This window comes from Rhizobium sp. LCM 4573, from assembly GCF_001854865.1.
Lineage (GTDB): Bacteria > Pseudomonadota > Alphaproteobacteria > Rhizobiales > Rhizobiaceae > Neorhizobium.
In genome coordinates this window covers 172895-403580 of sequence record NZ_MDDW01000026.1, presented here as the reverse complement: position 1 = coordinate 403580, position 230686 = coordinate 172895, and the positions used below count along the sequence as shown (strand labels likewise).

At 59.9% G+C, this 230686-nt stretch carries 214 protein-coding genes, 3 pseudogenes and 1 riboswitch (2 of these 218 cut by a window edge); of the genes and pseudogenes, 131 read left to right on the top strand and 86 right to left on the bottom strand.

What is annotated here, in order from left to right; all coding sequences use genetic code 11:
* From LCM4573_RS20990 to LCM4573_RS28960, 10 genes are all read left to right on the top strand, one after another.
* Positions 1-1472: the 3' portion of a VirB4 family type IV secretion/conjugal transfer ATPase gene (locus LCM4573_RS20990; RefSeq protein ID WP_071008304.1), read on the top strand. It extends 931 nt beyond the left edge of the window; the window shows 1472 of its 2403 coding nt (coding positions 932-2403); its start codon lies beyond the left edge, outside the window; its stop codon occupies positions 1470-1472.
* Positions 1469-2167, top strand: coding sequence for a P-type DNA transfer protein VirB5 (gene virB5, locus LCM4573_RS20985; protein WP_071008303.1), 699 nt, complete (start codon positions 1469-1471; stop codon positions 2165-2167). The genes LCM4573_RS20990 and virB5 overlap by 4 nt, the downstream gene beginning before the upstream one ends.
* Positions 2164-2379, top strand: a complete 216-nt coding sequence (locus LCM4573_RS20980) for an EexN family lipoprotein (protein ID WP_071008302.1) — start codon at positions 2164-2166, stop codon at positions 2377-2379. Before virB5 ends, LCM4573_RS20980 begins: the two co-directional genes overlap by 4 nt.
* Before the next feature lie 21 nt (positions 2380-2400).
* On the top strand, positions 2401-3336 hold the full coding sequence (locus tag LCM4573_RS20975) for a type IV secretion system protein (protein ID WP_071008301.1): 936 nt from the start codon (positions 2401-2403) through the stop codon (positions 3334-3336).
* Positions 3337-3370: 34 nt separating this feature from the next.
* A complete protein-coding gene (locus LCM4573_RS20970) occupies positions 3371-3646 on the top strand; it encodes a hypothetical protein (protein ID WP_071008300.1) in 276 nt (91 codons plus the stop codon).
* A 4-nt stretch (positions 3647-3650) separates the two neighbouring features.
* Positions 3651-4322 (top strand): virB8 family protein, encoded by a 672-nt coding sequence (locus tag LCM4573_RS20965; RefSeq protein ID WP_071008299.1) that lies wholly within the window; start codon positions 3651-3653, stop codon positions 4320-4322.
* Entirely contained in the window at positions 4322-5176 is an 855-nt protein-coding gene (gene virB9, locus LCM4573_RS20960; RefSeq protein WP_071008298.1) for a P-type conjugative transfer protein VirB9, read from the top strand. Before LCM4573_RS20965 ends, virB9 begins: the two co-directional genes overlap by 1 nt.
* A gap of 9 nt (positions 5177-5185) precedes the next feature.
* The gene (gene virB10, locus LCM4573_RS20955; RefSeq protein WP_071008297.1) at positions 5186-6358 is read left to right on the top strand and encodes a type IV secretion system protein VirB10; all 1173 of its coding nucleotides are present in this window, start codon (positions 5186-5188) and stop codon (positions 6356-6358) included.
* A 12-nt stretch (positions 6359-6370) separates the two neighbouring features.
* Complete coding sequence (gene virB11, locus LCM4573_RS20950) at positions 6371-7360, top strand: P-type DNA transfer ATPase VirB11 (RefSeq protein ID WP_071008296.1); 990 nt, start codon at positions 6371-6373, stop codon at positions 7358-7360.
* A 105-nt stretch (positions 7361-7465) separates the two neighbouring features.
* On the top strand, positions 7466-7984 hold the full coding sequence (locus tag LCM4573_RS28960; RefSeq protein ID WP_071008295.1) for a DUF6438 domain-containing protein: 519 nt from the start codon (positions 7466-7468) through the stop codon (positions 7982-7984).
* A 175-nt stretch (positions 7985-8159) separates the two neighbouring features.
* Here LCM4573_RS28960 and LCM4573_RS20940 read toward each other — a convergent pair whose 3' ends face one another.
* The 5 genes from LCM4573_RS20940 to LCM4573_RS20920 are packed head-to-tail and all read right to left on the bottom strand — an operon-like array spanning position 8160 to position 13673.
* Positions 8160-9539 (bottom strand): flagellar biosynthesis protein FlgA, encoded by a 1380-nt coding sequence (locus LCM4573_RS20940; RefSeq protein ID WP_071008294.1) that lies wholly within the window; start codon positions 9537-9539, stop codon positions 8160-8162.
* A 12-nt stretch (positions 9540-9551) separates the two neighbouring features.
* The gene (locus LCM4573_RS20935; protein ID WP_071008293.1) at positions 9552-11078 is read right to left on the bottom strand and encodes a tripartite tricarboxylate transporter permease; all 1527 of its coding nucleotides are present in this window, start codon (positions 11076-11078) and stop codon (positions 9552-9554) included.
* A 52-nt stretch (positions 11079-11130) separates the two neighbouring features.
* Positions 11131-11628, bottom strand: a complete 498-nt coding sequence (locus LCM4573_RS20930; RefSeq protein ID WP_071008292.1) for a tripartite tricarboxylate transporter TctB family protein — start codon at positions 11626-11628, stop codon at positions 11131-11133.
* A 24-nt stretch (positions 11629-11652) separates the two neighbouring features.
* The gene (locus LCM4573_RS20925) at positions 11653-12636 is read right to left on the bottom strand and encodes a tripartite tricarboxylate transporter substrate binding protein (RefSeq protein WP_071008291.1); all 984 of its coding nucleotides are present in this window, start codon (positions 12634-12636) and stop codon (positions 11653-11655) included.
* Between the two features lie 53 nt (positions 12637-12689).
* Positions 12690-13673 (bottom strand): 4-hydroxythreonine-4-phosphate dehydrogenase PdxA, encoded by a 984-nt coding sequence (locus LCM4573_RS20920; protein WP_071008290.1) that lies wholly within the window; start codon positions 13671-13673, stop codon positions 12690-12692.
* Positions 13674-13868: 195 nt separating this feature from the next.
* On the opposite strand from LCM4573_RS20920, the gene LCM4573_RS20915 reads away from it, so the two are divergent.
* Positions 13869-14543, top strand: coding sequence for a GntR family transcriptional regulator (locus LCM4573_RS20915; RefSeq protein WP_071008289.1), 675 nt, complete (start codon positions 13869-13871; stop codon positions 14541-14543).
* A 39-nt stretch (positions 14544-14582) separates the two neighbouring features.
* Here the strand turns inward: LCM4573_RS20915 and LCM4573_RS20910 are convergent, their stop codons facing one another.
* A complete protein-coding gene (locus LCM4573_RS20910; RefSeq protein WP_083347565.1) occupies positions 14583-15587 on the bottom strand; it encodes a LacI family DNA-binding transcriptional regulator in 1005 nt (334 codons plus the stop codon).
* Positions 15588-15755: 168 nt separating this feature from the next.
* Here LCM4573_RS20910 and ltnD point away from each other — a divergent pair, with 168 nt between their 5' ends.
* From ltnD to LCM4573_RS20885, 5 genes are all read left to right on the top strand, one after another.
* Positions 15756-16664, top strand: coding sequence for an L-threonate dehydrogenase (gene ltnD, locus LCM4573_RS20905; protein WP_083347564.1), 909 nt, complete (start codon positions 15756-15758; stop codon positions 16662-16664).
* 5 nt (positions 16665-16669) lie between these two features.
* Entirely contained in the window at positions 16670-17944 is a 1275-nt protein-coding gene (gene otnK, locus LCM4573_RS20900) for a 3-oxo-tetronate kinase (RefSeq protein WP_071008287.1), read from the top strand.
* Complete coding sequence (gene otnC, locus LCM4573_RS20895) at positions 17941-18591, top strand: 3-oxo-tetronate 4-phosphate decarboxylase (protein ID WP_071008286.1); 651 nt, start codon at positions 17941-17943, stop codon at positions 18589-18591. The genes otnK and otnC overlap by 4 nt, the downstream gene beginning before the upstream one ends.
* A 2-nt stretch (positions 18592-18593) precedes the next feature.
* Positions 18594-19358, top strand: coding sequence for a hydroxypyruvate isomerase family protein (locus LCM4573_RS20890; protein ID WP_071008285.1), 765 nt, complete (start codon positions 18594-18596; stop codon positions 19356-19358).
* Positions 19359-19455: 97 nt separating this feature from the next.
* Positions 19456-20232, top strand: a complete 777-nt coding sequence (locus LCM4573_RS20885) for an SDR family oxidoreductase (protein WP_071008284.1) — start codon at positions 19456-19458, stop codon at positions 20230-20232.
* Between the two features lie 125 nt (positions 20233-20357).
* Here LCM4573_RS20885 and LCM4573_RS20880 read toward each other — a convergent pair whose 3' ends face one another.
* Positions 20358-21266 (bottom strand): nucleotidyltransferase and HEPN domain-containing protein, encoded by a 909-nt coding sequence (locus tag LCM4573_RS20880; protein WP_071008283.1) that lies wholly within the window; start codon positions 21264-21266, stop codon positions 20358-20360.
* 210 nt (positions 21267-21476) lie between these two features.
* On the opposite strand from LCM4573_RS20880, the gene LCM4573_RS27975 reads away from it, so the two are divergent.
* The 3 genes from LCM4573_RS27975 to LCM4573_RS20870 are packed head-to-tail and all read left to right on the top strand — an operon-like array spanning position 21477 to position 22891.
* Positions 21477-21686 carry a hypothetical protein gene (locus LCM4573_RS27975; protein WP_131819002.1) on the top strand — a complete coding sequence of 70 codons (210 nt, stop codon included), beginning with the start codon at positions 21477-21479 and terminating at the stop codon, positions 21684-21686.
* A gap of 51 nt (positions 21687-21737) precedes the next feature.
* Positions 21738-22094, top strand: a complete 357-nt coding sequence (locus LCM4573_RS28820; protein WP_071008282.1) for an acyltransferase — start codon at positions 21738-21740, stop codon at positions 22092-22094.
* Positions 22094-22891, top strand: a complete 798-nt coding sequence (locus LCM4573_RS20870) for an acyltransferase (protein ID WP_071008281.1) — start codon at positions 22094-22096, stop codon at positions 22889-22891. Before LCM4573_RS28820 ends, LCM4573_RS20870 begins: the two co-directional genes overlap by 1 nt.
* 349 nt (positions 22892-23240) lie before the next feature.
* Here the strand turns inward: LCM4573_RS20870 and LCM4573_RS20865 are convergent, their stop codons facing one another.
* The 6 genes from LCM4573_RS20865 to glf all read right to left on the bottom strand — a co-directional run bounded on the left by LCM4573_RS20865 (position 23241) and on the right by glf (position 31942).
* The gene (locus LCM4573_RS20865; protein WP_116285634.1) at positions 23241-24626 is read right to left on the bottom strand and encodes a polysaccharide pyruvyl transferase family protein; all 1386 of its coding nucleotides are present in this window, start codon (positions 24624-24626) and stop codon (positions 23241-23243) included.
* 21 nt (positions 24627-24647) lie between these two features.
* Positions 24648-26765, bottom strand: coding sequence for a glycosyltransferase (locus LCM4573_RS20860; protein WP_083347563.1), 2118 nt, complete (start codon positions 26763-26765; stop codon positions 24648-24650).
* Positions 26766-26774: 9 nt separating this feature from the next.
* On the bottom strand, positions 26775-28940 hold the full coding sequence (locus LCM4573_RS20855) for a glycosyltransferase (protein WP_083347562.1): 2166 nt from the start codon (positions 28938-28940) through the stop codon (positions 26775-26777).
* Positions 28941-29074: 134 nt separating this feature from the next.
* Positions 29075-29998, bottom strand: a complete 924-nt coding sequence (locus tag LCM4573_RS20850; RefSeq protein ID WP_071008277.1) for a hypothetical protein — start codon at positions 29996-29998, stop codon at positions 29075-29077.
* Between the two features lie 4 nt (positions 29999-30002).
* Positions 30003-30758 carry a glycosyltransferase family 25 protein gene (locus LCM4573_RS20845; protein WP_157895532.1) on the bottom strand — a complete coding sequence of 252 codons (756 nt, stop codon included), beginning with the start codon at positions 30756-30758 and terminating at the stop codon, positions 30003-30005.
* Between the two features lie 32 nt (positions 30759-30790).
* Positions 30791-31942: a UDP-galactopyranose mutase gene (gene glf, locus LCM4573_RS20840; RefSeq protein WP_071008275.1), complete on the bottom strand. Its 1152-nt coding sequence runs from the start codon at positions 31940-31942 to the stop codon at positions 30791-30793.
* Between the two features lie 494 nt (positions 31943-32436).
* On the opposite strand from glf, the gene LCM4573_RS20835 reads away from it, so the two are divergent.
* From LCM4573_RS20835 to LCM4573_RS27970, 8 genes are all read left to right on the top strand, one after another.
* Positions 32437-34230, top strand: a complete 1794-nt coding sequence (locus LCM4573_RS20835; RefSeq protein ID WP_071008274.1) for an ABC transporter ATP-binding protein — start codon at positions 32437-32439, stop codon at positions 34228-34230.
* Between the two features lie 160 nt (positions 34231-34390).
* Positions 34391-35347: an NAD(P)-dependent oxidoreductase gene (locus tag LCM4573_RS20830; RefSeq protein ID WP_071008273.1), complete on the top strand. Its 957-nt coding sequence runs from the start codon at positions 34391-34393 to the stop codon at positions 35345-35347.
* Positions 35347-36195 carry a sugar phosphate isomerase/epimerase gene (locus tag LCM4573_RS20825; protein ID WP_071008272.1) on the top strand — a complete coding sequence of 283 codons (849 nt, stop codon included), beginning with the start codon at positions 35347-35349 and terminating at the stop codon, positions 36193-36195. The genes LCM4573_RS20830 and LCM4573_RS20825 overlap by 1 nt, the downstream gene beginning before the upstream one ends.
* Positions 36195-37223, top strand: a complete 1029-nt coding sequence (locus LCM4573_RS20820; protein WP_071008271.1) for a hypothetical protein — start codon at positions 36195-36197, stop codon at positions 37221-37223. The genes LCM4573_RS20825 and LCM4573_RS20820 overlap by 1 nt, the downstream gene beginning before the upstream one ends.
* A complete protein-coding gene (locus tag LCM4573_RS20815) occupies positions 37220-38377 on the top strand; it encodes an FAD-dependent oxidoreductase (protein WP_071008270.1) in 1158 nt (385 codons plus the stop codon). Before LCM4573_RS20820 ends, LCM4573_RS20815 begins: the two co-directional genes overlap by 4 nt.
* The gene (locus LCM4573_RS20810) at positions 38377-38805 is read left to right on the top strand and encodes a GtrA family protein (protein ID WP_071008269.1); all 429 of its coding nucleotides are present in this window, start codon (positions 38377-38379) and stop codon (positions 38803-38805) included. The genes LCM4573_RS20815 and LCM4573_RS20810 overlap by 1 nt, the downstream gene beginning before the upstream one ends.
* Entirely contained in the window at positions 38802-39614 is an 813-nt protein-coding gene (locus LCM4573_RS20805) for a glycosyltransferase family 2 protein (protein ID WP_071008268.1), read from the top strand. Before LCM4573_RS20810 ends, LCM4573_RS20805 begins: the two co-directional genes overlap by 4 nt.
* A gap of 16 nt (positions 39615-39630) precedes the next feature.
* The gene (locus LCM4573_RS27970) at positions 39631-41655 is read left to right on the top strand and encodes a hypothetical protein (protein WP_131819001.1); all 2025 of its coding nucleotides are present in this window, start codon (positions 39631-39633) and stop codon (positions 41653-41655) included.
* 221 nt (positions 41656-41876) lie between these two features.
* Here the strand turns inward: LCM4573_RS27970 and LCM4573_RS20795 are convergent, their stop codons facing one another.
* The 7 genes from LCM4573_RS20795 to LCM4573_RS20765 form a co-directional block, all read right to left on the bottom strand.
* Positions 41877-42572, bottom strand: a complete 696-nt coding sequence (locus LCM4573_RS20795) for a methyltransferase domain-containing protein (protein WP_131819000.1) — start codon at positions 42570-42572, stop codon at positions 41877-41879.
* Positions 42573-42755: 183 nt separating this feature from the next.
* Positions 42756-43430: a class I SAM-dependent methyltransferase gene (locus tag LCM4573_RS20790; protein ID WP_071008265.1), complete on the bottom strand. Its 675-nt coding sequence runs from the start codon at positions 43428-43430 to the stop codon at positions 42756-42758.
* A gap of 205 nt (positions 43431-43635) precedes the next feature.
* Positions 43636-45261 carry an FGGY-family carbohydrate kinase gene (locus LCM4573_RS20785; RefSeq protein ID WP_071008264.1) on the bottom strand — a complete coding sequence of 542 codons (1626 nt, stop codon included), beginning with the start codon at positions 45259-45261 and terminating at the stop codon, positions 43636-43638.
* 59 nt (positions 45262-45320) lie between these two features.
* A complete protein-coding gene (locus LCM4573_RS20780) occupies positions 45321-46049 on the bottom strand; it encodes an SDR family oxidoreductase (RefSeq protein ID WP_071008263.1) in 729 nt (242 codons plus the stop codon).
* A 27-nt stretch (positions 46050-46076) separates the two neighbouring features.
* Positions 46077-47345, bottom strand: coding sequence for a sugar ABC transporter permease (locus LCM4573_RS20775; protein WP_071008262.1), 1269 nt, complete (start codon positions 47343-47345; stop codon positions 46077-46079).
* Complete coding sequence (locus tag LCM4573_RS20770) at positions 47338-48162, bottom strand: ATP-binding cassette domain-containing protein (RefSeq protein ID WP_071008261.1); 825 nt, start codon at positions 48160-48162, stop codon at positions 47338-47340. The genes LCM4573_RS20775 and LCM4573_RS20770 overlap by 8 nt, the downstream gene beginning before the upstream one ends.
* Before the next feature lie 63 nt (positions 48163-48225).
* Positions 48226-49272, bottom strand: coding sequence for a sugar ABC transporter substrate-binding protein (locus LCM4573_RS20765; RefSeq protein ID WP_071008260.1), 1047 nt, complete (start codon positions 49270-49272; stop codon positions 48226-48228).
* A gap of 289 nt (positions 49273-49561) precedes the next feature.
* On the opposite strand from LCM4573_RS20765, the gene LCM4573_RS20760 reads away from it, so the two are divergent.
* Both LCM4573_RS20760 and LCM4573_RS20755 read left to right on the top strand, forming a co-directional pair.
* A complete protein-coding gene (locus LCM4573_RS20760) occupies positions 49562-50581 on the top strand; it encodes a LacI family DNA-binding transcriptional regulator (protein WP_071008259.1) in 1020 nt (339 codons plus the stop codon).
* A 269-nt stretch (positions 50582-50850) separates the two neighbouring features.
* Complete coding sequence (locus LCM4573_RS20755) at positions 50851-51417, top strand: DUF4334 domain-containing protein (protein ID WP_071008258.1); 567 nt, start codon at positions 50851-50853, stop codon at positions 51415-51417.
* A gap of 29 nt (positions 51418-51446) precedes the next feature.
* Here LCM4573_RS20755 and LCM4573_RS20750 read toward each other — a convergent pair whose 3' ends face one another.
* Positions 51447-51770, bottom strand: a complete 324-nt coding sequence (locus LCM4573_RS20750) for a DUF6665 family protein (protein WP_071008257.1) — start codon at positions 51768-51770, stop codon at positions 51447-51449.
* A 191-nt stretch (positions 51771-51961) separates the two neighbouring features.
* Here LCM4573_RS20750 and LCM4573_RS20745 point away from each other — a divergent pair, with 191 nt between their 5' ends.
* Both LCM4573_RS20745 and LCM4573_RS20740 read left to right on the top strand, forming a co-directional pair.
* Positions 51962-53368, top strand: coding sequence for a cytochrome B6 (locus LCM4573_RS20745; protein ID WP_071008256.1), 1407 nt, complete (start codon positions 51962-51964; stop codon positions 53366-53368).
* A 16-nt stretch (positions 53369-53384) separates the two neighbouring features.
* On the top strand, positions 53385-54005 hold the full coding sequence (locus tag LCM4573_RS20740) for a DUF4142 domain-containing protein (protein ID WP_071008255.1): 621 nt from the start codon (positions 53385-53387) through the stop codon (positions 54003-54005).
* Between the two features lie 25 nt (positions 54006-54030).
* On the opposite strand, the gene LCM4573_RS20735 is transcribed toward LCM4573_RS20740, so the two are convergent.
* Positions 54031-54711 (bottom strand): L,D-transpeptidase, encoded by a 681-nt coding sequence (locus tag LCM4573_RS20735; protein ID WP_071008534.1) that lies wholly within the window; start codon positions 54709-54711, stop codon positions 54031-54033.
* 206 nt (positions 54712-54917) lie between these two features.
* Positions 54918-56249 (bottom strand): solute carrier family 23 protein, encoded by a 1332-nt coding sequence (locus LCM4573_RS20730; RefSeq protein WP_071008254.1) that lies wholly within the window; start codon positions 56247-56249, stop codon positions 54918-54920.
* A 582-nt stretch (positions 56250-56831) separates the two neighbouring features.
* Between LCM4573_RS20730 and LCM4573_RS28415 the strand changes: the two genes are divergently transcribed.
* Entirely contained in the window at positions 56832-56975 is a 144-nt protein-coding gene (locus LCM4573_RS28415; protein WP_206744583.1) for a hypothetical protein, read from the top strand.
* Positions 56976-57072: 97 nt separating this feature from the next.
* Here LCM4573_RS28415 and LCM4573_RS20725 read toward each other — a convergent pair whose 3' ends face one another.
* From LCM4573_RS20725 to LCM4573_RS20715, 3 genes are read right to left on the bottom strand one after another with little or no spacing between them, the layout of a single operon-like run.
* Positions 57073-60225: an efflux RND transporter permease subunit gene (locus LCM4573_RS20725; protein ID WP_071008253.1), complete on the bottom strand. Its 3153-nt coding sequence runs from the start codon at positions 60223-60225 to the stop codon at positions 57073-57075.
* Positions 60226-60231: 6 nt separating this feature from the next.
* Complete coding sequence (locus tag LCM4573_RS20720; RefSeq protein WP_071008252.1) at positions 60232-61425, bottom strand: efflux RND transporter periplasmic adaptor subunit; 1194 nt, start codon at positions 61423-61425, stop codon at positions 60232-60234.
* A gap of 24 nt (positions 61426-61449) precedes the next feature.
* On the bottom strand, positions 61450-62004 hold the full coding sequence (locus LCM4573_RS20715) for a TetR/AcrR family transcriptional regulator (protein ID WP_071008251.1): 555 nt from the start codon (positions 62002-62004) through the stop codon (positions 61450-61452).
* A gap of 191 nt (positions 62005-62195) precedes the next feature.
* Here LCM4573_RS20715 and LCM4573_RS20710 point away from each other — a divergent pair, with 191 nt between their 5' ends.
* The gene (locus LCM4573_RS20710) at positions 62196-62888 is read left to right on the top strand and encodes an alpha/beta fold hydrolase (RefSeq protein ID WP_071008250.1); all 693 of its coding nucleotides are present in this window, start codon (positions 62196-62198) and stop codon (positions 62886-62888) included.
* Between the two features lie 451 nt (positions 62889-63339).
* On the opposite strand, the gene LCM4573_RS27490 is transcribed toward LCM4573_RS20710, so the two are convergent.
* The 3 genes from LCM4573_RS27490 to LCM4573_RS27965 form a co-directional block, all read right to left on the bottom strand.
* Entirely contained in the window at positions 63340-63603 is a 264-nt protein-coding gene (locus tag LCM4573_RS27490) for a type II toxin-antitoxin system RelE/ParE family toxin (protein WP_116285631.1), read from the bottom strand.
* 432 nt (positions 63604-64035) lie between these two features.
* Positions 64036-64905: a 2-dehydro-3-deoxygalactonokinase gene (locus LCM4573_RS20700; protein ID WP_071008249.1), complete on the bottom strand. Its 870-nt coding sequence runs from the start codon at positions 64903-64905 to the stop codon at positions 64036-64038.
* A 14-nt stretch (positions 64906-64919) separates the two neighbouring features.
* On the bottom strand, positions 64920-66071 hold the full coding sequence (locus tag LCM4573_RS27965) for a mandelate racemase/muconate lactonizing enzyme family protein (RefSeq protein WP_071008248.1): 1152 nt from the start codon (positions 66069-66071) through the stop codon (positions 64920-64922).
* A 143-nt stretch (positions 66072-66214) separates the two neighbouring features.
* Here LCM4573_RS27965 and LCM4573_RS20690 point away from each other — a divergent pair, with 143 nt between their 5' ends.
* From LCM4573_RS20690 to LCM4573_RS20625, 14 genes and pseudogenes are all read left to right on the top strand, one after another.
* The gene (locus LCM4573_RS20690) at positions 66215-67939 is read left to right on the top strand and encodes an SMP-30/gluconolactonase/LRE family protein (protein WP_198539766.1); all 1725 of its coding nucleotides are present in this window, start codon (positions 66215-66217) and stop codon (positions 67937-67939) included.
* Between the two features lie 21 nt (positions 67940-67960).
* The gene (locus LCM4573_RS20685) at positions 67961-69055 is read left to right on the top strand and encodes an ABC transporter ATP-binding protein (RefSeq protein ID WP_071008247.1); all 1095 of its coding nucleotides are present in this window, start codon (positions 67961-67963) and stop codon (positions 69053-69055) included.
* Positions 69052-69858: an SDR family NAD(P)-dependent oxidoreductase gene (locus tag LCM4573_RS20680; protein ID WP_071008246.1), complete on the top strand. Its 807-nt coding sequence runs from the start codon at positions 69052-69054 to the stop codon at positions 69856-69858. The genes LCM4573_RS20685 and LCM4573_RS20680 overlap by 4 nt, the downstream gene beginning before the upstream one ends.
* Positions 69859-69940: 82 nt before the next feature.
* Positions 69941-71218: an ABC transporter substrate-binding protein gene (locus LCM4573_RS20675; RefSeq protein ID WP_071008245.1), complete on the top strand. Its 1278-nt coding sequence runs from the start codon at positions 69941-69943 to the stop codon at positions 71216-71218.
* Between the two features lie 78 nt (positions 71219-71296).
* The gene (locus tag LCM4573_RS20670) at positions 71297-72226 is read left to right on the top strand and encodes a carbohydrate ABC transporter permease (protein WP_083347555.1); all 930 of its coding nucleotides are present in this window, start codon (positions 71297-71299) and stop codon (positions 72224-72226) included.
* Position 72227: 1 nt separating this feature from the next.
* Positions 72228-73064, top strand: a complete 837-nt coding sequence (locus tag LCM4573_RS20665) for a carbohydrate ABC transporter permease (protein ID WP_071008244.1) — start codon at positions 72228-72230, stop codon at positions 73062-73064.
* A complete protein-coding gene (locus tag LCM4573_RS20660; protein ID WP_071008243.1) occupies positions 73061-73972 on the top strand; it encodes a dihydrodipicolinate synthase family protein in 912 nt (303 codons plus the stop codon). The genes LCM4573_RS20665 and LCM4573_RS20660 overlap by 4 nt, the downstream gene beginning before the upstream one ends.
* A gap of 5 nt (positions 73973-73977) precedes the next feature.
* Entirely contained in the window at positions 73978-75159 is a 1182-nt protein-coding gene (locus LCM4573_RS20655) for a mandelate racemase/muconate lactonizing enzyme family protein (RefSeq protein ID WP_083347554.1), read from the top strand.
* A 230-nt stretch (positions 75160-75389) separates the two neighbouring features.
* Positions 75390-76502, top strand: coding sequence for a Fic family protein (locus LCM4573_RS20650; protein WP_071008242.1), 1113 nt, complete (start codon positions 75390-75392; stop codon positions 76500-76502).
* Positions 76503-76688: 186 nt separating this feature from the next.
* Positions 76689-77516, top strand: a complete 828-nt coding sequence (locus LCM4573_RS20645) for a metallophosphoesterase (protein WP_071008241.1) — start codon at positions 76689-76691, stop codon at positions 77514-77516.
* Positions 77513-78667: an ABC transporter ATP-binding protein gene (locus LCM4573_RS20640; RefSeq protein WP_071008240.1), complete on the top strand. Its 1155-nt coding sequence runs from the start codon at positions 77513-77515 to the stop codon at positions 78665-78667. The genes LCM4573_RS20645 and LCM4573_RS20640 overlap by 4 nt, the downstream gene beginning before the upstream one ends.
* Positions 78660-79591: pseudogene (locus LCM4573_RS20635) on the top strand (carbohydrate ABC transporter permease). Before LCM4573_RS20640 ends, LCM4573_RS20635 begins: the two are co-directional and overlap by 8 nt.
* Complete coding sequence (locus LCM4573_RS20630) at positions 79588-80424, top strand: carbohydrate ABC transporter permease (RefSeq protein ID WP_071008239.1); 837 nt, start codon at positions 79588-79590, stop codon at positions 80422-80424. The pseudogene LCM4573_RS20635 and the gene LCM4573_RS20630 overlap by 4 nt, the downstream one beginning before the upstream one ends.
* A gap of 40 nt (positions 80425-80464) precedes the next feature.
* Positions 80465-81730 carry an ABC transporter substrate-binding protein gene (locus LCM4573_RS20625; protein ID WP_071008238.1) on the top strand — a complete coding sequence of 422 codons (1266 nt, stop codon included), beginning with the start codon at positions 80465-80467 and terminating at the stop codon, positions 81728-81730.
* Positions 81731-81789: 59 nt separating this feature from the next.
* Here LCM4573_RS20625 and LCM4573_RS20620 read toward each other — a convergent pair whose 3' ends face one another.
* Positions 81790-82791, bottom strand: a complete 1002-nt coding sequence (locus LCM4573_RS20620; protein ID WP_071008530.1) for a substrate-binding domain-containing protein — start codon at positions 82789-82791, stop codon at positions 81790-81792.
* A 179-nt stretch (positions 82792-82970) separates the two neighbouring features.
* Between LCM4573_RS20620 and LCM4573_RS20615 the strand changes: the two genes are divergently transcribed.
* Positions 82971-83669 carry a pentapeptide repeat-containing protein gene (locus LCM4573_RS20615; protein WP_071008237.1) on the top strand — a complete coding sequence of 233 codons (699 nt, stop codon included), beginning with the start codon at positions 82971-82973 and terminating at the stop codon, positions 83667-83669.
* 19 nt (positions 83670-83688) lie between these two features.
* Here LCM4573_RS20615 and LCM4573_RS20610 read toward each other — a convergent pair whose 3' ends face one another.
* Positions 83689-84732: an LLM class oxidoreductase gene (locus LCM4573_RS20610; RefSeq protein ID WP_071008236.1), complete on the bottom strand. Its 1044-nt coding sequence runs from the start codon at positions 84730-84732 to the stop codon at positions 83689-83691.
* Between the two features lie 12 nt (positions 84733-84744).
* The gene (locus LCM4573_RS20605) at positions 84745-85389 is read right to left on the bottom strand and encodes a glutathione S-transferase family protein (protein ID WP_244505377.1); all 645 of its coding nucleotides are present in this window, start codon (positions 85387-85389) and stop codon (positions 84745-84747) included.
* Between the two features lie 115 nt (positions 85390-85504).
* Between LCM4573_RS20605 and gcvA the strand changes: the two genes are divergently transcribed.
* The gene (gcvA, locus tag LCM4573_RS20600) at positions 85505-86431 is read left to right on the top strand and encodes a transcriptional regulator GcvA (RefSeq protein WP_071008235.1); all 927 of its coding nucleotides are present in this window, start codon (positions 85505-85507) and stop codon (positions 86429-86431) included.
* Positions 86432-86437: 6 nt separating this feature from the next.
* Here the strand turns inward: gcvA and LCM4573_RS20595 are convergent, their stop codons facing one another.
* The gene (locus LCM4573_RS20595; protein WP_071008234.1) at positions 86438-87505 is read right to left on the bottom strand and encodes a D-alanine--D-alanine ligase family protein; all 1068 of its coding nucleotides are present in this window, start codon (positions 87503-87505) and stop codon (positions 86438-86440) included.
* A 161-nt stretch (positions 87506-87666) separates the two neighbouring features.
* Between LCM4573_RS20595 and LCM4573_RS20590 the strand changes: the two genes are divergently transcribed.
* On the top strand, positions 87667-89166 hold the full coding sequence (locus LCM4573_RS20590; protein WP_071008233.1) for a PLP-dependent aminotransferase family protein: 1500 nt from the start codon (positions 87667-87669) through the stop codon (positions 89164-89166).
* 188 nt (positions 89167-89354) lie between these two features.
* Positions 89355-89678 carry a hypothetical protein gene (locus LCM4573_RS20585; protein ID WP_071008232.1) on the top strand — a complete coding sequence of 108 codons (324 nt, stop codon included), beginning with the start codon at positions 89355-89357 and terminating at the stop codon, positions 89676-89678.
* 101 nt (positions 89679-89779) lie between these two features.
* Here the strand turns inward: LCM4573_RS20585 and LCM4573_RS20580 are convergent, their stop codons facing one another.
* Positions 89780-90676 carry an AraC family transcriptional regulator gene (locus tag LCM4573_RS20580; RefSeq protein WP_071008231.1) on the bottom strand — a complete coding sequence of 299 codons (897 nt, stop codon included), beginning with the start codon at positions 90674-90676 and terminating at the stop codon, positions 89780-89782.
* A gap of 173 nt (positions 90677-90849) precedes the next feature.
* Here LCM4573_RS20580 and LCM4573_RS20575 point away from each other — a divergent pair, with 173 nt between their 5' ends.
* Positions 90850-91809 (top strand): aldo/keto reductase, encoded by a 960-nt coding sequence (locus LCM4573_RS20575; protein WP_071008230.1) that lies wholly within the window; start codon positions 90850-90852, stop codon positions 91807-91809.
* A 297-nt stretch (positions 91810-92106) separates the two neighbouring features.
* Here the strand turns inward: LCM4573_RS20575 and LCM4573_RS20570 are convergent, their stop codons facing one another.
* From LCM4573_RS20570 to LCM4573_RS20555, 4 genes and pseudogenes are all read right to left on the bottom strand, one after another.
* Positions 92107-94176: an ATP-dependent helicase gene (locus LCM4573_RS20570; protein ID WP_071008229.1), complete on the bottom strand. Its 2070-nt coding sequence runs from the start codon at positions 94174-94176 to the stop codon at positions 92107-92109.
* Between the two features lie 191 nt (positions 94177-94367).
* Positions 94368-94825, bottom strand: a pseudogene (locus LCM4573_RS20565) (OsmC family protein).
* Between the two features lie 201 nt (positions 94826-95026).
* The gene (locus tag LCM4573_RS20560; RefSeq protein ID WP_244505376.1) at positions 95027-95479 is read right to left on the bottom strand and encodes a GntR family transcriptional regulator; all 453 of its coding nucleotides are present in this window, start codon (positions 95477-95479) and stop codon (positions 95027-95029) included.
* Between the two features lie 33 nt (positions 95480-95512).
* Complete coding sequence (locus LCM4573_RS20555) at positions 95513-96268, bottom strand: SDR family NAD(P)-dependent oxidoreductase (protein ID WP_071008228.1); 756 nt, start codon at positions 96266-96268, stop codon at positions 95513-95515.
* 154 nt (positions 96269-96422) lie between these two features.
* Here LCM4573_RS20555 and LCM4573_RS20550 point away from each other — a divergent pair, with 154 nt between their 5' ends.
* From LCM4573_RS20550 to LCM4573_RS20530, 5 genes are all read left to right on the top strand, one after another.
* Positions 96423-97007, top strand: a complete 585-nt coding sequence (locus LCM4573_RS20550) for a TetR/AcrR family transcriptional regulator (protein WP_071008227.1) — start codon at positions 96423-96425, stop codon at positions 97005-97007.
* 246 nt (positions 97008-97253) lie between these two features.
* Positions 97254-98039 carry an SDR family NAD(P)-dependent oxidoreductase gene (locus LCM4573_RS20545; RefSeq protein WP_083347553.1) on the top strand — a complete coding sequence of 262 codons (786 nt, stop codon included), beginning with the start codon at positions 97254-97256 and terminating at the stop codon, positions 98037-98039.
* 14 nt (positions 98040-98053) lie between these two features.
* Positions 98054-99448, top strand: coding sequence for an FAD-dependent oxidoreductase (locus tag LCM4573_RS20540; protein ID WP_071008226.1), 1395 nt, complete (start codon positions 98054-98056; stop codon positions 99446-99448).
* 101 nt (positions 99449-99549) lie between these two features.
* The gene (locus LCM4573_RS20535; RefSeq protein ID WP_071008225.1) at positions 99550-99795 is read left to right on the top strand and encodes an AbrB/MazE/SpoVT family DNA-binding domain-containing protein; all 246 of its coding nucleotides are present in this window, start codon (positions 99550-99552) and stop codon (positions 99793-99795) included.
* Positions 99792-100190, top strand: coding sequence for a type II toxin-antitoxin system VapC family toxin (locus LCM4573_RS20530; RefSeq protein WP_071008224.1), 399 nt, complete (start codon positions 99792-99794; stop codon positions 100188-100190). The genes LCM4573_RS20535 and LCM4573_RS20530 overlap by 4 nt, the downstream gene beginning before the upstream one ends.
* 70 nt (positions 100191-100260) lie before the next feature.
* Here LCM4573_RS20530 and LCM4573_RS20525 read toward each other — a convergent pair whose 3' ends face one another.
* From LCM4573_RS20525 to LCM4573_RS20515, 3 genes are read right to left on the bottom strand one after another with little or no spacing between them, the layout of a single operon-like run.
* Positions 100261-100596 (bottom strand): hypothetical protein, encoded by a 336-nt coding sequence (locus tag LCM4573_RS20525; protein ID WP_071008223.1) that lies wholly within the window; start codon positions 100594-100596, stop codon positions 100261-100263.
* A complete protein-coding gene (locus LCM4573_RS20520) occupies positions 100596-101462 on the bottom strand; it encodes a DUF6772 family protein (RefSeq protein ID WP_071008527.1) in 867 nt (288 codons plus the stop codon). Before LCM4573_RS20520 ends, LCM4573_RS20525 begins: the two co-directional genes overlap by 1 nt.
* Positions 101463-101520: 58 nt before the next feature.
* Positions 101521-102666: a mandelate racemase/muconate lactonizing enzyme family protein gene (locus tag LCM4573_RS20515; RefSeq protein ID WP_071008222.1), complete on the bottom strand. Its 1146-nt coding sequence runs from the start codon at positions 102664-102666 to the stop codon at positions 101521-101523.
* Between the two features lie 142 nt (positions 102667-102808).
* Here LCM4573_RS20515 and LCM4573_RS20510 point away from each other — a divergent pair, with 142 nt between their 5' ends.
* From LCM4573_RS20510 to LCM4573_RS20485, 6 genes are all read left to right on the top strand, one after another.
* Positions 102809-103564, top strand: coding sequence for a FadR/GntR family transcriptional regulator (locus LCM4573_RS20510; RefSeq protein WP_071008221.1), 756 nt, complete (start codon positions 102809-102811; stop codon positions 103562-103564).
* On the top strand, positions 103561-104352 hold the full coding sequence (locus LCM4573_RS20505) for an SDR family NAD(P)-dependent oxidoreductase (RefSeq protein ID WP_071008220.1): 792 nt from the start codon (positions 103561-103563) through the stop codon (positions 104350-104352). Before LCM4573_RS20510 ends, LCM4573_RS20505 begins: the two co-directional genes overlap by 4 nt.
* A gap of 135 nt (positions 104353-104487) precedes the next feature.
* The gene (locus LCM4573_RS20500; RefSeq protein ID WP_071008219.1) at positions 104488-105732 is read left to right on the top strand and encodes a sugar ABC transporter substrate-binding protein; all 1245 of its coding nucleotides are present in this window, start codon (positions 104488-104490) and stop codon (positions 105730-105732) included.
* Positions 105733-105743: 11 nt separating this feature from the next.
* Positions 105744-106667: a carbohydrate ABC transporter permease gene (locus LCM4573_RS20495; RefSeq protein WP_071008218.1), complete on the top strand. Its 924-nt coding sequence runs from the start codon at positions 105744-105746 to the stop codon at positions 106665-106667.
* Entirely contained in the window at positions 106664-107506 is an 843-nt protein-coding gene (locus tag LCM4573_RS20490; protein WP_071008217.1) for a carbohydrate ABC transporter permease, read from the top strand. The genes LCM4573_RS20495 and LCM4573_RS20490 overlap by 4 nt, the downstream gene beginning before the upstream one ends.
* Positions 107507-107519: 13 nt before the next feature.
* Positions 107520-108560 (top strand): ABC transporter ATP-binding protein, encoded by a 1041-nt coding sequence (locus LCM4573_RS20485; RefSeq protein ID WP_071008216.1) that lies wholly within the window; start codon positions 107520-107522, stop codon positions 108558-108560.
* Between the two features lie 37 nt (positions 108561-108597).
* On the opposite strand, the gene LCM4573_RS20480 is transcribed toward LCM4573_RS20485, so the two are convergent.
* Genes LCM4573_RS20480 through LCM4573_RS20455 form a run of 6 tightly spaced genes read right to left on the bottom strand, consistent with a single transcriptional unit; the run spans position 108598 to position 115509 of the window.
* The gene (locus tag LCM4573_RS20480) at positions 108598-110217 is read right to left on the bottom strand and encodes a rhodanese homology domain-containing protein (protein WP_071008215.1); all 1620 of its coding nucleotides are present in this window, start codon (positions 110215-110217) and stop codon (positions 108598-108600) included.
* Between the two features lie 37 nt (positions 110218-110254).
* Entirely contained in the window at positions 110255-111496 is a 1242-nt protein-coding gene (locus LCM4573_RS20475; protein WP_071008214.1) for an acyl-CoA dehydrogenase family protein, read from the bottom strand.
* A 22-nt stretch (positions 111497-111518) separates the two neighbouring features.
* On the bottom strand, positions 111519-112871 hold the full coding sequence (locus LCM4573_RS20470) for an NtaA/DmoA family FMN-dependent monooxygenase (protein WP_157895531.1): 1353 nt from the start codon (positions 112869-112871) through the stop codon (positions 111519-111521).
* Between the two features lie 13 nt (positions 112872-112884).
* A complete protein-coding gene (locus tag LCM4573_RS20465) occupies positions 112885-113889 on the bottom strand; it encodes an NrtA/SsuA/CpmA family ABC transporter substrate-binding protein (protein WP_071008212.1) in 1005 nt (334 codons plus the stop codon).
* Positions 113890-113926: 37 nt separating this feature from the next.
* Positions 113927-114673 (bottom strand): ABC transporter ATP-binding protein, encoded by a 747-nt coding sequence (locus LCM4573_RS20460; protein ID WP_071008211.1) that lies wholly within the window; start codon positions 114671-114673, stop codon positions 113927-113929.
* Positions 114673-115509 carry an ABC transporter permease subunit gene (locus tag LCM4573_RS20455; protein ID WP_071008210.1) on the bottom strand — a complete coding sequence of 279 codons (837 nt, stop codon included), beginning with the start codon at positions 115507-115509 and terminating at the stop codon, positions 114673-114675. Before LCM4573_RS20455 ends, LCM4573_RS20460 begins: the two co-directional genes overlap by 1 nt.
* Positions 115510-116040: 531 nt before the next feature.
* On the opposite strand from LCM4573_RS20455, the gene LCM4573_RS20450 reads away from it, so the two are divergent.
* Entirely contained in the window at positions 116041-118446 is a 2406-nt protein-coding gene (locus LCM4573_RS20450) for a DNA translocase FtsK (protein ID WP_083347552.1), read from the top strand.
* 81 nt (positions 118447-118527) lie between these two features.
* On the opposite strand, the gene LCM4573_RS20445 is transcribed toward LCM4573_RS20450, so the two are convergent.
* Positions 118528-119691, bottom strand: a complete 1164-nt coding sequence (locus tag LCM4573_RS20445) for an exo-alpha-sialidase (protein ID WP_071008209.1) — start codon at positions 119689-119691, stop codon at positions 118528-118530.
* A 25-nt stretch (positions 119692-119716) separates the two neighbouring features.
* Positions 119717-120040: a hypothetical protein gene (locus tag LCM4573_RS20440; RefSeq protein WP_071008208.1), complete on the bottom strand. Its 324-nt coding sequence runs from the start codon at positions 120038-120040 to the stop codon at positions 119717-119719.
* 125 nt (positions 120041-120165) lie between these two features.
* On the opposite strand from LCM4573_RS20440, the gene LCM4573_RS20435 reads away from it, so the two are divergent.
* From LCM4573_RS20435 to LCM4573_RS20420, 4 genes are all read left to right on the top strand, one after another.
* Positions 120166-121680, top strand: a complete 1515-nt coding sequence (locus LCM4573_RS20435) for an ABC transporter substrate-binding protein (RefSeq protein ID WP_071008207.1) — start codon at positions 120166-120168, stop codon at positions 121678-121680.
* Between the two features lie 58 nt (positions 121681-121738).
* Positions 121739-122653, top strand: coding sequence for an ABC transporter permease (locus LCM4573_RS20430; RefSeq protein ID WP_071008206.1), 915 nt, complete (start codon positions 121739-121741; stop codon positions 122651-122653).
* A gap of 85 nt (positions 122654-122738) precedes the next feature.
* Positions 122739-123596: an ABC transporter permease gene (locus tag LCM4573_RS20425; protein WP_244505393.1), complete on the top strand. Its 858-nt coding sequence runs from the start codon at positions 122739-122741 to the stop codon at positions 123594-123596.
* Entirely contained in the window at positions 123589-125208 is a 1620-nt protein-coding gene (locus LCM4573_RS20420; RefSeq protein WP_071008205.1) for an ABC transporter ATP-binding protein, read from the top strand. The genes LCM4573_RS20425 and LCM4573_RS20420 overlap by 8 nt, the downstream gene beginning before the upstream one ends.
* A 70-nt stretch (positions 125209-125278) precedes the next feature.
* On the opposite strand, the gene LCM4573_RS20415 is transcribed toward LCM4573_RS20420, so the two are convergent.
* A complete protein-coding gene (locus tag LCM4573_RS20415) occupies positions 125279-126409 on the bottom strand; it encodes an iron-containing alcohol dehydrogenase (RefSeq protein WP_071008204.1) in 1131 nt (376 codons plus the stop codon).
* A 454-nt stretch (positions 126410-126863) separates the two neighbouring features.
* Here LCM4573_RS20415 and LCM4573_RS20410 point away from each other — a divergent pair, with 454 nt between their 5' ends.
* Positions 126864-127760 carry a dihydrodipicolinate synthase family protein gene (locus tag LCM4573_RS20410; RefSeq protein WP_071008203.1) on the top strand — a complete coding sequence of 299 codons (897 nt, stop codon included), beginning with the start codon at positions 126864-126866 and terminating at the stop codon, positions 127758-127760.
* A gap of 36 nt (positions 127761-127796) precedes the next feature.
* Here the strand turns inward: LCM4573_RS20410 and LCM4573_RS27475 are convergent, their stop codons facing one another.
* Positions 127797-128177 carry a DUF4087 domain-containing protein gene (locus LCM4573_RS27475; protein ID WP_116285628.1) on the bottom strand — a complete coding sequence of 127 codons (381 nt, stop codon included), beginning with the start codon at positions 128175-128177 and terminating at the stop codon, positions 127797-127799.
* A 128-nt stretch (positions 128178-128305) separates the two neighbouring features.
* Between LCM4573_RS27475 and LCM4573_RS20405 the strand changes: the two genes are divergently transcribed.
* On the top strand, positions 128306-128764 hold the full coding sequence (locus LCM4573_RS20405) for a hypothetical protein (protein WP_071008202.1): 459 nt from the start codon (positions 128306-128308) through the stop codon (positions 128762-128764).
* 489 nt (positions 128765-129253) lie between these two features.
* Here the strand turns inward: LCM4573_RS20405 and LCM4573_RS20395 are convergent, their stop codons facing one another.
* On the bottom strand, positions 129254-130006 hold the full coding sequence (locus LCM4573_RS20395) for a FadR/GntR family transcriptional regulator (protein WP_071008200.1): 753 nt from the start codon (positions 130004-130006) through the stop codon (positions 129254-129256).
* A complete protein-coding gene (locus LCM4573_RS20390; RefSeq protein WP_083347549.1) occupies positions 130003-131088 on the bottom strand; it encodes a four-carbon acid sugar kinase family protein in 1086 nt (361 codons plus the stop codon). The genes LCM4573_RS20395 and LCM4573_RS20390 overlap by 4 nt, the downstream gene beginning before the upstream one ends.
* A 194-nt stretch (positions 131089-131282) precedes the next feature.
* On the opposite strand from LCM4573_RS20390, the gene pdxA reads away from it, so the two are divergent.
* From pdxA to LCM4573_RS20375, 3 genes are all read left to right on the top strand, one after another.
* Positions 131283-132290 carry a 4-hydroxythreonine-4-phosphate dehydrogenase PdxA gene (gene pdxA / locus LCM4573_RS20385; RefSeq protein ID WP_244505373.1) on the top strand — a complete coding sequence of 336 codons (1008 nt, stop codon included), beginning with the start codon at positions 131283-131285 and terminating at the stop codon, positions 132288-132290.
* Entirely contained in the window at positions 132287-133054 is a 768-nt protein-coding gene (locus LCM4573_RS20380) for an HpcH/HpaI aldolase/citrate lyase family protein (RefSeq protein ID WP_071008198.1), read from the top strand. The genes pdxA and LCM4573_RS20380 overlap by 4 nt, the downstream gene beginning before the upstream one ends.
* Before the next feature lie 95 nt (positions 133055-133149).
* Positions 133150-134031: a DMT family transporter gene (locus LCM4573_RS20375; RefSeq protein ID WP_083347548.1), complete on the top strand. Its 882-nt coding sequence runs from the start codon at positions 133150-133152 to the stop codon at positions 134029-134031.
* Between the two features lie 22 nt (positions 134032-134053).
* On the opposite strand, the gene LCM4573_RS20370 is transcribed toward LCM4573_RS20375, so the two are convergent.
* From LCM4573_RS20370 to LCM4573_RS20355, 4 genes are all read right to left on the bottom strand, one after another.
* Entirely contained in the window at positions 134054-135157 is a 1104-nt protein-coding gene (locus tag LCM4573_RS20370; protein WP_116285626.1) for an alcohol dehydrogenase family protein, read from the bottom strand.
* Between the two features lie 10 nt (positions 135158-135167).
* Complete coding sequence (locus tag LCM4573_RS20365) at positions 135168-136547, bottom strand: aspartate aminotransferase family protein (RefSeq protein ID WP_071008196.1); 1380 nt, start codon at positions 136545-136547, stop codon at positions 135168-135170.
* 23 nt (positions 136548-136570) lie between these two features.
* The gene (locus LCM4573_RS20360; protein ID WP_071008195.1) at positions 136571-138067 is read right to left on the bottom strand and encodes an NAD-dependent succinate-semialdehyde dehydrogenase; all 1497 of its coding nucleotides are present in this window, start codon (positions 138065-138067) and stop codon (positions 136571-136573) included.
* A gap of 89 nt (positions 138068-138156) precedes the next feature.
* Positions 138157-138675, bottom strand: a complete 519-nt coding sequence (locus tag LCM4573_RS20355) for an Lrp/AsnC family transcriptional regulator (protein WP_071008194.1) — start codon at positions 138673-138675, stop codon at positions 138157-138159.
* An 88-nt stretch (positions 138676-138763) separates the two neighbouring features.
* Between LCM4573_RS20355 and LCM4573_RS20350 the strand changes: the two genes are divergently transcribed.
* The 10 genes from LCM4573_RS20350 to doeB all read left to right on the top strand — a co-directional run bounded on the left by LCM4573_RS20350 (position 138764) and on the right by doeB (position 148438).
* The gene (locus tag LCM4573_RS20350) at positions 138764-140149 is read left to right on the top strand and encodes a PLP-dependent aminotransferase family protein (RefSeq protein WP_071008193.1); all 1386 of its coding nucleotides are present in this window, start codon (positions 138764-138766) and stop codon (positions 140147-140149) included.
* A gap of 122 nt (positions 140150-140271) precedes the next feature.
* On the top strand, positions 140272-141057 hold the full coding sequence (gene ehuA / locus LCM4573_RS20345; RefSeq protein WP_071008192.1) for an ectoine/hydroxyectoine ABC transporter ATP-binding protein EhuA: 786 nt from the start codon (positions 140272-140274) through the stop codon (positions 141055-141057).
* Positions 141058-141120: 63 nt separating this feature from the next.
* Positions 141121-141963: an ectoine/hydroxyectoine ABC transporter substrate-binding protein EhuB gene (ehuB, locus tag LCM4573_RS20340; protein ID WP_071008191.1), complete on the top strand. Its 843-nt coding sequence runs from the start codon at positions 141121-141123 to the stop codon at positions 141961-141963.
* Positions 141964-142115: 152 nt separating this feature from the next.
* Positions 142116-142775, top strand: coding sequence for an ectoine/hydroxyectoine ABC transporter permease subunit EhuC (ehuC, locus tag LCM4573_RS20335; RefSeq protein WP_071008190.1), 660 nt, complete (start codon positions 142116-142118; stop codon positions 142773-142775).
* 2 nt (positions 142776-142777) lie between these two features.
* Entirely contained in the window at positions 142778-143437 is a 660-nt protein-coding gene (ehuD, locus tag LCM4573_RS20330; RefSeq protein WP_071008189.1) for an ectoine/hydroxyectoine ABC transporter permease subunit EhuD, read from the top strand.
* A 1-nt stretch (position 143438) separates the two neighbouring features.
* Entirely contained in the window at positions 143439-144215 is a 777-nt protein-coding gene (gene eutA, locus LCM4573_RS20325) for an ectoine utilization protein EutA (RefSeq protein ID WP_071008188.1), read from the top strand.
* 7 nt (positions 144216-144222) lie between these two features.
* Positions 144223-145221, top strand: a complete 999-nt coding sequence (gene eutB, locus LCM4573_RS20320) for a hydroxyectoine utilization dehydratase EutB (protein ID WP_116285669.1) — start codon at positions 144223-144225, stop codon at positions 145219-145221.
* Positions 145218-146210: an ectoine utilization protein EutC gene (eutC, locus tag LCM4573_RS20315; RefSeq protein WP_071008186.1), complete on the top strand. Its 993-nt coding sequence runs from the start codon at positions 145218-145220 to the stop codon at positions 146208-146210. The genes eutB and eutC overlap by 4 nt, the downstream gene beginning before the upstream one ends.
* Before the next feature lie 35 nt (positions 146211-146245).
* Entirely contained in the window at positions 146246-147427 is a 1182-nt protein-coding gene (gene doeA / locus LCM4573_RS20310; protein ID WP_071008185.1) for an ectoine hydrolase DoeA, read from the top strand.
* Positions 147428-147430: 3 nt separating this feature from the next.
* Complete coding sequence (gene doeB, locus LCM4573_RS20305) at positions 147431-148438, top strand: N(2)-acetyl-L-2,4-diaminobutanoate deacetylase DoeB (RefSeq protein ID WP_071008184.1); 1008 nt, start codon at positions 147431-147433, stop codon at positions 148436-148438.
* Positions 148439-148455: 17 nt separating this feature from the next.
* Here the strand turns inward: doeB and LCM4573_RS20300 are convergent, their stop codons facing one another.
* On the bottom strand, positions 148456-149166 hold the full coding sequence (locus LCM4573_RS20300; RefSeq protein ID WP_071008523.1) for a GntR family transcriptional regulator: 711 nt from the start codon (positions 149164-149166) through the stop codon (positions 148456-148458).
* A gap of 251 nt (positions 149167-149417) precedes the next feature.
* Here LCM4573_RS20300 and LCM4573_RS20295 point away from each other — a divergent pair, with 251 nt between their 5' ends.
* From LCM4573_RS20295 to LCM4573_RS20255, 9 genes are all read left to right on the top strand, one after another.
* Positions 149418-150509, top strand: coding sequence for an ABC transporter ATP-binding protein (locus LCM4573_RS20295; protein ID WP_071008183.1), 1092 nt, complete (start codon positions 149418-149420; stop codon positions 150507-150509).
* Between the two features lie 34 nt (positions 150510-150543).
* Positions 150544-151836, top strand: coding sequence for a PotD/PotF family extracellular solute-binding protein (locus LCM4573_RS20290; RefSeq protein ID WP_071008182.1), 1293 nt, complete (start codon positions 150544-150546; stop codon positions 151834-151836).
* An 84-nt stretch (positions 151837-151920) separates the two neighbouring features.
* Entirely contained in the window at positions 151921-152835 is a 915-nt protein-coding gene (locus LCM4573_RS20285; protein WP_071008181.1) for an ABC transporter permease, read from the top strand.
* A gap of 3 nt (positions 152836-152838) precedes the next feature.
* Entirely contained in the window at positions 152839-153657 is an 819-nt protein-coding gene (locus LCM4573_RS20280; RefSeq protein ID WP_071008180.1) for an ABC transporter permease, read from the top strand.
* Positions 153658-153662: 5 nt separating this feature from the next.
* Positions 153663-154406, top strand: coding sequence for an aspartate/glutamate racemase family protein (locus LCM4573_RS20275; protein ID WP_071008179.1), 744 nt, complete (start codon positions 153663-153665; stop codon positions 154404-154406).
* A complete protein-coding gene (locus LCM4573_RS20270) occupies positions 154403-155242 on the top strand; it encodes a GNAT family N-acetyltransferase (RefSeq protein WP_244505372.1) in 840 nt (279 codons plus the stop codon). The genes LCM4573_RS20275 and LCM4573_RS20270 overlap by 4 nt, the downstream gene beginning before the upstream one ends.
* A gap of 259 nt (positions 155243-155501) precedes the next feature.
* The gene (locus LCM4573_RS20265) at positions 155502-156680 is read left to right on the top strand and encodes a cell surface protein (RefSeq protein ID WP_071008178.1); all 1179 of its coding nucleotides are present in this window, start codon (positions 155502-155504) and stop codon (positions 156678-156680) included.
* On the top strand, positions 156673-157641 hold the full coding sequence (locus LCM4573_RS20260) for a DUF6384 family protein (protein WP_071008177.1): 969 nt from the start codon (positions 156673-156675) through the stop codon (positions 157639-157641). Before LCM4573_RS20265 ends, LCM4573_RS20260 begins: the two co-directional genes overlap by 8 nt.
* 5 nt (positions 157642-157646) lie before the next feature.
* Positions 157647-159062, top strand: a complete 1416-nt coding sequence (locus tag LCM4573_RS20255) for a hypothetical protein (protein WP_071008176.1) — start codon at positions 157647-157649, stop codon at positions 159060-159062.
* Between the two features lie 16 nt (positions 159063-159078).
* On the opposite strand, the gene LCM4573_RS20250 is transcribed toward LCM4573_RS20255, so the two are convergent.
* From LCM4573_RS20250 to LCM4573_RS20240, 3 genes are all read right to left on the bottom strand, one after another.
* Positions 159079-159981: a response regulator gene (locus tag LCM4573_RS20250; protein WP_071008175.1), complete on the bottom strand. Its 903-nt coding sequence runs from the start codon at positions 159979-159981 to the stop codon at positions 159079-159081.
* On the bottom strand, positions 159981-162068 hold the full coding sequence (locus LCM4573_RS20245) for an ATP-binding protein (protein WP_071008174.1): 2088 nt from the start codon (positions 162066-162068) through the stop codon (positions 159981-159983). The genes LCM4573_RS20250 and LCM4573_RS20245 overlap by 1 nt, the downstream gene beginning before the upstream one ends.
* A 261-nt stretch (positions 162069-162329) precedes the next feature.
* Positions 162330-163973 carry an alpha/beta-hydrolase family protein gene (locus LCM4573_RS20240; protein WP_071008173.1) on the bottom strand — a complete coding sequence of 548 codons (1644 nt, stop codon included), beginning with the start codon at positions 163971-163973 and terminating at the stop codon, positions 162330-162332.
* A gap of 557 nt (positions 163974-164530) precedes the next feature.
* Between LCM4573_RS20240 and proV the strand changes: the two genes are divergently transcribed.
* The 4 genes from proV to LCM4573_RS20220 all read left to right on the top strand — a co-directional run bounded on the left by proV (position 164531) and on the right by LCM4573_RS20220 (position 167989).
* On the top strand, positions 164531-165763 hold the full coding sequence (gene proV, locus LCM4573_RS20235; protein ID WP_071008172.1) for a glycine betaine/L-proline ABC transporter ATP-binding protein ProV: 1233 nt from the start codon (positions 164531-164533) through the stop codon (positions 165761-165763).
* Between the two features lie 23 nt (positions 165764-165786).
* Positions 165787-166668: a proline/glycine betaine ABC transporter permease gene (locus LCM4573_RS20230; protein WP_071008171.1), complete on the top strand. Its 882-nt coding sequence runs from the start codon at positions 165787-165789 to the stop codon at positions 166666-166668.
* Between the two features lie 64 nt (positions 166669-166732).
* A complete protein-coding gene (locus LCM4573_RS20225; RefSeq protein WP_071008521.1) occupies positions 166733-167608 on the top strand; it encodes a glycine betaine ABC transporter substrate-binding protein in 876 nt (291 codons plus the stop codon).
* Between the two features lie 39 nt (positions 167609-167647).
* Positions 167648-167989 (top strand): helix-turn-helix domain-containing protein, encoded by a 342-nt coding sequence (locus LCM4573_RS20220; RefSeq protein WP_244505371.1) that lies wholly within the window; start codon positions 167648-167650, stop codon positions 167987-167989.
* Positions 167990-168006: 17 nt separating this feature from the next.
* Here the strand turns inward: LCM4573_RS20220 and LCM4573_RS20215 are convergent, their stop codons facing one another.
* The 9 genes from LCM4573_RS20215 to LCM4573_RS20175 form a co-directional block, all read right to left on the bottom strand.
* Complete coding sequence (locus LCM4573_RS20215; RefSeq protein WP_071008169.1) at positions 168007-168945, bottom strand: dihydrodipicolinate synthase family protein; 939 nt, start codon at positions 168943-168945, stop codon at positions 168007-168009.
* 13 nt (positions 168946-168958) lie between these two features.
* Positions 168959-169912, bottom strand: a complete 954-nt coding sequence (locus LCM4573_RS20210; RefSeq protein WP_071008168.1) for an ABC transporter ATP-binding protein — start codon at positions 169910-169912, stop codon at positions 168959-168961.
* Positions 169913-170938, bottom strand: a complete 1026-nt coding sequence (locus LCM4573_RS20205) for an ABC transporter ATP-binding protein (RefSeq protein WP_407071756.1) — start codon at positions 170936-170938, stop codon at positions 169913-169915.
* Complete coding sequence (locus LCM4573_RS20200; RefSeq protein WP_071008167.1) at positions 170938-171855, bottom strand: dihydrodipicolinate synthase family protein; 918 nt, start codon at positions 171853-171855, stop codon at positions 170938-170940. The genes LCM4573_RS20205 and LCM4573_RS20200 overlap by 1 nt, the downstream gene beginning before the upstream one ends.
* Before the next feature lie 19 nt (positions 171856-171874).
* Positions 171875-172750 (bottom strand): ABC transporter permease, encoded by an 876-nt coding sequence (locus tag LCM4573_RS20195; RefSeq protein ID WP_071008166.1) that lies wholly within the window; start codon positions 172748-172750, stop codon positions 171875-171877.
* Positions 172751-172753: 3 nt separating this feature from the next.
* Positions 172754-173713, bottom strand: coding sequence for an ABC transporter permease (locus tag LCM4573_RS20190; RefSeq protein WP_071008165.1), 960 nt, complete (start codon positions 173711-173713; stop codon positions 172754-172756).
* A gap of 65 nt (positions 173714-173778) precedes the next feature.
* Complete coding sequence (locus LCM4573_RS20185; RefSeq protein ID WP_071008164.1) at positions 173779-175365, bottom strand: ABC transporter substrate-binding protein; 1587 nt, start codon at positions 175363-175365, stop codon at positions 173779-173781.
* Entirely contained in the window at positions 175362-176093 is a 732-nt protein-coding gene (locus LCM4573_RS20180) for a FadR/GntR family transcriptional regulator (RefSeq protein ID WP_071008163.1), read from the bottom strand. Before LCM4573_RS20180 ends, LCM4573_RS20185 begins: the two co-directional genes overlap by 4 nt.
* 112 nt (positions 176094-176205) lie before the next feature.
* A complete protein-coding gene (locus tag LCM4573_RS20175) occupies positions 176206-176484 on the bottom strand; it encodes a DUF982 domain-containing protein (protein ID WP_071008162.1) in 279 nt (92 codons plus the stop codon).
* A gap of 299 nt (positions 176485-176783) precedes the next feature.
* Positions 176784-177009: riboswitch (cobalamin riboswitch) on the top strand.
* 249 nt (positions 177010-177258) lie between these two features.
* Here LCM4573_RS20175 and nrdH point away from each other — a divergent pair.
* The 5 genes from nrdH to LCM4573_RS20150 all read left to right on the top strand — a co-directional run bounded on the left by nrdH (position 177259) and on the right by LCM4573_RS20150 (position 182057).
* On the top strand, positions 177259-177477 hold the full coding sequence (nrdH, locus tag LCM4573_RS20170; RefSeq protein WP_071008161.1) for a glutaredoxin-like protein NrdH: 219 nt from the start codon (positions 177259-177261) through the stop codon (positions 177475-177477).
* Between the two features lie 10 nt (positions 177478-177487).
* Positions 177488-177895, top strand: a complete 408-nt coding sequence (nrdI, locus tag LCM4573_RS20165; protein ID WP_071008160.1) for a class Ib ribonucleoside-diphosphate reductase assembly flavoprotein NrdI — start codon at positions 177488-177490, stop codon at positions 177893-177895.
* The gene (gene nrdE / locus LCM4573_RS20160; protein ID WP_071008159.1) at positions 177883-180036 is read left to right on the top strand and encodes a class 1b ribonucleoside-diphosphate reductase subunit alpha; all 2154 of its coding nucleotides are present in this window, start codon (positions 177883-177885) and stop codon (positions 180034-180036) included. The genes nrdI and nrdE overlap by 13 nt, the downstream gene beginning before the upstream one ends.
* 15 nt (positions 180037-180051) lie before the next feature.
* Entirely contained in the window at positions 180052-181041 is a 990-nt protein-coding gene (gene nrdF, locus LCM4573_RS20155) for a class 1b ribonucleoside-diphosphate reductase subunit beta (RefSeq protein ID WP_071008158.1), read from the top strand.
* A gap of 134 nt (positions 181042-181175) precedes the next feature.
* Positions 181176-182057 carry an MBL fold metallo-hydrolase gene (locus LCM4573_RS20150; RefSeq protein ID WP_116285623.1) on the top strand — a complete coding sequence of 294 codons (882 nt, stop codon included), beginning with the start codon at positions 181176-181178 and terminating at the stop codon, positions 182055-182057.
* 20 nt (positions 182058-182077) lie between these two features.
* Here the strand turns inward: LCM4573_RS20150 and LCM4573_RS20145 are convergent, their stop codons facing one another.
* The 6 genes from LCM4573_RS20145 to LCM4573_RS20120 all read right to left on the bottom strand — a co-directional run bounded on the left by LCM4573_RS20145 (position 182078) and on the right by LCM4573_RS20120 (position 189106).
* Complete coding sequence (locus tag LCM4573_RS20145) at positions 182078-183730, bottom strand: ABC transporter ATP-binding protein (RefSeq protein ID WP_071008157.1); 1653 nt, start codon at positions 183728-183730, stop codon at positions 182078-182080.
* Complete coding sequence (locus LCM4573_RS20140) at positions 183727-184641, bottom strand: ABC transporter permease (RefSeq protein ID WP_071008156.1); 915 nt, start codon at positions 184639-184641, stop codon at positions 183727-183729. The genes LCM4573_RS20145 and LCM4573_RS20140 overlap by 4 nt, the downstream gene beginning before the upstream one ends.
* A complete protein-coding gene (locus tag LCM4573_RS20135) occupies positions 184641-185648 on the bottom strand; it encodes an ABC transporter permease (protein WP_071008518.1) in 1008 nt (335 codons plus the stop codon). The genes LCM4573_RS20140 and LCM4573_RS20135 overlap by 1 nt, the downstream gene beginning before the upstream one ends.
* A gap of 69 nt (positions 185649-185717) precedes the next feature.
* Entirely contained in the window at positions 185718-187325 is a 1608-nt protein-coding gene (locus tag LCM4573_RS20130) for an ABC transporter substrate-binding protein (RefSeq protein WP_071008155.1), read from the bottom strand.
* A 37-nt stretch (positions 187326-187362) separates the two neighbouring features.
* A complete protein-coding gene (locus LCM4573_RS20125) occupies positions 187363-188043 on the bottom strand; it encodes an AroM family protein (RefSeq protein WP_071008154.1) in 681 nt (226 codons plus the stop codon).
* A 172-nt stretch (positions 188044-188215) separates the two neighbouring features.
* Entirely contained in the window at positions 188216-189106 is an 891-nt protein-coding gene (locus LCM4573_RS20120; RefSeq protein WP_071008153.1) for an AroM family protein, read from the bottom strand.
* A 196-nt stretch (positions 189107-189302) separates the two neighbouring features.
* Here LCM4573_RS20120 and LCM4573_RS20115 point away from each other — a divergent pair, with 196 nt between their 5' ends.
* A complete protein-coding gene (locus LCM4573_RS20115) occupies positions 189303-190382 on the top strand; it encodes a DUF917 domain-containing protein (RefSeq protein ID WP_071008152.1) in 1080 nt (359 codons plus the stop codon).
* Positions 190379-191920, top strand: a complete 1542-nt coding sequence (locus LCM4573_RS20110) for a hydantoinase/oxoprolinase N-terminal domain-containing protein (RefSeq protein ID WP_071008151.1) — start codon at positions 190379-190381, stop codon at positions 191918-191920. Before LCM4573_RS20115 ends, LCM4573_RS20110 begins: the two co-directional genes overlap by 4 nt.
* A 47-nt stretch (positions 191921-191967) precedes the next feature.
* Here LCM4573_RS20110 and LCM4573_RS20105 read toward each other — a convergent pair whose 3' ends face one another.
* The 3 genes from LCM4573_RS20105 to LCM4573_RS20095 are packed head-to-tail and all read right to left on the bottom strand — an operon-like array spanning position 191968 to position 194536.
* Positions 191968-192486 carry a flavin reductase family protein gene (locus tag LCM4573_RS20105; protein ID WP_071008150.1) on the bottom strand — a complete coding sequence of 173 codons (519 nt, stop codon included), beginning with the start codon at positions 192484-192486 and terminating at the stop codon, positions 191968-191970.
* The gene (locus LCM4573_RS20100; protein WP_071008149.1) at positions 192486-193379 is read right to left on the bottom strand and encodes an aldo/keto reductase family oxidoreductase; all 894 of its coding nucleotides are present in this window, start codon (positions 193377-193379) and stop codon (positions 192486-192488) included. The genes LCM4573_RS20105 and LCM4573_RS20100 overlap by 1 nt, the downstream gene beginning before the upstream one ends.
* On the bottom strand, positions 193379-194536 hold the full coding sequence (locus LCM4573_RS20095; RefSeq protein ID WP_071008148.1) for an LLM class flavin-dependent oxidoreductase: 1158 nt from the start codon (positions 194534-194536) through the stop codon (positions 193379-193381). The genes LCM4573_RS20100 and LCM4573_RS20095 overlap by 1 nt, the downstream gene beginning before the upstream one ends.
* A 95-nt stretch (positions 194537-194631) precedes the next feature.
* On the opposite strand from LCM4573_RS20095, the gene LCM4573_RS20090 reads away from it, so the two are divergent.
* From LCM4573_RS20090 to LCM4573_RS20055, 8 genes are all read left to right on the top strand, one after another.
* On the top strand, positions 194632-195336 hold the full coding sequence (locus tag LCM4573_RS20090; RefSeq protein ID WP_071008147.1) for a GntR family transcriptional regulator: 705 nt from the start codon (positions 194632-194634) through the stop codon (positions 195334-195336).
* 214 nt (positions 195337-195550) lie between these two features.
* Complete coding sequence (locus tag LCM4573_RS20085) at positions 195551-196627, top strand: ABC transporter ATP-binding protein (protein ID WP_071008146.1); 1077 nt, start codon at positions 195551-195553, stop codon at positions 196625-196627.
* A gap of 74 nt (positions 196628-196701) precedes the next feature.
* The gene (locus LCM4573_RS20080; protein WP_407071758.1) at positions 196702-197919 is read left to right on the top strand and encodes an ABC transporter substrate-binding protein; all 1218 of its coding nucleotides are present in this window, start codon (positions 196702-196704) and stop codon (positions 197917-197919) included.
* An 82-nt stretch (positions 197920-198001) separates the two neighbouring features.
* Positions 198002-198946: a carbohydrate ABC transporter permease gene (locus LCM4573_RS20075; protein ID WP_071008144.1), complete on the top strand. Its 945-nt coding sequence runs from the start codon at positions 198002-198004 to the stop codon at positions 198944-198946.
* Between the two features lies 1 nt (position 198947).
* On the top strand, positions 198948-199802 hold the full coding sequence (locus LCM4573_RS20070) for a carbohydrate ABC transporter permease (RefSeq protein ID WP_071008143.1): 855 nt from the start codon (positions 198948-198950) through the stop codon (positions 199800-199802).
* 79 nt (positions 199803-199881) lie between these two features.
* Positions 199882-201873 (top strand): alpha-glucosidase, encoded by a 1992-nt coding sequence (locus LCM4573_RS20065; protein WP_071008517.1) that lies wholly within the window; start codon positions 199882-199884, stop codon positions 201871-201873.
* A 152-nt stretch (positions 201874-202025) separates the two neighbouring features.
* Complete coding sequence (locus LCM4573_RS20060) at positions 202026-202466, top strand: MarR family winged helix-turn-helix transcriptional regulator (RefSeq protein ID WP_071008142.1); 441 nt, start codon at positions 202026-202028, stop codon at positions 202464-202466.
* Between the two features lie 3 nt (positions 202467-202469).
* On the top strand, positions 202470-202736 hold the full coding sequence (locus LCM4573_RS20055; protein ID WP_071008141.1) for a DUF6522 family protein: 267 nt from the start codon (positions 202470-202472) through the stop codon (positions 202734-202736).
* Positions 202737-202740: 4 nt separating this feature from the next.
* On the opposite strand, the gene LCM4573_RS20050 is transcribed toward LCM4573_RS20055, so the two are convergent.
* Complete coding sequence (locus LCM4573_RS20050) at positions 202741-203034, bottom strand: hypothetical protein (RefSeq protein WP_071008140.1); 294 nt, start codon at positions 203032-203034, stop codon at positions 202741-202743.
* 151 nt (positions 203035-203185) lie between these two features.
* Here LCM4573_RS20050 and LCM4573_RS20045 point away from each other — a divergent pair, with 151 nt between their 5' ends.
* Together LCM4573_RS20045 and LCM4573_RS20040 are read left to right on the top strand one after the other, a co-directional pair.
* Entirely contained in the window at positions 203186-203491 is a 306-nt protein-coding gene (locus LCM4573_RS20045) for a hypothetical protein (RefSeq protein ID WP_071008139.1), read from the top strand.
* Positions 203492-203566: 75 nt separating this feature from the next.
* Positions 203567-203974 (top strand): low affinity iron permease family protein, encoded by a 408-nt coding sequence (locus tag LCM4573_RS20040; protein ID WP_071008138.1) that lies wholly within the window; start codon positions 203567-203569, stop codon positions 203972-203974.
* Between the two features lie 15 nt (positions 203975-203989).
* On the opposite strand, the gene LCM4573_RS20035 is transcribed toward LCM4573_RS20040, so the two are convergent.
* Positions 203990-205204 carry a LysR family transcriptional regulator gene (locus LCM4573_RS20035; protein WP_071008137.1) on the bottom strand — a complete coding sequence of 405 codons (1215 nt, stop codon included), beginning with the start codon at positions 205202-205204 and terminating at the stop codon, positions 203990-203992.
* The gene (locus LCM4573_RS20030) at positions 205205-206083 is read right to left on the bottom strand and encodes an NAD(P)-dependent oxidoreductase (RefSeq protein ID WP_071008136.1); all 879 of its coding nucleotides are present in this window, start codon (positions 206081-206083) and stop codon (positions 205205-205207) included.
* Positions 206084-206265: 182 nt separating this feature from the next.
* Between LCM4573_RS20030 and LCM4573_RS20025 the strand changes: the two genes are divergently transcribed.
* From LCM4573_RS20025 to LCM4573_RS19975, 11 genes are all read left to right on the top strand, one after another.
* A complete protein-coding gene (locus tag LCM4573_RS20025) occupies positions 206266-207000 on the top strand; it encodes a PIG-L deacetylase family protein (protein WP_071008135.1) in 735 nt (244 codons plus the stop codon).
* A 21-nt stretch (positions 207001-207021) separates the two neighbouring features.
* A complete protein-coding gene (locus LCM4573_RS20020; RefSeq protein WP_071008134.1) occupies positions 207022-207984 on the top strand; it encodes a VOC family protein in 963 nt (320 codons plus the stop codon).
* A gap of 1 nt (position 207985) precedes the next feature.
* Positions 207986-208657 carry a 4-carboxy-4-hydroxy-2-oxoadipate aldolase/oxaloacetate decarboxylase gene (locus LCM4573_RS20015; RefSeq protein ID WP_071008133.1) on the top strand — a complete coding sequence of 224 codons (672 nt, stop codon included), beginning with the start codon at positions 207986-207988 and terminating at the stop codon, positions 208655-208657.
* On the top strand, positions 208650-209705 hold the full coding sequence (locus LCM4573_RS20010; RefSeq protein ID WP_071008132.1) for a 4-oxalomesaconate tautomerase: 1056 nt from the start codon (positions 208650-208652) through the stop codon (positions 209703-209705). Before LCM4573_RS20015 ends, LCM4573_RS20010 begins: the two co-directional genes overlap by 8 nt.
* A 37-nt stretch (positions 209706-209742) precedes the next feature.
* The gene (locus LCM4573_RS20005) at positions 209743-210603 is read left to right on the top strand and encodes an amidohydrolase (protein ID WP_071008131.1); all 861 of its coding nucleotides are present in this window, start codon (positions 209743-209745) and stop codon (positions 210601-210603) included.
* 30 nt (positions 210604-210633) lie between these two features.
* On the top strand, positions 210634-211650 hold the full coding sequence (locus tag LCM4573_RS20000; RefSeq protein ID WP_083347546.1) for a tripartite tricarboxylate transporter substrate binding protein: 1017 nt from the start codon (positions 210634-210636) through the stop codon (positions 211648-211650).
* Positions 211651-211847: 197 nt separating this feature from the next.
* Entirely contained in the window at positions 211848-213374 is a 1527-nt protein-coding gene (locus tag LCM4573_RS19995; RefSeq protein WP_071008130.1) for an ABC transporter substrate-binding protein, read from the top strand.
* 78 nt (positions 213375-213452) lie between these two features.
* Entirely contained in the window at positions 213453-214394 is a 942-nt protein-coding gene (locus LCM4573_RS19990; RefSeq protein WP_071008129.1) for an ABC transporter permease, read from the top strand.
* Entirely contained in the window at positions 214394-215266 is an 873-nt protein-coding gene (locus LCM4573_RS19985; protein WP_071008128.1) for an ABC transporter permease, read from the top strand. The genes LCM4573_RS19990 and LCM4573_RS19985 overlap by 1 nt, the downstream gene beginning before the upstream one ends.
* A gap of 3 nt (positions 215267-215269) precedes the next feature.
* On the top strand, positions 215270-216478 hold the full coding sequence (locus tag LCM4573_RS19980; RefSeq protein ID WP_071008127.1) for an amidohydrolase/deacetylase family metallohydrolase: 1209 nt from the start codon (positions 215270-215272) through the stop codon (positions 216476-216478).
* A 34-nt stretch (positions 216479-216512) separates the two neighbouring features.
* The gene (locus LCM4573_RS19975; RefSeq protein ID WP_071008126.1) at positions 216513-217010 is read left to right on the top strand and encodes a RidA family protein; all 498 of its coding nucleotides are present in this window, start codon (positions 216513-216515) and stop codon (positions 217008-217010) included.
* A gap of 10 nt (positions 217011-217020) precedes the next feature.
* On the opposite strand, the gene LCM4573_RS19970 is transcribed toward LCM4573_RS19975, so the two are convergent.
* The gene (locus tag LCM4573_RS19970; RefSeq protein ID WP_071008125.1) at positions 217021-217854 is read right to left on the bottom strand and encodes an IclR family transcriptional regulator; all 834 of its coding nucleotides are present in this window, start codon (positions 217852-217854) and stop codon (positions 217021-217023) included.
* An 81-nt stretch (positions 217855-217935) separates the two neighbouring features.
* Between LCM4573_RS19970 and LCM4573_RS19965 the strand changes: the two genes are divergently transcribed.
* The 6 genes and pseudogenes from LCM4573_RS19965 to LCM4573_RS19945 all read left to right on the top strand — a co-directional run bounded on the left by LCM4573_RS19965 (position 217936) and on the right by LCM4573_RS19945 (position 226751).
* A complete protein-coding gene (locus LCM4573_RS19965; protein WP_071008124.1) occupies positions 217936-219132 on the top strand; it encodes an aminotransferase class V-fold PLP-dependent enzyme in 1197 nt (398 codons plus the stop codon).
* Between the two features lie 32 nt (positions 219133-219164).
* Positions 219165-221000 (top strand): ABC transporter ATP-binding protein, encoded by a 1836-nt coding sequence (locus tag LCM4573_RS19960; RefSeq protein ID WP_071008515.1) that lies wholly within the window; start codon positions 219165-219167, stop codon positions 220998-221000.
* Between the two features lie 604 nt (positions 221001-221604).
* Positions 221605-224360: pseudogene (locus tag LCM4573_RS19955) on the top strand (autotransporter outer membrane beta-barrel domain-containing protein).
* 44 nt (positions 224361-224404) lie between these two features.
* The gene (locus LCM4573_RS19950) at positions 224405-224707 is read left to right on the top strand and encodes a hypothetical protein (protein ID WP_071008123.1); all 303 of its coding nucleotides are present in this window, start codon (positions 224405-224407) and stop codon (positions 224705-224707) included.
* Positions 224708-225079: 372 nt separating this feature from the next.
* Positions 225080-225547: an SH3 domain-containing protein gene (locus tag LCM4573_RS27470; protein WP_338012598.1), complete on the top strand. Its 468-nt coding sequence runs from the start codon at positions 225080-225082 to the stop codon at positions 225545-225547.
* 682 nt (positions 225548-226229) lie between these two features.
* A complete protein-coding gene (locus tag LCM4573_RS19945; RefSeq protein ID WP_071008122.1) occupies positions 226230-226751 on the top strand; it encodes a DUF2865 domain-containing protein in 522 nt (173 codons plus the stop codon).
* 64 nt (positions 226752-226815) lie between these two features.
* On the opposite strand, the gene LCM4573_RS19940 is transcribed toward LCM4573_RS19945, so the two are convergent.
* From LCM4573_RS19940 to LCM4573_RS19930, 3 genes are read right to left on the bottom strand one after another with little or no spacing between them, the layout of a single operon-like run.
* A complete protein-coding gene (locus tag LCM4573_RS19940; RefSeq protein WP_071008121.1) occupies positions 226816-227457 on the bottom strand; it encodes a ThuA domain-containing protein in 642 nt (213 codons plus the stop codon).
* Between the two features lie 19 nt (positions 227458-227476).
* The gene (locus LCM4573_RS19935; protein ID WP_071008120.1) at positions 227477-228577 is read right to left on the bottom strand and encodes a Gfo/Idh/MocA family protein; all 1101 of its coding nucleotides are present in this window, start codon (positions 228575-228577) and stop codon (positions 227477-227479) included.
* Positions 228578-228600: 23 nt separating this feature from the next.
* A complete protein-coding gene (locus LCM4573_RS19930) occupies positions 228601-229800 on the bottom strand; it encodes an ROK family transcriptional regulator (protein WP_071008119.1) in 1200 nt (399 codons plus the stop codon).
* A gap of 234 nt (positions 229801-230034) precedes the next feature.
* Between LCM4573_RS19930 and LCM4573_RS19925 the strand changes: the two genes are divergently transcribed.
* Positions 230035-230686 carry the 5' portion of an extracellular solute-binding protein gene (locus LCM4573_RS19925; protein ID WP_071008118.1) on the top strand. 632 nt of this gene lie beyond the right edge of the window, so only the first 652 of its 1284 coding nucleotides appear in the window; the start codon lies at positions 230035-230037; its stop codon lies off the right edge, out of view.

Below are 230686 nucleotides of genomic sequence, written 5' to 3'. Positions count from 1 at the left end.
AGGAGCTTGATGGAGCAATGGACGATCTGGAATCCAACCGGTTCGTGCTCGGCGAGCACCATCTGACGCTTTCCGTCTTTGCCGCATCGGTGAAAGAATTGACCGACAACCTCGCTAAGGCGCGCACCAGCCTGACCAGCGGCGGCGCCGTCGTCGCGCGCGAGGACCTTGGTCTCGAGGCGGCCTGGTGGGCGCAGTTGCCCGGCAACTTTCGCTACCGCGCTCGGTCCGGCGCGATCACGTCACGAAACTTCGCCGCGCTGTCGCCCTTTCATTCCTATCCGATCGGTCAGAAGGACGGCAACGAATGGGGCCCCGCAGTCGCTCTCCTCAAGACAGCGTCTGGCTCGCCGTACTACTTCAATTTCCATTATGGCGATCTCGGCAACACCTTTGTCTGCGGGCCATCGGGCGCCGGCAAGACCGTGCTGCTCAACTTCATGCTATCGCAACTCGAAAAGCATGATCCGCATATGGTGCTCTTCGACAAGGACAGAGGAGCCGATCTCTATGTGCGGGCCGCCGGCGGCACTTATCTGCCCCTCAAGAATGGCGTGCCGACCGGCTGCGCCCCCTTTAAGGCTCTTGAACTCACGCCGGAGAATAAGGTCTTCCTAACGCGCTGGGTCGGCAAGCTCGTCGGCTCATCGTCGCGGGAACTAACCGTGACCGAACTTCGCGACATCGCAGCCGCCATTGACGGTCTTGCTGACCTGCCGGTCGAGCGTCGCACGATCGGCGCGCTTAGGACTTTTCTGGACAATACCAATCCGGAAGGGATTGCGGCCAGGCTGCGGCGCTGGGAGACGGGCGGGCCCCTCGGCTGGGTCTTCGACAATATCATCGAGGACATCGGCTTCGGCGAATTCGGTAACGGCGGCAAGTTCGTCGGCTACGACATGACCGACTTCCTCGATAACGAAGAAATTCGGACCCCGTTGATGGCCTATCTCTTCCATCGCGTCGAGCAATTGATCGACGGCCGGCGGATCATCATCGTGATCGACGAGTTCTGGAAGGCGCTTCAGGACGAGGGGTTCYGAGACCTCGCCCAGAACAAACTGAAGACGATTCGAAAGCAGAACGGCCTCATGCTGTTCGCCACACAAAGTCCGCGCGACGCGATCGTCTCGCCGATCGCTCACACCATCATCGAGCAATGCCCGACACAGATCTTCCTGCCGAACTCCCGCGGCAATCCAGCCGACTATATCGATGGCTTCAAGCTGACGGAGCGCGAATTCGAGCTGATCGCGCGCGAGCTTTCCATCGAGAGCCGGCGATTCGTGTTGAAGCAAGGACACAACAGCGTCGTCGCCGAGCTTAACCTCAAGGGCTTCGACGACGAACTCGCCATCCTCTCCGGACGAACCGCCAATGTCGAACTTGCCGATGCGATCCGTGCCGAGGTCGGCAACGATCCCAAGGTTTGGCTTCCCATTTTCCAGCAAAGACGGAGTGCAAGCGGATGATTTCCTATCGACGTCATGGTGCAGCGATTGCCTCTGCGCTCATCCTTTCCATCAGCGGAGCGGCAGGGCAAGGAATCCCGGTGGTCGATCAAACGGCGATCGCCAAGCAGATTGAGAGTATCGCGCAGCTGAAATCGCAACTCGATGCGCTCAATCAGCAGATTCAGCAGGCACAAGAGCTCTACGGTTCGTTCAACAAGCTGACCGACATGGCGAATGTTGCCAGCGTGCTCAACGACTCAGCCATTCGCCAAGCGCTGCCGGCGGACTTCAATGCCATAGAGGGGTTACTGAAAGGCACTGGCACCGGTGTGTTCGGAGACTCCGCCTCGAAATTCCTGGAGGGTAATTCGACTTATCGGACCGGCGCCGACGACTTCTATGCCCAGGAGCTTTCCCGCATCCAGAACAGAAATGCCGGCCAGATGAGTCTCGGTCAGCAGATTTATGATGCCGCGACCAAGCGCATCGATGGCATCGATCAGTTGCGCGAGAAGATATCTACGGTAAGCAACGCCAAGGATATCGCCGACCTCCAGGCGCGGCTCCAGGCAGAGACGGCCTTTCTTCAGACGGACGTGCTGCGCATGGAAGCCCTGCGCATGGTGCAACAGGCGCAAGTTCAGACCGATGAGCAGCGCAAGGCCGAGGACTGGCGTCAACGCATGGATGCCATGGGAGCGGCACTGCAATGAGGCCGCTCGTCCTTTCTGTTTTTCTCTTCATTCTGGCAGCTTGCTCGAGCGAAGCCGAGCGCGCCTACACCGTCAATGAACTGATTGCCGACAAAGCGCTGCTTGCCGGCGTGGTCAGCAAATGCCGCCAAAATCCTGGTGAGTTGGACAACACCCCTAATTGCCAAAACGCTGCGGCCGCAGATTTCAGGGCGCGTCTTGAAAGCATGTAAGGAGCGCTCGGAGGTAAAACCGTGTATCAAGTCTTCGCTTTTGTCGACGGGCAGTTCAAGACACCGCTCGAGAACTTCATCGCTTCAGGAACGTCGAACATCTCCGAGTGGGTCTCAGGCCCTCTGACAGTGGCGATTACTCTTTATATTGTGCTCTACGGCTATCTCGTTCTTCGCGGATCCGTCCTGGAGCCAATCCTCGAGTTTGCATTTCGAGCGATCAAACTTGCGATCATCGTTATGCTGGTGAAGAACGCCGACGACTATCAGACCTATGTGTCCAACATCTTCTTCGAGGTGCTTCCTCGCGAAATCTCACAGGCGCTGAATACCGGAGCTGAACCAAACGCTTCGACTTTTGACAGCCTGCTCGATAAGGGACAACAGTGTGCCAAGGAGATCTGGGCGCGTGCCTCCTGGCCTATCGACATCGTCACCGGTGCCGGGGGCATGATGGTGGTCTGCGCCAGCTTCATCGTCGCCGCGATCGGCTACATAGTCTCACTTTATGCCAGGCTTGCGCTTGCCATCGTGCTCGCGATCGGGCCGATCTTCGTGGCGCTTGCCATGTTCCGGTCGACGCGTCGCTTCACCGAGGCCTGGATAGGTCAGCTTGTAAACTTCGTGGTCCTTCAGGTCCTCGTCGTCGCGGTAGGCTCGCTGCTGATCACCTCAGTCGACACGACCTTCGCTGTGATCGACACCTATAGCGATGTGCTGATGCGGCCGATCGCGCTTTGCGCCATCTGCCTTGCGGCGCTCTATGTCTTCTATCAGCTTCCCAACATCGCTTCGGCGCTTGCCGCCGGCGGTGCCTCGTTGGCCTACGGCTACGGCACTGCACGCGACGCCCACGAAAGCACGCTCGCCCGGGGTCCCGCACGCGGCTTCCGAGCCGCCGGGCGCAGCCTCCGTGCCGTTGGTCGAACCTTCACCTCCAGAAGTGCCGGATCATGACGCTTTTCGCCCGAACAGGAAAAGGCCTCCAGGAATGACCAGAAGATTTTCGCTGCTCTGCATGGCAGCCGCCTTAAGCGGCTGCGCGTCGCTGACCTATCCGCTCCCGAAATGCGATGGCTATTCGCGTCGGCCGCTTAATCGCGCCATGTGGCAGTGGGAAGACAATAGCAACCTCAAAGAGAAACAGTCCGATGCGCGACAGGCGGTCTCTCGGTCTGTTGCCAGGTCCTATGTCAAAGAGGGCAGGAAACATTCCGCCTTCGCCCATCGCGACATCGAGAAATCCTATCGTTCCTGCGAGGATTGACGCCATGGTCTTAGGGGACGAACTCAAATCATATTTCGAGAGGGCGCGGCGCTTCGATCAGGACCGCGTGATCCAAGTCGAACGCTCGGCACGCATTGCCTGGTCCGTCGCCATCGTCGCCAGCATCCTTGCCGGCGCTTCGATCTTGGCCGTGGCCGGCCTGACCCCGCTGAAAACGGTGGAACCGTTTGTCGTGCGGGTCGACAATTCAACTGGCATCRTCGATGTCGTCTCGGCGCTGACGACGACGGCCGGCACCTATGATGAGGCCGTGACCAAATACTTCGCGGCAAAATACGTACGCGCTCGTGAAGGCTATGTCTGGAGCGAGGCGGAGGAGAATTTCCGCACCGTTACGCTTCTGTCGACGCAACCGGAGCAGGCACGTTTTTCCGCCTTCTATCGCGGCAGCAATCCGGAATCACCGCAGAACACCTATGGGCGCAGCGCCACCGCGCGCATTCGCATCGCCTCGATCTCACTGATCAATTCGCATGTCGTATCCGTCCGCTACATGCGCACGATCACCCGCGGAGAAGAAGTCAGAACAACCCATTGGATTGCGGCGCTCACCTTTTCCTATGCCGATGCGCCGATGTCGTCGACAGATCGGCTGGTGAATCCTCTCGGTTTTGCGGTCAGCGAATACCGAGCCGATCCGGAGGCCATTAACTGATGCGGACTGTCTTCATCGCCACTTTCCTTCTTATGGCTGCCACTTTTCCGGCGCTTACCCTCGAAATTCCGCGCGGCGGGACACAGGACAGCCGCGTGCGTTTTGTCGAGTACCAGCCCTATAACATCACCCGCATCATCGGCTCGCTACGCTCCTCGGTGCAGGTGGAATTCGCCGCCGACGAGGAGATCGCGCATGTCGCGCTCGGCAACAGCGTCGCCTGGGAGGTGGCTCCGGCCGGCAATATTCTGTTTCTCAAACCGCGGGAGAACCAGCCGGTCACCAATATCTCTGTCGTAACCACCCGGCGCGACGGATCTACCCGAAGCTACCAGATGGAATTGACGGTGCGGGATGGAAAGGTGGAGGTGGGTAATGACACATACTTTTACGTCAAGTACCGCTATCCAGCCGATGAAGCGGAACGACGGCGACAGGCCGCGGCGGCGCGAGCGGTTGCCGCGCAGACGAAGGAGGCCGACAACGTGCTGGCTCTCCATGAAGCCTTTGGCCCTCGAAACTGGCGTTACTCGGCTCAGGGTTCACAGGCGCTAGCACCGCAGTCCGTTTACGATAACGGGAAGCTTACGACCTTTGCCTTCACCGGCAATCAGGAAATGCCGGCCATCTATATCGAGAACTCGGACGGCAGCGAGAGTCTGGTGCCTAAATCCGTCGACGGCAACCTGGTTCTCGTCCATGCGATCAGCCGCAAATTTATCCTGCGCAGGGGAGGGGATGTGCTTTGCGTCTTCAATGAGGCCTATGACCGGATCGGTATCAATCCTGACACCAACACGACTTCACCGTCAGTCGAGCGCGTGGTCCGCAGCGAGGCCGGCACGGCGCAGTAGGAGGCTGTTATGGTTTATGAAGACGAAAACCGGATACCAGGCGAGCGGGCCGAAACGCACGCCGGCCGGCGGATAGACAACAACCCCACCCTGAAGCGCGGTGCCGTTGCGCTCGCCGTCGTCGCCTTTGTCGGCTTCGCCCTGTGGTCGATGAGTCGGGGAAAGGAAAAGCAGGAAAATTCCCAGCCGGAGCGAGTGGTCATCCGACAAACGACAGACTTCGAACCAGCCAAGGAAACCATTGAACCGATTCAGCCGCTACCGGAAGTGAAGTTGCCAACGCCTGTCGTGACCGAGGAGGCGAAAGAGGAGGATCCACTGCTCGACTCGGCGCGCCGAGCGCCCGTCATCGCCTATAGCGGCGGACAGAGAAACACGAGGTCGCGCCGTGAAGCCGAAAACCCTGTGACGTCGACGGAGAGCAATTTTCTGCCGCTTGATGGAAACACGATGGGCCAGAATACCGCCAACGCGGATGAAGAACGGTTCAACGGGTTGCTACGCCCGACCAAGCTTGAGGGCTCACGGGCCGGCACACTCGGCAATCGTAACTTCATCATCGCGATGGGAACCTCGATACCCTGCGTCCTGGAAACCGCCATGTCATCTGATCAGCCCGGCTTCACGAGCTGTGTGATCAACCGTGACATTCTCTCGGACAATGGCCGCGTGGTGCTGATGGAGAAAGGCACCCAGGTTGTTGGAGAGTATCGCGGCGGTTTGCAGCGAGGACAGAAACGCCTCTTCGTGCTCTGGAACCGTGCGAAAACCCCGAACGGCATCATCGTCACATTGGCCTCGCCGACGACGGATTCGCTCGGCCGGGCGGGCGTCGATGGTTACGTCGACACTCACTGGTGGGAGCGGTTTGGAACTGCGCTTCTCCTTTCCATCGTAGGCGACGCCACACGCTATGCCAGCAGCCGCTTGCAGGACAGTGATGTCGATGCGCAGAACACGACAAGTGCCGGCCAGCAGGCGGCGTCGATCGCCGTCGAGCAATCGATCAACATTCCGCCGTCGCTCAACAAACATCAGGGTGAACTGGTATCGATCTTCGTGGCGCGCGATCTCGACTTTTCCGGGATTTACGGATTGCGAGTGATCGAGCCGAGAAATAAAGTCCTCGACCGGACGGTGCAGGGGGACTTCAGGCCGCAGTCAACGCTCGTGACGAAGTAGGAGGCAGGAGCGATGACCGAAGGTTCTGACGCGACGGTCGTTCGTGAACTGCTTTCTCCGTTGGCGCGGTTCCTCGAAGACAGGTCGCTCTACGAAGTGATCGTCAATCGGCCCGGGCAGGTGCTGACGGAAGATACCGGTGGATGGCGGACCCATGATCTGCCGGAGCTTACATTCGAAAAGCTGATGCGTCTTGCTCGGGCCGTGGCCAGTTTTTCTCACCAATCAATCGATGAGACGCGACCGATCCTGTCTGCAACACTACCCGGCGGCGAGCGCATCCAGATCGTCATTCCACCGGCTACCACCAGAAACACGGTCAGCATCACGATCCGAAAGCCATCCTCGGTCACGTTCACGCTCGATGACCTGGAGGAGCGCGAATTTTTCTCCGAGACCCGGGCGACGAATGAAGACAGTTCGACGACGGACCAGGATTTGCTGGCGCTCTACCGTGCCGGTTGCTTTAAGGATTTTCTGCGGGAAGCCGTCATAGCACGAAAGAATATCATCATATCCGGTGCAACCGGATCGGCCAAGACAACGCTTTCGAAAGCGCTGATCAGACACATTCCGCAGCATGAACGGATCATTTCGATCGAGGACACACCCGAACTGACTGTTCCCCAACCCAACCACGTTCGACTGTTCTATTCAAAAGGCGCCCAGGGGCTCTCCACTGCCGGCCCAAAAGAACTATTGGAATCTTGTCTCCGGATGCGGCCGGACCGCATCTTGCTTCAAGAGTTACGTGACGGCACGGCATTCTCCTATATCCGCAATGTGAATTCCGGTCACCCGGGGTCTATAACCACGGTTCACGCCGACTCCCCAGAACTCGCCTTCCAGCAGCTGGCGTTGCTTGTGAAGGAGTCCGACGGTGGACGCAATTTGGGTCGTGATGACATCGACAAGTTGTTGAGGATGTCGATCGATGTCGTGGTACAATGCAGGCGAATAAGTGGGCGGTTCCGTGCAACCGAGGTTTACTACCCAAGTTGATATTTTTAGGCTTTCCATGCAGCGACGCGATAATAGTTGATCTCTGCGGCCGGGGCAGCACTATCTCATAACGAAATTCGGCATGGATGCTGGGAGACCATTATAATGGTGAGAAGGATAATCCCATACCTTCAGCTCACAGCTGTGTTCTTTGTCGCGGCGACAACAGTTCGAGCAGAGGTGCCATTTGAACGCATTACTGTTGAGCGCGGGCCATGCCTTGGGACATGCCCCGTTTATCGCTTCGTGGTGAATTCAGACGGGGTTGGCCTATTCGAAGGACGAAAATTCACAACGGCGAGCGGGGTGCATCGCTTTGCCGTCACCCCTGAGGAATGGTCCTCCTTTGAAGCCGTCCTAAGGCCATTTCGTCCGCGTGGCACAGAAGACATCACGCTCGGCCATCCGCTGTGCGCACGAATGGCGACAGACCACCCCGTCGTCTCCGTTACGTGGGAGGACGGTGATGGCATCGGTCACCTCAGATTCAATTTTGGCTGTCGCGATGAAAAAACCGAAACCATGGCGGACGCGTTGGCAAGTGCTCCCGATCTTATTCCGCCCCTCGCGGATCTAATCGAGCGGATTCGCTTGGAGGAAGGGGAACTCCACCACCGGGAGTAGCTCGGCGCTGCCTTAACAACTCCAACACCCTGTGCTGCAATGTGAGGTCGCGAGATATCCCGGTGATGGCGGAGAAGCCGATGGCCTCGGGAATGAGCGCCAGCGCTACGGCGATGCCTGAAAGGACTTCGGCGCCGCTTGCGACTTTCAATTCATGCGATCATTGCATTCTTGTCTAAGCGTTAAAAAAGATCGCGTCCTGCTGCTTTCGCAGTCTCAAGAGATGGGAGTTTGGATCAAGCTCGAGATGGCCGAGCGCTATTGCCTCGCCTTCGCGCACAGGCTTTGCCAGTTTGCGATTGGCGACGAGATAGAACGGCGCCGGTGCGTCGGCGGCAAGCGGGGCTGCGGGAATAAGCGCCGATCCGACATTCTCGATCGCATGGTGATGACCGCTTGCCGAGAGCAAAGTACCGGCCGGCAGATCCGCCTCTGCAACAGCGATGAGGTCGAGACGGGGGGTAGGGTCCGGCGCGCCGCTCGACCGTTTCAGGAGGACTGCGTCGAGGATGCTGGTCGCCGCCTCCAGGCCAAGAAGGTGACGCGGAAGATAGATCATCGCCGTGTCGCCGGTGCGGCTGAGAATATGGCCTTTCTCCGCCAGCATCTTCCAGCTTTCAGCATCGCGGCAGCGCATGACCACGAAAACGCCGCCGGCGAAGCTCACCTCGCCCGGCAAGCGCAGGCAATGGAAGACGTCAAGGCGTCTGTCACCGGCGAGAATGCCGCCTTCCTGCCGCGTGGAAAAGATCGTCGGGACCTCAGTGATGCGGGCGATCGGGCAATGGAAATCCGACCGATCGGGCAGAAGATCGATGGAATGGCTAACCACGCCCATTTCGCAGAGATCAGGAACCGCCCGTTGCGGCAGTGCGGCTGCCGCATTGGCACGCGCAGCGATCAGAGTTTCGACCTCCATATCGCCGAGATCCATGAGACGCGAGAATTCCGGAACCGAGATCGCCTCGCCATTGCTCGCCAATGTCGCCGTGGCCGGGTCGAAGACGAAATCGTATTCACTCGCCTTACCAGCCGCGACGATCTCGAAGCCGAGCAGTTCCGCCCAGGTCACCAGATCGATCAGCAGACTTGGCTGATCTCCGTCCACGGGTGTGACGACCACCCCGCGTTCAGCCGCGACATGGGCGAGACCTGGTCCCACGACGCTGTCGACCTCCTTGCTCACCAGTGCGACATGGCGGCCGTTTGAGACGGCCATGTCGGTGTGGCGGGCGCCTGCCTCCGGATCACCGGTTGCCTCCACGAGCAGGTCGAAAGGCAGATCGATGACGTGGGCGAGATCGCCCGTCGCGATGATGCGACCGCCGGCAAAAGCCCGCGCAGCGGTTTCGGCGTTTTCACAGATAGCAATATCGGCATCGGGAATGCCTGCGGCGCGAAGCGCCGCCGCCGCTCGGGCCGCATCCATGTCGACGGCGATCCCGATATCGAGGCGCGGAACGCGGTGGGCAAGCAAGCTGCGCCCGAAGGCGCCAGTGCCGACCAGGCAGACGGATACATTACCGGAGGCGGGGTAAAGAGTGTGACGATACATGGGAACTTGATCTCAGCTTGCGTTGGACGGGTTTTGACGGCCGCGCCGGATCAGGCTGCGGAAGCCCATAATTTTCCCGATCAGCGGCCAGACGAGCATAAGGATGCCGAGCCCCATGATGCTGGCGACGAGCGAGTTCGACCAGAAGATCGTGAGAGAGCCGTTCGACATCAGCATGGATTGGCGGAACGCATCCTCGGCCTTGTCGCCGAGCACCATGGCAAGCACGAGCGGCGCGATCGGATATTCCAGCTTCTTGAACACATAGCCGACGACGCCGAAGATCAGCACCAGCCACATATCGAAGGTAGAATTGGYGATCTGATAGGCGCCGGAGAAGATCACGGCGACGATGATCGGCCCGATGATGGYGAAGGGAACGCGCAGAATGGCGGCATAGAGAGGCACGGTGCTGAGCACGAGCAGGACGGCAACGACATTGCCGAGATACATCGAGGCGATGAGACCCCAAACGAAATCTGGGCGATCGATGAAGAGCATGGGTCCCGGCGTCAGTCCCCAGATCATCAGTCCGCCCATCATCACCGCCGCGGTGGCCGAGCCCGGCACGCCAAGGGCCAGCATGGGCAGTAGCGCGGAGGTGCCGGCCGAGTGATCGGCGGTCTCCGGACTGACGATGCCGCGCGGATCACCCTTGCCGAACAGTTCAGGATTGCGGGCGAAGCGGCGCGTCATGCCGTAGGCCATGAAGGACGCGGCCGTCGGGCCTGCCGGCGTAATGCCCATCCAGATTCCGATCAGGATGGATCGGCCGATCGCCACGGCGTGTCGAGGGATTTCGATGATCGTACGCAATACGTCCAGAGGTCGGATACGGGCCTTGATGCCTTCGAAGCGGAGGCCCTCCTCGGTAGTCAGCAGGAGTTCGCCGATACCGAACAGACCCATGACCGCCACCAGGAAGGACACGCCCTTGATGAGGTCGGGAACGCCGAAGGTGAGGCGAAGCCCGCCTGAGATCGTATCCATGCCGACGGTCGCGAGCGCAAAACCTAACATCATGGAGACAAGCGTCTTTGCAGGGGCGTTGGCCCCCATGCCGATGAAGCTGGCAAAGGCTAAGAAGTAGACAGCAAAGAACTCCGGCGACGAGAATTGCAGCGCAAAGCGGGCGACCCAGCCCGAAAGCAGCGTGATCATGATCACGCCGGCGATCGCGCCGATGCCGGCCGACATGAAGGCCAGGGTGAGTGCGCGCGTCGCCTGACCGCTGCGCGCCATTGGATATCCGTCGAAAGTCGTGGCGACGGAGGAAGGTTCGCCCGGAATGTTGAAGAGGATCGATGTCGTCGAGCCACCGAAAAGCGCGCCCCAATACATGCAGGAGAGCAGGATGATCGCCGAGATAGGGTCCATGGCGAAGGTGAGTGGCAGGAGGAGCGACACGCCATTCGGCGCGCCCAGCCCGGGCAATACGCCGACGAGGATGCCGAGCATCACGCCCACCACCATGATGGCCAGATGGTAGCCACTGATGACAGTGGCGAAACCATCGAGCAGATGGCCGAAATTCTCCATGAAACTTCCTCCCAAACGATATTAGCAAGCCGCCCTGCGGCGGCCCGCCCGCTTAGTAGATGCCGAGCCAGCCTTCGATCGGACCCTTCAGCAGCGGCACCTGGAACGCGATCTCGAAGACGCAATAAAAGGCAGCGGTGACCGCCGCGCCGGTAAGGATGGCGACCCACCAGCGATAGCGGCCCTGCCAGATCATCGCGGTCGAAACGTAAAGCAGCGTCGCGACATAGAGGCCGAGCAGAAGGGCGCCGACCATGAAGCCGACGAGAGGCAGGCCAAAGGCCAGAACCGGCCGGGCGCGCTCGCTATCCAGGAAAATCTCCCCGCTCCAATCCTTAACGAACGCTCGTATCAGGTTGGCCAGGCTTCCCAGGATGATGAGAAGCCCGATATAGAAGGGAAAATAACCGGGCGCCGGTCCGGTTTCGGTCCAGCCCGTACCGATCTCGGCGGCGCCGTAGCAGACCGCGCCGCCCGCTGCCGCCGTGGCGATCGCCGTGCCGATCTCCATTGTCCGGCGGCTGAGGTGCCTTTTGCTGTCGTCAGCCATGGCAAGCTCCTCCAACTGGATGGGTTACTTGATGAGCCAGCCTTCGCGCTCGAGCACCTTGGAGACGCTCGCCTTGTCCTTTTCGATGTAGGACTGGAATTCCTCGCCCACCATGAACTGACCGGTCAGAGACGTTTTGGTGAGATATTCCTGCCATTCCGGTGTCTCGCTGACTTTCTGCAGCACGTCACGATAGAAGGTGACGACATCTTCCTCGACGCCGGCTGGCAGCCAGACAGTACGCGGCATGCGATAGTTTTCCAGCGCGATGCCGGCTTCCTTGCAGGTCGGGATATCGTGCCAGCCCTTGCCGTCATGGACGGGGTCGCTCTTTGGGAAACGGTCTGGCCGGAAGACGCAGAGCGGCTTGACCATGCCGGCCTGCCATTGACCGCGGTTTTCGTTCGGATTGTTGACATTGGCATCGATATGGCCACCGGCAAGCTGGGTCGTGGCTTCGCCGCCGCTCTTGAAGGGAATGTAGCGGAACTCGGCTCCGACCGCTTCTGCCAGAGACGACACGAGGATCTGGTCGGTATCCTTCGACTGGCTCCCCCCGAACTGGATGGCGCCCGGCTTTTCCTTTGCGGCCTTTACGAAGGATGCTGCATCGTTGAAATCGGACTTGCCGTTCACCCAGATCAGGAACTCGTCGAGCGCCATGGCGGCGACCGGTGTGAGGTCTTCCGCCTTGTAGGGAACGGCCGCCACGCTCGGAAGCAGGTATTCGTTGTTGGTGCCGAAGGTGAGCTTGTGGGGGTCGCCCTTGTAGCCGGCGGCATAGACGAAGYCTTCCGCGCCGCTGCCGCCGCCCTTGTTGGTCACGACGATCGAGGCGTCCATCAGCTCATGCTTGGCGATGATCGACTGGATTGTTCGCGCAAAGGTGTCGGTGCCGCCGCCCGGGCCCGAAGTGACCACGAACTCCACAGGCCGTTTGGGCTCGAAAGCCACGGCCGGCGTGGCGACCGCGACCGCCAGTGTGACGGCGGAGAGATATTTCAGCATGTCAGTTCCTCCCTTTTGCTGTATCGGCGCCCTCCAGCGCCTTCGAAACTAGTTCACTCAGCGGGAATCCGTCTCCGCTCAGCCATTCTTGCGGCAAGAAGCACCGCCTCGCGTGAGGCACCGACATCGGCGATGCCGCGTCCGGCGATGTCGTAAGCCGTACCGTGTGCGGGTGTGCAGAGCGGGAACGGGAGCCCGCCGATCATGGTCACGCCCTTGTCGAAGCCCATCATCTTCATCGCGATCTGGCCCTGATCGTGGTACATGGTCAGGACAGCCTGAAAACCTTCCTTGAGACCGCGCAGGAACACCGTATCCGCCGGGAAGGGACCTTCCACATCCATGTCGAGCGCCCGGGCGGCCTTCACAGCCGGTTCGATGATATCGATTTCCTCCATGCCGAAGCTGCCGCCGTCGCCGGCATGCGGGTTGAGACCAGCAACGGCAATGYGCGGCTGCTCGAAACCCGCCTGTCGCAGGCAATCAGCGGTCAGTTTCAGTTCGGCGATAATGGCGTCCTGCGAAAGATGGGACGCGACGGCGGAAAGCGGGATATGCGAGGTCACGCGCGCGTTCCAGATGCGCTCCAGCACGTTGAACTCGCGCATCTTGCCGGGATAGCCGAGCACATCCGAGACGAAGCGGATCTCATCGTCGTAGCCGGGATAGGCGTAACGCATCGCCTTCTTGTTAAAGGGCGTGAAGCAGACACCGTCGGCGCGTCCTCGATGGGCAAGTTGCAACGCAAATCGAAAATTCTCGACGGCGAACTGGCCGCCGACAAGTGTTGCCTCGGAGAGCGTCACGTCGGCCGGATCGAGATGGCTGAGATCGACGAAAACATGCCTTCCTAGCGCGCGCTCGGGAATATTGTCGAAGGCCACGACCTGAAGATCGAGCTCGACGCCTGCGACCTCGGCGCCTTTGCGCAGAACGCGTTCATCGCCGATGGCAATGAAACGGCAGACATCGCGCAGTTCGGGAAGCGCCAGCAGACGAGCTGTCAGTTCCGGGCTGATTCCGGCCGGGTCGCCCATCGCCAATGCCAATGTCGGACGTCCTGCGGCCCGCAAATCAACGTTCACTGCGTTCACTATCTCTGCCTCCCTGTCGGCGCGCTCTTCGGAGCGCATTCTGTATTCTGTATACAGGATTATGCGTGCATTGTGAAGTCCCCTTCTGATGGCGTAAGATGATTTGAAAGAAGCAACACTCAAACCGAGGATCACCCTGTGGACGGTACGGCCGAAAAAGCAGTAGGACGCGGAATTATCGAACGGCAGTCGCTCCACCAGGAGATCGTCAGCCGGCTGCGGGACATGATTATCGAGGGAGAACTGCAGCCGGGGGAGCGCCTTTATGAAATCCAGCTCGGCGAATCGCTTGGCGTGTCGCGCACTCCGCTGCGCGAAGCGTTGAAGTCGCTGGCCAGCGAAGGTCTGGTCGAACTCGTTCCGGGTCGCGGTGCAGTGGTCCGCCAGTTCACCCGCAAAGATGTGCACGACATGCTCGTACYGATCCGGGCGATGGAGGAACTGGCGGCGCGTCTTGCCTGCGAGGTGGCGAGTGACGAGGAGATCGCGCGCGTGCGCGAACTTCACGACCGCATGAGGGCGCACTACGAAGCCGGCGAGCGGATGGAATATTATAGGCTCAACCAGCAGATCCATACGTCCCTGGTCGCGTTGGCCGACAATCCGCATTTGTCGGCTTTTCATGCCACACTGCAGGCTCGGCTGAAACGAATTCGTTTCATCGGACATGAAGGGCCGGAGCGGTGGGCAGCAGCCATGGCAGAGCACGAGGACATCGTCGCAGCTCTCGAAAAGCGCGATGTGGAGACGCTCGTCGCGATCATTGGCAAGCACCTGCACAATGCCTGGCTGCGGGTGCGGGATGCTGTCTGAACGAGCGAACCGGTCCTGCCGCCTTAGATAGATGATCGTCTACTGCAGGTGCGGCACGCCCGTGATTTCCGGAATGAAGGAAAACACCTTCTGAAGAGAGGCGGCTTCGGTTGTTACCGCCTCTCGTGCCAGCTTTCCCGCAGTCTCGCCGATCATGCGGCGCGGAGATCTGGAGGTCGCAATCCTGACCGGCAGTGCCTGGGCAAGGTCCAGCCCGTTGAAGCCGGCGATCAGGATGTTTTCCGGCGTTGGGATGCCGAGTTCCATGCAGGCGAAGAGGCCGCCGGTCGCCATGTCGTCATTGGAATAGTAGATACAATCGAGATCCGGGGCGGTGGCCAACATGGTGCTCGTCAGCCGCTTTCCGAGCGCGATCGAGGAGAAGGCACTGTCCTGTTGCTGCTCGACGAAACCGAGACCGCTTTCGCGCAAGACGCGTTCGAAACCCACCTTGCGCTTGCCCGCGCGCAAATCCCTGTCAAGCGCGCTTCCGATATAGCCGAACCGTTTGCGGCCGGCAGCAAGCAGCGCCCGCGCCATGTCTTCTCCGGCCCTTCCGTGCGAGAGCCCGACGTTGAAATCGACCGGAGTTCCGTCGAGATCCATGATCTGGATTACCGGTATCGCCGCACTCTGGAGCATTCTGGCTGTTTCTCCCGGCTGGTCGAGACCGGTGACGATAATGGCGGAGGGCTGCCAGGAGAGCATGTCGCGAATGATTGCGTGCTCTTTTGCCGGATCGTAATCGGATATGCCGAAGACAGCCTGCATGCCGGACCCTTCCAGTGCAGCCGAAATACCTGCCAGGACCTCGGGAAATACGATGTTCGACATGCTGGGTACGACGACGGCGACCAAGTTGGTCCGCTGGGAGGAAAGCGAAAGTGCCAGCCGGTTTCCCACATAGCTGAGGCGCTCGGCCGCATTCAGAACCTTCGCACGGGTTTCCTTGGAGACATCGCTTGCCCCACGAAGCGCCCGGGATGCCGTCATCTTGCTGACGCCGGCTTCGGCGGCGACTTCTTCAAGAGTGGGTTTTCGCATCCCGTGTGGATCCCCTGATGGCCGCTGATTTCCGCCAACCTGGCCCCTGTCATAGGACGTTTTGCGGCCGAATGGAAATAGTACGCTATTGACATCCCAGGGTAAAACATTCGATGGTATCGATACCGGTATCGGTAACAGTGAAGATTTAAGCGGAAAGGGAACTCCGTGGAGGTTTCAGGTCAAGCGGCCGTAATCGGGCTGGGATCGATGGGCTGGGGTGCCGCGCTTTCCCTGCTAAGGTCGGGTTTTGCCGTGCATGGGTGCGACGTGCGCTCTGATGTGCTGGTGCGTTTTGCTCAGGCGGGTGGTCTTGCCTGCGCCACGGCTGCCGCAGCCGTGAAGGCAGCCGATGTCGTCTTCGTCTATGTCGTCAACAGCAAGCAAGTCGAGGACGTGCTTTTCGGGGTGCAAGGGGCGCTCGAGGGCGCGCGACCCTCGACGGTCTTCCTGCTCTGCACCACCATGGCGCCAAGCGCGTCTGTCGCCATTGCGGAGAGATTGGAGACAGCAGGCATGCTGGTCATCGATGCACCGGTTTCCGGTGGGCACCAGCGAGCACTGTCGGGCGAGATCACTGTCATGGCGTCCGGCTCGGGCGAGGCATTTTCGCGCGCGTCTGCCGCACTGGATGCCGTGTCCGCCAGGGTTTTCCGTCTTGGAGATCGCGCCGGTCCCGGCTCCCAGGTAAAGATGATCAACCAGCTTCTGGCCGGCGTGCATATCGCCGCAACCGCCGAAGCAATGACGCTTGCCGCAAAGAGCGGGATCGATCTCAAAACCCTCTATGATGTGCTGCGGGTTTCCGCCGGTTCCTCGTGGATGTTCGAAAATCGGGGCGAGCATATCGTCACGGGTGACTACACCCCGCGTTCGGCCGTCAACATATTCGTCAAGGATCTCGGCATCGTGGCGAGCGAGGCGCAGAAAGCAGGTGCGGTAACACCGCTCGCCACAGCAGCGATGCAGCTTTTCCTCGAAGCTGCCGAAGCGGGGCTCGGGCTGGAGGATGATGCCGCCGTCGCGAAAATCCTGGCGCGCAAGAGTGGCGCCGTCCTGCCGGGCATGGGGGGGTGAGCGCCATGGGCATCGTGCTTGGCTGCATAGCCGACGATTTTACCGGCGCGACGGATCTTGCAGCGCTTTTGGCGCGCAGCGGCCTACCGGTATCGCTGCGCATCGGGGTGCCGTCCGAAGAGCGAAACAATTCCGATCCGACGACTTTCGAAGTGATTGCGCTGAAGAGCCGGACGGCACCGGTGCGGGAAGCGGTCGAGCAAGCTCGCCAGGCCTTCTCGTGGCTGAAAGAGGCCGGCGCGACGCGGTTCTTCTGGAAATATTGTTCCACTTTCGACAGCACGGCCGACGGTAATATCGGGCCGGTGGCGGAAATGCTGATGTCGGAGATCGGCGCTGAGCAGACCATCTATTGCCCGGCATTTCCGGAAAATGGCCGTAGCGTCTTCATGGGCCACCTCTTCGTCGGAGAGCAGCTTCTTTCCGAAAGTCCTATGAAGGATCACCCGCTGACGCCGATGCGCGATCCCAGCCTGCTGCGTCTTCTTGAGCCACAGGTGCAGGGTAAGGTCGCACTTGCCAGCCGTCCTGTGGTTTCGAAAGGGCCCGAGGCATTGAAGGCCAGGCTGCGGAGTCTTGCCGAGGGGGACGTGCGACATGTGATCGTCGATGCGGTTGATAACGACGATCTACGGTCGATCGCGGCCGCCACGGCGGACATGCCTCTCCTGACGGGCGGCAGTGCCGTCGCCGGCCAGCTTCCGCGCTTCTATATCGAACAAGGCTTCATTTCCTCGTTGGCAACGGCGCCTGCCGTGACCGCTCCTAGGGGCGGGCAGCTTGTCCTGTCGGGCAGCTGCTCGGCCATGACGCGCAGGCAGGTCGCCTATTATGCGCAACGGAGTGCAAGCTTCCGACTGGATCCGATCGCTCTCGCGAGCGAAGGGGTGGGGGCCGCGCGCACCTGGCTGCAACGGCAGTCTCCCGACGCGCCGAAGCTGATCTTCGCCACCGCCGAACCTGCCGAGGTTCGGCAGGCCCAGGAAAAGCTCGGACTGGAGAGAGCAAGCCAGGTGGTCGAACAGGCCCTGGCGGAGCTGGCGCGCGAAGCCTTACGGCTCGGCATTCGCCGGTTCGTCGCCGCCGGCGGCGAAACTTCCGGCGCGATCACGCAGGCGCTCGGCATTATGCGGCTTGTCATCGGTCCGGAGATCGCGCCGGGTGTGCCCTGGACCTTTGCCGATATAGAAGGGGAACGTGTTGCTCTTGCCCTGAAATCCGGAAATTTTGGCAAAGAGAGTTTCTTTGAGGAAGCGTTTGAGCGCTTGGAGGCCGAATGAGCGAGGAAACCCGGCTCAGGGAAGACATCTGCCTCATGGCGAAATCACTTTATGACCGGGGGCTGACAGCCGGTTCTTCCGGCAATATCTCCGCGCGCCTCAGTGACGGCCGGCTGCTGGTCACGCCGACGGGGAGTTCTTTCGGTAGGCTCGATCCGGCCCGACTTTCCTGCTTCGACCGGGACGGGCGTCTGATCGGCGGCGAAAAGCCGACCAAGGAGATGCCACTTCATGCCGCTTTCTATGAAACCAGGCCGGAAAAAACAGGCGCCGTGGTGCATCTCCACTCCTGCCATTCCGTGGCGCTCTCGCTGCTGCCCGGGATTGATGCAGACAACATGCTGCCACCCCTGACGGCCTATTCCATCATGAAACTCGGCAAGGTGAAGCTGCTGCCCTATTACATGCCGGGCGATCCCGCCATGGGCGATGCGATCCGAGGGCTCGCCGGCAAGCGAAGTGCCGTGATGCTTGCGGCCCACGGACCTGTCGTCGCGGCCAAGGACCTCGAGGCGGCGGTCTATGCTGTCGAGGAACTCGAAGAGACGGCAAAGCTGGCGATGCTGACGAGAGGCGCCAGCCCCTCGCTTCTCAGCGTGGCCCAGATTGCCGATATCGTCCGGACCTACGACGTGGAGTGGGATTGAGCATGCTGCGTTTTTCCGCCAATCTTGGCTTCCTTTGGCAAGAACTTTCGCTTCCTGATGCGATCCGGGCGGCAAAACGCGCGGGCTTCGATGCCGTCGAATGCCACTACCCTTACGACGTTCCGGTTGAGGCGGTGCGCGTTGCGCTTGAGGAGACGGGCTTCACCATGCTCGGCCTCAATACCATCCGGGGCAATGTCGCAGCCGGCGACAACGGGCTTGCCGCCGTGCCGGGGCGGGAGGTCGAGGCTCGTCGGGCAATCGAGCAGGCGGTTGACTATGCCGCCGCAACGGGCACGCTCAACGTCCATGTAATGGCGGGAAGGGCGGCAGGCGAGGATGCCCGCTCCACCTTCATCGCCAACCTGCGGCACGCCTGCGATCTCGCCGGCCACGCAGGCCTCGGCGTGTTGATCGAACCGCTCAACCACCGCGATGCGCCTGGTTATTTCCTCAAAACCGCGGAGCAGGCGCTGGAGATCATCTCCGCTGTAGGGGCTGCGAACATCAGGCTCATGTTCGATTGCTATCATCTGCAGATCAATCAAGGCGATTTGACCCGTCGTCTGCAAACCTGTCTGCCTTCGATCGGGCACATCCAGATCGCAGCAGTTCCCGATCGCGGTGAACCGGATCACGGGGAGGTGGACTACAGGTATATCCTGCGCTTCCTGGAAGAGCAGGGATATGATCGGCCGATTGGGGCGGAATATCGGCCGGCAACCACCACGGAGGCGGGGCTTGGTTGGCTGAAGACTTATCGATGAACGATGCATGCATCGACTGGTGCGACAACTCGCTGGCCTCGGGTGCAGCGAAAAGTTGCAAGCAGGTGGTATCAAAGAGGAATTTGGGAGGGACTGAATGAGTGAGACGTCTTCCAACGGAAGGGGCAAGATAGCGCTGGTGACCGGCGGGGGAACGGGTGTCGGCCGCGCGATCAGCCGGGCGCTCGGATCGGCCGGCTACACGGTCGTCGTTTCCGGACGGCGAGTGGATGTGCTGGAAAGGGCCGTGGCTGAACTGGCGGAGGAGACAGGAGCCGAATTCCTAGCGGTCTCGGCCGATGTCGGCGATCCGGCTTCCGTCCGGGCGCTGTTCGACGTGATTTCCGACAAGTACGGGCGGCTTGATCTCCTCGTCAACAATGCCGGCATCAATGTCCCGACCGTGCCGATGGAGGAACTCTCCTTCGAGCATTGGAACGCCATCCTTGGCGCCAATCTTACCGGCGCCTTCCTCTGCACCCAACAGGCTTTCCGGCTGATGAAAAACCAGAGCCCACGCGGCGGCCGTATCATCAACAACGGCTCCGTCTCGGCCACCACGCCGCGGCCGAACACGGCTCCCTACACTGCGACCAAGCATGCGATTACCGGGCTGACCAAGTCGACGGCGCTTGATGGGCGCGAGTTCGACATAGCCTGCGGCCAGATCGATATCGGAAATGCCTCGACGGACATGACGCGGGCGATCTCGGCCAACATCCTGCAGGCAAACGGAAGCTATGCGGCCGAGCCAACGATCGATGCCGCCCATGTGGCCGACGCGGTCGTCTACATGGCAGGTCTCCCCCTCAGCGCCAACGTGCTGACGATGACGGTGATGGCAACCAAGATGCCGTTCGTGGGCCGGGGGTGAGTAAATCAAAATACGGTGCTCGCCATTGGATGCGAACCTCTTTGCACAATGTCCGGCATCTATCATGGTCGGCTTGCCACTTCCCGAGGGAGTGGGCCATCTCGCAATCAACAGCATCGCCTCTTCTATGCGAGCCTGGGATCATCCAATTCCACCAACCGCTCCTTGCAGATCGCCTCGACGAGACGGTGGAGATGCTCCGTCCGCTCGAGAAGCCAGGCGAGCGCTTCCTCGGTGATCTCGAAGTGCTTTGAATAGCGTGCCTTCACATAGGCCTCGTTGAGGATGTTGTACCAAGCGGTGAAGCGGTGCTGGTCGCGCGGCCAGGCTTCGATGAGCCGGCGGTCGTGATCCTCGGCAAGGCCACGTAGGAATTTGAGGTTGTGCGATGGCGGGCTGTAGTTGGTGAGCGTGAGGAGGAGGCAGGAGTAAGCGGTTTCGACGGCTTGATGTAAGTTGAATGCCGCGTGATTTGGTTGTCCATCTGAAATGGCATAGCGCGCCAAGTGGCAAAAATATTTCGCACTCTGGCTCTGCCTTTCGAAATGCTCCTTCGCCACCCTTAGCGCATCGGCGGGAGAAAGTCGCCTCGGTTCGGCCAGCGGCCGGTCGTCGAGTTCGTAGAGCACGATGCCCTCGCGCAGGATGTCGACGAAGAAGTACTGCCCGTCGGCCAGGAAGTTGTTCACCTCCCGGGCGCCATGCACGATCAGCCCCACCGGCGTCGAGACACCCTTGTCCCACATCAGCCGGTCGGTCGCCTTGTCCCATATTTGCGGCTCGGCGAGTTTCTTGGAGCTGACGATGACCAGGATATCGTAATCGGAGCGGTAGCCCTTCATCGTGTGCGGCTCGTCGACAAAGGTGCCGCGGGCATAGGAGCCGAACAGGATGATCTTCAGGATCCGCCCGCGCGTCTTGAAGGCGGCCGAGCTTCCCGCGAGTGTATCGGCAAACTCCTCGTGGATGATCTCGACGACGCGGGCAAGCTCCCGCTGCTTCTTCTCGGGCAGATGTTCGAGGCTCGATTTCATATCCCATCGATAGGGCAAAGGCGATTCGCCGTCTACTACCGGAATTCATGGGTTATGGTTTATCAAAAAATAACATATTGATCCAAGATAACGATTAATAGACGATGTGCAACCAGATCGAGGCTAGAAAATCAGGCTGGAGAGCGTAAGTGTGATCGAAGCGCGCTTATTCCTCACACAGCCAGACGCGCTTTTTAGGCAAGGAAGTTGATGTCGAACTGCATCGTGCAAGCAGCAGGCGGCGTCTGCTTTTCGACCGAAGCGGCAATGCTGGTGCAGATCGCTTCCGGCGAGATTATCATGGCCAAGGTGATCTATGCGACGTTTGATTTGCTGCTGCCGCTCGGGCCACCTTCACCTAGCCAGGCAGAAGTGCGCTACCTGGGGACGGTATGTCACCTGGGTTCATGTTATTGTTGATTCAGCTTCCCCCCACTCTTTATAAGCGCTTCCACTGAGGTGACGGACAAAATGCGAATCTACTACCTTGATGGGCTACGCGGGCTGCTGGCCCTCAGCGTCTTGTTGAGCCATATTGCCGGGGGGATAACAGGCTGGACAAGCGATCGGCTGTTCAGGGGCGCGTTTCTTGCCGTTGATTTGTTTTTTGTCCTCTCCGGCTTCGTGCTTGCCAGAGTACTTGTCTCAGAGAAGTATGGCTTAAAGTCTTTTTTTTGGATGCGGTTTTGGCGTTTGTGGCCACTTCATATGGCAACTATTCTTTTGAGCCTAATCGTCTTTGAACTTAATCGTTCAATCGGGCAATACGCCCCGCCGGATGGCAGCTTTTCCGACGTTGCCTTGGTCTGGAAGACGCCGCGTTTCTGATGACATTAGGCATCATTGATGTGCCGGTTATCAACTCTCCATCCTGGTCGATTGGAATTGAGTTTTGGCTGTCRGCGCTGTTTTTGCCGCTTCTGGTTCGTGGGCGAGTGATCGTTCTGCTGATTTTGGCGGGTGCAGGGTATCTTTTCGTCGCCGATCACGCACATGGGCTGATGGCAGTTCAAACTATCTACCCTTTCGTAAGCCTGGGTCTGATCAAAGGCGTTGCCGGAATGGCACTCGGTGCTGCCATCTATAAGAGTGAGATCAAGATCAATGCGCTTTTCGCTCGCTTGGACGAGCAGTGGCTAGCCGCTCTTATGGTGCTGGCGCTGGCATTCATCGCGTCAGGCATAATCTGGCAGGGGAATAACCTGCTCAACTTTGCAGTAATCCTTGCGATCGTGCCTATACTCGCCAGGGACTCCTTTTCGCGTGTGCGTACAGCGAATGATTTTCTGTCTTCAAAGCCGCTTGTTTGGCTCGGCACGATCAGCTTCTCGCTTTATCTGGTGCACACGCCGATGTTGGTGCTCCTGCGTGTTCCTGAGACCGCTCAGTCTTTGGGAGACGTTAATGCCGCGATTTTCCTGACGGTCGTATGTGTTATTGCCGCCGCCGTTTTGCATTACTTCTTTGAGAAGCCTGTTGCTCGAGCTGTTAAGAACTTTAACAGTGAGGCCGGTGGTGCGTCTATTTGGGCCGCTACGATTGCGGCGATGCGCCCGCGGCGGAAAGGAAAAGAAGGATCTCTCGCGGCTAAGGCTTCCTCGACCGAGCTTTTCCGGCGCCGATAACGCTCGATAATGCCGTCTCGAAAGTATGGCCACCCACCTTCAGCTTTACCTCGCCGGCCGTCATGTGCAATGTCCGCTCATAGCTGCCGGCCTAGTGTCCGGCGCCGCACAAGCGGTCCGCCTCAGCGTCGAGCTTCGATCCTTTGGCGCCTTGCTTCGGGATGAAAGCCTTCTGGGCACCGAAAACTGCGATGCCTTCATCGTCTTCCGTTCCTTTCCCGCCCAGGAAAATGCTCCGGAAACTCTAACCGAACTGGTCCACTTTGAAGGGGTCAGATCAGATCTGGTCCTGTCGGGACCGGGTTGCAAACTCATGAGACGCCGGGCCATTACGGCATCTAGGCTAGATTTAGCGATTCCAGATTGACGTCATCATTCTGCGCCGTTTTTCGCGGCGTCGCGGATTGTACGGAAAGAGCGCATAACTGGCGAGCTTAAGCGACCTAAAAATCGAAACTTTTGGTGCGCTGACTAGCTCGACCTGGTCTACATGCGACGGCGGTGAGCCGAACTCCTCATCCTTTGGGGCTAGTTCCTCGTTCTTTCGGAGCTCATCAGCGCGGTGGTATTCATCTATTTGCTGGGATGCTAAAAGAAGGCGGCCTTGAAGCCGTACAATTTCCGACCTAGCTATCTCCAATTCTTGTAAAGAGATGTCGTATTTGTCGTGCTCATCCGATACGATTTCGGCCAACTCATCCTGTAATTTAGAAACTGTGCTTCTTAATCTTTCTATCTCAGGCTCATACCATTCGCTTTTCAGACGCTCGTACTCAGCGGCAACGTCGCGAAGTCTGTTGAGCTCTGGTTCATACCAATCACGCCGCAGCCTGGCGAGTTCGCGCRCATTTTCCAGAAGCTGATCGCGTGGTTGCCACTCGCCTTTTGGGTTTTTGTTCTCCGAGATTTTAAACTCAACATTCTTGAAGCGGCAAAGAGTATGATCGTAGATGGCTGATATCTTGCCGCCAGCAGTATCGTGCAAGTGAACCTTCAGGCCTAGCGCTATCCCGTAAATTGCAAGATGAAGGCGATCCGTCACCAATTCTGAAAACGTCGTAAGTATCTCGCCAAGTATTCTGCATCTGCGTTCTGTCTCAGCGCGGTCAGACCAGAGATCACCATTCCAGAGCAAACTCAAATCCAAGCTCCCGAAGGGTACTTCGGGAATTGCACGTTCGTCATCTGTTCTGAAGGCTTGTAGTGTTCCGCTGCCTGCCTTCGCTAGTGATTGAAAGAATTCAACCGGTAGAGCAAAAGCCAAATCATGTGTTAGATATGCCGAAACGCCGGCATTTTGCGCATTGTTCAGAGATCTGGCATCACGGGTGAAGATAAAGAGTTGATCCGCGTGTTTTTTGAGCAGCTCACTAAACCCAAATAAGGTGCAAGCGAGAAGGATCGCGCGGCCGCCGCGTTCCAGGAACCCTTTAAGCGCCCGCATTCTCTCATCCCAGACACCTTCTATAAGCGCCCCACCAACCATGATGACAGTAGTATCAGGCGGCACTTGGTCGAGCTGTTGGTCCGAGATTATGGGCGGCTTCAGGTCAAAATGTTCAAGTAGTTCGAAAGCTCCCAGATGGATTAACCCATCGCCGGCATTCCCACTGGCGCAAATTAGTACGAGGTTCCCGGTTCGTGCATGTGTGAATACTCTCTTTAAATCCACTGAGGAGAGAATCTCCCGTCGGACATCGGTTAGCGCATCCATTAGCTGATTTGACATTTTCATACGGCCTCGTCCTGGGTCGGGCTATTGGCCCCGGAGAAAAATCTTTGAGACGTGTAGATCGAAGGCACGCTGAGAATGATGGTCGCACAGAGCCACATTTGCTCGATCCATCAAACGTTCCACGCTGTCAGCGTTATTCGCACACTGAAGAAGAGCCCGTACATAAGCTTCGACCAGTTTTCGGTCATCAGGTACTTGCACCACGGGGAACCCCGTCTCGTTGGTTAATATCTCGGGGATGCCTCCGATTGTCGGTGCCACGACGACGAGGCCGGCTTGCATAGCTTCCAAAATGACGTTCGGAAGGCCATCAAAGCTGGTCGTGTAGAGGAATGTCCCGTAATCGCGCAAGGGCAGAGAAGCAAAGCCGGCGAATGGTCCCCTAATGTTCACATTTCCTAAAGCTTTGAGGGAATCAGTATCGTGGGAGTCGAGGACGGAACTACCCCAAACGTCTATAATCGCTTCGGGCCATTCCGCAGCAAGACGTTCCGCAATTTGTTGAAGTAGATCGGGTCGCTTTTGCGAGTCTAGCCGCGATGCCCAAAGAATACGATGTCTCATCTGGGCACCGCCGCCTTTGTCAGCAAGATCCGACTCTACCGCGTTGTAAAGCGTCACATACCGGTCCTTGATTTCATCAAGACGCGCAACGTCCCAACGATGTATCCAGTTATTATCGCAAACTATGCTTTTAAAGCGAGCGCCTACCTCCGAAATAAAATCAAACTCATGCCCACAACAGATCCACTCTCCATGCGCGCGACGGTAAGTGTCGCAGAACCGATAGTATATCATTTCGTTGTTTACTACGCTTCCAAATCTCTTTGTAAATCTTTGGGCGTATGGGCAGGACTTAATGTGAATACGCGCATTGGGTGCAAAGGTCTGAATTGCCCTCAGCGTAAGAACGTCGATAGCTGACGGCTCTTCAATGCCTATGAGGTCAAAGAGATCAATAAAAACCATGTCGTTATCAAACTTCTCGAGTCCAGCGTGGTTTTTGAAACTTTGTCCAGACAGGATCAATACTTTTCGACGAGGGTCCTGTCGCCTAATTGACTCCATTACATTCAAAACATATTTCTCACCGCCGCCATGGCTCAGAAAGGGGACAAGTAGGACCTCTTCAAAATTCCGTTCCCCAAGAAATTCGCAAATCTTTCGCCAAGCTGCACCTTGCCGGCGGTCTCCGCCCGCGTTCGCAAAAGCGTGAATATGTGGCAGCCGCAACGGATCTACACCTGGGTCAATTTGCGCAGCCATAAGTAACATCTCTATTTGGGTCTGATTGCTGCTGAATCGCCGCCGAACCTGTTCAGGATCGCAGATTTCCCAATTAATGGGAGCGAGTGCCGCTTCTTGGGTGCCGGCGGTCAGAGATAGGTATTGTTCGGCTTTGAAAAAATCACAGTGCGCAGTTAGGCCTATGGAGGTCCGGTTTGCCTCCCTAAGCAGGCTGCTCCCTCGTTGGCGGTAATATACAGTAACGTCTGGAACAATTCTCAGATCCAGGCCTGCCGCAACCGCTTGCAAGTTAAAATGCCAGTCCTCAAACGCAAAACCAGTCGAGAGTTTCAAGTCGRCAAAGGTCAGGCCGTCTATATCAGTACGCCGAGCCAAAAATCTCGACACATAGGGGTGATGTGCAAAAAGCGCTTGCGGTGTGACGACTGATAACGGGTGTAGTTCATAAAGGTGTGGGTCAACTCCGAAGGAGAAGTAATATTGAGGAAAGTATATTGCTTTTCCGGTCGCGGTTAAGGCGGCAGAGACAGATGCACTAATAGTGTTAACGGAGATAAGGTCGTCTGCGTCCGCAGTGAGCACAAACTCCCCGCGGGCTAAAGATAATCCGTCATTTCGCGACAAACCTAAGGAGCCGTTATCTACTTCCTTAAGTGAAAAGGCGGAGTAGTCATTATTTGCACGATGTTGGAGCCAAGAAAGGGTAGAATCATCAGACCGATCGGCGACGACTATCAATTCACATGAAATACCAGCGTGTTTGGCATATCTTACAGCGGCATCGATCGAGTGCATTGTTCGAGCAAGAAAGCCGCGCTCACGATGGACATTCAAGATGATTGAGACGTCAACAGCGTCGTTACAAGCTGGCAGAACGTGTGATTGGCTCATCTTATGAATTCACCTGCGTCCCTTATTCGCAAATCGAATAAGCTTTTTCGCCACAGAGCGCGCAAGCCTGTGGGGCAACCGAAACTCACCGGGGAAAAATGGTGATTGCTCCTGCCCATGGGCTGGCTGACCTAGAAGATGATAGTTTGAGTTACTGCCATTGGCATTCAGAAACAGTGTTACCTCTTCGACGTTCCGTTCGAAAAGAGCGGTTCTTTTCCGGACGATATAGGCATAGTTGGTCTCCCAAGCGGATCTTCCGCTTGAAAAAATAGAGCCGCTTCTCTGGCGATAATTGAAGAGCGCGTCCGGAAGCATCACGCCAAAACAGCCGCCTTCGAGCATTCCCAGCATTCCGTCCCAGTCGTCGAGATACATTTTCAGTTCAGGATCATGCATGCCGTATTTGCGGTATAAATTCGTGCGGTACACCAAAGATTGGCAATTGGTATTATTCATCACGATGTTTGGCATTGGCTCTGCATTGTATGTGACCCAATAGCGGACTGTCTCACCGGTAATATCTTTAAAATCGTTACACCAGCTTCCGACAAAACCCACATTGTCATAGCTGTCCAGAACCTGGATGGCTTTTTGATAATAGGTAGGCTCAACGGTATCATCCGCATCAAGCAGTGCGACAAACTCCGTGTCAACTTGAGTTACACCGAAATTTCGAGCTCGAGCGACCCCACCGTTTGGTATATCAAAAACACGGATTCTTTGGTGCTGACGATAGTCGTCCAGCTTGCTGACGGATGCTGGATCAGAGGAGCCGTCGTTGACCAGAATTATCTCTGTCGGGACAGAGCTTCGAAGAACCGAGTGAATGGTCTGTTCTATATATGAGCACATATTATAATAAGGAACTACGACCGTAAGCCGAGCCCCAGATGCTGAAGCCAACGGTCGATCAGCTGGGCGTAGGTCTTCCCGCGATTGGTCGGCATCAACAAAAGGAAAATTTCTATAGGCTCTTTTTTCAGCTGCGAGAGAAGTGATGAGGTCGTCTCGGCCTCCGAAATAGGGTTTCGGTAAAAATATCGATAGGTCGAAAGAGTTGAGAGCATCGCGGGCCTCGCAAATGCGCGTAATTTTCTCGAGCACATTAGAGGGCTTACTGAAATCGACGACGATCTTGTCGCGGAGCTCGTCAGAGATAATCTCGGAAACTCCGTTGTCTTTGGTAATCAGACAGGGGAGCCCAGCCGCTAAGCCCTCGATCACGGTATAGGGAAGATTATCCTTTGGTGAGGGGTGAAGCTGGCAGTCCCAATTCTGGCGTCTCGCTTGAAGCTCTTCCTCGTTCAACGTACCAAGGTAAATGACCCTGCCGTTTTCGAACAGTTCCTTCTTAGAGACTAAGAATTCTTCGAAGTCGGGCGTTTTGTGTCCACAAAGCTCAAAAACGATCGGTAGCTTTTGGCGTTCGGCTTCTGCCGCCAAGGCGATGACTTGGGGTAAACCTTTCCAGTTTACCATCCTCGACGCCATGCCGGCAGTGAGCTTCCGCTGCCCTCGCTCCGGTGCAGAAGCTCTGTGTGAGGGAAGAAAGGGATTAACAGAACGAAAACGAATTGTGTCGGTCGAAAAATATCCCTTCTGCTCAAGGAGCCGATCCATCATGCCGGAAAGCGTGATGACCGCGTCGGCCGCTTTGAAACACCATTTTTCAGCTCTGTATGTCCACCAGTTCGGAAGAGCATAAAGAGAATTGCCAATCCACTCTTCGATAATGCCGATTGGGGTGTGGGCACAAAGAAGGAGCGGAACGTTTTGCAAGCGTTCGTCGCCGGTCCATTTCTTCTGGAACAGGAAATAACCAACAGCGAAGCCGTCCGGAAGCTCAATGGCTTTCGGACGCCCTACGCTCGAAATCTCTTCCAAGATAGCTTCCGCAAAGCTCAACGACAGATGCATCCAATAGCCGAGAGCGTCCTTCGCGGGAGTTTTGAGCATCGGGACATCGATGATTGTGGTCCGTCCGTCGAGAGAGCGGGAGCCAGAATCCCCCCGGGCGATCTGAAATATTCGGATGGGACGGTCGAGGGCCTCGGCCGCGCGCTTCACGTGACGTATATAGGTACCTAAACCGCCACCGCGACTCTCAAGTCGCTCAAAGCTGACGTACCAGATTTCATCAGCGGTCGATGGCGGAAGCATATCACGTGGCATTCATATTCCCTTTAAATGAAGGCTGACGCTAAATAGCGGAGCCTAGATATAGCAGGCTTTCTAACTCAACCAGCATGACCCGCTTCCTGTTGAACTTGGCTATTAAGCTTCGGTGGATCATGCCGCAAGCATCCTTATACGGTTGAATTGCCCGAGTGCTCCAGAAGCCCTAAATCCAAGGGCTTAATATGTTGACGCTTGAGGACCTGCATAGACTTATTGAATGCGAGCCGGGGGTTGCGGAAGCTTCCAAGATCGGAAAGCCAGGAGCGGAACATCAACCATCCCATCGCAACCTGCCCATCAACCCTTTTGTCGTCAGTCATTATCCCGGCATAGGCAAGCGGTACGACCCGGCCATTAGGAAGGCCAACACGAGCCCTGAGCACGCCCTCTTCATCTTGCGCTCTGGATCCGGCCGAGCTAATGGCTCCTTTCAACTGGCTGCCAATCGGGCGCGTGTGATGGACGGCAATGTCATCGAGGATAGCGGCGCGAAATGGTCCGCTTTCCGGCCAACGACACCAGATGTAATCAAGGCCGAAGCCGCTCATGGTGCCTTCAAAATAGGGCAGAGCCCGTTTGAGTAGCGCGCGGTTGAGGCACGGCACCATGATCTCCACATGATTGACATAACGCAGCCGGAAGGCTCGACACTGGCTGAAAATGAAATGCGAGTAAAAGCTATCCCGCGTCAGCGCAGGCTGGCAAACTGCCAGTCCATAGGTTCGCGCGAGATCGAACATCCGGTCGATCGTCTCGCCGTCCGATGCGATATCGTCATCCGGTAGCCAGACATAGTTGTAACGATCGAGTTCAGGTAGCGTGGTCAGCGTATTGAAGAGCCCGTCCCACTTTCCGCCCTTGATCAGAACAGCGCTGACACCCGATTCAACCTTATGCCCGGCATAGGCCGCCTCGGAGAAGTAGCTGACAACGAGATCGAACGTCCGTGCCTCGTAAGGACGGTTCAACCAGCCAGGATGCAGCGAGCGCTCGCCGGCGCGAACTACGACAAGGTTCGGCCTCGGCGGATGGTTTACGGGTATTTCCTGCATCAGGCTATCGGGTTTTTCGTTTCAATTGGGCTATTTCGTAAGGACCAGCAGTCCGTATGCCCCAACGGAACGTAGCCTGATAGCTGAGATTGCGCCAAAATCGAGTCAAGGTGGAAGGTTTGTTTTCGGCGCGTGCATTCTCCAGGCCGCTGACATTGTGCTGACGCTCGCGGATGAGCGCCTTCTCGGTCACCAGAATCGGCACGCGATGTTCCCAATGGCATTTCAGGTCGATATCGACTGGGCGAAAGAAACGCTGTCTCCGCTCCAACAGCACGGCCGCGGGGCCAGCGCCAATGATATAGCCGGTGGTGCGGGGAGGGAGCAGGCTGTTCGTCGCTAGCCAGGTGTCGCCGATCTGCTGAAGTCTTCTGGAGCGACGGGGCRCATTCCCATCGAGCTTCACGATGACGTTCGAGAGATCATAGCCCGCGATCTCGTTCAGGAACGCGGTCGGGTCGCGCGTGAACTCAAAGTCGTCCTCCAGGATCAGTGTCGCCTTGGCGTCGGATTCAACGAGATGGCGCCACATCTGCAGATGGCCGAGATAGCAACTGATCTCGCCGGCCGACAGCGGTCGTTTGAAGGCCCGGGCATTCGTCTCCGCGTCATAATGGCAATTCGAAATTTCCTCAGGCAGCCGGCCGCCGTCCACGGCGTCGAAGAACTCGAACTTCATCCCATAGCGGTCGAGTTCCGCCCGCGACGCCTGTCGCCGGCCCTCCGCCCAGGGTAAACTCAATACAAGAACATTCAACATGCCCGGTCTCCGCTCCGACCCTAGCATTCATGTCATATAGGCGAATGGACAAAAGCCGGCATTTTTATGCCTTCTCCCTTCTTTGACAGATAAAGCCGGGCCGTGTCGAGCGCTTCCCGTATTGTCACATCCATGTCGAGATACCGATAGGTGCCGAGACGCCCGACGAAGGTTATTCCAGATTCCCTTTCCGCGCGTGCGACATAGTCGGCAAGAAGCGCCTTTTCCTTGACCATCCGTATGGGATAATAGGGCACGTCATCGGGTTCGCAACTACGCGAATATTCACGGTAGCAGACGGACTTGGCCTGCTCCTCCCACGGGGAGAAGTGCTTGTGCTCGGTGACTCGAGTGTAAGGTATGGAGAAATCTCCGTAGTTCATCACCGCACATCCCTGATAATCGCCCTCATAGGTAAAGCGCTCGAAATCGAGCGTGCGGTAGCCGAGCCGGCCAAGCTCGTAAGTGAAATAGCCGTCCAGCGGTCCGGAATAGAAGACATGGGAGAAATCAGCCGCCTGGCTGCGGTCGAAATGAACGCCGAGCTTTACCGTGATGTTCTGGTGGTCGAGAATGCGTTCCACCATCCGGGTATAGCCGCTTTCCGGCATGCCCTGGAACTTATGGAAGAAATAATTGTCGTCATAGTTGAAGCGGACGGGAAGCCGCTTCAGGATCGAAGCTGGCAGTTCGGTCGGCGAACAGCCCCACTGCTTCTGCGTATAACCTTTAAAAAAGGCTTCATAGAGGTCCTTGCCAACAAACCGGAGGGCCTGCTCCTCAAAGGTCTGCGGATCGGTGATGGATTTATCAGCCTGCTCTTCGATGAAGGCGCGTGCCTCGTCCGGCCGGAAGGTCTTGCCGAAGAACTGGTTGATCGTGTGCAGATTGACGGGCAGCGAATAGACTTGGTTACCGCTTGTCGTCTTAACGCGATTCTTGAACGGTATGAAGGTCTCGAAGCCATTCACATAGTTCCAGACCTCGGCGTCGTCGGTGTGGAAGATGTGCGGGCCGTAGACATGGACCATGACGCCCGTCTCGTCGTCACGCTCCGTATGACAGTTGCCGGCGATGTGGCTGCGTGTATCCACGACCTCGACCTGATGGCCTGCCTCGGCGAGTTCACGCCCGATCACTGCGCCCGAGAGCCCCGCCCCCACCATGAGAATTTTTGTAGCCATCCGTTTCCCTTGCGTTCATTCCGCCGCCAGTATGCAAAAAAATACCCGGATTGGTTCACCAATCCAGGGCTAACTAGCGTTATCAATGCATATTTTGACGCGGCAACATACCCTGTGTGGTCTATTAGCAATTTCTGACGTTTCCAATTGACACCGCGGCAAGCGATTGGCAAGGGGCCGGCACGTCGGTGTATAATGAGATGGTGTGGTGGGGATGGCTGTCGCTTTCGAGTAGGGCAGCGGTATCGCGTTTGTTGCATATGGCGGCAGAGAGCGCTAAGTACGCAGCAAATTTGCCGGGCCCTGATCATTCCTCGGCCTGACACATGAGGCAGATAGGGTCTAGTTTGGATTTTCTCGATAGGCAGCATTTTGGGGGAGGCGGCGAGAAGATCGCGAGCCATTGGATGACGGCGGACAAACATCCGTTGGGACGTGGGTTTTACGCCAGGCGATGCATCCAGGTTCGGAAGCAAGAGCAAGAAGGTATTTAAATGCTCCGAAAACGCTTATCAGCATTCGATAGAGGGCTGTTGTTGCGCCTGCTTCGGGAAAACTTCAAGAAGCATGCGCTATGGTATGCGATCGCCACTGTGGCGATGCTCGTCACTGCTGCCATGACGTCGCTCAGCGCATGGATCATGCGCGATATCGTCAACGAAATGGTGGTCTCGCGAGACATCGGAAGGGTCATGAACATCGCGACCGCCGTCGCAGTGATCTTTATCGTCAAGGGCATAGCAACCTTCATCCAGGGCTACTATCTCGGCCAGGCCGGCAACAGCATCGTAGCCGAACAGCAGCGCCGCATTTATGACCATCTGCTTAGGCAAGGCGTCTCGTTCTTCCAGAACATGCCCGCCTCCGAGCTTCTCGTGCGCGTGACGCACAATGCCCAGGCCGCCCGCGCTGTGATCGACACGATCGTCACGTCCTTCGTGCGCGACCTGTTCTCGCTGCTCGGTCTCATCGCGGTAATGTTCTACCAGCAGCCGATCCTCTCCCTGGTTTCGCTCGTTATCGGGCCGATGGCAATTATCGGCGTGACGCTGCTTTTGAAGCGGGTCCGCAGGATCATGGAGCTTGAACTCGCCTCGCTCGGGCAGATCGTCCAGATCGTTCAGGAAACCGTCATCGGCATCCGCGTCATCAAGACCTTCTCGCTCGAGAATAAAATGGCGGTCTCGATGAACAAGGCGGTTTCAGATGTCGAGAAGCGCGCCAACAGCATTGTGCGACTGGAATCGGCGACTAGCCCGATCATGGAAACGCTTTCGGGTCTTGCGATCGCCGGCGTCATAGCACTTAGCGGAGTCCTCGTGCTCGAGCATGGTGGGACACCCGGCGAGCTGATGTCCTTCATAACGGCGCTGCTACTCGCCTACGAGCCGGCAAAGCGCCTGGCACGGATGCGCATCGGCATCGAGGCTGGCCTCACCGGGGTGCGCATGATGTTCGAGGTTCTCGATCATCCGATCACCCTGCGCCAAGCCGAAAATGCCGTCGCCCTGCCGTTCGGCAAGGGACAAATCGATTTCAAGGCGGTTCGTTTTGCCTATTCCGGCGACCACGCTATCCTGCATGACATCGACCTCAATTTCCCTGCGGGGAAAATGACGGCACTGGTCGGTCCCTCAGGCAGCGGTAAGTCGACTATCATCAACCTCATCCTCAGACTCTATGACCCGACCCAGGGTTCGGTTGAGGTTGATGGCGTCGACATTCGTGGCGTGACATTTGCTTCACTCCGCGAGCGCATGTCCTATGTCGGCCAGGATACGTTCCTTTTCGCGGGCACGATCATGCACAATATCGCACTTGGAAAGCCTGGTGCAACGGAGGCGGAGATCATCGAAGCCGCAAAGGCAGCGAATGCGCATGACTTCATCACGACGCTTCCAAAGGGCTATGACACCAATGTAGGTGACAATGGCGGCAATCTTTCAGGTGGTCAGAAGCAGCGCATTGCGATCGCACGAGCCATGCTGCGCGATAGCCAAATCCTCATTCTCGACGAAGCGACGAGCGCCCTCGATTCGGAAACAGAGKCTCTTGTCAACGAGGCCTTGCAGAGGCTGACAACGGGGCGCACTACGATCGTCATTGCGCATCGCCTATCGACGGTCGCCAAGGCCGACAAGATCATCGTGATGGAAGAGGGGCGTGTTGCCGAAGAGGGTAGCCAGCGCGAGCTACTGGCCAAGGGCGGCCTTTATCACCGCCTCTACAGCTATCAGTTCCTCTCTGACGATGACGCGGAGACGGAGAAAGTGGCTGTCTTGAGTTAATCGTGTGGTGCCCACCGTGAGACCAGGGATGCTGGTGCCTACCATAGCTGCGGAATATCATAAAAGGCTCAGGACGCCAAGTACATGATATGGTGGTGAAATGACTGAGCCCCTATTCACGAACGAATGGCCTTATTTAAGTTTAACCTAGGGAAGTAACATGGCGGTGGACGCGCTCATTGGAAATACGGGCTTTGTCGGAGGCCACCTGTTAAAGCAACATGCGTTCACAAATTCATATAATAGCCGCACAATACGGGATGCGAAGAACAAGCAGTTTGAACTAGTGGTGTGCGCTGCGGCACCAGGATCGATGTTTGAGGCAAATAAATTCCCGGAAAGGGATGAAATCCAGATAAAATCTCTGATTTCGAGTTTGTCGGGCATAACGGCTAAGCAGTTTGTCCTTATCTCCACGATCGCTGTACTTAACGATTTTCAAGCCGGAGACGACGAAAGCACAGTTTCGTTTCAGACTGTGTTGTCCTATGGCCGCAATCGCCGCGTACTCGAAGAATATTGTACGACGCGTTTCGAAAACTGCATGATCGTTCGCTTACCTGCGTTATTTGGCGCGGGATTAAAGAAGAACTTTTTATTCGATATTCTGAATCCAATGCCAACCATGCTCCCACAAGCCCGTTTCAAGGAGTTACAAGAGCGCCTTTCGCCCCCGCTCGGAGATTATTTGCCCAAGATTTATAGGCTAAATATAGAGCTTGGACTCATGATAATCGATAGGAATGCGCTTGAAAACTCCGGCTTACGAGCATTCTACGACAAGGAAGTTGCGGCTCTTCGGTTGAGTGCAGTTCAATTCACGAATCCCGACACGCGTTTTCAGTATTATGGGATGGAAAGGCTTTGGATGGATATCCAGGTCGCGATGCAGGCTCATTTGTCTGTTGTTCACCTCGCGCCGGAGCCTCTTGTAGCGAAGGATGTCTACAAGGCACTAATTGGAGAAGAAATGCCGCCAACAGAGGCTCGCTTGCATGGCGAAGACATGCGCACGCGGCATGCCGCCCTTTGGGGACACGGAGGGCCTTATATTTCAACTGCGAGCGAAGTGCTGAGCCGCTTGCAAGACTTTTTCGCTAATGAGAAAGCGCAGTAATGAAGCTTGCCGTTTCGAACATAGCGTGGCCCGTCCATGTGCGAGAGGAAGCCTACTCACTGCTCCAAGCGCACGATGTCAATGGCCTGGAAATCGCACCGGCATTGTTCCTTGATAAAAGCATAGATCCTTTTGAGCCAACGGATGACGAAATCGCAGAGGCATGTGAAATTGCGCACGATGCGGGTCTGCAGCTCGTATCCATGCAGTCACTTCTCTTCGGTTGTGAGGGGGCAGCGTTATTTGAAAGCGATCCCGGGCGGGCTCGCTTCTGCGATGGAATGAAGCGAGCCATTTCGCTCGCGGAACGCCTCTCTATACCAAACCTTGTTTTTGGCTCACCCCGTCAGCGTAATATACCCGCAGATATTACGCAACATGAGGCTGCAGCTCTAGCCCTGGAGGTTTTTCATGAGCTTGGCGATCTAGCGCATACAGCCAAGACGCGACTCGGCATAGAGTTCAACCCAACAGCTTACGGCACAAACTTCCTGAATACGGCTGACGAGGTGTTTTTATTCGTGGAACGGTTGAATCACCCCGCGGTTTCTATCATTCTTGATGTTGGTGCCATGCACATTAACGGGGACTTCGACCACATCGAAGCGTTCGCGCAGAAAGCGGCAACGAGAATAAGCCATGTCCATTTTAGCGAACCGCAACTTGCTCCGGCTCCAGCTGATGCTGGACAAGCAGCCCGCGTTATCACAGCTCTGTCTGATGTCGGTTATGAAGGCTGGTATTCCATAGAGATGAAATCCACGATGGTCAGCGCCTTGTCGACTCTTGACCGATCCCTCACTACACTTCGATGCGCCGTTGCTGAAATACAGCGAAGGAATGCGTGATGAAGGCTCCTCCTCGGGAAGATATTTTCGTTTCTGTCTGCTGCACTGCTGAGATTATTGATGCTCCCGACGTTGACGAACTTGGCCGGCTGAGCCTGCTACTTTCTGAGAGGTTCCGTTATTGGGAAATACTTGTTGCGGTACCCGCCGACGCGATGTGGAACGCTGACATATTGTTATCAAAGGTGTCAAACCTGCGCCTCGTGAGCATCCGCAGTGGTACTCCATTTTACCGATCTCGAGTTGCAATAGCATCTGAGGCGATTGGCGACGTGGTGCTGTTGACCGTTCCAGATGAACTCTCCACGTTCGATCCCCTGTTCATGATGGAAGAAGCGTATTCGCGTAACGTCATCATCATAGGCAGGCGAGAACAGCATGGAATTGTCAATCCCGCTCTTGTCGCATTGGGGCGCAGCGCCGGTTTCCGCGTTGATGACAGAGATATGTTAACAACGGCTTACCCACGTACTCTGTTGAATCGGATACTCGCACATCCCAACCGGCAATTGGCGTTACGATTCCCGCCAGTAGATAACGCCCTTTCCGTCGAATGGCTGACTCGGCCCGGGAACGGGAAACGCGCGCGCCCATTTCAGGAGGTTGGGCGAAGGCTTGGCTTGATCCAAAAGTTGGTTGTAAGTTCAGCTCCTCGTGTTCTGGCGCTTGTCTCCTTGCTTTCTTTGCTCGTCATGATTGGAGCCACGGCATTTGCCTTCTATGCTGTAACAGTGTGGTTGACGCTGGAGAGCGTTCAACCGGGCTGGTTCACCACATCTTTGGCACTAAGCCTGACTGCAGCATTTTTAGCCTGTGCTATTTTTGGGTTGGCGATCGGCCTACAAAAAATCATCGAGGCACTAACAGAAGATGCTTCTGACTACATCGTTGGCGAACAAAGTGCAGTCGATATGTTTGGGCAGGTTTTCCATCAATTGAACGTGGATGTCGAAAGCTGGGTGCCGCCTGCAACGGCAACTCACCCTCCCTTGGAAAGTAATGATGTAGCCGTAGGCCGAGACAAATGAAGTCCGTCGATTATCTAGTTATTGGAGGCGGATTTTATGGTTGCAGTCTTGCACTATTTCTAAAATCCGTATCCAGCAATATAATGATTGTAGAAGCGGGTGATTCACTTATGAACCGCGCCTCGCGCGTGAATCAGGCACGAGTTCATACGGGTTTCCACTATCCTCGAAGTGTTCTGACGGCAGTGAAATCGATGGCATTGCATCGCCGGTTTGCGCGCGATTTCCCCGATGCTGTGGTAGGCGATTTCGAGATGCTATATGCCATCGCAAGGCGCCGCTCGAAGGTCTCCGCTAAACGATTCTACCGCATGTACAAGGATATAGGAGCACCTATTGCTCCTGCTACTGCGGCGCAACAGACGCTTTTTGATGGGTCAATGATTGAAGCGGTTTTCACTTGCACCGAACATGCGTTTGATTACTCAGTCTTGCGTACTCATATGTCCAGCCGGCTGGAAGAATGTAAGATTGATGTGCAACTAAATACAGAGGTTCTCTCGATAACGGAAATGCCATATCAGGTACTTGCGCGGCTTTCAGATGGCCAGGTGATTACAGCAAAACACGTCTTCAATGTTAGCTATGCGCAAATTAACAGTATTTTGCGTTCAGGTGGACTACCAGAAGCAAATTTGAAACATGAACTGGCGGAAATAGCCCTTGTCCGTCCACCTCATCAATTGGCAGGCTATGGCGTTACGATAATGGATGGGCCGTTTCTCTCAATTATGCCATATCCAGCTGAAAATCTATATTCCCTCACTCACGTTCGATATACTCCTCACGCAAGCTGGACTGACAAGACAGCCGCCCGCTCGCCCTATGCGATAGCACGCGATGTAACTCCTCAGAGTCGCTACAGACATATGATATTGGACGGAGTGCGTTATATGCCATGTCTGGTTGATGCAGAGTGGGTTCGTTCGATCTTTGATGTGAAAACCGTTCTGCTCAAAAATGAAGATGATGACGGCCGCCCTATTCTTTATCAGCGCCTTCCCTCTTTGTCGCGAGTCACATCAATTCTGGGTGGAAAGATCGACAATATTTATGATCTGTTCGACCTTGTAAGAACCACGCGCGCCGAATGTCGGGAAGCACACGAAAATTTTGTCGCGGGAGGCCAGAGCAGCAAAGAGGATGCGGCGTGATGTCGTCTATCTTGCGTGCAGACTTCATCAAGTACTTTGTTGTTGCTCTTGTTGGACTAGGCGTAGATATATCGTTGGCGTGGGCATTAACAACATTTGCTAGGTTGACCCTTGTCATCGCCTCAATTTTTGGTTTTATGGCCGGCGCGTTGGTGAACTATTTTCTACACGAATTTTGGACATTTGCCGTGTCGGAAGCACACGTTTCCCCGAAACGAGGATTCCTCTATATTCTGGTTGTCCTAATCACTTTGCTGGTTAGACTCACTTCGGTCGTCGCTTTAGAGGCAACTGTTTTCCAAGAGTCCTCGCAGGCGTTACAAACTTTGATGATTGCCGTCGGATTCTCATTTTTCATAAGTTATTTGCTTAGCAAATATGTTGTATTCAGGCGGCCGACCGTCCCATTTGTGCAGGATTCTGAATGACAAAGGCAAATTTTGAACATCGTGCAAGGGAAACATCATGTGATATTCCTGCTTATAACAGTCGAATTTTTTTCGAACGTCGACACAAATATGTCTTGGTCATTCCCGTGATTAACGAGGGGGAGAGAATCCGCGGGCAACTCCAGCGTATCAAGGAGGCTGTTCTTCCCGTTGATGTGGTAGTGGCTGACGGCGGCTCTACGGACGGTTCGCTGGGTGAAGAATATCTTGTCAGTAGAAATGTACGCGCGCTGTTGACTAAGACCGGTCCTGGTAAGCTAAGCGCTCAGTTGCGCATCGCATATGCCTGGTGCATCGACGAAGGTTATGAAGGCATTGTTACGATTGACGGAAATGGCAAGGATAATGTTGAAGCCGTCGCGGAGTTCGCGCGCAAGCTGGAAGAGGGATATGATTACGTCCAAGGATCACGATACCGGCGCGGGGGCAAGGCAGAGAATACACCCTTGGAGCGGACAATCGGGAACAGACTTATCCATGCTCCGCTTATGAGTCTTGCGGGGCGTCGTTGGTTCACTGATACGACAAATGGCTATCGTGCTTATTCCCGACGCTATCTTACTGACCCCGATGTCGCTCCATTTCGGAGCGTCTTCGTAAACTACGAATTACTTTTCTATTTGACTGTGAGGGCGGGACAATTAGGGTTCCGAACGTGTGAAATTCCGGTCCGGCGCAGCTATCCAAAAGGGGAGGCAACGCCCACAAAGATCAGCAGCGCTGGTGCAAAATTCGCTGTTCTGAAGCAGGCGCTCGCTGCCAGTAGCGGAAAATACAATCCAAAATAACATATGAACAAAACTTATGAAAACGTTCACCTCAAGAATTTCAAGTTGCGCAATTTTTACTTCGATTTTGATGATATTATTTGCTGGGTTCTATCTAAATATTTACAAAGTGGCTGACGGCGAATGGTTCTATCATCACCAAAGAGATAGTGAAGCGTTGGTGGTGGCGCGGCTGATCGAAAAGACCGATCGGAAATTATCCTCATCCGGCAGTCTTCTTATGGTCAAGGGGGAAAATACATATAATAGAATTAATGAGGTCTACGATTTATACCTGTCTGACCAAAAGGCTCCGGAGAGCAGGTTTTTCGCTTATAGCGGACAATTCGGTTTGCAAGGACATATTTTCTCGCTTGCCAACTTTGTAATGAAAAGTATGGGTCTACCGGGAAAAGAACGCTTTGATTTACTACAAATAATTACAGCTTTATCGCTTGCCGCAACGCTCGCATTCCTGCTGGTTCTTTTTAGGCAAGAGTTCGGGCTATCCGGTACGATTATTGGTCTTCCTTTTTTGGTGTTTTCGCCGTGGCTAACTGTGTTTGCGCGAAACCTTTATTGGGTGCCGTTTACCTGGTTCCTGCCTATCGTTGCGGCATGGTGGTACTACGTTACTAACGTAGATCGACTAAACATCCACTATAGAAAAGCTATCGCGGTCATCGGCGCCCTGTTTCTTATTAAATGTTTGTGTGGGTTAGAATATATTACAGCAATAGGCGGATCTATCGTAATTATCCTAGCCTATGGCCTCATAAGAAAAAAATATCCAGTAAAGACCATACTGATCAATGTTGCTGCGCATGTTACGTGCTTAGGTGTAGCTCTCGCTGCTGCGATGGCTCTGCAGGTTATACAAAACTCTTTCTATCAAGGCTCTATCTTTGCGAGCATATCTGACATTCTCTCCCGTATTGCGTATAGGTCTTATGGAACAGCGACTGCTGACACCGGAATTTTGGCTGATTCATTGAATTCAGGCCTGACGCCCATTCTGCAGACATATTGGGCTGGGTCACCTGTGATTAACGCAACAGATTTCCTATCTCTAAATGCTAGCCGTACCATTACTCCTATAATTCTTATAGTTGTGTCGTCGGGTGTTTATTTACTTGTCCGTTTAAAACGCGAGAATTGGCATGATGTCTGCGCGCTCTCTGCGCTAGCTATAGGCTCTGTTATAGCAAGTATAAGCTGGTTTATCGTTGGAAAGGGCCATTCATATATACACACACATATGAATTACGTTCTTTGGCACGTGTCGGCGCTYCTTCTTCTTGGCCCCGTATGCGTAGGTTTTTTAAATATTGTTCTTTCAAATCGGACATCTCTCATTGGGCCTTTGGCAATATTATTGGCTTTATTTGGATATACACATGTATTCCCGGAGAGAATTGAGGGTAATAGCGTCTACGCACGTTTTGATACAAGCAGAGGAGAAATCCTCTTGACAAAAAGAGGGGTATATCTGGATTTTTCATGTAAAGGTATAAACGATTATAGGGAGAAGTTTTTTCTTCATATAAATATCCCTGGTGGCTTCTTTAATTCTAATCTAGGAGATATAAGCTATGTAAATATGGATTTTTATTGGGACAAATACGCGGTAAACACTCGACTGAATGCCTGGGTTACTGGTCGTTGCACTGCCTTGGTTCCAGCACCATCCAATGTTTACCTCTACGAATTCCCGATAAGTAGCATTCGTTTCGGTCAATTCAGAGCATCGGGCGATATGGCAAGAATTTGGGAAGATTCAATTTCAGAGAATAAAATATTTTCGCATGTCGGCAGGGAACTGCTAGTGGAAGATTTTTCTGATTATCAATGGGAAAATGGCTATCATCTGTCAAAAAATGGTTTCTTTGTTACGAACACTTTTGCAAACCGCCAGGCAATCGGAGCATCGAAGGGCATTGTTGTTTCCGGAATGCATGTGGAATTTGACGAGGTAATATTCGGAGAGCGTTGGATCACGTTCTTTTTCAATGATGCTCCCTCACTCAGACAGGCCGGAAACCGCGCGATCAGTTTGTACTGATTTTCGGATTACGGGTATGAGGCAGCCTCGTTAGGCGATCACGCTAGTTACTGACGATTCCGTGGACGTCTCGCCGGAGTGGGATTGAAGTCACGTTTGTCACCTTCTCACAAACGCTCTGAAGCAGAAAGTCATTAGCCACGCATAGTTTTCAGGTCAGTACTATGCTAATCCTTATGCTAAGGCGCCGGCGGGTTGTCATGCCGACGCCATTGTCAAAATTAAACTTTCTCGCAGAAAAAATAATGCGAGCGCCCTTCCCAAGCTGGCGCATGTTCGATCACTTTGAAACCGATGTCCTCGAGCATTCGTTTCATCGTTTTGCTGGAGTAGAGCCACCACCAAGGACCATAATTGATCTCACCGTTTCGGCTGAAATGTTCGTTTGACGCTAAGTTTATGTGAGCAACCGAAAGGCTGACGCCATTAAAATGCTCAGCGACAATCGTTCTTTCTCTATCTCCGATCGCAGGAATGTAGATCATCTGCCCGCCATCAAACCGGAGCTCGCCACTTTCGGTCACAATTACCTCAGGTACGACCATGCTGCCCAGCAAAAGATACCGTTTAGTAAGGCTTGCTAGCCTTTGTATGGTATAAAAGGGGGAAGGCACGTGGTACACAATACCCGAGCAGTGAACGAAATCAAACGTTCCCAATTTTTCATGCACCCTGGGATCATCAAGATTAACAAGCTTTTCAGCATATCCGCTTACGTTCAACTGAGCTGCGCGCCTGCGAAATGCTTGCCACCACTCATTATCCATCTCCTGCATGTCGGCCATCGTCGCCGTCTTGGCGCCTGACTGAAGTGCAAGCGTAACCTTCTCATTATTCGTGCCCCAAAGTCCCCCGACATCAACAAAAGTCAGGTCCCGCACATGATTGGAGATCATGCGGTTCTGAAACAACGTCATGTCAGGCAATTCTGCCGATGTCTCGAGAGCTGTGGCAAGCCGCGACTGTCGGACGTGGAAGGGCTCTTTTAGCCCGAGCATAGTTCTCAAACCCATAACGTTCCCCAAAATCTGATTGCTCGGAAAGGTAGACAGCTGCTTCAGAACTGTCAATCTCACCGGCAGGCTGCGGCTATCAAGTGCTTAAAGCTTGCGGACTGCCATTTGATACCCTTGCATTACGACCTCGCAATGTTCTGCAATGGCCTTTAAAAATGCATCAATCGCGATCTTTGGTTGGGCTCTCGGATGGGAGAATTCGTAGTCGTCCCAGATCATGATTCCTCCTTCCTTTAATAACGGCCAAGCGAGAGCGCTGTCGGCAAGAACGTCGATTTCCTCGTGGCTTCCATCGACATAGATTAGATCAAATTTTCGCCCTTGTTGTCCCAGTGCGTCCAGTGCCGGAACCGAACGCTGAACAATTTTCTCCACGCGGTCGCCAAATTCTGCTGTATTCCGGTCGAACCGAAAGTGCGCAGCCTTTGCGACATCGGCGTAGGCCTCATTTCCAGGGTGGAATGCTGGGCTCCCGGTGAACGGATCGACGCATGTAATATGGGTTTGCGGTAAGAAACGGAGAAAGAATACCGCAGATCGTCCTTCCCAGCTGCCGATCTCAAGCATGTCAATCTTGGATTGCTTAAGTGGACCTAACAAGGTTACCCAGCCAGGGAAATTATCTGATGTCCAATCTGACGTGAAGTCCTTACCAGTGAACCATCCCTCTCGCTCCCATTCTGGAATTTCGACGGGATCCGGTGCTTGTGGATGCGCTTGCTTCCTCGAGAATAATGAAAAGACCACGTTTTGCCCCATGGATGATTAATTCATTGACCGTGGTGGTCCCCGTACACTATTCACCGGTTAGAGGCGAGTCAGAGATGTAACGTAGATGAGGAACGCTGGCTTCGCCGGATGCATTCGGTAGCTTTGCAGCACCAGAGAGTGACTGTCTGGATTTGCCGCCGGTTCCAGGAGTGGAGGAGTTTCGAAGATTCTCATCAATGTTCGTGGAAGTGCTCTACCTCAACTCTCTCCCAAGTGCCTGAAGCCGCGTGAAATCACTATATCTGTGGGCGTGCGCCGCAGCGATTTTGCCGCCGCTGGGCGTATAGGTGCGATCGACGCCGGATAGCTGTGTCATGGCTTCCCGGATATTCGGGAACAGGCCGGCGGCGACGCTTCCGAGGATTGCCGAACCGAGAAGCACCGGTTCATCGGAGAGGGTGGCGACGACCGGCTTGCCTGTTGTGTCTGCAAGAAGCTGGCGAACCAGGTCGAGTTGGCCCGCTCCACCGCTGATGACGATCCTGTCGGTCGCGGCGCCGGCGGTTTCCTGGGCGTCTAGGATCTGCTTGAGACCGTAGCCTATGCCGCATAGTCCGGCGATATAGAGCGATACGAGGCTATCGATGTCTCTCTCCATGCCAAGCCCGGAAATGATCGCGCGGGCGTGAGGATCGGCAAAGGGTGCGCGGTTTCCCAGGAATTCCGGGACGACATGCAGTCCACTGGCAAGCGTCACCACATCCGACAAGGAGGCGATCTTCTCCTCGGCAAGCTGCGCAAGGAGAACCGGGAGCGAGAGCCCTTTGGATTGAGCGAGGGCCTGTGCCTCGCCTGTCGCGGGGTGGAAGGACAACAATTGTTCGATGGCTGCGCCGGCGGCCGATTGACCGCCTTCGTTGAGCCACATGCCTGGAACCATGGCCGAAAAATAGGGGCCCCAGACGCCTGGCACGAAAACGGGCTCGAACGTGCTGGTCATGGTGCAGGAAGAGGTACCGAACACATAGGCAAGATTTCGATCAGGGTTGCCGTCGGCGCCCGCCGTGCCTATTCCGCCAGCGTGGGCATCGATCATACCGATCGAAACCGGCGTGCCCACCGGCAGGCCGAGCTCTTCGGCGGCGCGCTCAGTCAAGCCGGCTCCCACGGGCGTGCCGGGATCGAGAATCTTCTGGCCAATGCGTGCGAAATCCTCATCCGCCAGCACGCCAAGGCCGATTTTATGGAAATAATCAGGATCCCAGCGCCGTTCGTGGCTGAGATAGGTCCATTTGCAGGTCACCGTGCAGGTAGACCGCGCGAGATCCCCCGTAGCTCGCCAGGTCAGGAAATCCGCAAGGTCGAAGAATTGCCAGGCGGCATCGAATACGTCCGGCCGGTTTTCCCGCAGCCAGAGGAGCTTCGGTGTTTCCATCTCGGGCGAGATGCTGCCGCCGACATAACGCAGCACCGGATGTCCGGTCGCGTTGATCCGCTCGGCCTGTTTGAGGGCACGATGGTCCATCCACACGACGATATCGCGCTCGGGATCTTCGGAGGGCCCGACGGGGAGGGGGCGTCCGCCCTCTCCAAGAACGACCAGAGAACAGGTCGCGTCGAAACCGATCCCGGCTACCTTGTTCGGATCCACGCCCGAGCGGGTAACCGCTTCCCGGACGGCCGCGCAGACGGCAGACCAGATTTCGGTGCTGGACTGTTCGACAATCGAGCCCGCTTCGCGGAAAAGGGAGATGTCCCGCTTTGCCGATCCCAGCATGCGGCCGGTGAGGTCGAACAGGCCTGCCCGGGCGCTGCCCGTACCGACATCCACGCCGATGATGTATTTTGCAGGGGTCGGTGCGGGTGAATTGTTCGACATCACGTTCTCGCTGTCTGTAGGAAAGGTTCCGGCGGGATCGGAACCCGCCGAGAAGAAGATCAGAGATCCACGCTGTTTGGCAGGATCACCAGATCCCGGATGGTGACGTTGCGCGGGCGCGACAGCATGAAGAGAACCGCTTCGGCCACTTCCCGAGGCTGCATGAGGCTGCCATTGGCAAGCGCTTCCTCCATCTTGGCCTTGGGCCAATCATCAAGTAACGCCGTCACGACCGGTCCGGGCAGGACTGCACCCACCCGCACGCCGTGCGGCGCGAGCTGGCGCCGCGTGCTGTGCACGAAGGCCTGCACGGCAAATTTGGACGCGGTGTAGATCGGTTCCCAAACGACCGGAACGACGCCCGCGATCGAGCTCGTGAAAAGGATGTCTCCGGTTTTTCTTTCAATCATATGCGGCATGACGGCATGAACCGAGCGGAATGCCGCATTGATATTGAGGTTGAGCATGCGGTCCCAGGTGTCGGGATCGCCTTCGGCGACCGGGCCGCCGACATAGGCGCCGGCATTTGCGTGGAAGATGTGCAGATCGCCGGCGAGTTCAAGAATGCGTGGCAGCATGCCGGAAACCTCGGCCGGCTGAAGCAGATCCACCACTAGAGGCAGGGCATTCGGCCCCATCTCCGTGCATAGTTGCTTCAGGCGGTCCTCGGCGCGATCGATGAGAACCACCTTCGCACCTTCGGAGAGAAGAATGCGGGCGCATTCGAGCCCGATGCCCGACGCCGCGCCGGTGATAGCCGCAACCTTGCCTTTCATGAGATCGGCCATTGAGAAACTCCTGCTGAGATTTGAAAATCAGGCGCGTCCGTGGCTGACGCGGGATCTGCGGGCGAGTGAATCCACGATGACGGCGATCGCGAGCACGCCTCCAGTGATCATGTAACGGAGCGACGAGCTGAGATTGAGCAGCGTCAGCCCATTGGAGATTGCCTGGATGACGATGATTCCGAGCAGGGCCGAATAGGCGCTGCCCCGGCCACCGAAGAGGCTGGTTCCGCCGATCACGGCGGCTGCGATGGCATTCAGGTTGACGTCTCCGGTGCCCGCCTGCTGGCTGGAGGAGGCAAGACGCGACGCCGACAGGATGCCGCCGAGCGCGGCGAGCGTCGAGCAGAGCACGAAGGCGCTCAGATAGATGCGCCGCACATTGATGCCCGAGCGGCGCGCCGCCTCGCGATTTCCCCCGACGGCAAACATGGACCGGCCCCATTGGGTGCGGGTGAGCGCATAGTTCACGACGACCACGAGGCCGACGAAGAGGGCGAACATCCACGGCACGCCGCGGCCGAGATTGAGATAGAAGACCGCGAATTCAAGGACAGCGGTCAGGACGAGCGCCTTGAGAACCAGCGTGCGGATCGGCTGGGCAGAAAGGTTTGCCGCCATGCGCCGGCGCGCCGCGCCAATGCCGGCGATAACCATGACAATGCCCGGMACCGCCGCCAGCGTATGGGAGAACCAATYCGGCATGATCAGGATCTGGCCGAAGCGGACAAGCGGGGAGGCATAAGGCAGGTTGATCGAGCCGGTCGGGCCCAGGATATAGAGCTGCATGCCGAGAAGCGCGAGAAGCCCGGCCAGTGTGGAGATGAAGCTCGGCATTCCAAGGCGGTTATAGAGGGCCGCATAGAGAACGCCGATTGCAACGCCGGTGAGCAGCGCCGCTCCGATCGCAAGGCCGAGCGGCCAGCCGGAATGGACCCAGAGGACGCCGATCATGGCGGAGGAGAGCCCGCTCATTGAGCCGACCGACAGGTCGATTTCGCCGAGCATGAGCACGCACACGATACCGAGCGAGATCACGCCCACAGTCGCGCAATCGAACAGCAGGTTCACGAGGTTGTTCGGTGCAAGGAAGACCGGGTTTAGGGCGCTGAACACGATGGAGATCACCACCAGACCGACGGCGACCGGCAGCATGCCGAGATCGCCTGATTTTATGCGGTCGATGAAGCTCTTGATAGCGGCGCCCAATCCTTGATCGTGGCGTACGCGCTCATCCTGCCGATCCAGGGCCATTCCTTGTGCGCCCTGCGGCGCCGACTTTGAAACGTTCTCACTCATGAGGTATCTCGCTCTGCTGGCTGTGGAGGCCGGACTTTCGTTCCAGGCGGCGTGAGACARCGTTTTCCGTCGCGCCGGTGATCGCGGCGACGAGTTCCTGATTGGACGCTTCCGGTGAAAAGACGCCGTTGTTGCGCCCGAGCCGCAGCACCACGACGCGATCGGCCACCGCCCGGACATCCTCCATATTGTGGCTGATGATGATGACGCCTAATCCGCGATCGCGGACGCGTTCTATCAGATTCAGAACTTCCGCAGTCTGGGCAACGCCCAGCGCGGCTGTAGGCTCGTCAAGCATGATGAGCTTGGGATTGAGAAGGAGTGAGCGGGCGATCGCCACCGTCTGGCGCTGCCCTCCCGAAAGTGACGCGACCGGCTCTCGTACGGAGGGAATGCGTGCGGCCAGTTCACGAAGCAGAGTCCAGGCGCGCACTTCCATCGCGACTTCGTCCAGCCGCCATGGAGACACTTCATGGCCAAGGAAGAGATTGGCGACGACGTCGAGGTTTTCGCAAAGCGCGAGATCCTGGAAAACCGTGGCAATGCCGAGATCGAGCGCTCTGCCGGGACTGTCCAGTGTGACGTTCTGGCCGCGAAACTCGATCGTTCCGGAAGTGGGCTGGTGCACGCCGGCGAGGATCTTGATGAGGGTCGACTTGCCTGCGCCATTGTCACCGACGAGCGCCACGACTTCGCCCGCATGAACATCCAGGTCGATGTCGGTCAGGGCGGATACCGCGCCGAAATTCTTGGAGATGCCGCGAAGGCGCAGGACCGGCGTGCCTGCTTCGGAGATGCTTTTGATATTCTCTACCATGCCGGAGGCCTTTCCACTAAGGGCGGCATCCGGCTGGTTTGCCGGATGCCTGGTTATGCGGAATTAGTTGATGATGCCGAGTTTGCGGCAGGCTTCAACGTATTCTCCGGTGCAGACCTCTTCGGGCTTGTTGATGCCCTTGTCGAAGACCTCTGCCTTGATGTTCTCGGCAGTAACGACGGCCGGAACGAAGAGTTGCGACGGAGTTTCGTAAAGCGTGTGGGTCGCCTCCGGGGTCTCGCCTTTGAGGAATTTGACCGCGACATTGGCTGCGGCCGCAGCCACGATTTCCGAGGGTTTCGAAATAGTATTGTACTGGTCGCCCGCAATGACGAGCTGCAGCGCCGCAATCGTGGCGTCATTGCCCGTCACYGGAGGAACCGGATTTACGCCAGCCGCCTTGAAGGCCGCGATCGCACCGCCCGCCGTGCCGTCATTGGCGGCCACGACGCCCTTGATCTGGTCGCCGAAGCGGGTGATCTGGCCGGCGGCCCATTCCTGTGCCTTCGGGGGCGCCCAGTCCGGAGTGTCGTACTCGGCAAGGGTTTTGTAGGAAGAGGCGTCGAGTGCGGAGTCGATGCCGTCGCGGATGAGGCCGGCCGCGGCATCCGTCGGCGAGCCATTGATCTGGAGGACGCCTGCGCCGTCCGGCACACCTTTAGCCTTGAGGTGGTCGACGAGCGACTGGGCGATAGAACGGCCGATCGCTTCATTGTCGAAGGACACGTAATAATCGGCGGCTTTGTCCGGGATCGGCCGGTCATAAGCGATGACCTTGACCTCTTGCGATTGGGCGATTTCCACCAGAGCGGCGGCAGCGGCGGAATCGACGGGGTCGAGCACGATAACCTTGGCGCCCTGGGCGATCACGGAATTGAACTGCTGCTGTTGAAGCGCCACGTCCGCGTTGGCGTTCTGGTAAATAACCGTGCAGTCCGGGCAGAGCTTGGTCATCTCGGCCTTGAAGCCGGGATAGTCATGTTCCTCGTAACGCGTCGAAGCCTGGTCCGGCATCAGGAAGGCAACGGTGGCTGCCTCTTGGGCTGCGGCTGCTGTGCCGAGGCTTACGGAAATTGCGGCAGATGCCAGCAACAGATTCAATGTTCTCATCGGTCTCCTCCATGAGTGGTGTGAAGCTGCCCACCCGGTGCCTCGGGAGCTGGTCCATTCAGGAGGTCGTCAACATCCTTGACGGTCATCCTGCTCCTCACATCAGAGAACCTGAAAATTGCAAATAGCCTTGAAGGCAATCTTCGTTCGGTTCGACGATGTTCTCCCTGGTCAGCTCTCTCGGGCTGCTTACTTCATCGATTGAGCGGGCTTGCTCAATCGATGAAGCAACAATTGCCACTTCTCCTCATTGGTGTCAAGGTGACCCGCGATTAGGAGATTGTGACTCGTGAAACGCGTAAGTCAGGCAAAGAGAAAGACGATCTACGATCTGGCGGCATTGGCCGGGACTTCTGCCAGCGCCGTAAGTGCGGTCTTGAACGGCAATTGGAAGAAGCGCCGGATCAGTAGTCAGCTCGCCGAGAAGATCATTCGTATTGCCGACGAGCAGGGTTACGCGCTGAATATGCAGGCAAGTGTTCTGCGCCGGGACCGATCGAACATCATCGGCATGATCGTTCCTAAATACGACAACCGATATTTTGGATCGATCGTCGAACGGTTTGAGGCTATGGCACGCGAGCGTGGCCTGTTTCCGATCATCACCTGTACCCGCCGAGATCCCGATCTGGAAATTGAAGCGGCGCGAGCCATGCTTTCCTATCAGGTCGATTGTGTGATTGCCACGGGTGCCACTGATCCGGACCGTATCACCGATCTTTGCGCCGCTGCGGGAGTGAGGACCATCAATCTCGATTTGCCAGGCTCGCACGCGCCCTCCGTCATATCCGACAACTTCCAGGGAGCGTTGGAACTGACCCGCCGCGTGCTTGCCAATTGCGAGAGGGAGTTGGGGCAGAATGTGCCCCTCATGTTCGTGGGCGGTCGAGGGACCGACCACAACACCTCCGAGCGCGTGAGAGGTTTCAGAACAGCCCATCACGAGATCGGCATCACGCCTGAAGAGGACCTTATTCTGGCCTGCGGCTATGCGCCGGAAAAGGCCGAGCAGAGTCTAAAAGTCCTTGCCGAGAAGCGCGGCGCGCTACCACATGGAATGTTCGTAAACTCGACCATTTCCCTTGAAGGGGTGATCCGCTGGATACGCCGCTCGGGCCACTACAGTGAGCGCAAACCCCAGATAGGGTGCTTCGACTTCGATCCGTTCGTAGCGCTTCTCGGCGAGAACATCGAAATGGTGCGCCAGGACGTGCCAAAGATGCTCGATGCGGTCTTCGACATCATCGATAATCGCAACCCTGAACAGAAGCTGGTTGAGATCATGCCCATCGTGGAAACGATGGCATAAGGCGGCTCTCTGYCTGCGCAGTCCCTGGAACATCGCTTCTCCGGAAAGGTTGGAGTAGCAGCTTCGATCGAGCTTGGGAGATCGCGGATAGAAAGCGAAATTGGCGACGGGAAAAAGCCGGCAAATCCCGATATCGTACCTGAAGGTACCCCCTATGCCGCAGAGAACATCTGCCGGCGGTGCGGCGGGACCGGCAAGCGCGGCGAGAATGAATGTCCCGAGTGCGGCGGCACGGGGAAAATCCTCACACCGGTTGGGGGTGCCGGTTGATGTCTGTGGCTACAGCTTCCCTTGACCCGCTTCGTGTCCCCTTGCCCTCCCAGGAGATTGCCCTCGAATACTTCGATAGCCTGGAAACCGTCCCGCCCAAGGAACTGGTTGGGCTTTGGGAAGGCAAAGGTATCCCAACCGGACATCCTTTGGACGGTGTCCTGGAGAACCTCGGTTGGTATGGCAAGCGGTTCAACGCAAACATGCGTGCGGATGCTTTGCTGTTCCAAACAGGTGGCTATCGGCTGGTGCCGATCGATCCGGCTTATATTCCCGTGCGACTCCTCCTCCGCTTTGCTCAATTTGCGCGAACGAAGCCGGCCCGCAACTGCTTCGGTCACTTGCAAAAGGCACTTTGGGCGCGAGGGCCTGTAGCTTCCCTGAAGGCCTTGCAACATCGCGGCCGGACCAGCGCCGCAATGGTCTATGACCACCAGCCTGTCATCGATCACTTCCGCAAAATCGATGATGGGAGGTTACTTGGTGCCATGAGCATCAAAGGCGACGATCGCTGCTATTTTTTCCTGCTTTCACGTACTTTGCCTGCAGATGAACGGGCTTTATGAGCCAGGTCCGGAAGGCATCAGCTCGCGATTTATTTGCGCGCGGCACCTAGCCTTACCAGCACTTCCCCGGGTATCCCATAGCGATCAATGACTTCGCATGTATTGCGCAGGCCGCAGATTTCCCTCTGGATGAAAAATTCCCACACCGCAACGGACGCGTCGTTCACCAGCACTTCGCGATCAAGGTGAGCAGGCTCCTCCGCTCTCCAGCTTTTTAGTTTCGCAAGCGCTTCCTCGACCCTCCGCCCCTGGCGGCCAAGGGTATCTGCTCTTTCCGAGGCAAGCTCGTATTCCAGCGGACTGAAGCTTGAACTCCACGGTTGGGAAAGCGAGCGTGGCAGCCTGAAACTCATCGCGGACCTCCTTGCTGTCAACCTTTATGGAAGGAAATGACCTGGATGTCACCCGCCTCATCACTCCGCGAACGAGCGCCCGGAAGCCTGCCGACCTTCTGCGGCCCGGCGGTCATCCGCCAGCTAAGTGGAACATTCCACCCGCCGGTCCGTTCGAGCAATCAGTTCCATTGCGAACGGAGGAGAGGGAAATGCGGACATATCGTGCATTCGGCGCGTTTTGCGCTGCCGCTTTGGCGGGCATCAGCGTCCTGGCGGTGGGAGCGATGTCCGACCCCTTGCCGCCGGATACGACATACAGACCTTTGCCCACCATGCCTTTCTCAGAGGCGAGACGCATAGACGAAGCGCAAAAGCCGGCGGTGATGGAGCGCCAGCGGGCCCTTCTCGAACGCCGCTACGACCTTTCCGACCGGCCGATGGCGGATGTGATGATGTCCGGAGGCACGAAGGCGGTGCAAGACGGCGTGCGGGTAAAGCTGCCCGCCGATACCACCTGGGAGCAGCTGGCGGACATGGCGCCTGCCGATATCAAGGAAAGGAACCTGCTGCCCGAAGGTTTCCTGCCACTGCCGCATGTGAAGCAGGCTGCCGGAGGTCAGGTCTTCCCCAACCGTCAGATCGACGAGATTCACGCGCGCGAGATGCGTGACCTTCGCCGCTTCGACGTCGACTTCGATCTGCCCGACAATCTCACGCCGGAATTTCCTCCGCCGATCTTCCTGACCACACATCCGGAACTTGGGGATGTTTCCCGGGGCCAGTTGCTGACGATCAAGAACTTCTACGAAATCATGAACGGTATCATCACGCCGGTCCAGATGGAGGGGCTGCGCCTGCTCCTCACACCATTCCCGCAGGAGGAGTTCAACCAGACGGAAGACAGGAAGGTCGCCGACCAGAGCATGGGTGTCGCCTGTCTTGACTGTCATTCAAACTTCCATTCGAACGCCGCCTTTCATCTGACGCCGGACGTGCGGCCCCAGGCCAGCCGTTTCCGGCTCGACACGACAAGCCTCAGGGGAATGTTCAATCAGCAGATTCATGGCTCGAAGCGCTCATTGCGTTCGGTGGAGGATTTCACCGAATTCGAGCAGAGGACGGCCTATTTCAATGGCGATCATGTCAGTGCGACGCGCAAGGGCGTCAATCTTCCGGACCGTCCAAACCAGGTGGCAATGATGGCGCAGATGCAAAACATCATCGATTTCCCACCTGCACCGAAACTCGACCCGTTCGGCAGGCTCGATCCCGCGCTCGCGACTCCGCAGGAACTGTCCGGCGAGGCCATTTTCATGGGCAAGGGCCGCTGCGCCGATTGTCACGTACCGCAGACAGAATTCATGGACAACAATATGCACGACCTGAAGCTCGAACGCTTCTACAGGCCCGGGCAGGTCTTCAACGATTTCGTGACGCTCCCCGATGGACCGATCAAGACCTTCACGCTGCGGGGCATCAAGGATTCGCCGCCCTATCTGCATGATGGGCGGCTGATGACGCTTGCCGATACGGTCGAGTTTTTCAATCTCGTGCTCGGGGTGAAGCTCACGGAACAAGAAAAGAAGGATCTCGTCGCATATCTGCTGACGCTCTAGAAGCGAGGAGGAACCGATGTATCGTCATCTTGCCATACTTGGCGTAGCACTGCTGAGCGGGACGGCAACCGCCCAGATCGGCAATCCGGGCTTCATGGGCGCAGATACGAAGATGTCGGAGCCCGGCGTTCCGGCGCCTCACCAGACCAATAACCAGGACAGGCTGTTCGCCCAGCTTGCCGCGGCTGGCGGGTTGGCGGAAGTCGACTTCGGGAACCTGGCTGGCGGTAAGGCCAAGGCGGATGCCGTGAAGCAGTTTGCCGAGATGATGGTCCGCGACCATACAGATGCCAATGCCAAGCTCAAGGAATTGGCGGAGGCCGCCAAGATACCCCTGCCGACCGAGCTCGATCCCGATCACCAGGTGGTGCGCGATCGCTTGAACCAGTTAAGCGACGAGGATTTCGATGCTGCTTACATAAGGGCGCAGATCATCGACCATCAGAAAACGGTGCAATTGCTCTCCTGGGAGATCTCCATGGGTCAAGATGCCGAAATGCAGCGCCTGGCGGCGGCCATCCTACCCGTTGTCCTCGATCATCTTGCCCATGCGCAAGAAATCAACGCGATACTGACAGGAGCGGYCAGCCGCAGCATGCCGCACGATATGGCATCGGCGGGGCAGGGGCAGCAGTAGGCAGATTGGAGGCGTCTCGTTACCTTTATGCCGTTGCCGGAGGCACTGTGGATGGCCCTTGCAGAACGACGACACGGGTGCGTGGCGGCACACGGCGATAAAGGTCGATGATGTCCTGGTTCAGAAGGCGAATGCAGCCGCTGGAAACGGCTTTTCCGATCGTCCAGTCCTCCGTCGTTCCATGGATGCGGTAAAGCGTGTCCACCCCATTCTTGAACAGGTAGAGCGCCCGCGGCCCGAGCGGGTTGAGAACGCCCGGCTCCATGCCCCCGGCGAGCGGGCCGTAGCGCTCCGGTTCGCGGGCGATCATGGCCTGCGTCGGCGTCCAGCGCGGCCACTCGCGCTTGTACTGCACGACGCCTTCACCCTCGAATTCCAGACCGGCCTTGCCGACGCCAATTCCGTAGCGCAGTGCCCGGCCGTTTTCGCCGACGAGGTAAAGATAGCGGGCAGCGGTGTCGACCACGATGGTGCCGGTCGGCTCTGAGGTCGGATAATCCACCTCGCGACGATAGAATTGCGGATCGACGCGCCTCAGGTCAGCGGCCTTAACGGGGAAGGGCTCGCCTTCGACTGCCGAATACATGGCGGTATATTCCGCAGGTATGACAGGCTTGACCGAAACGGTCTCACGCCCCGCGCTGACGCAGCCGGACAGGACGAAAGGCGTTGAAATCAAGAGGGCGCGGCGCGTGAGGTTTGGCAAGGCAGTATCCCGATCGTTTGACATCGACGATAGCCGCTGTCCCCTTACGTCTGGACAGGTCTCGTTGCGGCCATTCGTCGAGATTGGCCGCTGATAGCCGTGAAATGGGAAAACTAGCAATTCACGGAAGCTCACCAAATCGTGAATGGCAGTAAGCGGGGCGGGATTCAGCTCGAATATTGAGCATTCCATCGTCCTACAGCTGGCTAGGTGCTCTGGTCCGCTTCGTTGCGCTTCGCCCAGCCGAGCGCGTGATAGAGGATGATCGCGCCGATCGTCGCCGTGCCAATCCCGTCGAGCGTAAAGCCCGCGATGGCGAGCTTGAAGTTACCGGCTCCGAGCACGAGTGCGACGCCAACCGTGATAAGATTGCGCGGCTCGGCGAAATCGACCTTGTTCTCGACCCAGATCCGGCCAGCGGTCGCCGCGATGAGACCGAAGACGACGATCGAAAGGCCGCCGAGAACCGGTCCCGGGATCGTCTGGATGAGCGCACCGAATTTCGGGGAGAAGCCGAGAAGGATCGCGACCGCGGCCGCAACCAGGAAGACGAGCGTGGAGAAGATGCGGGTGACCGCCATCACTCCCATATTTTCCGCATAGGTCGTCATGCCCGCGCCGCCGAAAGCGCCCGAGAACATGGTCGCCACGCCGTCGCCGATGAAGGCGCGGCCGAGATAGGGGTCGAGATTGCGCCCCGTCATCGCGCCGATCGCCTTGATATGTCCGAGGTTTTCGGCAACGAGAATGACGACGACGGGGGCGATGAGCGTGATCGCGGGGGCAGAAAAGACCGGTGCGGTGAAGCGGGGCCAGCCGAACCAGGGGGCTGCCGCCACGCTGGAAAAATCGATCGGCGTGCCGAGGCCGAAACCATTGGCGAGCAGGAGATAGGCGAGGTAGGCGAGCGCGCCGCCGATGAGGATCGGCAGGCGGCGCGCCATGCCGGGCGCATAGACCGCGACCAGACCGACTGCCGCGAATGTCAGAATGGCGATCCAGCGCGAGAGCTGGTCGCCCTCCGGATTTGCCGGACCAGTTCCCGAGGCGCTTGCGATCGCGATCGGTGCAAGGACGAGCCYAATCGCCGCAACGATTGCGCCGGTCAACACCGGCGGCATCAGCCGCTCGATCCAGCGATGGCCGGCAGCCATGACGATGATGCCGATCAGCGCATAAAGGGCACCGGCTACAATGATGCCGCCGAGTGCAAGAGCGATGTTTGGATTTGGTGCCCCGGCGGTGGCAGCCGTTGCGGCGAGAACCGGACCGATGAAGGCGAAGGATGAGCCGAGATAGCTCGGCACCCGTCCGCCGACGGCAACGAAGAAAATCAGTGTCGAAAGGCCGGAAAAGAGGATCGAGACATTCGGATCAAACCCCATGAGGATCGGGGCGAGTACCGTGGAACCGAACATTGCGACGACATGCTGGAACCCCAGCACCATGGTCTGCCCCGCGGGCAATCGCTCTTCGGGCAGGATGCGCCCTTCCGTCTTCAGCCGCCAACGTGGAAAATAGCCGCCTGCCTCGCGCATCGCTCGCCTCGTAATGTTCGATCCCGCCATGCTCCTTCAAGGAATTTCCTCGAACTGGGCCGAAGGCGTGAAATGGAATTGTCGGTCGCCCTGTTACCCGATCGTCGCTAAGCTTAGATTCGCGATACCGGCGCACCAATCCTTCGATACTGATATCGATCGCCGCTGTCATGAGGCTCAATGGCTTTCCCACAACACTCGATGGTCAACAACATGCCGCCCCCAGGTTTTCCTACGGCGCTCCACCGAGCGCGAGAACTGCCTTACCGGCGGAGGCAGAGCGGCAACAACACGGTGCCGTATTTTCAGGGGGGCGTCCTCAATGCGAAACACCTTTGCCCTTTTTGACTTGCTGCCGTGGCCACGCATGCCAACAAGAGCGATGCCGCGAAGGCCCTCATCGATGCCGGCGCGGACGTGAACGCGAAGAGCAATATCAATGACAGCCCCAACCCTTATTCAGGCGCGCGGGCATCTTGAAATCCTCGAAATAACCATTGCCATGGTGCCGACCTGAAAAGCACCAACCGCTATGGGGGCACGGCGCTGATCCCTGCGGCCGAGCGAAGCCATGTTGAAACGGTGCGCACGCTCATCGCCTTTGGCARGCTGCATCAGCAGATCGTGGAGCTTCTGATCAAGGCCGGGGCGAACGTCAATCTTGCCGACAGGGACGGCGTCATGCCGCTGCAGCATGCACGTCAGCGAGGGGTATCGAGAGATTGAGGAAATCCTTCCCACCGGACGCGCGATAGCAGTTTTCGAACGCTTCCGGTGAGATGGTCGAGGGAGGGTAAGAAGCGGGCGTTGCCGCCCGTCCTGGTTAGGGATGGGCGGCGGTCGATGCGGAAACGGCGGCAGTTTCCGCATCATCGTCTTCGGCCGGGCGCTTCGTCCGCATCACCTTGAGGACGAATACGAAGAAGGCCGGGACGAAGAAGATCGCCAGCACGGTAGCGGAGATCATTCCGCCCAGAACGCCGGTGCCAATCGCGTTCTGGCTCGCGGCACTCGGACCAGTCGCGATCGCCAGCGGAACGACACCGAGCGTGAACGCGAGCGAGGTCATGATGATCGGCCGGAAGCGGACCCTGGCCGCGTCCACGGCCGATTCCAGAAGCGACTTGCCCTCCGCGTAGTAGTCCTTTGCGAACTCCACGATCAGGATAGCGTTCTTCGCCGAGAGGCCAATGATCGCGATCAGACCCACCTTGAAGTAGATATCGTTCGGCATGTCGCGCAGCATGACGGCAAGGACCGATCCTATGACGCCGAGCGGCACGACCAGCATCACGGAAAGCGGGATCGACCAGCTTTCATAGAGACCGGCAAGCAGCAGGAAGATGAAGAGGATACTGAGGCCGAACAGGAACGGCGCCTGGTTGCCCGAGGTGATTTCCTCCAGCGATTGACCGGACCATTCGAAACCGAAACCTTCCGGCAGCTCGGTCGCCAACCTTTCCATTTCGGTAATCGCCGCACCGGAAGATTGACCCGGAGCAGGCGCGCCGGCGATGCGGATGGTCGGATAACCGTTGTAGCCGACGATCTGCGGCGCACCCTTCTGCCATTGTGCAATCGCGAACGAGGAGAGGGGGACCATTCCGCCATTGGCGTTACGCACGTTGATCTTCAGGACATCCTCGATCTGCAGGCGGGCGCGGTCATCGGCTTGCACGATGACGCGCTGCATGCGTCCGGCATTCGGATAGTCGTTGATATACGACGAGCCGAGATTGGCCGTGATCGCGTTGTTGATGTCGGAAAACGAGATGCCGAAAGTGTTGGCCTTCTCGCGGTCGATGACCAACAGGACCTGGGCCGCATCGGGCATGCCCTCGATACGAAGCCCCGTCACCACCTGGCTCTGTCCGGCTTTCGCCATCAGTTCCGCCGCCGCCTTGGCGAGCGCCGCCTGGCCCTGGCCGCCACGGTCCTGAAGACGGAACGAGAAGCCGCCGGTCGTTCCGAAGCCCTCGATCGGAGGCGGCGACAATGCGAACGTAGTTGCATCCTTCAAGCCGAAAAGCTTCATATTCGTGCGGTCGGCGATCTCCTGGACGGAGTTTCCTTCGCCGCGTTCGGCCCAATCCTTCAGCGTCACGAAGGCGAGAGCGGCGTTCGCACCGTTGCCCGAGAAGCTGAAGCCCTGGATCGCCACGACGTTTTCGACGGCAGGTTCGGCCTTGAAGATCGCCTCGATCTGCTTGATGGACTCGATCGTGCGGTTCGCGCTTGCTTCCGGCGGTCCCTGGATATCGACGATCAGGAAGCCCTGGTCCTCATCGGGCACGAAGGCGGATGGAAGATTCACGAAGAGGTAGCCGAGACCGATGACGAGCGCGAGATAGACGACCATCATCCGACCCGCCCGGCGCGCCATGCCCGTGACCGACTTCGAATAGCCTGATGTCAGCCGGTCGAAGCTGCGGTTGAACCAGCCGCCGATGCCCTTCTTCTCGTGATGGCCATGCTTGATCGGCTTCAGGAAGGTGGCGCACAGCGCGGGCGTCAGGGACAGGGCCAAGAAGGCCGAGAACAGGATCGAAGCGACCATTGTCAGCGAGAACTGCCGATAGATGATGCCGGTCGAGCCCGGGAAAAACGCCATCGGGATGAAGACGCATGACAGCACGAGCGTGATGCCAAGGATCGCGCCCGTGATCTGGCCCATTGCCTTTTTCGTGGCGGCCTTCGGAGACAGGCCCTCCTCGGCCATGATGCGCTCGACATTCTCCACGACGACGATCGCGTCATCTACGAGAATGCCGATCGCCAGCACCATGGCGAACATGGTGAGCACGTTGATCGAGAAACCGGTCGCATACATGACGGCACATGTGCCCAAGAGCGCGACGGGAACCACGAGGGTCGGGATCACCGTGTAGCGGAAGTTCTGCAGGAAGATGAACATCACCACGAAGACGAGGACGACGGCCTCGATCAGCGTGTGGATCACCTTCTCAATGGATGCCGAAACGAACGGGCTCGTGTCGTAGGGGACGGAGTATTCCACACCGGAAGGGAAAAACCTCTTCAGCTCCTCCATCTTGGCCTGCACCGCCTCCGAGACGGCGACGGCATTTCCCGTGGAGGAGAGCTGGATGGCGACGGCCGCGCTCGGCTGCCCGTTCAGACGCGTGGTGAAGTTGTAGGATTCCGAACCTTCCTCAATGCGGGCGACATCCCTCAGCCGCACGGTGGAGCCGTCCGGATTGGCGCGAAGGATAATATCTCCGAACTGCTCGACCGTGGTCAACTGACCCTGGACGAGCACGGTGGCGGTGAGATCCTGTGAGATGGGATTGGGTCTGGCGCCGATCTGGCCGGCGGCCACCTGGGCGTTCTGGGCGGAGATTGCTGCGCTGATGTCTTCCGAAGTCAGGTTGAGACCGACCATCTTGTCGGGATCGATCCAGACGCGCAGCGCCCGCTGGCTTGCAAAGAGCTGCGCCCGACCGACGCCGTGGAGCCGGCGAATTTCGCCGATGATGTTGCGGTTGATATAGTCACCAAGTGCCACCTCGTCGCGGCTGCCGTCGGTCGAGGTCAGCGATACGATCATGAGAAAGCCGGAACTGGCCTCTTCGACGTTGATGCCCTGGGTGCGCACGGTGGCCGGCAGACGAGCCTCGACGCGACGGATCGCGTTCTGTACGTCCACCGAAGCCTGATCGATATTCGTGCCGGCCCGGAAGGTCGCGTTGATGCTGACCGAGCCGGAATTGTCCGATGTGGACTCGAAATACATGAGCCCTTCGACGCCGTTCAGCTCTTCCTCGATCTGGCGGGTGACCCCCTGATAGATTTCCTGGGGCGAGGCGCCGGGATAGGACGTCGAGATGGTGAGCTGGGGCGGCGCGACCTTCGGGTACTGCGCGATCGGCAGGAACGGGATCGCAATCACTCCGGCAATCGAAATGAACAGCGCGAAAACCCAGGCCAGGATCGGCCTGCGGATGAACATTTGTGCCATGTGATCTTACTCCGAAGCCTGGCCGGAAGCGGCTTCCCAGTTGCTGTTCGGGGCGCTCGAGGGCTGCCACGGTTCAGGTACGACCTTGCTTCCCGGCTGAACCTTCTGCACCCCGTCCGCGACGACCTTTTCGCCACTGTTAAGGCCCGACTCGACGATCCATTCGGAACCCAGTGACTGGCCGAGCGTCACATTGCGAATCTCGGCTGTGTCCCCTTCGCCCACCACATAGACCTGCGCTTGCCCCGTCTCGTTTCGCACCACGGCGCGCTGCGGGACGGTCAGTGCATCCTGGCGGACCGCCTGTTCGATCCGCACCCGCACATACATGCCCGGAAGAAGCTCGCCGTTCCTGTTCGGGAACTCGGCTCTCAAGGTCACCTGCCCGGTATTGGGATCGACGTTGGCGCTGGCGAACAACAGCCGGCCCGGCTCCTGGTAGACGGAACCGTCGTCGAAGACGAGCTCCACGCGCGCCTCTCCCGGTACAGTGCTGGCAAGCTTGCCAGAGGAGACTGCCCGCTTGAGATCCAGAAGCTGCTGCGCCGATTGCGTGAAGTCGGCATAGACGGGATCGACCTGCTGGATCAGCGCGAGGTTGGACGTGCCGTCGGCGGTGACCAGCGCGCCCTCGGTGACGAGCGCCCCGCCGATGACGCCGGTGATCGGCGCACGCACTTCCGTGTAATCGAGGTTGATCTTGGCTTCATCCAGGGCAGCCTCGGCGAGCGCGACGTCGGCATCTGCCTGCGCGAGGGCGACGGCCGCGGTGTCGAACTCGATCCCGGTGGCGACATTGCGCTCCCTGAGCGTCCGCTGGCGCTCCAGCTGTTGCCGGGCGTTCGCCTGCGTCGCCTTGGCGCGCTGCAGGGAAGCCTCCGCGCTTGCGACCCGGACCCTGAAGAGTCGAGGATCGATGCGATAGAGGACATCGCCTTCTTTCACGAGCGCGCCCTGCTCGAAGACCCGCTCCTGCAGGATGCCGGAAACCCGCGCCCGGACCTCGGAAACGCGGGTGGCCGCGATCCTACCCGGCAGCTCGTTGATGACCGGTACGGGGTGGGCTTTGAGTTCGAAGACGCCGACGACGGGCGGCGGCATATCTCCCCACTGCGCCATGGCCGGAGCCGAAATGAGGGAAAGGGCGAGGGTGGCTGCCAGCAACGCCTTGCTACGTGGCTGTCCGGTAATGCTGAACATGGTCTTGTCCTAATGGAGAGGAGATCAGGTTTCTGAAAAGGAGGTGTAAATATTGCGGATGCTGTCGAGGATTCCCTGACGTTCCGCTTCGGGCCAATTATGGAGGCCAAACAGTTCCGTACAGTAGAATCCGGATAACGCGAGATAGGCCATGAGCGCGGCCCGTGGGCGCGCACCGGCCGCCATCGCGGCGAGGTCCCTCGCAATCCAATCACGCATGATCTTCTGGAGGCCCTTCTCGCTGGACATCGAGGCGGTGATAGCCATCGCGACGGCGCGCTCCGTCTCGTCGAATGCACTCTCCGCCGAGGCGATCCTGCCGAAAAGCTCCGGGTGAGGCGTGTGCGCGCTCTCTGCCACGCAGCTTTCAAGATGGGCCAGGTCCGATTGAACGTGCCGATCGATGAGCGCCTCCAGGAGCGCACTCTTGCTCTTGTGATCGTAGACGACCCTTGATTTGCTGACGCCGRCTTCCTTTGCGACCGCGTCGATCGAAAGCCCTGCCGCGCCGAGCTTGACGACGACGCGTTCGGCGGCGTCGAGGATATCGTCATCAGTGATCTTGCGAACTCTGGTCAATGGGCATTTTCCCGAAAGGTAACCCGCATTAAAATATGAACGTTCGTTCTTTTTTGCAAGTACTTTTTGCGGCTGCGAAGAGCGTTCTGCGTCGGGCCGCCTGTTCCCCTGACCGAAGGCGTTGACCGGAGATGGGCAGAGATGTCAGGTGATTTCAGCTCCGGGGCAATGAAACTGGAAAGGCATTTGAAATGGCGATGGTTCTGGTTCCCGGCTTCATGCTTGATGCCGATCTCTGGCGGGATATGGAACCGCAACTGGCTCGCTTCGGCCCGATCGGCCATGCCGACCTCACAAGAGACGGCACGTTCATCAAGATGGCCGAGCGCGCGCTTGCCGGCGCGCCGCCCACCTTTGTGCTCGTCGGTTTCTCGATGGGAGGCTATGTCGCACGAGAGATCGTCAGGCAGGCCGCGGATCGCGTCAGCGCCTTGATCCTCATCGCCACTTCCGCCCGCGGCGACAACGAGGTACAGGCCAAGCGCAAGGCGGCAATCGAGGCGCAGATGAATGTCGCCGCATTCCGAGGGCTGAGCGCTGCGGCTGTCGCCTCTTCCCTCCATCCGGACAATACGGGACGGGCGGATCTCATCGCTCGTATTCAGGCAATGGGGCAGCGGTTGGGAGGCGAAGTGTTTCGCCGGCAGTCCCTCCTCGACCGTAAAGACGAGCGGGAGGAGTTGAGCGCCATTCGTTGCCCGACGCTAGTCATCGCCGGAGACCAGGACAAGCTCAGGTCCCGCGACGAATCCCTGGAAATTCACCGCGGCGTCAAGGGCTCGGCCTTCGAAGTCATAGGGAATACGGGGCACATGATTCCGCTTGAAGCACCCGAAAGCCTGGCCTCGACGATCGGCGAATGGCTTGATCACCAAGGCAAGTAGGCATTATTTTGAGAATGATTGGAGAGCTTTGGCTTAGCTTTGAGCGGACTTTACGTCGCTTGAGTAGGCAGCGTTCGCCGTTGTCGGCGGGAGACGCACAATAAATGGGAGCGGGCTCAGGCTTCTGCGACGGGTTCACATTGCTAAGACTGAGTGCAGGGCGCAGTCCGCCCCCCCGATGCTCCTTTTGGCCAGCACGCTCGGACCGTAGATGTTAAGCGCGGATCGCCTGCGCCACTGTATCGGGGGCTTTTTCGATCACCTTCAGCAGCACCATYGCGGCGCGATCCGGTTGGCGGCGTTTCTGCTCCCAATCCTTGCGGGAAGGCCATACCTCTTTGCAAACGCTGCCTGCGAAAGTTTCTGGCCCCTGCGAATGGCAGCAACGTCGATGGTTTCAGGAATGAAAACAGCGGCTGGTTCTGCGCGACCCTCTGCGATTGCCAGTGCCTCATTTGCGCTCTGGATAAGCTCTTTTCCAAAAATCATGCCTTATCCTTCTCTGTCTATAGGCATCAGCCAGCGTGGGAAGGATGCGGGCCAATTCGTTCCGTTCCGCTTTCGAGATATTGCCCTTCTCGTTCTTCCCGTATATTGCGAGGGCAAAGACGGGAATATCTCCGCCCCAAAAATAGTGAATGGTGCGGAATCCTCCACTTTTTCCCTGTCCATCACGGGCGTGACGCAGCTTACGCGCCCCGCCCGTACCAGCCATCAGCGCCCCGCCTCGGGGTCAGCCGCGATCACCGCAACAATCTCTTGAAGCCCTTCGTCGGATAGGTCACACCGCTTGGCCTGCATAGGATGAAATGTACGGCATTGCCGTATATTTGCTAATCGGATTCAATGCCTGTTCTTCAACTTGGCCAAAATCGCAGCTTCAAGTCGACAGGGGCCAATCAAGGCTCCGCTCCCATCTATCCGAAAGTCGGAGAGGAAACGGGCAAGGCTCACGCAGGGCCCCTCGGCATAGGCCTTCCGCAGTGCATTGCTGAGTTTTGCCACGGTGTTTTCTCCTCTGATTCGCCCAAGGTCTTCCCGTCCCGCAAGGAGCAGGAGCCGCCCTCCTGCTCCCGAGCTCGTGCGGAACAGCGGGAAAGAGAAATCATTGCCGAGCCAAAGCTCGACCTGWAATACCTCCGCCGCATCAATAGGCCGCCACTTTTCTAAAGCCTGCGGCAAGGTCCGGAATCAACACCCGGCTTTCCGATCCGAACAAGCTGAGTGCCGTCTCGTATTTTCGAGCGAGCGGCGAATGGTTGACAATGTTGATCGGGCGACTTTCCTGGCCGCAAACCGCCTCGAGTATTTCCGCGCCGATCATCAGGCCGGTCAAATAGTCGGAGATTTCTGATGGCTTCAACAGGTCGAACAGGACGAGACTGCGGGCCGAGAAGAGGCGCGCAAGAATGCGGCCGGGCAGGACGCCTTCGTCATAGGCAGCGAGAACGCCGCGGTGGAAGGCTTGTGGCTGTTCCTCATAGGTTTCGGGTATGAGCCGGGAAACGAGCGAATTCTTTTTCAGGAGGTTGAGAATCTCGCCCGACATATAGGTGGTGATGCCGATGATGCGGCCATCCTGCATCCTCACCCATTTCGCGTGCGGACCCGGCAACACGAACAAGCCGTCGGTTTCGGTGAGCCCGAAGAGCGACATCTCCTCGCCGCGCATGACATCGGGCAGTGGCTGCGTCTGCGCTATTCCCGGAAGGAAAAGCAAGGGCGGCAGGCCGGCGACGTGATGCGTTATTGCGTTGGTCGCGAGGTCGGAAGCGCTGGCCGGCGTCGGGACAAAGGGGCTCTCGATCCAGCCGTTGCGGCTGGTAATCATGCCTGAAAGGAAGATCCGGCCGGCTTTGTCCAACCAGTCGCCGAGCTCCTCGCGAAGCGTCGCCTCGAAGGCGCGGTCGGGAACGCTCACCGTGCCGCGATCACTTCGGCATTCTCCGAGCACTTTATCATGCTCCATCAGGAGCGCGCGGAAGGCGGCGGACGTCCACTCAATGGCGATATACATGGGATTTCCTCGCATCAATATGCCGGCTTGACCGGGAACCAGTCCCTGCGCTCGCTGTCGAGATAGGCTCCGGCAATGCCGGCGACGCGGCATTTTTCGAGCTGTTCGATATTGACCTCGACGCCRAGCCCTGGTTCTTCCGGCACCTTGAAGCGCCCCTCCTTCAAAACCGGTGGACCGGGAGAAATATCGCCGCCGAGATAAGCGCGCTCGGTATCGATGGCGATCGACATGTTGGGAAGGGATGCGGCGAGGTGGATGTAGGCCGATTGCGAAAGGGCTAGTTCCGCGCCCGAATGCAGCGTGACGGGTATGCCGATCGCCTCACAGATCGCTGCCGCCTTGATCGTCTGCCAAAGCCCGCCAGCCTCATGTGGGTCGAGAAGCACGACGTCCGCCGCATTGGTGCGAACGATATTGCCGACATCGGAAAGCGTATAGGCGCTTTCGTCGAGCGCGATCGGCGCGCAAGACCTGGCGACCAGAGCGGCATGGCCGGCGAGATCGTCCAGTTCCAGCGGTTGCTCCACATAGGCGGGATCGAAGGCTTTCAGTTTCTCGAGTTGACGCTTGGCGGTCGCGAGGTTCCAGGCTCCGTTCACATCAAGGCGCAACGGATGCTCACCAATCACCTTGCGGGAAGCTTCCGCCAGCGTGATGTCGCTTTTCTCACCGAAGCCGATCTTCACCTTGAAAGTGGTGTAGCCGAGATCGAGAAAGCGCTTCAGTCGCTCCGATAGGCCTTGCGGATCGTTGGTGAAGAGGTAGGCGGCCGCCTCCACGTCTTTTCGCCAGCGTCCGCCCCAAAGTGCGTAAAGTGGCAGGCCCGCCTGCTTGCCGAGCGCATCCCACATCGCCATTTCCATGGCGCAGATCGCCATCACGGCCGCGCGCTTGTGATGATAAAAGCCGGCGCCCAGCACATGCCGGTGGAAGCGTTCGGCATCCGCGATCCGATAGCCGATCGCCAGCGGCGCCACGATATCCGCGAATACGGCCGGCACGTTGGCAATCAGCGAAATCGTCTCGCCCCAGCCGACAATACCTCCATCCGTCTCGATCCTGCAGACCAACCGCGTCGTGCCGATCCGTCGCCCCGAACCCCATAGAATGTCTTCCGTAAAGGGCATGCGGACCAGCCAATGGTCTACCTTCGTAATACGCAAGATATCTCCTCCCTCACGCTTGCCAAAGCCTTCCGTCAAGGCTTCACTGTTGACATGGAACTTAGTTCCAAGATATGTCTCTTGGCAAGAGTGAGGCGGCATGCTGTGGGAGCGGCAGGAAATATCGCCGTCTGGGAGAGGTCATGGCCAAGGTGCAATTCGAGGCAGTCGAAAAGGATATTGCGAACGACACGCATGGCGTGCCGGGCGTCCAGGCGCTGACGCGCGGGATCCAGATCGTCGACGCGGTGGCGGCCGAGCCCCGCGGCCTGCGATTCACCGAACTTCTCGACCAGACCCAACTTCCCAAGGGCACTCTGCATCGCCTGCTTCAGGCGCTTCTGGACGAACGGCTGCTCGCCTTCGATGGCCGCGATCAGGTCTACCGGCTGGCGCCGCGGCTGTTCCAGTGGGCACACAAGGTCTGGGACAATTTCGACCTGCGCGGTGCGGCCGAGCCGGAACTCGAACGGCTGAGGGATCTGACCGGCGAGGCGATCCGTCTCGGCGTGCTCGACGGCAACAGCGTGCTCTACATAGACCAGCGCGAGGTTCCCCAGCCCCTTCGCCTCAACAATGGCGTCGGCTCGCGGGCGGTGCCTCATGCAAGCGGGCTCGGCAAGGCGATCCTCGCCCACCTGCCGCTCGAAAAACGTCGTGCGCTGCTCGACGGTATCGAGCTTGAGCGCCTGACGCCCAACACCATCGTCAATGTGGATGAACTGACGCGGCAGCTCGACCTGACCAAGGCCCGCGGTTACGCCGTTTCGATCGACGAACAGCATATCGGTATTTCCTCGGTCGCTGCACCGGTCCTCAACCATCGCGGCGAGCCGATCGGCGCGATCGGCATTATCGGCCCGTCCTTCCGGCTGCCGGTGGATCGCCTGCACGCCTTCGGYCGCGACGTGATCGAAGCGGCGCGCCGTACATCCGGCAATTTTGGAGAATTTGCCATGTCGCTTGCCGTCAAGCCGCGTCCGCTGGGCCCGGATCGCGCCGATGTTCGTTGCGTCATTCCGGCAAGCGCCTTTCTGGGTGAGGGGCCGCACTGGTCGCCGGAACACAGCAAGCTCTATTTCGTCGATATCCTGGCGCCGGCCGTGCACACGGGTGATCCCGTCAAGGGCACCTATAGCTCCATGCAGGTGCCGGAACTCATCGGCTTCGTGGTTCCCAGAAGCCGCGGCGGCTTCGTGGCCGCCATGCATGGCGAGATCCGCGGGCTCGATCTGGCGACCGGCGAAATCACCACGATCGCCCGACCGGAGGCCGATCGTCCCGGAAACCGATTCAACGACGGCAAGTGCGATCGTCGCGGAAGGCTATGGGCCGGAACGCTCGCCATCGATACCTCGCCGGACCAGGGCCGGCTCTGGCGGCTCGATCCGGATGGGCGTGCCCGTGAGATGGATCGCGGCTTCCATGTGTCGAACGGCCTCGGCTGGAGCCCGGACGACAGGACCTTCTATTTCACTGATACCGCTAGGCAGACGATCTATGCCTACGATTTCGATCTGGAAAGCGGCGAGATCGCCAACCGACGCCCCTTCATCGTGGTGCCGGAAGAGGAGGGCAAGCCGGACGGACTGACGGTTGATGCCGAAGGCTTCGTCTGGGTAGCCCATTGGGACGGCTGGTGCGTCACCCGCTACGATCCCGAAGGCAAAGTGGAGCGCGTCGTGCACCTGCCGGTGCCGCGCCCGACGAGCTGTGTCTTCGGCGGAGCCGACATGCAGACCCTGTTCGTGACATCCGCGCGCATCCGGCTGTCGGCAGCCCAGCTTGCCGAGGCACCACTTTCCGGCAGCGTGTTTGCCATCGATACCGGCATCAAGGGGCAGCCCGCGCAGATGTTTGCGGGTTGATAAGGATCGGGAGGAGGAGCCATGGCCAAGCTTGAACTGAAAAACATCCGCAAATCCTTCGGCTCCGTCGATGTGCTCAAGGGTATCGACCTGATGGTGGAGGATGGCGAATTCGTCGCCTTTGTCGGTCCGTCGGGTTGTGGGAAATCCACGCTGCTGCGGCTCATCTGCGGGCTGGACGAAATTACCTCCGGCCAGATGGCGATCGACGGCGAATTGGTCAACGACGTACCGCCGGCCAAGCGCGGCATCGCAATGGTCTTCCAGTCCTATGCGCTTTATCCGCATATGACGGTGGCGGAAAACATGGGCTATGCGTTGAGGCTTGCCGGCACGCCGAAGCAGGAGATTGCCGCGCGGGTCGAAAAGGCGGCCCAGAAGCTGCGCATCGATGCCTATCTGGAGCGCAAGCCGCGCCAGCTTTCCGGCGGTCAGCGCCAGCGCGTGGCGATCGGCCGAGCGATCGTACGCGAACCGCGTATCTTCCTGTTCGATGAGCCGCTCTCCAACCTCGACGCAGCACTCAGGGTCGAGATGCGCATCGAGATCGCCCGGATGAAGGAGACGCTCGGCACGACGATGATCTACGTCACCCATGACCAGATCGAGGCCATGACGCTCGCCGACAAGATCGTTGTGCTGAATGCCGGTCGCGTCGAACAGGTCGGTTCGCCGCTCGACCTTTACAACAAGCCCGTAAACCGCTTCGTGGCGGGCTTCATCGGCAGCCCGAAGATGAACTTCCTGAAACTTGGGCCGAAAAAGGGTGAAGGCGTCTTTGCGGTGCCGGGCGGCGAGGTGAGGTTGCCGCGCAATCTTTCCTCCCTGCCGGCGGAAATCGGCATCCGCCCGGAGCATGTGGAGCTCGTCAATCGCGGCGCTCCGGATTCGCTTGCCGGTACGGTAACGATCACCGAACATCTCGGTAGCGATACCTATGCCTATGTGGCGCTGGATGGTTCCGACGAGATGTTCGTCGTGCGGCTTTCCGGGGACCGCGCCGTCAAGCGCAACGAGCCGATCGGCGTGCATGTCGATCCTGCCATGCTCCACGTATTTTCCGCCGAAGGGCAGTCTATTGCGTCCGCAAAACCGGTTGCGCTGGAGGCAGCATGACCATCCACCCGGAGCTCATCGAGAAAGTCCATGTCGAGGCGGCGCGCTACCCAAGCCTCAAGGGCAAGGGCGTGCTGATCACCGGTGGCGGTTCCGGCATCGGGGCCTCGCTGGTCGAGCATTTCTGCGCTCAGGGCTGCAAGGTGGGCTTTCTTGAACTCAACGCAAATGTCGCTGACGAAACGGCCGAAACGGTCGCAAAGAAGACCGGCAATCGGCCCTTCTATCGTGCCGTCGATCTCCGCGATATCGGCGCCCTGCGCGCCGGCATTGCCGCACTTCAATCCGAGATCGGGCCGGTCCGCGTCCTCATCAACAATGCCGGCAATGACGATCGCAGGCCACTGGAAGAGGTGACGCCGGAATATTGGGATGAGCGGTTCCAGACCAACCTGCGTCACCAGTTCTTCGCCGCGCAGGCCATTACTGGCGACATGACGGAGACCGGTGGTGGATCGATCATCAACATGGGATCGATCTCCTGGATGCGCGGCGCGGCGGGCCTGATCTTCTACACGACCGCGAAATCGGCCGTCATGGGCATGACCAAGTCGCTGGCCCGAGAGCTTGGCGAGCGCAACATCCGCGTCAATTCCATCGCGCCCGGCTGGGTGCTGACGGAGCGCCAGGTGGAGCGCGCCAAACGCGTCTATCAGGGAAAATTTTCCGAATACCTCGAGGCCCAGTGCCTCAAGGAGCATCTGCTGCCGCCCGATATCGCCCGAATGGCCCTGTTTCTCGCGGCAGACGATTCCCGTCTCATCACCGCTCAGACGTTCATTGTCGATGGAGGGGTGGTTTAGGATCGGGCGGACATCGGTACTCGGCCTGCGATCTTTTAGAGGTTGAAACAGAGTTTCATCATCGTTTCAGTGGGAGGAAGGAATGAACGCAATTCGCAAACTGCTTGGTGCTACCGTCATTCTCGGTGTCGCCATCTCCGGTGCGGCCCATGCGGCCGATACCAGCTTCATGGGCTATAGCTATGCCGAGGAATCGGCAAAGCCTTCGGTCGAAAAAATCCTCAAGGGCTTTACGGAAAAGACCAAGCTGTCGGTGGAGCCGATCGGTTCGGCCTGGGGCGACATGCAGAAGAACCTGTTCCTGCGTGCCCGCTCCAAGACGCTGCCGGACGTCGTGCAGATTTCCGAGCGCTGGCTGCCGACCTTCAGCAATCTGCCGGGTCTGGTCGATTACAACGAGGTGTTAGGCAAGGAATATCTGGCCAAGACCTATGCGCCCGATGCGCTCGCCATGGGCCAGATTGACGGCAAGCAACTGGCGCTGCCGCTGATGTCCGGTTCGATCGGCATGGTCGCCAATACGGGCGTCCTCAAGAATGCCGGCATCGACAAGGTTCCGGCAACAATCGAGGAATTCCAGGCTGCACTCGCTGCCGTGCGGGACAAGGTTCCCAATTCCGTTCCCTATGCGATGGCAACCAAGAGCCCGAATTCCATCCTGCTCGACTTCATGATCTGGAACTGGACCTTCGGAGGCCATATCATCGACGCCAAGGGCAAGGTCGTCGTCGACTCCGATGCGGGCCGCAAGGCGCTCGCCTTCATGGTCGGTCTGATGAAGGACCGGCTTTCGGCGCCGGAGATCGATCGTCCGGATGCCCGTCGCCTGATGGGTCAGAACGCGGCTGCCTTCTATATCGACGCGCCGCAGTCTCGGGCCTTCCTGCGCAGCTTCTCCGGTCAGGGCAAGGATTTCGACAAGAACGTGCAGCCGATGGGCGTGCCGGTTCAAAATGCCGGCGACGAGCCCAAGTCGATCCAGTGGGGCCATATGATCATCTCCTTTGCCCAGAGCGATCCGGCGAACAAGGATGATGCCAATATGCAGTTCGTCGCCTATCTGGCCGATAATGCCGTGCAGACGCAGTTCCCGGTTGAGCAGAGCGCTTTGCCCGGTACCGTCGAGGCCCGCCAGGCTCCCGGCATTGTCGACGATCCCTACTTGAGCGACTGGGCGAAGTTCAACAAGTCACCGGTCATGAACGAGGTCGGCATTTGGCCGGATGGCGCCGAACTTACCCAGATCCTCGGCGAGGAGGTACAGGCGGCGCTCCTCGACCAGAAATCGGCTGATGATGCCATTGCCTCCATGGGCAAGCGGATGGCGGCAGTCATGAGCAAGGCAGGCTACAGCCAGTAAGCCAAGCTCACCCGATGCCGCGCCCCAACCCGCGGCATCGGTCAATCGAAATTCCAACCTTGGCAGGCGACTGATCCCATGGCGAATATAGAGATGACAGGCGGCTTCCGGGTGTCTCCCCAGGCACGCCGCGGCGGGCTGAAGGGCGTTGAACGGCGTGTCGGCATGCTGATGCTGCTGCCGGCACTGGCCGCGTTCTCGATCGTTATCGTATATCCCTTCGCGCAGGCGCTCGGCCTGTCGCTGTTCGAATATACGCTGCAGAATTTCGAGCCGACCTTTATCGGGTTCGATAACTTCCGCACCATCATGTCGAGCCCCGAAGTGCTCGACAGCTTCATCGTCACGGTGATCTATGTCGGTTGCGCCACGGCCGGCACGGTGGTCCTTGGTCTTGGCTGGGCGCTGATCCTCAATCAGCCCTTTCGCGGGCGCGGCGCGATCCGATCGCTTTCGCTTCTGCCCTGGGTGGTGCCAAGCACGGTCAGCGCTTTCATCTGGGGCTGGATCTTCAACAGCCGCTACGGCGTTCTCAATGCCCTGCTTCTGGAAATGAATTTGATCGACGTGCCGCAGGCCTGGCTTTCGACGCCCAATGGCGCGCTGGCGGCCGTCGTGCTGACCCGCATCTGGCGTTCGATCCCGCTGTTCATGGCCTTCTTCCTGGCGGGTCTGCAGAATCTCGACCGGGAGCAGATCGACGCCGCGCGCGTCGATGGCGCCGGCAACTTCGCCATCCTGCGCGATCATATCATTCCGCATCTTCGCCCGGTCCTGCTGGTCGTGGTCGTGCTGGGAGTTATCGGCGGCCTGCAGGATTTCGATACGATCTTCGCGCTGACGGGTGGCGGCCCGGTTCGGGCGACATCCGTCCTGTCGATCGAGGTTTATCGCCGCGCCTTCGAACAATGGGATATCGGCATGGCCTCGGCCATCGGCGTGCTTTGGGTCGCGACGCTCCTGCCVCCCGCCTACTTCTATCTCCGCATGCTGGTAAAGGGGCGCTGAGATGTTCGATCTTTCCAGCCGCACCGCAAAGGTCGTTTTCTTCGGAACGATGTGCCTGATCGGCTTCTACATGTTCTTTCCGCTCTACTGGATGATCACGTCCTCCTTGAAGGACAATGCCGAACTCTATCGCGTGGTGCCGACGCTCTATCCGCATGAGATCACGCTCAAGAACTACTGGACGGCGATTTCGGAGAGCAAGCTTCTGACCTATCTCACCAACAGCCTGATCACCTCCGGGTCGAGCGCGCTGCTGAACACGATACTGGCCGTCTATGCCGGCTTCAGCTTCGCCAAATATCGCTATTTCGGGCGCCAGCCGGTCATGCTGTTCATGCTGTCGGCGCAGATGTTCCCCTTCGGCCTGCTCCTGATCAGCCTCTACCCGCTGATGACGGAAGTCGGCCTCCTGGATACGCGTCCAGGGCTTATCCTGAGCTATATCGTCTTCGCTCTGCCGGTCGCGACCTACATGCTCTACAGCTATTTCAGTCAGGTTCCGGACGAGCTGATCGATGCCGCGCGTGCCGATGGCGCATCGGATTTCCGGATTTTCCACACGATCGTCATACCGATCTCCATCCCGCCGATCGTGACCGTGTTCCTTTATTCCTTCATGTGGTCCTGGAACGATCTTCTCTATTCGATGACCGTCATCGTCTCGGACGAAAAGCGCACGATCGGGCCGGGGCTTCTTCTGACCTATCTCAACGAACTCAATGCCGACTGGGGCGGCGCGATGGCGGCTTCTCTGCTCGTCTCGGCGCCGATCGTTGCGGCCTTCATGTTTCTCCAACGTTACTTCATTCAGGGCGTCACCGCCGGAGCCGTCAAATGACCAGAACCTTAGCAGGAGCCTTTCCCGTTCTTCCCACGCCATTCCGCGACGATGGCTCGATCGATGAGGTCGACTTTCTGTCGATCATAGACTTTGCGCTGGAAAGCAAGGTGGACGGCGTCGTCTATCCGGGTGTGGCGAGCGAGGTCGATACGCTCACACCGGAGGAACGCAAGCGTCAGGTCGAACTTCTGGCGGAACGGATCGGCGGTCGCATTCCGATCATTATCGGCGCCAGCGATCCGGACCCGAAGGCGGCGRCCAAACATGTTGCACAGGCGGCCGAGATCGGGGCAGGGGCCGCCATGGTGATGGCGCCATTGTCGCTGGGCAACGACATTGTCGCGCAGACAGCCTATTTCCGGCAAGTCGCAGCCAATGCCGGCGTGCCGATCATGCTGCAGAACCAGCCGAAGCCGATCGGTGCGGGCCTGACCCCGGAGGAAGTGGCGGCGGTTGCTAATGCGGTGCCGGAAATTCGCTACGTCAAGGAAGAGACCGCTCCCTGCGGACAGCATCTGACGCGCATCAAGGCAGCCGCCAACGGCTCGATCGAGGCGATCTTCGGCGGTGCAGGCGGGCGCTACGTGACAGACGAGCTGGCGCGCGGCGCGGCCGGTACCATGCCGGCCGCCGAACTTGCCGATATCCATGCGCAGATGATCCATGCCTGGCAGAAGGGTGATGTCGCCACCACGCGCAGGCTCTACAACGTTTCGCTGCCGCTCCTGAACTTCCAGGCGATCTTCCGCATGCACATGACGAAGGAGGTGCTGCGCCGCCGTGGCGTCATCAAAAACACCTTCGTGCGCGGCAAGGGCCCGAAATTCGACGAGGGTGACAGCAAGGAACTGGCGCTTCTCCTCGCCGAAGCTGATCTTCCCTATACGAACCACAAGCCGAATTGACAGCCATGCCGAAGAACATCGTCGATGCGATCGCCTCGGTTGAGACCTTCATCATCTCCATTCCGCGTGAGGTGCCCTATCTCGGACCGCTTAAGGAGGGCGAGGCGATCAATGAGCGAGGCTACCTGATCCGCAAGGGCAACCGCACCATCTATCCCTCGACCGACATGACCCTGCTGATCAAGGTGACCGGCGAGAGCGGCAAGATCGGCTGGGGAGAGTGTTATGGCATTGTCGCACCGGAAGCGACCAAGGCGATCATCGACGACGTGCTCGGTCCGGTCATCGTCGGCCGCGATCCTGGCAATGCGGCGGTCATCCACGAAGACCTCTACGACCTGATGCGGGTGCGCGGMTTCTTCGGCGGCTATTATCTCGATGCGCTGGCGGGTGTCGATATTGCGCTTTGGGATCTCGCCGGCAAGAATCTCGGCGTGCCCGTCTCAACGCTGCTTGGCGGGCGGAGGCATGACACGATCCGCGCCTATGTTTCCGGCTTGCCGAAGGCTACGCTGAAAGAACGCTGTGATCTCGCCGCCTATTGGGTCGACAAGGGTTACAAGGGCATCAAGTTCGCGGCGGTCGTCTCGGAAGAGGATGTCGTCAAGGAAATGGCGGCGTTGCGTGAGGCCGTCGGCCCGGATATCGACCTGATGGTCGATCTGCACTGGAAGTTCGAGGCCGGCGAAGCGATCCGCATCATCCGCCGGCTAGAACCTTACAATCTCTACTTCGCGGAAGCGCCGGTGCAGCCGGAAAACCTCGAGGGTCAAGCACGGGTGGCAGCCGGTATCGGTGTGCCCTTGGCGATTGGTGAGGAACTACGCACCACCTACGAGTATCGGCCGCGTTTCGAGGCGCGCGCCATGAGCATCGTGCAGCCGGAAATGGGCCACACAGGTATCACCGAGTTCATCCGTATCGGTCAGATGGCGCAGGCCTTTCACATGAACATCATGCCGCATGCCTCCATCAGCGTCGGCATCTTCATGGCGGCGAGCCTGCAGGCCTCCTCGGCATTGCAGAACGTGCCTTATCACGAGTACCAGCATTCGATCTTCGACCGAAACCTCACCTATACCCACGGCGACATGGCTTCGGGCGAGGGGACCTATGTCGTCCCGACCGGCGCGGGRCTGGGGGTTGAGCCGAAGGAAGAGGTATTCAAATTTGCCATTCGCCGCTAGCTGCAGGGGCAGCGGTTGTTCGAGGAAGACATGTTCTTGCGTACTTGCTGAGGCTCAATAGATCTAGTTCGACGAGCGCCCGCCGCCGGGATGAGCTCCTCCTGCGATGCAGTAGCAGTCAGCGCACCCTGCGCTACAAGCTTGCCGCCGTGCTGCGCTGAGCGAAACAAACCTCTTTTATCGCTCACCTTCTTGCGTCATTATGGGCGATAAATGTGGAGTTATCGCCCATGGTATGGAATTGGAAATTGGAGGAGTGGCCGGATTTCGAGTGGCAGCCCGAGTTGCTACGGGCCAGGGAGCAAGCGTTCATCGAGAATGCGGCTATTGCCGTTGGCACTATGCGCCATCTGGGGAAAGGCGATCGGGAGGACGTCGTGATCGAACTCCTGAGCTCGGATGCATTGAGCACATCAGCGATCGAAGGGGAAGTCCTCGATCGCGACAGCGTGCAATCGTCCCTTCGACGACAGCTTGGGATGTCCGCGGCAGCTTTCCGTAGCAGGCCAGCAGAGGCAGGCATTGCCGAGATGATGGCGGATCTCTATCGCCACCCGCTTGAGCCGATAACCGAGGAGCGGCTTTTCGAATGGCATCGGATGGTCATGAACGGCCGCCGGGACATTGCCGATATTGGCAACTATCGTCACCACGACGAACCGATGCAGATCGTCTCAGGGGCTTTTGGTCGCCAGCGCGTGCATTTCGAAGCACCTCCATCCGAGCGACTGGTGGACGAGATGGACAGGCTCCTCAAATGGCTTGAACAGACCTCTCCAGAGGGGCCGGACCCGCTTGCCGCTCTCACCCGTGCCGGCATCGCCCATCTGTGGTTCGAGAGCATTCACCCTTTCGAGGACGGCAATGGCCGTATCGGCCGTGCGATCGCCGAAAGCGCGCTTGCTCGCGCGATTTCCACGCCGACCTTCAGCGCATTGTCGAAATCGCTCCTGAGGCACCGCAAAGACTATTACGCCATGCTGGAGGCCGCGAGCACCACGCTCGTTATCGATGACTGGCTCTCATGGTTCGCGGATCGGGCGCTCGAAGCCCAGAAATCAGCGGACGAGTTGGTCCGCTTCCTGATCGAAAAGACGCGCTTCATGGACAGGCTGCGTGGTGCGTTGAACGAACGGCAGGAAAAAGTGCTGCTGCGCATGCTGGCCGAGGGGCCAGAAGGTTTCACCGGGGGCTTGAGCGCCGGCAACTACGCGACAATCACCGGGGCTCCGCCCTCGACCATAACTCGCGACCTCTCCGACTTGGTCGAGAAAGGCGCGTTGCTGCGCACTGGCGAACGCAAGGCAACGCGTTACCGGCTGAATATCGTCAGCGACGCATAGGCGACCTGATCACGGTCAAGACATTAGCACTGATCTTTTCGCCTCGTTTTCATGACAAAATTGAAAATTCGCTGAAAACCGGTTTCACATCACTGACACCGACCTCTCCTAAAGACGGCGCCAGAACGGCTGCCGGTCTTCATCGCGATCGTGCCGCAGCCAGGACCAGACCTGCGGAGCAGAACCGTGAAGATCATCCAGATCACCGATACTCATTTCAGCGCCCTGAAACCTCATTTCAACGGCAATTGGGAGCCGCTCCGGCAATGGATCGAGGACCAGAAGCCCGACCTGGTCGTCCATACGGGCGACCTTTCCGTTGATGGTGCCGGATACGAGGAAGATATCGTCTTTGCGGTCGATTTGGTCCGCCAGCTCTCCATGCCGGTATTGCTTGTGCCGGGCAATCACGATGTCGGGCATTTCTGCGCGCCGACACAGCCCGTGACGGCGGAGCGTCTTGAGCGCTGGCGCCGCCTTGTCGGGCCCGATCGCTGGTTCGAGGACCGCGGCGAATGGCGCTTGGTCGGCCTTAACAGCCTGCTTGTCGGCCTTGATGACAAAGAGGATGCGGCGCAAATGGCCTGGTTGGAGGAGACGCTTTTCTCCCGTGGACAGCGCCGCGTCGCGATCTTCGCACACAAGCCCCTTTTCGTGGATGATCCGCAGGAGGGCGAGACGGGCTATTGGGGTGTGCCGCAGGCGCTACGGAGGCACTTCTTCGATCTCATGCGTCAGAACGAAGTGATGCTTTTCGCAAGCGGCCACCTGCACTGGAGTTGGGCCGGCAGCCATGATGCGCTCTCCCTTGTATGGGCGCCGCCCGCATCTTTCATCCTGGGGGAACTTGAGCGGATCATGCCGGGCGAGCGTCTCGTCGGTGCGGCCGTGCACGAGTTCGGCGAGACGGTGGAAAGCCGGCTGGTTTCCGTTCCGGGGCTGACCCCATACCTGCTCGATGATGTCGTGGAAGAAGTCTATCCGCAGGCTGCGAAAAAGGTGGCCGCCGAATGAGTGCCCTTTCCTTGAGTGGCATCACCAAGTCCTTTGGCGGCAACGCCATTCTCAAGGGTGTGAGCCTCGAAGCCGATCCCGGCGAGTTCATCGCGCTGGTCGGTCCGTCAGGTTGCGGCAAGAGTACGCTCCTTCGCATCGTTGCCGGCCTGGATCATGCCGATGGCGGTACGATCACGCTTGGCGGTCGCGATCTCTCGTCGCTTCGGGCAGCCGACCGCAACGTGGCCATGGTGTTCCAATCCTACGCACTTTATCCGCATCTGACGGCGGCTGAGAACATCGCCGTTCCGCTCGCGATGCGCCGGCTGACGCCTTGGCAGCGCATGCCGTTCATCGGTTCTTTCCTGCCTGGGCAGAAACAGGCCCGGGTCGGCATCCGCCGGGAAGTGGAGGGGATGGCCACCTCGCTCAAGATCAACCATCTCCTCGACCGCAAGCCCGGGCAAATGTCGGGCGGGCAGCGCCAGCGCGTCGCACTTGCGCGGGCCATGGTGCGTCGCCCCAGCCTGTTCCTGATGGATGAGCCGCTCTCGAACCTCGATGCCAATCTCCGTGTCCATGCCCGCGGCGAGATCGTGGAACTGCACCGGAAATCCGGCGTGCCGGCACTCTACGTCACGCATGACCAGTCCGAGGCGCTCTCCATGGCGAGCCGCGTTGCGGTCATGATTGGCGGCCAGCTTCTGCAGCTTGCCACACCGCAGGCGATCTACGACGATCCCGCTCACATCGAGGTGRCCCGCTTCATTGGCCAGCCGCGCATCAATCTCCTGCCGGCAAAGGTGGGTGCCGAAGGCCGGGTGCAGTTCGGTGCGATCACACTGTCCTCGCCGAACCTGGCCACCGGAGCTGAGGTGACGATCGGCATTCGTCCGGAATTCGTCGGGTTCGGGGATACCTCCGGCCTTCCGGCTACGGTGGAGCGTCTGGAATTCCTGGGTTCCGAAGTAACCGCCTTCGTGCGGCTCAACGCGATCGGCGAAACGGTCGTGATGAAGTTGATGCCTTCCGAAGCGAAAGGGATCGCCGTCGGCCAGCCGGTCCACCTCGCCATGCAGCCTGAAAAGGCTCTGGTTTTTGACGGAGATGGCAAGCGATTGGCCGTTCAAGCAGAGATGGCGCGTATCCCGGAGTGGTCCCATGGCTGACGCGACGGCCTACCTCCATTTTACCTCGGCTGAAGTGGCGCAGCGCGAGGCGGCCACGCGCGAAGCCCGCATCGCTTKGCTGCTCGCCGCGCCAGCGCTCGTTCTGATGACGCTCTTCATCATCCTGCCGGTCCTCGCAGTCCTTGTTCTCGGCTTTACCGACTTCGAACTTGGATATGACGACTTCCGCTTCGTCGGCTTCGAAAACTACGCGGAACTGTTTTCCGACCGGACGTTTCGCATATCGCTGTGGAACACCTTGGTCTATGCTGCGATCGTCACGCCGTTCTCGATCCTGATCGGGCTCGGCATCGCCATGCTGATCGAGAGCGAGACAAGAGGGCGAGCTTTCTTCCGCACGGTCTATTTTCTGCCCGTCGCATCGCTTCTCGTCGCCATGGCGACCGTCTGGCAATATATGCTGCATCCGAGCATCGGGCCGGTCAACATGGCGCTCGCGCTCGTCGGCATCGAAGGCCGAACTGGCTCGGCTCATCCAGTACCGTATTGTTGAGCCTGGCAATTGTCGGCATCTGGCAGTCGGTCGGCTTCAACATGGTGCTGTTTCTTGCGGGTCTCACCGCCATTCCCCGCGAGCTCTATGCCGCGGCGGAAGTGGATGGCGCACGCTCGGCCTTCGATCGGTTTCGCCTCGTCACCTGGCCCATGCTCGGACCGACCACGCTCTTCGTCGTCGTCATCAGCATCATCAATTCCATCAAGGTGTTCGAGACGGTGAAGACGCTGACCGAGGGCGGGCCGAACAAGGCTTCCGAAGTGCTGCTCTTCACCATCTACCAGGAAGGCTTCGTCTATCTGCGCGTCGGTTACGCCTCGGCCATGACGGTGGTCTTCCTCGCCATTCTCGTGGCGTTGATGTTCCTCCAATATCGCGTCCTCGACCGTCAGGTGCATTACTCATGAACCAGTCGCGCCTTTCGATCGGCCGCATCATCCGTTTCGGCCTGCTTTCCCTCGGCGCTCTCGTCTTCGCCGCGCCCTACATCTTCATGATCTCCACCGCTGGCAAGTCCCAGAGCGAGATCTTCTCCTCGTCGCTGTCGCTCGTTCCTGAAACCTGGAGCTACGGCGCCAATATCATGAAGGCGCTGACACGCGTGTCCATGCCGACGCTGCTCCTGAACGGGCTGATCGTCTGCGGGCTCATCCTCGTCATCCAGATCATGGTGGCTATCCCTTGCGCCTACGCCACCGCCAAGCTCAAGTTTCGCGCGGCAAAGGCCATGATGGGCCTGGTGATGCTCGGGTTGCTGGTCCYGATCCACGCCACCGCCTTACCGCTCTATGTCGCCTTCGACCGGCTGGCGATATTGAACAGTTACATGGCGCTTGTCGCTCCGTTCTCGATCTCCGTCTTCGCGATCTTCCTGTTCCTGCAGTTCTTCCGCGCCATGCCGGACGACCTGATCCACGCGGCAAGACTGGATGGCATGTCGGAAGCCGGCATCGTGGCGCGAGTGATCGTGCCGAATGCCTGGCCCGCCATCACCGCATTTGCGATCTTTTCCGTTGTGGCGCATTGGAACGACCTGTTCTGGCCGCTGATCGTCGTTACCAACCAGAACTATGCGACCCCGCCGCTCGGTCTGCTCTATTTTCGCGCCGCCGAGGCCGGAGATGATTACGGCGCGCTGATGGCCGCAACCCTCATCATCACCCTTCCTCTGGTGCTCGCATTTCTTGCCGCCCAGAAACGCTTCATCGAGGGGATCACAATGACCGGTCTCAAAGGCTGACCGGTTTTTCTTCACCATCGTCAACACAGGAATTCGTGCCATGAAATTCATCAGACACGCTCTTGCCGCAATGGCTGTTTCGGCAGCGATTACGCTTCCGGCCCATGCTGAAACCACCCTGACCGTGCACTACCCGATGCCCGGCTTCTTCAAGGATGTGATGGACAACATCTCCAAGAAGTTCATGGAGGAAAATCCGGACATCAAGATCCAGTTCGCCAATCCTTCCGCGACCTATGAGGAAGGCATCCAGACGATCATGCGCCAGGCCGGCACTGCGGAAATGCCCGATATTACCTTCATCGGTTTGAACCGCCTGCGCATGGTCAATGAGCGCGACATTCCCGTCGATCTCGCTCCTTTCATCGCCAGCGATGGCAACATGGCCGAACAGGGGTTTTCCGATAACATACTGAAGCTTGCCCAGGTCAATGGTAAGCAGGTGGGCCTTGCCTTCGCGACCTCCAATCCGATCATGTACTATAATGCCGATCTGGTGCGCAAAGCCGGCGGCGATCCGGAAAACCCGCCGAAGACCTGGGATGAGGTTCTCGAGCTTGCCACCAAGATCAAGGCGCTCGGTGATGGCGTGGAAGGCATCGACTTCCGCTGGCAGGGTGACGACTGGATGTTCTCCGCGCTCCTCTTCGGCGCCGGCGGCACCATGCTGAGYCCTGATGAGAAGACCGTGGCCTTCAACGACGAACACGGCAAGAAGGCGGTCGCGGTTCTGGAAAACATGGTCAAGGCGGGCGCGCTACCGGTCTTCACCAAACAGGCTGGCGAACAGGCCTTTGTCGCGGGCAAGGTCGGCTTTGCCTTCCAGACCACCGGCGCCTTGCGCAACACGATCAAGAGCGTCGGAGACAAGTTCGATCTGCGCACCTCCAAGATCCCGCTGATCGATGCGGCAAATGGCAAGCTGCCGACCGGTGGCAATGCCGTCGTCATCCTGACCCGCGACGCGGAGAAGCAGAAAGCCGCCTGGACCTTTGCCAAGTTCGCTGCCGGTCCCTACGGCGCCTCCGTCGTGGTTCCCGGCACCGGCTATGTGCCGAACAATGAGCTGGCCGCTAAATCCGCGGAATATCTCGGCGATTTCTACAAGGAAAACCCGCTGTTCGTGGCCGGTCTTTCTCAGATGGACCGCATGATCCCCTGGTATTCTTTCCCCGGTTCCAACGGTGTGAAGGTGACTCAGACGATCGTCGAAAACCTGTCGCGCGTCGTCGAACAGCAAGCGACCGGCGAGGAAGCTCTGGATGATGCCGCCAAGGAAGTGAAAAGGCTTCTGCCGCGCAGCTAAGCCGCCTACCGACAACATATCGAAAGGGGCGCCGCAAGCGCCCCTTTCTCGTTTTCGGCTCAACCGCCTTTGACGGGCTGCCGAATATCTCGAACCGTACCCCCGGCAAACAGCCTGTGGCCGAGACGCAGGTGCCGGGCCGGGGCGCTGGCGGCGATATCGAGCAGCAGGGATGCCGCGGCTGTTCCCATGCTGGCATCTGGCATTTCGATCGTGGTAAGGGGTCGGTCGATCAGCCGACCGATGGAAATCCCGTCGAAACCGGCGACCGAAATATCATCCGGTACGGACATCCCCTGCCGTCTGAGCGCACCAATCACGCCGAGCGCCATCAGATCATTGGAGCCGACAATGGCAGTCGGCCTGAAATGTTCGACGGCGTCGATGAGGTCGAGATTGTCATAGCCGTCCACAAAGGCGATCTGTACGGCGTCGAGGGGAGCTATCCCGTTTTCCTTCATCGCGTGGCAATATCCCTTGTAGCGCAACAAGGCGCGGTCGGAAGAGGTGAAGTGCCCGGAGACGAAGAGAATCCGGCTGTGCCCCTTTGATTGGATGAAGCGCGTAATCTCGTAACCGGCGGCGAAATTGTCGACGGTGACGGCGGCTGGAAAGCGGCCCATCGGCAGATTGTTGAGGAGCACGGTCGGCGGCAGATCCTTCTTCAACACCTCGCTGTCTCCCGTGCCGCAGAGCGTCAGGATAAGCCCGATCGGGCGCTGCGCCAGAAGCGTCGCGACGGCGGCGAGTTCCTCGTCCGGCTCGTAGTTCGAAAGCGCGATGAGAACGCCATGGCCGGCGGCCTGCATCCGATGTTGGATGCCTCCAAGTGATGCGGAAAAGACGGGGTTTGTGATACTTGGCACCAGAACGCCGACGACCGGCCGGCCGCGCCTGCCGCCCGTCGCCGTGATGCTGGAAACGCCATAACCGATCTCGGCGGCGGCGCGGCGGACACGCCGCTCCATGTCTTCGCTCACGGGACCCGTGCCGTTGAGAACACGGCTTGCCGTGCTGATGGAGCAGCCTGCGCGACTGGCGACGTCTTCAAGCGTGGCGATCGCACGCATCTGGTAGACCCTCACCCCTCATAGTAATTAACAAGCGCAGGAAATTCAGTCGTGCTTCCCGGGCATCTTATAGCGGTCCGGCCCCGTCCGGAAAAGGACCATGCCAGAAATCCAATTACGGCCGGTCGTGATACAAGGTCGCAAATCAAGATCAAGCCGGGGAGCCGCCGATGGATGCCGAAGATGATGATTTCGATGCCGTCCTGGAGAACGAGGAATTGGGTCGTCGGCAGATCGAGCACCATGCCGATGCCGGCCGCCGTCTCAAGCTGATGAATTGCGCAATGGAAGGTGAGGACCTTACCAGCCTTCAATTCAGGCGATGGCATTTCGAGCAGTGCAGGCTGGTCCGCGCCGAGTTCGACGGAGCCGCACTCGAAGAGGCGCGATTTGTGGGATGCAAGGGAGGCTTTGCAAGCTTCAGTGGAGCCGACTTGACCGAGGCCATCATTGACGGGGGTGATTTCAACAACGCCAGCTTTCGGCGCTCGTCGCTGGTCGACGCCAAGCTTTTACGATGCAAAATGACCGGCGCAGACTTTTCGGATGTGAAAAGCCTCGGCTTAAAGCTGGAGGTGGTCATGCTTTCGCTTGCAAAGTTTCCAAAGCTGTCGTTCCGGAAGTCCCTGCTGAAGCAGGTCGATTTCACCGATGCCGATCTCCATGCTTGCGATTTTCGGGAAACGGTTTTTGCCGGCTGTTCGCTGCGCAACGCCAATCTCGTGGATTGCCGTTTCGAAGATGCCGACCTCAGAGGCGCCGATATAGGCGGCATCAAGCTTATCGATCTCAAACCTTTCAAAGGAGCCGTCATATCAAGAGCGCAGGCTGGCGAACTGGTCGGGCAGCTGGGTCTCAAGGTGGCGTAGGTTGATTTCTCCGGCCTGCTCACCATCGAGCCGTCAAAGGCGCTGGACCCTCATGGGAGGGAAAAAGCGGCAAAACGTCCTCAGCCAGTTCCTGGATGATCTCCGCCGCCGGACGCTCTGCGAACTGGATGCCGAGTGCGGCGTGGTTCACTCCCGCCTCCCGCCACTCGCCCAGGAGGTCGATCAATCCCTTGCGTCCCGTGCGTAGCACGAAGCCCCCGCGTAGAGGCGTGCGGGGGAAATCCGCATCCTCGACCAGATCCAGCCATTCATTGGTCATATGTGGGCGAAAACCACGATCGGGTATGCGCGCTCGCCAGGCTTGAAGGTTTTGCGCCAGGCGCTTCGGTCCCTCCGAGTTATGGGTGGCCTGCGGGTAGGTCAGCCAGCCGTCGGCATGGGCGGCGATCCAGTCCGGAGACTGGCGGCTCGATCCGGTCATAATGAGCGGGATGCGACCCGTCGCAGCCTTCGGGAACATGTCCGCGCCTTGCAGCGTGCCGAGATGTCCTCGCAATGCAGGCCTATCCTGGCCGACCAGTTGGCGGAACCAGTAAACGGCCTCGGCAAACCGGACTGCACGGTTTTCGAAGTCGATGCCGTAGGCGGGAAACTCCACCGGACGGTCACCCGAAGCAATGCCCATGATCAGTCGACCGCCCGAGAGGTGGTCGATGGTGGTGGCCATTTTCGCCAGATCGATCGGATGGCGCAGCGAAAACACCGCGCTTCCCGTCGCCAGCGAGACACGAGAGGTCTGGGCAGCCAGCCAGGCCATATAGGTGAAAGGGTCGAACACCTGCCCGGCGTCGCCAAACCCCGGATCGAAGAGTGGCACATCGCGCAGCCAGACGGCGGCAAAGCCAAGCCGATCGATCTCTGCTACGAGGTCCCCCTGTGACTGCAATACTCCCATGTCTCCTTGCCAGAACCGCAGAGGAAGGAAGATGCCGAGGGTCAGCCGGTTCGGTGCGAACATGCGACGATAGCCCGGATGGCTGGCGAAGGCGCCGGCGGAAGCGCCGCCCGGAATTACGTCCTGCGGGTGATAATCGGTTTGCATCGAATTGTCCTTTCAAGGGGTAATCGCGGGTTCAGGCAGGGTGATGCCGCGTTGCACTGCGGGCCGGGCGGCCACCTGCGCGTGCCAGCGCAACACATGACGGTAACGGGCGAAGGAAAAGCCACAGACCTCCGCGATATGGGTCCAGCCGAAGGTCGCTATGTCGGCGATGGAATAGTCGTTACCCGCAAGCCATTTATTCTCAGCCAATCGGGCGTCCATCGTGGCGAAAGCCTCTTCACTCAGTCGGCGATATCGGTCGATGGCCGGGGAGATCTTCTCATCCGCGAAGATCTCGAAATGCACCCGTTGGCCCAAGATCGGACCCATGCTGGCGGCATGGAACTGCAGCCATTTGATCGCTTCCCAGCGGGCAAGGCCATCGGGGAGAAGCCTGCCGCTCATCTCTGCGAGATAAAGCAGGATCGCGGCGGATTCGAAAAGGACGACGCCCGTCGCGTCATCCGACAGCACAGGAATGCGCCCATGCGGGTTTAGAGCCAGGAACTCCGGCGCCCGGTGTTCGCCCTTGTCTATACGGACATGGACGAGGCGCCATGGCARGCCGAGTTCCTCCAGCGCGATGGTGATCTTGAAACCATTGGGCGAGGCATCGGTGTAAAGCGTCAGCATGCGGGTGCCGAGATCATTGGTCATCCTTCTTCATTGAGCCAGGCTCCTCTTTTGAGCTCGGGACGACTTCTCTAATATGCTGAAAACATTCATATCTAAAACGATAGGATCTGGTGTAAGGTATTAGGAAATCTAAACTATGAACCCCGTTCTTCCCCTTCTGGCCCTGCGTGCCTTTGTCGAAACCGGACGTCACCGCAGCGTGAAGCGTGCCGCCGAGGCGATGGGGGTAACGCCGGGTGCCGTCAGCCAGCAGATCCGTCTTCTGGAGGAGCGCGTGGGTATTCCGCTCTTCACGCGGACCCGCTATGGAGTCGATCTGACCGCGGCAGGCGCCGAGGCGCATCCCGCGCTATTGGCGGCCTTCGACCAGATCAGCCGCAGCATGGAAAGGCTGGAGGCTGCGCGCGCCCGGCCAACATTGACGATCAGCACCGTGCCTTCTTTCGCGGCCTCGTGGCTGGTTCCTCGTCTGGGGCGCTTCACGGCAAAACATCCCGATGTGGAGGTGCGGGTCGAGGCAAGTTCCGCCTTGGTTGATCTGCGCCGCGACAGGGTGGATATCGCCATCCGCCATGGGCTCGGGCACTATCCCGGCCTCAGGATCGAGCGCCTGATGGCTCCGGTCTTCCTGCCGGTCGCCTCTCCCGCCTTGCTCGCCGCCGGCCCGAAAATCCACGCACCGGCCGATTGCCTGAACTGGCCGCTCTTGCAGGATTCCGACCGGGCGGATTGGCGGCTCTGGTTCAGTGCATTAGGTGTCCCAGTCGATCCAAGGGCGGATCGCGGGCCATCGTTCGATGACGATCTGCTGCTGATCCGTTCCGCTATTGCTGGTCAGGGTCTGGCACTGGTGCGCGACACATACGCGATGGAGGAGATTGAAGCAGGCCGACTCGCGCTGGCACTCAACATCACTTGGCCGACCGATTTTGCCTACTATGCGGTGGCGCTCCCGGACGTTTCTCAGTTCGAACCAATCGATGCTTTCCTCGAGTGGCTGAAGGCGGAAGCGTCGACAGAACCAGCCGCGTTGGGTGAGATGAGAACGATTCGCTCTGTGTGAGCTTTCTTACACAGCTCTCGCCATGCCGTGCTCAACCAGCCGGTCGATGATTTCCGAATAGCTGACGCCGCTTGCGGCCATCGCCTTTGAATACATGCTGATATCGGTAAAGCCCGGGATGGTGTTCACCTCGTTGACGACGAAACGCATGTCTTCCATCAGGAAGAAATCGATGCGTGCCATGCCATCGCAGCCGAGTGCGCGGAAGGCGCGGGCCGCCATGTCGCGTATCCTTTCTTCGACCTCCGGGGGAAGCTCCGCAGGCACTTTCAGCGCCGCTCCGGCCTCATCGATATACTTGGCGTCATAGCTGTAGAAGCCGTGGCTCTCGGCCGGTACGATCTCGCCCGGGCGTGAAACGAAGAGGCCACTTTTCGTGTCTTCCAATACGCTGCATTCGATCTCGCGCCCGGCGATGAATTCTTCGGCGAGCAGTTYGCGATCATGCCCGAATGCCTCGGCGAGCGCTGGCGCGAATTCCTGGCTGCCGGAGACCTTTCTGACGCCGACCGACGACCCCTGCCGGGCGGGCTTGATGAACAGCGGCAGGCCGAGCTGACTTTCAAGTTCCTCCAGGAGGGGCGGCGCTTCCTGATGGATCGTCACCGACCGGGCAACCGGCAGTCCGGCCGCGTTCAGAAGCTGCTTGGCGATATCCTTGTCGAGTGCTGCCGCCGAGCCGAGGATGCCGCAGCCCACCAACGGCACGCGCGCCACTTCGCAAAGGCCTTGCACCGCGCCGTCCTCTCCGTGCAGACCATGGAGAACGGGAAAGAGAATGTCGATCCTGCCGCCTTCGGCGGCCTTTCCGTCAGGTCCGATCGTCAGGAAACGGCCGTGCCCGCCCGGTACGAGGCAGATTTCAATACCGGCCACGGGCCGGTCGAGTTCACCATTGCCGAAGCGGCTTTGCAGCCATCGCCCCTCGCGGGTGACGAACACGGGCAGTGCGTCATATTTCTGCGGATCGAGCGCCCGCATCACGTTGGTGCCCGACATGACGGAAACGTCGTGCTCGCTGGAACGGCCGCCGAAAAGCACGGCGATGCGCAGCCTTGTCATGGTTGGATTCATGAGAATCTCCCGGAGGAAAGTCGATGAGGAGGCATATTGAGCTTCCGACGATCCATGTCTTTTTCGTTATGCCGCTTGCAAGTGGCTCATTGTAAGTGCAGATATTTGGAATATGACAGAGCCACTTTATCCGTGGCGCGTGAGCCACTTGGGAACTGCACATGACACTGAAGAGGCGGCGTGAAGGGCCTTCCGCGGGATTTCAGCCCTTGATCGACGCTTCGTCCGCCGCGCCCTTGCCAAGGCAGCTTTATCTCTCGCTGAGAAACGCCGTAGCGGAGAAACGGCTCGCGGCCGGACAGCGGCTGCCATCAACTCGTCTCGCATCGGCGGAGTGGAAGATTTCCCGCGGCGTCATTGCGGAGGCCTATGAAATTCTGATTGCGGAAGGTTTCGCCGTCGCCCGTCACGGGTCTGGCACCTATATCGCGTCCTCCATTCCAGAAGGCGTCGCGCCTGTCGAGCAGCCGGGCGGGGAGGGCGCATATCCGATCCGCCGCGGCGTGTCGGCCGCGGCAACGGCGATCCTCACTCGCGGTCCGAGCCTCGAGCCGCAGAAGACTTTGCCATTCGTCACCGGGCGTATCGCCCACGACGAACGAACGGCACGGCTCTTGAACCGCATTGCGGCCCGCCACATGAACTATGCCTTCGAAGGCTATGGAGACATTCAGGGCGAAAAGACGTTGCGCGCAGCCATCAGCGTGCATCTTGCTGTCTCGCGCGGCGTGTGCTGTGCGCCCGATCAGATTTTTATCACGGCTGGAACGCAGCAGGCGCTCGACCTTGCCTTTCGCGTGCTGATGACGCCGGGCGATACGGCCGTCGTGGAAGACCCGTGCTATCCGCCCGCCAGGCAATGCCTGGCGCTGAACGGTATCAACGTCGTCGGCCTTCGCGTCGATCAGGACGGACTCGACATGGAAAGCCTGATGGCCGGCGCCATGCCGCCGCCCTCCGTCTTCTACGTGACGCCCTCAAACCAATATCCGATTGGGTCGGTCCTCTCGCTTTCGCGAAGGCTCGGCCTCCTTGCCTATGCCGAGGAAAACGACTGTTGGATCGTCGAGGATGACTACGACAGCGAGTTTCGATATCAGGGGCATCCGATCGCCTCGCTCCACGGCCTCGACAAGGCCAATCGGGTTCTCTACACCGGCACGTTCAGCAAGGCCCTGTTGCCGAGCCTCAGGATCGGCTATCTCGTAGTTCCGGTCGATCTGGTCGGTGCGTTCAGGGCCGTGCGCCCGGCGGTCGACCGCTGCCCCCCGACTTTCCAGCAGAAAGTGATCGCGGATTTCCTCGAAGAGGGTTATTTTCCTGCGCATCTCCGCCGTCTGCGGGAACGACTTCGCGCCTCACGCGACATGTTGGCGGGTTTCCTGACCGAGCGCATGGCCGAACATATCCATGTGCTGCTGCCGGATCAGGGGATCAACCTCACGGTCAAAAGCACAGGAACCTGGCGTAATGACACCGCCGTTTCCTCCGCGGCTCTGAAGAGGGGGGTCGTCGTTATGCCGCTTTCGCGGATGAACGTGCTCTCCACCGATACGTCGAGACTGCTGCTCGGATTTTCGGCGCTTTCGGAACCGGAAGCGGATCAGGGAACGCGGCTTCTTGCGGAAGTGTTCAGGCGCAAGGCGTTTGTAGACGGTTAAAGGTTTGCTCTGAACTCGCCGCGACGATGACGATTTCCTGAAATGGCGCCCAATGCTGGTGTAGACAATGCTCGTCCTGATGGTGCGAACTCACTGAGTGGATGATGCGCTTCAGGCTCATTGCAGACGCAATCACATGGCACCGGATGCCCTTCAGCACTGAACTAGGCGCACGAGGAAAGAACTAAATGAGCAATAGCTGCCCGACTCTTACCCCGGCACAAAGGCAATTCGTCGACATTCAAGATAAAGCCGAGCGAGCTCTATTGGCCACGATTTACAAAGCGCTTGAAGATGCCACCAATCAAGCCGCCGAAGAGGTCCAGGTAACCGGATCGCAGGAAAAGCCACCGGCATACGAATACTTCGCTGCCGTTGCACATCAAAAGCTATTTTTGCTGTTATGCGGCGCCGATCCTCACACCTTTGCCGATGGAGACCCGGATATCGCCGCTTACATCATTCGTAACAATCAAAATATATCGGACCACTATTGGACCAAGAAAGGTTGAATAGTCAGCATAAATACCTCCGCTCTGAGGCAGAAGAGATCTAACGAGCCGCCCTGACGCTTTGGACTAAACGTTGAGACGTGGATGCCAGTAAACTGAACTTACGCGACCACTGCCAAGCCCGGTGAGGCGCGCAGGCGGGCTATGTCACGCGCAGGCGGTTCTCCAAAGTGGCGGCGATATTCGCGACTGAACTGCGAGGCGCTTTCGTAACCCACGCGCAAGGCGGCGGTCGTGACATCGAGATCCTGAACCAGCATCAGGCTGCGCGCGTCCTGGAGTCTCAGCTGCTTCTGGAATTGCAGCGGCGTCATCGCCGTCACGGCGCGAAAATGCTCGTGCAGGCTCGACGGGCTCATACCGACTTCCGTGGCAAGTCGCTCGATGCTGAAGCGTTCCCTGAAATTCTTCCCGATCCAGGCGATGGCGCGGCCGACCTGAGCCACCCGACCCTGGCCGGAGGTGATGTGGCGCATCCTGGCGCCCTCGGGGCCGGCGAGCAGACGATAAAGAATTTCCTGTTCGGCAAGTGGCCCGAGTACGGGCAGCGCTGCCGGATCGTTGAGCAGGCGCAACAGGCGCAGAACTGCGTCGAGCAGATCGGTGCCGGCGTCGGACACCGTTTTGCCAATGGGCGGAGATGGCGCTCCCGGCCGCGGCACGCGCAGCGCCAAATCCCCCAGCATGACCGGATCGAAATCGAGGTACAGGCAGAGATAGGGCTTGCCAGGCGTCGCCTCGATCACGTGGCCTATCGCCGGCAGGTCGTAGGTCACGACCCCATAGCGCCCCGGTTCATATCCGAACACGCGGTCGCCCAGCGTGACCTCCTTGCGACCCTGCGCGACGAGGCACAATTGCGGCCGTAAAACATTCGGCATCGGCATGGTCACCGTGGAGGATCGAACAAGCGTCAAGCGTTCGATGGGGGTGGCGTGGAAGCCATCATTCGAGACGTGCCGGGCAATTATGGCCGCAATTTCCGTCAGTGTTTCCATGGGAACGGACCATCGCACGCGCGCGCAAGCGCGGCAATGCGAACGCGTGGATTCCGGAGAATCAGGCAGGAATTCCGGCGCATCGGGCTAACGGTTCGGGGTCACCGCGCATCAAAGTGTCAGCGGCGCCTGGCTCACAACAATCCCGGCCGCGGAACAAACATGGAGCAAACATGAAGATCGATAAACTGAAGACACCCACCGTAGCACTGGGCACCTGGGCCTGGGGCGACATTGGCGAGAGCGGCAACGGCTATTTCGGCAGCAGCATCACTCAGGCTGGCCTGGAAGAGCTCGCCGACAAGGCGCATGCGGCAGGCTTCAGCCTCTGGGACACCGCCATTGTGTACGGCATGGGCCGATCGGAGACTGTACTCGGCGAAGTTCTGAAGCGCTTCGCGCGCAGCGGCTACCAGCTCTCCACGAAGTTCACCCCGCAGGCCGCGGGAACCGGCGGCGATCCGGTTGCGGACATGCTGGAACAAAGCCTGGCCCGCCTCGGCACCGACTACATCGACCTCTACTGGATCCACAATCCAGCCGATGTGGCGCGGTGGACACCGCACCTGATCCCGTTGCTCAAGAGCGGGAAGGTCAACCACGTCGGCGTCTCTAATCACAACCTGAGCGAAATCAAGCTCGCCGACCGGATCCTGGGCGAAGCCGGGTTCCGGGTCGAAGCCGTCCAGAACCACTATAGTCTCCTCTACCGCAGCTCTGAACAGGCCGGCATCCTGGACTATTGCCGCAACCACGGCGTCCCGTTCTTCGCCTATATGGTGCTTGAACAGGGCGCCCTGAGCGGCAAGTACAGTCCAGAGAACCCGCTGCCGGAAGGCAGCAGCCGGGCGGAGACTTACAATGGCATACTGCCTCAGCTGAAGGCGCTGACGGACAAGCTCGCCTTGATCGGCCAGAGCCAAGGTGTGGCAGCGCCCGATGTCGCGACCGCGTGGGCTATCGCCAAGGGGGCCACGCCGATCATCGGCGTTACCAAGCCCCGCCATGTCGATGGTCTCACCCGAGCCGGCAGCCTCACGCTTACCAGCGGTGACATCGCGGAACTGGAAGCTCTCGCCGACGCCGCCAACGTGAACACCCGCGGCTGGTGGGAAAAAGAAATGCGGGTTTAAAGCTCCGCTGTCCTAAAACCGCCGTTTCGAGCATACGGCGGGCGATCATCCCGTTTGCGAAGTGATCGCCCCCCTCTGTTTGCTGATCCTGGCTCGAAGGCGTCTTGAATGAGGCGTTATTCGATGTAGCGTTTTATCGCCGAGTTGCATGTGGACGATAACCACGGTGTTCAGTTCCATGAAGCACCATGGCACAGCCCCCGCTTGAGGGTTGCACCGCAAACCTCCAATGAAATGAAATTAGCGTAAACGATCTTGCGGATCCGCTCGGCAACCTGCCCGAAGCCAGGCCAGCCATCACTTCCACATCGCGCGCATCCGGGCGCCGATATCCACCCTGACCTGGCGCGCGCTGCGTTCTCCGGCCGATGCACTGATCTTGGGCCAGGTGGTCGCCTCGAAGAACTGCAGCAGGGTCGCGGGGATGAAGCGGGTCCTCGAGGCATAGACGTGACGGTCGCCTTGCGCATTCTGGCCGCCGGTGAAAAACCGCTGTGGCGTCAGAAGTGTGAGGCTGTCGCGCGCGCGAGTCATCCCGACGTAAAGGAGGCGACGTTCCTCCTCGATTTCTGCAGTTGTTCCGACCCCAAGATCCGATGGGATGCATCCATCCACTACATTCAGCATGAAGACCGACCGCCATTCCTGTCCCTTGGCGGAATGAATGGTGGACAGGATCAGGTAGTCCTCATCCAAAAGCGGCGCGCCGGCCTTATCGCTGGTTGCGTCCGGTGGATCCAGCGTCAACTCGGTCAGGAAACGTTCGCGGTTAGCGTAGCCGTTTGCTATCTGTTCAAGCTGCAGCAGGTCTGCCTTGCGTGTATCAGCATCTTCATGGATCCGCTCGAGATGCGGTTCGTACCAGGTTCGCGCGAGTGCTATCTCTCCCGGCCATCCCGCTTCCGCTTTGCGCAGCGCTGAAAGCAGCGTCACAAAAGCGGGCCAGGCTTCGCCGCTCTTCGGCGGCGGGGGGATTTCCGCAAGCGACTGCAGTGGTTCCGGATCAGCGGCGATCGTGTCGAGGATCTTCCCCGCCGTTAGAGGGCCGACACCGGGCAGCATCTGTAGAAGGCGAAAGCCTGCCACACGGTCGCGTGGGTTCTGGGCGAAACGCAACACGGCCAGTAAATCCTTGACGTGGGCGGAATCGAGGAATTTCAGGCCGCCGAATTTGACGAAGGGAATGTTGCGCCGTGTGAGTTCCACTTCGATATTTCCACTATGGCTGGCGGAGCGGAACAGCACGGCCTGACTCTTCAGTGGAATGCCGACCTCCCGGTTTGCGAGCACCTGCTCGACGATGTAGTTGGCCTGATCAGCCTCGTCCTTCACGGTCACCAGAAGAGGCCGCTGCTCCGACTGCCGATCCGACCACAGGTTCTTCGTAAACCGCTCCCTTGCTAGATCGATAACGCCGTTCGCGGCCGCCAGAATGGGCTGCGTCGAGCGGTAGTTCCTCTCCAGAGTAATCACATCCGCCGGTTGGGGAGAGAACTCGTTCGGGAAGTCGAGGATGTTGCGAATGGTCGCGGCTCGAAACGAGTAGATCGACTGGGCGTCGTCACCGACGACAGTGAGGCCCCGTCCGCCTGGTTTAAGCGAGAACAGGATCGATGCCTGAAGGCGGTTCGTATCCTGATATTCGTCGACGAGGACGTGGTCGAAGCGATTGCCGATATCGTCGRCAAGATCGGGATCGGAGGCCATCTGCGCCCAATAGAGAAGGAGGTCGTCGTAGTCGAGGACGTTTTGCACCTGCTTCGCCTCGACATATCCTGCGAACAGTACCTTGAGCTGCTGCTCCCAATTGACCACCCAGGGATATGAGGACTTGAGCACGTCCATGACGGAACTTTCCGAATTAACGACGCGCGAATAGATGGCGAGGCAGGTGCCTTTTGTAGGGAAGCGGCTTTCCGTCTTTGAGAACCCAAGTTCATGTCGGACAAGGTTCATCAGGTCGGCGGAGTCCTCACGATCATGGATACTGAAGTCGGCGTTCAGGCCGATCTGCTCGGCGTAGATCCGCAGGAGCCGTGCACCCACCCCGTGGAATGTTCCTGCCCAGGCCAGCGCGTCTGTCATGATTGGCGAGGTGTCACCAAGGACCTGTCGGCAAATCCGCTGCACTCGGCGGGTCATCTCCGTCGCGGCCCGGCGAGAGAAGGTCATCAGCAGGATGCGGCGCGGGTCGGCTCCGTTGACGATGAGGTGGGCGACCCGATGTGCAAGAGTGTTTGTCTTTCCCGAACCGGCGCCTGCGATGATCAAAAGCGGACCGCCGATCCTGCTTTCYGGCAAACCAATCCCGTGTTCGACCGCCTGCCTCTGCCGATCGTTGAGCTTCTCGAGATAGGCTGCCGTCATTCCGTCGCTCGTGGCTTCCTTGGACGCTGATCACTACACAGCACCCGTTGAACAAAAGTGGAACATAGCGAGCTTCTTCTTCGATGAAAAGCGATCTCAGACGAAGTTTACGAATCCGGCGGGAGTACGGCTGTGAAGCATATTCGGGCTCAGGGACAATCAGACCTCAGATGGGCGGCATCCGGCCGATGTCATTGACCGAGGCCAGCTACCTGGATTTCCGTCTTGACGGAGTTGGCGATGAAGCATTGTTCGTGCGCCGAGTGATGCAGTTCCGCTTGCATTGCGGCGTTCGGCTGCTCCCCGACGTAGACGATGGTCGGATTAAGATCGACGCGGCTGACGACCAATTTTCCGTCCACCTTCTCCATCACGCCGACCGCCTTGTCGGTATAGCTCTCGACGACGATCCCCCTAGGCGCCGCAAGCGAGAGAAAAGTCAGTATGTGGCAGCTGGAAATCGCTGCGATATAGGCCTCCTCCGGATCGACATTGGCTTCCACGGAATAAGGAAGCGGAACGATATGCGGGGAAGCCGACGCCGGCACGACATGGCCACCGTCAAGCGCCACGTATGCGCGCGGCTATAGCGCTTGTCAGTGAAGACCGCTCCTTCTCGCTCCCAATGTACTTCGACGGTCATTTTCATCTCAGATCATCCTCTGTCGGCATGGAAAGAAGTCTTGCTGTCGTTTGTGTGAGGTGACGGCGAAGGTGTAGGGTGGCGGCGTGGAGATCCTGCTTCGCACAAGCTGCAACGATCGCGGCGTGCTCCTCGAAAAGTCTGAGCGCTCCTGGGCACCAGGTTTTTGGTGAAGAGTAGACCGCCGCGATTCCCGTCGGAGCATCGTTATGGTTTTAAGCAACCGAGTATTCTTGCACCCACTATACAGGGTGAGGTGAACTGCTGGTCGAGCTCCAGAATTCGCACCGGATCGTATTCCGCGATCAGTTCGTCGTTGAGCTTTTCGGCCGCTCGCAAGGCCGCTGGCGAGAGCAGCGGGAGCGACAGCTCCAGAGCTGCGATAGCCCGAAGCTCGGAGAGCTCAGTCGCTTCCCGTTTTGAGAGGATCGCTACCGCCAGACTCCGATCGGGACGACGCACGACCAAGCCACTTCCCAGTAATCGCTCCAAGGCCTGCCGGACGGGCTGTCGGCTGACCCCGAAGCGCTCGGCGATCAATTCCTGTTTGAGAATTGAGCCTGGTGGCAGTTCACCCGCCTCAATCTCATCTCGCAGCTCACYGAAAATCGACTTTGGATCCATGGATCCAAACGGGTGCTTTCCTTTTTGGCCGGTCAAGCATTGATCGCGCCTGTCGGAGATTTTCGACGCTCAGATCTGGAAACCGCCGGCCACGTCGATGACGCCGCCACCGATGTAGCCCGCGTCAGGGCCGGCCAGGAAGCAAACGGTCGCCGCCACTTCCTCAAGCGTTGCGATCCGGCGAATTGCGTGAAGATCCATGATCGCCTCGGGTAGCTTGTCGGCGACGGCCGACGCCATGTCGGTCGGCATGATGCCCGGCTGCACGACGGTTACGGTGATGTTGCGCGGGCCAAGGTCACGCTGGACACCTTTCGCATAGCCTGCGATTGCCGCCTTGGTGCCTGCATAGTCCGCCACGCCCGGAAACGGGACAYGACTGCCGAGGCCGGAACCGATGAAGATGATCCGCCCACCATCCGACAACACCRGCGCGGCCGCGCGCGTGGTCGCCACCGCACCCATGACGTTGATCTGCCACTGACGATCGAGATTGACCGTGTCGAGGTTGGGATCGTCAACCGTCTTGCCCTGTATTGCGATCGCCGCATTGTTGATAAGAATATCGAGCTTGCCGAAATGGGCCACTACCTTGTCGACCAGCGGCTTGGCCGCCGCTGTGTCGGCCTGATCACTCCGGATCGCGAGAGCGCGCACACCCTTTGCGTTCAGCTTATCGACAACAGCTTCGGCTTTTTCGGCCGACGCGACGTAGCTGATCGCAACGTCTGCTCCCTGGTCGGCAAGCGCCTCCGCCACTGCGGCGCCAAGCCCGCGCGAGCCGCCGGTGATGAGGGCGACCTTGCCCTTGAATATGTTCGACATAAGAACCCTTTCGGTTGTTGATCGTTGCCGGTTTGGGCGACGATGACGGTCTATTCCGTAACGTTCATTACGATAACGATTGTTATGAAATGTTGACGGAAGCTGTCAAGCGGTTTAATAACGGTCATTATGAAAAAGTGGCCGAGCTGAACTGATGGGTCGCCATCGCGAATTCGACGTTGAGAAAGCGCTGGACGCCGTGTTGTGCGTCTTCTGGCGCAAGGGGTACGAGGGTGCTTCCTACGCGGACCTGACCGAGGCGGCCGGGGTTGAAAGACCTGCCCTTTATTCGGCATTTGGCAACAAGGAAGCGATGTTTGGCCGAGCGCTCGATCGCTATTACGAGCGATATCTGGACTATCTTCCAAAGGCTCTTCAGCTTCCGACCACCCGCGAGGTCGCAACGCACATCCTGTATAATGCGATCGACCTCAACACGCGCTATGCGGATCATACTGGGTGTCTCGTTATCAATGGGGTCCTGGCAGGATCGGACGAAGCGGAGCCCGTGCGGCAGGTCTTGATAGACGCTCGCGCGGCCGCTGAGGCGCAGCTACGTGAGCGCTTCGAACGGGCAAAAGCCGAGGGCGACCTGCCGGAGACTGCCAGACCTGATGCTCTTGCGGCATTCCTGATGGCCGTCCTTCACGGCATGGCAGTGCAGGCGAAAGCCGGCTTCAGCCGCGAAATGCTGGAGGCTGTTGCCGAGCAAGCGCTTTCCACCTGGCCTGCCCGCTAGCCCAAGCTCCCCCGAAAATCATCCTGACTCTGCTGAAACACGCGCCGGTATCGTCGTGGTGATTCCCGTCGGATGCCGAGCGGCGAGCCAAGCTCCTATGGGCGGTTAAAAACCGTCTTGCCGCAATTCCGATCTTTACAACTATATAACATAGTAGCTAAGTTGTTTTGTGTGATTATCGCCACGAGACAGTTCTGTTTCGTTTGTCCCGAACTTCCGGAACCCTTCAACCAAGGACCTTCGATAATGCCTCAGACCTATTCGACCTTTGCCGACGGCTGCTTCGCCGGCCGATCCGTTCTCATCACCGGCGCTGCGAGCGGGATGGGGCTGGAAACCGCTCGCGCCTTTGCCGCCAAGGGAGCTGAGGTGGTCATGGCCGATCGAGATGAGGCGGGCCTGGAACGTTATGGCGCCGAGTTGCGGAAAACGGGCGCCCGGATCCATATGGTGACGGTCGACGTCGGCAATCCGGATAGCATTACAAGAGCTTTCGATTACTGCGACGCCAATCTGGCCCGGCTCGACAACGTCGTGACCTGTGCCGCCATCATCACCGCCAAGCGCATCTTCGAGCAGGATTGGGGTCATTGGCGACGCGTCCTCGACGTCAATCTGCTCGGAACCTTCTTCATCGTGCAGGCCGCCGTCAAACGCATGCTCGACAATCCCGCGGGAGGCAGGATTGTTTGTGTCGCTTCAGATGCGGGGGTCCATGGCGGTGGCGGATTGATCGCTGATACGCCCTATGCGGCATCCAAGGCGGCGACGCTGTCGCTGGTCAAATCCGTTGCCCGCGAACTGGCGGGCAAGAATGTCAGGATCAATGCGCTCAATCCCGGGCCCACGGATTCGCCGATGCATTCCCATATCGATCCGGCGCTGAAGGAGCGCATCGCGGCCAATCTGCCGATGCGGCGCATGGGTCGTCCGGAAGACATGGCGGCCGCCATTCTCTTCCTGTGCTCGGACGCGGCGAGCTTCACCTATGGCTCGGCGCTCGATGTCGATGGCGGGTCGATGTTTCGCTAGGGGAGAACGAGGACATGGAACAGACGGTGCGGCGTTATGCCTATGCGGCAGATATCCCTGAAATCGATGATGTGGATGTCCTTGTCGTCGGCGGAGGACCATCCGGGCTATCGGCTGCGGTAGCGGCTCAGCGCCTTGGTGTGCGGGTCAGCCTTGTCGAGAGGTACGGTTTTCTAGGTGGGAACCTGACGGCCGGTCTCGTCGGCCCCTGCATGACCTCCTATTCGCTGGACGGCGGCGAGCAGCTCATCCGCGGCGTCTACGAGGAATTCGTACAGCGGATGATGGCGATCGGCGGCGCCCTTCACCCGAGCACGATCCCGGCGGGTTCGGCCTATTGCGGCTTCATCGTCTATGGTCACGACAAGGTCACGCCCTTCGAGCCGGAAGCCGCCAAGGTCGTGGCGCAGCGCATGTGCGTCGAGGCCGGCGTGGAATTGCTTCTGCATACCATGGTCGTCGACGCGATCGTCGATGGTGCCGATACCGACATGCCGCGGGTGACCGGCGTCGTCTGCGCCGGCAAGGGCGGGCTCAAGGTGGCCCGGGCCAAGGTGGTGGTCGATTGCTCGGCCGACGGCGATGTCGCCCATTATGCCGGGGTTCTTACCCGCCAGGGACGAGACAGCGACGGTCTTGCCCAGCCGCAGACGCTGTTCTTCCGGGTTCAGAACGTCGATGACCAGGTGGTGGAGGACTATGTCCGCTCCCACCCGGAGGATTTTAGGCCCTTCGCATCGATCGTCGCCAGGGCGACCGCTGAAGGGCGGTTTCCCGCACCGCGCCGCGGTATCGGCCTCTACAAGACCATGGAGCCGGGTGTGTGGCGCATCAATACGGGCCGCGTGCTTCGCCGCAACGGGGCGGATGCACGGGAGCTGTCGTTGGCGGAAATCGAGGGTCGCGAGCAGACAATGGCGCTCATCGATTTCTTCCGCAACAACCTGCCCGGTTTCGAGAATGTCGAACTTCGCGATACCGCGACCCAGATCGGTGTGCGGGAAACCCGCCGCATCGAAGGCGATTACGAACTGACGCTGGACGACCTGCGTTCGGGGCGGGCGTTCGAAGATGTGGTGGCACTCTGCGGCTATCCGCTCGATATCCACGATCCGGCCGGGTCCGGCGGAGGTACCGGGGGCGAGGCGCCGCAGACCGCAAATGTCTATCAGATACCCTATCGTGTGATGCTGCCGCGCATCCATGACGGCCTGCTGGTCTCCGGCCGGGCCGTTTCGGCCACCCACGAGGCCTTGAGCGCCATCCGCGTCATGCCGCCCTGTTTCGCACTGGGGCAGGCGGCGGGCGTGGCGGCCGCGCTCTCGGTCGGCAACCGCGTGAGCCCGCRCTATATCCGGTATGAGGATCTCCGGCGGGAACTGCTCGTGCAGGGGGCCTATCTCGGTTGATCAAAGCGATCCTCTAGCCCTGTGAGAACTGAAGGTCTGCTCAGTATTGACAGTAATGAAGTTTTACATTACTTATTCGCGGATGGAACTTGGAGGTTGCGATGGCACCGTTGGCAGTTACCATAAAAGGTCAGGTCACCCTCAAGCGCGATTTGCTGCAACACCTTGGCATCAAGCCGGGAGAGCGGATCGAGTTTGAAAAACTGCCCRGCGGTGAGCTTCGGTTGCGGGCAGCTCGGCCGACTGGAACGATAGACAACTTCCTTGGCCTGCTTGCTGGCAAGACCAAGAAAGTCGCCACGATTGAGGAAATGAACGAGGCCGCCGGCTGGGCGGGCGAAGAGTGAAAGTCACCGTCGATACCAGCGTCCTCGTCCGGGGCCTCGTGCGAGACGATTCCAAGCAAGCCAGCAGCGTGGACAAGATCTTGAAGGAAGCCTCGTTGATCGCGGTTTCCTTGCCGTGTCTATGCGAATTCGTATGGGTGCTGCGCCGGGTTTACAGCTTCGACAACGAGCTAATCGCCTCCGCCATTCGCGCATTGCTCGATACCGGGAAAGTCGTCATGAACCGGCCAGCCGTCGAGGTCGGGCTTGCAATGCTGGAAGCCGGCGGCGATTTCGCCGACGGTATCATGGCCCATGAAGGGACATGGCTGGGTGGCGAAACTTTTGTCTCATTCGATCGGAAAGCCGTAAGGTTTCTTTCCCAGCAAGGCGAAGCGGCGCAACTCCTTTCCTGAGAGCCAAAATGGGAGTGATGCCGACAGATTTCGGTGGCAGCGGCCCGTGCCTCCGACCGTCTGTCGTGCATCAGGCCTTCAGATGCACCGTCACCAGAACGGTGCATTCGGCGCCTTCTTCGAAGCGCGTGGCAACGCGCAGCCAGTTGCCGAAATGCCGGATACGCGCCGCTGCGATCCCATCCCGCTCGCATGGCATGACGAATTCGGTTCCTTCCGGTATCCAGTGCATGCCGTCCGGCGAGATCTCCACCCAGGCTTTCGGTGCTGTGCCGATGGGCTCCTTCAGTGCCCGGACGAAGAAGATGGCTTCACGCGCCCAGCCGGCTTCGTAAGGTTCGCTTGCGGCCTCGCCGCTCCAGCGCTCATTGCGGGCGACGACGGCGGTGATGTTCTCGGGCAGCATCAGAAATCTCCCGATATGCAGATGGAATCGACGTAGAGGAAGGCGCGCTTGGCGACGTCCGTTTCCGCGAACAGGCAGAAGTTCAGCATGCACCAGAGGTTCTTCATCGCCGGAATGCGGATGGAATCGAAACCTGATAGATCGAAGCTGCGGTCGTTACATTGCAGCCCGGTCGCCTTCATCGAGGCGAGGTCGAAATCGAAGCGCAGATAGCTCCAGTTCACCTTGGTCGGGATCTCGTTGTAGCAGAGCCGCTGATCGCCATTCGGCAGATCCAGCCAGCCGTCGGGAGACAGATGGTAATGGCTGACGGTCTTGTCCTCGCTGCCGATCGAGGTGAAATGCGTCGTCTCGCGCTTGTATTGCCATTTCTGCAGGTGCTTGCCGTCAAGCGCATTCAGGAAGCGCAGATGCGGCATGACCCGTTCGCCATCTCCATCCCGGTCTCCGCATTGCAGATCGAACAGGAAGCCGACCGAGCGGACATCCGTTTCGGAGAGCTTCAATTCCGCCGCCTCCGGTTTGAAGGTGAAGAAGAGTTCGAAACGGATAGGCCCGCGCTTGCGAAACGTATGTCGCTTGATCGCAACATTCTGAGCGCCTGGCCGCGGCTTGGTGGCGATCTTCAGCGCATAGGAGGAATCCATGCCGCCATGCGAGCCCGCATCCCAATGTCCAAGGGTCGAAAGCATGGCGCTGGAATGCTGGGCATAACCCGGCAGCATGGAATCGAGGCTGTCCTCGTAATTGCCGACAAGCTGCGACCAGCCGCAATGACCGCGCGAGAAATCGTCGAAGGATAAGATTCGCGGAAGCGGATCGAAACGGCTGAGTGCGGGATCGGCGCGCAGCATGGCAAGGCGCATGGCTTCGGTGAGATCGGCGGCGATTGGGGTGGCGAAAGTCGTCATCTTCTCTTGGACCTCACTGAGTGCGGAGCCGCTTTACGGCGTCCCAATCGATTTCGATGCCGAGACCCGGACCTGCCGGAACATCGAGGGTACCGTCCTTCTGACGAAGGCAACCCGGTGCCAGATCGGCAAGCTCGCGCTTGAAGGGGCTGAGGTCGCACTCGCATTCCATGACCTTGAAGTTGGGGAGCGCCGCCGCCAGATGCACGCTCGCCGTTTCGCAGACGATGCCGGACATGCCGATATGCGGGGCATAGCCGACGTCGTGCAAAGCCGCATAATCAGCCATGCGGCGGGTTTCGGTTATGCCGCCGGCACGGGCCACGTCCGGCTGAAGAATGGAAAGGGTGCGGTTGGCGACGAGGCGCTGGGCCTGATCTGCAGTGAAATTGCTCTCGCCCGCCGCAAGCGGCACGTCGCAGCGCTTGCGCAGTTCCTCGTAGCCCTGCTCGTTTTCGGGGGCAAGCGGCTCTTCGAACCAGAAATAGCCGTTGGCGGACAACGCCCGGCCGACTTCGATCGCCTGGTCCAGATTATACGCCCAGTTGGCATCGACGCAGAGTGCGATATCGTCGCCGGCCCGGTTGCGTAGCCGCTCGATGCGGCGGCAAGCCTCCTTCACCGGGTTGGACATCTTCACCTTGATGCGTGGGAAACCCTCGCCGATATAGCGCTCCAGCTCGCGATCGGCCTCGGCGTCATCGACCCAGTTCACCGCCGCTGCGTAGACGTCGACCCGTTCCCGGCCCATGCCGCCGAGAAGCTTGGCGATCGGTAGCCCGGCCGCCTTGCCCATGATGTCCCAGAGCGCGATATCCACGCCGGCGATCGCTTCTATCAGCATGCCGCCGGCGCGTCCCGAGAGCGACCGGCGCATGGATTGCCACAATGCGCCGATATTGCGCGGGTCCTGGCCGACGAGCCGCGGTTTCAGCGATGTCTCGATCAGATCGGCATAGGCCTTTGGAGAAAAGCGCGCCAGCGTCTCACCGACGCCGACCAGGCCGGCGTCGGTGCGAACCTCCACGAGGACGATGGAGACCGTCGTATAGGAACCCCACGAGGTGACCGTCGGCTTGGGAAGCGTCTGACTCAACGGATGGGCGATCACGTCGGTGATGCGGATGGCGTCGCTGGGTGATGTCTGTGCGGGGTCCATCGGGCTTTTTATCGCTCCATGTTTTGCTCGCCGTTGGTCGGCTTGTCTGATACTTCTAGCGATAGGATGTTATCTTGGCAACTGATAAACCTAGTTGCTAAGTTGAAAACGACATGATAGGGTTTACAGCATGAGGAATGAGATGACCGACAACTCCGACAGGAAGCCTGTATTCACCGACAAACCCGCAAGCCCTTCCAGGCTTGCGGACGGGGTTTCCGATGCGATTGCCGCCGCACTGTTCGATGGTCGCATCTCGCCCGGTGAGCCCCTGCCGCCGGAAGGCGAGATCGCGCGCGAGTTCGGGGTATCGAAGCCGATTGCGCGCGAAGCCTTGCGTCAGTTGACGGCCGCTGGCCTGATCTTCACTCAGCAGGGCAAGGTTGCACGCGCCAAGGCGCTGAGCGGCGAGCCGATGGACAGGATCTATGGCTATGCCGTGCGATCGAGCCTCAAGCGCCTTCAGGAAGCCAACGAGATGCGCCTTGTCATCGAAACGGGCATCGCCCGGCTCGCCGCCGAGCGTCGTGACAGCCAAGGCTTGGAAACCATGCGGCAGGCTCTGGCCGACATGGCCGCCTCGCTGCATGAGCCTTCGGGGTTCACGGCAGCCGATATTCTGTTCCACCTCGGGCTTGCCATGGCGACGGGGAATTTCATGATCCGCGTGCAAATGGAGGGGATGCGCTCCGTGCAGCGGGAGGTCTCGGAGCTGTTTTCGCGCCGTGCCAATCGCAGTGACGCCGATTGGCGCGCCACCATCGCCCGGCACCAGGCGATCTACGATGCGGTGGCGGCCGGAGACGCCGATCTCGCCGAGCAGAAAATCCGCGCGCACTTCGTCGCGGCCGATATCGCCTCGCTGGAGGTTGCCGACAAGCTGGGTGGCCGGTCATGACCATGCGGCGCTTCTCATTGCAGGGGCGGCGTGCGCTGGTGACCGGCGCCAGTTCCGGCATCGGGCGGGCAGTCGCGCTCGGTCTTGCCGAACACGGCGCGGACGTCGTTATCCACCATTTCGGCAATGAGAGCGGCGCAAGGGATGTGGCGCGCATGATCGGCGGAAATACGCCGGTTTTCGAGGCCGATTTCACCGATAGCGCGGCGACGCAGGCTTTCGCGGATGGCGTGCTCAAGCAATGCGGGCGGATAGACATATTGGTCGCCAATGCCGCGATCGAGCATCGCCTGCCATGGCGGGAGCTGAACGATGCCCATATCGACAAGCATGTCGCCTCCAATTTCGCCTCGCTCCTCACGCTGACGGATCGGTTCGTTCCGCCGATGATGGAGCGCGGCTGGGGCCGGGTCGTGGCAACCGGCAGCATCATGGCGACACGTCCGCGTGCGGAGACTGTGGTCTATGCCTCCCTCAAGGCGGCCCAACTGACCGCCATACAGGGGATTGCCCGGGAGGTCGGCCATCGCGGCGTGACGATGAATGTCGTCTCGCCGGGTGCCATCGAGATCGAGGCCAATGCGGCGCGTTATGAAGACCCCGTTTTCCGCAGGGCGGTCGTTGCCAAGATACCCGTTGGCAGACAGGGCCAGCCCGAGGATCTCGTCGGCGCCTTCGTTTTTCTGTGCAGCGATGCTGCCGGCTACATCACGGGTGCAAACATTCCGGTCGACGGAGGATGGTCGATCGGGGATGCGCCCGGCGCTCTTCCGCAAGCCGCCGAATGAGCGGCGTCTGGAGGACCTGAAAACGACACGCGGAGGGCCTTCGGGACCTCTGCGATTGACTGCCCTTTTCCGAGCGGATGCCCGCGGCGTTCATTCGGCAAAGGTCAAGACCAGCGACCAAAAGGGGAGGAAACCATGAGGGCCGCACTAACAGGTATCGCAGCATCCGCTTTGACGTTGTTGATGACGACATCCGTTCTCGCGACCGATCTGCGCATGACCGTCTGGACGGGCAGCGAGGCGCATCTGAAGATGCTGAACGGTATTGCCGAGAGCTTCAAGGCCAAGCATCCGGACGTGAACGTGAAGTTCGAGACGGTGCCGGTCAACGACTATACGCAGAAGCTCACCTTCCAGGTGGCTGGCGGCAATCCCCCCGACATCGCCTGGATGATGGAGGATGCGGCTCCCGCCTTCGAGAACGCTAATCTGCTGATGGATCTCGGCCCGACGCTGAAGGCCGCGGAGGGCTATGATTTCGCCGATTTCTCGCAACCGGCGATGGGCCTCTGGCAAAAGGGCGAAACGGTTTACGGCATCCCGTTCTCCACCTCGCCCTTCATGATCTACTACAACAAGGACATGTTCGACAAAGCAGGTCTGGAAGACCCGCTGGCGCTTGCCGCGAAGGGTGAGTGGAACATGGCTAAGTTCCAGGAGGTCGCCAAGAAGCTGACGGAGACCAATCCCGGCAAATGGGGTTTCGAGTTCAAGGATGGCGAGGGATATGCCTCGCGCATGACCCATGCGTTCCTGCCGCCGATCCGCGCCTATGGCGGCGACATCTGGTCGAATGAGGAATGCGGGTTCGACAAGCCGGAAGCCGTCGCGGCCATAAAACAGCTTCACGACATGGTCTTCAAGGACAAGTCCATCGTACCGCCAGGCGAACAGGGTGACTATTTCTCCGGCAATTCCGCCATGACGGTGAACCAGATCTCGCGCGCTTCCAAGATGGCCGAGGCGGGGTTCAACTGGGGCATTGCCCCGCTGCCCAGTGGCCCTGGCGGTGAATCGCCCGTCATCGGCCAGGCCGGGCTCGTCGTGTTCGATCAGGGTAAGAATAAGGAGATAGCCGCCAAATTCGTAGCGCACATGACCAACAAGGAAAATGTCGCGACCATGGCGCAATTCTTCCCGCCGGCCCGCAAGAGCGTGCTGGAGGCTGATGCCTTCATCAACGGCAACAAGCTCGTATCGCCGGAGATGATGAAGAACGTGGCAGCAGCGATCGCCAATGGTCGCGTGCATCCGGCCCATGAGAAGGCCCCGCAGCTCCTGGCGGCGATGGCTCCCAGGGTCGATGCCCTATGGAAGGCGGACGCTGATGTCGATCAGGCCATCAAGGGTATCTGCTCGGCTATCCAGCCGCTGCTCTGATTGGGTCGAAGATGGCCGATAGCATTCATATCACCAGGCAAGGCGGGCAGGAGTCCCGCCTGACGCTGAAGGCTAGGGAGATGATGGAGGCGTGGCTGTTCGTCAGCCCGACCGTCATTGGCTTCATCATCTTCTTCCTCGGCCCGCTGTTGGCGGTGGCCTATTATTCTCTTACCGAATGGAACCTGCTGACTCAGCAGGCCACCTTCGTGGGTCTCGCCAACTTCGAGAACGCACTGCTGGAAAACCCCGATTTCTGGCATGTGGTGCGCAATTCGGTCATCTTCGCGCTTGGTCTCGTGCCGCTCAACATGGCGCTCGCGCTGACCCTTGCCCTCGCGCTCTCGCGCCCCTTTCGGGGTGTCGTGTTCTTCCGCACGGTGTTTTTCGCCCCGGTCATCACCTCGGCGATYGCCTGGGCCATCGTTTGGAAGTTCATGCTGCAGGGCGAGGGTGGTTTCATCAATCAGGTGCTGGCGCTTGTCGGCATTAGCGGTCCCAACTGGCTGCGCGAGCCGAACTGGGCCATGGCGGCCGTCATCGTCACCCGTGTGATCAAGATGGTCGGCCTCAACATGATCCTTTACATCGCCGCGCTCCAGGCGATCCCGCGCGACTACGAGGRGGCTGCCCGCCTCGAAGGCGCATCGCGCCGGCAGATATTCAGCATGATTACCTGGCCGCTCTTGGCGCCGGCGACCCTCGTGATCATGGTGATCACGACGATCGGCTCCTTCAAGGTTTTCGATCACATCTACCAGATGACCGGCGGTGGACCTGAAAACGGCACCCTGGTGCTCGCCTTCTACATCTATCAGCAAGGCTTCAAGTTCTTCAATGTCGGCTATGCCTCGACGCTTGCGATGATCATGTTCGCGATCGTCATGGTGCTGACGCTGGTGCAGGTCGCGCTGAGACGAAAGGGCATGGAATGACCCAGCGCCAGACCCGGATTCTATATCGTGCCTGCTGGACGATCGCCCTCCTGATCGCAGCGATCCCCTTTATCTTTCCCTTCATCTGGATGGTTTCGGCCGGGTTCAAGAGCGTGACGGAAATCTTCGGCGCCCCGTCACTGATCCCACGCGTCTGGCGATGGGAAAACTTCGTGGAAGTCTTCACCTATCAGCCATTCGCCCGGCAATATTTCAATTCGCTCTACATCGCCATTGTCGTCACCGGACTAACGCTCGTCATCTCGTCGTTGGCGGGTTACGCGCTGGCGCGGATGCGTTTTGCGGGTGCTGCGCTCTTGATGTTGTTTCTCATCTCGGCGCTGATGGTGCCGGAGGAAGTGACGATCATCCCCAATTTTTTCCTGATGCGGTGGTTGGGCCTGGTGGACACGCACTGGCCGCTCATCCTGCTGCCCGTGTTCGGGCCTCAGGGCGTGATGGCGACCTTCCTGATGCGCCAATATTTCCTGGCGCTTCCGAAGGAGCTGGAGGAGGCCGGCAAGATGGATGGCCTTACCCGCTTCGGCGTGTGGTGGAAGATCGCGCTGCCGATGTCGCGGCCGGCTCTGGCGGCGGTCGCCATCATCACCTTCCTGCATTCATGGAACCTGTTCCTGGAGCCGCTGATCTTCGTGAGCTCTCTTGAAATGTTCACGCTGCCGCTGGCGCTTTCCAACTTCAACGACAGCTATGGTCTGCCGCTCTGGAACCTTCAGCTTGCGGCAACCAGCCTTGCCGTGGTGCCGATCCTGATCGTCTATCTGATCGCTCAGCGCCAGATCATCGAAAGCTTTGCGCTATCCGGCGTGAAAGGATGAGGAATTTCAGCTTATGACGAGTGTTTTGCTCAAAGGCATCGAAAAGCGGTTCGRCTCGGTCGAGGTCATTCGCGGCGTGGACCTTTCGATCGACGAGGGTGAGTTCGTGGTCTTCGTCGGTCCGTCGGGATGCGGCAAGTCCACGTTGCTTCGCCTCATCTCCGGATTGGAGCATATCAGCGACGGCGAGTTGAGGATCGGCGACCGGATAGTGAACGAGGTGCAGCCCTCGCAACGCGGTGTGGCGATGGTATTCCAGTCCTATGCGCTCTACCCGCATCTGACGGTCAAGGAGAACATGGGCTTCGGGCTGAAGGTGCGGAAAGTGCCTGCGCAGGAGCGCCAGCGGCGGGTGAACGAAGCGGCCGCGACCCTGAAGCTGGAACCGTTATTGGACCGCTATCCACGTGAATTGTCGGGCGGCCAGCGCCAGCGTGTCGCGATCGGCCGCGCCATCGTCGGAAATCCGGATGTCTTTCTGTTCGATGAGCCGCTGTCGAACCTCGATGCCGAGTTGCGCGTGCATATGCGTTCCGAGATCGCCGCCCTGCACAAGCGTCTTTCCACCACCATGATCTATGTGACGCATGACCAGATCGAAGCGATGACGCTTGCCGACAAGATCGTGGTGCTGCGCGACGGGCGGATAGAGCAGGTGGGCTCGCCGCGGGAGCTTTACGAGCGGCCGTCGAATGTCTTCGTCGCGCAGTTCATCGGCAGCCCCAAGATGAACATTCTGCCTGCCGCCGATGCGCCGTTGCTGTGTGCCGGTCTGGCGGCTCCGCAATCAGCCGAAACGCTTGGTATCCGGCCGGAACATCTGACAGTGGTGGAACCGCGGGCCGGCGTTCTGCGCGGAACCGTCAGTCTCTGCGAATATACGGGCGCGGTGACACTGCTGCATGTCCTGCTGCCTGATAACCGGACTTGCCTGGTCCTGCATGACGAGGGAGAAGTCCCCGCTGCCGGCGGCGAGATCGGCCTTTCGGCGGAGGCATCGAACGTACATTTCTTCGACGGAGAGGCTCGAGCCATCAGATCCTTGCCCCATTGAACCGCAATTCTCGCCGCTGTGCGGGACTCGGCTCATGCTATATGACACGGAAGAAATGCGTGCCGTCGCGATCAAGTTGCGCCACGAGGCCGTACTCCCATTCGAGATAGTCCTCCATGGCTTGACGCGGTGCGTCGGTGCCCTCGTAGGGGCGGCGATATCTGTCGATGCGAGGAGATGCCAAACGCTCCTCGCCCTTTATCACCGGTAACCCCTTGGCCAGCCAGCTAACGGTGCCGCCCTCGAGGACGTATACCTCGCAGGAGGTAAGTTCCCGGATGTCGGCCGCGGCGAATTTGGCGAGCGTGCCGGAGGCGCAGGTAACCACAATTCGCTTCGCTGTCCCGATGGTGTTGAGCGCGTGTTCGAGCTGCGAGCGCAACGCCCACCAGGCACCTGGAATGTGACCTTTGACATAGTTTGCCGAACTGCCGACATCGACAACGATCGTGTCGCCGCCGGCCAACCATTTTCGAAGAACATCCGGCGAGACGGCGGCTGCAGATGGGGCTGGAATGGTATCCGCCCGCTCATTGTCGCGCTGGCTGCGTTGGCTGTCGTCAACGGGGGCTATGACATATACTTCCCAACCCATCTGCGAAAGCCATGATGCGGTCATGTCGGCACGGGTGCCATCATCGTCCGAAAGCAGAATAAGCGCGCCGCGGACCGGAGCGGTATGGTCGGTTTCCTGCACAAGCTGTCCGCCAGGCACGTTCACGAACCCGGGCAAATGCCCCCGCTGATATTCCTCGGAAGATCGCACGTCGATGCGATAGACGGTGCGGTCCGGGCTTGCCAAACCCTCCGCCTCCCGCAACGAGATGCGGCGAATACCGGCGCGCTCGGCCACGGCGCGGGCATCTGCCTGTGCCAACGTGCGCGCGTAGGGCGAGATTTCAGGAGAGTGGCGCGTTGCCCCCTGATCCAGCGTCAATCCGGCAAGCGTCCACCCGATCGTCCCGTTACGCAGGCCAAAAACAGGGTTAGGGATGCCCGCGTTGATCAAGGATTGCGTCCCGATAATCGAGCGTGTCCGTCCGGCGCAGTTGACGATCACGGTTGTTTTCGGGTCCGGGGCAAGGTCGCGCACCCGAAGCACAAGTTCGGCTCCCGGCACCGATGTACCCGTCGGAATGCTCATCGTGTTGAATTCGTCAAAGCGACGCGCGTCGAGAATGACGGGAGGTGTATCGGACTCGATCAGGCGCTGCACCTCCTCGGCCGGCAGCAAAGGTGTGTGCCGGCGCGCTTCGACGAGTTCTCCGAAGGATTTCGACGGCACGTTGACATCGATGAACGTTTCATAGCCGGCTTCCTCCCAGGCGGCGAGGCCACCTTCGAGCAGATGGACGTTACCATACCCCCAACCGGCGAGTTTGAGCGCTGCAAGCGGCGCGAGATCGCGATACTCGTCCTTGCCGTAGAGCACGATCAGAACATCGCGGCGGGGAATGCGCCGGAGAGCGTCGAGTTCGAGTTTTCCGAACGGGAAGTTCGCGGCCCAGAGCGGATGGCCTTTGGCAAAGGGGTCCTCTTCCCTCAAGTCGGCTAGCAGGATTTCCCGCCTTGCCAGCAGTTCGGCACGGACCTGAGCCGGCGAAAGCGTCGGGAAAGCTGGCGAGACCCCGGCGGGCGAGGACAGTATCTGGTTCATTGAAGGCGCTCCGGTACGAAAGAGGGTGGATGATACATCAGAAGAATGCGCCGGTCGGAGGCAGGCGTCCGGTCAGCAGGTTCTGGCCGAGCAGACGTTCCTTGTAGAGCCGGGGATTATGCGAGGCGATGACCTTGATATTGCGCCAATGCCTGTCGAGCGCTCCCTTCCGGGAAACGACCGAGCCGGAACCGAGGTCGATCAGCCAGCTGGCAAGCTGGGGCGCAAGGTCATCGGTGACGACTTTCGCCTCTGCGGCCGATAGGGATGCAGCCAGAACGGCATCGTATTCCGCTGCGGTTCCATGGCTGTCCCATGCCTGCTGAAGGCTGGCGATCGTCCGGTCGATCGTCGCCTCGATCGCGGCTGCATAGGCTCTGACCCGTCCAAGATGCGCCTGCAGAACAGGCTCGGCGGCGGGATGATCCGCCTCGCCGTGATAGAAGTTGCGGCCGCGCGCGCGAAGCACATCCACCGCGTCCAGTGCAATCCGTCGCGCCACGCCGGCAATGCAATTGGTGAGGTAGACCTGATGGAAGGTGAAGCGCCAGGGCGCCGCGCCTTCGCGCGGCGTCGGGTCTTGAGGATAGATCTGCTTGGCCGGAATGGTCGCCGCATTGAATTTTGCGGTGCCGGAGCCGGTCAGCTTCTGGCCAAAGCCACCCCAGTCATCCTCGCCGTCAACGCCGTCTCCACGATCGAGAACATACTGTACCACCGCGTTCTCGCGGCTTTCGACGGCAAGGCCGACGAAGGCGTCGTTGTAGAGATTGCCGGTTGCATAGACCTTCTGCCCGGAGCCGCGATAGGCCTGCAGGGCTTCGTCCCATTCGATCCGCGACAGGACCTTCGAGGACGGCGCACCGGCGGCGATGGCATCGCTGTCGGCAAAGCTCAACCCAACCGTCTTGCCCTTGGCGGCAAGCGCCAGCACATGAGCATGAAACGGATGTTCTGGCTGGCGCAAGGCCGCCTCGACTTGCCACAGATGGTTGCGGAAGGCGTGGGCGATGTTGGAGTCGGCTGCGGCCAGATCACGGGCGACGGAAAATAGCTCGGATAGCGAAGCCCCAGCGCCGCCGGTGTCTTTCGGCAGGCGCAGGGATCCCACGCCAAGCGCCTTCAGTTCGGCGATCTCTTCGTGAGGAAGGCGATGATCCACTTCCCGCTCGACCGCCGTCTTCGCGATTTGCTCGATCGCGGGTGCGAGGCCGAGCGAGGACGCGTAAGGTGAAACAAGCCGGAGGGCGCTCCCTCGAAATTTGCTGATATCAGGCATTTCAGTACAATTCCTTGAACGCTCAGACCGCGGCTGCAAGCCCGTGCCGCGGCTTGGCATCGAAACGCGGCAAGCCGAGATTGTCGCGAAGGGTGCGGCCGTTATAGGCGCGGCGATAACGGCCGAGCTTCTGCAGGACCGGGATGACCTCGTCGGCAATCAGATCGAGGCCGGTGGGCTGTACGTCGATGTTCAGATTGAAGCCATCCGCACCTTTCGTGTCGATCCAGTGGAGCATGTCCTCAGCAAAACCGTCAGGTGTCCCGACGAAGACGCGATGGCCGCCGGTGATGTTCGAAAACAGCAGTTCCCGAATGTTCCAGCCGTTCTGGCGCGCTTCCTTCAGCATTTCCGCGCGGTGCCAGCGCGAGGCGATCGGTACCAGGGCTTCGTTCGCTTCGCTTTCGGCGAAGGGGATCGGCGCATCGAGATCGGAAAGGAGCGACACGTCGACGGCCATATGCCGTGCCAGCTCTTCGCGCAGGGCGACGGAATCAAGACGGTCGTCCAGGCTGCGCTTGTGGCGCTTCGCCTCCTCCTCGGTTGAGGCCAGGATCGGAAACAGTCCAGGCATGACAAGCAGATGATCCGGGTCACGTCCGAAGCTTTTTGCCAAGGTCTTCACCTCGGAGTAGAAGGCGCGTGCGCCTTCTATGATCCGCTGGCCAGTGAAGAGGGCATCGGCATAACGTGCACCAAACGCGCGGCTGTCGGAGGATTGGCCAGCTTGGAAGATTACCGGCCGGCCTTGCGGCGTCTCCGGTACGGAAGAGGCGCCTCGAGCGGAGAAATGCGTCCCCTTGTAGTCCAGCCGGCGCAGCCGCGACGGGTCGAGATAAACCGTATTGTCCGGATCGGCGACCAGAGCTTCCTCTGGCAGGCTATCCCAGAACGCCGTGACGATCTGGACAAACTCTTCGGCACGCTTGTAACGCTCCGCCTGGTCCCAGCCCTTTTCCGCTCCATAAGCGTCGAGGGCGGGCGGATTTTGGGAGGTGATGATGTTCCAGGCCGCGCGGCCCCGGCTCACATGATCGATCGAGGCGATCTGCCGGGCAATGGTATACGGGTGTCCAAACAGCGTCGTTGTGGTGCAGACGAGCCCGATATGCTCGGTATGCGCGGCCAGATTAGCGACGAGGACCGCCGGATCGAGCGCCCGCCAGGGACGGGTATAGGCTTCGCTGACCAGGCCACCCGGATTATCGGCCAGAAAAATTGCGTCCACTAACCCGCGTTCCGCCGATTTCGCAATCGCGATGAAATGATCGATATCGGTCGAAAGGTGGCGCTTTTCCTCGAACGTCTTCCACGCAGCATCGTGCCGGCCGGAGGCCAGGACGTTTACGCCGAGACGGATATGTTGCCGTGACATCGACATTCCTCCCTTATACCTGGACGCTGTAGTCAGCGACCTTCAGATGCGACTTGATGATCTTGCGGTCGGCGAGCCAATCGGCGGCCCGCTGGAACTGGGCGATGAATTCGGCGTCCCTCGGCTCGTAGAATGTATTGATCCGTTTCAGACCGGCGAGGTAATCGCGCACCTCATCGGCATACTTGCCCTCCGACTGCGCGATCCGCTCGGATTCTGCGGCATTCTGTGACTGCCACTCACCTTCCTTGTAATAGGCGTCGAGCACGGCCCGGACCAATTCCGAGTTCTCCTCGGAGAACGTGCGGGTAGACACAAGCGAACTGTAGTCGATCAGGAAATCGAGATCCGTGCCCTCGTTGAAGATGTCCTTGGCATCGTTCTCGAAGCGGGAGATGTCGACGCCGGGCGACCACATCGACCAGGCGTCCACCTTCCCCTGAGCAAAAGCAGGTGCTGCGTCCGGAGGATTGAGATAAACGAACTCGACCTTGTTGGTTTCAATGCCGTTCTTTTCCAATGCGGCGACGACAAGAAACTCGCCGAGACCGGCTTTGTTGACGGCGACCTTCTTTCCGACAAGATCCGCGACGGTATTGATGCCGCTTGTTTTCTTCACGATCACCGCAGTTGATCGCGGCGAATAGACGTTGAAGGCATTGAAGACGAGAGGCGAGCCCGCCAGCATGGCGGCAAGTGCTGGCGTCGTCGATCCCCAAAAGCCGAAATCGGCGCTGCCCCCGACCACAGCCTGCAGCGAAGGCGCATGGTTCGGGAAGGGGCCGACCCATTCGACCTTGATCCCCTTGTCTGCGAGATCTTTTTCGAGGACGCCGCGCTGCTTTGAAATGAGGGGAATACCGCCGCGGCCCCAGCCGAGACGCACGATATCTGTATTGCGCGTCGGCTTCTTCGGTTCTTCGGCAAGAGCGGGTGTCAACTTCGATGCAGCGGCGCCAGCCAAAATCAGGCCACCCGCCTGCAGGAGGGCGCGGCGGTTCGGTAGGTATTTGGTCATGGAGATGTCCTGAGTTCGTATTTGATGGAAGGAAGAGTCAGTGGGTTGCCACGCCCAATTCGTTGAGGAGCAGTGGCCTCAACCCTCCCGGAGCATGCTCGGCGGGGCGGTAGGAGGCAGCGATCTGCCCGGAACGCATGACAAGGATGCGGTCGGCGAGGACGATGGCCTCATCCACGTCATGGGTCACGATCAGCACGCCGGGGCGATGTCGGGAGACGAGCTCGCGGACAAGCGCATGCATCTTGATGCGGGTCAGTGCGTCGAGCGCGGCAAAGGGCTCATCAAGCAGGAGCAATTTCGGATCGCGCACCAGAGCCCTGGCAAGCGCGACGCGCTGCGCCTGTCCACCGGACAGATTGCGCGGCCAATCGTCCTCCCGTCCGGCAAGCCCGACTTCCCCAAGCGCGCGTGAGGCGCCGTCTTTGCCGATCGCCTTTTCGTTGCCGAGCGCGACGTTTTCCCAGACCGAAGCCCAGGGGAGCAGGCGATGCTCCTGGAAAACCACCGCCGGCCGGCCGGGTGCTTCGATGCGCCCCGCATCCGGAGCATCAAGTCCGGCAAGGGCGCGCAACAGAGTGGTCTTCCCGCAACCGCTTTCACCAAGAAGTGCGACGAACTCTCCCTCCCGTATGGTGATATCCAGGGATTTGATGACCGTACGCTCACCATAGCGCCGTTCCAGCCCGGAAACGGAAACGGCCAGCGGCGTGTTGAGGAACGGATCGCTATCTGTCGGTGCGCTGATGGCAATCGATTTGGCAATGTTGACGAGCTTGTTCATCATCGTGCTCCCTTTGCGAAATTCGGATGCCAGCCAAGCAGCCGGGTTTCGAGCAGGCGGGCGAGCCCATCCGCCCCGACGCCGATGACCGAGTAGATGATGATCGTCAGAAGGATAACGTCGGTTTGCAGGAACTCGCGCGCGTCCATTGCCAGAAAGCCAATTCCTTCAGTGGTCGCTAGCGTCTCGGCAATAACCAGGGCCAGCCAGGCATGCGCCAGCGCATAACGGACACCGGTCAAGATGGAGGGCATGGCGCCCGGAAGAATGATCCGCCTGACGATCGCAGGCCAATTCATACCGGTGACTTTTGCCAGTTCCATCAGTTTCGGGTCGATCTGCCGTACGCCCAGAACCGTGTTGATGTAGATCGGGAAGAGAACGGCGAGCGACACGAGAAAAATCTTGCCGGCTTCATCGACGCCGAACCAGACGATGACCAGAGGCAGCATCGCCAGAAAGGGTATGGCCCGGATCATCTGGATTGAACGGTCGAGAAGGGCATGCGCGAGCGGCGAAAACCCGACCGCGACGCCCAACGCGAACCCGATGCTGCCGCCGATCGCAAACCCCGCTGTTGCCCGCAGCAACGATGCCCCGAGATGAACGAACAATTCGCCCGTCGTCGCAAGCTGCCAGCCAGTTTCGGCAACCCGGCTTGGAGCAGGCATCACCTGTGATGCGATCAACCCAAGCCGTGATGCGGCTTCCCAAAGGCACAGAAGCAGAAGCGGTGCCAACCAGGACAGCACCGAATACAGGGTCGCTTTCTTGATTGCGAAGCCGGAGCGACTATCGGCGGAAAAATCCTGCAAAGGCGAACTGATTTCGGCCATATCCCCGTCCGTCATTGGAGTCATTGACCATAAACACTATCGATTTAGTAGAGATTTGGATGATAAAGTGTTCTGAACTTACCGTTCGACTGGAAAAGTTTAATGCATGTTCTCGGGGCCGCTGGGGAACAATTTTCCACGGAAGCGGAATTGCAGGCCGGTGGATCGTGATCRCCGTCAGCCGGCACGCCGAATTCGAGCAGTGACTTACTCACTCCATCGGCCCCGTCGCGCGACCGGAACCGTCTGTATCGTCACGGGATAAGTTGCGTTGGTCCAGATGCGGTCCCGCAGCATGGCATAGATAGCAATCGGCGTAGCTCTGGATGCTCTCCCGGCTGGCGTGCCCGAGATTGCTTCAGTCCCAGGGAAAGGAAGCGTTCGTGAAAGAGGTACACATCGTCCTCAAGCAGTTTTCTCGTTCAACTTAGGCTGCCGGCCACCGATTTGGAGGCGTCTGGAAAGGGGGCGTTAACCTTTATTTTTTACCTCATTGGTGCACCCACCTGTCTCGTATTTCGTCGGTTCCCCATGCAGTTCACTCGCAGCAATTTTCAAAAGAAGTCTGGTTCGTCTCACCTTGAAGATGGTGAAGCGGAGACGGCGCCCGAGGTGTATTCCCCCCGCGCGCCTTCGGTGGATCTCAACCAGGTGAGGATCGAAGAGGCGCCGTGGCAGTCCGCCTTTACGCTTGCGCCCAACGTAAGGTTCACTCGTACGCCGGAGAGCGCGCTGACCCGCGCCAGACACGGCGTTGAGCAGGTTGAAGCTCCAGCGGGACAACACTTCACCGAGATATCGTCAGAGGTCTACCTGACTTCGGCGACAAGCCGTTACGCGACCGAAACACAGCCCCCTGCCGGTGTGGTTGCCGAGCTGGAGCAAATCGCTTCCGTGATGCGGCAAGCGGTAGTCGAGGAGCGGGTAGAGATCGTAAAGGAGAGCAGCGAGTTGGCCAGCGACGCCATCATCATCGATCAGGCGGAGCCGGTTGCCCTCGCGCGCCCGGAATTGGCGATCTCGGACCATGCCTTCTGGGAGGGCATGCCCTTCGATGTCGAGTTTGATATCGAGGTTGAGGAGACGGCTGCGGTGAAAGAAGCGCCCGTGCCAGTTCAGGTAGCCCCTCAACGCTTGTTTGACCCGTCGGCCGGTTCGGTGACGGCCCTCTATCGCGAAGTCACGCAAAGCGGCCGGCCCGTTCCCGCCGCGGCGAGATCCAGAAGCATGCAGCCGATGCCTGCAATCGAGCCTGCGCCCATCGAACCGTCAGTGTCGGCAATCACGCCTCCTTCATCTCAGCCGGCGCCGGTCGCGCAAGCCGCGTGCCCCGATCCGGAGACCGCGGCCGCGACGGAAGTGCCGCGTCCCCGGCCTCGGGTTCCTGTGGTCGCGGAATACGAGTTCCCGCCGATTTCCCTGCTTCAGCAGCCGGTGGGCGACCGTGGCCAGGCCATGCAGCCGGATGCGTTGCAACAGAGTGCCGGGCTTCTGGAGAGCATATTGGAGGACTTCGGCGTCCGCGGCGAAATCATCGACGTCCGCCCGGGTCCCGTCGTCACTCTCTACGAGTTCGAACCGGCTCCGGGAGTGAAATCTTCCCGCGTCATTGGCCTCGCGGACGACATCGCCCGTTCGATGTCGGCGCTTTCGGCGCGTGTTGCCGTGGTTCCGGGCCGTAATGTCATCGGCATCGAGCTGCCGAACGCAACGCGCGAGACGGTCTACTTCCGCGAACTCATCGAATGCGAGGACTACTGGGAAACCAAGCATCGTCTGGCACTCTGCCTCGGCAAGACGATTGGCGGGGAGCCAGTGATCGCCGAACTTGCCAAGATGCCACATCTGCTCGTCGCGGGTACGACCGGCTCGGGCAAGTCGGTCGCGATCAACACCATGATCCTGTCGCTGCTCTACCGGCTGCGTCCGGAAGAATGCCGGCTGATCATGATCGATCCCAAGATGCTCGAGCTTTCCGTCTATGACGGCATTCCGCATCTTTTGACACCTGTCGTCACCGATCCGAGAAAGGCCGTGTTGGCGCTGAAATGGGCCGTGCGCGAGATGGAGGACCGCTATCGCAAGATGTCGCGCCTCGGTGTCCGCAATATCGACGGTTACAATCAGCGCGCGGCACAAGCGCGGGAAAAAGGCGAGGTCATCACTGTCAGCGTCCAGTCGGGCTTCGACCGAACAACAGGTGAAATCGTCTACGAGGAGCAGGAACTCGATCTTTCGCCGATGCCCTATATCGTCGTCATCGTCGACGAAATGGCCGATCTGATGATGGTGGCCGGCAAGGATATCGAAGGCGCAATCCAGCGGTTGGCACAGATGGCACGCGCCGCCGGCATCCACCTCATCATGGCGACCCAGCGCCCGTCGGTTGATGTGATCACAGGTACCATCAAGGCGAATTTCCCGACCCGCATTTCCTTCCAGGTGACCTCCAAGATCGACAGCCGCACCATTCTCGGCGAGCAGGGAGCCGAGCATCTTCTGGGCCAGGGCGACATGCTGCATATGGCCGGTGGCGGACGGATCTCCCGCGTCCATGGCCCCTTCGTCTCCGATGCGGAAGTGGAACAGGTCGTCCGTCATCTTAAGACGCAGGGCCAGCCCGACTATCTCGGAACGGTAACCGAGGATGAGGCTGAGGGTGACGATGAAGATTCGGCCCAGGAAGCCGTCTTCGACAAGGGCTCGGTTGCGGGAGACGATGGCGACGAGCTTTACGAGCGGGCGATAAAGATCGTCATGAAGGATCGCAAATGCTCCACTTCCTATATTCAGCGGCGCCTGTCGATCGGCTATAACAAAGCGGCCTCACTGGTCGAGCGGATGGAGCAGGAAGGCCTGGTCGGTCCCGCCAACCATGTCGGTAAACGGGAGATCATCAGGGGACCGGGCATGGCCGTTCCGGACGATGCCGAATGACGGGGCGGATGCCCGGACTATGAAGAACAAGGCGGCTTGGTCGGCCGCCATTTTCCGGTCAAGAGATGAGCGCCCGCTCCATTACGCTTTCAGCCAGTCGGATGCCAGCCGCACATATTTGATGGCCCGGCGATGGAAGGTGAAGGCAAGGTGCAGCGTGCCGTCCTGGTCCTCTAGAAGCACCGGATAGGAAAGCTCCTTGTTGTGGCCATCGACCGAGTTGTTCGAAAGGCATGTGCCGGGACCGTCCTCCACCAGCTTTCGGACCGGAAAGGTCTTTCCGTCGTCCGATGAGAGGCAGAGCGTCAGCGGCGCGCGCGGTACGCCCCAGATAGGCTCGATCCCGCCGTCGGAATCGGGCCGGTCGTCGTTCTCGCCGAGTTCGTCGTAGAGGGATGCGCGCCGATCCTTGGAATAGGAGGCGGAGACCGGGTTGCAGAGGAGCGCAATCCGCCCATCCCGCAGGCGAATGGCATTGATGGAGGAGTTGTTGTTGGGAACATCCGTCGCTTCCGGCACGCTCCAGGTCTCGCCGCCATCCTCGCTTGCGCTTCGATAGACGAAATCGGCCTGCCGCCGGCGAAAGAAGGCCGCCATTTTGAGGCCACCAAGAGGCACGATGGTCATATGCACGCAGCCGAAGGATTGCGGCACGTGAACGACGCGCCAAGTCTCGCCATTGTCGTCACTAATTGCCAAGGCGGCCGTGTCGTGGCTGCCGTTCCACTTGGCCCCGTCCTTCGCCTTGCATAGGAAGAGCGGCAGGAGGAGCGCGCCGTCGCCGCGACGGACGATCGACGCGCGAATGAAAGTGCCGCGCGGCAGCGGCAAGGTTTTCGACCTGCCGGAGATTACGCCCTCGTCGGCAAGGCGCAGCGGTCGGGACTTGACCGCGCTTCCTTCCTGGTTTCCCGAAGCCTGCGAGGTATGGAAAAGGAAGAGTCCGCCATCGTTGTCCACCCAGAGCACGGGGTTCTGCTCCGAATGCGCGGGATCGTCCGTCACTTGCGATGGGGCGGTCCAGCGGCCGCTGTCGGCAAGCAGCCGAGCGATGTGGATCGAGATGTCGGATTTGCCTTCGAGCGTTCCCCCGAACCATGTGCAGCCGAGGCTGCCGTCCGGCAACCATGCCAGGAAGGCGGCATGATTTTGAACCGCTGGGGAGGGAAGGAAAGCCTCCGAGCGCCCGCCACCGAGATCGGCAATCACCCCGTTCATCCGACGTTCGATTTCCTCCGGGGACATGGTTCTCTCCTCCTCAAATACGACGCTATGATGGGCGAGCATCTGCATTGTCGTAAATGTTGTCAAGTTGGAATTTCATATTGATGTCGGCGTGGATTTCTTTTAACATTATGAAAATTATGGAATAAATCCCAAAGTAGTTGACTGGGTGGCGCTCAATGAAAACCGATTTCATGTTACCAGTTGACATGTTGTGAGGAAAAACGTCAATCTTGGTGTATTGGAGATGGAAGCTCAGTGGGAAAGCCGGCCTGCCGGCACAAGCTTCTCGCAAGAGCACCGGGTGACGGCAGGCCGCATCTTTACAGGGTGTCAAGCTGCGCCAGCCGCGGAGGAAACCATCGTCCATGAGAATAATCGTGCTCGCCGCGGTGGCGATGATCGACGATGACGCGCATATCTTGCCGGCGGCCTGGTTCGACAGGTTCCGGCGAAAGCTTTGGTGTTAACCCGCCGTGATCAGGGAGGATCACTATGAAACGCAGTCTCATGTCATTGGGCGCCGCTCTCCTGAGTGCCGTTCACCTAGCCGTGCCGGCATCGGCGCAAAACGCCTCCAAGGATGTCACCATCGTTCTCGGCGAAGGCGTCGATCTCATGGAGCCGTGCATGTCCACCCGCTCGAATATCGGGCGCGTACTGCTGCAGAACATCAATGAAACCCTGACCGAATTCGATGTCGTCGGCGACAAGGGCCTGATGCCGCGGCTGGCGGAAAGCTGGGATCAGCAGAACGACAGCACGTGGCGTTTCCACCTGCGCAAGAACGTCAAGTTCTCCGACGGCTCGGACTTTGACGCGGAGGATGTGAAGCACTCGATCGACCGCGCCATGAGCAAGGATCTGAGCTGCGAGACACCTCGCTATTTCGGTTCGACCAAGATCACTGCGACCGTGGTCGATCCTTCCACGATCGATATCACCGCCGAGCCGAAGCAGGCGATCCTTCCCCTTTTGATGTCGATCGTGACGATCGTACCGTCCGACACGCCGATGCAGTTCGTCCGTGATCCGATCGGCACAGGCCCCTACAAGATGGCCGCATGGAATGTCGGCCAGAACATCGTGCTTGAGCGTCGCGGCGACTATTGGGGTGATGCGCCCCAGGTGGAGAAAGCCACCTATGTCTTCCGCACCGATCCGGCCGTGGCGGCAGCCATGGTGCAGACGGGCGAGGCCGATATCGCACCGGCCATTTCGGTGACCGACGCCACCAATGCGGAAACCGATCAGGCCTATCCCAATTCTGAAGTCTTCTATATGCGCATCGACCAGGGCAAGCCGCCGCTTCAGGACAAACGCATCCGTGAAGCCCTGAACCTGGCGATCGACAGGCAGGCCTTCGTCGGCACGCTGGTGCCGGCCGAGACCACACTCGCCACCGCCATGGTGCCGCCGACGACGCTCGGCTTCAACAAGGACATCAAGCCTTGGCCCTTCGATGCCGAGAAGGCCAAGGCGCTGATCGCCGACGCGAAGGCCGACGGTGTCGCCGTCGATTCCAAGATCACGCTGATCGGCCGCAGCAATCTCTTCCCGAACGTGCTCGAGGTGATGGAAGCAATCCAGAGCATGCTCACCGATGTCGGCTTCAATGTCGATCTGCAGATGTATGAGGTGGCCGAGTTCGAGGACATCTACGGCAAGCCCTTCGCCGAAGATCGCACCGCGCAGCTCGTCGCCGCGCAGCACGACAATGCTCGTGGCGATCCGGTCTTCTCGATGTTCTTCAAATATCACAGCAATGGACCGCAGTCGGGCTTCTCCGATCCGAAGGTCGATCAGATGATCGAGGATGCGACCGCCGCGACGGGTGAAGACCGCGCCAAGAAGTGGTCCGATCTGTTCGCCTATCTCAACAATGATGTGGTCGCCGACGTGCTGCTCTTCAATCAGGTCAGCTTCGCCCGCGTCAACCCGCGCGTAACCTTCAAGCCGACGATTGCGACCAACAGCCAGCTGCAGCTGTCTCAGGTCGGCTTCAAATAAGCGAAAAAAGAAAGGCGCGGCTGCCGGCCGCGCCTTCCTTCTGCATGAGGAGAAGACAATGCGAAAACTCATTTTCGGCCGGGTCCTTTCGAGCTTCTTTTCGCTCGCCGCATTGGTGGTGATGGTATTCTTCCTGTCGCGGCTGACGGGTGATCCCGCAGCCCTGTTCCTGCCGAGAGAGGCGACGCAGGAAATGCTCGACAATTTTCGCCGCCTGCATGGGTTGAACGATCCGCTGATCGTGCAATTCGGCCGCTATGTCTGGGATCTCCTCCATCTCGATTTCGGTCAGTCTCTACGCCAGGCCCGCCCGGCGATAGATGTTGTTTTCGAAGGCTTTGCCTGGACCTTCCAGCTCGCCGCCATTACCATTGCGCTCGTCTCCATCGCCGCGATCGTGATCGGATCACTTGCCGCTTTCCGGCCTGACGGCATATTCGACCGCTTCGCATCCGTGGTCTCGCTGATCGGGGCGTCTGCTCCGGACTTCTGGGTGGCGATCGTCGCCATCGTCGTTTTCGCCGTCAATTTCGCCTGGCTGCCGACCTCTGGCACAGGAACCGTCTGGCATTGGATACTGCCGGTAGCCGTCCTGTTCATTCGTCCCTTCGGGCTCATCCTGCAGATCGTCCGCGGGTCGATGATTCAGTCCTTCGGATCGCTCTATGTGAAGACCGCGCGGGCAAAGGGGGTGGGCAATACGTCGATCATCTTCGTTCATACACTGCGCAACGCCATGCTGCCGGTGATCACGGTGATCGGGGACCAGGCCGCCGCCATGCTCAACGGGGCGGTGATCATCGAGACGATTTTCGGTTTTCCGGGTGTCGGCAAGCTGATGATCGATTCCATCCTGCAGCGGGATTTCAACGTCGTGCTCGCCGCGATCATGGTGACCGCGCTTGCAATCTTCGTCATGAATCTCCTGATCGACATCGCCTATGCGATCCTCGATCCACGCGTCCGGACCTAAGGCCATGACCATGACCCAGTCTCTGCCGGGAACCTCAACGCAAGCCGAAGTCCAGCAGAAGGGCCGGATCAGGGGTGTGCTCGGCATGCTTTGGCGAGACAAGTTCGCCCTTGCTGCGACCATTTTCCTGTTGGTCGTCATTTCCTGCGCGGTGTTCGGTCCGATGCTGATGGGGGATGCTGCGCTGAGCCAGAACCTGCGCGGCCGCAACGCCCCGCCCTTCAGCATTGCGAATGGCTGGTTCTACGTGCTCGGATCGGATTCCCTCGGCCGGCCGCTACTTCCGCGCGTCGTGGTGGCCGCGCAGAACACGATGCTGATCGCGGCGGGTGCGGTGCTCTGCTCGTCGATCATCGGTGCATTGCTCGGCCTGGTGGCGGGTTACGCCTCCAGCCGGGTCGGCAATGTCATTCTGCGCCTGGCGGATGTGATCATGTCCTTCCCCTCGCTGCTGCTCGCCGTCGTCGTGCTCTATATCCTGGCCCCTTCTGTGGGAAATCTGGTCATCGTGCTGGCGATCACGCGTATCCCGGTCTATCTGCGCACCACCAGGGCGGAGGTCATGGAAATCCGCCAACGCATGTTCGTCGAAGCGGCCGAGGTCATGGGTGCTTCGCCGGTGCGCATCGTATTTCGGCACATCCTGCCGATGGTAATTCCGACGCTGGTGACGATCGCAACGCTGGATTTTGCCTTCGTGATGCTTGCGGAGAGCTCGCTCTCCTTCCTCGGCATCGGCATCCAGCCGCCTCAGATCACCTGGGGCCTGATGGTGAGCCAGGGCAGGCAATATCTCGCGACTGCCTGGTGGCTGGCCTTCTGGCCCGGCCTCGCGATCATCCTCACCACCATGTCGCTCAACCTTCTCTCCAACTGGATGCGTATCGCACTCGATCCCGCTCAAAGATGGCGTCTCGAAATCGGAGGAAAAGCCAATGGCTGAGCATCTTCTGGAAGTCCGCAACCTTTCGGTCCAGTTCCATACCGCCGGCGGCACGGTCAAGGCGGTCCGCAACATAAGCTGGCATCTCGATCGCGGTGAGACGCTCGCCATTCTCGGTGAAAGCGGATCGGGCAAGTCGGTCTCCGCTTCCGCCATCATGAACCTGATCGACATGCCGCCGGGCGAGATAACCAACGGGCAGGTTCTCTTCGAAGGGCGGGATCTGCTGACGATGTCCGCCGGCGAACGTCGAATGATCAACGGCCGGCGCATCGCCATGATCTTCCAGGATCCGCTTGGCCACCTGAACCCGGTTTACACGGTCGGCTGGCAGCTCGTCGAAACCATGCTCGTGCATGGCGCCGGCCGGCAGGAGGCTGAGCGCCGGGCGCTGGAATTGTTGAAGCGTGTCGGCCTTCCCTCGCCGGAAGCGTCGATGAAGAAATACCCRCATCAGTTTTCCGGCGGTCAACGCCAACGCGTCATGATCGCCATGGCGCTCGCCATGAAGCCGGACATCGTGATCGCCGACGAGCCGACCACCGCCCTCGACGTTACGGTCCAGGCGGAGGTTCTCTCGTTGCTCGATGAGCTGCAGAAGGAAACCGGCATGGGCCTGCTCCTCATCACCCACGATCTCGGAGTAGTCGCGGAGGTCGCCGATCGCGTCGTGGTAATGAATGGCGGCGAGATCGTCGAGACGGGAACGCCGGACGAAGTCTATCATAACCCGCAGCATCCTTACACGAAGAAGCTGATTTCCGCAGCGCCCGGCCGCGGCGCGATGCACGAACCTGAAGGACTCGGCGAACCGTTGCTCAGGGTATCCGGCATGGAGAAAGCCTATGGGGCCTTCAAGGCGCTGGATGGAGTATCCTTCGATCTCCAGCCGGGAGAAACCATGGCGGTGGTCGGCGAAAGCGGTTCCGGCAAGTCGACGCTCGCCCGATGCCTGCTTCGGCTGGAGGAAGCCGACAGCGGCCAAGCGCTCTGGAAGGGCCGTGATCTCCTGTCCATGTCACGCAAGGAACTCTTCGGACTGCGGCGGCAGATCCAGATGGTCTTCCAGGACCCGACCCAATCGCTCAATCCGCGCATGTCCGTTTACGAGTTGATCTCGGAAGCCTGGGTCATCCATCCCGAAATCCTTCCTAAAGCCCAGTGGCGCGAGCGCGTCGACGAATTGCTGGCGCAGGTGGGCCTCCTGCCCGAGCATGCCCGCCGCTATCCTCACCAGTTCTCCGGCGGCCAGCGTCAGCGTATCGCAATCGCCCGCGCACTGGCGCTCGAGCCCCAGCTCATCATCTGCGACGAGGCGGTATCGGCGCTCGACGTCTCGATCCAGGCGCAGGTGATCGCGCTTCTCGACAAGCTGCGCCGTGAATTGAAGATCGCCTTCATCTTCATTGCCCATGATCTGCCGGTGGTCAGGGACTTCGCCGACCACGTCATGGTGATGAAGTCGGGCAAGGTCATGGAACTCGGCACGGCACGCGAAATCTTCGAAAACCCGCGGCAGGATTATACAAGGCGGTTGCTGGCCGCCGGCCTTGATCCTGATCCCAAAGTGCAGCAGCGCCGCCGGCTGGAGCGGGAAACGATCGTCGCCTGAGCGCAGTCGTCTACATCGTTCACGGCGGATGAAAGGCGCCCATGAGGCGCCTTTCGCATGAGGCTGCTCTTCAGGCGGTATAGGCGGCCCTGTAGATCGCCAGGATGTCGCTGACCGCGAGCTCGCGCGGGTTGAAGTCCAGAAGGCGGCGGATGGCATGGGCCTCTTTCGCCATTATCTCCAGATCGCTTTCCGGCACGCCGTGGGACGACAGCGCCATGTCGAGGCCGAGCGCCTTGCAGAAGGTATAGGCGCCTTGGAATACATCATCGGCGGTGTCCGCATCGAAGCCCAGCGCCTGACAGACCAATGCCGTCTTCTCCGGCGCGGCCTCATAATTGGCTGCAAGAACATGCGGGAAGATCAATGCGTTGGCGATCCCATGCGCGACCTTGTGCCGGGTTCCGAGCGGATAGGAGATCGCGTGCCCCGCCGTCGTATTGACCGGACCAAGGCAGACGCCGCCGTAGAAGGCCGCAAGCGAAAGCCCGGCCCGGGCCTCGACATCGCTGCCGTCCCGGACTGCGCGGGGCAAAAACTTGCCCACGAGCCGGGTTCCTTCGAGAGCATAGGCATCGATGAGGGGATGGGAGCGCTTGCTGGTAAAGGCCTCCACACAGTGAGCCATGGCATCGATGCCGGTCGCAGCAGTAATCATGGGCGGCACGGTCGCCGTCAGGACGGGATCGATGATCGCGAGATCCGCCAGCATATACGGGCTTTCGGTAGCAACCTTGTTCATGGTCGCGGGATCAGTGATGAGCGCGCGGGTACCCACCTCGCTGCCGGTACCCGCGGTGGTGGGTACCTGGATGAGCGCCATCCGGCGCGGGTTCGCGCGGTTCAGACCGGAAATATCGTGCAGCGACTTTCCGGACCGGCACAGCACGGCCACCAGCTTGGCCAAATCCATGGCGCTTCCGCCGCCGAAGCCGATCACCGCATCCGGAGCGGAAGCTTCCGCTGCCGCAACACATTCGGTGAGATTCGGCAGGTCGGGCTCGGGCATGGCCTTTCCGAATGTGGTCGCGCCTGAAATCTGCAAGAGATCCGCCCGTGCGGCGTTGAACGCATCCGAAACGATGAATGGCCGGGAAATCCCTTTCTCCGCCAGCCACGACGCCAATGTTGCGAGTGTCCCTTCGCCGAAGCGCACCACCGCAGGCCGCAGCATTTCGAGCGGTCGATTGATTGCCGTCATTATCGTCCTCGCATCCCTGATCTCGCGGGATCACTGCCGATTGCGTTGCAGCGGCTGCCGGCAATCTCCCGAGCTTCCTCACTTACTCCAAGCCTGGGTGAAATGAAAAGATTTGTCAATTGGTATTGAAGTGTCTCGCGCAATTTGCTCGGGACGGTGTGGCCTCTCAAATTGCTCGATTAAAATACCTTATAAAATACCATATTAAATCAACGAAATGAGCGGTGATACCAATCTATTCCTCAGAAAGAATGCTCACCGGAAAAGTTGTCTAGTGCGCTCTGCTCACAGCAAATTCCTTTACGTGCAATGTTGACAACTTTACGAGAAGGCGCGAAGGTTCCGCATATCAATAGGCGGCCGGCAGGATTGTCGGTACCRCCTCATTTTCAGTTCGGTCGAAACGGAAAAACCTTCCGCAGTTGGCGGCCGCGCGTTTGATCGGGGAGATCCTATGGCTCATAGCGAAACCTTCGTTGCACTCGTCACGTGCTTCAACGACGACGAAACGATCAACTTCGAAGCGACGCGCGCCCAGGTCCGTCGGCAAGTTGCCGCGGGCAACAACATCATGTGTGCGGGCACCAATGGAGATTTCTCTGCCCTGACTTTCGAGGAGAAGGTCAAGCTGACAGAGGAGGTGATGGATGAGGTAGCCGGTCGTGCCAAGGTCATCGTCAATGCCGGCATGCCGGCGACCTTTGAAACCAAGCTGCTCGCCAGGGAGTTCGACCGCATTGGCGTGGATGGGATTGCTGTCATTACCCCATTTTTCATCGCTTGCACCCAGGATGGCCTGATCCGGCATTTCTCCTCGGTCGCCGATGCCGTCGAGACTCCGGTCTATCTGTACGATATTCCGGCGCGAACCCAGAACCATATCGAGCCGGAGACCGCGCGAAAGCTTGCCGCACATGGCAATATAGCCGGCATCAAGGATTCCGGCGGCGCACAGGAAACGCTTGAGGCTTACATCGCCGTCGGTCGGGAAGTGCAGGGTTTCGATGTCTATTCCGGCCCAGATCACCTGGTGCTCTGGTCCTTCCAGAACGGCGCCAAGGGCTGCATTTCCRGTCTCGGTAACGTCATGCCTGAAGTCCTCGCGAGTATCAGCCGGGCTTTCAATGCCGGTGATGTTGCCGAAGCGCAGCGGCAGCAGGAGATTTTCGCCGGCTTCCGCAAGGATCTCTACGGCCTCGGCTATCCCCCGGCACTGGTCAAGCGCGCACTCTATCTGATGGACAATTCCGTCGGCGCAAGCCGCCAGCCCGCGCTTTTGCCGGATCCGGAGCAGGACCGGAAAATCGGTGATATCCTGAAGAAATATGATCTGCTGAAAGATGTCCCCTGACCGCTTGACAACCGATCTTGTCAGCGTCCGCTTTTCCTACGGCGCTGGAAGGGTCTTGTCGTTCCGGCAAGCGGAAAGAGGGCGAATTTTTCCTGAATAGACTTTCACGATGCGTTGCGATCGAGCGTCCGTATCGACCTGTAGGCAGGCGCAGCCATAGCCATAGCCTGCGCCTGGCACGTTTGTTTCGACAAACTGCCTGCTGTCGAAATCCGGCGCTCTTTCTGCGTCCACCGCATCGGGGCCTGTAGCCTGACCTTGCGAAGTTATGCTCCAGGTCGCCTCACGATCGGTGAGCCAAAGATTTCCAGGAGTCGGCATCTGATACCATCCACATCGGGTCTCGGATGCATCTGCCGTATTTGCCAAAAAGGCGCATGTAATCGCCATAAACAGTGGAGCCGTCGATTTAAGCATTATTCATCTTGCCTCGTGCGGGAACTAGGATGCAAATGAAAACAGGCTTATACACGAAATTGTAGAGACAGTTCTTGTCGGGGCCCGGCAACTGGAAACGTTTCGTTGTTTAAGGTGAGGGAGCGCTAATGGATCGCAAAAGTCTTCGCACGTTTTGTGTCATGATGGGTCTCGTCGCTTTCGGCGGTGGCGCGGCCTCTCAGGAAAAGACTGTCAACCAGTCGATCGACGAGAGCTTGGGGGACCACACCAAATATGAAACGGTCATCAAGGCGCTGCAAAAGGCCGTCGCCGCCCATGATGCGCCAGGCGTTGCGGCCCTCGTAAGCTATCCGATCGGTGTCAAAGTCCGTGGAAAGGAAACCAACATAAAATCGGCAAAGGCCTTTATCGAGCACTATGACGGGATCATGACGCCCGGTATCACCAAGGCGATCGTCGATCAGAAGTACGAGGATCTCACCGTCAATTACCAAGGGATCATGTTCGGCGATGGCCAGGTCTGGGTGAACGGCATCTGCCACGATAATGCCTGCAGCAACTTCGACGTGAAGGTCATCACCATCCAGGAAGGGGCCAGCCGATGATCGGTCTTGTTAACCTTGGCCGTCCAGGGCTGGCTGGTTGGACTGCCGTTCTCGCCGTCGCTCTTGCCGCCTGCCGGAGCCCTGAGGAACAACGGGCTCGAGACCTGCAGAATGACGCCCAGGGTTGCGCGGCGGCTGGCTTTACGCCCGGTTCGAATGCTATGGCCAATTGCATGAACACGGCTGCAGCTGCGCGATCGGCCGACAAAGACAGGCAAGCGGCAGCGGAACGTCAGCAGCAGGCAAGGCAAACGGCCGATGACGCTGCCTGGGACAGGCGTGTCCAGAAGATCCGCGATGACACCCGTGCCGATGCGGACGCATGGAGTAGCGGCACGGGCCGCTACGCCAGTGCGCCAAGCAATGATGATGACGACACCATGCCAAGCGCAGCGGGTCTCGACGGAATGGAATGCGTCGGGACCGGTCCGGATTCGGCGTGCAATGCTCGGTAACAGGTTATTTCAGATCGTCGGCACCTTGACGTTATTAATCATCGACCATAGCAAGATTGATCATGCCTCCGCCGAAAAGCCGATCGCGTGAGTTGGTGATGTGCAGCCGCATCGCCTCCTTGGCGCCCACGCCATCGCGGGAGCGGATGGCCTCGTAAATGGCGCTGTGCTCGGCATAGGCCCGCTCAAGCCCGCGGGGTCCGTCGGACATCAGCGACTGCCCGTGCATCTTCATGCCGACCTGGATGTGCTCGCGCAAAGCCCGCAGCGAGGTTTCGTAGAAATGGTTGTTGGATGCACGAACGACCGCCATGTGAAAGGCATAATCGGCATCCTCGCGATGCTTGAACGAGCCGGTTGCGGCATCGAGCAGATCAAGCGCCCCTTTGATCTCATGTAGCGCCTCACGGTTGTGACGAAGTGCTGCATGATAGGCGGAATCCGTCTCGATGGTGATGCGGAATTCGTAACAGCGCTGAATATCGGCGATGGTTTCGACGCGCGCAAAGCCGAGCGCCGCCTGTTGGGGTTGGCGCACGTAGCTGCCGGCCCCCTGGCGCGAATAAAGCAGGCCTTCCTCGCGCAAGCGCTCCAAGGCATTGCGAAGAACCGGTCGGGAAACGCCGAACTCTTCAGCAAGAGCGAGTTCCGGCGGCAGCTTCTGGTTGGCCGGATACTCGCCATTGACGATCCGGCTGTAGAGGAGGTGATAGATGCGATCGCCGAGCGACGAACGGTGTTTTGTCCGCTCCGGTTTCTCTGCGCGTTCTTGCGAAGTGGTCGTCATGGTTCGCTTTCAGCTGCCGTGGGAATATCTTCCGACGATTCTAGGGAAGATGCCAATCGGAGAAGGGTATCGGCATCTCCGAACCCGCCGGATTTTGTAATAATTCTCGTGGCTTTGCCACAGAGGACGGCACTCGAAAGGGGAACGCCGGGAAGAATTTCGCCAAGAACCTCGAGCCGCTCCACGCCGAGGCGCTCCAGAAGCGCGTTGGCGGTTTCCCCGCCGCAGGCGAGCAGGGTTGCAGGTTGCCCCCTCTCGATGAGAGCGGAAACTCCATCGGCGAATAAGCCGCCCGCGAGATCGGCCGCAACGGCGGCTTTTCCCGCGGTCATTTTCACGATGGTCAGGTCCGACAGGAGCTCTGCTTCCTCCATCACTCGTCCGTTCTCGGCGATCAGGAATCCGGCGTCCAGCTCCGAGCGGAGCCTTTCGACCTGGATTTCGGTGATGGGGTCCCGCGAGCCGATGGCAAACAGCGCCGGACGCGGAAGCCGGATTTTCAATCTTGCGTTGCCTTGCGGTTTTAGGCGCCGCGCCAAAGCGGCGGCGAGCCCGCGCGCGCCAACGAATAGTGTCGTCTCAAAGTTCGCAGCGCCACAATGATCGAGATCCGCGTCAGTCTTTGCGTCAGGAATGGTCAGGGCCATTCCCGTTTCGGCAAAGCGGGAAGCCACGGCGATGGGCTCAACGACACCCATTCCCGTCAAGTATCCATCGGCAACGAACCGCCCCATCTCCGGAATGGCCGGCGAAACGAGAAGGCGGGTTCGGTCGGTGCCCTCGGCCAGCAGGCGGGCTTCCAGCCCGACGTGACCCTTCAGGCGGGAATCCACCTTCTTGAAGATGTAATCCGGCAAGGGAGGTTCGAGCGCCGCAAGAACCGCGGCGATAGCATCCTGCGCCTGTTTTCGACCACTTTCCCGCGAACCGGTGCTAACGGCGCAGACATCGATATCGGACAAGTCGGCCGCGGCCAAGGCTTCCGGATGCCGAAGAACGCAACAGCGCATGCCGCGGGCCGCAAACATCGCTGCGGAATCCAAGGCTCCTGTCAGGTCGTCTGCAACGATGAGCGCGAGCACGCCTCCGGTTCCTCCATGCAGGTAAACATGTAAACATAAAATACTTGTCTCCCAATCTTAAAGGGAAATCCTCGATTGAGAAAGCCTTTTGATTACGGAGGAATTTTTATGTGCCGACCCAAAATTTTCATCCATTAAAAAGTTGACAAATTAAATAGGCTGCTGCCAATAGGAAGGATAATAGGAGGAGTATCATGACCCAGGATATGTCACGCGTCCCGATCGCCATCACGATGGGAGATCCTTCGGGCGTAGGTGCCGAAGTCATCGTCAAGGCAATCGCCGATATTCCGGTAGACAAGAGGGGCGGCTTTCTCGTCATTGGCGACGCCGACACCATGGAGCGCGCGGCCAAGGTCTGCGGCGTCGATCTTGTCTTTCATCGGCACGGCACGGCCGGTGCCTCCGGCAGTCTGGCGCTTCGCCACATCCCGGTGGAAGGGCTTCCGGGTGAATTCGGGGTTCTTTCCCCCCGATGCGGCGAGGCAAGCTTCCGCTATATCGAGGCGGCGGTCCGCATGGCCGGGGCAGGGGAGGCTGCCGGCATCGTGACGGCCCCCATCAACAAGGAAGCGCTCAATGCTGCGGGCCATCACTATGATGGGCATACGGGCATGCTGGCGGCGCTGACCGGTTCCAAGTCCTCCTGGATGCTGCTTGCGTCGGAGCGCTTGAAGGTCATTCACGTCTCCACCCATGTTTCGCTCCGAACCGCGATCGAGCGCGCAAAGCCGGAACGCATTCTGGCGACCATCCGCACCGGGCATGAGCATCTGAAACGGATGGGTTACGACAATCCGCGAATTGCCGTCGCCGGCATCAACCCCCATTGCGGCGAGAGCGGCCTGTTCGGGACCGAGGACGACGATTTCATTCGTCCCGGAGTCGAGGCGGCAATTGCGGAAGGCATCAATGTGGTGGGGCCGATCTCGGCGGATACGGTCTACCACCGCGCCTATCAAGGCGCTTTCGACCTCGTGATCGCGCAATACCACGATCAAGRCCATATTCCGATAAAGCTCGTCGCCTTCGACAGTGCCGTCAACGTTTCGCTCGGCCTTCCGATCGACCGGACCTCGGTCGATCATGGGACGGCCTTTGACATCGCAGGGACCGGCAAAGCCAATCATGTGAACATGCTGGCCGCGCTCGGCTACGCCGCACGCCTTGCCACCAACCGGCAGCGCAGGGCCGCGGCATGAGTTTCGCGGCAAGGCTCAGAAACCGCGAGCGGATCGTCGGTTATTGGACTCAGCTTCCCGTGCCGGCGGTGCAGGAGCGGATTGCGCGCCATGGCTATGACTATGTCTGTTTCGATGCGCAGCATGGATTTCTGGATTACCAGGCAATTCTCAATGGGCTGATCGCCATCGACGCGGGAGCCGCACTCGGCAAGAACGATTGCGCCGGATTGGTTCGTGTGGCGGCAAACAACGTGGCCCTGATCGGCCAGGCTCTCGATGCCGGTGCTCAAGGTGTCATCGTGCCCCTGATCGATACCGCCGATGAGGCGCGCGCCGCCGTCCGTGCCTGCCGTTTTCCGCCCTCGGGCCTGCGCTCCTATGGGCCTATGCGCGCGGGGCTTCGTTCCGGACCGGAAACGGGTAGGATGAACGACGAGGTTGCCTGCGTCGTCATGGTAGAGACCGAAGAGGGTCTCAAAAACCTTGAGGAAATCTGCTCTGTGGATGGTGTGGACGGCATCTATGTCGGGCCGGCCGACCTGATGCTGGCGCTGGGCGGCCGAACAGTCACGGATCCGGAAAAAACTGGCGAATTTGAAGCTGCGCTGAAGCGCATCGCCGACGTGGCCGCCAAAGCCGGCATCGCAGCCGGCATTCATACTCCTGCGGGTGATGTCGCAGCAAGGCGGCTTGCCGAACGATACACGTTCGCCACCATATCGTCCGACCTCAACCATCTCGACCGCGTGGCAGCCGATCACCTGAAGCTAGCGCGTGCGTAAGCCGGACGTTCCACGGGAGCGCGCACTGACCAAACTCTCCAGGAAGGGGGCGCTGAGATGAAACTGGTCCTTGTGTCCTTGGGCTATCCCTTCCCATGGCTCGTTTGAGGGCCCGACTTACGGGGAATTCTTCCCCGTTTCTGGCGGTGACCTTTGCAGCCATTGCCGCGGGGCTTGCAGCGATCGACGCCGTCATCGTGCGCCTTATCGCCGGTGACGTGCATCCCTTCGTTATCGGCTTCTTCAGGGCGGTGTGGGGTTTGGCCGCCATCTTGCCGTGGGTCCTCGCGCGACCTGGCCTCCTCAAGACGAGCTATCGCTTTCAACATGTCAGTCGGGCTGCCCTCAAGCTCATGTCGCTTGTGTGTGGATTTGCAGCCTTTGCCGCTGCCCCGCTCGCCGATGTCATGGCGATCATGTTCACCGCCCCGATCTTTGTCACGCTCGGCGCCTGGTTGATGTTGAACGAAAAGCTCACCATCGCCCGGATCACCGCGATCCTTACCTCCTTTCTCGGCGCCTTGATCATTATCGGACCAAGCGGTAGCGTCTCCTCGGCACTTTTCCTTGCCGTCTTGGCTGCGGGGCTGCAGGCCCTTGTGCAACTGATGTTGAAAAGAATGTCCGACCGTGATCCGGTCGAGAGTCTCGTCGCCTGGAATCTGATTGTTACGGTGCCTATTGCAGTAGTACCGGCGCTGTTTGTCTGGGAAACGCCGAGCCTTCAGAATTTCGGCTTGCTGGGGCTTCAAGGCGCGCTCGGCGCTCTCAATATGTCGCTCATGACGAAAGCGTTCTCGTTGACCGACGCGTCGCGGGTTGCGCCCATCGACTTCCTGAGGCTGCCATTTGTAGCCGGGCTCGGCTGGCTTTTCTTTGGCGAGCTTGCGGGCCTGAGTACTTGGGTGGGAGCATTGCTCATCTTTTCGTCGATCCTCCTGCCGATCGCCGCCAATGCGTGGCGCTCAAGGGATTGATGCGCATCGCCGCAATGCCTGGCTATGCGCAGATGGAACTTTCACTCGCCATCGCGTCCGGAACCACGACAAGCTTTCCGACGAAGTTCTTGGCCATGAAGTCGCTTTGGGCCCGGTGGAAATCCGAAAGCCTGTAGGTACCTCCGACGAGCGGGCGGATCTTGCCGCTCTCGATATAACCTACGAGCCGGCGGAAATCGGCGCGGCTTCCCTGGCTGGAGCCGTGCAGCTCGAGTTGCTTCAGATACATGGTTCTCAAATYGAGCTGCACGACCGGTCCGGCGATCGCGCCTGCCGTCGTGTAACGTCCTTCCGGACGGAGGATCTTCAGGAGATCGTTGAACATCGGGCCGGCCACCAGATCCGCGACCACGTCGATCGGGGCGCCGCCCGTCGCTTCAGCCACGGCTTCCACCAGATCGCCCTTGCCGCGCGTGATGACGGCTTCCGCGCCAATCTCGAGCACCGCTTCCTCCTTGCCGGAGCCGACGATTGAGATCGGGATGGCGCCGCGAGCGCGGGCAAGCTGGATAATGGCCGAACCGACACCCCCGGATGCGCCAGTGACGAGCACCCGTTCACCGGCGGCAAGTCTCGCCCTTTCCAGCATTCGCTCGCCAGTGAGATAAGCGCAGCAGAAGGTCGCAAGCTCGACATCGCTCATGCCGGTCTCGACCACATGAGCGTTCTCGCCAGGCAGCACCATATACTCGGCATAGCCGCCGTCTCGGCCATGACCCATGTAATCGATGTCCGCCAGGCTGTCGTCGTCGCGGTTGTAAATGGAGAAATCGACCATCACCCGCTCGCCGATGCGTGAAGGATCGACGCCATCGCCGACTGCGACCACGCGACCCACGGTATCGGTGCCCTGAATGCGCGGAAACGTGAGGGTATTGCCCTGCCGCCGCCATGTGGAGACGGCGCCGGGATCGTCTTCCGTGCCATAGGCGCCCTGGCGTACCCAGACATCGGTATTGTTCATGCCGCAGGCCGTAACACGGATCAGCACCTCACCGGCTGCCGGTTTCGGCACCGGCACGTCCTGCCGGTACACGAGCTTATCCAATCCGCCATGGCCGGTCAGCAAAACGGCCGCCATCGTATCGGGTGTCGAGTTCATCAGGAGGCCCTCGTCAGCGGTTTGCGAAGACGCGGTCGATCGCGTCGGCCGTGGCCTTCACCACGATATCGGCTTCCTCGCGGGTGAGGCAGAGCGGCGGCGCAAAGCCGAGGATATCGCCCTGAGGCATCGCCCGGCCGATGACTCCGCGTTCGAGCAATGCCGTTGCGATCTGCGGGCCGATCTTGAGCGCGGGATCGAAGAACCGGCGGTCGTCCTTGTCTTCGACGAATTCCACCGCCGCCATCAAGCCATCGCCGCGTACCTCGCCGACATGCTTGTGGTCTCCAACGGCTTTGGCCAGCTCAGCGCGGATATAGGCCCCGGTCTCGCCGGCATTCTCCACGAGGTTCATCTCGTCGATGAGCTCGAGGTTCGCAATGCCGGCTGCCGCGCAGATCGGATGCGAGGAATAGGTCCAGCCGTGGCCGATTGCGCCAAGCTCGTCGGAACCCTGCACGAGCACGTGCCAGAATTTCTCCGAAACGATCGTGCCGGAAAGCGGCGCGTAGGCCGAGGTCAGACCCTTGGCGATGGTGATGAGATCCGGCTTCATGCCGTAGTGATCGGAGCCGAACATCGTGCCGAGCCGGCCGAAGCCGGTTACGACCTCGTCGGCGACGAGCAGGATGTCGTATTTTTCGAGCACCGCCTGGATCTTTTCCCAATAGCCCTTCGGCGGTGGTACGATGCCGCCAGTGCCGAGGATCGGTTCGCCAATGAAGGCCGCGATGGTCTCCGGGCCTTCCGCCAGGATCAGCTCTTCCAGCTTGTCGGCGCAATATTGGGAGAATTGTTCCTCGCTCATGGAGCGGTCGGGGCGGCGGAAATAATAGGGGGCTTCGGTATGGAGGACCGGCACGCGCGGCAGGTCGAAGGCCTTGTGGAAAAGTTCAAGCCCGGTGAGGCTGCCGGTCATCACGCCGGAGCCGTGATAGCCGCGCCAGCGCGAGATGATCTTCTTCTTCTCCGGCCGCCCGAGGATGTTGTTGTAGTACCAGATGAGCTTGATGTTGGTCTCGTTGGCGTCCGAGCCGGAAAGCCCGAAATAGACCCGGCTCATGCCTGCCGGAGCCCGGTCGATGATCATCTTGGCAAGCGTGATGGAAGCTTCCGTGCCGTGGCCGACATAGGCATGGTAATAGGCAAGATCCCGCGCCTGTTCGGCGATGGCATCGGCGATCTTCTGGCGGCCGTAGCCGACATTGACGCAGTAGAGGCCGGCAAAGGCATCGAGGCTGGTGCGGCCGCTCCTGTCGGTGATGTAGACACCTTCGCCGCTGCCGATCACCCGCGTCGGCGTCTCGCCGCGCGCATGCATGCCCATATGGGTCGACGGATGGAAGAAATGGTCCCGGTCCCAGGCGGTGAGTTCGTTGTTTCTCTCGAGCATGGCATGTCCTTTCATGAATGCGTTCAGCCTGCGGTGTCGATGCAGAGGTATTTGAGCTCGGTGAAGGCCTCGATGCCCTGGCGGGAGCCCTCCCGTCCGAGGCCGGACTGTTTCCAGCCCCCGAAGGGGATCGGCCCGCCGGTGATCTTCACCCGGTTGATGGCGACCATTCCGTATTCGAGGGCGCGACCGAGGCGCATCTGGCGCGCGCCGTTTTGGGTGACGACATAGGCGACCAGGCCGTATTCGGTGTCGTTGGCGCGCGCGATGACCTCTTCCTCGGTGTCGAAGGCGGTAACGGCCGCGACCGGTCCGAATGTCTCCTCGCGCATGATGTCCGCATCTTGCGGCACATCGACGATCAGCGTCGGTTCGTAGAAGAGCGGGCCGGCTCCATGACGCTTGCCGCCGGCAACCAGCCTTGCGCCTCGATCGAGTGCGTCCTTTACCTGCGCCTCTACCTTCATAATCGCGCGCTCGTGCATCAGCGGTCCGATGTCCGCAGTTTCCGTCAACCCGTTGCTGACCTTGAGGGTGGCGATCCGTTTGTCGAAAGCCGCGTTGAAGGCTTCGAGAATCGACCGCTGCACGAAAATCCGATTGGCCGCGAGACAGTCCTGTCCCGAGGTCGCGAACTTGGCGGCGATCGCGATATCGGCTGCCTTGTCGATGTCCGCATCCTCGAAGACGATAAGTGGCGCATGTCCGCCGAGCTCCATCACCAGATGCTTCATCGTCGGCGCGCATTGTGCGGCAATCAGGCGGCCGATCTCGGTCGAGCCGGTAAAGCTCATGGCCCGGACCCGCGCGTCCTCGCAGAGCCTGCCGACAATGGTTGCGGCATCACCCGTCACCACATTGAAGACGCCGGCCGGCATTCCGGCACGCTCGGCCAGTTCGGCAAGCGCGAGCGCGGAAAGCGGTGTCTCTGAAGAGGGATGGGCAACGACCGTGCAGCAGGCAGCCAGTGCCGCGGCCGCCTTGCGGGTCACCATGGCGGAAGGGAAGTTCCAGGGTGTTGCGATGCCGATGACGCCAAGCGGCTCACGCCGCACGATCATTTCCGCGCCAGGAAGATGGCTGGTGACGCTTTCCGCATTCACCCGCTTGCCTTCCTCCGCATACCACTCGATGAAGGAGGCCGCATAATCGATCTCTCCGCGCGCCTCGGCAAGCGGCTTGCCCTGTTCGAGCGTCATCAGGAGCGCGAGGTCTTCCTTGGCGCCGAGCATCAGCCGGTGCCATTCTTTCAGGATCGCGGCGCGTTCCTGCGGCAGTTTCGAACGCCAAGCAGGGAAAGCTGCCGCCGCGGCGTCGACAGCGACGCGGGTCTCATCTGCTCCAAGGCTTGCCACCCAGGCGAGCGTTGCGGAGGTTGCGGGATCGGTGACCTGAAAGCTTCGACCTTCGCAGCTTGCCACCCAACGGCCGTTCACATAGGCAAGATCACGCAGGAGATGGCGGTCGGAAAGGCGCGTCAGGGCGTCATGAAAGGCGGGTCGTGCGAAAATTGCGGTCATGGCCAACTCCTCCTTCAGGGGCGTGCCAAGTGTGGCCCGATCTCAAGCGAGAGATTGTCCATTCCACGGGGTGGAAATAGAGAGATTGTCTAAACTCGTGGGCCTGCCCGGAGAGACTGTCTATCGTCGTCACTTGCCGAAAACAGTGCCGAAACCGGTACGCCAGCCTCCTCCTTCACGGTCTTGGTGACGATATAGGTAAAATAGCGCTCGATGCCGAGCTCCCGGTCCAAAAGTCCGTCGATCAGGCGCTGATAGGCGTCAATGTCGACGGTCACGACTTTGGCGATATAGTCGACGCCGCCGCCGACCGACCAGCATGCGGTAATCTCGGGAATGGCGGCCACGGTGCGCTCAAACCGCTCGAAATCACCCTGGCGATGGTTGGCGAGCGTGATCTCCACCATGACGCTGGCGATCGGCGCGATCTTCCGCGGCGAAAGACGCGCATGATAGCCCGCGACGATGCCGGCTTTTTCCAGTTTGCGCAGGCGCATCCAGCAGGGTGTCGGCGACAGCCCGACCTTGTCGGCGAGCGCCAGCTTGGTGATGCGGCCGTCGCTCTGGACCGCCTCCAGGATTTTCAGATCGATAGCGTCGAGCTTCATCGGGTGCCTTGTCGTGCTTTGTTGAGAACGACAATGAAAACTCGTTTTGCCATTGTCAATTGAACTGATTTTAAGCACAGTCGAGATCATGACAAGTTGGCGCCCCGATCCATCCCAGCTCCGCCGCCCGGCCTATCTTTCGCTCGCCGAGCAGATCGCGCGTGCGATCCAGGACGGCAAGCTCGCCAATGGGACGAAACTGCCGACGCATCGTCGAATGGCCGACGATCTCGATCTTTCGGTCCAGACGGTCAGTCGTGCCTATGACGATCTCATCCGCCGGGGGCTGATTTCAGGGGAGATCGGCCGAGGCAGCTTTGTGCAGACGCGCCCGCGCGAGCCGGAGCCACCCTATCTCCCCGAAAGGCTGGGCGAGGTCATCGACCTCTCGATCCTGAAGCCCGTCTGCGAACATTTTCATCTGGAGAAGATGCGCGAGGCCTTCAGCTGGCTTTCGGAGAACCTGCCGCCGAGTTCGGCCCTGTCCTTCCGGCCGAACATGGTGTTTCCGCGTCACAGGGCAATCGGCGCCGAGTGGCTCTCCCATTGCGGGCTGCAGGTTTCGCCGCTCAATGTCAGCCTCACCAATGGCGCGACCTCCGGCATGACGGTGGCTTTGATGAGCGTCGCCCCGCCCGGATCGATCGTTGCGGCCGAGGCCATCAGCCATCATACGCTCGTGCCGCTTTCCACCTACCTGGGCATCCACCTTGAAGGCCTGCCGATCGACGACGAGGGTATGATCCCCGAGGCGCTGGATGAGGCTTGCCGCACAAGCCCGATCCGGGCAGTTTTCCTCCAGCCCTCGGTGATCAATCCGAGAGCAACCTTGATGAGCGCGGATCGCCGCGTGGCACTTGCCGAAGTCGCCAGGAAACACGACATCGCAATCATCGAGAACGATATTCTCGGCCCCTTGGTCATCGACCGGTCGCCGCCGCTGGCGGCGTATGCGCCGGAACGCACGCTCTATATCACCAGCTTCACCAAAATTACTGTTCCCGGCCTGCGCATCGGCTACCTCGTAGCGCCGGACCGCTATGTGGCAGCCGTCGCCAACCGACATCTGGTGTCGAACTGGATGGCGACCCCGGCGATCGCCGAGATCGCCACGCACTGGGTGAGCGACGGTACCGCCACGGCGCTGGTCGAATGGCAGCGCCGGGCTCTGGCCAGCCGCCACGCCATTGCTCAGGAAACACTTGCAGGGCTGCGCTACTATTCACATCCCCAAAGCCTGCATGTCTGGTTGCCGCTTGCCGATCCGCACACCGAGGAAGGTTTTGTGTCGCAGGCAAGGCTGCGCGGCGTTGCCATCGCGCCGGGAACCTCCTTCCGCACCGCCGGCCAGGCTGGGGCCTCGGCCGTCCGTATTTCGCTCGGCTCCACGACCGAAGCCGATCTGAGAACCGGGCTCGGTGTTGTCGCTTCGCTTGCACAGGGAAATCCCGAGGCATTGCTGCTTGCGATTTGAGGCAAACGCCTGCCGAATGGGCAGGCTTACAAATATTGTCATGATATTATTTTCCGAATTGACATGATTTCCTGGCGCCGTCATCGTTAGACCATTGCTTGTCTCAACAGGGAGAGACATGAATGGCGTCGCCCATTATCCGCATCGACAACATCGTGAAGAGATACGGTCCGCTGACCGTCCTCGACGGCCTGTCGATGGATGTCATGCCCGGCGAGAAGCTGGCGCTGATCGGTCCCTCGGGTTCGGGCAAGACGACGATCCTGCGTATTTTGATGACGCTGGAAACGATCAGCGGCGGCCATATCGAGGTCGACGGCGAGCAGCTCTATCATATGAAGAAGGGCGCCGACCTGGCGCCGGCTGACGAAGCTCACCTGCACCGCATGCGCAAGAAGATCGGCATGGTCTTCCAGCACTTCAATCTGTTTCCGCACAAATGCGTGCTCGACAACGTGACGCTGGCGCCGATCCTGACGCAGGGCGTGAAAAAGGCCGATGCCGAAAAACGGGCGATGGAGCTTCTCGACATGGTCGGCATGGCCGACAAGGCCAAGTCCGTGCCGGCCCAGCTTTCCGGCGGCCAGAAGCAGCGCGTCGCAATCGCCCGTGCATTGGCGCTGTCTCCCAAGATCATGCTGTTCGACGAAGTGACCTCGGCGCTCGATCCTGAGCTGGTGGAGGAGGTCTTGAACGTCATGAAGCGGCTTGCCGCCGAGACGGATATGACCATGCTGCTCGTCACCCACGAGATGGGTTTTGCCAGCGATTTCGCCGACCGCGTGCTGTTCTTCGATCGCGGCAAGATCGTCGAGGAGGGCAGACCGCAAGAGATTTTCCGCAATCCCAGGCAGGAGCGCACGCAGACCTTCCTGCGCAAGATCATAGCGGCGGGGCACCGCGTCTGACCGCGATGCGGCGACATCGCCCAAACAAATAAACGGGAAAAAACCAGAGGAGAATTGGGAACCATGAAAACAGGATTTCTCGCAGCCGCAAGCCTTGCGGCGCTTATGTCTGTCGCGGGCGGCATGTCAGCATCCGCCGCGGATCTGGAGGAACTAAAGGAGCAGGGGTTCGCCCGGATCGCTATCGCCAACGAACCGCCCTATACCGCTGTCGGCGCCGACGGCAAGGTTTCAGGTGCTGCTCCGGATGTGGCCCGCGTCATTTTCGAGCGCCTCGGCGTCAAGGACGTCGTGGCATCGATCTCGGAATACGGCGCGATGATCCCCGGTCTGCAGGCCGGCCGTCACGACGTCATCACCGCCGGCCTCTTCATGAAGCCGGAACGCTGCAATGCGGTCGCCTATTCCGAGCCGGTCCTCTGCGACGCCGAAGCCTTCGCCGTCAAGAAGGGCAATCCGATGAAGTTCGCAAGCTATAAGGACATCGCCGACAACCCGAACGCCAGGATCGGCGCTCCGGGCGGCGGCACGGAAGAAAAGCTCGCGCTTGAAGCCGGCGTTCCGCGCGATCGCGTCATCGTCGTGCCGGATGGCCAGAGCGGCATCAAGATGCTGCAGGACGGCCGCATCGACGTCTATTCGCTGCCGGTCCTCTCGATCCACGATCTGATGAGCAAGGCGAACGACCCGAACCTCGAGGTCGTGGCTCCGGTCCAGGGTGCTCCGGTCTATTGCGACGGCGCGGCCTTCCGCAAGCAGGACGTGGCGCTTCGCGATGCCTTCGACGTCGAACTGAAGAAGCTGAAGGAATCGGGCGAGTTCGCCAAGATCGTTGAGCCTTACGGCTTCTCGGCTGCTGCTGCGATATCGACCAATCGCGAGAAGCAGTGCGCAGCGGCGCAGTAAGTTGTCTCTCACCCTGTCCCTCTCTTCACAAACGGGGAGAGGGAAGGCTGGATGTCCCCAGCGATGTTGCCATCGACCTTCCCCGTGAGCGGGGAAAGGTTCCGGTAGGCGGATGAGAGCGATCCCATCAGAAGGCTAGGAATTCGGACCCGATGATCGACTGGTCAGGCTATTTGACGCTGATCCTGGAAGGCGCGCTGGTGACGCTGCAGTTGACCGTCATGGGGTCGGCTCTCGCATTGGTGATGGCTTTCCTCGCCGGACTTGGGCGCCTGTCGCGCTTCTTCGTCGTGCGGGCGCTTGCCACTACCTACATCGAATTCTTCCGTGGCACCTCGATCTTCGTGCAGCTCTTCTGGGTCTATTTCGTGCTGCCGTTTGCGGGGCTCACTTTGACGCCGCTGCAGGCGGGCGTGCTGGCGCTCGGCCTCAATGTCGGGGCCTATGCAGCCGAGGTGGTGCGCGGGGCGGTCAAGGCGGTGGGGCGTGAGCAGACGGAAGCATGCGTGGCGCTCAACCTCTCCCGCTATCAGCGTATGCGCCATGTCATTCTTCCCCAGGCGCTTCCTCTGATGCTGCCGACCTTTTGTAACAATGCCATCGAGCTTCTGAAAGGAACGGCTGTCGTGTCGCTCATTTCGCTGACGGACCTGACGTTTCAGGCGCAGGTCGTACGCGCCCAGACCGGCAATACGCTCATCCCGTTCACGACGATCCTCATCCTCTATTTCGCAATGGCTTGGGCGATCTCGATTGGGATGCGCTGGCTGGAGCGGCGCATGAGCCGCAGCCTCGATGGCGTGAGGACCTGACGATGGAATGGGACTGGGAATTCGTCTGGCAGATCATGCCGACCCTCCTCGAAGGGTTCAAGATCACCATTCTGGCCACCGTTCTCGGTGCGGCGGTGGCTGCGGTGCTGGGCCTCGCCATCGCGATCGCCCGGCGTTCGCCGGTTACCGCGATTTCGCGCACGGTGGGCTTCATCTGCGAATTCATCCGCGGAACGCCGCTTCTGGTGCAGCTCTATTTCATCTTCTACGTGCTGCCGGACATCGGCATAAGACTGCCGCCATTGGTGGCAGGCGTCATCGGCATCGGACTGCACTACGCAACCTATACCGCGGAGGTTTACCGCGCCGGTATCGAGAACGTGCCGCGCGGCCAGTGGGAGGCGGCCAAGGCGGCCAATCTCACCACACGGCAGGCCTGGATACACGTCGTGCTGCCGCAGGCGGTGCCGCCGATGATCCCGGCGCTCGCCAACTACTTCATCGCGATGTTCAAGGAAACGCCGCTGCTTTCGGCCATCACCGTGCTGGAGCTGATGAACCAGGCAAAGAGCATAGCCAACAGCAATTACCGCTATATCGAGCCGATGACGCTGGTTGGCGTCTTCTTCCTCGCCGTCAGCCTGGTTTCGGTCGTCGGACTGCGCTGGCTCGAGGAACGCTACGCCCGGATGGACGACTGACATGACTTCCATTGACATACATCTTGCCGCGCACCAGCCTCGCCTCGACGACCGGCCGCTTCGAAAGCGGATCGGGCTCGTCATTCTGGCGACCGACCATACGACTGAGGTTGACTTCCAGCGCATGGTCGCCGGCGAACGTATCGGCATTTATGTGAGCCGCATTCCTTACGCCAATCCGACGACGCCCGAAAACCTGATGAAGATGCAGCCGGTGTTGACCGAGGGTGCCTCGCTCATCCTGCCGGATGAGACGCTGGATGCGGTCATGTATTCCTGCACCTCCGCCTCCGTGGTGATTGGTGACGAGAGGATCGAGCAGGCGATCCGTGCGGCAAAGCCCGGCGTTCCCGTGGTGACGCCGACAGCCGCGGCTGTCAAAGGGCTTAAGGCCGTGGGTGCCAAGCGCATTTCGATCCTGACGCCCTATACGGTCGAGACGAGCCGGCCGATGGCCGATTATTTCGCGCGCCTTGGCTTCACGATCGACCGGTTCACATGCCTCGGTTTCGAGGATGACCGCGAAATGGCGCGCATCGCGCCCGACGAGATCGTCTCGCTTGCCCGCAAGGCGATGGCGCCTCAATCCGATGCGCTTTTCATTTCCTGCACCGCGGTTCGCGCGGCCCAGGTGGCGGCGCGGGTCGAGGCGGAAATCGGCAGACCAATGATCAGCAGCAATCTCGCGACTGCCTGGGCCTGCCTGCAGCTTTGCGGCGAAACGGCATCGCGTCCTGAACTGGGGACGCTGATGACCAGACCCTATCCGGAAGGCTGATGCCATGATTGCGGGAAACCTGCCGGTCAGACTTGACGATATCCGTGCCGCCGCCGCCCGCATCGGTGAGCGCGTGTTGAAAACGCCGATGGTGGAATCGGCCGCGCTCAGTGAAATTGCCGGTGTTCCGGTTCATCTGAAGTTGGAACACCACCAGACGACCGGCAGCTTCAAACTCCGCGGTGCCACAAATGCGGTTCTTTCGCTGACTGCGGAGGAACGAAAACGGGGTGTGGTTGCCGCTTCTACAGGCAATCACGGCCGCGCTCTGGCATTTGCGGCAAAAGCGGAAGGCTCGGTCGCGACCATCTGCATGTCCTCGCTCGTGCCGGATAACAAGGTTTTGGAAATCCGCCGTCTGGGCGCCAATGTCCGCATCGTCGGCCGCTCCCAGGACGAGGCTCAGGAAGAAGTGGACAGGCTGGTGGCTGAGGAAGGATCGGTGATGGTGCCGCCCTTCGACCATCCGGCGGTCGTCGCGGGGCAGGGCACGCTTGGTCTCGAACTGTTCGATCAACTTCCTGGCGTCGAAACCGTTCTCGTTCCTCTGTCCGGCGGGGGACTGGCCGCCGGTGTCGCGGCCGCGATCAAGGAATTGAAGCCATCGGTGCGGGTGATCGGCCTGACGATGGAACGCGGGGCGGCGATGAAGGCGAGCCTCAGCGCCGGCAAGCCGGTGCAGGTCGAGGAACTGCCGAGCCTTGCGGATTCGCTCGGCGGCGGCATCGGTCTCGACAATCGCGTTACCTTTGCCATGTGCCGCGATCTTCTCGACGACGTTATCCTGCTATCGGAAGCGGAAATCGCCGCCGGCATACGGCATGCCTATGCGGTCGAGCGTGAGGTGGTCGAGGGGGCTGCCGCCGTCGGCATCGCCGCACTCCTGGCCGGCAAGGTCGGTAGCCGCGGCCCGGTGGTCACCATCCTTTCCGGCCGCAATGTCGATATGGATCAGCATCGGCGGGTGATTAACGGCGATGCCATCTACGGAAAGGATGCCGCATGAGCCGGATGGTCATTCTCACCGAAAAGGACCTGCGCGAACTGGTTCCGCTCGATCGCGAGGCGGTCGCCTGCGTCGAGGACGCGTTCCACGCACTTGCGACCAAGCCGGTCGCCATGCCGCCGATCCTGCGTCTCGACATTCCCGAGCATCGCGGCGAGGTGGATGTGAAGACAGCCTATGTGCCGGGCCTCGAAGGCTTTGCGATCAAGATCAGCCCCGGCTTCTTCGACAATCCGAAGATCGGCCTGCCGAGCACGAACGGCATGATGGTGCTGCTGTCGACGCGAACCGGTCTGGTGCAGGCCCTGCTGCTCGACAACGGCTATCTGACCGACGTTCGTACGGCAGCTGCCGGCGCGGTGGCGGCAAAACATCTTTCGCGCCCGGATTGCGCCGTCGCGGCGGTCTTCGGCGCGGGCATGCAGGCGCGCCTGCAACTTCAGGCGCTGACGCTAGTCAGGCCGATTCGCGAGGCGCGGATATGGGCCCGCGAGTTCGGTAAGGCTCAGACGGCTGCAGCCGAGCTGACCGCGCGGCTTGGTTTTCCGGTTCGGGCTGAGGCTGATCCCCAAACTGCGATGGGCGGTGCCGATATCGTCGTTACCACCACGCCTTCCGAAACGCCGATCCTGAAAGCCGAATGGCTTCGGCCTGGCCTGCACGTGACTGCAATGGGCTCGGATGCCGAGCAAAAGAACGAGATCGATCCGGCGGCCATCGTCAAGGCGGATGTCTATGTCGCCGATCGCCTGACGCAGACCCGACGACTTGGTGAGCTTCACCACGCGATCGAGGCGGGGCTTGTCGTCGCCGATGCGCCATACCCGGAGCTTGGCCAGGTGGTCGCCGGCCGTAGCGCCGGCCGCCAAAGCGCCGGCCAGATCACGCTCGCCGATCTCACCGGAACGGGCATCCAGGATACCGCCATCGCCACGCTCGCTTTCGCGCGGGCAACCGCCGCAGGCGTGGGTGCCGCATTTGAAAGCTGAACCGGCCTGGGACGCCGGAGGAGAAGGGAAAAAACATGAACCAGCCCAATCTGAAATTCTCGCTCGGCGAATACGCCGCGCGGTTGGAAAAGACACGGCGCGCCATGGAAGCGAAGGGGGTCGACCTCTTGATCGTCAGCGATCCCTCCAACATGGCCTGGCTGACGGGCTATGACGGCTGGTCCTTCTACGTGCATCAGGCGGTCATCGTGCCGCCGTCCGGCGAGCCGATCTGGTTCGGCCGCGGTCAGGACGCTAATGGCGCCAAGCTCACCGCTTATCTGAAACATGAGAACATTATCGGCTATCCGGATCACTATGTGCAGTCGACCGAGCGCCACCCGATGGACTACCTGTCGGCCAAGCTTGCCGAACGCGGCCTCGATAAGCTGACGATCGGCGTGGAGATGGACAATTACTGGTTCTCGGCCGCCGCCTTCGCTTCGCTCACGAAGCATCTGCCGAATGCGCGCTTCATCGATGCGACCGCGCTCGTCAACTGGCAGCGCGCTGTGAAAAGCGAGACCGAGATCAAGTATATGCGCAATGCCGCCCGCATCGTCGAAGCCATGCATCAGCGCATCTTCGACAAGATCGAGGTGGGCATGCGCAAATGCGACCTGGTCGCCGAAATCTACGATGCCGGCACGCGCGGCGTCGACGGTATCGGCGGTGATTATCCGGCGATCGTGCCGCTTTTGCCCTCAGGTGTGGAAGCCTCCGCGCCGCATCTGACCTGGGACGACCGGCCGATGAAGAGGGGCGAGGGCACCTTCTTCGAGATCGCCGGCTGCTACAATCGCTATCACGTGCCGCTGTCGCGCACCGTCTTCCTCGGCAAGCCGACGCAAGCCTTCCTGGACGCGGAAAAGGCGACGCTTGAGGGCATGGAGGCCGGTCTCGCAGTCGCAAAGCCCGGCAATACCTGCGAGGACATCGCCAACGCATTCTTCGGCGTGCTGAAGAAATACGGGATCGTCAAGGACAACCGTACCGGCTATCCGATCGGCCTTTCCTATCCGCCGGATTGGGGCGAGCGGACCATGAGCCTGCGGCCAGGCGACCGCACGGAATTGAAGCCCGGCATGACCTTCCACTTCATGACCGGCCTCTGGCTGGAAGACATGGGCTTCGAGACCACCGAAAGCATTCTCATTACCGATACGGGTGTCGAATGCCTGGCGAACGTGCCCCGCAAGCTGATGGTCAAGGATTGAGCGATGAGCGAATTGGCTTTGYGGCCGTYGCCGATCAGCCCGACGGTGGATCTGGATGCCGAGGGGGTGCAGCACGGCTTCCTGCGGCTGCCCTATAGCCGCGACGATTCCGCATGGGGATCGGTGATGATACCCATCACCGTCGTCCGCAACGGAAAGGGACCGACGGCGCTCCTGACGGGCGGCAATCACGGCGACGAATACGAAGGGCCGATCGCGCTCTTCGATCTCGCCCGCAGCCTCGGGGCGGAAGATGTCAACGGCACGGTCATCATCGTGCCGGCGATGAATTACCCGGCCTTCCTTGCCGGCACGCGCACCTCGCCCATCGACAAGGGCAACCTGAACCGAAGCTTTCCGGGTCGCCCGGACGGAACGGTGACGCAGAAGATCGCCGATTACTTCCAGCGCGAGCTGCTGCCGCGCGCCGATATCGTGCTGGATTTCCATTCCGGCGGCAAAACGCTGGATTTCCTGCCTTTCTGTGCCGCGCACATTTTGCCGGACAAGGAGCAGGAGGCTCGTGCCTTCGAACTGGTGAAGGCGTTTTCCGCGCCCTATTCGATGAAGATGCTCGAAATAGACGCGGTCGGCATGTACGACACCGCGGCCGAGGAGATGGGCAAGGTCTTCATCACCACCGAACTCGGCGGCGGGGGGACGGCCACGGCGAAAAGCGCTGGCATCGCCAAGCGCGGCGTCATGAACCTGCTGCGCCATGCCGGCATCGTCGCGGGGACTGCCGAGACGGGCTTTACGACCTGGCTCGACATGCCCGATGGCGATTGCTTCTCCTTTGCGGAGGAGAACGGCTTGATCGAGCCCCTCTTCGACCTCGGCGACCGGGTAACCAGGAACGCTGTCGTCGCGCGCATTTATCCGACGGGACGAACAGGGGTGGCTCCGCACGAAATACGCGCTAAGATGGACGGCATTCTCTGCGCACGGCACTTTCCGGGCCTGGTGAAGGCTGGTGATTGCGTGTCGGTGATCGCCGTCGTCGTCGATTGAATCGGCTGCGGCGCTCGCTAGAAGCCTAAAGCGTTGCGCAATGCCATGCCTTCCCGGAGGCGAAGGTCGAGATCGGCTTCGATATGATCGATGTGGTGGAGCATGAGTTCGCTCGTGCGCGCCACATCGCGCTGCTCCAACGCTTCGACGATGGCAGCGTGCTCGCCATGGCCGCAGCTTGAAATGCCGGAACGTCCATAAATGGCGATCACCAGAGAAGATCTGGCGACCAGCTCGTCCATGAAACGCTCAAGGATCGCGTTGCCCGAAAGAGCGGCCAGCATCAGATGAAACTCGCCGGATGCCTTGATCTCGGCCCGCCGCGCGGCAGGGCCGCGCTCGTTCATGTAATGCGCTTCTTCATCCAGCAACCGGCGGAACTGCGCGATATGCCCTGCGGTGATGCGCTCCACCGCCGCGGCGATGATGCCTGGCTCGAGAAGGCGTCGTGAGGCGAATATCTGACGGGCTTCTTCCGGAGACGGGTTCGAGACGAAGGCGCCGCGGTTCCTTTCGATCGTCACCAATCCCTCGAAAGCGAGCATCTGGAGTGCTGCGCGAGCGACCGTTCTGCTGACGTCGAACAGGGAGCCGACTTCCGCTTCCGAAAGCTTGGTGCCCGGCGCAAGCCGCCGGTCGATGATCGCGTCACGCAGGGCTTCCCGGATCGCAGCCGACCGGTCCTCGGGGGCTGCTTCGGTGAGAACGATTTTTTCGCCGATATTCATGTTCAGGTCCGCTGTCTCAGCGTTTGTATCGCGGTGGCGTTTCAAAACCAAGCGGCTTTTGTCGGCGATACAGAGGATAATTGCATACAATTTCCCCAGGGGATCGCAGACAGACGCTTGTTTTTTGCGCATTGCGCAAACCGCCGGATCCCTTGCTGCACTCTCAATTCAGAAAGTAACCGCTTCTTCAAAGGCTTGAGGGATTTGGCACGCTCCATGCATCGCAATAATCGACGCAAAGGAGCGTATGGATGAGTAAAGCAGCCGAAATCGATATCGCCTCTGTCTCAAAAATCTATGGTTCCACGACGGCCGTGCAGTCCATAAGCCTGAAGATTCCGGCAGGCAGTTATTGCTGCCTGCTCGGTCCTTCCGGCTGCGGCAAGACCTCGACGCTGCGCATGATCGCCGGCCACGAAACGATATCGAGCGGTGATATCCGGCTCGGAAACATCGTGGTGACCGATCTGCCGCCGGCCAGGCGCGGCACGGCCATGATGTTCCAATCTTACGCCCTGTTTCCTCATCTCGACCTGATCGACAACGTCGCCTTCAGCCTCAAGATGAAGGGCGTCGACAAGGACCAGCGCCGTGCCAAGGCGCTCGACATGTTGCGCCTGATGCAGCTTGAGGCCTATGCGAGCCGTCGCCCCGCCCAGCTTTCGGGAGGCCAGCAACAGCGCGTGGCACTTGCCCGTGCGCTCATCACCGATCCAGAAGCGCTACTGCTCGACGAGCCGCTTTCGGCGCTCGACCCTTTTCTCAAGATCCGTATGCGAGCGGAGCTCAAGAAGCTGCAAACCTCGCTTGGCATCACATTCGTGCATGTGACGCACAGCCAGGAGGAGGCCATGGCGCTCGCCGACCTGATCGTGGTGATGAACGAAGGCCGTATCGAGCAGGCTGCCCATCCGCGCACGGTGTTCGAACGCCCGGCGACACCTTTCGTGGCCCGCTTCATGGGTGATCATAACGTGATCTCCGGCCGGGTGATGGAAAATCAGGCCGGTCGTCTTCTCATAGGAGTTCCGGCGGGCGGAGAATTCCTCGCCGATGCGGGACCAGAAACCCCACGCGATACCGCCGACATTGCCATTCGCACCGATCATGTGCGGATCGGCCAACCGGCGGAGCCGGGCCTCGGCTTCGTCGGCTCCGTCACCAATATCGAATATCGCGGCTCTTCGGTGAAACTGTCGGCAAACGGCGCCGGGATTGCGGATTTCACCGTCATCCTCAGCGACACGGACTATTTCGCCAACCCCGTGAAGGTCGGCGAGGCGATCCCGCTCGCCTGGGAACGCGCGGACGCCATCGTTCTCGGCAGCCCGAAGCATCACTGACATCGCAATAAAAATCCAACAGAGGAGAACAGCAATGACCGATACAGCAAAGAAAAAGGCAAAGGGAATTTCCCGCCGCTCGCTCCTGAAGACGGCGTCGGCGGCGGCAGGTCTTGCCGCCGGCTCCGGCGTGATCACCGGATTCCCCACCATCTGGGCGCAAAATCCGATCACTTTGCGCCAGTTCGGCACCGGCGTTTCGAACCTGAATGCGATCGCACAAAAGTGCAAGGAAGACCTCGGCATCACGCTTGAGATGGCGGCGACGGATTCCGACGCCGCCGCGCAAAGAGCCGTTACGCAGCCGAATTCCTACGATATCGCCGATGTCGAATACTGGATTGCCAAGAAGGTCTATCCTGCGGGCGTCCTGCAGCCGATGGACGTCAAGAAGCTGAAATATTTCGACAAGATCGTGCCTCTCTTCATCAACGGCAAGCTGGCGCCGGAGAGCGTCGTCGCCCAGGGTACCGCCCCTCACACCGTCGGCTTTGTCGAAAGCCAGGATGCAAAGTCCTTCGCCACGGAACCGACCGAGTGGATGACGATGGTGCCGACCATCTACAATGCCGATACGCTCGGCATCCGCCCGGACCTCGTCGGCCGTCAGATCACCACCTGGGCGGACCTCATGGACCCGGCCTATAAGGGCAAGACCTCGATCCTCAACATCCCCTCGATCGGTATCATGGATGCGGCCATGATCATGGAGGCGATGGGCGAGCTCAAATATGCCGACAAGGGCAACATGACCACCGATGAGATCGACAAGACGATCGATTTCCTCATCAAGGCCAAGCAGGAGGGCCAGTTCCGCGCTTTCTGGAAATCGTTCGACGAGAGCGTCAACCTGATGGCTTCCGGGGAAGTGGTTATCCAATCCATGTGGTCGCCTGCCGTCGCAGCCGTCCGCTCCAAGGGCATCCCCTGCGTCTACCAGCCGCTCAAGGAAGGCTACCGCGCCTGGGGCGGCGGGCTCGGACTTGCCGCGCATCTCAAAGGTGCCCAGCTCGATGCAGCCTATGAATATATCAACTGGTATCTCTCCGGCTGGGTCGGCGCCTATCTGAATCGTCAGGGCTATTATTCGGCGGCGATGGAAACTGCAAAACAGCACATGAGCGCCGACGAATGGGGGTTCTGGGTCGAGGGCAAGCCCGCCCAGGGCGATATCCTCGCGCCCGACGGCAAGGTCATGGAAAAGGCAGGCGCGGTGCGCGATGGCGGATCCTTCGAGGAGCGCATGGGCAAAGTCGCCTGCTGGAATTCGGTAATGGACGAGGACCGCTACATGGTCCGCCGCTGGAACGAGTTCATTGCGGCTTAAGGCATTCATCAGCCCAACCCTCCCCTCTATAGGGGGAGGGAGCTATGCCGACCACTTCGATCCCTTCCGGAGAAGGAGGATACAATGGCGACGGTGACGTCCTCGGAAACGGAAAAGTTCGAAAGTACGGCGGGAGCGAAAAGCCTCCGCTTGCCGCCGGCGCTGGTCTCTTACCTCCAGGCGGCGCCGCTGGCAGCCATCCTCGGCGCCTTCCTGCTCGTGCCCATCCTGATGATCGCGGTCGTCAGTTTCTGGGATTACGATTTTGCCCGGATGTATCCGGATTTCGTGACCTTCAACTATGCCGAGACGCTGGGCTCCTGGGTCACCTGGAAAATCTATCTCAACACGCTGAAATTCGCCCTGCTCGTATGGGCGATCACGCTGTTCGTCGGCTTCTGGGTCGCCTATTTCCTCGCCTTCCACATCCGTACCCCGGCCATGCAGATGGTGCTCTTCCTCGTCTGTACCGTGCCTTTCCTGACGTCCAATATCATCCGCATGATTTCCTGGATTCCGGTTCTCGGACGCAACGGCCTGATCAATACGACGCTCAGGGATGCGGGGATCGTCCAGCAGCCGATCGAATGGCTGCTCTATTCCGATTTCGCGGTCGTGCTGGCCATGGTGCATCTCTATGCGCTGTTCATGGWGACGCCGATCTTCAACACGCTGATGCGTATCGATCACTCTTTGATAGAGGCAGYGCGCGATGCCGGCGCCAGTGGCTGGCAGGTCCTCGCCAACGTCATCATTCCGCTTGCCAAACCCGGCATGGCGATCGGCACGATCTTCGTCGTGACGCTGGTGATGGCCGATTTCTCCACCGCACAGGTGATGTCGGGCGGGCAGAGCGCCTCCGTCGCGCTGATGATGAGAAACCAGATGTCGCTCCTCCAATATCCAGCGGCTGCGGCCAATGCCGTGGTGCTTCTCGTCCTCGTCCTTTTGATGGTTGCGGGGATCCTGCGCATCGTCGATATCCGCAAGGAGCTTTGATCCATGTATCGCGAGAAACGTTCCAGGGAATTCTACCTCCTCGCCATCTTCTTCGCCGGTTTCGTGTTTTTCCTCTACGGACCCCTGTCGGCGATCCTCATCCTTTCCTTCCAGGGGCCGAATGGCGGATTGACCTTCCCCTTGAGCGGCACCTCGCTGCATTGGTTCGCCAACCTCCTCGAAACCCAGGCGGTCGGCGATTTCGGAGGTTCCTTCCGCCGCTCGCTGGCGCTCGGCCTCATGGTGATGGCCGTCACTGTAATCGTGTCGCTGCTCGCCGGCCTCGCCTTCCGCCGTCGCTTCATGGGTTCCACCGCGCTCTTCTACTTGACGGTTGCAAGCCTCGTCGTGCCGTCGATCATCATTTCGCTCGGCATTGGCGTGCTCTTCCAGCAGCTCGGCCTCCAGCCCTCCTGGTACACCTCGGCCTTCGGCGCGCATCTCACCTGGACGCTACCCTTCGGCGTGCTCATCATGTTCGCCGTCTTCAATCGCTTTTCGCCCGCCTACGAGGAAGCCGCCCGCGACCTCGGTGCTAACTCATGGCAGACCTTCCGCCATGTCGTGCTGCCGATGATCGCGCCGAGCCTCATCGGAGTCGGCCTGTTCGGCTTCACGCTTTCTTATGACGAGTTTGCCCGCACGCTGATGACGGCCGGCACCTTCAATACCTTGCCGCTCGAAATCTACGGCATGACCACCAACGTTACGACACCGGTACTCTACGCGCTGGGTACGGTGACGACGCTCTTCTCCTTCCTGGTCATCGCCGGCACGTTGGGGCTCATCGTTCATCTCAACCGGCGTCGGACGCGGACATGAAACCCATGCGCATCCTCGTCGTCAATCCGAATACCACCGCCAGCATGACGGCCAAGATCGCGGGGTCCGCCCGTCAGGTTGCCAATGCCGGGACGGAAATCCTGGCCGTAACCTCGTCCATGGGGCCCGCTTCGATCGAAGGCTATTACGACGAAGCCCTGGCTTTGCCGGGTCTTCTCATGGAAATCGCCAGGGGCGAGCGGGAGGGTGCCGATGCCGCCGTTATCGCCTGCTTCGATGATACGGGTCTCGATGCCGCCCGCGCGCTTGCGCATATCCCGGTGGTCGGCATATGCGAGGCTGCGCTCGCCACCTCCGCCTTCATCGCGCAGCGTTTTACAGTGGTGACGACGATGGAGCGCTCCCGCCTGCCGGTGGAGGCGCTGGTATACCGCTATGGCATGTCTTCCCGCGCAAAGGTACGCGCCGCCGATATTCCGGTGCTGTCGCTGGAAGATCCGACTTCCAATGCTCGTGGCCGCCTGTGTAGCGAAATTGCGGCAGCCCTTGAGGAAGATAACGCCGAGGCTATCGTGCTCGGCTGCGCCGGAATGGCTGATCTCGCTATCGAGCTCAGAGCGGAGTTCGGGGTGCCGGTTGTCGACGGCGTGGCGGCCGCCGTCAAGCAGGCCGAGGCGCTGGTGGCTCTTGGGCTTTCCACGGCGAAAGGCGGCGCCTATGCTTCGCCCGTCTCGAAATCCTACAAAGGCCTGCTCGAGGATTTCGAGCCCCGGAGACTCGGCCGATGATGACGACTGCTCCAACCATTCGGTCGCTCACCCTTTCCGAAACGGAAACCTTGATGGATTGGGCTCGCATCGAGGGCTGGAATCCCGGCCTCGCCGACGCCGCTGCCTTTCACGCGGCCGATCCCCAGGGCTTTATCGGCTGCTTCGTCGACGGCCAAATGGCGGCGGGCATATCGGCTGTAAGATATGGCCATGACTTCGGCTTCATCGGGCTCTACATCGCCCATCCACCCTATCGGGGCAGAGGCTATGGCCGGCGTGTCTGGGATGCCGCGATGGTACATCTCGAAGGCCGGACGATCGGCCTCGACGGCGTTCGCGAACAGCGGGCGAATTATCAGAGCATGGGGTTCGAGCCGCATTACGAGACGTTTCGCTGGAGCGGCAGCGTGACAGGGGTGGCAAACAGCGACGTGGTCGCGGTTTCGCCGGATATGGCCGCCAGTATCGCCGATTATGACCGGCACTTCTTCCCCGCTGAGAGAAGCGGCTTTCTTGCGCAATGGCTGAAGCCGCCGAGACTTGCCATGGCAACGGTCCGCGACGGTGTCGTGCATGGATATGCGGTCTGCCGGAAATGTCATGACGGCTTCAAGATCGGCCCGCTGTTTGCGGATACGACGGTCGATGCGCAGTGCCTGCTGAAAGCCTGTGCGGCGCGGGCCGAAGGCCGCACCATGCATATCGACGTGCCGGCCATGCAGACGCAGTTTGCCGAAATCCTGGAGGCCAACGGCTTTTCAAAGGGGTTCGCGACCGCCCGCATGTATCGCGGCCCGGCGCCCATGGTGCCAATGGCAGGCGTTTTTGCGGTCTCCACTCTGGAACTCGGCTGATTTCGAGTGGACGGATGCAAGGCACGGCATCCGTCGATACGATTGTCACGACGCCTTCATATCACTCTTCTACGGATTGGCTGCGGCAGTGCGGTTGCATTTCCGGATCGCCGTGGGTGTCCGCACCCCATTAAAGATGCGGAAAGCAAGCCTCTGCCACGCCTATGGAAAAGCGTGCGCGCCGCTATAGATTCCGGTTTACAGGGATGGGTTTTGTTCTAAGCTCACCGCAACTATTGCTCGCGAGGGAGATGCAGCCATGAGCGATGTCGTTGGGAAGACGTCGATGCAATATCTTGAGAAGGCGATGGGATCGCTTCGCGATATGGGCTTGGTCCCGGAGCGGAGCGGAGAGGCGCCAATCGTTGGCTTGCTGGAAAAGATCAGTGATCTGGAGCCCGACAAGATCGCCGTCATCACCCGCACGCTCGACCAGATGAGCTTCTTCAACGAAGTCGTGCGCGAGCAGATCTCGCAGATGTCGATTGGCGAGCGCTACGAGAAGATCACCAAGGGCTTCAATTCCATCCGTGACGATGCCAAGCGCATGGTCGACCAGATCTCCGACGGCAAGCTCGATATTTTCGAGCGTTCCACCAATGTCTGGATGAAGATTTCCCGCGGCGATGTCGCGGCGCGATTCGATGAGATCAAGCAAACCTATCTCGAGGTCGCCAAGGACACCAAGCAGAATATCGAGCGCGAGCATGTGATCCTGGAAGCCTATCGCGACTTTCGTGGCGCGCTTAAGCAGGCGGAGGTCTCCGCGCTCGAGGTTCTCAAGACCGCTGAGGCCAAGCTCGAGGATGCCAAGGGCGTATTGGCGAAAGCCTCCGACCAGGTCGCGAGCTTCACCGCCAACGATCCGGYCGGCCGCGCCAAGCTCGAGCTCGCACGCGACGAAAAACTGCGGGTGATGCAGAACGAGGAAAACCGCTATCAGATCGCCAAGGATTTGGCCGACAACCTGACGATCGGCTACAATACCTCAGAGGTCATCATGGCCCGACTGATGCAGACGACCAATGCCAAGGAGCGGGTCTATCAGCAGTCGGTGGCTTTCTTCTCGACCAACGAATCCGTGCTGACCGCACTTAAGGCGTCGTTCACGGGCCTCTTCGGCCTGCATGAATCCACCCAGACCCTCAATGAGATGAAGGAGGGGGTCTCCAAGTCGATCGAGGTTCTCGCCGAGATCGGCGGCAAGGTGCAGGAAGAGGCGATCAAGGCGGGTTACGGCCCCACGATCAGGGCCGACGCGGTCAAGAAACTCGTTGATTCCGTGGTCAATTTCCAGGAACATTCGACCGAGATCATCGCGGAAATGCGCAAGCTCGCGACGCAGAATTCTAACGAGATTCGCGAAGCCGTGGAGGACGGCAAGCGGCGCATCGCGCGGCTTGCGGAAAGGGGCAATGCGCTGCTGATCGATGGCTAACGTCCAATCTGCCGAACCGCCGCCCGGCATTCCAGGCGGCCAAGCCCCGGCGCCGAAGCTCGATGACCTGATGCTGGCGATGGATGTCGTCGATACGCTCCGTCACCAGGAAGGCCTTATCGCCAAGGAACTGGCCCAGGAAGAGCGCGATGACGAGCTGAAGAAGCGGCTCCGCCAAATCTACGAGGGGCAGGGGCTTGAGGTCACCGACCGCATCCTCGAAGAGGGCATCAGGGCGCTGAAGGAAAGCCGGTTTGTTTATGAACCGCCGCCGCCGAGCTTTGGCCGTACGCTGGCAAATCTATGGGTGCGCAGGCGCACCGTGGGCAAGATTGCGGGTTTCGTGTTGTTGCTCGCGATTGCCGGGGTGGGCTGGCAGGTCTGGAACTGGCGCGCCGAACGCCAGGCTGCAGAGGCTGCGCGGATCGAACTGACGGAGACCTTGCCGCAGGCACTCGCTACGGCTGCAGAAGGTGCATCGAGGGAAGCGCAGGAACCGCAGGCCCGGGAGATGATCGAGCGGCTGCGGGCAGATGGCCAGGCCGCGCTCGTTGCCGGTAATGCCGCAGCTGCCCGTGAGGCGGTTTCAGGATTAGGCCAGCTTCGCGAGCGGCTACTGCGTGAATATACATTGCGCATCGTCTCTCGTCCGGGAGCGGATACCGGCGTTTACCRCATTCCGGACGTCAACCAGGCGAGCCGCAACTACTATCTGATCGTCGAGGCGGTCACCCCCGATGGAAGGACCTTGAGCTTGCCCGTCGAGAGCGAGGAAACCGGTCGCACGGAGAATGTGACGCAATGGGGCGTCAGAGTGCCTCAGGCGGCCTTCGAGGCCGTGCGTCAGGACAAGATGGATGACGGTATTGTCCAGAACAGCAGACTTGGAGAAAAACGACGCGGCATGCTCGATCCTGGCTATCTGATGCCGGTCTCGGGCGGCGCGATCACGAAATGGTAGGGCAGATGATCTCGGGTCGTGAAACATTGTCCTCCATTGAGCGCGCCATTCTGGGGGTCCGCTCGCAAGAGGATCAGCTGGTTGCAACGCTCCGCTCTGCGGAGGAGGAAGCCGCCAGGTTGCGGACGCTGAAAGCGGATAACTTCAAGGCGCTTGCCGAAATCCGTCTCGAGGCGCTTGCCCGCGATGAGATCGTGCATGACCTGAACGCGGCGGAGCAGAGGGCCCTGGAGCTCATCGCCCGCCGACGCAACAAGCTTGCGGAGCTTGCCGACCGGCGCGCCAAGGCGACGGTCGCGGCAACGGTTGCAGAAGCGGATCGCGCCGAAAAGGCCAGGGTCGTGGAGGCGGCCGGCGACCGGATCGATGAACTCACAGCCAAGGTAGAAGCCGCCATAAAGGCGGACCCTGCCTGGATTGCTCAGCAGCAAAGGGTGGCGGAGGCTCAGGTAAAGGCCCAAGCAGCCGCCGACAAGGCCGCCCAGGCCGAGACGGATCGGGAAAGCAAGGGCAATCCTTATCTGAACGACCCGCTGTTCATGTATCTGTGGCGCGCCGGCTATGGAACGTCCAATTACCGCGCCGGCCCCATTACCCGATATTTCGACGGCAAAGTCGCGCGCCTGCTCGGCTATCAAAATGCGCGGGCCAACTACCACATGCTCAACGAGATCCCTCTGCGCCTGCGCGAGCATGYCGATCGCGTCGCTGGAATGGTCGATGAGGAAATCTCCAAGCGAAGTGCCATTGAGCGCCGGGCGCTCGAGAAGGATGGCATCGTGAAGCTGGAAGAGGAGCTCGAGACTGCGGAAAGGGCGCTGGACGAAGTCGAGACGGCGCTCGAAAAGGCAAGGGCGGATCTCACCGCCCTGGACGAGGAACAGGCGGGCGAGACCGAAGCCGCGGGGGATGCCGATTACCGGCAGGCCGTCCAGATAATGGCCGAAAGGCTGAGTCGAGAGGACCTCCGCGTCCTCTATGCGGAAGCAACCCGGACGCCGACACCGGAAGACGAGCAGATCGTGCAGCAGCTCGGCAAAATCGACCAGGCGATCGCAAAGGCCGATGCCGAGGTCCAGGACGTCCGCAGGACGACGGCTGAACTCGGTAGGAAACGGATAGAGCTCGAGCGCGCGCGCGGCCACTTCCGCCAGCGGGGATATGGCGATCCCCTGGGCGAGTTCACGAATGAGGACATGATCGGCACCGTCATCGGCGGCATTCTCAAAGGCGCCCTTTCGTCCCGCAATCTCGAAGACGCTCTGAACGAAGGCTTCCGCCGGCGCATGCCCCGGTCCCCCGGTGGCTTCGGCGGTGGCTTGCGGCTGCCAAGAGGCGGAAGTTGGGGCGGTGGCATGGGCATGCCGCCAATCCGCCCCCCTTCAGGAGGGGATGGCTTCCGGACCGGCGGYCGGTTCTGAGCCGTAGAGCAAGCCGTCAGGGGGTCTGTTCGCTCAACTTTTTGTCGAGCATCTCGAAATAGCTGACGAGGCGCTGCATCGCCTCGGGCGTCAACGCGACGATCTGGCGGCGCCCGTCGGCCGGGTCGTTTACGCGCCGGACGAGACCGGCCTGCTCCAGCTCCAGCAATCGCCTTGAGGCTGTCGACATCGGCACTCCGGAGGCCATGTACAGATTGGTGAGATATATGACATCGCCCTGCAGCTGATATTCGAGGAGATAGAGCAGCATCTGCCAGACGGGATCGGCGAAGAGTTCGTCGTTGAACATCTTTTCGCGCAGCTGGCGGGTGCGGATCAACGTGAGCAGGCGCTGCGTATCGGTTTTTGGATCCGGCGGGTCCTCCGCCCTCGATGCCGATGCGCCAAGTCCCTTGGGATCAGCCCCCTGGAGCAATGCGCCAAGCCGGCGGACTTCCTCGCTCAGCTTGTCGAGCGAATAGGGCCAATCTTCCCGGCCCGACTGCCTCCGGCGCTGCGCATTGGAGCGCATGATGGCGCGTCCGACCGCCTCCAGAAGCTCATCGCGGCGAATCGGCTTGTGCAGGAAATCGACGGCATCGAGCCGGAGTGCCTCCACGGCAATATCGAGCGTGGCATGCCCCGTTACGAACAGCACCTGCAGCCAATCGCGATCGGCAAAGCGGCTACGGATCGCCTGCAGCAGCGATATGCCGTCCATCTCGGGCATCCGGATGTCGCTGACGACCACGGTGATCGCCGCATTGTTTTCTAGCTGCCGGAGCGCTTCCGATGCGTTGCGGGCGAGCAGGCATCTATGCCCGGCATCGGTCAATATCGAGGAGGTGATTTCGAGCAAGGGCTCCTCGTCGTCGACGAGGAGAACTTGGGTATCGGGCTGCTTTTCGGCGAATTCCATCAGTGCCACCTTTCCGCTGTCATCTCGGTTGCTCTTTCCTCCTCCGGCTTTTCGGCCTTGGAAAAGAACAGAAGAAATTCGGCACCCTCGGCGCCATTGCGTACTTCCAGCCGCCCGCCAAGGCTCCTGGCCATCCCATAGCTCAAGGCGAGCCCGAGGCCGGTACCTTTGCCAGCAGGCTTGGTGGTGAAAAAGGGCTCGAACACACGGTGGATGATTTCGGGGGAAATGCCTCCGCCGCTGTCGCGAACCGCAATACAAACGGAGCTTTCGTCCATCTCGGTCAGATCGATCGCGATCCAGTCGTGACTGTCTTCTTTGTGTTGGCGCCTTTCGAGGATGGCGTCCCTCGCATTGAGCAGCAGGTTGATCAGGATTTGCTCCAGGGCCGTTATCTCCGCCGTTATCCGGAGCGTGCCGGCCTCATAATTCTTCCTAAGCGCGATGCCGGCGTTTTCGATCTGACGGCCGGCAATGGCAAGCGCCCCTTCGATCCCTTCCACGGGATCTAGCGGATAGGTGCTACCGTCGCTACGGCGCCCGTAAATGCGCATGTGGTCGATCACCCTGGACGCGCGTTCGGCCTGAGCCGTCATGGCGTCGAGATGCTTTCTCATGAAGGCCGTATCTGCATCGCCCCGCAGCAGCCGTGCCTGGATATGATCCAGCGTCAGGACGATGGCGCCGAGCGGCTGATTGATCTCATGGGCAAGTCCCGTTGCCATTTCTCCGAGCGTTATGAGCTTGCCGGATTGGTAGACGGCAAGCTCGGCCTCCCGCCGCTCGGTGTTGTCGAAGCCGATAGCAACGAGATTGCGAACGGCGCCGCCCGCATCCCGGATGGCGGTGACGGTCCATGAAAGTTCGCGCCTCCGGCCATGCTGGTCCTTTGCCTGAATGCTCGTTTCCAGCGGCAGATGCTCGATGATTTCATCGACGCTCCTGTTCAAAACCGTCGAGAGCCGAAACTGGCCGTTCTCATCCGTCTCGTCGCGGCCGAACAATTCCTGGAGGGCGGGGTTGACTACTATGGGCTTTCCGGAGGTATCGGTCACCGCCACCAGCGCGCCTCCGGTATTGAGGATTGCTTCCAGAAACACACGTTCCTGCTGCTCGCGCTCCATCTCGATACGATTGTGCATGAGCGATTTCTGATTGCGGATATATTTGCCGAGCATCACGCCGAGGGCGACAAGTGCACCGCCGAGGGCCGTGAGCGCRCTGGCCACGATGAGGGCGGGGCCGCGCCACGCTTCATAGACGGCCGCAACCGGCGTTCCCACATAGGCCAGCAGCGGCGCTGCGGTGGGTTTGCTATACGCGAAGATCTGCCGAATGCCTGTGATCGGTGAGTTGGCGATGCGAATATCACCCCCCGAAACCCCACGAAGAAGAGGCTGGATATTGCGCCCGATGACGTTGTGGTTGTTCGAAATGCGGATAATGCCGTCATCGCCGACGAGCCCCACGATCCTTCCGCTTTCCTCGGGAAGATTGACGTAGAAACTGTAGAGGAACGTCTTGTCGATCTCGATCAGCACATATCCCGCGAAATTGCCGTCCAGATCATCGATCCGCTGGGCGAAGTCCATCGTCCAGGCCCATTGGTTATCTGCGGTGCCGGAAGAAAGTCTGTATGACGGGCTGAGATGCCGCGGTGATCCGGCTTGCATGCTCAACGCGCGGTGGGTGTCCGTTTGGGAAAGATCCTCGCCGACGGGATGAGCCGGGTTGCTGGTGGCAAACACCTTGCCGCTGGCATCGGCCAGGACGATCGATTTTGCGGCGGGTTCGGCCGCCGCCCGCCTTTTCAGAACCTCGGAGAAAAGGTCCACCGGAACGATCGGGTCGGCGCGGTCCTCGATGACGGCATTGGCAAGAGCCTCGAGTTTCACGAAAGTGAGCGTCGTCTGCTCGGCAAGCGCGCCGGCAAGATTGAGATTGTTCTTTGCGGCTGTTTCGAAATTGTTGTTGTAGTCGCGCCAGCTCATGAAGACAGCAAGCGCGACGGCGATGAGAAAGACGATACTTGCACCCGTCCAGTAGGCAGTCAGCGCCCAGCGGGCAATCTGATTAAACGCCTTCATTCTTCCCTCRATCAGGGTCGCTGCGTCACCCATCGAAGCGGCAGCCACAACTTCGAATTGATAGAATACAGGTGTCCCTTTGCCAACACAAAATCGCACCGGGGCTAGAAGCCGGTCCTTTATCTACAGATCCTTGGGATCGGACGCCGATCCGATTGACTGTTCGCATGACACCAAATCCCGGCGATTGGCCAGAAATTTCGTTCCCGATCTGGTGCTATAGTTCCGCTTGGGAGCGTCCGGCCGAAGGCAAGCGGATGCTCAGGTCAAGCTCGCCCGAAGAGATTGCTTCAGTCTCTCCACGTCGGGCGCTTCGAGACCGGGAGGCCCGGTCAGCGAGATCCAGCAGTCGATATAGTGCTCGGGCGCATAGACGTGCCCGTAACCGAGCGGCGACGAGGTGGCGATTGCCATGTCGAACAGGAGCTGCAGCATGGTCACGATCGGTAACCACTGCAGATCACGCGAGACATCGGGCCCGCGCGGCTCGCGCATCCAGACCGGTTCCTTGAACGCGGAAGCCGGCTCGAAGAAAACGATCGGATCGCTGGCATATTGCAGGTAGATGAACCTGATCGGCCCCCATTCGGCATCCGCTTCGGCCAGATGGTTCGACTGATTGCTGAAGCGAATGGTCGAGCCATCCCGAAAGCGGGGCAGCCAGGCGGGCGAACCGGGATTTCTTTGCTCTGTCACTGAGCGCCATCTTGCGCTTCGGAAGGGAGGGCCGGCCCACAGCGCCCCCTGGAAGGGATCGGCTACGACGTCGTAGATGTCGGTGGCAAGTTGTGAGTTGAAGGCGCCGAGGCTCAAGCCATAGAGATAGAGCTGGGGTCGGCTCTCTTTCGGCATGGTCTTCCAGAAGCTGTAGATCTCCTTGAAAAGCGCTTGCGCCGATTCTCGCCCGTCATCCGGCTCCACGAGAAGGGAGAGCCAGCTCGTCAGATAGGAATATTGTACCGCGACGCTCGCCACATCCCCTCGATGCAGGTATTCGAGTGAATCCATCGCGGCAGGGTCGATCCATCCCGTCCCCGTTGGCGCGATGACCACCAGTATCCGCCGCTCGAAGCCGCCCTGCCGGCGAAGTTCTTCCAGCGCAAGCTGCGCCCGCGCTTGCGCGCTATCGGCATTGTTCAATCCCACATAGACGCGGATCGGCCGGAGAGCTCCTTCCTGCCAGAAGTCACCGATTTCCGAGGCATTTGGACCGGAGGATATGTAATGCCTTCCCTGCCGCCCGAGCCCCTCCCAGGAGACCAGCGAGGACGCGCTTCCGGTCGTGTCGGATCGCGGTTGCAGGGTTCCCTCGTCGATGAGCGCGTCGAGCCGCTGAAACGAGGCGTCGGCGGCATCCAGCGCCAGGCGCAAAAGCACGCCCTGGCCGAGAGACCAGAAAATGGCGGAGGCGATCAGGATTCCGAGGAGCAGCGAAATTCTCCGGGGAACGTATCGCTTGAGGAGAGCCGAGAGCCGGATGCACAACCACTTGAATATCCGTCCCAGGGCAAGCGCTGCAAGAAAGGTGGCCGACGCGACGGCGGCCAGCCGGAATGGATCGGCACTGTCGAGCGGCGGCATTTCCCAGAGCGTCCGGATCGAGTTCTGCCAGGCGACCGCGTGCCACAGAAACCAGGTGCAGAGCAGTAGTCCCGCTGCGGCCACGGCGGTTTTCAGGCGCTGCCGGCGATCGTCCGGATAGGGGATCTCGAGATAACGCCACAGCCAGAACAGGCCGGCGCCGAGCATGTACCCGACTGCCGTGCAAACGCCCGATAGCGCGCCTTGAACAAGATAGGACCGCGGCATGAGGCTCGGGGTAAGCGACATCGAGAAAAAGATCAGCCCGACGAACATACCGGTGGCGGAGAGGGAATGGAACATCGCGATGATTGGACGCAGCATGTCAGTCTCTCATTGGCTGTCCGATGAAGCTGTGACGACGGGAACAAACACGAGCTTTTTACGCGGCACCGAACGCCTATGTCGAGACGGCGGAGCTGGAAGGCGTTGTCTTAACCAAAAAGGCTTCGCAAACGGAGTGGTGGAGCATCGGATCGAGGCGGAGGTGAGGCTCGGGCGGACATCTCACGGTTGGACCGAAGCACCGGAAATCTCGACGGTTCGGGCATCAGATATCCGTCGTGGAAGAAGTGCAGCGATAACAAAATTTGATTTTTTTATGGACATTCAAAGATCGTTCCCATAAATAAGGCCTATCTTTCGCTGTGGGGGTTGTTGCTTCTAAAGCAACCATCAAGCATCCCTGCATATCATAATCGCTGTCTCTCGCGATGGAATTTTCGTATGTAGAGGCAAGCGAAATTCTGTGCTGGCGGAAATAATTTCCGCTAAAAATTGCTGGATACAATACTTGATGAGCGCGAAGTTTTACTTGCTGCACCGTTGAGTTTTGACAAGAAGGAGAGCGCCTCCGCTATTGAGCCGAGGCCTGCATGTTTATGGTTTTTGCAACTGAAAATGACGTATCGGTGGAACCGAGTTCGACCAAGATCAGTATCAAGAACGTTTACAAGGTTTTCGGGGAGCGCCCGGAAAAGGCGCTCGATCTTCTTCGACGCGGCAAGAGCAAATCGGAGATACTCGCGGCAACCGGCTGCTCGATCGGCGTCAACAACGCGAGCTTCGACATCAAGGCGGGCGAGATCTTCGTCATTATGGGACTTTCGGGTTCCGGGAAATCCACGCTGCTGCGCCTCCTCAACCGTTTGATCGAGCCGACATCCGGAAGCATCGAGATCGATGGCCGGGATATCACCAGCATGTCCCGCCGAGAGCTGATCGACGTCAGACGCCGCGACATCAGCATGGTCTTCCAGTCCTTTGCGCTATTGCCGAACCGCACTGTGCTCAACAACGCAGCCTTCGGGCTGGAAGTTGCAGGCGTCGGCGAGGCCGAGCGCAAGGAGAAGGCGAATGCCGCGTTGGACGCCGTCGGGCTTACCGGCTATGCCGAMAGCCGCCCCGATCAGCTGTCCGGCGGCATGAAGCAGCGTGTCGGTCTCGCCCGTGCGCTTGCCAGCGAGYCAACCATTCTCCTGATGGACGAGGCGTTTTCGGCCCTCGATCCGCTGATCCGTGCGGAAATGCAGGACGAGCTCGTCCGCCTTCAGGCTGAACACAGCCGCACGATCGTCTTCGTCAGCCACGATCTGGATGAGGCGATGAGGATCGGCGATCGTATCTGCATCATGCAGAACGGCAATGTGGTCCAGGTGGGCACGCCCGACGAGATCGTGCTCAATCCGGCCAACGACTATGTCCGTTCCTTCTTCCGCAATGTCGATGTCAGCCAGGTCTTCAAGGCAGGTGACATCGCCCGCAAGACGCAGGTGACCATCATCGAGCGGCAAGGCGTCTCCGCTGCGGCCGCATTGGAGCGGATGAAGAATTTCGATCGCGAATTCGCGATCATCGTCGGTCGCGACAAGACCTTTCAGGGCGTGGTGAGCCAGAGCTCGCTGATCGAGAAGGTTCGCGGCGGTGCCGCCGATCCTTATCGCAGCGCCTTCCTGCCCGAAGCCACGCCGGTTTTTGCCAGCGAGCCGCTGTCGAACGTGCTGGGCAAGGTTGCCGCCAGCGCCTGGCCGGTACCCGTGGTCGATGACGGCAACCGCTATATCGGTTCAATCAGCAAATCGACCCTTCTCGAAACGCTCGACCGCGCCGGCTGAACACCAGCAGAACGGAAAGACACATGAACTTCGATCTCGGTGACGGCATCGATGCCGCCGTCAATTACATTCTCGACAACTTCGCGCCGGTCCTCGATTTCATCGCGGCTGCTATCGGCCTGGTCACCGGCGGCATCCAGGATGCTCTGCTCGCCATTCCGATGCCCTTGGGGCTCGCCATTTTCGTCGCCCTCGCACTGTGGCGCGTGAGCGTCGGCTTCGGTGTCTTCACGGCCGCTTCCCTCTGGCTCGTCGACCACATGCAACTCTGGTCGCCGATGATGGAGACCCTGTCGCTCGTCATCGCCTCGACATTGATCGCCATGCTGATCGGCCTGCCTCTGGGGATAGCAATGGCCCGCGGCGACCGTTTTGCGGCCGTGACGAGGCCGGTGCTCGACCTGATGCAGACCATGCCGGCCTTCGTCTATCTCATTCCGGCCGCCATGTTCTTCGGTCTCGGCGCCGTGCCCGGAACGATCGCGACCGTCATCTTCTCCATGCCCCCGGTCGTCCGGCTGACCAATCTCGGTATTCGCCAGGTGCATGCGGAGTTCATCGAGGCCGGCAATGCCTTCGGCTGCACGCCTTCGCAATTGCTGTTCAAGGTGCAACTCCCGAACGCCATGCCCTCCATCATGGCCGGCATCAACCAGACCATCATGCTGGCACTCTCGATGGTGGTGATCGCCTCCATGATCGGGGCGGGCGGGATCGGCAATACGGTGCTCACCGGCATCCAGCGTCTCGATGTCGGTACCGGTTTTGAAGGCGGCATTGCCGTCGTCATTCTCGCCGTGATCCTCGACCGGATCACCCAAAGCCTCGGAAAGCAGAGCGCCGGTATCTGGCGCGTGCTTTTCCGGAACACGGCGCAGCAGAAGGTGGCGGAAGCTCCCGCCTGATCCGCAGCGCCCGTCGATGGCGGCTTGGCGCCGCCGCATGCGAACCTTCAAAAAAGGAGCAGATATGTTCAAGACACTCGTTACAATGAGCCTCGCTGCCGTTCTCTTCGGCAGCGCGACCACCGGAGCGCTGGCGCAGGACGCCAAGCCGGTGAAGATTGGCTGGGCCGCCTGGTCGGATGCCGAATTCGTCACCAAGCTCGCGGCAAAGCTCATCAAGGACGAGCTCGGTCAAGAGGTCGAACTGGTCCAGACAGATGTGGCGCCGCTCTATCAAGGCGTCAGCCGCGGCGATCTCGATGCCATGATGATGGCCTGGCTTCCGCAGACCCATGCCGATTACTTCGCCAAGGTGAAGGACAAGGTCGAAACGCTCGGCACCGTCTATGACGGAGCAAAGCTCGGCTGGGTCGTTCCGAAATACGTGCCCGAGGATGCGATCGCCTCCATCGAGGACCTCAAGAAGGATGACGTCAAGGAACAGCTCGGGAACCAGGTGCTGGGGATCGACCCGGGCGCCGGCCTGACGCGTCTTTCCCAGCAGGCCGTCAAGGATTACGGTCTCGACGACTACAAGCTGCAGATTTCCAGCGAGGCCGGTATGCTGACCTCCGTCGATCGCGCCATGCGGTCGGAAAAGTGGTTCGTCGCGACCTCATGGAGCCCGCACTGGATGTTTGGCAAGTATGAACTTCGCTATATCGACGACCCGAAGAAGTCGCTCGGTGAAGCCGAGCATGTCGATATCCTGGCTCGCCAGGGCTTCAAGGAGGAAAATCCCAAGGTCGCCGAATTCCTTTCCCGAATGAAGCTGCCGATCTCGGATCTGGAGGCGGCGATGTTCAATGCGCAGGAAACCTCCTACGACGAGGCTGTCAAGAAATACATCACCGATCATCCGGACCAGGTGAAAGCCTGGCTGGGTGAAAACGAAGGCTAACCTCGTTGACGGCTCCGCGGGAACCATCCGCGGAGCCGCTTGTCTCAGCTCGATCAGGTGGAGCGCTTCAGCATGTATGATGGACAACAGGTTTCGRCATTCGCCGAAGACGATACGATCGGCGGCCGTATTTCGCTTGCGCGCGATGCGCTGAACGTCTCCGTCGAAGAGATTTCGGCGATTGTCGGGGTCACGCCGGAAACCTGGCAGGATTGGGAAAACGACCGGGCCGCGCCGCGCGCCAACCGGCTGGACAAGATCGCCGGCGTCTTGCAGGTGAGCCTTGCCTGGCTCCTGAGCGGCAGAGGCATCGGACCGTCATGGGACAATTTCGAAGATAAGGCCCGGTTCGTGGCCAATAGCTCCAGCCGGTTCCACTAGCCGGCGGACCGCGCGTTTCAGTCGGAAACGAGTTCGGGAATTTCCGCGCGTGCGATCTGGCGCAGGCGGACCGCGTCACGCTCCTCGATCCATCGATAGGGCCAGCGAAGCCTTGTCCCGACAGGCCCCCAGCCGCCGATCCCGCAGAGCAGCTTGTCGAGGGCGGCATTGGAAAAGCCGTGATCGCGGCGGAACGGTACGATATGGTTGTCCATGAAGGCGCAGATGCGCCCTTCCACTTCCAGAGCCCGATCGAGATCGGTCCGCATGAGTTCGGTCCAGTTCTGCGCGCCGCGCGGACTGAGACATGCCACATTGGAAAAGGCGCCAGCCGCGACCCCTTGCTTGACGCCGGTGGCCAGGTGATGGCCGGGGACGAAGAGCGCGAATTCCGATAGGTGTGAACGAGCCTCCGCATACCAGCGGTCGTCGCCGTCGGCGAGCTTGATGCCGACGACAGAAGGGCAGGGGCCGCAGACCCCGGCAAGCTCTTCAGGCGAAAGCACCCGTTTTGCGTGGGGCGGGTTGTAGAGGATCAATGGGATGCCGTCGGCATTCTCGGCGGCGCGTTTCAGGAAATCGATCGCCTCGGGATCGGTAAGCGGCCACCAATCCGGCAGGATCACCTGGATCGCCATCGGCTTGAGCGATGCCGCCCGGCGCAGGCGTGCGAGCATGATGGTGGCGTCCGGCTGGCAGGCGCCGATCACGAAGGGCATACCGGCACGTCCGCATCGTTCGGCGAGGATTTCCTGGATGCGAGCGAATTCCGCTTCGCTCTGGTTATGGAATTCGCCGGCCGTCCCGTTCGAATAGATGCCGTCGACGCCGGCCGCGATCAGAATGTCGATTTCTTCCGCTAGTTTCCCAAACTCGATGCTGTCGTCTGCAGCAATCGGCAACAAAAGGCTCGCCCAGTTGCCGGCGATCGGATGCCTGCGTGCTCCTGCTGTCACTTGTCTTCTCTCCTCAATCGAGATCGTCACGGATGCAGGCCTTGAAGCGTCCCGGCGCAACCTCTCTCAATTCCGGCACAGCCTCGCCGCAGGTGGGAAGCGCATAAGGACAGCGGGTTCGGAAGACACAGCCGCTCGGAGGGCTGGCGGGGCTCGGGATATCGCCCTTCAGAATCTGGCGGTCGCGCCGGGCGTCCGGATCAGGCGAAGGGATCGCCGAAAGCAGCGCGCGCGTATAAGGGTGCTGCGGCGTGGCATAGAGATCGGCACTTGGAGCAACCTCCATGATGCGCCCAAGATAGAGCACGATGACACGGTCGCAGATATATTCGACAACCGCGAGATCATGGCTGATGAACAGCATGGTGAGACCGAGGCGCTGCTGCAGGTCGCGCAGAAGATTGATGACCTGCGCCTGAATCGATACGTCGAGCGCCGAGACGGGTTCGTCGGCCACGATGAATTCCGGGCCAAGCGTCAGCGCGCGGGCAATGCCGATCCGCTGGCGCTGGCCACCGGAGAATTCATGTGCGTAGCGATTGATCGCGTCCGCCGGCAGATCCACCTGTTCGAGGGCGCGACGAGCTCGCTCCAGCCGGTCCTTGCGGGCGCCGACCCCCTGTATCTTCAGCCCTTCGGTCAGAATTTCCCCGATCGTCATGCGCGGCGAGAGGCTCGCGAACGGGTCCTGGAAGATATATTGCATTCGTGGCCGGGTCCGCCGCATGGCCGATGCCGAAAGTCCGGTGATTTCGGTCCCGTCGAACCGGACGCTGCCGGCGGAAGGCTCCACGAGACGCAGGATCGAGCGGCCGATCGTGGTTTTGCCCGAGCCGGATTCCCCCACAAGCCCGACGACCTCGCCTTTGCCGATGTCGAACGAGATGCCCTGCAATATGGTGAGCTTGGTGCCGCGCGAGGTATAATGTTTTTCAAGATCGCGGACGGAGAGGAATGGTTCGCTCATCTAAATCTCCTGCCAGCGGATACAGCGGCTCTCGTGCCGGGCATTGACCTTTGCCAGCGGCGGGACGGCGGCACGGCAGGCATCAATCGCGAACCGACAGCGAGGGGAGAAGGCACAGCCCTTCGGCATGTTCATCAGGCTCGGCACCACACCTGGAATGGCGGCGAGCTTTTCGCCGGCCCGTTTCATGCGCGTTGCATCGCCAAGCTTCGGCATGGAGGCAAGAAGGCCCATCGTATAGGGATGCTTCGGATTGCGGAACACCTCGTCCACCGGTCCCGTCTCGACGATCCTGCCGGCATACATGACCGCCACGCGATGGGCGATTTCCGCGACGACGCCGAGGTTATGCGTGACGAACAGCATGGCCATCCCGCGCTCGCGCTGGAGCTTCTGCAGGAGGTCGAGGATCTGCGCCTGGATGGTCACGTCGAGCGCGGTCGTCGGCTCGTCCGCGATCAGCAGGGTCGGATCGCAGGAAAGGGCCATGGCTATGGTGGCGCGCTGGCGCATGCCGCCTGAAAGCTCGTGCGGATATTGGCCGGCACGGCGCTTGGCATCCGGAATGCCGACGCTTTCCAGAAGGCCGATCGCCGCATCCATCGCCGTCTTCCGGTCCGCCCGGCGATGGATGCGGATCGGCTCGGCGATCTGATCGCCGACAGTATAGACCGGGTTGAGGCTGGACATCGGCTCCTGGAAGACCATGCCGATATCGTTGCCGCGGATTTCCCGCATCCTGCCCTCGTCGAGTTCGACCAGGTTCACGACCGCGCCATCCTTGCGCCTCAGACGGATATTGCCCGCAGCGATGGCGCCGACATTGCGGGTAAGCAGGCGCATGACCGAAAGACTGGTCACGGACTTGCCGGAGCCGGATTCACCCACGAGCGCCAGCGTCTCGCCGGCTTCAAGGGCGAGATCGACATCGTTGACCGCCGTCACCTCGCCGGAACGGATACGGAAGACGGTCCGCAGTCCCTTGATCTCCAGTATGGTATCGGTTGTCGGTTGCATCATGTTCATCAGGACAGGAGGCCCGCTGTTCGGAGGATCTCGTTGATCCTTGCGGTTTCAGCTTCGTTGAGCGCAGCGCGCGGGCGGGGCATCACGGCGGTATCGATGATGCCGAGGCTCTTCATGGCCGCCTTGAAGGCGCCGATGCCGGAGGCTCCGCCGCTGACGCGCCCCTGCGCCACCCAGACGATCTCGAAGAGGCGGCAAAGCCGTTCCTGCTCCTTGCGCGCTGCGGCCCAGTCGCCGCGCTGGGCGGCGTTCCAGAGGCGCACGTAGCCATGCGGATCGACATTCGCGACACCGGGAACGACGCCGTGAGCGCCCATGAGCAGCGCGTTGTCGACGACTATTTCCGATCCGGTCATCAGGAAGACGTCTTTTTTGTCGGCGAGATCGAGCAGTGCATAGCGGAAGTTGCCGTCATCACCGCTGGAGTCCTTGAGACCGATGATTGTCCCCTCGCGGGCAAGAGTGACGGTTGTCTGACGGTGCAGCTTCACATGCACGCAGACCGGGATGTCGTAAGCAATCAGCGGTATGTCGACGGCGTCGCGAATGTAGCGGAAGTGATCGATGATCTCGGACTGGCTCGTGACAGTGTAGAACGGCGCCGTCACGACGACGGCATCGGCGCCCGCCGCCTTCGCCACCTTGGCGTGATGGATGACGCGATCGGTGGTCGGATCGATCACGCCGACGATCAGCGGCACGCGGCCGTTGATGACCTTGGCCGAATGCTCGATGATTTCCTGCCTCGTCCTGTCGTCATGGAAGATCACTTCGCTCGTCGAACCGAGCACGAAGAGACCATGGCAGCCCGCCTCGATCAGATGTTCCAGAACCCTCGTATAGGAGGGATAGTCGACCGTGAAATCCTGGTTAAGGGGCGTTACGACAGGAGGAACAACACCTTTGAACTTGGTCATTTTTGCTTTCTTTCGATTGTCAGTTGAGTTCGGCGCGAGGATCGAAGGCATCTCTCAGCCCGTCACCGATGAAGTTGATGGCAAGAACGGCGGTGACGAGCGCCCCGCCGGGAAACAGCCACTGCCAGGGATATTGCTCGAGCACGGCCGTGGAGCGGGCCGCGTTCAGCATGTTGCCCCAGCTTGCGGCCGGCGGAGCGATCCCGAGGCCGAGAAAGGAGAGGCCGGCCTCGAGCAGGATGGAATTGGCGATCTGCAGAGTCGCGAAGACGACGAGGATGTCGATCGAGTTCGGCAGACCGTGGCGGAAGAGGAGGTGCGGGAGACCGGCACCCATGCCCCTTGCCGCCATCACGAAATCCCGCTCGCGAAGTTCGAGGAGCCGCGAGCGGATCATCCGCGCCAATAGGGGCCAGGAGAGCAGCGAGATCACTAGTATCGTCGGCCAGATGCCGGTGCCGGCTATGGAGGCGAGCACCAGCAGGAAGATGACCGGGGGGAGCGTCATCACCAGGTCCACAAAGCGCATGGTCGTGGCGTCAACCCATCGGCCGGCAAGTGCAGAGATCGCACCGACGAGAAAGCCGATAACCATGRCAATCGCCGTGGAGCCGATCGCCACAAGCAGCGATATGCGGCCGCCTTCGAGAACACGGGCTAAGACGTCGCGGCCAACGCCATCGGTGCCGAACCAGTGCTTGGCCGTCGGCCCGCTGTTCATGGCGAGAAGGTCGATATCGTTCGGTTTGAAGCTCCACCACAATGGATAGGAGAGGATCAGCACAAGCATGGGCACGATCAGGCAGAGGCCGAAGATCGCCACACGGTTGGTCACGAAGCGGTCGAGGGCGCGGGCGATCGGGCCGGGACTGCGGGAGAAACAGCGAGCCAGCATGGTTCAGCCCACCTTGATACGCGGATCGATCACCGCATAAGTGATGTCGGTCAGGAGATTGACGACGATGACGCAGGCGCCGATCACCAGCGTCGCCCCCATGATGACGGGGTAGTCGCGGGTTTCCACCGCATCCACCAGGAGCAGGCCCATGCCCGGCCAATTGAAGACGCTTTCGATGAAGATGGCGCCGCCGATCGCGAGACCGATGGTGGAGCCGATCAGTGTCACGACCGGCAGCAGCGCATTGCGTAGCGCGTGCTTGGTGATGACCCAGAATTCATAGACGCCCTTGGCGCGCGCGGTTCGAACATAGTCCTGGTTCAGCACTTCCAGCAGCGAGGCGCGCATATAACGGGTGATGAGTGCCGCCTGGGCGATCGCCAGAAGCGAGGCGGGCAGGACGAGGTGATGCAGCAGGTCGCCGATCGAAAACTCCGCCCCAGGGGTCAACATCCCACCGGACGGCATCCAGTTGAGCCGGACGGAGAAAATGTAGAGCCCGATCAGCGCGCTCAGGAATGCAGGGCTTGAGATGCCCGCCAGCGCGAAGACGGAAAAGGAGATATCCAGCGGCGAATTGCGACGCACGGCGCTGACGACGCCAATGGCAATGCCGGCGACGATGGCAATCACGATCGCCGATCCCATCAAAAGGACGGTGGGGCCGATGCGGGAGAGCACCAGGTCGAGCACCGGCTGATCGAACCGCTTGATCGAATAGCCGAGATTGCCGGTAACCGCTTCCTTCAGCCAGGCGAGGTACTGGACAGGCAGCGGCTGATCCAAGCCGAGCTGGATGCGCAATTGCGCGAGGTCGCTCGGCGACATCGGCACGTTCGGATCGATATAGGCATCGATCGGATCGCCGGGGGTGAGACGCAGCAGAATGAAGATCAACAGGCTGAGCGCAAGCAGCATGCCCGATCCGATCAGCAGGCGTCGGAAAGTAAAGCTGAGCATGAAAATCAATCCCGTGGGGGGTGGCGCCGGCAGGCCGTGCCACCCCGTCTGGTCCTATTCTGGGCTTACTCTGCCAGCGACCATTTTTCCGGGTGCGCCTGGTAGGGCCCACCGCCGGGCGCTGGCGTCCAGATGAAGTCCTTCACCTTGGACGAGACGACCCCATAGCGATTGGCGACCCAGAGCGTGCCCCAGGGAAGTTGGCTGTTCATCACCTTGCAGACCTCCTGATAGCGTTCGGTCCGCTTGTTGGGATCGGTCTCGCCAAGGGCCCCGTCGAGAGCGGCGGTGAGATCGGGCATGCGGGCGCGCACGAYATTAGGGCCCGCCGGCGGGATCTGTTTTTCGTTGAGGCCGACATTGATGCTGCCCGGATCCGGCCCGTTCTGCAGCCCGGCAAAGACCATCTGGAACTGCGAGACATCCGGATTGGGATTGAGCACGATACTGTTATAGGTCGGCGTATCCACCGCGCGCGGCGTCACGTTGATGCCGACCTGGGCAAGCATGGCCTGAACCGCCGCCATGACATTGGCCGCAAGCGGTGTCGTGTAATAGGTCAGCAGGGTGATCGGCTTGTCGCCGTTGATCTCCGCCCAGCCGGCCTCCTCCAGCAACTGTTTGGCCTTTTCCGGATCGTATGCATAGGGATCAATGCCTTCGGGCACGAGCTGATCGGCCACGTAGGCGCAATTGGCCTGCCTTGCCGCTCCGCCATAGAGGCTCTGGATGATCGTGTTGCGGTCGATCGCATGCATCACGGCCTGGCGGACCTTAAGGTCCTTCCAGATCGGAGACTCGTGGTTGAAACCGAGATAGTTGACCACAAAGGAATCGCCCTCGATGACCTTGAAGGCGTCATTGTCCTTGAAGGTCGGGACGTCGTTGGAATCGACATAGGTGAACTGGATCTCTCCGGCTCTTAGAGCGGCGATCGCTGCGGCGGGGTCTGCGAAATACCGGTTGATGAGCTTTTCCAGGGCCGGCGCGCCGCCGCGATAGTCCGTATTGGCGGTCAGTTCCACATACTGGTCGGTGACATATTTGCTGAATTTGAACGGTCCGGTTCCGATCGGGGATGTGGACCACCAGGTATTTTTGGCGAGCTGATCGGCTGGGATTTTCGACAAGGCGTGCTCGGGCAGCATCATGACCTTGGTCATGGTGTCGAGAAGGCTGGCCGAAGGCGCATCCAGCCTGACGATCAGCGTCTTGTCATCGGGCGCCTCTACCGAAGAGACGGCCTTCAGGCGGGCGGCGAGAACCGAGCCGCTCTTGGCGTCCTTGGCGAGTTCCATGGTGAACTTGGCATCCTTGGCGGTGAAGGACTGTCCGTCGTGCCACTTCGCGTCGGCGAGCTTGAATGTATAGGTGCGCTGGTCGTCGCTGACCTCGTAGGACGAGGCGAGCACGCCGACCACCTTCTGGAGCTTCTCGTCATAGGTGATGAGCGGCTCGTAATAGATGCTGAGCCAGGTAAAGCCGCTGGTCGCTGCCAGCGGATTGAAATTGCCCTGGAAGCCGCCGGGGCCGACGTCGAAGCCGCCCGAAAGCGTTGCCGCCTTCGCCGGGCCGGTGAATGCCGGAACGGCGGTCGTCGCCATCATCGCGGCCATGGCGATGGCCGACGAGAGTCTGGTCAGTCGATTCATTGTGTTCCTCCCACATTTGAATTCGTCTTGTTGTTGGCAATCACCCGGGAAATGCCTTCGTAGTGGCGGTCCAGGCGCAGCTTGGCCTCCTCGACATTCCTGGYCTCCACCGCATCGACGATGGCGGCGTGATCTCTCCAGGTGGCGATCGGGTCGACATTGTCGAGGTTCACGAAATCGGACGCCTTGTAGAAGGCGAGCCAGAAAACGTCGATCAGTCTGGCAAGCGTGTCGTTGCCCTGGCAGCGGAAGAGCAGGCGATGGAAGAGCTGGTCGTCTTCGGCAAAGGACTCCCCTCGCTGCGCATGCATGCCCATGCGGTTCACGGTTCCACGCAGCTCGGCGATGTCGTCCTCGCCGATCATTGCGATTGTCTTGCCGATCAGGCCGACTTCGAGCGTGCGCCGGATCTCGATGACCTCTTCGATCTGCCGGAGAGCGCCGCCGAGCCCGTAGGCGAGATTGTCGAGCAGCGGCTCGAAGGAGAAGGCCTTCACGAAAATACCGACGCCGCGGCGGGTTTCGAGGACGCCAAGCGATTCCAGCGCCTTGATGCCCTCCCGCAGCGAATTGCGGCTGACGCCGAGCTGCTGGGCAAGCTCGCCTTCCGCCGGCAGCAGGGTGCCCGGCTGCAGCCCGTTGTCCGCGATATAGGCCCTGAGGCTTTCCTGGACGGAGACGTGCAGCAAAGGAGCGCGGGTCAGAGGCTTCATCGTCTTGAGCGTCATGCAGGTTCATCCGGATTGGCGGCCATGCTCCAGAACATATCGACTTGTAGGATATCTGTCAAATGAACATGCGGGTAAAGGGCCGCGGTAGGGAGGAGATGGCTAAAGGCGTTTAGGCGAATACGGCGAGATTGGCTTCCCGGGCGGCCGCGACGAAGGCGGCCCTGACATCCGCCGCCGGCATCTCGTCGTGCAGTCCGTCCAGGCAGGCCTTGACGGCTACGTAGAACTGGTCGCCRTCGTCCAGGGGCCAGTCGCGGAGCAGGATATGGGCCGCGTCCTCGACGGAGTTGACGATTCGGCACAATACCGGGCCGTGCACCGCCACTCCAACGGAGCGGAACCGATGCAGACTGTCCGATTTCGGGACTTTTTGCCGCTTGTTCACCATAGCGATGGTGGCGTTGCAAAATGCATGCCGGAAATGGCGATGCGCCTTGTCGAGGGCTCCATGCAGGAAGGAACGCCGGCAATCACGCCGGCGTTTCTTATGGATTGACGGGCTAGGCTAGGCTTCAGTGCGTCGCGCTGGAGCCGCCTGCGGCGACAATCACGAAGGGTTGGCCTTCGACCGGAATGGTTCGCGCTTCCTGCGGCGTCTCGCCGTCGACAAAAAAGGGATCTGTGATGGCGTCGTCGCGGAAAGGAGAGGGCGGCATCGAAGCTATTGACGTAAATTTAACCTGGCATACTATATCTAGTGTTCGAGGTTCTCCCGATTCGCAAGATCGGGAGCTAAGACGGGAATACGGTGCGTGACGTCCATGATGGGCCGAGCAATGYCGGAGCTGCCCCCGCAACTGTGAGCGGTGAGCATTCGTTCAGGAAAGCCACTGGAGCCGTAAGGTCCTGGGAAGGCATGGGCGAGTGCCGCGACCCGCAAGCCAGGAGACCTGCCTCGTTCATGAACGTCCACGGGCGGGGTGTCCGGAAGGTTACGGCGATGCTTGGGGAAGATGCCCAAGCACGTCGCTTCTTGAATGCTCCGCAAGGTAACTTCGGGGTGAAGTCTATGTCTATGAGTCCCAGTCCATATCGGCGCGAGTGACGGGCGTATAACGTACGGCAATCGGCTGCGGCTGCCTTCATTTTCCAATCCCTTCGCACGGACATCGGCGGATGCCCGAACGAATTTGCACGCCCTTATTAAAATACGAGGATTACGATGAGCATCACCGTCTACTCCAAGCCCGCCTGCGTCCAGTGCGCTGCGACCACCCGTGCGCTCGACCGTCAGGGCATAGTTTACACCGTGGTCGATGTCTCTGCCGATGCGGCCGCCTATGAACTCGTCCAGGCTCTCGGCTATCGACAGGTTCCCGTCGTCATCGCCGGCGAGCAGCATTGGGCCGGCTTCCGCCCGGATATGATCAGCGCACTTTGAAGATGCCGTGATGGGCGAGATCGTCTATTTTTCCAGCCGGTCTGGAAACACCCATCGCTTCGTCGAAAAGCTTGGCCTTCCGGCCGCCAGAATCCCCTTTCGCACCGATGAGGTGCTGAAGGTCGCGGCACCCTTCGTGCTCGTCGTGCCGACTTATTGCGGTAGCGACGGGAAAGGGAGGGTGAAAGGCGCTGTTCCCAAACAGGTGATCCGCTTCCTCAACGATGCGGAAAACCGCGCGAACCTTCGTGGCGTGATCGCCGCGGGAAACAGTAATTTCGGAGCGACCTTCGGGATCGCAGGCGACATCATCTCCGCCAAATGCCGTGTGCCGTATTTTTACCGGTTCGAGCTCCTGGGCACGCACGAAGATGTCGTCAACGTCAGACACGGATTGGAACGATTTTGGACACGCTAACGCTTGAAAGACCGGCAAAGACGGCCGAAACTTTGCACGACTACCATGCGCTCAATGCCATGTTGAACCTTTATGATGAACAGGGACAAATCCAGTTCGACAAGGACCGGCTGGCGGCGCGGCAGTATTTCCTGAGCCACGTGAACCAGAATACCGTCTTTTTCCATAACCTCCGGGAAAAGCTCGATTACCTGGTGACCGAGGGCTACTACGAGCAGGAGGTGCTGGACCAGTATTCCTTCAATTTCGTCCGCGACCTGTTCGACCATGCCTATGCGAAGAAATTCCGGTTCCCGACCTTCCTAGGCGCGTTCAAGTACTACACTAGCTACACGCTGAAGACCTTTGATGGCAAACGTTATCTCGAGCGATACGAGGACCGCGTCTGCATGGTAGCGCTGGCTCTCGCGCACGGCAATGAAGCGCTTGCCCGGGACCTCGTCGACGAGATCATGTCCGGCCGTTTCCAGCCGGCGACGCCGACATTCCTCAATGCCGGCAAGAAACAGCGTGGCGAACTGGTCTCCTGCTTCCTGCTGCGCGTTGAGGACAACATGGAGAGCATCGGCCGCTCGATCAATTCGGCGCTGCAGCTTTCCAAGCGCGGCGGGGGCGTCGCCCTGTCGCTCACCAACATCCGCGAAATGGGCGCACCGATTAAGCAGATCGAAAATCAGTCCTCCGGCGTCATCCCCGTCATGAAGCTTCTGGAGGACAGTTTCTCCTATGCTAATCAGCTTGGTGCGCGTCAGGGGGCAGGCGCGGTCTACCTCCACGCGCACCATCCCGACATCATGCGCTTCCTCGATACCAAGCGCGAGAACGCCGACGAGAAGATCCGCATCAAGACGCTGTCGCTCGGTGTCGTCATCCCCGACATCACCTTCGAACTCGCCAGGAATAACGAGGACATGTACCTCTTCTCGCCGCATGACGTGGAGCGTGTCTACGGCGTGCCCTTCACCGAAATCTCGGTGACGGAGAAATATCGCGAGATGGTGGCCGACAGCCGTATAGCCAAGAAGAAGATCAAGGCACGCGACTTCTTCCAGGTGATCGCCGAAATCCAGTTCGAGTCAGGCTACCCCTACCTCATGTTCGAGGACACCGTGAACCGCGCCAACTCGATCGCCGGCCGCATCACCATGAGCAATCTCTGCTCGGAAATCCTGCAGGTGAGCGAGGCGAGCACCTTCAACGACGACTTGTCCTATGCCAAGTTGGGCAAGGACATCTCCTGTAATCTCGGCTCGCTCAACATCGCAGCCGCGATGGACAGCCCTGATTTCGGCCGAACCATCGAGACTTCGGTCCGGGCGCTGACGGCCGTTTCTGACATGAGCCACATCTCCTCCGTTCCCTCAATTGAGAGGGGCAACGACGAGAGCCATGCGATCGGCCTCGGCCAGATGAACCTGCACGGCTATCTCGCTCGCGAGCGCATCTTCTACGGCTCCGAGGAAGGCATCGATTTTACCAATATCTATTTCTACACGGTGACCTACCATGCCATCCGCGCCTCGAACCGGCTGGCGGTCGAGCGTGGCGCCAGCTTCAAGGGCTTCGAGAACTCGAAATATGCTTCCGGCGAGTATTTCGACAAGTACACGGAGCAGGAGTGGGTGCCTGCGACGAAACGGGTCGCGGAATTGTTCGAGACGGCCGGTATCGCCATCCCGACCCAGGAAGACTGGCGGGAATTGAGGAAGGCCGTAATGGACGGCGGTCTCTATAACCAGAACCTGCAGGCCGTGCCGCCGACGGGCTCGATCTCCTACATCAATCACTCGACTTCCTCGATCCATCCCATCGTCTCGAAGATCGAGATCCGCAAGGAGGGCAAGATCGGCCGCGTCTATTATCCGGCAGCTTATCTGACGAACGACAATCTGGACTATTATCAGGACGCCTACGAGATCGGTCCGGAAAAGATCATCGACACCTATGCGGCGGCGACCCAGCATGTCGATCAGGGCCTGTCGCTGACGCTGTTCTTCCGCGATACGGCGACTACTCGCGATATCAACCGGGCGCAGATCTATGCCTGGAAGAAGGGCATCAAGACCATCTACTACATCCGCCTTCGCCAGATGGCGCTGTCCGGCACGGAAGTGCAGGGCTGTGTCTCCTGCGCCCTATGATATCCGGTGAAAAACATGAACATCCAAGTGAAAAGCAAGCCTGCCAAGGCAGCAGCGGCCGTGCGCGCCATCAACTGGAACCGCATTGAGGACGACAAGGACCTGGAAGTCTGGAATCGGCTGACCGGCAATTTCTGGCTGCCGGAAAAGGTGCCGCTATCGAACGATATCCAATCCTGGGCGACGCTCAAAGCCGAGGAGCAGCAGCTCACGATCCGCGTCTTCACGGGCCTTACCCTTCTCGATACGATCCAGAACGGTGTCGGCGCGGTGAAGCTGATGGCCGATGCCGTAACACCGCATGAAGAGGCGGTGCTTTCCAACATCTCCTTCATGGAGGCGGTCCACGCGCGCTCCTACTCCTCCATCTTCTCGACGCTATGCCTGACGCCGGATGTCGAAGATGCCTACAGATGGTCGGAGGAAAACGAATTCCTGCAGAAGAAGTCGGCGCTGATCATGGATCAGTATGCTTCCGACGATCCGCTGAAGAAGAAGGTCGCTTCGGTCTTTCTTGAAAGCTTCCTGTTCTATTCCGGCTTCTACCTGCCGATGTTCTGGTCGAGCCGCGCAAAGCTGACCAATACCGCCGACATGATTCGGCTGATCATCCGCGATGAGGCGGTGCATGGCTACTATATCGGTTACAAGTTCCAGCAAAACGCCGAACGGCTTTCTCAGGAGCGCCGAAAGGAGATCAAGGATTTCGCCTTCGATCTGCTGCTCGAACTCTACGATAACGAAGCCAGGTATACGGAAGCGCTCTATGACGGCGTCGGGCTGACCGAAGACGTCAAGAAATTCCTTCATTACAACGCCAACAAGGCGCTGATGAACCTCGGCTATGAGGCACTCTTTCCGCCGGATGCCTGCAAGGTGAACCCCGCTATCCTCTCGGCACTCTCGCCGAATGCTGACGAGAACCATGATTTCTTCTCGGGTTCCGGCTCCTCCTACGTCATCGGCAAGGCGGTGGCGACCGAGGACGAGGATTGGGATTTCTGATCGGCTACGCCCAATGTGACGGTGGACGCGAGGCGTCGTATGCGGCACCATTAACCTCCGGAGGTGCCTGTTTCCGCGCGTCGCCGCCTCCAGGCCGTTGTGAGCCAATGCGTCCAACCCCGTGAGGAGGTGCGATGACCAGATTGCTTCAGCCGCTTGTCGAGGGTTTCTACGACGAGCGGACAGGCAGCATTCAGTACGTGGTCGCTGACCCGCAGACACGCAAATGCGCGATCATCGATCCGGTTCTGGACTATGACGAGAAATCCGGCAGCACGGCCACCCGAAACGCCGATGCGATCCTTGGCTACATCCATCAGGAGCGACTCGTTCCTGCATGGATACTCGACACGCATCCGCATGCGGATCATTTTTCCGCCGCAGCCTATCTGAAGGAGAAGACGGGCGCGCCGACGGCGATCGGCGCCGAGGTTGTCAAGGTGCAGGCGCTCTGGCGGACGATCTACAACATGCCCGAACTGGCGACGGACGGGTCGCAATGGGATYGGCTGTTTGCCGACGGTGACCGGTTCCCGATCGGGGAAATGGAATGGCGCGTCATCCATTCGCCGGGACACACGCTTGCCTCCGTTACATATGTCGTCGGCGATGCCGCCTTCGTCCACGACACCCTGTTCATGCCCGACAGCGGCACCGCGCGGGCGGATTTCCCCGGTGGAAGCGCGGAAAGTCTCTGGAAATCGATCGAGGTCATCCTGGCTCTTCCGGCCGAAACGCGGCTCTTCACCGGCCACGACTACCGGCCGGAGGGAAGGCAGGCTCGATGGGAAAGCACCGTCGCCGAGCAAAGGGCGAAAAACATCCATCTGCGGGGAGGGAATGCCGACAGCTTCATTCTGATGCGAAAGGAGCGCGACAGCACATTGCCTTTTCCGCGCTTGATGCTGCACGCGCTGCAGGTGAACCTCAATGCAGGCACGCTTCCTGCGCGGGAAGACGATGGCCGCAGATATCTCAAGATACCCCTTGATGCCTTTCCCGAAGCCGCCTGGTAGAGGGTGAAGCGATCGCCGTCCTAGAGCAGGGCGGCCCGCGAGGTTTGTCGGCCGCTTGCGAGTAGCGCCTGGGTATATTCATGTTGCGGGCTGTCGAAGATGGCATCGGTCAGACCCTCTTCGACGACCACGCCACGCTTCATCACGATCGTCCGGTCGCAGATCTGCCGGATCACCGCGAGATTGTGCGAAATGAACACATAGGTGAGGTTCAGCTCGTCACGCAGTTCTTCGAGGAAGGTCAGAACCTGAGCCTGGACCGAGACGTCGAGGGCCGACGTCGGTTCATCCAGGACGAGGAGCTTCGGATTGAGCGCGACTGCCCGCGCGATGCAGACGCGCTGCTTCTGGCCTCCCGAAAGCTCGTGCGGGTAACGGTACTTGAAAGCTTTCGGTAATTGCACGATATCGAGCAGTTCCTCGACCCGTTTCTCGATGTCCCGGCCACGCATCGTCGTCTGTATGCGCAGCGGCTCGCCTATCGCATCGCCAATCGTATGGCGGCCGTTAAGGGCAGAGTGCGGGTTCTGGAAGACGAGCTGCATATCCCGGCGCTTCAGGCGCAACGCTTCGCCTGCGAGACCGGTGATACTGATACCGTCGAAGACGACATCGCCGGAAGTCGGTTCGATCAGCCGCAGGAGCATACGTGCGACCGTCGATTTGCCGGAGCCGGATTCTCCGACGATGCCGAGTACTTCGCCGGGCATGACCGAAAGACTGACGCCATCGACCGCCATCATCGAGTTGCCGCCGGCCAGCGTATAGCTCTTATGGAGGTCGATCGCTTCCACGAGCGGGGTTGGTCCGGAATTAGATGCCTCACCTGAAGGCTTTGCCTGCGCCGCCGTATCAGCGCCGATGTCATCGATTTCCGGCACCGCCGCGAGCAGTCTTTGCGTGTACTCATGCTTGGGATTGCGAAGAATGTCCTTCGTCAGCCCCTGCTCGACGACCTCCCCCTTGTACATAACCGCGCAGCGTTCCGCGACCTTGGCGATCGCCCCCACGTCATGGCTGATCATGATCACGGTCAACTTGAGCTTCCTCACAAGCTCGTTGATCAGATCCAGCACTTGCGCTTGTACGGTCACGTCGAGGGCCGTCGTCGGTTCGTCCGCGATCAGCAGATCCGGCTCTCCCGTCAGCGCCATGGCGATCAGCACACGTTGGCGCATCCCACCGGAAAGCTGATGGGGATACTGGTCGAAGACGCGTGCGGGATCATTGATGYCCACCTGACCGAGAAGTTCTTCGGCGCGCGCCCGGCGGGCGGCCTTGTCCGCCTTCGGCTTGCCCGTGGCGCGGTGATGGGCCGCGATCACGTCGGAAATCTGCCCGCCGACGGTGAAGAGCGGATTGAGATAGGTCATTGGATCCTGGAAGATCATCGAAATCCGGATACCGCGGATTTTTGCCCATCCGGCATTATCCAGTGTCGAAAGGTCCATCCCGTCGAAAACGATGCTGCCGTCCACAACGCGTGAGCGCTTCGGGCCTATCCCCATCATCGAGCGGACAAGCACGGTCTTACCTGAACCCGACTCGCCGACGATGCCGAGTGTCTCACCGGGATTGACAGTCAGATTGATCTTCTTCAGCACATGTACGGCACCGTCGAAAGTATTGATGTCGAGCGTAAACTCGCGGATATCGAGAAGGGGAGTGGTCATCGTTCACGGCTCCGGGGATCGAGAATGTCGCGCAGGCCGTCACCCAGAAGATTGAAGCCGAGGACCGTCAGGAAGATCGCCGCACCCGGAAAGAACGAATACCACCACCAGTCGGGCATATAGGACCTCGCCACCGAGACCATCGCGCCCCATTCGGGTGACGGCGGCGGGGCGCCGAGTCCGATGAAGCCCAGGCCCGCGGCCGACAGGATCGCCATGCCCATGTCCATGCTCATCTTGACGATGATCGGCGACATGCAGTTGGGCAGGATATGGTGCCAGAGGATCCATGGTGTCCTGGCACCGATCGAGCGGGCGGATTCGACGAAGAGCTCTTCCTTCACGGCAAGCGTCTTGGCCTCCACCAGGCGCACATAGCCGGGCCACCAGACGATCGCCAGTGCGATCATGCAGTTGGTGAGGCCGGGGCCGAGCGAGGCGACGATGGCTAGCGCCAGCGCAAGCCCGGGCACAGCCAAGAAGAGCTCCGTCACCCGCATGATGCAGGCGCGGATCCAGCCGCCCTTGTAGCCGGCGATAATGCCGAGCGGCACGCCGATCAGTGCCCCGAGGCCGGTGATGACGATGCCGATCCACAGCGAGGTGCGGGCACCGACGATGACGCGCGAGAAGATGTCGGCGCCCATCTCGTCGGTGCCGAACCAGTGCGCGGCGCTCGGCGGCAGGAGCCGAGCCTCCATGTTGACGGCACCCATCGTGTCCTGCGGGTAGGGCACGATCAACGGACCAATCGCCRCCAGGACCAGGAAGAGTGTGACCAGAGTGAGCCCGAACATGGAGGAAAAACTGCCGCGGAACATGTGTGCGTAGAGCCGCAACTGGCGGATCCGGCTCGCGTGGCGTTCGCGGAAGGACAGTTTCGTTTCGCTCGTCAGGTCGACGTGTGACATCAGGCCCTCCGCAGGCGCGGATCGATCCAGGCATAGGCGAGATCGACCAGTGTATTGGCGATGATGAAGAAAAAGCCGATCAGCAGCGTAACGCCGATCACCGGCTTGAAATCGGAGGCGAGCGCGGAGGATACGGCGTAAAGTCCGATCCCCGGCCAGTCGAAGACGGTTTCCACCAGGACCGTGGAGCCAAGCATCCAGCCGAAGCGGAGCCCAATCATCGCAAGCGTCGGCAGAAGGGCATTCTTCAGCGCATAAATCATGACGATGCGGCGTGACGAAAGGCCATGGGCGCGCGCAGCAACGATGTAATCCGACTGCAGGACCTCGATCATTTCCGCGCGATTGACCCGCAGGATCGAGGCGAGGCAAGGAAAGGAGAGCACGAATGCCGGCAGGATGATGTGGGAAAGCGCGGTCTGGAAAGTCCCGAAACGCCCGGCGATGAGCGAATCGATCAGCAGCGAACCCGTCACCATGTCGGGCGGGCGGGTCACCAGCGGCAGCCGGCCCGATACTGGCAGCCAGCCAAGATCGACGGAAAAGAAGAGCTGCATCAATATCCCGAACCAGAAGGCCGGGATCGCGACGCCCGAGATCGATAGGATGCGGGTGACGTGGTCGAGCGGGCCATCCTTGTAAACGGCTGACAGCATGCCGAGCGGAACGCCGACAACGACGCCGAGGGTCATTGCGACCAGGACCAGTTCCAGTGTCGCCGGGGCATAGCGCATGAGCTCATCGAGCACCGGTCGGGTGCTGACGATCGAGGTGCCGAGATCGCCGCTCAGGAGATCCTTCATATAGATCGCGAACTGTTCGACGATCGGGCGATCCAGCCCGTATTCCATGCGGATCGTGGCGACCATGTCCTCGGTCGCGTTCGGGCCGGCAACAAGCCTGGCAGGATCGCCAGGGGCCACATTGGTGATGATGAAGGTCAACACCGCAATGCCAAGCATCGTGCCGACGACAGTCAGCAATTTGCGCAAAGTGAAAGACAGCATGCCGGCCTCGGATCGGGAAGGGGAGGCGACATCCGCCGCCTCCGGCATTGATGGAATGGACGGGGAGGCTTATTCCTCTTCCTTGATCCACAGCGGGTAGAGATCGACCTCGCCGGTAAAGCGGACCGGGCTGAACTGGAAGCCCTGCAGATAGCTCTGGTGTGCCCAGCGGCGGTTCTGCAGCATGCCGAAGATTTCCGGCTGATCCTCAACGATCTGCTTCTGGATATCGGTATAGAGAGCGGCCCGCTCCTCCCAATTGGTGCTGGCACGGGCCTTGTCGATCATCTCCGAAACCTTCGGATTGTCGTAGAAGGCCATGGCGTAATACTGGCCCCAGCTGTTTTTGTGATATTGGTAGGCGACCGCATCGGGATCGATCGAGATCGGCGTCGTGAAGACCGAAGTCATGTTCGGTGACGTGTCGACGCTTGAGCCTGCGGCCACCATGTTCGGCCATTGCTCGGGCTTGATATTGACGTTGATGTTGAGCGCCTTCAAGTTGTCGAGGAGCACGAGACCGATGCGTCGGGCCTCCTCCAGGCCTGCGACATGCACGTAGTCGAGGGTGAGCCCGCCATCCTTGTATGCGGACTTGGCAAGGTATTCCTTCGCCTTGGCAAGGTCCTGGCGCGGAATGCCTGGCACCTCGATATGGCCTTTCATCGCGTCCGGAAGCGGACTGGTCTCGAGCGTGGCCGCACCGTTGTAGATCTGGATCAGCGCGTCGTAATCGAGGGCGTAGGCGATCGCCTTGCGCAGGTTGATGTCGGCGGTCGGCCCCTTCTGGGTGTTGAACTTGATACCGAATGTGGTCATTCCCTTGTGATCCTGAATCACGATGCCCGGGATGTTCTTGACCTGCACATAGTCGTCGGAGGTCAGTCCCTCAACGATATCGGCTTCGCCGCGCTGAAGGGCGGCCTTCTGGGCTGCCGGTTCGCGGATCATCCGGTAGATGACGCCCGCCGGGCGGTTCTCGCCCTGCGGCCAACCCTTCCAGTAGTCGTCGACCGCTTCGACCTCATAGAGCACGTTCGGTTCCCAACGCCCCAGCTTAAAGGGGCCGGAACCAGCCGCGTGGTCGGTCAGCCACTTCTGGCCATAGTCGCCATCGACCTCGTTTGCCTTCACCTCGTTCGGGTTGACGATATACCACCACGGCAGGAAGGAGAGGAACGGCGCGTAAGGCGCCTTGAGCTCGAACTTGACGGTATGGTCGTCAACCACGCTGATGCCTTCGGGCGCCAGGAAGTCCTTCAGCATCCAAGCTACGCCCTTGTTGAGCTTCAGGCCGCGTTCGAAGGAATACCGGATCGCTTCGGCATTCACCGGGTCGCCGTTGTGGAACTTGGCGTCCTTGACCAGATGGAAGGTCCAGGTCTTGCCGTCCTCGCTAGTTTCCCAGCTTTCCGCCAGCCAAGGCTTCAACTCGGCCGGATCACCTTCGTATTTCAGGAGCGCATCGTAGACGGCCTGCTGGATCATGCGGGTCGACCAGTCGTAGCGGACATGCGGATCGAGCACCGGAATGGCCTGACGTCCGCCGAAGACGATGACATTGCCGCGGTCGGTGCGTTCGAAGGCAGCGACGGGCGAAACCAGCGCCGAGCTGGCGAGCATCGCAAGGGCGGTCAGGCCCAGTGCGAACTTTGTAAATGTGGCATTTCTGTTCATGTCCGTTCCCTCTTTTTCTTATTGCAGGAGCTGATTGTCAAAGCATCTGGCGGAGTACGCCGGCGACAAGACGTCTCGAAAGGAGTACTGGCGCGCGGATGGGCGTCTTGGCTTGGGCCAGCATGTCGGCGGAGTAGCCCATGCAGTGCATGATGACGAGGTCGCAATCTGCCAGGACTGCCGCCCGCTCTTCTATATCGTCGCCGGCATAGGGCGAGGCGGCCACCACCTTCGGTTCGCCTGTGAAAACATGCCGCCTGGAAAATTCCTCCACCTGGCGCTCAAGGGGCACGATGACGCCGAGCCGGCGGGCGGTCTGGGCAAGCGCTTCAACGGTCGAATCGACGATCCGCTGCGCTTCCACAACGAGCGTATTTACGAGCGGCTCGATCTTCGTGCCCGTGCACAGAAGCACGATGATGTCGAAGCCTTGATTGTCGAGATCTTGGAGGAGAAGGTTGAGACGCTCCTCGGTCCGCTCTTTGGAGGTGACGATCTCCTCTCCGCTTCTAAGGCGCGTGGCAAAAGAGAGTTCGGCCGGCCTCGCCTCCATGCCGGCGAGTTCTGCGGGCGTCATGCCGTCGAGCACACCGAATTCCACGACCTCGAATTTCCGATCTTCCTGGCCCGCGGTGATATCGGCAATCATCTCCGGCACTATGTCGCTGCGTGGCGTCTGGCCGATTGTGACGAATGCAATGCGCGGAGAAGAATTCATGTCGGCTCCAGGGCTATCCCGTAAGGACGTCTACTGATCCGAAGCCTAGCGTGTCCCTTGTGCCGCCTACTATCAGGGAGTTTCCCTATCCCGACCCGAGATTGGCGGAAAAATGCCTGATTAAATCGTGTGCAGAATTCGTTCTCCCGGTGCCGCGGTCTATTTCGTGGTGTCAGAAGAATCCGGCGGAGACCACGAGACGTATCAAGGCACCCACCGAGGTCACTTCCATCTTGCTCATGACATTGGCGCGATGAATCTCGACCGTCTTGGGACTGATCCCGAGTTGGCGGGCGACTGCCTTGTTCGAAAGTCCCTCCGCAACCAGCGAGAGGACCTGCTTTTCCCGTGGGGTCAGTCGCATGAGACGTTCGGAAAATTCCGCATGCACGTCCGGCAATGCAGTCGCCTGGGCCTGGCTGAGGAGCAGGCGGATCGCGCCGGCTATGAGGCGCCTGGCAAGCACCACCGGCTTCCCGCTCGCCTTGGCCACCATCTGCTGGTCGGCTTCCGTAAAACTCACGGAATTCAAGACGATGATATCGCATTCTGCAAGATCGACGAGGGCGCGGGCGAGTGATGCTCGGTCTCCATCATGGGCATGGGTCGCCGTCACGCGGAAAAGTCCCAGCGCTGGAATGTCCAGCTCGGCGACCTGCTRTTCGAGCGGCTGTATAATGCCGATGGCTTCACCCTGAGAGGCGAGCGAGATGATGGTCGATTCCATGGCGCGTTGCGCATTGACGGTGGGGCAGGTGCTTTCGAACTCCCGGAAGATGCCAGTGGACAGGATAACGACCAGATCGAACTCGTGGGGATGGAAATTGGCGACGATGCCTGCCATCCGCTCGGTGATCCTCGGCTTCGAAAGCACGATATCGCTGCCGTCACGTAAACGTGTCACGATCCCGGGCTCGCCCGGCTGCGGCCGGAACTGATCGATCTCGCCGCTCGAAAGCCCGTCCAGGGCGCCGATTTCCACTGCCTCCATGGGAAGGTCGAGGCTCGCCAGCATGGTCTCGATGAGATCGGCCCGAGGAGAATGGCCGACGCTCACAAACATGACCTTGCGCCTGGGTTCGCGGTTTTCATTCGCAGGAGCATCGTCACGAGCAATTCTGGATGCCAAGGTCGTTTTATCTCCCATGCTGGAGGGCGACATGCTGCTTAATTTTTGTGCGCCGCCCTTCTAGGTGCAGTCCCTTATATTCTCGAAGCGCCTGCGAAGCTAGGTTCGTTGCCGATCTTCGGAGGTAACTATGATCCGTGAATTCGAGATGGGTGAAATCGACCCTTTGGCGGTCGGAGCTTGGATATTGGGAACAGGCGGCGGCGGCAGCCCGTACCTGGCGCAACTGAATCTGAAAAAACTCTACAAGGAAGGAAAGCGGGTCAAGCTGATCGATCCGCTCGCGCTCGACGACAATGATGCCGTGGCGGTCGTCTCCAAGATGGGCGCGCCGCTCGTGGGGCAGGAGCGCCTCGTCGATCCGGCGCATCTGGCGCGCGCCATGGAAGTTATGGAAGACTATACGGGCAAGAGGTTCCGCGCCGTCATGAGCGTGGAAATCGGTGGTGGCAATGCACTCTCACCCTTCCTGGCCGGCGCCATGCTGGATATTCCGGTCGTCGATGCCGATGCCATGGGTCGCGCCTATCCCGAGGCGCAGATGACGAGCTTCGCCATCGGCGACCTCACCATGTATCCACTGACGCTTGTCGATTGCCGCGAGAACGAGGCGATCGTCAGCAAGGCGGCTTCCTGGAAGTGGATGGAGCGGATTTCTCGCAAGATCTGTACCGAGGTCGGTTCGACTTCCGCTACCTGCAAGGCTCCGCGCACCGGCAAGGAGGTCAAGGAATGGGGCGTACTGCACACCGTGACCAAGGCGGTGGCACTCGGCCGCGCAGTTCTTGATGCGCGTGCCGCCCATGCCGATCCGGTCAAGGCGGTTCTCGACCACGAAGGTGGGAAGACCCTCTTCAAGGGTAAGATCGTCGACGTCGACCGTACGACCACCGGCGGCTTCCTGCGTGGCTCGGCAAGGATCGAAGGTCTCGACGAGGACCGCGGCTCGACGGTGGAACTCGCCTTCCAGAACGAATGGGCCGTCGCCTTCAGAGATGGCGAGGCGATCGCCATGACGCCGGATCTGATCTGCCTGCTTGATACGGTTTCGGGCGAGGCGATCGGCACGGAAACCGTTCGCTACGGCCAACGGGTGACCGCGATCGCTCTTCCCGCACCCGAAGTGCTTTGCACGCCAAAGGGCCTGCAGCATGTCGGCCCGCGCGCCTTTGGTTATGACCTCGACTTCAAATCGGTATTTGCAGCATGAAACGCATAGGCATCGACGTCGGCGGCACCAATACGGATGCCGTCCTCATCGACGGCGAGAAGGTTGTCTCAGCCGTCAAGTTTCCCACCACAGCCGATGTTATGCAGGGCGTGGTCAACGCAATCCAGAAGGTGACCGCGGATCAGCCTCCGGGCGCGGCGCCTGTCGACGCGGTGATGATCGGGACTACCCATTTCACCAATGCGGTCGTCGAGCGCGCCCGCCTGGAGCGGGTTGGCGCGATCCGCATTGCCATGCCGGCCGGCGCTTCCCTGCCGCCGATGATCGACTGGCCGGAAGATCTTCGCGATGCCGTCGACCCGCTGTCCTTCATGGTCGAGGGCGGGCACGAGTATGACGGGCGTCCCTTGGTGCCGCTCGACGTTGAGGCGGTCCGCGAGGCGGCAATGAAGATCCGTGACGCCGGCATAACCTCCGTAGGCATCACGGCGCTGTTTTCCCCACTGACCACCGAATGCGAGGACGCGGCGGCCGAAATCATTCGTTCGATTATTCCGGACGCCAGGATCACGCTTTCCAACTCGCTGGGTCGCATCGGTCTTCTCGAGCGCGAAAACGTGACGCTTCTCAATTCCGCCCTGCAGAATCTCGGAGCAGTCACGGTTGCAGCCTTCGAGAAGGCGTTGAAGGAAGCCGGGATCGACGCACCCTTCTATCTCACTCAGAACGACGGGACGGTCGTGCTCGCGGAAGTCGCTGCGGCCAATCCCGTCTACAGTTTCGCTTCCGGGCCGACCAATTCCATGCGTGGCGCGGCGTTTCTGACGGGCCTGACCGAGGCCATGGTGATCGACGTGGGCGGCACCACCTCCGATGTCGGCTGCCTTGTGGGCGGTTTCCCGCGCGAGGCGAACAATGTCGTTGAAGTCGGCGGCGTGCGCACTCTGTTCCGCATGCCGGATCTGCTGCCGATGGCACTCGGCGGCGGCACGATCATCGATCCCGAAACCGGCAAGATCGGCCCCCGCTCGGTCGGGTATCGCATCACTGAAAAGGCACTCGTCWTCGGCGGCGATACGCTGACGACCACGGATGTCGCCGTTGCGGCCGGGCTTGCGGAGATCGGCGACCGCGACCGCGTCAGGCATCTCGACAAGGCGCTGGTTGCAACCCTCCTCAAGCGGATCGAAGCCATGGTCGAGGATGGCGTGGACCGAATGAAGACCTCGGCCGAGGGTGTAAAATTGATCGCAGTCGGCGGCGGGGCCTTCCTTATCCCCGAGAAGTTGAAGGGTGCCTCCGAGGTGCTCAGCGTCGAGCATGCAGGGGTTGCCAACGCGCTCGGCGCGGCGATGGCCCAAGTATCGGGCGAGGTCGATCAGGTCTTTTCGGGCCTGAGCCGTGACGAGGCGCTTGCGGAAGCGGAAACGCTCGCTCGCCGGCGGGCGGTGGAGGCCGGTGCGCGGGAAGGCTCGATCAATGTTCTCGATACCGAGGACATTCCGATCGCCTATTTGCCGGGCAATGCCCGCCGCGTCAGGGTGAAGGTAGTCGGCGACATCAGTTTCGCCGCCTGATATCCAAGAAACGTCTGCTCCGGCTTGCGTCGGGGCAGATGCTCCCGTCATTGACTGACGGTGGCGAAGCGGCCGAACCGGCCACGTGAAAAGCATAGCGGATCGCCCTCGCGGTGGGCGGCACGCAGAACGCGCCCGACGATCAGCGTATGATCGCCCGCGTCGTGAAGAGAGGAGCGCTCGCATTCGAAGCGAGCAAGCGTGCCTTGAATGACCGGCACTCCTTCGAAATTCTCGTCCCAGGGCAGTTCGTCGAAACCGCCGCCGCTCCGTGTAAAAAGCGCGCTCAAGCCGTCCTGCTCGGCGCTCAACACGTGAACGGCGAAGTGCGTCGCGTCGGTATAGACGCTGTGGCGCGATGAGTTTTTGGCGGYCGACCAGAGCACCAGCGGCGGATCGAGTGACACCGAAGTGAAGCTGTTGACCGTCATGCCGACCGGCCCTTCGGGTGTCCTCGCGGTGACGACCGTCACCCCGGTGGTGAAAGTTCCAAGCGCATTGCGGAAGGTGCGCGTGGTTGACGCGTCGGGCACGAACACCTGCTCGTCAAGAGTGGAAGTCAGCATCAGGGCACCTCGCGTCCATTCGCTTCCGAGTAGAGCTCGAACCAGGTTTGCCGGTCCATCTGTACTTTGGTGGCATCGGCAATGCAGGCGATACRCTTTAGGTTGTTGGTTCCGAGGACCGGTATAATCCGGGCGGGGTGCCGCAACAGCCAGGCGATCGCGACCGCGGTGGCATCCACGCCCTGTTCGGTTGCGATCCGCTCAAGCGCGCCTGCCAGCATTGCCCGCTCGGTATTGAAGAGCGAACCTCCGCCAAGCGGCGACCAGGCCATTGGCGGCAGTTTGCGCTCCTGCAGGAAAGCGAGGTCGCCGTTGACGAAGGCGTCGGTCGCGACGAGGCTCATCTCGATCTGGTTGGTGACGAGCCGCGTGTTCATGTTGGATTGCAGCAGCGTGAAGTCCCATGGCCGGAAGTTCGAGACGCCCACGGCCCTGACCTTGCCGGATGCGACCAGCCTATCGAGTATTTCGCCGGTCTCGACGGGATCGAGCAGGGGATCGGGCCGGTGGATCAGCAGGAGATCGATCCGGTCGGTCCCCATATCGCTGAGCGAGGCTTCGACGGAGGTGCTGACGTGATCAGCCCCGGTGTCATAGTGCTTGACGCGGGCCGCCGAATGTCGGCCGGCCGGTGCGACGATCCCGCATTTGGTGACAATCTCGATTTGGTCGCGCAACGACGGTGAGGCCTTCAGTGCCCCGCCCAGGATCGCCTCGGCGGTGTAGCCGCCATAGATGTCGGCCTGATCCATCGTGGTAATGCCCTGCGCCAAGCAGGTTTCCACCTTGGCCTGAACGTGAGCCGGCGAGGTATCCGGATCATCGCCGATCCGCCACATGCCATAGACGAGCCGGCTCAATTCGAGGTCCGGAGAAAGCTTCATGCGTTCCATCAGTGGCGTCTCCCCTGGCCGAGCGGCGTCGCCGGCGTTTCGGCCGGCACGCGGCCATAGATATGCGGAAGCGAACAGGTCTTGAGTTCAGGCAGGACCTTGGTGCCAAAATGCTCCGCTTCGTCGAGATGCGGATAGCCGGAAAGGATGAAAGCCCGAATGCCCATCTTCCGGTATGCTTCGAGTTCGGAAAGAACCTGGTCCGTCGAACCGACGAGGGCTGCGCCGCAACCGGACCTCGCTCGCCCGATGCCGGTCCACAGATGCGGCTCGACATAGCCGTATTTATCGGCAAGCTCGCGGGTCCGGGCCTGATGCGATACGCCGAGCGAGATATTGTCATGAGCACGTCCGCGGATCAGGCGGCCATATTCGTCATCGAGTCTGGAGACCAGATGCTCGGCATATTCGCGGGCTTCCTTCTCCGTATCCCGGACGATCATATGCACCCGCAGACCATAGTCGAGTGTGCGCCCATGCGCCGTTGCACGTTCATGTACGGCGCGCATCCGCTCGGCGAGCTGCTCTTTCGTTTCCGGCCACATGAGATAGACGTCGCACTGGGCGCCGCAGAGTTCGAGCGCATCCGGCGAATAGCCGCCGAAATAAAGAAGCGGACCGCCGTTCTGCTGGTAAGGCTTGGCGGGATCGGTGGGCACGCCCTTGAATTGATAGATCTCCCCATCGTGGTCGATCGTATCACGGGTCCAGGCCTGGCGTAGGATTTCCACGACTTCATGGCTGCGCCGATAGCGAAAAGCGCTATCAGCGACCTCGCCGGGAAAATCGGAGCTGATGATGTTGAGGGTCAGGCGGCCCTTCAGCATATGGTCGAGCGTCGCAACGGTGCGGGCAAGCATGATCGGCTGTATCTCTCCGCAGCGGACCGCGGCGAGAAAGTTGATGCTTTCGGTGATCGGCGCGCAGCCGGCGACGAAGCTGAGCGTGTCCTGCCCGACCTGATAGGAGGACGGGCAAAGGATATTGCGAAAACCCAGGGTCTCGGCTTTCCTGACGATGGAGGAGCAATGATCCCAGCTCGAACGAAGGTCCCCGTCCGGCACTCCGAGATAGGCATAGTCGTCGGAGCACAGGGCCGCAAACCAGGATACTTCGGCAGCATCGAGATCGGCGGATGTTACGGGAACGACGGTCATGAAATCCTCCTCATGCTGCTGGTGCGGGATTGAATATCACCCGCATTCGTGTAAATCAATGGTGTATCAATTTGAGGGGGAGGAAATTCAGCGCCATGGCACGCCATTCCGGTAGCCTACCGATCTATCTGCAATTTGCGGAGCTGCTTGCGCGCGACATTGCCGCCGGACGCTTGGTGGACGGCGAAAAGCTTGCCCCTGAACGCGACATGGCGGCGGAGCTCGGCATCGCGGTCGGCACGCTTCGCAAGGCTCTTGCCGAACTGCAGAACAGGGGATTGCTTCAGCGGGTGCAGGGATCGGGGAACTACATCCGCGCCATCAATGATCCGAAGAGCGTCTATGCCATGTTCCGGTTGGAGCTCATCAAGGGTGGCGGCCTTCCCACCGCGGAGGTGCTGAGTGTCGAGAGGCTCAAGAAAACTGGGGAGCTGCCGGAATTCGGTTCGTCCGACGAGGGGCATCGCATCCGCCGCATTCGCCGGCTTTCTGGGCAGGTCGCGGCGCTGGAGGAAATCTGGCTCGACGGATCCTATGTGGAGGCGATCGCGCCGGAAGATCTATCGGAGTCCCTCTATCTCTATTACAGGAAGCAACTGGGCCTATGGATCGCAATGGTGGAAGATCGCGTCGGCCTGGACGCCGTGCCCGACTGGGCGCCGGCGGTCTTTGGCCAGAAAGCGGGCGCGCCGATAACGCATGTTCTGCGCATCAGCCACGCCCAGGATGGAATGGTGGCCGAGGTCTCCCGCACCTGGTTCGATCATTTCGTGGCGCGCTATGTATCCCGCCTCCGTTAGCGGGCGCGCCGGCGCCATGGCATAGTTATGTTCTCCAGAACGCACAAGCGGTGCGGAATTGAGTATGATATACTAGTTTAATCAGCATCTTAAGCATACGGTTTCTTGCCCGAAAATAAAATTGATACACCATTGATTTCCTTTCTTGGGTCGATATGATCCCGCATGGTAGGACACCGAGGCCTTGCCGGCTTCGGATGTTGAGGAGGAATGGATGGCTTCAGTCAGCCTGCGCAAGCTGGACAAGAAGTACGGCTCGCTGCGAGTGGTCAAAGGCATCGATCTGGAGATCGCAGATGGCGAATTCGTGGTGCTGGTCGGTCCGTCCGGCTGCGGCAAGTCCACCACCTTGCGCATGGTGGCGGGGCTGGAGCAGATCACCGCCGGCGAGGTCCGTATCGGCGAACGCGTGGTGAACAAGCTGCCGCCGCGCGAGCGCGACATCGCCATGGTCTTCCAGGATTACGCGCTTTATCCCCATAAGACCGTCCACGAGAACATGAGCTTCAGCCTCAAGGTGCGCGGCGTGAGTGCTGCCGAAATAAGCGCTCGCGTTGCCGAAGCGGCGGAAATGCTTGGCATTTCCCATCTTTTGGAGAGGCGCCCGGGCCAGCTTTCCGGCGGTCAGCGGCAGCGGGTCGCCATGGGACGCGCCATTGTGCGTCGCCCGCAGGTCTTTCTGTTCGACGAGCCGCTCTCCAACCTCGATGCCAAGCTCCGCGGCCAGGTGAGGACCGAGATTAAGCGTCTGCATCAAACAATCGGCACGACGATCATCTACGTCACTCACGACCAGGTAGAGGCGATGACGCTTGCCGACCGCATCGTCATCCTGAGGGGCGGCGATATCGAGCAGGTCGGCACACCCGACGAGGTCTACAATCGGCCCCAAAGCATGTTCGTCGGCGGCTTCGTCGGAGCACCGGCGATGAATTTCGCAAAGGCGAAAGTGGTGGGCGACATGCTTGTCTTCGCAGAGGGACCCGCGCTGCCGGTTTCGGCGGTCGAACTCGGCAAGTCGAGCGCGATCGATGGCCGGGAACTGATTGTCGGCATCCGGCCGGAGCATTTCACGGCAGCGAATGGCGCGGATGGCTTGCTTTCCGCCGAGGCCCAGGTCATCGAGCCGCTGGGTTCGGATACGCTGGTTCATTTCACGATCGGCAAGGAAGCCATGACGGCGCGCATGCCACCGAGTTTCCGCCCGCAGCCGGGCACGCAATTCAGGCTCGGGGTCGATCCCGCCAAGATACGCCTTTTCGACATCGCCTCGCAACGCGCGATCAATTGAAGCCGGGCGCGGCCGGCACGATAAGAACCGCGCGATTGTCTAAACGGGAGGATGAAATGAAGCTTCAGACATTCATGGGGGCAATGCTTACGGCAAGCGCAGTTGGCCTTGCGCTTCCAGCCATCGCCGATACCGAACTCAAGGTCTATATCTCCAGCCAGCACCAACCGCAGGTCTGGCGTAAGGCGCTTGACGAATACGAGGCCAAGACACCGGGCGTCAAAGTAACCATTGAGACCGGCGGCAACACATCGGAAGCGCAGGCGCAGTACCTCAACACCATCATGTCGGCGAAAGACGCTTCGCTCGACGTGCTCATTCTCGATGTGATCCGCCCGGCGCAGTTCGCCACGGCGGGATGGACGACCGCGTTCACCGGCAAGGACATGTCCGTTTATCTGCCGGCCTATGCCGAGGCGAATACCGTCGACGGCAAGATCGTGGCGCTGCCGGCCTTTGCCGATTCCATGTTCCTCTATTACCGCAAGGACCTGCTCGACAAATACGGCGTGACGCCGCCCAAAACCTGGGACGAATTGAAGGCCGCGGCCAAGAAGATCGCCGAGGGCGAGGGCAACCCGGATCTGCAAGGCCTGTCCTTCCAGGGCAAGGCGATCGAGGGAGCTGTCTGCACCTTCCTCCTGCCGTATTGGAGCCAGGGCAAGACCCTCGTCTCCAACGGCAAGCTCGAGTTCGACCGCGACGCGGCCGAGAAGTCGCTCGCCCTGTGGAAGAGCTTCGTCGATGAGGGCGTCGCCAAGAAGAACATTGCGGAAGTCGCCACCGACGATACCCGCAAGGAGTTCCAGGCCGGCAACGTCATCTTCGCGGTCAATTGGTCCTATGCCTGGGCCCAGTCTCAGGGGCAGGAATCGGCCGTGGCCGGGAAGGTCGGCGTCGAGAGGCTGCCGGCGATCGAGGGCGGCGAGCAGGCGACCTGCCTCGGCGGCTGGGAGTTCGGCGTATCGGCCTATTCCAAGTCGCAGGAAGAGGCCAAGAAACTGGTCGAATATCTCTCGAGCAAGGATGTCTCGAAGTACATGGCCATCAACGGCTCGCTGCTGCCGACTTACGCCGACCTTTATGCCGATCCGGATGTGCTCAAGGCCGCGCCCTGGTTCGCCGATGCCCGGCAGGTGGTGGAGACCRCCAAGCCGCGGCCGGTCACGCCCCGCTACAACGAGGTCAGCGAGGTCATCCGCACGACGGTCAACGCAGTGCTCGCGGGCGTCACGACGCCGCAGGACGGCGCGGCGCAGATCGAGAGCCGCCTCAGGCGCATCCTGCGGTGATATTCAGGGGGAAGGGATGGGAGACGCTGTCCATCCCTTTGAACCGGCACGGCGAAGAGTTCTCTTTCAAGAAGACGCGGGAATGGCAGTATTGAGCATATCAGCGAGGGACAGCGCAAAGGACAGCGAAAGACCCTCTCCGGTCTGGATCCGGTGGCTCGACCTCAGCGATCGAGCCATGGCGGTCCTGCTGCTGCTGCCTGCCGCGGTGCTTCTGGCGCTTATCATCGTCTACCCGATCGGAAGGCTCGTCTACACGAGCTTTTTCAACCTCTCGCTGACCTCCGGACTGCCCGCCGAATTCGTCGGCCTCGAAAACTACCGGATCATGCTCGATGATCCGGTCTTCTGGGAAACGACCTGGAACACGGTGCTGATCACGCTGATCACGGTTCCAGGCGCTCTGCTTCTCGGCCTCGGTCTGGCGCTACTGGCCAACCTGCCATTCGCCATGCAATGGCCGGTGCGCCTGTCGCTTCTGATCCCCTGGGCGCTGCCGCTGTCCTTCGCGGGGCTCATCTTCGCGTGGTTCTTCCACTACGAATACGGCGTGGTGAACGATGTTCTCAACCGGCTCGGCTTCGAAGGCGTCATATGGTTCAACTCCCCGAACTGGGCGTTTGCGGCGATCTGTCTGACGATTATCTGGAAGACCTCGTCCTTCATGGCGCTGATCATCCTGGCGGGCCTGCAGACCATACCGCGGTCTCTCTACGAGGCCGCCGATGTGGACGGGGCGGGACGGCTGCGACAGTTCTTCGAGATAACGCTTCCGCTTCTGAAACCGGCGATCGTGGTGGCGCTGATCTTCCGCACCATCACCGCGCTGCAGACCTTCGACATTCCCTACATGATGACAGGAGGCGGACCGGGAAGTTCGACCGCCACGCTCGCCATGTACATCCACCAGAACACCGTTTCCTTTCTCGATCTCGGCTACGGTTCGGCGTTGGCCGTGGTGATGTTCATCCTGTCGATGGGGGTAACGGCGATCTATCTGCGCGTCATCCGGACGAGGGAGGCTTGAGATGAACGCTCTCGTTTCCTCCAGCCCCGCCCAGTTGCTTTCCGGCAAACCGCTTCGTTTTATCGCCGCCGGCATCCTCCTGATCAATGGGCTGTTCCCGGCGCTCTGGATTCTCTTCACCTCGCTCAAGACCGAGGGCGAACTGACTGAAAAGCCGATCACCTGGTTCCCGCAGGCGCCGACGCTTGCGAACTACGTGCAGGCTTTTTCCGACCAGCCGCTGCATCTCTTCCTGTTCAACAGTTTCATGGTCGCACTCCTTTCGACCTGCCTGACGTTGCTGGTCTCCGTGCTTGCCGCTTACGCACTGGCGCGCTTGAACCTGCGTTATCGCGGATTGATCCTGTCTGTGATCGTGGCTGTTTCCACGTTCCCGCTTGTCACGCTCCTCGTGCCGCTTTTCGAAATCATGAGAGCGTTGAACCTGCTCAATACCTGGATTGCGCTGATCCTGCCTTATACGGTCCTTTCACTTCCGGTCTGCACCTTGATTCTGGTGTCCTTCTTCGAAGGCATCCCGCGGGACCTGGAAAACGCCGCGATGATCGACGGCTGCACACGGCTTGGCGCTCTCTTCAAGGTGGTCGTGCCCTTGAGCGCGCCGGGCGTCTTCACGGCGGGAATTCTGGCCTTCGTCAACGCGTGGGACGAATTCCTTCTGGCGCTTTCCTTCAATTCCAATCCCACCCTACGCACACTGCCGGTCGGCATCCAGCTCTATCAGGGCGAGTTCGCCTTTCCTTGGCCCGTGATTTCCGCCGCACTCGTGGTGGGTATCGTGCCGGTCGCGATATTGATCGTCATCTTCCAGGAACGTGTCGTTTCGGGCCTGACGGCCGGGGGAATAAAGGGGTGAATGGGGGATGCCGATGGAGGATGTTTTGACACGCGACGCGCTGCAACCGGCCACAGTCACGGAGGCCGGGCGCGGGAAGATGACGGTCGAGAAGACCGTCGATGGGTTTTCCATTACGCTCGAAGGTCGCGTCGTCCTGCGACACAGCGCATCCCATCCATCCCTGTTCGTCGGGCACGGGCAGGAGCGGATGGACATGTATCGCGGCAATTTCGAGGTCGAGGATTACATCGTCGAGCGCAGCGCGCTGCGCCATGCCGAGGTCCGTGTGGATGGGATCAGCCTCTCCTATGCGGAGGGAAGGGCGCCCCGGCTGGAACTCGTGGTCTCCGATTGCGCCATTCATTTCCGATCCCTTGACCCGTCCATCAACCGCTTCTGGATCCGGGTTCATGCCGATAATGACGAGCACGTCTGGGGCGGCGGCGAGCAGATGTCCTATTTCAACATGCGCGGTCGGCGCTTTCCGCTATGGACCTCCGAACCTGGCGTCGGCCGCGATAAGACCAGCGAAATCACGTTCCGATCCAATATCAAGGACAGGGCGGGCGGCGACTACTACAACACCAACTATCCGCAGCCGACTTACATCTCCTCCATGCGCTATGCGCTGCATGTGGAGACGACCGCCTATTCGGTCTTCGATTTTCGTCGAAAGACCTTTCATGAGATCGAGGTGTGGGCGGTGCCGGAGTGCATCGAGTTCCATACCGCGCCGACTTTCATCGAGCTTGTCGAGATGCTTTCAACTCGCTTCGGGCGGCAGCCAGAGCTGCCGGAGTGGATCTACAAAGGCGCGATCATAGGGCTGAAGGAGGGTGTCAACTCCTTTATTCGGCTGAAGAAGATGCGGGATGCCGGCGTACAGGTCTCCGGCCTCTGGTGCGAGGATTGGGTCGGTATCCGCGAGACCTCGTTCGGTTCCCGGCTTTTCTGGAACTGGCAGGCCAACGAGCAGCGTTACCCGGACCTGCGCCAGAAGATCGCCGAACTCAATGATGATGGGATCCGGTTCCTCGGCTACGTCAATCCCTATCTCTGTGTCGACGGCGGCTTGTTCGCGGAAGCCGAAGCCGCGGGTTATTTCGCGAAGGACGAAGTCGGCCGCACGGCCATCATCGATTTCGGCGAGTTCGATTGCGGCGTAGTGGATTTCACAAATCCGGAAGCGGGCGAATGGTTTGCCGAGGAGGTGATCGGCCGTCGGATGTTGGATTACGGCCTCTCCGGCTGGATGGCCGACTTCGGCGAATATCTGCCGATCAATGTGGAACTCGCCAATGGTGTCGATGCGAAACTGATGCACAACGCCTGGCCGACGCTTTGGGYCGAAGTCAATGCAAAAGCCGTGGCGAGCCGTGGGAAGACGGGCGAGGCCCTGTTCTTCATGCGGGCCGGCTTTACCGGCATGCAGAAACATTGCCCGCTTCTATGGGGTGGCGATCAATCCGTCGATTTCTCCCGCCATGACGGGCTGGTCACCGTCATATGTGCAGCACTTTCGTCCGGCCTGCTCGGCAATGCCTATCATCACTCGGATATCGGCGGCTATACGAGCCTCTTCGGCAACGTGCGCACGCCTGAACTCCTGATGCGCTGGGCGGAAATGGCGGCGTTTACGCCGGTCATGCGCTCCCATGAGGGAAACCGGCCCCGAGACAATATCCAGATCGACCAGGACCCGGAGGTGCTGGAGCATTTCGCGCGCATGACTCGGATCTACGTGCATCTGGCGCCCTATCTCAAATCGCTATCGAAAGAGGCAGCTGCGTGCGGCCTACCGGTACAGCGGCCGCTCTTCCTGCATCATGAAGGCGATAGGAGGACCTACGATATCCAGGACAGCTATCTCTACGGGGCGGAACTTCTGGTTGCTCCGGTCTGGCAGGCGGCGCAGGAAGAACGCGTCGTTTACTTGCCGGAGGGTGTGAGATGGGTGCATCTCTGGAGCGGGCAGGAATATGAAGGCGGCTCGGACGTCACGGTCGCCGCGCCGCTCGGGAGCCCTCCCGTCTTCTATCGCACCGATGCCACGTTTGCGGAAAGATTTGCGAGGCTCAGGCAACTCTAAGGAAGATAGTAATATATAGCGACGGAGAAGCAGGCTCCGCCTCGTCGCTGGGCAGATGGACCCTCGGTCACAATATCGAATTGCAATTCCACTGACTTGATATATCGTATTGCGATATAATGACGTTCGTCGAATAGGAAAGTGATTGCTGTATGAGCGACTTTCTTTCGGATGCAGACTATGAGGCGCTTGCCAATTTGCGCTTCACGCTTCGCCGTTTCATGGATTTTTCGACCTCGGCAGCTCAGGAGGCAGGGCTTCCGGGCCAGCAGCACCAAGCCCTGCTCGCCATCAGGGGATATCGTGGCGACGATCCGATGACCATTGGCCTGCTTGCCGAACGATTGCTGATAGCACCGCATACCGCCACCGAACTGGTGGGACGACTAGTATCCGCGGGCTACGTGGCCCGCCGGTCCGATCCCAAAGACAAGCGGCGGCAGACGCTGGAGCTGACGGTCAAGGCGGAGGATGCCCTGCGACGCCTCAGCGCCATCCATCTTACCGAAATCCGGGATATGGCACCGAGATTGATCGACCTCCTGACAGGATTGCAGGACGACGAGCCGCAGGGCAGAAAAGTGCCGGCTTGATCCATGATTGTCGAATTTCAACCGAACGGAGATTTCATTCTCGACGGAGCCGAATTGGGTGATCGCTTCGGTCTCTCGGAGCGGGATTTTCACCGTTACATGAAGCTCGGTCTTATCCGGGGAACGGTGGAGGTCGGCACCGGCGAGGATGAAGGCACGCGGCGGCTCTCGCTGCGCCTCGGCAACCGCATGTGGCGCGCCGTACTGAATGCGGACAATTCGATCCGTGACGAAGAAATGACTGTTCTGCGCGGAAAACCGCCGAAATAGTTGTCTAACGGGAGCGGCGGCCACGGTTCTGGTCGGCGTCGCGCGCAGAAGCGCGAGGATCGACCCGGATGATGACCTTATGGGGCCTGCCGCTGTCACCGCGCCTCAAAATACTGATGACGCATTCTCCCGCACTTGGGCGTACCGAAAGAAGATGGCCGTTCGTCGCCGCAACTGCCCTGTCCACCGCCGCCCCGCAATCGAGTGCGTGATCCGATATCAAGAGAGGGGCTGCGTTCTGCGCTCTGGCAACGGTCAGCAGGGTTGCTGCTGCGAGTACTGTCAGGACGATCATCATTGCCTCGCTGCCTCAACCTCGGGGTGGCGGTCCTCTTAGGTCTCTTGCAGCCACCTTCTGCTCTTGGAATTTATATCGTGCTACGATATATTGTAAAGAAGGAGGGTTCTCGTGGCCCGACCGGGCCTACCTCCATAAGGGAGATCCCGAAATGACGATCCGCGATGTATTTCCTTCTGTGGATATGAAGCTCGACCGGTTCGGCGAACAGCTTCAGAAATCCCGTGCGGCCTTCGATGCGCATGGCCCCTGGCAGGAGCCTGAGGATCGATCTCCGGCGATGCTGAAGATAAGCAGCCTTCGCGATCAGCTTCTCGCGCGTTCCGCCTCGCAGGSCATGTCCTGGGATCTTCTCAAGCTCGAATGGAGATATGATCTTGCACTTCTTCTGAGCGATTTCAAACACTGGATGCGTTACGTCGACGAACAGTTCAGCGTTTCCAACTGGCGCCGTTAAGGGGGTGCGCCAGCGTGATGGAACCTTAGTGGCTCRCAAAATGTTGGCATCCGCCTGTTTTTGGAGTCATGCAAGATGGAAACGCGACTGAACTTCTTCACGAGATTTGCCGCCGCGGTTGCGGAACGGTCGGGCAAACCCGTCACCTTTACCTTCGCAGTGGTGGTCGTTCTCATCTGGGCGGTCTCCGGGCCGTTCTTCGGATTTTCCGAGACCTGGCAGCTCGTGATCAATACCGGAACGACGATCGTCACCTTTCTGATGGTCTTCGTGCTTCAGAACAGCCAGAACCGCGACGGAAAGGCATTGCAAGCCAAGCTCGATGAACTGATCCTGGCAACCCACGCGCAAAATAAATTCGTCGGCATCGAAAAGCTGGAAGAGAAGCAATTGCGTATGTTGAGCGAGCGCCTTGCTCAGCAGGCAGAACGGATCGGAGACAAGGCAGACGAACAGGCCGCGTCTGAGACGGAAAAAATATAGGCGGATCTTGCCAGCCTATCGATCCCGCCCGGGCCTGACGTCGCGAAGTAGATCCAGGAATTGCTGTTGCGCGATGGTCGGCATCCATCCGTGCCGGAAAGTAAGGCCGATCGGACGCGACGTGTGGCTAAGGTCGATGTCCAATGCCGTCATCAGCCCACGCGCGATTTCCGCCTTGGCCTGAAGATAGGAGACGCAGCCGAGATGATCGCTCTCGTCCAGGAGCTCGCGCATCAGGATCAGCGAACCGGACTCCACGATGCTTCTCGGTGCCCGGTTTCCCAGGGAAGCGAACAGCTCGTTGAAATGCTTCCTGGTCGGAGTACCGGCCTGCGCCACGATCCAGGGACAGAAGGCCAGTTCGTCCAGCGTAATATCGGATCTTCCCACCAGCGGATGGTTCAAACCCGCGACGATGACGACGGTATCGGAGAAAAGCTCTTCCTGCTCGACGTCCCCGATGGGCACGGGATCGCGTAGCGCGCCGATAAGGAAGTCGATCTCGCCACGCCGCAGCCCCTGCAGGAGATCGGCATATCGTCCCTCCATGATATGGATCGGCAGGTTAGGCCTCAGCTTGCGAAAACGGGAAATTGTCTTGGGAAGCATGTAGGAGCGCGAAAGCGGCAGCGAGCCGATCACGATTCGCCCGGCTTCCGCGCGCGTGAGGTCGGCAAGGTCGGCCTCGGCCTGCGCCAGTTCAGCGAAACTCAGCCGTGCCGCCTGGGCAAGCGCCTGGGCCGGCCGCGTCGCCACAATGCCGTAGGAGGTGCGTTCGAAAAGCGGGCGCGCGGCCTCCTGCTCCAACTGGCTGACAGCCCGATGCACGGTCGGCTGGGCAAGCCCGAGACGCCGTGCGGCGAGGGTGAAGTTTTCCGCCTCGCGGACAGCGACCAGCGCCTGGAGCTGTGCCGAGGTTGCGGTGATGCGAAGCCGTGGCGAGAGGTCAATCAGCGCGGGATCGAGATAGCCGAAGGCGCGCCTAACCCGCGTCGCAAGCTGCTGGCCCGCCCTGTTGGAGAACAGGCCTTGCGTGGTGCGGTCGAACAGGCTGATGCCGATGCTCCGCTCGATCTTCGAAAGCGCCTGCGTCACCGCTGGCTGCGACACATGGCAAAGTTCGGCCGCCCTGGTTACCGAGCCCGTCTCCACCACGGCCAGAAAAACCCTTAAATGCCGAAGGTTCTGCTGTAGAACCGGGATGGAGTTATCGGAGGCGAGCCAGTTCATTTATGAAAGCTCACCAAGGATTCGATCCGCGCGGGCGCCAAGCGGCTCTTCTTCGGCCTTGAGCGACAGTGTTGCGATCTGTCTCTGCCAATCGGCCGCCGCTGCCGTCATCCGGTCGGGCAGGCCGAGATCGCGCAGCGTCCTTGCAACCTCCTGCATCTCGGCCGCGCGCCTGGTTCCATGCACCATCATGCGTTCCAGGTTGTAGGCCGAACGCTTGATCCAGTCGATGCCGGGATCGGAAGCCTGCAAGGACGAAAGAACGGCGTCCTCCACGCCCGCCCGGCGCGCAGCCAGAACGCATTCCGCAGTCAATGCTTCCAACCCCTTGATCATCACCGAGCGCAGCATCTTGATTGTGGATGCCTGGCCGGGTTCGCTGCCAGCGATACGGGCATTCATCCCGAGCTCCGTGAGCAGTACCAGCGCCTCTTGCGCATGGCTGCCAGCGATGAGGAGCAAAGTGCGGTGGCGGGCGGGATGGACCGGCGCCATGACTGCGACGTCGACATAGCGCGCGCCCCGTGCAGAGAGAACCTCGGCGGCTCGCGCCTTCGTCGAGGGAGCGCAGGAATTGCAGTCGAAGTAGTAGCTGCCTGTCTCCATAGCGGATGCTGCATTCTGCGCAGCCTCCAGTGCCCGGTCGGCGGTGACGAGGCTAAAGATCGCGCCTCTTCCCGAGAGGGCCTGCGCGACATCGCTCGCGCAGAAAACCTCGAGCCGTGCGCAGGCCCGCTGCAGATTTTCACGCTCGGATGGATTGTCGATCTTGACATCGTAGATGGCGAGGCCTTCTGCCGGCGATTGGGGCAACTCCTTCCATCCGGCCGTGAATGCTTGTCCGGCTTCGCCGAAGCCCAGCAGCGCGATCCGCACCATTTCTCCTCCTCCCCATACCATTCGCGAAGGCGAAGAAACCGGCACTCCGCGCGAGTTTGATCTTGCCAGAGGCCGCCGGCTTTAGACAGCCATTATAGCAAAAACTTATGACCTGGACCCGACTCCAAATTGGCGGTGATGCCCTTTCGGAGCGAGAAGGGAAGCCGACAAGGAGGATATCCATGGCTGACAAGAAAACGGCTCTCGTCATCAGCGCGCATGCTGCGGACTTCGTCTGGCGCTGCGGCGGCGCAATCGCCCTGCACGCGCAAAAGGGCTACGAGGTGACCGTCATATGCCTTTCCTTCGGCGAACGTGGCGAGTCCGCCAAGCTCTGGAAGGAACCAGGCATGACGCTCGAAAAGGTGAAGGCGGCGCGCCGGGCGGAGGCCGAAAAGGCGGCGCAGGCGCTCGGCGTACACGACCTCGTCTCCTTCGATCTCGGTGACTATCCGCTGCGGCTCAGCGACGAGGACAAGTACCGTCTGGTCGATGTGATCCGCGCCGTGCAGCCCGCTTTCATGCTCAGTCACTCCCACTATGACCCTTACAACACCGACCACATGTATGCGACGCAGGTGGCGCTGGAGGCGCGCATGATCGCTCAGGCCTGGGGTCATAATCCTGGCCAGAAAGTGCTAGGTGCGCCGCAGCTTTACCTGTTCGAACCGCACCAGACCGAGCAGATGGGATGGAAGCCTGATGTCTTCCTCGACATCACGTCGGTCTGGGACAGGAAGCGCGCCGCCATCGAGTGCATGGAGGGGCAGGAGCATCTGTGGGAATTCTATACCCGCGTCGCTCTAAACCGAGCCAACCATTTCCAGCGCAATTCCGGTGGTCAGGCAGGTGGCCGGGCCGCAAAATATGCGGAGGGATTCCAGTCCGTGTTCCCGCGGACCGTCGACGAACTTTAAGCTCGCCGGGAGGAGGCTGAAATGGAGCGATCGTTCGACATCGCGCATCTTGCGCATGTGGAGATGTACACCGACAGGTTCGAGGAAAGCCTCGACTTCTTCATGCGGATCTATGGGCTGACGCTTTCCGGTCAGGACCAGACTTCCGCCTATCTGCGAGCTTGGGATGATTACGAATTCCACACGCTGAAGCTCACCCGTCACGACACGACGGGAGTTGGTCATATCGCCTATCGCGCATCCTCTAAGGAGGCTTTGATGCGGCGGGTGAAGGCGATCGAGGAAAGCAGGTACAAGGTCATCGGCTGGGTGGAGGGAGATCTCGGTCACGGCAGGGCGTTCCGCTTCGAAGACCCATTCGGACATGTCTTCGAGATCTACTGGGACACGGTGCGCTACGAACCTCCGCCGGAAGAAAGGCCGAAGCTGAAGAACCTTGCGCAGCGGTTCCATGGGCGCGGTGCTCACCCCCGCAGACTCGACCACCTCAACCTGCTTGCCGAGGACGTCACGGAGTTTCGCGCCTTCATGGAAACATGTCTCGGCTCCCGGGTAACCGAGATGATCCGGCTCGACAACGGACGTCTCGGCGGTTGCTGGTTCACCATCAACAACAAGACCTATGATCTTGCCTGCACGGAAGAGCATGGCGGCGGCAAGGGGCGCCTTCACCACGTGACCTTTGCCACCGATACGCGCGAGGACATCTTGCGTGCCGCCGACATCTTCCTCGAAAACGGCGTTCATATCGAAACGGGTCCACACAAGCACGCCATTCAGGGCACGTTTTTCCTCTATGTCTGGGAGCCCGCCGGAAACCGCGTGGAGCTCGCCAATTCCGGTGCGCGCCTGATCCTGGCGCCGGATTGGGAGCCTGTCGTCTGGACCGAGGCCGAGCGCAAGAAAGGCCAGGCCTGGGGGCTGAAGACGATCGAGACGTTCCATACGCACGGCACTCCGCCGATAAACAGAGAAGGACACTGATATGGGAGTTGTGGTGCAGACGGTTGCGCGGGCCGAACAGTCCGTCATCGATCGCTTGGGGCAGGCGGGCGTTGCTACTGTTCATGAGGCGCAGAGCCGCAAGGGCATGCTGGCGAGCTACATGCGTCCGATCTATGCCGGCGCGCAGATCGCCGGTTCGGCGGTCACAATTTCCGCGCCGCCTGGCGACAACTGGATGATCCACGTCGCCATCGAGCAGTTGAAGCCGGGCGATATCCTCGTCCTCGCACCCACCTCACCCTGCGTTAACGGCTATCTCGGCGATCTTCTGGCGACCTCGGCCATGGCGCGGGGCTGCCGTGGTCTCATCATCGATGCCGGCGTTCGCGACGTCCGGGACCTGACCGCCATGGGCTTTCCTGTCTGGTCGAAGGCGATCTCGGCGCAGGGGACAGTGAAGGAGACGCTGGGTTCGGTGAACGTGCCTATCGTCTGCGCCGGCGCCTATATCGAGGCGGGCGACGTGATCATTGCCAATGACGACGGCGTCTGTGTCGTCAGGCGTGAGGAAGCCGAGGCCGTGCTGGCGGCAGCGGACAAGCGGCTTGCCAACGAGGAGGCGAAACGCAAGCGGTTGGCGGCCGGCGAGCTCGGGCTCGATATCTATGACATGCGCCCGGCGCTGGCGGCGAAGGGGCTGAAATATGTCTGAGGACGGCATTCCCTGCCTCTGGATGCGTGGTGGCTCGTCCAAGGGAGCATACTTCCTGGCAAGCGACCTGCCGGCCGATACAGGGGAGCGCGACGACCTCCTGCTGCGGATCATGGGTTCGCCCGATCCGCGCCAGATCGACGGGATCGGCGGCGCCGACCCGCTCACCTCCAAGGTAGCGGTCCTTTCTGCGTCCAGCCGCGAGGATGCCGATGTCGATTATCTCTTCCTCCAGGTCTTCGTGGACCAGGCGGTGGTCAGCGACGCGCAGGGCTGCGGCAATATTCTGGCCGGCGTCGGCCCGGCGGCGATTGAGCGCGGACTTGTCGCCGTGACCGGCAACGAGACCGAAGTGCGCATCCATATGCTGAACACCGGCGAGGTTGCACTTGCACGGATCCAAACGCCGGGCGGCCGCGTCAACTACAAGGGCAGCACCGAGATCGCCGGCGTTCCGGGAAGCCATGCGGCGGTGCCGCTCCTGTTCATGAACATTGCAGGTTCGATGTGCGGCGCGCTGCTGCCGACCGGTAATGCGGTCGACGTCATCGACGGCATTGAGGCTACCCTGATCGATAACGGCATGCCCTGCGTCGTCATGCGAGCTTCGGACTTCGCGATTTCTGGCAAGGAGAGCCGCGAGGAATTGGAAGCCAATGCCGATTTGAAGGCGAAGATAGAGGCGATCCGCCTGAAGGCTGGGCCGATGATGCGGCTCGGCGACGTGACCAAGGCATCCGTTCCGAAGATGACACTCGTTTCCGCGCCGGAAAATGGCGGAGCGATCACAGCCCGGTCGTGGATACCGCATCGTGTCCACGCTTCGATCGGCGTGCTGGCCGCGGTGACGGTCGCGACCGCCACACGTCTCGAGATGAGTCCGGCCGCCGAACTCGCGGTGAGCCCCGCGGACGGCCGCTATCTGGTGGAGCATCCGACAGGCACGATGGAGGTCTTCCTGGATTTGGCCGAAGACGGTTCGATCCAGGGCGCCGGTACGGTAAGGACGGCGCGCAAGCTGTTCGAAGGAAAGGTTTTTCCCCGGTGAGAGCCGGGCCTAATCGATATGTCGGGAGGTAATCATAATGAGTTCGGCCATTACAGTTGACGGGATCCGGCGCAAACCTGATTTCATCCTGCCTGCCGGCGCCTGCGATGCCCATTGCCATGTGTTTGGTCCAGGTGCGGTCTTTCCCTATGCGCCGGGACGCAGCTACACGCCCGGGGACGCACCGAAGGAGGCCCTTTCCGCGCTCCACGATCGGCTGGGTGTCGGGCGGGCGGTGATCGTCCAGGCAAGCTGCCATGGCACCGACAATCGCGCCATGCTCAACGCGATCGCATGGCGGCCCGATCGCTATCGCGGGGTGGCAATCGTCGACGACAGTTTCGACGACCAGGCGTTTCAGCGGCTTGACGACGGCGGCGTGCGCGGCGTCCGGTTCAACTTCGTCCGTCACCTCGGCGGCGCCCCGGATATGAATGTCTTCAATCGGGTCATCGACCGGATCAAGGGACGTGGCTGGCATGTCGTGCTGCATCTCGACGCCGCCGATATCGTGCCCTTATCGGAGATGATCCGCAGCCTGCCGGTTCCCTTCGTGATCGACCACATGGGACGGGTCGACACCGGTCTCGGGACCGAGCAGCCGGCCTTCCAGGCACTTTTGGAGCTTGTCAGGCGGGAGAACTGCTGGGTCAAAGTCTGCGGGTCGGAACGGATTTCCCGCTTTCCTTTCGATGCGGCAGTGCCGTTCGCCCGCGCGCTCGTCGAGGCAAGCCCGGACCGCACGCTCTGGGGAACGGATTTCCCACATCCCAATCTCAAGGAGTCGGTGGAGGAGGCCGATCTCGTTGATCTCGTGCTGCGCTTTACGGACGGGGAGGGCGAGCGGCGGCAGCTGCTCGTCGACAACCCCGCGCGGCTTTACGGTTTTGCCGCCTGAGCGGCGGCCCCACAAATGGAGGAGGTGACGATGTTCAATAGCATGACACAAAAACCGGCGACACTGTTCAGGCGTGCTTCGAAACTGGGGGCGTCATTGGTTGCAGCGTCCGTTCTGGCATTGACCGTGCCGACCCTTGCGTTAGCCGAGGGTTATCCGGAGCGGGACATCACTCTCGTCCTGCCCTTCGGGCCGGGCGGGATCGCCGATATCACCTCGCGCGTCGTTGCCGACGCACTCGGCAAGAAGCTCGGCCGGCAGATCGTCATCATGAACCAGCCGGGGGCGGCCGGCGCGGTTGCCGCGCGCGCGGCGCTCAACGCCCCCGCCGACGGATATACCCTGGCGCTCCTTTCGAACGGCACGGCGATCAGCGTGCCGCTGTTCGAAAACCTCCAGTTCGATCCGGTCAAGGATTTCGTGCCGGTTTCAAGCCTTGCCTATTTCGATTTCGTCTTCGTCACCAAGGCGGGCGGCAAATTCAAGACGCTGGCGGACGTTCTTGAGGCTGCAAAGGCCGAGCCCGGTGCGCTGAACGTCGGCACCATCAATGTCGGCAGCAGTCAGAATCTGGCCGCCGAACTCTTCAAGTCGACATCAGGCATCGATTTCACCATTGTTCCCTATAAGGCTACCCCGGACCTTCTCGTCGCTCTGCTCGGCGACGAACTCGACGTCATCATCGATAGCCAGACGGCGCTGAAGGCAGCGCTGACGCAGGGGCAGGCGGTGGCCGTCGCCTCCTCCGGTCCGACCCGATCGATCCTGCTGCCCGATGTCGCGACGGCACAGGAGCAGGGCGTGAACGGTTTCGACGTCACGTCATGGAACGCCATCTTTGCGCCTGCCGGYACGCCGCAGGACGTGGTCGACAAGCTGAATGCGACGCTGGTGGAGGTGCTCGCCGACCCGGCTATCCAGAAGCGCTTCGCCGAGCTCGGGGTCGAAGCCCGCTCCAGCAAGCCGCAGGAGATCGGCGCTCGCCTGGAAGCCGATATCGAAAAATGGTCGGCGGTCATCGAAAAGGCCGGCATTCCGAAACAGTGATCCGCACTCTTCGGGATTAGAGTAGAAATCTACCCCTGGGGCTCGGCAGCCGTGATTACGGTCGCCGAGCCTTTTCTTTTGGCGATCTGCGCTGGCATCAGCTCGGCGTCGCGAAGTGATTGACACCTCTCCCAGCTTCGGTATTCTGTTATAAAGTCGTTTATAACATAATAGTGGAACTCAACTGGGAGACTGACATGAAATTGAAACTTGCTTTCCTTGCGGCCACGGTGCTCGTCGCCTCGCCCACGATGCTTCTTGCCCAGGAAAAGGGCGGCGTCATCAATGTCGCGACGATCGGCGAGCCGCCGACGCTCGATCCGATGTCTTCGACGGCGGACCTCGTCGGCATCGTCACCCAGCACATCTTCGAAACGCTCTACACCTTCGACAAGAGCTGGAAGGTGACGCCGCTTCTGGCCGAAAGCCTGCCCGAGATCAGCGCGGACGGAAAAACCTACACGATCAAGCTGCGCACCGGCATCACGTTCCATGACGGCACCGACATGACTTCCGAGGACGTGGTGGCGTCGCTCAACCGTTGGACGAAGATTGCGTCGCGCGGAAAGCAGGCGGTCGGCTTCATCGAAACGATCGAAGCGCCCGATGCCTCCACGGTGGTGATCAAGCTGAAGCAGGCCTATGCACCGCTCACCTCGCTGCTCGCCTTCAACAACTCCGCGGCCATCATCATTCCTTCGGAAAAGCAGGCCGAGCCGATGACCGACTTCGTCGGTACCGGACCCTACATGCTGAAGGAGCGCAGGGCCGACCAGTATATCCAGCTTGCCCGCTTCGACGGCTACAAGTCGCGCGATGGGGAGAGCGATGGCTATGGCGGCGCCCGCCACCAGTATCTGGACGAGATCCGCTTCGTGCCTGTCCCCGATCCCAATACCCGCCTCGAGGCGGCGGTCTCCGGTCAGTATGAATATGTCGATTCCATCGCGGTCGAGTCCTTCGACCGGCTGAAGTCATCCTCCGCCTCACAGCCCGTCTTGCTGAAGCCGTTCGGCTATCCGGTCTTCGTCTTCAATACTGCCGAAGGCGTTGCGAAGAACGTTGAAATCCGCAAGGCCATCCGCCAGGCGCTCAGTATGGAAGACATGATGGCGGCCGCCTTCGGAGGCACGGATTTCTACACCGCCGATGGAAAGATCTATCCGGAGAACTTCGTCTGGAGCACCGATGCCGGCGTCGAGGGTAATTATAACCTGGCCGATCCGGAAGGGGCGGCCGAGGCCGCCAAGGCAGCCGGCTACAATGGCGAGCCGATCCGCATCCTGACGAGCCGTCAGTACGAATTCCACTACAAGATGGCGCAGGTCGCTGCAGAGTACCTGAAACTCGCCGGCTTCACGGTGGATATGCAGGTGGTCGACTGGGCGACGCTGACGCAGCGCCGCGCCGACAAGGCGCTCTGGGATATCTATATCAGCCACAGCCCGTTCCTGCCGGAACCGGCTCTCATCGGGTCGCTTTCGACCAGTTCGCCAGGCTGGTGGGATACGCCTGCCCGCAAGGCGGCGGTCGACGCCTTCACGGCGGAGGTCGATGCGGATAAGCGCGTCGAGCTCTGGGCGGAGGTCCAGAAGGCGATCTATGACGATGTACCGTTCATGAAGATCGGCGATTTCAACGCGGTTTCGGCCAAGTCGAACAAGCTCGAGGGCGTCGATCCGGCGCCATGGCCTTATTTCTGGAACGCTTCGATCTCGAAATAAGCAAGACCGAGGCAGGCGCCGGTGCTTCGGCACGGTGTCCGCCTCCTCTGATGTCTTCCGGACAGCGGAAACGTATTCATGATACGATACATTCTTCAGCGCCTTGCCGGCATGATCGTCGTAATGTTCCTAGTCGTCACGATCGTCTTCGTGATCGTGCGCGTCACCCCCGGAGACCCGGCTGCCGTGATGCTCGGCCCCGACGCGACGCCGCAGGACATTGCCGATCTGCGCACGCGCCTCGGGCTCGATCAGTCTCTCGTCGTCCAGTACGTCCTCTATATCGGACAGTTGCTGAAGGGCGATCTCGGGCAGTCGATCTTCCTCAACATGCCGGTGACATCGGCGTTGCTCGAGCGGGCGGAGCCGACCTTCTTCCTCACCGTTTTCTCACTGGCGATCGCCAGCGTGATCGCGCTGCCGATCGGCATCTATGCCGCCTATCGACGCGGCTCTTTCGTTGATCAGGCGGCGACCACGATCGCCATGCTGGCGGCCAGCATTCCGAGCTTCTGGCTGGGCCTGATCCTGATGCAGTTCTTCGCCGTCCGGCTAAACATCTTTCCGGTATCCGGCTATGGCGGACCCGGAACGTCATTCATCGGGCGCATGTACCACCTGACGCTGCCAGCCTTCGCGCTCGGCCTCGTCTCGTCGGCGCTCATTCTGCGCTTCACGCGTGCCTCCATGCTCGACGTGCTCGGCGACGACTATATCCGCACGGCACGCGCCAAAGGATTGATAGAGCGGCGTGTCGTCTTGAAGCACGCTTTGAAGAACGCGCTGATCCCCATTCTGACGGTGATCGGGCTAACGGCCGCGGTACTGATCTCAGGCGCGGTGGTCACTGAGACCGTCTTCGGCCTGCCCGGCGTGGGCAATCTCGTCGTCTCGGCCGTGCTCCGCCGCGACTATCCGGTGATCCAGGGCGCGCTGCTGGTGATTGCCGGCCTTTATGTGCTGATCAATTTCGCGATCGACATGCTGTATCTGCTCGTAGATCCAAGGGTGCGCTACTGATGGCGGACGTTGTTTCCACAAAGCCGGCCGCAAGCGAGGGATCGAAGTTCCTCCGCCGCTTCGTCAAGCGCAAGACGGTGGCAGCCGGTCTCCTTATTCTGGCGGTCTTCGTTCTGCTCGCCGCCTTCGCGCCGCTGATCGCACCCTATTCGCCGTCGAAACTTTCGATCGTGAACCGGTTGAAGCCGCCGAGCGAGATGTTCTGGTTCGGCACCGACGAGTTCGGCCGCGATGTCTTCTCGCGCACCATCTATGCCGGCCGGCTGTCGCTGCTGGTGGGTGCGGCGGTCGTTGCGCTCTCGGCCGTGATCGGCATCACGCTCGGCCTGCTCGCGGGTTTCTTCAAGCGACTCGATACRCCGATCGCGCGGCTCATCGACGCGATGATGGCCTTCCCGGACATTCTGCTCGCAATTGCGCTCGTCGCAGCACTCGGGCCCTCGCTGACCACGGTCATCATCGCCTTGTCCGTCGTCTACTCGCCGCGGCTGGCACGCATCGTGCGGGCATCGACGCTGGTGATCCGCGAACTGCCCTATGTGGAGGCCGCTCAGGCGCTTGGGATATCGACCTTCCACATCATGACGCGGCATGTGCTGCGCAACCTGATGTCGCCGATCCTCGTACAGGCGACCTTCCTGTTCGCCAGCGCCATGCTTGCCGAAGCAGGGCTCTCCTTCCTGGGGCTCGGCGTCAGCCCCGAGATTCCGACCTGGGGAACCATGATCTCCGCCGGCCGCCAATATATCGGGCAGGCCGACTGGATGACCTATTTCCCCGGCTTTGCCATCATTCTTTCCGTGCTCTCGCTGCAGATGGTCGGCGATGGCTTGCGGGATATGCTCGATCCAAGACTGCGAAGGGATTTGTAAATCATGACATCCGGAGAACAGGCGAAACCGCTTCTCCTCGCCAACGTGAAGCCAATGGCCTTCGGCACCAATGCGCCGGCCGGCACCACCGATATCCTGGTCGGCGCCGACGGCAAAATATCCGCGATCGGGCAGTCGCTTGCGGCTCCGGCCGATGCGATCCGCGTCGACGCCAAGGGCGCCTTTGTCTCGCCGGGTTGGGTGGATCTCCACGTGCATATCTGGCATGGTGGCACGGATATCTCGATCCGGCCTTCCGAGTGCGGTGCTGAGCGCGGCGTCACGACGCTGGTCGATGCCGGCTCCGCCGGCGAAGCCAATTTCCATGGTTTCCGCGAATATATCATCGAGCCCTCCCGCGAACGCATCAAGGCTTTCCTGAACCTCGGTTCGATCGGTCTCGTTGCCTGCAATCGCGTCGCCGAACTGCGCGATATCCGCGACATCGACCTCGACCGCATCCTCGAATGCTATGCGGAAAACAGCGAGCATATCGTCGGTCTCAAGGTTCGCGCCAGCCACGTCATCACCGGTTCCTGGGGTGTTACCCCGGTCAAGCTCGGTAAGAAGATCTCCAAGATCTTGAAAATACCGATGATGGTGCATGTGGGCGAACCGCCGGCGCTTTACGACGAAGTGCTCGAAATCCTCGGTCCCGGCGACGTCGTCACCCATTGCTTCAACGGCAAGGCCGGCTCGAGCATCATGGAGGACGAGGATCTCTTCAACCTGGCCGAACGCTGCGCCGGGGAGGGAATCCGCCTCGATATCGGCCATGGCGGAGCTTCCTTCTCCTTCAAGGTCGCGGAAGCGGCGATCGCGCGGGGCCTCCTGCCGTTCTCGATCTCCACCGACCTGCATGGCCACTCGATGAATTTCCCGGTCTGGGACCTGGCGACCACCATGTCCAAGCTGCTCTCGGTCGGCATGCCCTTCGACAAGGTCGTCGAAGCGGTCACCCACCACCCGGCCTCCGTCATCAAGCTTTCGATGGAAGACCGTCTTTCGGTTGGTCAACGCGCAGATTTCACGATCTTCGATCTGGTCGATGCGGATCTCGAAGCGACCGATTCGAACGGGGACGTCTCCCGTCTGACGAAACTGTTCGAGCCACGCTACGCGGTCATCGGTTCCGAGGCCATCACCGCCAGCCGCTACATTCCAAGGGCCCGAAAGCTGGTGCGCCACAGCCACGGCTATTCCTGGCGCTGATGCCGGGTTTCATATTTCATAACGAGGAATTTGCGTGAAACACTCTTCCACCTACGCAGAGCCGAAACAGCCGACGCCCTATCAGCGGCTTGCCTCGCTCGGCATCGAACTTCCACCTTCACCACCGCCGATCGCCAATTTCGTGACGCACGTGCGGGAGGGAAATCTGCTCTATCTCTCAGGGCAGGGGCCTCGCGAGGCGGACGGCCATCTCCATTCCGGCAAGGTCGGCGGCGAAGTGGGCGTCGATCAGGCCTATCAGCACGCACGGCTGACGGGCATCAACCTGCTTGCGGTCATGCATGATGCGCTAGGCGATCTTTCCCGTGTCAAGCGGGTGGTCAAGCTGCTCGGCATGGTCAATGCCGTTCCGCAATTCGAGGATCATCCGAGCGTCATCAACGGCTGCTCGGACCTGTTCATCGAAGTGTTCGGCGATGCCGGCCAGCATGCTCGCTCGGCCGTCGGTTTCGGATCGCTGCCCGGCAACATTACCGTCGAGATCGAGGCGATCGTCTCGCTGAGAGATTGACGCAATGGGATCAGTGATTGCGCCAGCCCATCACCTTCTCGATCCGCTCGGCGGAGGCGCGGACGTGCTCGGTATAGTGGTTCTCGTCGGAGAAGACCTTCTGCTCCGGCAGTACGATGGAAATGGTAGCGACACAACGGCCGCTCCGGTCGCAGATCGGCGAGGCGATGCAGGCGACAGCGTAGTCGGATTCGGCGACCTGAATCGACAGACGCTCCTGGAAGGCGCCTCCAGCGGCGTCGGAGAGCGTCTTGGCATCGATTTCCGCACGACCGGTCGGCGAGGTGCGGGCGCAGCGCTTGAAGAGTTCGATACGCTCGGCTTCGGGGAGATGCCCGACCAGAAGCCGGCCCGACGCCGTCCAGTTGAGCGGCACGCGCGTGCCGACGCGCGAAGCGACCTGGAAATGGCTCGGCCCATCCGCCATGGCCAGCACCAGCATGTGGTCGCCGTCGCGCCCGCACAACTGCACCGTTTCGCCGGCTTCGCGGCAAAGGTCGTGCATCTCGTGCGTCGCCACGCTCATGAAATCCAGCGATCGGGCATAGGCGAGCCCGTAATGATAGAGCCGCGCACCAAGCCAGAGAGAGCCGACCGGATTGCGCGCCAGCATGTTCTTTTCCACCAAATCCTCAATGATGACATAGACGGTGGAAAGCGGTGCGCCGATCGCCTTGGCGATCGCATAGGCGCCGGCGGGCGCGCCGGTCTCATAGAGATGGTCGATCACCTGCAGCGCTCGATCAATGCCGCTCACGCGCGAGCGGCGCGTGGCTGGAACTTCGCGATCCCCTTCGGAGGCGATTGCCGATGATGTCTTCGCGTCCAATTCAACGCTCCTCATTCTACTTGAGGAGGCTATTACATTATTATGGCATAGCTGTCGATGAAAATCCTCGAGCTGCCGCGATCAAGGAGAAACAGAATGTCCGATGATATCCGTCCTTCGCTCGGCCTGCGCCCGGTGATCAACGTCTCCGGCACGATGACGAGCCTCGGGGCTTCGATCGTCGTTCCGGAAGCCATCGAGGCGATGGCGAAGATCCTGCCGCAATTCGTCGAGATCAACGACCTGCAGCGCAAGGCAAGCGAGGTGATCGCCCGATTGACAGGCGGCGAGGCGGGTTTTGTGACGGCCTCCTGCTCCTCCGGCATCAGCGTTGCGGTCGCTGGCGCCATGACCGGAGACAATCTGCTGGCTATCGAGAGGCTGCCTGATGTCACGCCTGAGAAGAACGAGGTCATCGTGCAGACAGGCCATGTGGTGAGCTACGGTGCGCCGGTGGACCAGGCGATCCGGCTGGCCGGCGGCAAGGTCGTGCTGATCGGGCAGGCGACCTCGACGCATCGCTTCCATATGGAAAACGCCATCAACGAAAAGACGGCGGCTGCGGTCTACGTCGTCTCTCACCATGTGGTCGACTACGGATTGCTGCACCTCACCGAATTCGTGGAAATCGCCCATGCCAAAGGCGTACCGGTCATCGTCGATGCGGCGTCCGAATACGATCTCAAGCTCTTCCTTGCGCAAGGCGCCGATATCGCGCTCTATTCCGGCCACAAGTTTCTCGGTGGTCCAACCTCGGGCATCGTCGCTGGCAGGAAGGATCTGGTGCGGCACGCATTCCTGCAGAACATGGGAATTGGCCGGGGTATGAAGGTCGGCAAGGAAAGCGTCTACGGCGTTATGGYCGCGCTGGAAGCCTGGGAAAAGCGTGACCATGCCGGCATCCGCGAGCGCGAGACCGGCTATCTCAATCTCTGGAAAAAGACGCTCGATGGCCGTCCAGGCGTGACTGCGCTGATCGAGCCGGATCCGACCAATAATCCGCTCGACCGCATGCGTGTGATTGTCTCGCCGGCGGAAGCACATATCACCGCCTGGGATCTTGCGGCGGCGCTGGCTCGAGGCAACCCGCCGGTCATCGTCCGTGACCACGAGGTGGAGCACAACCACTTCTATCTCGATCCCTGTAACCTGCACCCCGGTCAGGAAACGGTCGTCGCACAGAGACTGTCCGAGGAGCTCGACAAGGCGCGCGCCTCCAACGAGATCATCGCCACGCCGATCGAAGAACGAAGCCGCCATCGCTTCGACAGCATCTTGCGCTGGCCGGATTGAGCCTCGACCAAGGAAAACGAAGGGGAACGATGATGAGTACCACGCAAGCTGAGCCTGTTTCGACCGCCGAGCCGGTCTTGTCGGTCGAAAACCTCACCACCTCGTTTCTGGTGGACGGCGAATGGAAATCGGTGGTGCGTGACGTCTCCTTCTCCGTCGCGCCCGGCGAGACGGTTGCCATCGTCGGCGAAAGCGGCTCGGGAAAGAGCGTGACTTCGCTTTCGATCATGCGGCTGTTGCAGGAGGATACAAGCCGCATCGAGGGGAAGATCATGCTCGGCGGCCGTGATCTACTGTCGCTTCCCGAGCATAAGATGCGCAAGGTTCGCGGCAACGAGGTCGCGATGATCTTCCAGGAGCCGATGACGAGCCTCAATCCGCTCTTCACCATCGGCGACCAGATTTCCGAGGCACTTTTATGCCACAAGGCGATGTCGAAGGCGCAGGCCAAGGCGGAAACCATCCGGCTGCTCGAAAAGGTGCGTATCCCTTCGGCGGCATCACGTTTCGACGAATATCCGCATCGCTTCTCAGGCGGCATGCGCCAGCGCGTGATGATCGCCATGGCGCTCGCCTCCAAGCCAAAGCTCCTCATCGCCGACGAACCGACGACGGCGCTCGATGTGACGATCCAGGGGCAGATCCTCGATCTCATCAAGATGCTGCAGGAAGAGGAGGGGACCTCCGTTCTCTTCATCACCCACGACATGGGTGTAGTGGCGGAGATCGCCGACCGGACGGTGGTCATGTATCGCGGCGAGCAGGTCGAGACCGGAGCGACGCCCGATATCTTCCATCGCGGCAGGCATCCCTATACCAGGGCGCTGCTTTCTGCGGTCCCGGTTCTGGGCTCGATGCGGGAATACGAACGGCCACTGCGTTTTCCCGTCGTCAACGCAGCCACCGGCGCTTCCGATATGCCGGTCGAGGTGCCGGATACCGTTTCCAAGGGACAGCCGATCCTCGAGGTGAAGAATCTCACCAAGCGTTTCGACATCTATTCCGGCCTATTCGGACGCCTGAGCGGACGGGTGCATGCGGTCGAGGACGTTTCGTTCGATCTCCATGCCGGCGAAACGCTCTCGCTTGTTGGAGAGAGCGGCTGCGGCAAGTCCACCACCGGCAGAGCGATCATGCGGCTCATTGAACCGGACGGCGGCTCGGTGATCGCCGATGGTAAGGATGTGCTGGGTCTCGACAAGCATGGCATGCGCGAGATGCGCAGGACGATCCAGATGATCTTTCAGGACCCCTTCGCTTCGCTCAACCCTCGCATGACAGTCGGCCAGGCGATCGCCGAACCTTTCCTGGAACACAGGATGGGCACGACGAAGGAGGCTCATGAGGTAACCGCGGAGATGCTGCGCAAGGTCGGCCTGTCTCCCGATATGGCAAGCCGCTATCCGCACGAGTTTTCCGGCGGCCAGCGTCAGCGCATCTGCATTGCCCGCGCGCTTGCCCTTCGGCCGAAGGTGATCGTCGCCGATGAGAGCGTTTCTGCGCTGGACGTGTCCATCAAGGCGCAGGTTATCAACCTGATGCTCGATCTGCAGCAGAGCTTGAACCTCGCTTTCCTCTTCATCAGCCATGACATGGCGGTGGTGGAACGGGTAAGCCACCGGGTGGCGGTCATGTATCTGGGTGAGATCGTCGAGATCGGTCCAAGAGCCGCGGTCTTCGGCAATCCTCAACACGAATACACGAAGAAGCTGATGGCCGCGGTTCCCGTGCCCGATCCCGATCGGCGCCGAGAGAAGCGCATGGCCGCGAATGAGGAGCTGAAAAGCCCCATCCGCCCCGTGGATTATGAGGTTCGGGCGCGGCCTTACCGGGAGGTGTCCGCCGGCCACCTCGTCGCCGCCGATTGAAACAGGAATCCAGGACTGACCGAAGCTTGAAGCCCCGGGGCAGCGTCTCGGTGACCCGCGGACCTATCCCTTTGATGATGGATGAAAAAGAGTTGCCTGGCTGTGGTCGCTCTTCGGTCTTCGTGGGCCCAGCCTGGATGGCCGCCTTGTTTTTGACGTCAATGGGGCCGCAATTTGAGCACTCCGATCACATTTCCGTGATTGCGCTTAGAGGGGATCGCGCCGCTCTTCTGGCGGGCCATAAACATCGGCCTTCCGTTTTTGAATAAAATCAAAAAAGAAAATTCGAAAATGCTGGATTTGGCTGATTTGGTATTGAGTTCCAATGGTCTGGGGAAATATGTTTCCGCTTCGGTTTGAAACAAATTGCTGCGTCCTTCGGCACAATAAAGCGTTTGTCTTGGCTAACGCTTACTCTCATTAATTGTTTGCATACTGCATCACCAAGCCGATCTTCTCTTTTCCAATTGGCTTCCTACCATCTCTTAAGGTCGCAGAATCTCTACCGTTCGCGGCTCAGGGTTGCGAATCTGTCATACCTATGGCGTACTCAAAACGTCAGAGGGGATTGGCTGGGAAAGCATTCAATTTGACAGGGGAGACGATGAACAATCGTACTGAGTTGCAAGGCCCGAAGCGGTTTCTGCTTTCCGGAAGCTGTCTGGTATCCGGCGTAATCCTTTTCTACTCAGAGCCTGTCAGTGCCGCGTGCACCTTTACTCCCCCAGTGGGAGACGACAGCTACACCTGTGACAGCGGCACATCGGTCGGGGGGCTGACCGATCCCGCCGGCAACAATACGCTGCTTCTTCCCAGCGGCGGTACGGGGACGATTGCCGGCGACGTTACATTCGGAACTGGAGCCGACAGGATCGAAATCCATTCGGGTACCATAGACGGCGTCGTGGTTCAGGGTGACGGCAACGACGCCTTCGTGATTTCCGGTGGCACCGTTACCGGCAATGTGCAGCAGGGCAGCGGCGTTGACGATTTCCGGATGACGGGCGGCACCATCCAGTCCCTCAACCAAGGTGACAATCTCGACACTTTCTTCATGTCCAACGGGCGCATCATTGATGCCTTCGACGACGGTGACGTCGCCACCATGACGGGTGGGCGCATCGGCCGCGTCAACATGAAGCTCGACGACAATATCTTCGACATGTCGGGCGGCACGATCGACCGTAACCTGGTGACCGGTTTCGGAATGACACGATCATTCTCTCGGGTGGCACGATTGGCGGCAATATCAGCGTCAGCGGCGGAACCGACAGTGTTACCGTCACCGGTGGCACGGTCGGCGGCAATGTGATGCTCAGCTTCGGCAACGACACGTTCGACTGGAACGGCGGCGGCATTATCTACGGCGCGGTCGATCTCGGCGGAGATAACGACACCGCCACGCTCACCAACCTGACGAACTCCCATATCGGCGCAACCACGCAGATAACAGGGGGCGCAGGTACGGACGGCTTGACGATGAGCAATGTCAAGACCGCAGGCGTCACCCGCTTCGACAGCTGGGAAACGATCGACCTCACCAATGACACGGAACTGGTGTTCGACGGCACTCTGCTACTCGGCGATGCGGGCACCGGCACCGGCACGCTGACGGTCGATTCCGCCAGCACCGTCTATGGCGGCGGCGCGAATGGCGGGGTTGCATCCTTCACGGCGGGCGCACTCGCCAATATGGTCAATGGCGGTCGGATCGATCTCACCAATGGTGGCGCCAGCACTTCGGATACGTTCACTGTCACCGGCAATTACACCGGCAATGGCGGCCAGATCTTCCTTGATACCGTCCTCGGCGACGACGCCTCGGCTTCCGACAAGCTGATCATCGACGGCGGTACTGCTTCCGGAAGCACGGGAATGAACGTAGTCAATGCCGGAGGTTCCGGTGCGCGCACGACCGCGGACGGCATCATGGTCGTCGAGGCCGTGAACGGGGCGACCACGGCAGGCGGTGCATTCGCGCTTAACAGCCGCGTTGCTGCCGGTGCCTACGAATATTACCTGTTCAAGGGCGGTGTTTCGGCCGGAACTCAAGACAACTGGTATCTCCGTTCGACGATCGTGTCCGGCGGTGGAGCGATTGCCGGAGCCCCAAGCCCGGTTGAGCCGAATACCACGCCACAGGCCGAGGATCCGGATATCGCCGAGGCGCCCCCGCCTTCGGAACTGCCGCCCACTCCCTTGCCGAGCGAGGGAGATGCGACGACGGATCCGGTTGACCCGACGCCGCCCATCAATGCCGGGGACCCGCAGCCGGAGGCTCCACCCGCGCCGCCGGCGGCCGCAGCGGCAGATCCGCCGCCGCCGCCACCCGCGCCCCCCACCTCGCCCGCGCTATCGGCGGTGCCGCCCACTCCGGGTGCCACGCGGGTTATTGCTGACGTCGTGCCGCTTTACCGCATCGAGGTTCCGACCTATTCGGCCGTGCCGCCGGTCGCTCAATATCTGGCACTGTCGACGCTCGGTACCTTCCATGAACGGCGCGGAGAACAAGCCTTGCTGCATGGCGGTGGATGGATGCCCACCACATGGGCGCGCACCTTCGGCCAGAGCACCGAACTGCAGTGGGACGGAACCGTTCTGCCCAGCTTCGACGGCAATCTCTTCGGCTTCCAGGCCGGCCAGGACCTGTTCGGCCGCGAGACCGAAGGGGGACATTTCGACCGTTTCGGCCTTTTCTTCGGCTATTCCAAGATGAATGGCGACATCAAGGGCCAGGCGCTTGGCTGGAACAACCTCTCGGTGGGTGAGGTCGACGTCAGTGGAACCAGCCTGGGTGGCTATTGGACCCATATCGGGCCCCAGGGCTGGTACCTCGATGCCATTCTCATGGGCACATGGTTTGGGGGCGACGCAACGTCGAGTGCAGGTGAATCGCTCGATATCGACGGAACCGGCGTCACGGCCTCTCTCGAAGGCGGCTATCCGGTCGCGCTCAGCGAGGATTGGACGCTGGAACCGCAAGGCCAGATTATCTGGCAGCATATCTCCCTGGATGATTCATCCGATAGTTTCTCCTCGGTATCGTTCGATTCCGACAATTCCTTCACTGGGCGGCTCGGGGTTCGGCTGCAGGGGAACTATCAGACCAGTGCCGGTCTCATTCAGCCTTATCTCAAGGCGAATCTCTGGCACAACTTTTCCTCCGACCAGACGATCCGCTTTGATGACGATCCTATTGTCACCAAGATTGGCGGAACGTCGCTGGAGGTCGGAGGAGGCGTGGTCGCCAGCCTGACCGAGAGGGTCAGCCTGTACGCGACCGTGGATTATACGACCAATCTAGGCGGTGAAAGGACGCGCATCTTCGAAGGGAATATCGGTCTTAACATTAAGTGGTAATCCGCTGGCGGTCAGCGGATTGAGCGACCATAACGGAGGAATCCATGGAAGCTATTATCGCACAGTTGATTGGTGGTGTTCTCGGCGGAACGGCCGGTGGCAAGGTTGTCCCGAGCTCCGATCTCGGAGGTATCGGTAACCTGATCGCCGGCGCGGTCGGAGGCGTCGGTGGGGGGCAGTTGCTCGGAGCTCTTCTCGGTGGGGCGACCGGTGCTGCAACCGGTGACGCTGCGGCGGGGTTAGATATTGCCGCCCTGGCTGGTCAGTTTGTCGGCGGTGGCGTGGCTGGCGCTGTTGTTCAGATCGTTGTCGGTCTGATCAAGAACAGGCTGGTGGCGCGCTCCTGATCTCAGCCGCGCAAACCGGTTCGGGAAACTCTGTTTCCCGAACCGCGAAAGCTGACGCAGGTCGTGCAGCGATTTGGCGATCGCGACATGCGTAGAGGCAATGGCTTAAAGCGTGGAAGCCGCATCCGAAGGATCGCACACGCTTTGGGTCGATTGGTTATTCTGATTGCTGATTTCATGGCTCCTGACTTCGTCAAGAAGTCGGGTGGGTAAACTTGCTCCTGAAAATCACCCAGGAGTGCATTGCATTGGCGACACGGTTTTACTCCGCGGATAACGCGGCCTGAAATGCAGATCTAAAAATTGTTGTGTCGGCGGAATTCCGCCGTTCACGGATCATGATTGCTGGCTTGCAGCGCATTGACCAGGTCAATGCAAGGCGTAACCCGAGGACAGACGATGCGGACGAAAAACATTGCAGCAACGCTTGCCTTACTGCTGGGAATCTCGCTTCCCTCTCTGGCTGAGGCGGCCAATGCCTATGCTACGGGCAATGTAAACATGAGAACCGGCCCGGGTACGCAATATGGTCGCGTAGGCACCATTCCGGCCGGTGCGACGCTTACCATTCGTGGATGCCTGAACGGCTATAGCTGGTGCGAGGTGACCTTTGCCGGCCGGCGAGGTTGGGCTTCCAGCAACTATCTCCAAGCCACCTACCAGAACCGGCGTCGGCCGATCATACATGTCGGCCCGATAATCGGGTTGCCGATTATCGTGCACAGGCCGCGTCCACCCCATTGGGGAGGGCACCGCCCGCGCCCACCGCATTGGGGCCATCGTCCGCGTCCGCCGCACTGGGGTCACCGCCCGCGTCCCCCGAGGCCGCAACCTCGCTGAGGCAGAGCGATGCAAGCAAACAAACATCTCGCGAATGCAGCTAGGGCGCTCTCCCTGTCAGACAAGGAGATCGCCCAGCGGCTCGGCGTGTCGGTCGCCGTCTTGAGATTGATCGATGGCGCCGCATCACCTGAATATCTCCGCCTCGCCCTCGCGGCTCTGGTCGTAGGGCTTGATCCGGATGCCGTGTTCAGATCCGGCGCTGTTCCTGCCCAGCCTGCGAAGGAGAGCGGTCTCCGGAATTTCTGTCTCCCAACCTTTCGAGTAGCTAATGATGCGGTTCTGGAATGCAGCGATTTTTGTTTTGCTTCCGCTGCTCCTAGGTCAGGCGGCAGCGCAAGCCCAAAGCTGTGGTCCGGGCGGTGCCCGGAACTTATCAGGAGGTGGCGAGAAGGCGGCGCAATTGCAAAGACAGCTTGCCGCCATTCGAGCTATCGAACGAAAACGCCAGTGTGCCGGCGAAAGTGGGCAGGGAGGATTTTTCAATGCCTGCCGCGACCTCACTAATCAGAGACGCAGGGTGGAAGCAGCGCTCAGTGMCGCGCGCGGAGGGAATTCTGCAAATTGCCGCGCCTCGGCCCGACAGCAATCCMGGCGACAGCAATCGGCCCAGGCGGCGGCATCGGCGAGGACATCAAAGGCCGTGCAGTCACCGCAATCGTCGCGGGAGCAACAGAGATCAGTGTCCAAGAAATACGCCGGCGTCGTTAAGCCCGGCAAGGCCATGCTTTATTGCGTCCGCCTTTCCGACGGCTATTTATTCCCTGCGCCGAATTCCCAATTCGTCAGCAGCGATGCGGCGGAAGCCATCTTGCGTCAGTGCCAGTATATCTGCGAGGATCAGGCGATGGATGTCTATGTCCTGGAAGGTTCCGATCTCGAGACGGACCAGATGGTCTCGATCAGCAGCAGGACGAGCTACAAGGATCTCCCGCGAGCCTTCTGGTACCGCAGCCAGGAAAATTTCCAGAAATGCGATTGGAACCGCTATGTCGACCGCATCTATGAGCTGCAGATGGCCGAGATGATGTCCGAGAACATGGAAGACGTTTCCGTGCCCGTGCCGGAAAGCCGCCCGGAGTTGGACGAAGACGAGGTATCGACGGAGGCGACGGCCAGCATAACGGCGGACAGACCTTTGATCGATCGGCCGATCAGGATCATAGGTACTCCGTTCCTGCCCCCGCAGACCTCGGCTCAATAAAAGAAGAATCGCCGGCTTTCGCCGGCAATCGATTCATCGCAAATGCGAGCCAATGGAGGTTGATCTAGCGCGCGGCCCAATTGGCGCCGCGGCGGAAAATGGTCTTCATCTGCGGAACGTCGAATTCCTTCGCCTGATGGCCGAGGGAGGAATAGAAGACGCGGCCCTTCCCGTATTTCCGCTTCCAGGCGACCGGCATGACCACGCCATCGATCCAATAGGCATGTTCGCCGGTAAAGGTGGTCGTCGCCAGCACCTCGTTGGAGGGATCGACGTGCATGTAATATTGCTCGGACGTATAGAGAAAATCCGTGATGCCTTCCATGATAGGGTCGTCCGGGCGGGTCACGTTGACCGTATAGTCGATGATATTGCCGGGATGGGCGACCCACTGGCCGCCGATGATGAACTGGTAGTCGACGGATTCGCGGAATGCGTCTCCCGCGCCGCCGTGATAGCCGGCGATGCCAACGCCGCCTTCGACCGCGGCCGCCAGATTCTTCACCTCTTCCTTCTCTATTTTGGACATGGTCATGATCGGCACGATCAGGCTCAGATCGTGAACCGACGGGTCGGCAAGGGCTTCGGTACCGTGCTCAAGATAGACCTTGAACCCATCTTCCTCGAGCATGTTCTTGATGATTGCCGCGCATTCCTGCGGTTCGTGGCCGCTCCAGCCGCCCCAGACGATCAATGCTTCCCGCATGGTTTCCTCCTCAACAATTTCAATTTGCCAACTGCCCGTCGACGAGCGACTGGGACAATGCAGCAGGGCGCTCAGTTGCAGTGGTAATCTCGACGACCCGGCCGGATTCCGACGCGAGATGGAAGGCCTCCATGACCTCGAGAACATGCAGGGCGAGATCGCCATTGGCCCGGTGAGGGCGGTTCGAGCGGATCGCGTGCGCCATGTCCGCCACGCCAAGCGAGCGGAAATTGCCTTCTGCATAGGGTAGCGTCACGGGTAGTTCCTCGAACTGGCCGCCCTTCTTCAGATATTCGACCGCGCCGCCGAAGCGGTTCGGATCGGGAACGATGAGCGTGCCCTCGGTTCCATAGACCTCGAGCGGCACGTGCTTGTGTCCGGCAACGTCGAAGCTCATGCCGATCTGAACGACCGCACCATTCGCAAAGGCCATCACTCCTGCGACATGGGTCGGCACGTGCACTGGAATCCGCTCACCATTGCGGGGCTCGCTGGTAATGATGCGTTCCTGGCGCGGCGTGGTCGCAAATCCAACGACCTTCGAGACCGGCCCCAGCAGGTTCACCAGATCGGTAATGTAATAGGGACCCATGTCCAGCATGGGGCCCCCGCCGATCTCGTAGTAGAAGGCCGGGTTCGGGTGCCATCGCTCATGTCCGGGGCACATGAAAGTGGCGGTGCCGCCGACCGGTAGCCCGATGACGCCCTCATCGAGCAAGGCGCGGGCGGTCTGATGGCCGCCGCCGAGGAAGGTATCGGGAGCGGCTCCGATGCGAAGCCCTTTGCTCCTGGCTGCGTCGGCCAGTTTTTTCCCTTCCRCGAAATTGATACCGAGCGGCTTTTCGGAATAGGTGTGCTTGCCCGCGTCGAGTGCCTGAAGAGCAACCGCGACATGGGCCTTCGGAACGGTGAGATTGACGATGATCTCGACCCTCGGGTCGGCGAGAAGGTCCTCGACGCTTCTGGCGGCAAGGTTGAATTCAGCTGCTTTGGCCTCGGCGAGTTCGCGATTGAGATCGGCCACGCCACGAATATCGAGGATCGGGAACGAGGACATCGCCTTCAGATAGGCACCTGAAATATTGCCGCACCCGATGATGCCGATACCAACCTTCTCCATGAAATTCTCCCGGTGAGTGATCTTTAAAGTGCAGGCCCCGTCGTGCTCCATGGCGACTCGTAAAGCTCGTAGAGCGCGACCGCGGCAGCGCCCTGGGCCCAGAAATCGTCGGCCGAATCGTCGAAGACGAGTTCGCTGACACCTTTCAAGGAAGGCGGAATGGCGAGAGCATAGGCCTCGCGAAGACTGTTCAGAAAAGGCTCGCCAAGCGCGAGCGAGGAGCCGACGAGAATGACGCGCGGCGGCGCAAACAGCGTAACGATATTGGCGATCGTCAAGCCTACCGCCTCGCCCGCGCGTTTGGCGGCCTCGATCAGCCGGTTGTCATCGGCTTCGATCAGGGCCTGGGCGCGGCTCATGCCCCGGCCAAGCCGGATCGCTTCGGCAAAGCGCCCGTCGGCCTGCTGATCCCCGAGGATCGCGCTTTCTCCGGCCTGGCTGGAGAGCCGCACGACGCCCTGGAGGCCCATGCCGAGCACGAGATCACCGAGATTGTGGCTGAGCCCGCCCGCTCCGCGGAAGAGCTTGTTGTTGTGTAGCACGCCGAGGCCGAGCGTCTGCTCGAGCGAGATCAATACCATGTCCTCCAGCTCGCGGGCCTTGCCGAACCAATGGTGGGCGAGCGTGATGGCATGCGCATCGCTCTCGACAATCGTCGAGGTGGACAATCTTGCCGACATTTCCGTCGCAAAATCAACATTCACGTCCCGAAAGATCGGGCTGCTGCGGATATGGCCGGTGCGGTGCTCTATGACGCCGGGCAGGCCGAGGCAGACGCTTGCCACGTCTTCCAGCGACAGTCCCGCATCGACTACGCAGCGCCGCACGCCGTCCTCCACTAGATCGGCGATGACGCCGATCGGCTGGCGGTCGATGCGGATGGGCAGCGTCAGTTTCGACAGTACGTCGCCGCGGAAATTGGTGACGACGAAGACCATCCGGCTGGCGGCGATCTTGGCGCCGACGACGCGCGCCGCATCCTGATTGACCTCCAGCATGACGCGCGGTCGTCCCCGTACCGCTTCGTTGCGGATATCGCCTTCGTGGCGCGTAAGGATGAGGCCATCGTCGAGCAGGGAGGCTGTGATGGCCGAAACCGTGGTGGTGGATAGTTCCGTCCGTTCACTGATCTCGATGCGGGCGATCGGTCCGTGCCTCCGGATCGTGTCGAGCACGTTCAGGCGGTTGATCGCACGCATCAGTTCCGGATCGGCAGTCTTCATCGGCACTCACGATGCCTGACGATCCCATCGCGGATGCGATTTATTTCGTGAGGCAAATTAAATTTGCCATGTTGTAGGATCGATCTCGAGCCGTTTGCAACCAAAATTTTGATGGTTGCACTTGAAATCCGCCGATTCTGAGCTTTATCCGTCGCCCCTATTGACAGGAAGGGCCGTGTGACGCTTTTATTTATTCCGGATACAGAAATAAGTGCAACTGGGGAGGAGCACCTTATGCTGACCATCAATCGAATTGCGCTTCGCTTTTTGTCGGCCGCTGCCATCAGCGCGCTGACGTTCAGTTCTACCGCCTCGGCCGATGCGGTCGTCAAATGGCTTCACGTCGAATCCAATCCGGCTTTCGTGAAGGTCTGGCAGGACATCATCGACAAATATCAGGCCGARCATCCCGGCGTGAAGATCGAGATGCAGTTCCTCGAAAACGAGGCTTTCAAGGCGAAGCTGCCGACCCTGCTGCAATCGAGCGATGCGCCTGACTTTTTCTATAGCTGGGGCGGCGGCGTTCTAAAACAGCAGCAGGCGACCGGTGCCTTGAAGGATATCACGGAGGCGATGAACGCAGATGGCGGCGCCTGGGTGAAGACCTATAATCCGGCGGCGGTCAAAGGCCTGACTTTCGATGGCAAGATGAGCGCCGTGCCCTTCAAGATGAGCACAGTCAGTTTCTTCTACAACAAGGAGAACTTCGCCAAGGCGGGGGTGGATGCCGCCGGTATCAAGACATGGGACGATTTCCTGGGCGCGGTCAAGAAGCTCAAGGATGCAGGTATCACGCCGATCGCAGGCGGTGGCGGAGAGAAGTGGCCGATCCATTTCTACTGGAGCTATCTCGTCATGCGCAATGCCGGACAGCAGGGCTTCGATG

Excerpts from the sequence above, each read along its gene's own strand:
- virB5 (WP_071008303.1), top strand. The coding sequence starts at position 1,469 with ATGATTTCCTATCGACGTCATGGTGCAGCGATTGCCTCTGCGCTCATC.
- LCM4573_RS20980 (WP_071008302.1), top strand. The coding sequence starts at position 2,164 with ATGAGGCCGCTCGTCCTTTCTGTTTTTCTCTTCATTCTGGCAGCTTGC.
- LCM4573_RS20970 (WP_071008300.1), top strand. The coding sequence starts at position 3,371 with ATGACCAGAAGATTTTCGCTGCTCTGCATGGCAGCCGCCTTAAGCGGC.
- virB9 (WP_071008298.1), top strand. The coding sequence starts at position 4,322 with ATGCGGACTGTCTTCATCGCCACTTTCCTTCTTATGGCTGCCACTTTT.
- virB10 (WP_071008297.1), top strand. The coding sequence starts at position 5,186 with ATGGTTTATGAAGACGAAAACCGGATACCAGGCGAGCGGGCCGAAACG.
- virB11 (WP_071008296.1), top strand. The coding sequence starts at position 6,371 with ATGACCGAAGGTTCTGACGCGACGGTCGTTCGTGAACTGCTTTCTCCG.
- LCM4573_RS28960 (WP_071008295.1), top strand. The coding sequence starts at position 7,466 with ATGGTGAGAAGGATAATCCCATACCTTCAGCTCACAGCTGTGTTCTTT.
- LCM4573_RS20940 (WP_071008294.1), bottom strand. The coding sequence starts at position 9,539 with ATGTATCGTCACACTCTTTACCCCGCCTCCGGTAATGTATCCGTCTGC.
- LCM4573_RS20930 (WP_071008292.1), bottom strand. The coding sequence starts at position 11,628 with ATGGCTGACGACAGCAAAAGGCACCTCAGCCGCCGGACAATGGAGATC.
- LCM4573_RS20910 (WP_083347565.1), bottom strand. The coding sequence starts at position 15,587 with ATGCGAAAACCCACTCTTGAAGAAGTCGCCGCCGAAGCCGGCGTCAGC.
- otnK (WP_071008287.1), top strand. The coding sequence starts at position 16,670 with ATGGGCATCGTGCTTGGCTGCATAGCCGACGATTTTACCGGCGCGACG.
- otnC (WP_071008286.1), top strand. The coding sequence starts at position 17,941 with ATGAGCGAGGAAACCCGGCTCAGGGAAGACATCTGCCTCATGGCGAAA.
- LCM4573_RS20890 (WP_071008285.1), top strand. The coding sequence starts at position 18,594 with ATGCTGCGTTTTTCCGCCAATCTTGGCTTCCTTTGGCAAGAACTTTCG.
- LCM4573_RS20885 (WP_071008284.1), top strand. The coding sequence starts at position 19,456 with ATGAGTGAGACGTCTTCCAACGGAAGGGGCAAGATAGCGCTGGTGACC.
- LCM4573_RS20880 (WP_071008283.1), bottom strand. The coding sequence starts at position 21,266 with ATGAAATCGAGCCTCGAACATCTGCCCGAGAAGAAGCAGCGGGAGCTT.
- LCM4573_RS27975 (WP_131819002.1), top strand. The coding sequence starts at position 21,477 with ATGTCGAACTGCATCGTGCAAGCAGCAGGCGGCGTCTGCTTTTCGACC.
- LCM4573_RS28820 (WP_071008282.1), top strand. The coding sequence starts at position 21,738 with ATGCGAATCTACTACCTTGATGGGCTACGCGGGCTGCTGGCCCTCAGC.
- LCM4573_RS20855 (WP_083347562.1), bottom strand. The coding sequence starts at position 28,940 with ATGCCACGTGATATGCTTCCGCCATCGACCGCTGATGAAATCTGGTAC.
- LCM4573_RS20850 (WP_071008277.1), bottom strand. The coding sequence starts at position 29,998 with ATGCAGGAAATACCCGTAAACCATCCGCCGAGGCCGAACCTTGTCGTA.
- glf (WP_071008275.1), bottom strand. The coding sequence starts at position 31,942 with ATGGCTACAAAAATTCTCATGGTGGGGGCGGGGCTCTCGGGCGCAGTG.
- LCM4573_RS20830 (WP_071008273.1), top strand. The coding sequence starts at position 34,391 with ATGGCGGTGGACGCGCTCATTGGAAATACGGGCTTTGTCGGAGGCCAC.
- LCM4573_RS20825 (WP_071008272.1), top strand. The coding sequence starts at position 35,347 with ATGAAGCTTGCCGTTTCGAACATAGCGTGGCCCGTCCATGTGCGAGAG.
- LCM4573_RS20820 (WP_071008271.1), top strand. The coding sequence starts at position 36,195 with ATGAAGGCTCCTCCTCGGGAAGATATTTTCGTTTCTGTCTGCTGCACT.
- LCM4573_RS20815 (WP_071008270.1), top strand. The coding sequence starts at position 37,220 with ATGAAGTCCGTCGATTATCTAGTTATTGGAGGCGGATTTTATGGTTGC.
- LCM4573_RS20810 (WP_071008269.1), top strand. The coding sequence starts at position 38,377 with ATGTCGTCTATCTTGCGTGCAGACTTCATCAAGTACTTTGTTGTTGCT.
- LCM4573_RS20805 (WP_071008268.1), top strand. The coding sequence starts at position 38,802 with ATGACAAAGGCAAATTTTGAACATCGTGCAAGGGAAACATCATGTGAT.
- LCM4573_RS20795 (WP_131819000.1), bottom strand. The coding sequence starts at position 42,572 with ATGACGTTGTTTCAGAACCGCATGATCTCCAATCATGTGCGGGACCTG.
- LCM4573_RS20790 (WP_071008265.1), bottom strand. The coding sequence starts at position 43,430 with ATGGGGCAAAACGTGGTCTTTTCATTATTCTCGAGGAAGCAAGCGCAT.
- LCM4573_RS20785 (WP_071008264.1), bottom strand. The coding sequence starts at position 45,261 with ATGTCGAACAATTCACCCGCACCGACCCCTGCAAAATACATCATCGGC.
- LCM4573_RS20780 (WP_071008263.1), bottom strand. The coding sequence starts at position 46,049 with ATGGCCGATCTCATGAAAGGCAAGGTTGCGGCTATCACCGGCGCGGCG.
- LCM4573_RS20755 (WP_071008258.1), top strand. The coding sequence starts at position 50,851 with ATGTCTGTGGCTACAGCTTCCCTTGACCCGCTTCGTGTCCCCTTGCCC.
- LCM4573_RS20750 (WP_071008257.1), bottom strand. The coding sequence starts at position 51,770 with ATGAGTTTCAGGCTGCCACGCTCGCTTTCCCAACCGTGGAGTTCAAGC.
- LCM4573_RS20745 (WP_071008256.1), top strand. The coding sequence starts at position 51,962 with ATGCGGACATATCGTGCATTCGGCGCGTTTTGCGCTGCCGCTTTGGCG.
- LCM4573_RS20725 (WP_071008253.1), bottom strand. The coding sequence starts at position 60,225 with ATGGCACAAATGTTCATCCGCAGGCCGATCCTGGCCTGGGTTTTCGCG.
- LCM4573_RS20720 (WP_071008252.1), bottom strand. The coding sequence starts at position 61,425 with ATGTTCAGCATTACCGGACAGCCACGTAGCAAGGCGTTGCTGGCAGCC.
- LCM4573_RS20710 (WP_071008250.1), top strand. The coding sequence starts at position 62,196 with ATGGCGATGGTTCTGGTTCCCGGCTTCATGCTTGATGCCGATCTCTGG.
- LCM4573_RS27490 (WP_116285631.1), bottom strand. The coding sequence starts at position 63,603 with ATGGCTGGTACGGGCGGGGCGCGTAAGCTGCGTCACGCCCGTGATGGA.
- LCM4573_RS20700 (WP_071008249.1), bottom strand. The coding sequence starts at position 64,905 with ATGTATATCGCCATTGAGTGGACGTCCGCCGCCTTCCGCGCGCTCCTG.
- LCM4573_RS20685 (WP_071008247.1), top strand. The coding sequence starts at position 67,961 with ATGGCCAAGCTTGAACTGAAAAACATCCGCAAATCCTTCGGCTCCGTC.
- LCM4573_RS20680 (WP_071008246.1), top strand. The coding sequence starts at position 69,052 with ATGACCATCCACCCGGAGCTCATCGAGAAAGTCCATGTCGAGGCGGCG.
- LCM4573_RS20675 (WP_071008245.1), top strand. The coding sequence starts at position 69,941 with ATGAACGCAATTCGCAAACTGCTTGGTGCTACCGTCATTCTCGGTGTC.
- LCM4573_RS20665 (WP_071008244.1), top strand. The coding sequence starts at position 72,228 with ATGTTCGATCTTTCCAGCCGCACCGCAAAGGTCGTTTTCTTCGGAACG.
- LCM4573_RS20650 (WP_071008242.1), top strand. The coding sequence starts at position 75,390 with ATGGTATGGAATTGGAAATTGGAGGAGTGGCCGGATTTCGAGTGGCAG.
- LCM4573_RS20615 (WP_071008237.1), top strand. The coding sequence starts at position 82,971 with ATGGATGCCGAAGATGATGATTTCGATGCCGTCCTGGAGAACGAGGAA.
- LCM4573_RS20610 (WP_071008236.1), bottom strand. The coding sequence starts at position 84,732 with ATGCAAACCGATTATCACCCGCAGGACGTAATTCCGGGCGGCGCTTCC.
- gcvA (WP_071008235.1), top strand. The coding sequence starts at position 85,505 with ATGAACCCCGTTCTTCCCCTTCTGGCCCTGCGTGCCTTTGTCGAAACC.
- LCM4573_RS20590 (WP_071008233.1), top strand. The coding sequence starts at position 87,667 with ATGACACTGAAGAGGCGGCGTGAAGGGCCTTCCGCGGGATTTCAGCCC.
- LCM4573_RS20585 (WP_071008232.1), top strand. The coding sequence starts at position 89,355 with ATGAGCAATAGCTGCCCGACTCTTACCCCGGCACAAAGGCAATTCGTC.
- LCM4573_RS20580 (WP_071008231.1), bottom strand. The coding sequence starts at position 90,676 with ATGGAAACACTGACGGAAATTGCGGCCATAATTGCCCGGCACGTCTCG.
- LCM4573_RS20575 (WP_071008230.1), top strand. The coding sequence starts at position 90,850 with ATGAAGATCGATAAACTGAAGACACCCACCGTAGCACTGGGCACCTGG.
- LCM4573_RS20550 (WP_071008227.1), top strand. The coding sequence starts at position 96,423 with ATGGGTCGCCATCGCGAATTCGACGTTGAGAAAGCGCTGGACGCCGTG.
- LCM4573_RS20545 (WP_083347553.1), top strand. The coding sequence starts at position 97,254 with ATGCCTCAGACCTATTCGACCTTTGCCGACGGCTGCTTCGCCGGCCGA.
- LCM4573_RS20525 (WP_071008223.1), bottom strand. The coding sequence starts at position 100,596 with ATGCTGCCCGAGAACATCACCGCCGTCGTCGCCCGCAATGAGCGCTGG.
- LCM4573_RS20520 (WP_071008527.1), bottom strand. The coding sequence starts at position 101,462 with ATGCGCCTTGCCATGCTGCGCGCCGATCCCGCACTCAGCCGTTTCGAT.
- LCM4573_RS20515 (WP_071008222.1), bottom strand. The coding sequence starts at position 102,666 with ATGGACCCCGCACAGACATCACCCAGCGACGCCATCCGCATCACCGAC.
- LCM4573_RS20510 (WP_071008221.1), top strand. The coding sequence starts at position 102,809 with ATGACCGACAACTCCGACAGGAAGCCTGTATTCACCGACAAACCCGCA.
- LCM4573_RS20505 (WP_071008220.1), top strand. The coding sequence starts at position 103,561 with ATGACCATGCGGCGCTTCTCATTGCAGGGGCGGCGTGCGCTGGTGACC.
- LCM4573_RS20500 (WP_071008219.1), top strand. The coding sequence starts at position 104,488 with ATGAGGGCCGCACTAACAGGTATCGCAGCATCCGCTTTGACGTTGTTG.
- LCM4573_RS20490 (WP_071008217.1), top strand. The coding sequence starts at position 106,664 with ATGACCCAGCGCCAGACCCGGATTCTATATCGTGCCTGCTGGACGATC.
- LCM4573_RS20480 (WP_071008215.1), bottom strand. The coding sequence starts at position 110,217 with ATGAACCAGATACTGTCCTCGCCCGCCGGGGTCTCGCCAGCTTTCCCG.
- LCM4573_RS20475 (WP_071008214.1), bottom strand. The coding sequence starts at position 111,496 with ATGCCTGATATCAGCAAATTTCGAGGGAGCGCCCTCCGGCTTGTTTCA.
- LCM4573_RS20470 (WP_157895531.1), bottom strand. The coding sequence starts at position 112,871 with ATGTCACGGCAACATATCCGTCTCGGCGTAAACGTCCTGGCCTCCGGC.
- LCM4573_RS20465 (WP_071008212.1), bottom strand. The coding sequence starts at position 113,889 with ATGACCAAATACCTACCGAACCGCCGCGCCCTCCTGCAGGCGGGTGGC.
- LCM4573_RS20460 (WP_071008211.1), bottom strand. The coding sequence starts at position 114,673 with ATGAACAAGCTCGTCAACATTGCCAAATCGATTGCCATCAGCGCACCG.
- LCM4573_RS20455 (WP_071008210.1), bottom strand. The coding sequence starts at position 115,509 with ATGGCCGAAATCAGTTCGCCTTTGCAGGATTTTTCCGCCGATAGTCGC.
- LCM4573_RS20450 (WP_083347552.1), top strand. The coding sequence starts at position 116,041 with ATGCAGTTCACTCGCAGCAATTTTCAAAAGAAGTCTGGTTCGTCTCAC.
- LCM4573_RS20445 (WP_071008209.1), bottom strand. The coding sequence starts at position 119,691 with ATGTCCCCGGAGGAAATCGAACGTCGGATGAACGGGGTGATTGCCGAT.
- LCM4573_RS20440 (WP_071008208.1), bottom strand. The coding sequence starts at position 120,040 with ATGGACGATGGTTTCCTCCGCGGCTGGCGCAGCTTGACACCCTGTAAA.
- LCM4573_RS20435 (WP_071008207.1), top strand. The coding sequence starts at position 120,166 with ATGAAACGCAGTCTCATGTCATTGGGCGCCGCTCTCCTGAGTGCCGTT.
- LCM4573_RS20430 (WP_071008206.1), top strand. The coding sequence starts at position 121,739 with ATGCGAAAACTCATTTTCGGCCGGGTCCTTTCGAGCTTCTTTTCGCTC.
- LCM4573_RS20425 (WP_244505393.1), top strand. The coding sequence starts at position 122,739 with ATGCTTTGGCGAGACAAGTTCGCCCTTGCTGCGACCATTTTCCTGTTG.
- LCM4573_RS20415 (WP_071008204.1), bottom strand. The coding sequence starts at position 126,409 with ATGACGGCAATCAATCGACCGCTCGAAATGCTGCGGCCTGCGGTGGTG.
- LCM4573_RS27475 (WP_116285628.1), bottom strand. The coding sequence starts at position 128,177 with ATGCTTAAATCGACGGCTCCACTGTTTATGGCGATTACATGCGCCTTT.
- LCM4573_RS20405 (WP_071008202.1), top strand. The coding sequence starts at position 128,306 with ATGGATCGCAAAAGTCTTCGCACGTTTTGTGTCATGATGGGTCTCGTC.
- LCM4573_RS20395 (WP_071008200.1), bottom strand. The coding sequence starts at position 130,006 with ATGACGACCACTTCGCAAGAACGCGCAGAGAAACCGGAGCGGACAAAA.
- LCM4573_RS20380 (WP_071008198.1), top strand. The coding sequence starts at position 132,287 with ATGAGTTTCGCGGCAAGGCTCAGAAACCGCGAGCGGATCGTCGGTTAT.
- LCM4573_RS20375 (WP_083347548.1), top strand. The coding sequence starts at position 133,150 with ATGGCTCGTTTGAGGGCCCGACTTACGGGGAATTCTTCCCCGTTTCTG.
- LCM4573_RS20365 (WP_071008196.1), bottom strand. The coding sequence starts at position 136,547 with ATGCTCGAGAGAAACAACGAACTCACCGCCTGGGACCGGGACCATTTC.
- LCM4573_RS20360 (WP_071008195.1), bottom strand. The coding sequence starts at position 138,067 with ATGACCGCAATTTTCGCACGACCCGCCTTTCATGACGCCCTGACGCGC.
- LCM4573_RS20355 (WP_071008194.1), bottom strand. The coding sequence starts at position 138,675 with ATGAAGCTCGACGCTATCGATCTGAAAATCCTGGAGGCGGTCCAGAGC.
- LCM4573_RS20350 (WP_071008193.1), top strand. The coding sequence starts at position 138,764 with ATGACAAGTTGGCGCCCCGATCCATCCCAGCTCCGCCGCCCGGCCTAT.
- ehuA (WP_071008192.1), top strand. The coding sequence starts at position 140,272 with ATGGCGTCGCCCATTATCCGCATCGACAACATCGTGAAGAGATACGGT.
- ehuB (WP_071008191.1), top strand. The coding sequence starts at position 141,121 with ATGAAAACAGGATTTCTCGCAGCCGCAAGCCTTGCGGCGCTTATGTCT.
- ehuC (WP_071008190.1), top strand. The coding sequence starts at position 142,116 with ATGATCGACTGGTCAGGCTATTTGACGCTGATCCTGGAAGGCGCGCTG.
- ehuD (WP_071008189.1), top strand. The coding sequence starts at position 142,778 with ATGGAATGGGACTGGGAATTCGTCTGGCAGATCATGCCGACCCTCCTC.
- eutA (WP_071008188.1), top strand. The coding sequence starts at position 143,439 with ATGACTTCCATTGACATACATCTTGCCGCGCACCAGCCTCGCCTCGAC.
- eutC (WP_071008186.1), top strand. The coding sequence starts at position 145,218 with ATGAGCCGGATGGTCATTCTCACCGAAAAGGACCTGCGCGAACTGGTT.
- doeA (WP_071008185.1), top strand. The coding sequence starts at position 146,246 with ATGAACCAGCCCAATCTGAAATTCTCGCTCGGCGAATACGCCGCGCGG.
- LCM4573_RS20300 (WP_071008523.1), bottom strand. The coding sequence starts at position 149,166 with ATGAATATCGGCGAAAAAATCGTTCTCACCGAAGCAGCCCCCGAGGAC.
- LCM4573_RS20295 (WP_071008183.1), top strand. The coding sequence starts at position 149,418 with ATGAGTAAAGCAGCCGAAATCGATATCGCCTCTGTCTCAAAAATCTAT.
- LCM4573_RS20290 (WP_071008182.1), top strand. The coding sequence starts at position 150,544 with ATGACCGATACAGCAAAGAAAAAGGCAAAGGGAATTTCCCGCCGCTCG.
- LCM4573_RS20280 (WP_071008180.1), top strand. The coding sequence starts at position 152,839 with ATGTATCGCGAGAAACGTTCCAGGGAATTCTACCTCCTCGCCATCTTC.
- LCM4573_RS20275 (WP_071008179.1), top strand. The coding sequence starts at position 153,663 with ATGCGCATCCTCGTCGTCAATCCGAATACCACCGCCAGCATGACGGCC.
- LCM4573_RS20270 (WP_244505372.1), top strand. The coding sequence starts at position 154,403 with ATGATGACGACTGCTCCAACCATTCGGTCGCTCACCCTTTCCGAAACG.
- LCM4573_RS20250 (WP_071008175.1), bottom strand. The coding sequence starts at position 159,981 with ATGGAATTCGCCGAAAAGCAGCCCGATACCCAAGTTCTCCTCGTCGAC.
- LCM4573_RS20240 (WP_071008173.1), bottom strand. The coding sequence starts at position 163,973 with ATGCTGCGTCCAATCATCGCGATGTTCCATTCCCTCTCCGCCACCGGT.
- LCM4573_RS20230 (WP_071008171.1), top strand. The coding sequence starts at position 165,787 with ATGAACTTCGATCTCGGTGACGGCATCGATGCCGCCGTCAATTACATT.
- LCM4573_RS20225 (WP_071008521.1), top strand. The coding sequence starts at position 166,733 with ATGTTCAAGACACTCGTTACAATGAGCCTCGCTGCCGTTCTCTTCGGC.
- LCM4573_RS20210 (WP_071008168.1), bottom strand. The coding sequence starts at position 169,912 with ATGAGCGAACCATTCCTCTCCGTCCGCGATCTTGAAAAACATTATACC.
- LCM4573_RS20205 (WP_407071756.1), bottom strand. The coding sequence starts at position 170,938 with ATGAACATGATGCAACCGACAACCGATACCATACTGGAGATCAAGGGA.
- LCM4573_RS20200 (WP_071008167.1), bottom strand. The coding sequence starts at position 171,855 with ATGACCAAGTTCAAAGGTGTTGTTCCTCCTGTCGTAACGCCCCTTAAC.
- LCM4573_RS20190 (WP_071008165.1), bottom strand. The coding sequence starts at position 173,713 with ATGCTCAGCTTTACTTTCCGACGCCTGCTGATCGGATCGGGCATGCTG.
- nrdH (WP_071008161.1), top strand. The coding sequence starts at position 177,259 with ATGAGCATCACCGTCTACTCCAAGCCCGCCTGCGTCCAGTGCGCTGCG.
- nrdI (WP_071008160.1), top strand. The coding sequence starts at position 177,488 with ATGGGCGAGATCGTCTATTTTTCCAGCCGGTCTGGAAACACCCATCGC.
- nrdF (WP_071008158.1), top strand. The coding sequence starts at position 180,052 with ATGAACATCCAAGTGAAAAGCAAGCCTGCCAAGGCAGCAGCGGCCGTG.
- LCM4573_RS20135 (WP_071008518.1), bottom strand. The coding sequence starts at position 185,648 with ATGCTGTCTTTCACTTTGCGCAAATTGCTGACTGTCGTCGGCACGATG.
- LCM4573_RS20130 (WP_071008155.1), bottom strand. The coding sequence starts at position 187,325 with ATGAACAGAAATGCCACATTTACAAAGTTCGCACTGGGCCTGACCGCC.
- LCM4573_RS20125 (WP_071008154.1), bottom strand. The coding sequence starts at position 188,043 with ATGAATTCTTCTCCGCGCATTGCATTCGTCACAATCGGCCAGACGCCA.
- LCM4573_RS20115 (WP_071008152.1), top strand. The coding sequence starts at position 189,303 with ATGATCCGTGAATTCGAGATGGGTGAAATCGACCCTTTGGCGGTCGGA.
- LCM4573_RS20095 (WP_071008148.1), bottom strand. The coding sequence starts at position 194,536 with ATGACCGTCGTTCCCGTAACATCCGCCGATCTCGATGCTGCCGAAGTA.
- LCM4573_RS20090 (WP_071008147.1), top strand. The coding sequence starts at position 194,632 with ATGGCACGCCATTCCGGTAGCCTACCGATCTATCTGCAATTTGCGGAG.
- LCM4573_RS20085 (WP_071008146.1), top strand. The coding sequence starts at position 195,551 with ATGGCTTCAGTCAGCCTGCGCAAGCTGGACAAGAAGTACGGCTCGCTG.
- LCM4573_RS20075 (WP_071008144.1), top strand. The coding sequence starts at position 198,002 with ATGGCAGTATTGAGCATATCAGCGAGGGACAGCGCAAAGGACAGCGAA.
- LCM4573_RS20070 (WP_071008143.1), top strand. The coding sequence starts at position 198,948 with ATGAACGCTCTCGTTTCCTCCAGCCCCGCCCAGTTGCTTTCCGGCAAA.
- LCM4573_RS20060 (WP_071008142.1), top strand. The coding sequence starts at position 202,026 with ATGAGCGACTTTCTTTCGGATGCAGACTATGAGGCGCTTGCCAATTTG.
- LCM4573_RS20055 (WP_071008141.1), top strand. The coding sequence starts at position 202,470 with ATGATTGTCGAATTTCAACCGAACGGAGATTTCATTCTCGACGGAGCC.
- LCM4573_RS20050 (WP_071008140.1), bottom strand. The coding sequence starts at position 203,034 with ATGATGATCGTCCTGACAGTACTCGCAGCAGCAACCCTGCTGACCGTT.
- LCM4573_RS20040 (WP_071008138.1), top strand. The coding sequence starts at position 203,567 with ATGGAAACGCGACTGAACTTCTTCACGAGATTTGCCGCCGCGGTTGCG.
- LCM4573_RS20035 (WP_071008137.1), bottom strand. The coding sequence starts at position 205,204 with ATGAACTGGCTCGCCTCCGATAACTCCATCCCGGTTCTACAGCAGAAC.
- LCM4573_RS20030 (WP_071008136.1), bottom strand. The coding sequence starts at position 206,083 with ATGGTGCGGATCGCGCTGCTGGGCTTCGGCGAAGCCGGACAAGCATTC.
- LCM4573_RS20025 (WP_071008135.1), top strand. The coding sequence starts at position 206,266 with ATGGCTGACAAGAAAACGGCTCTCGTCATCAGCGCGCATGCTGCGGAC.
- LCM4573_RS20020 (WP_071008134.1), top strand. The coding sequence starts at position 207,022 with ATGGAGCGATCGTTCGACATCGCGCATCTTGCGCATGTGGAGATGTAC.
- LCM4573_RS20015 (WP_071008133.1), top strand. The coding sequence starts at position 207,986 with ATGGGAGTTGTGGTGCAGACGGTTGCGCGGGCCGAACAGTCCGTCATC.
- LCM4573_RS20010 (WP_071008132.1), top strand. The coding sequence starts at position 208,650 with ATGTCTGAGGACGGCATTCCCTGCCTCTGGATGCGTGGTGGCTCGTCC.
- LCM4573_RS20005 (WP_071008131.1), top strand. The coding sequence starts at position 209,743 with ATGAGTTCGGCCATTACAGTTGACGGGATCCGGCGCAAACCTGATTTC.
- LCM4573_RS19995 (WP_071008130.1), top strand. The coding sequence starts at position 211,848 with ATGAAATTGAAACTTGCTTTCCTTGCGGCCACGGTGCTCGTCGCCTCG.
- LCM4573_RS19990 (WP_071008129.1), top strand. The coding sequence starts at position 213,453 with ATGATACGATACATTCTTCAGCGCCTTGCCGGCATGATCGTCGTAATG.
- LCM4573_RS19980 (WP_071008127.1), top strand. The coding sequence starts at position 215,270 with ATGACATCCGGAGAACAGGCGAAACCGCTTCTCCTCGCCAACGTGAAG.
- LCM4573_RS19970 (WP_071008125.1), bottom strand. The coding sequence starts at position 217,854 with ATGAGGAGCGTTGAATTGGACGCGAAGACATCATCGGCAATCGCCTCC.
- LCM4573_RS19960 (WP_071008515.1), top strand. The coding sequence starts at position 219,165 with ATGAGTACCACGCAAGCTGAGCCTGTTTCGACCGCCGAGCCGGTCTTG.
- LCM4573_RS19950 (WP_071008123.1), top strand. The coding sequence starts at position 224,405 with ATGGAAGCTATTATCGCACAGTTGATTGGTGGTGTTCTCGGCGGAACG.
- LCM4573_RS27470 (WP_338012598.1), top strand. The coding sequence starts at position 225,080 with ATGCAAGGCGTAACCCGAGGACAGACGATGCGGACGAAAAACATTGCA.
- LCM4573_RS19940 (WP_071008121.1), bottom strand. The coding sequence starts at position 227,457 with ATGCGGGAAGCATTGATCGTCTGGGGCGGCTGGAGCGGCCACGAACCG.
- LCM4573_RS19930 (WP_071008119.1), bottom strand. The coding sequence starts at position 229,800 with ATGAAGACTGCCGATCCGGAACTGATGCGTGCGATCAACCGCCTGAAC.